This is a genomic window from Sinorhizobium arboris LMG 14919, assembly GCF_000427465.1.
In the GTDB taxonomy this organism is placed as follows: Bacteria; Pseudomonadota; Alphaproteobacteria; order Rhizobiales; family Rhizobiaceae; genus Sinorhizobium; species Sinorhizobium arboris.
Genome location: NZ_ATYB01000014.1, coordinates 1,113,634 through 1,338,123, shown reverse-complemented (window position 1 = coordinate 1,338,123; position 224,490 = coordinate 1,113,634). Strand labels below are relative to the sequence as shown.

At 61.5% G+C, this 224,490-nt stretch carries 223 protein-coding genes, 5 tRNA genes and 2 pseudogenes (2 of these 230 cut by a window edge); 72 read left to right on the top strand and 158 right to left on the bottom strand.

The window, feature by feature from the left end; all coding sequences use genetic code 11:
- The 3 genes from SINAR_RS0117610 to SINAR_RS0117600 form a co-directional block, all read right to left on the bottom strand.
- Positions 1–2,629: the 5' portion of an SPOR domain-containing protein gene (locus SINAR_RS0117610; RefSeq protein ID WP_028000304.1), read on the bottom strand. 224 nt of this gene lie to the left of the window's left edge; only the first 2,629 of its 2,853 coding nucleotides appear in the window; it begins with the start codon at positions 2,627–2,629; the stop codon falls past the left edge of the window.
- Between the two features lie 63 nt (positions 2,630–2,692).
- The gene (gene argS, locus SINAR_RS0117605) at positions 2,693–4,450 is read right to left on the bottom strand and encodes an arginine--tRNA ligase (protein ID WP_028000303.1); all 1,758 of its coding nucleotides are present in this window, start codon (positions 4,448–4,450) and stop codon (positions 2,693–2,695) included.
- Positions 4,451–4,548: 98 nt separating this feature from the next.
- The gene (locus SINAR_RS0117600; protein WP_028000302.1) at positions 4,549–5,766 is read right to left on the bottom strand and encodes a deoxyguanosinetriphosphate triphosphohydrolase; all 1,218 of its coding nucleotides are present in this window, start codon (positions 5,764–5,766) and stop codon (positions 4,549–4,551) included.
- 214 nt (positions 5,767–5,980) lie between these two features.
- Between SINAR_RS0117600 and erpA the strand changes: the two genes are divergently transcribed.
- Entirely contained in the window at positions 5,981–6,310 is a 330-nt protein-coding gene (gene erpA, locus SINAR_RS0117595; RefSeq protein ID WP_028000301.1) for an iron-sulfur cluster insertion protein ErpA, read from the top strand.
- Positions 6,311–6,334: 24 nt separating this feature from the next.
- On the opposite strand, the gene SINAR_RS0117590 is transcribed toward erpA, so the two are convergent.
- Positions 6,335–7,798 (bottom strand): phospholipase D-like domain-containing protein, encoded by a 1,464-nt coding sequence (locus tag SINAR_RS0117590; protein WP_028000300.1) that lies wholly within the window; start codon positions 7,796–7,798, stop codon positions 6,335–6,337.
- Between the two features lie 208 nt (positions 7,799–8,006).
- Between SINAR_RS0117590 and xth the strand changes: the two genes are divergently transcribed.
- On the top strand, positions 8,007–8,798 hold the full coding sequence (gene xth, locus SINAR_RS0117585; RefSeq protein ID WP_028000299.1) for an exodeoxyribonuclease III: 792 nt from the start codon (positions 8,007–8,009) through the stop codon (positions 8,796–8,798).
- A 75-nt stretch (positions 8,799–8,873) separates the two neighbouring features.
- On the opposite strand, the gene exoR is transcribed toward xth, so the two are convergent.
- The 9 genes from exoR to SINAR_RS0117540 form a co-directional block, all read right to left on the bottom strand.
- A complete protein-coding gene (gene exoR, locus SINAR_RS0117580) occupies positions 8,874–9,680 on the bottom strand; it encodes a two-component system ChvIG regulator ExoR (RefSeq protein WP_028000298.1) in 807 nt (268 codons plus the stop codon).
- 457 nt (positions 9,681–10,137) lie between these two features.
- A complete protein-coding gene (locus SINAR_RS0117575; protein ID WP_028000297.1) occupies positions 10,138–11,373 on the bottom strand; it encodes an OmpP1/FadL family transporter in 1,236 nt (411 codons plus the stop codon).
- A gap of 462 nt (positions 11,374–11,835) precedes the next feature.
- A complete protein-coding gene (locus tag SINAR_RS0117570; RefSeq protein ID WP_028000296.1) occupies positions 11,836–14,679 on the bottom strand; it encodes a valine--tRNA ligase in 2,844 nt (947 codons plus the stop codon).
- Positions 14,680–14,863: 184 nt separating this feature from the next.
- A complete protein-coding gene (locus tag SINAR_RS0117565; RefSeq protein ID WP_028000295.1) occupies positions 14,864–15,640 on the bottom strand; it encodes a PopZ family protein in 777 nt (258 codons plus the stop codon).
- A 218-nt stretch (positions 15,641–15,858) separates the two neighbouring features.
- A complete protein-coding gene (tolC, locus tag SINAR_RS0117560) occupies positions 15,859–17,232 on the bottom strand; it encodes an outer membrane channel protein TolC (protein ID WP_028000294.1) in 1,374 nt (457 codons plus the stop codon).
- 282 nt (positions 17,233–17,514) lie between these two features.
- Entirely contained in the window at positions 17,515–18,174 is a 660-nt protein-coding gene (locus SINAR_RS0117555) for a protein-L-isoaspartate O-methyltransferase family protein (RefSeq protein ID WP_028000293.1), read from the bottom strand.
- 273 nt (positions 18,175–18,447) lie between these two features.
- Positions 18,448–18,873 (bottom strand): TonB system transport protein ExbD, encoded by a 426-nt coding sequence (exbD, locus tag SINAR_RS0117550; RefSeq protein ID WP_028000292.1) that lies wholly within the window; start codon positions 18,871–18,873, stop codon positions 18,448–18,450.
- Between the two features lie 6 nt (positions 18,874–18,879).
- Positions 18,880–19,851, bottom strand: a complete 972-nt coding sequence (gene exbB / locus SINAR_RS0117545; RefSeq protein WP_028000291.1) for a tonB-system energizer ExbB — start codon at positions 19,849–19,851, stop codon at positions 18,880–18,882.
- Positions 19,852–20,076: 225 nt separating this feature from the next.
- Complete coding sequence (locus tag SINAR_RS0117540; protein ID WP_028000290.1) at positions 20,077–22,482, bottom strand: ComEC/Rec2 family competence protein; 2,406 nt, start codon at positions 22,480–22,482, stop codon at positions 20,077–20,079.
- Positions 22,483–22,785: 303 nt separating this feature from the next.
- On the opposite strand from SINAR_RS0117540, the gene gltA reads away from it, so the two are divergent.
- The gene (gene gltA, locus SINAR_RS0117535) at positions 22,786–24,075 is read left to right on the top strand and encodes a citrate synthase (protein ID WP_003537363.1); all 1,290 of its coding nucleotides are present in this window, start codon (positions 22,786–22,788) and stop codon (positions 24,073–24,075) included.
- A gap of 354 nt (positions 24,076–24,429) precedes the next feature.
- Entirely contained in the window at positions 24,430–25,584 is a 1,155-nt protein-coding gene (locus SINAR_RS0117530) for an IS4 family transposase (protein WP_028000289.1), read from the top strand.
- A 192-nt stretch (positions 25,585–25,776) separates the two neighbouring features.
- Here the strand turns inward: SINAR_RS0117530 and lpxB are convergent, their stop codons facing one another.
- The 18 genes and pseudogenes from lpxB to SINAR_RS0117440 all read right to left on the bottom strand — a co-directional run bounded on the left by lpxB (position 25,777) and on the right by SINAR_RS0117440 (position 44,648).
- The gene (gene lpxB, locus SINAR_RS0117525) at positions 25,777–26,946 is read right to left on the bottom strand and encodes a lipid-A-disaccharide synthase (RefSeq protein WP_028000288.1); all 1,170 of its coding nucleotides are present in this window, start codon (positions 26,944–26,946) and stop codon (positions 25,777–25,779) included.
- Positions 26,943–27,830: an LpxI family protein gene (locus SINAR_RS0117520; protein ID WP_028000287.1), complete on the bottom strand. Its 888-nt coding sequence runs from the start codon at positions 27,828–27,830 to the stop codon at positions 26,943–26,945. The genes lpxB and SINAR_RS0117520 overlap by 4 nt, the downstream gene beginning before the upstream one ends.
- Entirely contained in the window at positions 27,830–28,642 is an 813-nt protein-coding gene (lpxA, locus tag SINAR_RS0117515; protein ID WP_028000286.1) for an acyl-ACP--UDP-N-acetylglucosamine O-acyltransferase, read from the bottom strand. Before lpxA ends, SINAR_RS0117520 begins: the two co-directional genes overlap by 1 nt.
- 4 nt (positions 28,643–28,646) lie before the next feature.
- Positions 28,647–29,111, bottom strand: a complete 465-nt coding sequence (fabZ, locus tag SINAR_RS0117510) for a 3-hydroxyacyl-ACP dehydratase FabZ (protein WP_028000285.1) — start codon at positions 29,109–29,111, stop codon at positions 28,647–28,649.
- Positions 29,104–30,168, bottom strand: a complete 1,065-nt coding sequence (gene lpxD, locus SINAR_RS0117505; RefSeq protein WP_028000284.1) for a UDP-3-O-(3-hydroxymyristoyl)glucosamine N-acyltransferase — start codon at positions 30,166–30,168, stop codon at positions 29,104–29,106. Before lpxD ends, fabZ begins: the two co-directional genes overlap by 8 nt.
- A gap of 44 nt (positions 30,169–30,212) precedes the next feature.
- A complete protein-coding gene (gene bamA / locus SINAR_RS0117500; RefSeq protein WP_028000283.1) occupies positions 30,213–32,543 on the bottom strand; it encodes an outer membrane protein assembly factor BamA in 2,331 nt (776 codons plus the stop codon).
- A 248-nt stretch (positions 32,544–32,791) separates the two neighbouring features.
- A pseudogene (gene rseP, locus SINAR_RS01000000133590) lies at positions 32,792–33,915 on the bottom strand (RIP metalloprotease RseP).
- Positions 33,916–34,045: 130 nt separating this feature from the next.
- The gene (locus SINAR_RS0117490) at positions 34,046–34,879 is read right to left on the bottom strand and encodes a phosphatidate cytidylyltransferase (RefSeq protein WP_028000282.1); all 834 of its coding nucleotides are present in this window, start codon (positions 34,877–34,879) and stop codon (positions 34,046–34,048) included.
- Entirely contained in the window at positions 34,879–35,622 is a 744-nt protein-coding gene (locus SINAR_RS0117485; protein WP_028000281.1) for an isoprenyl transferase, read from the bottom strand. The genes SINAR_RS0117490 and SINAR_RS0117485 overlap by 1 nt, the downstream gene beginning before the upstream one ends.
- A gap of 36 nt (positions 35,623–35,658) precedes the next feature.
- Entirely contained in the window at positions 35,659–36,219 is a 561-nt protein-coding gene (gene frr, locus SINAR_RS0117480; protein ID WP_028000280.1) for a ribosome recycling factor, read from the bottom strand.
- 50 nt (positions 36,220–36,269) lie between these two features.
- Entirely contained in the window at positions 36,270–36,992 is a 723-nt protein-coding gene (pyrH, locus tag SINAR_RS0117475; protein ID WP_028000279.1) for a UMP kinase, read from the bottom strand.
- 184 nt (positions 36,993–37,176) lie between these two features.
- Positions 37,177–38,100: a translation elongation factor Ts gene (gene tsf / locus SINAR_RS0117470; RefSeq protein ID WP_028000278.1), complete on the bottom strand. Its 924-nt coding sequence runs from the start codon at positions 38,098–38,100 to the stop codon at positions 37,177–37,179.
- A gap of 251 nt (positions 38,101–38,351) precedes the next feature.
- A complete protein-coding gene (gene rpsB, locus SINAR_RS0117465) occupies positions 38,352–39,119 on the bottom strand; it encodes a 30S ribosomal protein S2 (RefSeq protein ID WP_028000277.1) in 768 nt (255 codons plus the stop codon).
- Positions 39,120–39,303: 184 nt separating this feature from the next.
- The gene (locus SINAR_RS0117460; protein ID WP_028000276.1) at positions 39,304–40,860 is read right to left on the bottom strand and encodes a sulfatase family protein; all 1,557 of its coding nucleotides are present in this window, start codon (positions 40,858–40,860) and stop codon (positions 39,304–39,306) included.
- Between the two features lie 53 nt (positions 40,861–40,913).
- On the bottom strand, positions 40,914–41,900 hold the full coding sequence (locus SINAR_RS0117455) for an aliphatic sulfonate ABC transporter substrate-binding protein (RefSeq protein WP_028000275.1): 987 nt from the start codon (positions 41,898–41,900) through the stop codon (positions 40,914–40,916).
- Entirely contained in the window at positions 41,897–42,736 is an 840-nt protein-coding gene (locus tag SINAR_RS0117450) for an ABC transporter ATP-binding protein (RefSeq protein ID WP_050577515.1), read from the bottom strand. The genes SINAR_RS0117455 and SINAR_RS0117450 overlap by 4 nt, the downstream gene beginning before the upstream one ends.
- The gene (locus tag SINAR_RS0117445) at positions 42,733–43,476 is read right to left on the bottom strand and encodes an ABC transporter permease (protein ID WP_167333613.1); all 744 of its coding nucleotides are present in this window, start codon (positions 43,474–43,476) and stop codon (positions 42,733–42,735) included. The genes SINAR_RS0117450 and SINAR_RS0117445 overlap by 4 nt, the downstream gene beginning before the upstream one ends.
- A gap of 56 nt (positions 43,477–43,532) precedes the next feature.
- On the bottom strand, positions 43,533–44,648 hold the full coding sequence (locus SINAR_RS0117440; RefSeq protein WP_028000272.1) for an ROK family transcriptional regulator: 1,116 nt from the start codon (positions 44,646–44,648) through the stop codon (positions 43,533–43,535).
- Positions 44,649–45,083: 435 nt separating this feature from the next.
- Between SINAR_RS0117440 and SINAR_RS0117435 the strand changes: the two genes are divergently transcribed.
- Positions 45,084–45,323, top strand: coding sequence for a hypothetical protein (locus SINAR_RS0117435; protein WP_028000271.1), 240 nt, complete (start codon positions 45,084–45,086; stop codon positions 45,321–45,323).
- 129 nt (positions 45,324–45,452) lie between these two features.
- Here SINAR_RS0117435 and SINAR_RS0117430 read toward each other — a convergent pair whose 3' ends face one another.
- Positions 45,453–46,271 (bottom strand): cell envelope integrity EipB family protein, encoded by an 819-nt coding sequence (locus SINAR_RS0117430; RefSeq protein ID WP_028000270.1) that lies wholly within the window; start codon positions 46,269–46,271, stop codon positions 45,453–45,455.
- Between the two features lie 141 nt (positions 46,272–46,412).
- Between SINAR_RS0117430 and SINAR_RS0117425 the strand changes: the two genes are divergently transcribed.
- From SINAR_RS0117425 to SINAR_RS1000000137200, 5 genes are all read left to right on the top strand, one after another.
- Positions 46,413–46,877, top strand: coding sequence for a RidA family protein (locus tag SINAR_RS0117425; protein WP_028000269.1), 465 nt, complete (start codon positions 46,413–46,415; stop codon positions 46,875–46,877).
- A 13-nt stretch (positions 46,878–46,890) separates the two neighbouring features.
- Positions 46,891–47,616, top strand: coding sequence for a glycerophosphodiester phosphodiesterase (locus SINAR_RS0117420; RefSeq protein WP_028000268.1), 726 nt, complete (start codon positions 46,891–46,893; stop codon positions 47,614–47,616).
- 4 nt (positions 47,617–47,620) lie between these two features.
- Positions 47,621–48,808 (top strand): GNAT family N-acetyltransferase, encoded by a 1,188-nt coding sequence (locus tag SINAR_RS0117415; protein ID WP_028000267.1) that lies wholly within the window; start codon positions 47,621–47,623, stop codon positions 48,806–48,808.
- Between the two features lie 47 nt (positions 48,809–48,855).
- Entirely contained in the window at positions 48,856–49,275 is a 420-nt protein-coding gene (locus tag SINAR_RS0117410) for an HIT family protein (RefSeq protein ID WP_028000266.1), read from the top strand.
- Between the two features lie 154 nt (positions 49,276–49,429).
- A complete protein-coding gene (locus tag SINAR_RS1000000137200; protein WP_158500199.1) occupies positions 49,430–49,570 on the top strand; it encodes a hypothetical protein in 141 nt (46 codons plus the stop codon).
- A 35-nt stretch (positions 49,571–49,605) separates the two neighbouring features.
- Here the strand turns inward: SINAR_RS1000000137200 and SINAR_RS0117400 are convergent, their stop codons facing one another.
- From SINAR_RS0117400 to SINAR_RS0117365, 8 genes are all read right to left on the bottom strand, one after another.
- Complete coding sequence (locus tag SINAR_RS0117400) at positions 49,606–49,941, bottom strand: AzlD domain-containing protein (protein WP_084617487.1); 336 nt, start codon at positions 49,939–49,941, stop codon at positions 49,606–49,608.
- A gap of 5 nt (positions 49,942–49,946) precedes the next feature.
- Positions 49,947–50,693, bottom strand: coding sequence for an AzlC family ABC transporter permease (locus SINAR_RS0117395; RefSeq protein WP_028000265.1), 747 nt, complete (start codon positions 50,691–50,693; stop codon positions 49,947–49,949).
- A 72-nt stretch (positions 50,694–50,765) separates the two neighbouring features.
- Positions 50,766–53,276, bottom strand: a complete 2,511-nt coding sequence (gene clpA / locus SINAR_RS0117390) for an ATP-dependent Clp protease ATP-binding subunit ClpA (RefSeq protein ID WP_028000264.1) — start codon at positions 53,274–53,276, stop codon at positions 50,766–50,768.
- Positions 53,277–53,285: 9 nt separating this feature from the next.
- Entirely contained in the window at positions 53,286–53,639 is a 354-nt protein-coding gene (gene clpS, locus SINAR_RS0117385; RefSeq protein WP_028000263.1) for an ATP-dependent Clp protease adapter ClpS, read from the bottom strand.
- Positions 53,640–53,911: 272 nt separating this feature from the next.
- The gene (gene phaP2, locus SINAR_RS0117380) at positions 53,912–54,265 is read right to left on the bottom strand and encodes a phasin PhaP2 (RefSeq protein ID WP_028000262.1); all 354 of its coding nucleotides are present in this window, start codon (positions 54,263–54,265) and stop codon (positions 53,912–53,914) included.
- Between the two features lie 240 nt (positions 54,266–54,505).
- On the bottom strand, positions 54,506–54,709 hold the full coding sequence (locus SINAR_RS0117375; RefSeq protein WP_003535016.1) for a DUF3126 family protein: 204 nt from the start codon (positions 54,707–54,709) through the stop codon (positions 54,506–54,508).
- 176 nt (positions 54,710–54,885) lie between these two features.
- A complete protein-coding gene (cysE, locus tag SINAR_RS0117370) occupies positions 54,886–55,713 on the bottom strand; it encodes a serine O-acetyltransferase (RefSeq protein WP_018097775.1) in 828 nt (275 codons plus the stop codon).
- A 147-nt stretch (positions 55,714–55,860) separates the two neighbouring features.
- Positions 55,861–56,646 carry an alpha/beta fold hydrolase gene (locus SINAR_RS0117365; protein ID WP_028000261.1) on the bottom strand — a complete coding sequence of 262 codons (786 nt, stop codon included), beginning with the start codon at positions 56,644–56,646 and terminating at the stop codon, positions 55,861–55,863.
- Positions 56,647–56,834: 188 nt separating this feature from the next.
- On the opposite strand from SINAR_RS0117365, the gene SINAR_RS0117360 reads away from it, so the two are divergent.
- Together SINAR_RS0117360 and SINAR_RS0117355 are read left to right on the top strand one after the other, a co-directional pair.
- A complete protein-coding gene (locus SINAR_RS0117360; protein ID WP_003535025.1) occupies positions 56,835–57,080 on the top strand; it encodes a zinc-finger domain-containing protein in 246 nt (81 codons plus the stop codon).
- A gap of 26 nt (positions 57,081–57,106) precedes the next feature.
- Complete coding sequence (locus tag SINAR_RS0117355; RefSeq protein WP_028000260.1) at positions 57,107–58,276, top strand: FAD-dependent monooxygenase; 1,170 nt, start codon at positions 57,107–57,109, stop codon at positions 58,274–58,276.
- Between the two features lie 137 nt (positions 58,277–58,413).
- Here the strand turns inward: SINAR_RS0117355 and SINAR_RS0117350 are convergent, their stop codons facing one another.
- Positions 58,414–59,604: a cystathionine beta-lyase gene (locus tag SINAR_RS0117350; protein WP_028000259.1), complete on the bottom strand. Its 1,191-nt coding sequence runs from the start codon at positions 59,602–59,604 to the stop codon at positions 58,414–58,416.
- Between the two features lie 339 nt (positions 59,605–59,943).
- On the opposite strand from SINAR_RS0117350, the gene SINAR_RS0117345 reads away from it, so the two are divergent.
- The 4 genes from SINAR_RS0117345 (at position 59,944) to SINAR_RS0117330 (ending at position 64,217) form a co-directional block, all read left to right on the top strand.
- Entirely contained in the window at positions 59,944–60,969 is a 1,026-nt protein-coding gene (locus tag SINAR_RS0117345) for an amino acid ABC transporter substrate-binding protein (protein WP_028000258.1), read from the top strand.
- A gap of 104 nt (positions 60,970–61,073) precedes the next feature.
- Positions 61,074–62,267: an amino acid ABC transporter permease gene (locus SINAR_RS0117340; protein WP_028000257.1), complete on the top strand. Its 1,194-nt coding sequence runs from the start codon at positions 61,074–61,076 to the stop codon at positions 62,265–62,267.
- Position 62,268: 1 nt separating this feature from the next.
- Complete coding sequence (locus tag SINAR_RS0117335) at positions 62,269–63,423, top strand: amino acid ABC transporter permease (RefSeq protein WP_028000256.1); 1,155 nt, start codon at positions 62,269–62,271, stop codon at positions 63,421–63,423.
- Between the two features lie 17 nt (positions 63,424–63,440).
- Positions 63,441–64,217 (top strand): amino acid ABC transporter ATP-binding protein, encoded by a 777-nt coding sequence (locus SINAR_RS0117330; RefSeq protein WP_028000255.1) that lies wholly within the window; start codon positions 63,441–63,443, stop codon positions 64,215–64,217.
- Between the two features lie 330 nt (positions 64,218–64,547).
- Here the strand turns inward: SINAR_RS0117330 and SINAR_RS0117325 are convergent, their stop codons facing one another.
- The 5 genes from SINAR_RS0117325 to cysG form a co-directional block, all read right to left on the bottom strand.
- Positions 64,548–65,360: a ferredoxin--NADP reductase gene (locus SINAR_RS0117325; RefSeq protein WP_028000254.1), complete on the bottom strand. Its 813-nt coding sequence runs from the start codon at positions 65,358–65,360 to the stop codon at positions 64,548–64,550.
- Between the two features lie 145 nt (positions 65,361–65,505).
- Positions 65,506–66,006 carry a DUF934 domain-containing protein gene (locus tag SINAR_RS0117320; RefSeq protein WP_028000253.1) on the bottom strand — a complete coding sequence of 167 codons (501 nt, stop codon included), beginning with the start codon at positions 66,004–66,006 and terminating at the stop codon, positions 65,506–65,508.
- Positions 66,007–66,023: 17 nt separating this feature from the next.
- Positions 66,024–67,697: a nitrite/sulfite reductase gene (locus SINAR_RS0117315; protein ID WP_028000252.1), complete on the bottom strand. Its 1,674-nt coding sequence runs from the start codon at positions 67,695–67,697 to the stop codon at positions 66,024–66,026.
- A 14-nt stretch (positions 67,698–67,711) separates the two neighbouring features.
- On the bottom strand, positions 67,712–68,029 hold the full coding sequence (locus tag SINAR_RS0117310; protein ID WP_028000251.1) for a DUF2849 domain-containing protein: 318 nt from the start codon (positions 68,027–68,029) through the stop codon (positions 67,712–67,714).
- A 10-nt stretch (positions 68,030–68,039) separates the two neighbouring features.
- Positions 68,040–69,497: a siroheme synthase CysG gene (gene cysG / locus SINAR_RS0117305; RefSeq protein WP_028000250.1), complete on the bottom strand. Its 1,458-nt coding sequence runs from the start codon at positions 69,495–69,497 to the stop codon at positions 68,040–68,042.
- 222 nt (positions 69,498–69,719) lie between these two features.
- On the opposite strand from cysG, the gene SINAR_RS0117300 reads away from it, so the two are divergent.
- Positions 69,720–70,307 carry a deaminase gene (locus SINAR_RS0117300; protein ID WP_028000249.1) on the top strand — a complete coding sequence of 196 codons (588 nt, stop codon included), beginning with the start codon at positions 69,720–69,722 and terminating at the stop codon, positions 70,305–70,307.
- Between the two features lie 3 nt (positions 70,308–70,310).
- Complete coding sequence (gene mazG, locus SINAR_RS0117295; RefSeq protein ID WP_028000248.1) at positions 70,311–71,144, top strand: nucleoside triphosphate pyrophosphohydrolase; 834 nt, start codon at positions 70,311–70,313, stop codon at positions 71,142–71,144.
- A 188-nt stretch (positions 71,145–71,332) separates the two neighbouring features.
- On the opposite strand, the gene hflX is transcribed toward mazG, so the two are convergent.
- The 9 genes from hflX to dusB form a co-directional block, all read right to left on the bottom strand.
- Complete coding sequence (hflX, locus tag SINAR_RS0117290) at positions 71,333–72,730, bottom strand: GTPase HflX (protein WP_028000247.1); 1,398 nt, start codon at positions 72,728–72,730, stop codon at positions 71,333–71,335.
- A 6-nt stretch (positions 72,731–72,736) separates the two neighbouring features.
- Positions 72,737–72,979: an RNA chaperone Hfq gene (gene hfq / locus SINAR_RS0117285; RefSeq protein ID WP_003535434.1), complete on the bottom strand. Its 243-nt coding sequence runs from the start codon at positions 72,977–72,979 to the stop codon at positions 72,737–72,739.
- 102 nt (positions 72,980–73,081) lie between these two features.
- Positions 73,082–73,945 (bottom strand): D-amino-acid transaminase, encoded by an 864-nt coding sequence (locus tag SINAR_RS0117280; RefSeq protein ID WP_028000246.1) that lies wholly within the window; start codon positions 73,943–73,945, stop codon positions 73,082–73,084.
- 10 nt (positions 73,946–73,955) lie between these two features.
- Positions 73,956–75,332: a Trk system potassium transporter TrkA gene (gene trkA, locus SINAR_RS0117275; protein WP_028000245.1), complete on the bottom strand. Its 1,377-nt coding sequence runs from the start codon at positions 75,330–75,332 to the stop codon at positions 73,956–73,958.
- 63 nt (positions 75,333–75,395) lie between these two features.
- Positions 75,396–76,760, bottom strand: coding sequence for a two-component system response regulator NtrX (ntrX, locus tag SINAR_RS0117270; protein WP_028000244.1), 1,365 nt, complete (start codon positions 76,758–76,760; stop codon positions 75,396–75,398).
- Positions 76,750–79,065 (bottom strand): two-component system sensor histidine kinase NtrY, encoded by a 2,316-nt coding sequence (gene ntrY, locus SINAR_RS0117265; RefSeq protein WP_028000243.1) that lies wholly within the window; start codon positions 79,063–79,065, stop codon positions 76,750–76,752. The genes ntrX and ntrY overlap by 11 nt, the downstream gene beginning before the upstream one ends.
- 164 nt (positions 79,066–79,229) lie before the next feature.
- Entirely contained in the window at positions 79,230–80,684 is a 1,455-nt protein-coding gene (gene ntrC, locus SINAR_RS0117260; RefSeq protein WP_028000242.1) for a nitrogen regulation protein NR(I), read from the bottom strand.
- Positions 80,681–81,829 (bottom strand): two-component system sensor histidine kinase NtrB, encoded by a 1,149-nt coding sequence (locus SINAR_RS0117255; protein ID WP_028000241.1) that lies wholly within the window; start codon positions 81,827–81,829, stop codon positions 80,681–80,683. Before SINAR_RS0117255 ends, ntrC begins: the two co-directional genes overlap by 4 nt.
- Complete coding sequence (gene dusB, locus SINAR_RS0117250; protein ID WP_028000240.1) at positions 81,826–82,854, bottom strand: tRNA dihydrouridine synthase DusB; 1,029 nt, start codon at positions 82,852–82,854, stop codon at positions 81,826–81,828. Before dusB ends, SINAR_RS0117255 begins: the two co-directional genes overlap by 4 nt.
- A 148-nt stretch (positions 82,855–83,002) precedes the next feature.
- Here dusB and SINAR_RS0117245 point away from each other — a divergent pair, with 148 nt between their 5' ends.
- Together SINAR_RS0117245 and SINAR_RS0117240 are read left to right on the top strand one after the other, a co-directional pair.
- Positions 83,003–84,217 (top strand): bifunctional 2-C-methyl-D-erythritol 4-phosphate cytidylyltransferase/2-C-methyl-D-erythritol 2,4-cyclodiphosphate synthase, encoded by a 1,215-nt coding sequence (locus tag SINAR_RS0117245; protein WP_028000239.1) that lies wholly within the window; start codon positions 83,003–83,005, stop codon positions 84,215–84,217.
- Complete coding sequence (locus tag SINAR_RS0117240) at positions 84,217–84,714, top strand: CinA family protein (protein ID WP_028000238.1); 498 nt, start codon at positions 84,217–84,219, stop codon at positions 84,712–84,714. Before SINAR_RS0117245 ends, SINAR_RS0117240 begins: the two co-directional genes overlap by 1 nt.
- Here the strand turns inward: SINAR_RS0117240 and SINAR_RS0117235 are convergent.
- The 16 genes from SINAR_RS0117235 to tpiA form a co-directional block, all read right to left on the bottom strand.
- Positions 84,702–85,151: a type II toxin-antitoxin system RatA family toxin gene (locus tag SINAR_RS0117235; RefSeq protein WP_028000237.1), complete on the bottom strand. Its 450-nt coding sequence runs from the start codon at positions 85,149–85,151 to the stop codon at positions 84,702–84,704. The two genes, SINAR_RS0117240 and SINAR_RS0117235, sit on opposite strands and share 13 nt — an antisense overlap.
- Positions 85,152–85,289: 138 nt before the next feature.
- Complete coding sequence (lipA, locus tag SINAR_RS0117230) at positions 85,290–86,258, bottom strand: lipoyl synthase (RefSeq protein WP_028000236.1); 969 nt, start codon at positions 86,256–86,258, stop codon at positions 85,290–85,292.
- A gap of 133 nt (positions 86,259–86,391) precedes the next feature.
- Positions 86,392–86,643 carry a GlsB/YeaQ/YmgE family stress response membrane protein gene (locus tag SINAR_RS0117225; RefSeq protein ID WP_028000235.1) on the bottom strand — a complete coding sequence of 84 codons (252 nt, stop codon included), beginning with the start codon at positions 86,641–86,643 and terminating at the stop codon, positions 86,392–86,394.
- A 75-nt stretch (positions 86,644–86,718) separates the two neighbouring features.
- Positions 86,719–88,164 carry a dihydrolipoyl dehydrogenase gene (gene lpdA, locus SINAR_RS0117220; RefSeq protein WP_028000234.1) on the bottom strand — a complete coding sequence of 482 codons (1,446 nt, stop codon included), beginning with the start codon at positions 88,162–88,164 and terminating at the stop codon, positions 86,719–86,721.
- A gap of 17 nt (positions 88,165–88,181) precedes the next feature.
- Complete coding sequence (locus SINAR_RS0117215; RefSeq protein ID WP_028000233.1) at positions 88,182–88,763, bottom strand: GNAT family N-acetyltransferase; 582 nt, start codon at positions 88,761–88,763, stop codon at positions 88,182–88,184.
- Between the two features lie 2 nt (positions 88,764–88,765).
- Complete coding sequence (locus SINAR_RS0117210) at positions 88,766–89,407, bottom strand: SGNH/GDSL hydrolase family protein (protein WP_028000232.1); 642 nt, start codon at positions 89,405–89,407, stop codon at positions 88,766–88,768.
- 56 nt (positions 89,408–89,463) lie between these two features.
- Positions 89,464–90,807, bottom strand: a complete 1,344-nt coding sequence (locus SINAR_RS0117205) for a pyruvate dehydrogenase complex dihydrolipoamide acetyltransferase (protein WP_028000231.1) — start codon at positions 90,805–90,807, stop codon at positions 89,464–89,466.
- Positions 90,808–90,819: 12 nt separating this feature from the next.
- On the bottom strand, positions 90,820–92,199 hold the full coding sequence (locus SINAR_RS0117200) for a pyruvate dehydrogenase complex E1 component subunit beta (protein WP_028000230.1): 1,380 nt from the start codon (positions 92,197–92,199) through the stop codon (positions 90,820–90,822).
- 17 nt (positions 92,200–92,216) lie between these two features.
- Positions 92,217–93,263: a pyruvate dehydrogenase (acetyl-transferring) E1 component subunit alpha gene (gene pdhA / locus SINAR_RS0117195; protein WP_028000229.1), complete on the bottom strand. Its 1,047-nt coding sequence runs from the start codon at positions 93,261–93,263 to the stop codon at positions 92,217–92,219.
- A gap of 136 nt (positions 93,264–93,399) precedes the next feature.
- Positions 93,400–93,720: an FtsB family cell division protein gene (locus SINAR_RS0117190; protein ID WP_028000228.1), complete on the bottom strand. Its 321-nt coding sequence runs from the start codon at positions 93,718–93,720 to the stop codon at positions 93,400–93,402.
- Between the two features lie 355 nt (positions 93,721–94,075).
- Complete coding sequence (gene eno / locus SINAR_RS0117185) at positions 94,076–95,350, bottom strand: phosphopyruvate hydratase (RefSeq protein WP_028000227.1); 1,275 nt, start codon at positions 95,348–95,350, stop codon at positions 94,076–94,078.
- 135 nt (positions 95,351–95,485) lie between these two features.
- Positions 95,486–96,328, bottom strand: a complete 843-nt coding sequence (gene kdsA, locus SINAR_RS0117180; RefSeq protein WP_028000226.1) for a 3-deoxy-8-phosphooctulonate synthase — start codon at positions 96,326–96,328, stop codon at positions 95,486–95,488.
- The gene (locus SINAR_RS0117175) at positions 96,328–97,218 is read right to left on the bottom strand and encodes a VOC family protein (RefSeq protein WP_028000225.1); all 891 of its coding nucleotides are present in this window, start codon (positions 97,216–97,218) and stop codon (positions 96,328–96,330) included. Before SINAR_RS0117175 ends, kdsA begins: the two co-directional genes overlap by 1 nt.
- 253 nt (positions 97,219–97,471) lie before the next feature.
- Positions 97,472–99,109 carry a CTP synthase gene (pyrG, locus tag SINAR_RS0117170; protein WP_167333606.1) on the bottom strand — a complete coding sequence of 546 codons (1,638 nt, stop codon included), beginning with the start codon at positions 99,107–99,109 and terminating at the stop codon, positions 97,472–97,474.
- Positions 99,110–99,243: 134 nt separating this feature from the next.
- Entirely contained in the window at positions 99,244–99,717 is a 474-nt protein-coding gene (secG, locus tag SINAR_RS0117160) for a preprotein translocase subunit SecG (protein ID WP_028000223.1), read from the bottom strand.
- 122 nt (positions 99,718–99,839) lie between these two features.
- The gene (tpiA, locus tag SINAR_RS0117155) at positions 99,840–100,610 is read right to left on the bottom strand and encodes a triose-phosphate isomerase (protein WP_028000222.1); all 771 of its coding nucleotides are present in this window, start codon (positions 100,608–100,610) and stop codon (positions 99,840–99,842) included.
- A 253-nt stretch (positions 100,611–100,863) separates the two neighbouring features.
- Between tpiA and SINAR_RS0117150 the strand changes: the two genes are divergently transcribed.
- Together SINAR_RS0117150 and SINAR_RS0117145 are read left to right on the top strand one after the other, a co-directional pair.
- Entirely contained in the window at positions 100,864–101,490 is a 627-nt protein-coding gene (locus SINAR_RS0117150) for a cytochrome b (RefSeq protein WP_028000221.1), read from the top strand.
- The gene (locus SINAR_RS0117145) at positions 101,487–102,092 is read left to right on the top strand and encodes a YceI family protein (RefSeq protein ID WP_028000220.1); all 606 of its coding nucleotides are present in this window, start codon (positions 101,487–101,489) and stop codon (positions 102,090–102,092) included. The genes SINAR_RS0117150 and SINAR_RS0117145 overlap by 4 nt, the downstream gene beginning before the upstream one ends.
- A gap of 3 nt (positions 102,093–102,095) precedes the next feature.
- On the opposite strand, the gene SINAR_RS0117140 is transcribed toward SINAR_RS0117145, so the two are convergent.
- On the bottom strand, positions 102,096–103,415 hold the full coding sequence (locus SINAR_RS0117140) for an FAD-binding oxidoreductase (RefSeq protein WP_028000219.1): 1,320 nt from the start codon (positions 103,413–103,415) through the stop codon (positions 102,096–102,098).
- Between the two features lie 52 nt (positions 103,416–103,467).
- Positions 103,468–104,403: an alpha/beta hydrolase gene (locus tag SINAR_RS0117135; RefSeq protein ID WP_028000218.1), complete on the bottom strand. Its 936-nt coding sequence runs from the start codon at positions 104,401–104,403 to the stop codon at positions 103,468–103,470.
- A gap of 191 nt (positions 104,404–104,594) precedes the next feature.
- Here SINAR_RS0117135 and parE point away from each other — a divergent pair, with 191 nt between their 5' ends.
- Entirely contained in the window at positions 104,595–106,655 is a 2,061-nt protein-coding gene (parE, locus tag SINAR_RS0117130; RefSeq protein WP_028000217.1) for a DNA topoisomerase IV subunit B, read from the top strand.
- A gap of 15 nt (positions 106,656–106,670) precedes the next feature.
- Here the strand turns inward: parE and SINAR_RS0117125 are convergent, their stop codons facing one another.
- A complete protein-coding gene (locus tag SINAR_RS0117125) occupies positions 106,671–107,141 on the bottom strand; it encodes a GNAT family N-acetyltransferase (protein WP_028000216.1) in 471 nt (156 codons plus the stop codon).
- Positions 107,142–107,455: 314 nt separating this feature from the next.
- Between SINAR_RS0117125 and SINAR_RS0117120 the strand changes: the two genes are divergently transcribed.
- Complete coding sequence (locus tag SINAR_RS0117120; protein WP_028000215.1) at positions 107,456–107,887, top strand: hypothetical protein; 432 nt, start codon at positions 107,456–107,458, stop codon at positions 107,885–107,887.
- Positions 107,888–107,902: 15 nt separating this feature from the next.
- Here SINAR_RS0117120 and SINAR_RS0117115 read toward each other — a convergent pair whose 3' ends face one another.
- Positions 107,903–109,033 carry a DUF2336 domain-containing protein gene (locus tag SINAR_RS0117115; RefSeq protein ID WP_028000214.1) on the bottom strand — a complete coding sequence of 377 codons (1,131 nt, stop codon included), beginning with the start codon at positions 109,031–109,033 and terminating at the stop codon, positions 107,903–107,905.
- A gap of 72 nt (positions 109,034–109,105) precedes the next feature.
- On the opposite strand from SINAR_RS0117115, the gene SINAR_RS0117110 reads away from it, so the two are divergent.
- Positions 109,106–109,825 (top strand): aldolase/citrate lyase family protein, encoded by a 720-nt coding sequence (locus SINAR_RS0117110; RefSeq protein WP_028000213.1) that lies wholly within the window; start codon positions 109,106–109,108, stop codon positions 109,823–109,825.
- A 47-nt stretch (positions 109,826–109,872) separates the two neighbouring features.
- Here SINAR_RS0117110 and SINAR_RS0117105 read toward each other — a convergent pair whose 3' ends face one another.
- Positions 109,873–110,475 carry a flavin reductase family protein gene (locus SINAR_RS0117105; RefSeq protein WP_028000212.1) on the bottom strand — a complete coding sequence of 201 codons (603 nt, stop codon included), beginning with the start codon at positions 110,473–110,475 and terminating at the stop codon, positions 109,873–109,875.
- Positions 110,475–111,059 (bottom strand): nitroreductase family protein, encoded by a 585-nt coding sequence (locus SINAR_RS0117100; RefSeq protein WP_028000211.1) that lies wholly within the window; start codon positions 111,057–111,059, stop codon positions 110,475–110,477. The genes SINAR_RS0117105 and SINAR_RS0117100 overlap by 1 nt, the downstream gene beginning before the upstream one ends.
- A gap of 100 nt (positions 111,060–111,159) precedes the next feature.
- Here SINAR_RS0117100 and SINAR_RS0117095 point away from each other — a divergent pair, with 100 nt between their 5' ends.
- Positions 111,160–112,155 carry an RgsD C-terminal domain-containing protein gene (locus tag SINAR_RS0117095; RefSeq protein ID WP_028000210.1) on the top strand — a complete coding sequence of 332 codons (996 nt, stop codon included), beginning with the start codon at positions 111,160–111,162 and terminating at the stop codon, positions 112,153–112,155.
- 188 nt (positions 112,156–112,343) lie between these two features.
- Here SINAR_RS0117095 and thrS read toward each other — a convergent pair whose 3' ends face one another.
- The 5 genes from thrS to SINAR_RS0117070 form a co-directional block, all read right to left on the bottom strand.
- A complete protein-coding gene (gene thrS / locus SINAR_RS0117090; RefSeq protein WP_028000209.1) occupies positions 112,344–114,326 on the bottom strand; it encodes a threonine--tRNA ligase in 1,983 nt (660 codons plus the stop codon).
- A gap of 179 nt (positions 114,327–114,505) precedes the next feature.
- On the bottom strand, positions 114,506–115,045 hold the full coding sequence (locus tag SINAR_RS0117085; RefSeq protein WP_028000208.1) for a DUF1697 domain-containing protein: 540 nt from the start codon (positions 115,043–115,045) through the stop codon (positions 114,506–114,508).
- Positions 115,046–115,050: 5 nt separating this feature from the next.
- Positions 115,051–115,479, bottom strand: coding sequence for a DUF2267 domain-containing protein (locus SINAR_RS0117080; protein ID WP_028000207.1), 429 nt, complete (start codon positions 115,477–115,479; stop codon positions 115,051–115,053).
- Positions 115,476–115,841, bottom strand: coding sequence for a membrane protein insertion efficiency factor YidD (gene yidD, locus SINAR_RS0117075; RefSeq protein ID WP_028000206.1), 366 nt, complete (start codon positions 115,839–115,841; stop codon positions 115,476–115,478). Before yidD ends, SINAR_RS0117080 begins: the two co-directional genes overlap by 4 nt.
- 3 nt (positions 115,842–115,844) lie before the next feature.
- The gene (locus SINAR_RS0117070) at positions 115,845–116,291 is read right to left on the bottom strand and encodes an iron-sulfur cluster assembly scaffold protein (RefSeq protein WP_028000205.1); all 447 of its coding nucleotides are present in this window, start codon (positions 116,289–116,291) and stop codon (positions 115,845–115,847) included.
- Between the two features lie 338 nt (positions 116,292–116,629).
- Between SINAR_RS0117070 and folE the strand changes: the two genes are divergently transcribed.
- The 3 genes from folE to SINAR_RS0117050 all read left to right on the top strand — a co-directional run bounded on the left by folE (position 116,630) and on the right by SINAR_RS0117050 (position 119,117).
- Positions 116,630–117,247 (top strand): GTP cyclohydrolase I FolE, encoded by a 618-nt coding sequence (folE, locus tag SINAR_RS0117060; protein WP_028000204.1) that lies wholly within the window; start codon positions 116,630–116,632, stop codon positions 117,245–117,247.
- Between the two features lie 106 nt (positions 117,248–117,353).
- On the top strand, positions 117,354–117,806 hold the full coding sequence (gene hisI, locus SINAR_RS0117055) for a phosphoribosyl-AMP cyclohydrolase (RefSeq protein ID WP_028000203.1): 453 nt from the start codon (positions 117,354–117,356) through the stop codon (positions 117,804–117,806).
- Between the two features lie 345 nt (positions 117,807–118,151).
- On the top strand, positions 118,152–119,117 hold the full coding sequence (locus SINAR_RS0117050; RefSeq protein WP_028000202.1) for a patatin-like phospholipase family protein: 966 nt from the start codon (positions 118,152–118,154) through the stop codon (positions 119,115–119,117).
- A 246-nt stretch (positions 119,118–119,363) separates the two neighbouring features.
- On the opposite strand, the gene SINAR_RS0117045 is transcribed toward SINAR_RS0117050, so the two are convergent.
- Both SINAR_RS0117045 and SINAR_RS0117040 read right to left on the bottom strand, forming a co-directional pair.
- Positions 119,364–119,792 (bottom strand): CBS domain-containing protein, encoded by a 429-nt coding sequence (locus SINAR_RS0117045; protein WP_028000201.1) that lies wholly within the window; start codon positions 119,790–119,792, stop codon positions 119,364–119,366.
- Between the two features lie 387 nt (positions 119,793–120,179).
- The gene (locus SINAR_RS0117040) at positions 120,180–120,911 is read right to left on the bottom strand and encodes a rhomboid family intramembrane serine protease (protein WP_028000200.1); all 732 of its coding nucleotides are present in this window, start codon (positions 120,909–120,911) and stop codon (positions 120,180–120,182) included.
- Between the two features lie 186 nt (positions 120,912–121,097).
- Here SINAR_RS0117040 and SINAR_RS0117035 point away from each other — a divergent pair, with 186 nt between their 5' ends.
- From SINAR_RS0117035 to SINAR_RS0117010, 6 genes are all read left to right on the top strand, one after another.
- Positions 121,098–121,865 (top strand): PAS domain-containing protein, encoded by a 768-nt coding sequence (locus SINAR_RS0117035; protein WP_234710616.1) that lies wholly within the window; start codon positions 121,098–121,100, stop codon positions 121,863–121,865.
- A gap of 208 nt (positions 121,866–122,073) precedes the next feature.
- The gene (locus SINAR_RS0117030; RefSeq protein ID WP_028000198.1) at positions 122,074–122,682 is read left to right on the top strand and encodes a PilZ domain-containing protein; all 609 of its coding nucleotides are present in this window, start codon (positions 122,074–122,076) and stop codon (positions 122,680–122,682) included.
- Positions 122,683–123,248: 566 nt separating this feature from the next.
- Entirely contained in the window at positions 123,249–123,857 is a 609-nt protein-coding gene (locus SINAR_RS0117025; protein WP_028000197.1) for a transglutaminase-like cysteine peptidase, read from the top strand.
- A gap of 259 nt (positions 123,858–124,116) precedes the next feature.
- Complete coding sequence (locus SINAR_RS0117020) at positions 124,117–124,845, top strand: hypothetical protein (protein ID WP_028000196.1); 729 nt, start codon at positions 124,117–124,119, stop codon at positions 124,843–124,845.
- A 242-nt stretch (positions 124,846–125,087) separates the two neighbouring features.
- Entirely contained in the window at positions 125,088–126,542 is a 1,455-nt protein-coding gene (locus SINAR_RS0117015) for a D-alanyl-D-alanine carboxypeptidase family protein (protein ID WP_028000195.1), read from the top strand.
- Positions 126,543–126,692: 150 nt separating this feature from the next.
- Positions 126,693–126,962 (top strand): hypothetical protein, encoded by a 270-nt coding sequence (locus SINAR_RS0117010; RefSeq protein WP_028000194.1) that lies wholly within the window; start codon positions 126,693–126,695, stop codon positions 126,960–126,962.
- A gap of 154 nt (positions 126,963–127,116) precedes the next feature.
- On the opposite strand, the gene SINAR_RS0117005 is transcribed toward SINAR_RS0117010, so the two are convergent.
- Positions 127,117–127,554, bottom strand: a complete 438-nt coding sequence (locus tag SINAR_RS0117005; protein ID WP_028000193.1) for a DUF1489 family protein — start codon at positions 127,552–127,554, stop codon at positions 127,117–127,119.
- Positions 127,555–127,638: 84 nt separating this feature from the next.
- A complete protein-coding gene (locus SINAR_RS0117000) occupies positions 127,639–129,039 on the bottom strand; it encodes an L-serine ammonia-lyase (protein ID WP_028000192.1) in 1,401 nt (466 codons plus the stop codon).
- A 633-nt stretch (positions 129,040–129,672) separates the two neighbouring features.
- On the opposite strand from SINAR_RS0117000, the gene SINAR_RS0116990 reads away from it, so the two are divergent.
- From SINAR_RS0116990 to SINAR_RS0116980, 3 genes are all read left to right on the top strand, one after another.
- Positions 129,673–130,362, top strand: coding sequence for a DUF599 domain-containing protein (locus tag SINAR_RS0116990; RefSeq protein WP_028000191.1), 690 nt, complete (start codon positions 129,673–129,675; stop codon positions 130,360–130,362).
- Between the two features lie 119 nt (positions 130,363–130,481).
- Positions 130,482–131,489, top strand: coding sequence for a heparan-alpha-glucosaminide N-acetyltransferase (locus SINAR_RS0116985; RefSeq protein ID WP_028000190.1), 1,008 nt, complete (start codon positions 130,482–130,484; stop codon positions 131,487–131,489).
- A gap of 3 nt (positions 131,490–131,492) precedes the next feature.
- Entirely contained in the window at positions 131,493–131,966 is a 474-nt protein-coding gene (locus SINAR_RS0116980) for a methyltransferase family protein (RefSeq protein ID WP_028000189.1), read from the top strand.
- Between the two features lie 151 nt (positions 131,967–132,117).
- Here the strand turns inward: SINAR_RS0116980 and SINAR_RS0116975 are convergent, their stop codons facing one another.
- A complete protein-coding gene (locus SINAR_RS0116975; protein WP_011975211.1) occupies positions 132,118–132,504 on the bottom strand; it encodes a MerR family transcriptional regulator in 387 nt (128 codons plus the stop codon).
- 86 nt (positions 132,505–132,590) lie between these two features.
- Entirely contained in the window at positions 132,591–134,012 is a 1,422-nt protein-coding gene (mgtE, locus tag SINAR_RS0116970) for a magnesium transporter (RefSeq protein WP_028000188.1), read from the bottom strand.
- 154 nt (positions 134,013–134,166) lie between these two features.
- Between mgtE and SINAR_RS0116965 the strand changes: the two genes are divergently transcribed.
- The 4 genes from SINAR_RS0116965 (at position 134,167) to SINAR_RS0116950 (ending at position 136,702) form a co-directional block, all read left to right on the top strand.
- Positions 134,167–134,727: a peptide deformylase gene (locus tag SINAR_RS0116965; RefSeq protein ID WP_419761330.1), complete on the top strand. Its 561-nt coding sequence runs from the start codon at positions 134,167–134,169 to the stop codon at positions 134,725–134,727.
- Positions 134,728–134,830: 103 nt separating this feature from the next.
- Positions 134,831–135,097 carry a hypothetical protein gene (locus tag SINAR_RS0116960; protein ID WP_028000186.1) on the top strand — a complete coding sequence of 89 codons (267 nt, stop codon included), beginning with the start codon at positions 134,831–134,833 and terminating at the stop codon, positions 135,095–135,097.
- 60 nt (positions 135,098–135,157) lie between these two features.
- Complete coding sequence (locus tag SINAR_RS0116955; RefSeq protein WP_028000185.1) at positions 135,158–135,511, top strand: hypothetical protein; 354 nt, start codon at positions 135,158–135,160, stop codon at positions 135,509–135,511.
- Between the two features lie 510 nt (positions 135,512–136,021).
- Complete coding sequence (locus tag SINAR_RS0116950) at positions 136,022–136,702, top strand: peroxiredoxin-like family protein (protein ID WP_028000184.1); 681 nt, start codon at positions 136,022–136,024, stop codon at positions 136,700–136,702.
- Between the two features lie 148 nt (positions 136,703–136,850).
- On the opposite strand, the gene SINAR_RS0116945 is transcribed toward SINAR_RS0116950, so the two are convergent.
- The 3 genes from SINAR_RS0116945 to SINAR_RS0116935 are packed head-to-tail and all read right to left on the bottom strand — an operon-like array spanning position 136,851 to position 141,700.
- Positions 136,851–138,398 (bottom strand): SpoVR family protein, encoded by a 1,548-nt coding sequence (locus SINAR_RS0116945; protein ID WP_028000183.1) that lies wholly within the window; start codon positions 138,396–138,398, stop codon positions 136,851–136,853.
- 11 nt (positions 138,399–138,409) lie between these two features.
- The gene (locus SINAR_RS0116940) at positions 138,410–139,726 is read right to left on the bottom strand and encodes a YeaH/YhbH family protein (protein ID WP_028000182.1); all 1,317 of its coding nucleotides are present in this window, start codon (positions 139,724–139,726) and stop codon (positions 138,410–138,412) included.
- 24 nt (positions 139,727–139,750) lie between these two features.
- Positions 139,751–141,700, bottom strand: coding sequence for a PrkA family serine protein kinase (locus SINAR_RS0116935; RefSeq protein ID WP_028000181.1), 1,950 nt, complete (start codon positions 141,698–141,700; stop codon positions 139,751–139,753).
- A gap of 278 nt (positions 141,701–141,978) precedes the next feature.
- On the opposite strand from SINAR_RS0116935, the gene SINAR_RS1000000137395 reads away from it, so the two are divergent.
- On the top strand, positions 141,979–142,149 hold the full coding sequence (locus SINAR_RS1000000137395; protein WP_167333605.1) for a hypothetical protein: 171 nt from the start codon (positions 141,979–141,981) through the stop codon (positions 142,147–142,149).
- A 135-nt stretch (positions 142,150–142,284) separates the two neighbouring features.
- Here the strand turns inward: SINAR_RS1000000137395 and SINAR_RS0116925 are convergent.
- Positions 142,285–142,369, bottom strand: a tRNA-Leu gene (locus SINAR_RS0116925).
- Positions 142,370–142,565: 196 nt separating this feature from the next.
- Between SINAR_RS0116925 and lipB the strand changes: the two genes are divergently transcribed.
- From lipB to SINAR_RS0116875, 10 genes and pseudogenes are all read left to right on the top strand, one after another.
- Complete coding sequence (gene lipB / locus SINAR_RS0116920) at positions 142,566–143,285, top strand: lipoyl(octanoyl) transferase LipB (protein ID WP_033057480.1); 720 nt, start codon at positions 142,566–142,568, stop codon at positions 143,283–143,285.
- A 218-nt stretch (positions 143,286–143,503) separates the two neighbouring features.
- On the top strand, positions 143,504–143,902 hold the full coding sequence (locus SINAR_RS0116915; RefSeq protein ID WP_028000179.1) for a helix-turn-helix domain-containing protein: 399 nt from the start codon (positions 143,504–143,506) through the stop codon (positions 143,900–143,902).
- A gap of 84 nt (positions 143,903–143,986) precedes the next feature.
- Positions 143,987–145,114: pseudogene (locus SINAR_RS01000000133585) on the top strand (S-(hydroxymethyl)glutathione dehydrogenase/class III alcohol dehydrogenase).
- 75 nt (positions 145,115–145,189) lie between these two features.
- Complete coding sequence (locus SINAR_RS0116905) at positions 145,190–145,630, top strand: YaiI/YqxD family protein (RefSeq protein WP_028000178.1); 441 nt, start codon at positions 145,190–145,192, stop codon at positions 145,628–145,630.
- Positions 145,631–145,651: 21 nt separating this feature from the next.
- Positions 145,652–146,311 carry a DUF1345 domain-containing protein gene (locus tag SINAR_RS0116900; RefSeq protein ID WP_028000177.1) on the top strand — a complete coding sequence of 220 codons (660 nt, stop codon included), beginning with the start codon at positions 145,652–145,654 and terminating at the stop codon, positions 146,309–146,311.
- 15 nt (positions 146,312–146,326) lie between these two features.
- Entirely contained in the window at positions 146,327–147,160 is an 834-nt protein-coding gene (fghA, locus tag SINAR_RS0116895; protein ID WP_028000176.1) for an S-formylglutathione hydrolase, read from the top strand.
- 33 nt (positions 147,161–147,193) lie between these two features.
- Positions 147,194–147,571, top strand: coding sequence for a fluoride efflux transporter CrcB (crcB, locus tag SINAR_RS0116890; protein WP_028000175.1), 378 nt, complete (start codon positions 147,194–147,196; stop codon positions 147,569–147,571).
- A 37-nt stretch (positions 147,572–147,608) separates the two neighbouring features.
- A complete protein-coding gene (locus SINAR_RS0116885) occupies positions 147,609–148,601 on the top strand; it encodes an RluA family pseudouridine synthase (protein ID WP_028000174.1) in 993 nt (330 codons plus the stop codon).
- Positions 148,601–149,266 carry an HAD-IA family hydrolase gene (locus SINAR_RS0116880; protein WP_028000173.1) on the top strand — a complete coding sequence of 222 codons (666 nt, stop codon included), beginning with the start codon at positions 148,601–148,603 and terminating at the stop codon, positions 149,264–149,266. The genes SINAR_RS0116885 and SINAR_RS0116880 overlap by 1 nt, the downstream gene beginning before the upstream one ends.
- Positions 149,259–150,044, top strand: coding sequence for an ATP12 family chaperone protein (locus tag SINAR_RS0116875; protein ID WP_028000172.1), 786 nt, complete (start codon positions 149,259–149,261; stop codon positions 150,042–150,044). The genes SINAR_RS0116880 and SINAR_RS0116875 overlap by 8 nt, the downstream gene beginning before the upstream one ends.
- Positions 150,045–150,166: 122 nt before the next feature.
- Here SINAR_RS0116875 and sugE read toward each other — a convergent pair whose 3' ends face one another.
- The 3 genes from sugE to SINAR_RS0116860 form a co-directional block, all read right to left on the bottom strand.
- Positions 150,167–150,481, bottom strand: a complete 315-nt coding sequence (gene sugE, locus SINAR_RS0116870) for a quaternary ammonium compound efflux SMR transporter SugE (RefSeq protein WP_028000171.1) — start codon at positions 150,479–150,481, stop codon at positions 150,167–150,169.
- A gap of 159 nt (positions 150,482–150,640) precedes the next feature.
- A complete protein-coding gene (locus SINAR_RS0116865) occupies positions 150,641–151,951 on the bottom strand; it encodes a replication-associated recombination protein A (RefSeq protein ID WP_028000170.1) in 1,311 nt (436 codons plus the stop codon).
- A complete protein-coding gene (locus SINAR_RS0116860; RefSeq protein ID WP_028000169.1) occupies positions 151,948–153,345 on the bottom strand; it encodes a DegQ family serine endoprotease in 1,398 nt (465 codons plus the stop codon). Before SINAR_RS0116860 ends, SINAR_RS0116865 begins: the two co-directional genes overlap by 4 nt.
- 288 nt (positions 153,346–153,633) lie before the next feature.
- Here SINAR_RS0116860 and msrP point away from each other — a divergent pair, with 288 nt between their 5' ends.
- Complete coding sequence (msrP, locus tag SINAR_RS0116855) at positions 153,634–154,575, top strand: protein-methionine-sulfoxide reductase catalytic subunit MsrP (protein ID WP_028000168.1); 942 nt, start codon at positions 153,634–153,636, stop codon at positions 154,573–154,575.
- Positions 154,576–154,577: 2 nt separating this feature from the next.
- Entirely contained in the window at positions 154,578–155,228 is a 651-nt protein-coding gene (gene msrQ / locus SINAR_RS0116850) for a protein-methionine-sulfoxide reductase heme-binding subunit MsrQ (RefSeq protein WP_028000167.1), read from the top strand.
- A gap of 422 nt (positions 155,229–155,650) precedes the next feature.
- On the opposite strand, the gene rplQ is transcribed toward msrQ, so the two are convergent.
- The 31 genes from rplQ to rpsL form a co-directional block, all read right to left on the bottom strand.
- Positions 155,651–156,076 (bottom strand): 50S ribosomal protein L17, encoded by a 426-nt coding sequence (gene rplQ, locus SINAR_RS0116845; RefSeq protein ID WP_003536492.1) that lies wholly within the window; start codon positions 156,074–156,076, stop codon positions 155,651–155,653.
- 145 nt (positions 156,077–156,221) lie between these two features.
- Positions 156,222–157,232: a DNA-directed RNA polymerase subunit alpha gene (locus tag SINAR_RS0116840; RefSeq protein ID WP_003536494.1), complete on the bottom strand. Its 1,011-nt coding sequence runs from the start codon at positions 157,230–157,232 to the stop codon at positions 156,222–156,224.
- Positions 157,233–157,335: 103 nt separating this feature from the next.
- Positions 157,336–157,725, bottom strand: coding sequence for a 30S ribosomal protein S11 (rpsK, locus tag SINAR_RS0116835; protein WP_003536496.1), 390 nt, complete (start codon positions 157,723–157,725; stop codon positions 157,336–157,338).
- A gap of 232 nt (positions 157,726–157,957) precedes the next feature.
- Positions 157,958–158,326: a 30S ribosomal protein S13 gene (gene rpsM, locus SINAR_RS0116825; RefSeq protein WP_011975187.1), complete on the bottom strand. Its 369-nt coding sequence runs from the start codon at positions 158,324–158,326 to the stop codon at positions 157,958–157,960.
- A 230-nt stretch (positions 158,327–158,556) separates the two neighbouring features.
- Entirely contained in the window at positions 158,557–159,135 is a 579-nt protein-coding gene (locus SINAR_RS0116820; protein WP_028000166.1) for an adenylate kinase, read from the bottom strand.
- Entirely contained in the window at positions 159,132–160,472 is a 1,341-nt protein-coding gene (gene secY / locus SINAR_RS0116815) for a preprotein translocase subunit SecY (protein WP_028000165.1), read from the bottom strand. Before secY ends, SINAR_RS0116820 begins: the two co-directional genes overlap by 4 nt.
- A 235-nt stretch (positions 160,473–160,707) precedes the next feature.
- A complete protein-coding gene (rplO, locus tag SINAR_RS0116810; RefSeq protein WP_028000164.1) occupies positions 160,708–161,178 on the bottom strand; it encodes a 50S ribosomal protein L15 in 471 nt (156 codons plus the stop codon).
- 13 nt (positions 161,179–161,191) lie between these two features.
- A complete protein-coding gene (gene rpmD / locus SINAR_RS0116805) occupies positions 161,192–161,395 on the bottom strand; it encodes a 50S ribosomal protein L30 (protein WP_026617379.1) in 204 nt (67 codons plus the stop codon).
- Between the two features lie 12 nt (positions 161,396–161,407).
- On the bottom strand, positions 161,408–161,977 hold the full coding sequence (gene rpsE / locus SINAR_RS0116800; protein ID WP_028000163.1) for a 30S ribosomal protein S5: 570 nt from the start codon (positions 161,975–161,977) through the stop codon (positions 161,408–161,410).
- 133 nt (positions 161,978–162,110) lie between these two features.
- Positions 162,111–162,473 (bottom strand): 50S ribosomal protein L18, encoded by a 363-nt coding sequence (gene rplR / locus SINAR_RS0116795; RefSeq protein ID WP_018010417.1) that lies wholly within the window; start codon positions 162,471–162,473, stop codon positions 162,111–162,113.
- Between the two features lie 12 nt (positions 162,474–162,485).
- Positions 162,486–163,019: a 50S ribosomal protein L6 gene (rplF, locus tag SINAR_RS0116790; RefSeq protein WP_028000162.1), complete on the bottom strand. Its 534-nt coding sequence runs from the start codon at positions 163,017–163,019 to the stop codon at positions 162,486–162,488.
- Between the two features lie 40 nt (positions 163,020–163,059).
- Positions 163,060–163,458, bottom strand: a complete 399-nt coding sequence (rpsH, locus tag SINAR_RS0116785) for a 30S ribosomal protein S8 (RefSeq protein ID WP_028000161.1) — start codon at positions 163,456–163,458, stop codon at positions 163,060–163,062.
- Positions 163,459–163,470: 12 nt separating this feature from the next.
- Positions 163,471–163,776: a 30S ribosomal protein S14 gene (gene rpsN / locus SINAR_RS0116780; RefSeq protein ID WP_028000160.1), complete on the bottom strand. Its 306-nt coding sequence runs from the start codon at positions 163,774–163,776 to the stop codon at positions 163,471–163,473.
- A 34-nt stretch (positions 163,777–163,810) separates the two neighbouring features.
- Positions 163,811–164,368 (bottom strand): 50S ribosomal protein L5, encoded by a 558-nt coding sequence (gene rplE, locus SINAR_RS0116775; protein ID WP_028000159.1) that lies wholly within the window; start codon positions 164,366–164,368, stop codon positions 163,811–163,813.
- Positions 164,361–164,672, bottom strand: coding sequence for a 50S ribosomal protein L24 (gene rplX / locus SINAR_RS0116770; RefSeq protein WP_028000158.1), 312 nt, complete (start codon positions 164,670–164,672; stop codon positions 164,361–164,363). Before rplX ends, rplE begins: the two co-directional genes overlap by 8 nt.
- 14 nt (positions 164,673–164,686) lie before the next feature.
- The gene (rplN, locus tag SINAR_RS0116765; RefSeq protein WP_012707761.1) at positions 164,687–165,055 is read right to left on the bottom strand and encodes a 50S ribosomal protein L14; all 369 of its coding nucleotides are present in this window, start codon (positions 165,053–165,055) and stop codon (positions 164,687–164,689) included.
- A 178-nt stretch (positions 165,056–165,233) separates the two neighbouring features.
- Complete coding sequence (rpsQ, locus tag SINAR_RS0116760; protein WP_003536527.1) at positions 165,234–165,470, bottom strand: 30S ribosomal protein S17; 237 nt, start codon at positions 165,468–165,470, stop codon at positions 165,234–165,236.
- A 13-nt stretch (positions 165,471–165,483) separates the two neighbouring features.
- The gene (gene rpmC, locus SINAR_RS0116755) at positions 165,484–165,684 is read right to left on the bottom strand and encodes a 50S ribosomal protein L29 (protein ID WP_003536529.1); all 201 of its coding nucleotides are present in this window, start codon (positions 165,682–165,684) and stop codon (positions 165,484–165,486) included.
- Positions 165,685–165,696: 12 nt separating this feature from the next.
- The gene (rplP, locus tag SINAR_RS0116750) at positions 165,697–166,110 is read right to left on the bottom strand and encodes a 50S ribosomal protein L16 (protein WP_011975175.1); all 414 of its coding nucleotides are present in this window, start codon (positions 166,108–166,110) and stop codon (positions 165,697–165,699) included.
- 38 nt (positions 166,111–166,148) lie between these two features.
- Positions 166,149–166,862, bottom strand: coding sequence for a 30S ribosomal protein S3 (gene rpsC / locus SINAR_RS0116745; RefSeq protein WP_028000157.1), 714 nt, complete (start codon positions 166,860–166,862; stop codon positions 166,149–166,151).
- Positions 166,862–167,251 carry a 50S ribosomal protein L22 gene (gene rplV / locus SINAR_RS0116740; protein WP_003536535.1) on the bottom strand — a complete coding sequence of 130 codons (390 nt, stop codon included), beginning with the start codon at positions 167,249–167,251 and terminating at the stop codon, positions 166,862–166,864. Before rplV ends, rpsC begins: the two co-directional genes overlap by 1 nt.
- A gap of 2 nt (positions 167,252–167,253) precedes the next feature.
- Complete coding sequence (gene rpsS, locus SINAR_RS0116735; RefSeq protein ID WP_002964358.1) at positions 167,254–167,532, bottom strand: 30S ribosomal protein S19; 279 nt, start codon at positions 167,530–167,532, stop codon at positions 167,254–167,256.
- A gap of 15 nt (positions 167,533–167,547) precedes the next feature.
- Positions 167,548–168,384: a 50S ribosomal protein L2 gene (gene rplB / locus SINAR_RS0116730; RefSeq protein WP_028000155.1), complete on the bottom strand. Its 837-nt coding sequence runs from the start codon at positions 168,382–168,384 to the stop codon at positions 167,548–167,550.
- 44 nt (positions 168,385–168,428) lie between these two features.
- Positions 168,429–168,722 carry a 50S ribosomal protein L23 gene (locus tag SINAR_RS0116725; protein WP_003536621.1) on the bottom strand — a complete coding sequence of 98 codons (294 nt, stop codon included), beginning with the start codon at positions 168,720–168,722 and terminating at the stop codon, positions 168,429–168,431.
- Positions 168,719–169,339: a 50S ribosomal protein L4 gene (gene rplD / locus SINAR_RS0116720; protein WP_028000154.1), complete on the bottom strand. Its 621-nt coding sequence runs from the start codon at positions 169,337–169,339 to the stop codon at positions 168,719–168,721. The genes SINAR_RS0116725 and rplD overlap by 4 nt, the downstream gene beginning before the upstream one ends.
- Positions 169,340–169,351: 12 nt before the next feature.
- Positions 169,352–170,038, bottom strand: coding sequence for a 50S ribosomal protein L3 (gene rplC, locus SINAR_RS0116715; protein WP_028000153.1), 687 nt, complete (start codon positions 170,036–170,038; stop codon positions 169,352–169,354).
- Between the two features lie 122 nt (positions 170,039–170,160).
- Complete coding sequence (gene rpsJ, locus SINAR_RS0116710) at positions 170,161–170,469, bottom strand: 30S ribosomal protein S10 (protein ID WP_003507767.1); 309 nt, start codon at positions 170,467–170,469, stop codon at positions 170,161–170,163.
- Between the two features lie 142 nt (positions 170,470–170,611).
- Positions 170,612–171,787 carry an elongation factor Tu gene (gene tuf / locus SINAR_RS0116705; protein ID WP_028000142.1) on the bottom strand — a complete coding sequence of 392 codons (1,176 nt, stop codon included), beginning with the start codon at positions 171,785–171,787 and terminating at the stop codon, positions 170,612–170,614.
- A gap of 71 nt (positions 171,788–171,858) precedes the next feature.
- Positions 171,859–173,958, bottom strand: a complete 2,100-nt coding sequence (gene fusA, locus SINAR_RS0116700; RefSeq protein WP_028000152.1) for an elongation factor G — start codon at positions 173,956–173,958, stop codon at positions 171,859–171,861.
- 29 nt (positions 173,959–173,987) lie between these two features.
- On the bottom strand, positions 173,988–174,458 hold the full coding sequence (gene rpsG, locus SINAR_RS0116695; protein WP_003536198.1) for a 30S ribosomal protein S7: 471 nt from the start codon (positions 174,456–174,458) through the stop codon (positions 173,988–173,990).
- 58 nt (positions 174,459–174,516) lie between these two features.
- Positions 174,517–174,888, bottom strand: a complete 372-nt coding sequence (rpsL, locus tag SINAR_RS0116690; protein WP_003507760.1) for a 30S ribosomal protein S12 — start codon at positions 174,886–174,888, stop codon at positions 174,517–174,519.
- A 707-nt stretch (positions 174,889–175,595) separates the two neighbouring features.
- Here rpsL and SINAR_RS0116685 point away from each other — a divergent pair.
- Positions 175,596–175,892: a hypothetical protein gene (locus SINAR_RS0116685; RefSeq protein ID WP_028000151.1), complete on the top strand. Its 297-nt coding sequence runs from the start codon at positions 175,596–175,598 to the stop codon at positions 175,890–175,892.
- A 132-nt stretch (positions 175,893–176,024) separates the two neighbouring features.
- On the opposite strand, the gene rpoC is transcribed toward SINAR_RS0116685, so the two are convergent.
- The 14 genes from rpoC to SINAR_RS0116610 all read right to left on the bottom strand — a co-directional run bounded on the left by rpoC (position 176,025) and on the right by SINAR_RS0116610 (position 192,285).
- The gene (rpoC, locus tag SINAR_RS0116680) at positions 176,025–180,230 is read right to left on the bottom strand and encodes a DNA-directed RNA polymerase subunit beta' (RefSeq protein ID WP_028000150.1); all 4,206 of its coding nucleotides are present in this window, start codon (positions 180,228–180,230) and stop codon (positions 176,025–176,027) included.
- A 184-nt stretch (positions 180,231–180,414) separates the two neighbouring features.
- Positions 180,415–184,557: a DNA-directed RNA polymerase subunit beta gene (rpoB, locus tag SINAR_RS0116675; protein WP_028000149.1), complete on the bottom strand. Its 4,143-nt coding sequence runs from the start codon at positions 184,555–184,557 to the stop codon at positions 180,415–180,417.
- Between the two features lie 264 nt (positions 184,558–184,821).
- Entirely contained in the window at positions 184,822–185,205 is a 384-nt protein-coding gene (rplL, locus tag SINAR_RS0116670) for a 50S ribosomal protein L7/L12 (protein WP_012707747.1), read from the bottom strand.
- A 58-nt stretch (positions 185,206–185,263) separates the two neighbouring features.
- Positions 185,264–185,782: a 50S ribosomal protein L10 gene (gene rplJ, locus SINAR_RS0116665; protein ID WP_028000148.1), complete on the bottom strand. Its 519-nt coding sequence runs from the start codon at positions 185,780–185,782 to the stop codon at positions 185,264–185,266.
- 334 nt (positions 185,783–186,116) lie between these two features.
- Entirely contained in the window at positions 186,117–186,815 is a 699-nt protein-coding gene (gene rplA / locus SINAR_RS0116660) for a 50S ribosomal protein L1 (protein ID WP_028000147.1), read from the bottom strand.
- Between the two features lie 4 nt (positions 186,816–186,819).
- The gene (rplK, locus tag SINAR_RS0116655; RefSeq protein ID WP_028000146.1) at positions 186,820–187,248 is read right to left on the bottom strand and encodes a 50S ribosomal protein L11; all 429 of its coding nucleotides are present in this window, start codon (positions 187,246–187,248) and stop codon (positions 186,820–186,822) included.
- A 215-nt stretch (positions 187,249–187,463) separates the two neighbouring features.
- Positions 187,464–187,994, bottom strand: coding sequence for a transcription termination/antitermination protein NusG (nusG, locus tag SINAR_RS0116650; protein WP_028000145.1), 531 nt, complete (start codon positions 187,992–187,994; stop codon positions 187,464–187,466).
- 16 nt (positions 187,995–188,010) lie between these two features.
- On the bottom strand, positions 188,011–188,211 hold the full coding sequence (gene secE, locus SINAR_RS0116645; RefSeq protein WP_011975160.1) for a preprotein translocase subunit SecE: 201 nt from the start codon (positions 188,209–188,211) through the stop codon (positions 188,011–188,013).
- Positions 188,212–188,399: 188 nt separating this feature from the next.
- Positions 188,400–188,475 (bottom strand) — tRNA-Trp (locus SINAR_RS0116640).
- A gap of 164 nt (positions 188,476–188,639) precedes the next feature.
- The gene (locus SINAR_RS0116635) at positions 188,640–189,533 is read right to left on the bottom strand and encodes an NAD-dependent epimerase/dehydratase family protein (RefSeq protein ID WP_028000144.1); all 894 of its coding nucleotides are present in this window, start codon (positions 189,531–189,533) and stop codon (positions 188,640–188,642) included.
- 128 nt (positions 189,534–189,661) lie between these two features.
- A complete protein-coding gene (locus SINAR_RS0116630) occupies positions 189,662–190,327 on the bottom strand; it encodes a hypothetical protein (protein WP_028000143.1) in 666 nt (221 codons plus the stop codon).
- A 338-nt stretch (positions 190,328–190,665) separates the two neighbouring features.
- Complete coding sequence (gene tuf, locus SINAR_RS0116620) at positions 190,666–191,841, bottom strand: elongation factor Tu (protein WP_028000142.1); 1,176 nt, start codon at positions 191,839–191,841, stop codon at positions 190,666–190,668.
- Between the two features lie 262 nt (positions 191,842–192,103).
- Positions 192,104–192,177, bottom strand: a tRNA-Gly gene (locus SINAR_RS0116615).
- 23 nt (positions 192,178–192,200) lie between these two features.
- Positions 192,201–192,285, bottom strand: a tRNA-Tyr gene (locus tag SINAR_RS0116610).
- Between the two features lie 213 nt (positions 192,286–192,498).
- Between SINAR_RS0116610 and SINAR_RS0116605 the strand changes: the two genes are divergently transcribed.
- Entirely contained in the window at positions 192,499–193,374 is an 876-nt protein-coding gene (locus SINAR_RS0116605) for a TrmH family RNA methyltransferase (protein WP_028000141.1), read from the top strand.
- On the opposite strand, the gene SINAR_RS1000000138300 is transcribed toward SINAR_RS0116605, so the two are convergent.
- The gene (locus SINAR_RS1000000138300) at positions 193,364–193,648 is read right to left on the bottom strand and encodes a hypothetical protein (RefSeq protein WP_028000140.1); all 285 of its coding nucleotides are present in this window, start codon (positions 193,646–193,648) and stop codon (positions 193,364–193,366) included. The genes SINAR_RS0116605 and SINAR_RS1000000138300 overlap by 11 nt on opposite strands.
- 108 nt (positions 193,649–193,756) lie before the next feature.
- Positions 193,757–194,377: an FMN-dependent NADH-azoreductase gene (locus SINAR_RS0116595; protein ID WP_028000139.1), complete on the bottom strand. Its 621-nt coding sequence runs from the start codon at positions 194,375–194,377 to the stop codon at positions 193,757–193,759.
- A 197-nt stretch (positions 194,378–194,574) separates the two neighbouring features.
- Between SINAR_RS0116595 and SINAR_RS0116590 the strand changes: the two genes are divergently transcribed.
- Positions 194,575–195,516: a LysR family transcriptional regulator gene (locus tag SINAR_RS0116590; RefSeq protein ID WP_028000138.1), complete on the top strand. Its 942-nt coding sequence runs from the start codon at positions 194,575–194,577 to the stop codon at positions 195,514–195,516.
- Positions 195,517–195,815: 299 nt separating this feature from the next.
- Here SINAR_RS0116590 and SINAR_RS0116585 read toward each other — a convergent pair.
- Positions 195,816–195,891, bottom strand: a tRNA-Thr gene (locus SINAR_RS0116585).
- Positions 195,892–196,078: 187 nt separating this feature from the next.
- Between SINAR_RS0116585 and SINAR_RS0116580 the strand changes: the two genes are divergently transcribed.
- A complete protein-coding gene (locus SINAR_RS0116580) occupies positions 196,079–196,852 on the top strand; it encodes an NAD kinase (RefSeq protein ID WP_028000137.1) in 774 nt (257 codons plus the stop codon).
- 175 nt (positions 196,853–197,027) lie between these two features.
- On the top strand, positions 197,028–197,522 hold the full coding sequence (locus SINAR_RS0116570) for a hypothetical protein (protein WP_028000136.1): 495 nt from the start codon (positions 197,028–197,030) through the stop codon (positions 197,520–197,522).
- A gap of 206 nt (positions 197,523–197,728) precedes the next feature.
- Here the strand turns inward: SINAR_RS0116570 and prfB are convergent.
- The 3 genes from prfB to SINAR_RS0116550 form a co-directional block, all read right to left on the bottom strand.
- A protein-coding gene (gene prfB / locus SINAR_RS0116565) for a peptide chain release factor 2 (RefSeq protein WP_150823976.1) occupies positions 197,729–198,860 on the bottom strand; the annotation gives its coding sequence in 2 pieces (ribosomal slippage) (positions 197,729–198,790 and positions 198,792–198,860; 1,131 coding nt in all).
- Between the two features lie 152 nt (positions 198,861–199,012).
- On the bottom strand, positions 199,013–201,466 hold the full coding sequence (locus SINAR_RS0116555) for a penicillin-binding protein 1A (RefSeq protein ID WP_028000134.1): 2,454 nt from the start codon (positions 201,464–201,466) through the stop codon (positions 199,013–199,015).
- A 367-nt stretch (positions 201,467–201,833) separates the two neighbouring features.
- Positions 201,834–203,063 (bottom strand): N-acetylmuramoyl-L-alanine amidase, encoded by a 1,230-nt coding sequence (locus SINAR_RS0116550; protein ID WP_028000133.1) that lies wholly within the window; start codon positions 203,061–203,063, stop codon positions 201,834–201,836.
- A gap of 755 nt (positions 203,064–203,818) precedes the next feature.
- Between SINAR_RS0116550 and SINAR_RS0116540 the strand changes: the two genes are divergently transcribed.
- Complete coding sequence (locus SINAR_RS0116540) at positions 203,819–206,587, top strand: Rne/Rng family ribonuclease (protein ID WP_028000131.1); 2,769 nt, start codon at positions 203,819–203,821, stop codon at positions 206,585–206,587.
- Between the two features lie 60 nt (positions 206,588–206,647).
- On the opposite strand, the gene SINAR_RS1000000135460 is transcribed toward SINAR_RS0116540, so the two are convergent.
- A protein-coding gene (locus SINAR_RS1000000135460; RefSeq protein WP_419761329.1) for an IS3 family transposase occupies positions 206,648–208,005 on the bottom strand; the annotation gives its coding sequence in 2 pieces (ribosomal slippage) (positions 206,648–207,531 and positions 207,531–208,005; 1,359 coding nt in all).
- A 623-nt stretch (positions 208,006–208,628) separates the two neighbouring features.
- Between SINAR_RS1000000135460 and SINAR_RS0116525 the strand changes: the two genes are divergently transcribed.
- A complete protein-coding gene (locus SINAR_RS0116525; protein ID WP_028000128.1) occupies positions 208,629–208,844 on the top strand; it encodes a hypothetical protein in 216 nt (71 codons plus the stop codon).
- 74 nt (positions 208,845–208,918) lie between these two features.
- Here the strand turns inward: SINAR_RS0116525 and SINAR_RS0116520 are convergent, their stop codons facing one another.
- Positions 208,919–210,076 carry a pyridoxal phosphate-dependent aminotransferase gene (locus SINAR_RS0116520; protein ID WP_028000127.1) on the bottom strand — a complete coding sequence of 386 codons (1,158 nt, stop codon included), beginning with the start codon at positions 210,074–210,076 and terminating at the stop codon, positions 208,919–208,921.
- A gap of 236 nt (positions 210,077–210,312) precedes the next feature.
- On the opposite strand from SINAR_RS0116520, the gene SINAR_RS0116515 reads away from it, so the two are divergent.
- The 6 genes from SINAR_RS0116515 (at position 210,313) to SINAR_RS0116490 (ending at position 215,194) form a co-directional block, all read left to right on the top strand.
- On the top strand, positions 210,313–211,080 hold the full coding sequence (locus tag SINAR_RS0116515; protein WP_028000126.1) for a DsbA family protein: 768 nt from the start codon (positions 210,313–210,315) through the stop codon (positions 211,078–211,080).
- A gap of 137 nt (positions 211,081–211,217) precedes the next feature.
- Positions 211,218–211,664, top strand: a complete 447-nt coding sequence (aroQ, locus tag SINAR_RS0116510; protein ID WP_028000125.1) for a type II 3-dehydroquinate dehydratase — start codon at positions 211,218–211,220, stop codon at positions 211,662–211,664.
- Positions 211,665–211,686: 22 nt separating this feature from the next.
- A complete protein-coding gene (gene accB, locus SINAR_RS0116505; RefSeq protein ID WP_028000124.1) occupies positions 211,687–212,166 on the top strand; it encodes an acetyl-CoA carboxylase biotin carboxyl carrier protein in 480 nt (159 codons plus the stop codon).
- 12 nt (positions 212,167–212,178) lie between these two features.
- Positions 212,179–213,522, top strand: a complete 1,344-nt coding sequence (accC, locus tag SINAR_RS0116500) for an acetyl-CoA carboxylase biotin carboxylase subunit (RefSeq protein ID WP_028000123.1) — start codon at positions 212,179–212,181, stop codon at positions 213,520–213,522.
- Positions 213,523–213,531: 9 nt separating this feature from the next.
- Entirely contained in the window at positions 213,532–214,146 is a 615-nt protein-coding gene (gene aat / locus SINAR_RS0116495; protein ID WP_028000122.1) for a leucyl/phenylalanyl-tRNA--protein transferase, read from the top strand.
- 118 nt (positions 214,147–214,264) lie between these two features.
- Positions 214,265–215,194, top strand: a complete 930-nt coding sequence (locus SINAR_RS0116490; protein WP_028000121.1) for a DUF2167 domain-containing protein — start codon at positions 214,265–214,267, stop codon at positions 215,192–215,194.
- A 28-nt stretch (positions 215,195–215,222) separates the two neighbouring features.
- Here SINAR_RS0116490 and SINAR_RS0116485 read toward each other — a convergent pair whose 3' ends face one another.
- The 4 genes from SINAR_RS0116485 to gatB form a co-directional block, all read right to left on the bottom strand.
- Positions 215,223–215,675 carry a DUF2155 domain-containing protein gene (locus tag SINAR_RS0116485; RefSeq protein WP_028000120.1) on the bottom strand — a complete coding sequence of 151 codons (453 nt, stop codon included), beginning with the start codon at positions 215,673–215,675 and terminating at the stop codon, positions 215,223–215,225.
- Positions 215,676–215,794: 119 nt separating this feature from the next.
- Positions 215,795–216,190, bottom strand: coding sequence for an NADH:ubiquinone oxidoreductase subunit NDUFA12 (locus SINAR_RS0116480; protein WP_028000119.1), 396 nt, complete (start codon positions 216,188–216,190; stop codon positions 215,795–215,797).
- 172 nt (positions 216,191–216,362) lie between these two features.
- A complete protein-coding gene (locus SINAR_RS0116475; protein WP_028000118.1) occupies positions 216,363–216,860 on the bottom strand; it encodes a GNAT family N-acetyltransferase in 498 nt (165 codons plus the stop codon).
- 2 nt (positions 216,861–216,862) lie between these two features.
- On the bottom strand, positions 216,863–218,365 hold the full coding sequence (gene gatB / locus SINAR_RS0116470) for an Asp-tRNA(Asn)/Glu-tRNA(Gln) amidotransferase subunit GatB (protein ID WP_028000117.1): 1,503 nt from the start codon (positions 218,363–218,365) through the stop codon (positions 216,863–216,865).
- A gap of 333 nt (positions 218,366–218,698) precedes the next feature.
- Here gatB and SINAR_RS0116465 point away from each other — a divergent pair, with 333 nt between their 5' ends.
- Positions 218,699–218,953 (top strand): YjhX family toxin, encoded by a 255-nt coding sequence (locus tag SINAR_RS0116465; protein ID WP_003533053.1) that lies wholly within the window; start codon positions 218,699–218,701, stop codon positions 218,951–218,953.
- 105 nt (positions 218,954–219,058) lie between these two features.
- Here SINAR_RS0116465 and gatA read toward each other — a convergent pair whose 3' ends face one another.
- The 3 genes from gatA to SINAR_RS0116450 form a co-directional block, all read right to left on the bottom strand.
- Positions 219,059–220,540 carry an Asp-tRNA(Asn)/Glu-tRNA(Gln) amidotransferase subunit GatA gene (gene gatA / locus SINAR_RS0116460; protein ID WP_028000116.1) on the bottom strand — a complete coding sequence of 494 codons (1,482 nt, stop codon included), beginning with the start codon at positions 220,538–220,540 and terminating at the stop codon, positions 219,059–219,061.
- A gap of 49 nt (positions 220,541–220,589) precedes the next feature.
- On the bottom strand, positions 220,590–220,877 hold the full coding sequence (gene gatC / locus SINAR_RS0116455; RefSeq protein WP_028000115.1) for an Asp-tRNA(Asn)/Glu-tRNA(Gln) amidotransferase subunit GatC: 288 nt from the start codon (positions 220,875–220,877) through the stop codon (positions 220,590–220,592).
- Positions 220,878–220,983: 106 nt separating this feature from the next.
- On the bottom strand, positions 220,984–221,688 hold the full coding sequence (locus SINAR_RS0116450; protein ID WP_028000114.1) for a metal-dependent hydrolase: 705 nt from the start codon (positions 221,686–221,688) through the stop codon (positions 220,984–220,986).
- Positions 221,689–221,843: 155 nt separating this feature from the next.
- Between SINAR_RS0116450 and ruvX the strand changes: the two genes are divergently transcribed.
- Positions 221,844–222,341 carry a Holliday junction resolvase RuvX gene (gene ruvX, locus SINAR_RS0116445; RefSeq protein WP_028000113.1) on the top strand — a complete coding sequence of 166 codons (498 nt, stop codon included), beginning with the start codon at positions 221,844–221,846 and terminating at the stop codon, positions 222,339–222,341.
- On the opposite strand, the gene SINAR_RS0116440 is transcribed toward ruvX, so the two are convergent.
- Both SINAR_RS0116440 and SINAR_RS1000000137385 read right to left on the bottom strand, forming a co-directional pair.
- Positions 222,275–222,610: a DUF6105 family protein gene (locus SINAR_RS0116440; RefSeq protein WP_028000112.1), complete on the bottom strand. Its 336-nt coding sequence runs from the start codon at positions 222,608–222,610 to the stop codon at positions 222,275–222,277. The genes ruvX and SINAR_RS0116440 overlap by 67 nt on opposite strands.
- On the bottom strand, positions 222,607–222,750 hold the full coding sequence (locus SINAR_RS1000000137385; protein ID WP_084617467.1) for a hypothetical protein: 144 nt from the start codon (positions 222,748–222,750) through the stop codon (positions 222,607–222,609). Before SINAR_RS1000000137385 ends, SINAR_RS0116440 begins: the two co-directional genes overlap by 4 nt.
- Here SINAR_RS1000000137385 and SINAR_RS1000000137380 point away from each other — a divergent pair.
- Both SINAR_RS1000000137380 and SINAR_RS0116430 read left to right on the top strand, forming a co-directional pair.
- The gene (locus SINAR_RS1000000137380) at positions 222,749–222,940 is read left to right on the top strand and encodes a hypothetical protein (RefSeq protein ID WP_167333604.1); all 192 of its coding nucleotides are present in this window, start codon (positions 222,749–222,751) and stop codon (positions 222,938–222,940) included. The genes SINAR_RS1000000137385 and SINAR_RS1000000137380 overlap by 2 nt on opposite strands.
- A gap of 23 nt (positions 222,941–222,963) precedes the next feature.
- A complete protein-coding gene (locus SINAR_RS0116430; RefSeq protein WP_028000110.1) occupies positions 222,964–223,899 on the top strand; it encodes an AEC family transporter in 936 nt (311 codons plus the stop codon).
- Here SINAR_RS0116430 and SINAR_RS0116425 read toward each other — a convergent pair.
- A protein-coding gene (locus tag SINAR_RS0116425; RefSeq protein WP_028000109.1) for an acyl-CoA dehydrogenase family protein crosses the window boundary here: on the bottom strand, positions 223,881–224,490 show its end. The gene runs 1,043 nt beyond the window's last position; the window shows 610 of its 1,653 coding nt (coding positions 1,044–1,653); its start codon lies beyond the right edge, outside the window; its stop codon occupies positions 223,881–223,883. The genes SINAR_RS0116430 and SINAR_RS0116425 overlap by 19 nt on opposite strands.

Sequence of the window (224,490 nt, the reverse complement as noted above, 5' to 3'; positions counted from 1 at the left end):
TCTGGATCACATAGCTGCCGGCGGGAACCGAAGCCGTCGCCAGCGGCGCGGCTGCCGTTTCGGTTGCGGGCTGGTTTTGCGCGGGGGCATTGTTGGAAGCGGCCGCCTGCGGCTGCGCGGCAGGGCGTGCCTGCGGCAATGCGGTCGTCTTTACGCTCCGAACGGGCGTGGCCCCATCAGCCGTTGCAGCGAGCTGGTCCGGCTGCGCGGCGGCGCTAGCTTCGCCCTGCGATCCGGCAGCAACAGCTTCACCGGACGCACGAGCCGGGATCGGCGCCGCACCGCCGGTTGTCGCGACGGTCGCGCTTGGCGGAGCCGGATCCTCACGGGGGACAAGCGTACCGTCCGGCTTGACGATCATGGTTCGGACCTTGCGCGGCGCGACGGCGGGGGCCGCTTCGTCTTCATCAGCGGCATTACCGGCGTCACTGCCCGGCAAGAGGCGGGCGACCTCGTCTTCGTCGGCGGGCGAAGCACCCGGCAACATCTCGTCGTCCCCGCGTCCCTCGAGCGGCAAGGTCTCTGGCGTCAGCGTCCGCTGCACCACATCCATCGGCTCCTCCGTCGAGGAGACCAGGCTCTGCTGGAGCGGCACCTTGCCCGAGACCCCGGCAACGCGGTCGTAAACCGCCTTGTCCTGGTTCGGCACGGTCTTGCCGCCCTTTTCCTCGGGAACGACCTTCACCGGCGCCTTGTCCGCAAGGATGATCTTCGGACCGTCGCCGGAAAGCGCTGCATTGCTGCCGCCCATCCAGGCGTAGACGGCGGCGCCGCCGATGATGATGATGCCGGCAACGCTTGCGGCCAGCAGCATGGTGCGCTGGGAGCGACGGCCATAACCTTCTTCACCGTATGCTTCGGCCTGAGCGTGGGGCATTGCCGTCAGGGCCTCGGCTTCCCGCGTTGCGCTACGACGCTCCGCCATGGAGCGCTGGAAATCCTCCTCCATCGCCTTCTCGAACTCATCGAAATCATCGGCCGGTGCGAATGCCGGAGCGGCCTTGTCCGCCGCCACGGGCCCGGTTTCGAGGTCCGCGCCGCTCCTGGCAGCGGGCGCGCTGAAAAGCTGCGCCATCTCGGCATCGATATCCAGATCGTAGTCGGCCGGATAAGCGACTGCTTTCTCGGCCTCGACCGCAGGCAATTGCGGAACGTCCAGTTCGGCAATAGGTGCGACCCCGGTCTCGGTTTCGCCGATCATCGCCGGATCGAAAGGCAGGGCGCTTTCGGCATGCTGCTTTTCCGATTCCACCGGCGCCGGCATCTGCGGCACAGGCGTCTGCGGCCTGTCGGCGAATGTCTCGCGCTCGCGCGGCGCGTTCAGCGCCTGCAGGTACGGCTGCGCAGGCGTTTCGACGAGCGCCGGATGCGACAGCGCCGCTTGCGTGGCGACAGCCTTGGCAGGAGCATCAGCGACCGGCTCATCCATAAGATCGAGATCGAGCGCTATATCGGCCAACTCCAGTTCGAAGCCCTCGATATCGAAGCTCGGCTCGACTTCCGCTTCCGGCATTCTGCTTTGCGGCACCTGAGGCGCTGCTTCCGCATGCATCTCGGACACCTGTTCCGGCGAGACGACCGCCGGTCTTGGGGCAACCGCGCTTGCGACAGCCGTCTCGACGGTTGGCGTAGCGAAAGCCCGCTGCTGCGAAACGCCGCCGGGTGACGCCACCGGCGTTGCGCGGCTGAATGTCGGCGTGAATGGATAGCTGTTCTTCTTGGCCGGTGCGGGCCGCTCGCGCGTTTCGGCCGCTGCAGGGACAGCAGGTCCTGCGACCGCAGGTACGGGAAAACGTTCTACATCGGCCAGAAGCCGGTCGGCGTCCGCAGAAGCGCCCGGCTGCAACGCCGTTTCCGCAGGCGCTGCGGCAACTGCCGCACGCTCATCCCCAGCGACCGGACCAGCTGCATCGCCGGCCATATCGACGTAGACGGGTTCTGCCAGCCCGGCTTGCTCGGCAAGTTTGCCGGCAATGGCGAGCTTGGAGGAGAGCGGCTCCTGCCAGTCGGCGAAAACCGGGACATCGCTCACGTCCGCATCGGTTGAACCCGGTTGCGCGGTGTCGGCTGCTTCGGGTGACGTATCGTAGCCGAGCGACAACTCGAGCTCGCGCTCCAGGTCCACGACCGGTTCGTCGCGCGGTGCCCTGACGCTTTCAACGAAATCCTCGTTCGGCGGAGGGGAATAGGACGCCGGCTGAAATTCCCTATCGGCGCCTGCCGGCTGTTCGGCTGGAGCCTCGACGGAAGGCAATTCGGCGGCCGGGGCGACCGCCTCAAAGGGGGCCGCATCGGTGACGGTTACGTCCTGGGCAAGCCGTTCATCGAAGGCAGCATGCGCTCCATCGTCCGACACGCCGGCAGACGGATGCTCGACAAGGCCGCTGTCGGGCCGAACCGGCGCTGCCTGGGGAGCGTCGTAGCTGTCGAACGCGCGGAGGAGTTCCTCCTCGAGATCGAAGGCGGGCTCGCGCCGCATCGCCTCCTGATGGCGCTGAAGCTCCTGCAATTGCTGAACGGCTGGCCGAGCATCGTAACCGACAATGCGGGCAAGTTCGCTCAACGGATCATCATCGGCCAGTGTATCGAATTCTGCCGGTCCGCTTCGTGCGAATTGTTTGTCTGCCATACTCTCCACTCACAACAGCCTGCGTTGAATTGCCAGTGCATTGTGGGGAAATGGTGACACTACTTACCGCATCTCATCCGGTGCTGAGGTGCCTGTAATCGACAGGCCCGACTTCAATACCGAGGCGACAGCATGCACCAGCCCGAGTCTGGCAATGCTTAATTCTCTATTCTTATCGTTAACAAAACGTAATTCCGGGTTTTCCTTACCTTTGTTCCAGTGTCCGTGGAAGACCGCAGCAAGATCATACAGGTAAAAAGCGATTCGGTGAGGCTCATGCGCGAGTGCTGCCGCCTCGACCACGCGGGGATATTCTGCGAGCTTAGCGACCAGCTGCATTTCGGCGGCATCGACAATCGTGCCCGCCGCGCCGGCGAGGTCAATGGACGACAGATCAAGATCCGGGAATGCTTCCGCAGCCTGGCGGAAAACGGAACGGCAGCGCGCGTGGGCGTATTGGACGTAGAAGACCGGGTTGTCCTTCGACTGCTCCGTCACCTTTGCAAAGTCGAAATCGAGCGGCTCGGAGCTCTTCCGGTAAAGCATCATGAACCGCACGGGATCGCGCCCGACTTCGTCAACGACGTCGCGCAGCGTCACGAAATCGCCCGAGCGCTTGGACATCTTCACCGGCTCGCCGTTGCGATAGAGCTTCACAAGCTGGCAGAGCAGCACCGTCAGCTTCGCCGTTCCGCCTGAAATCGCACGCGCCAGAGCCTCCAGCCGCTTGACGTAGCCGCCATGATCCGCGCCGAGCACATAGATCATTTCCTGGAAGTCCCGGTCGAACTTGTCCTTGAAGTAAGCAACATCGGCGGCGAAATAAGTATAGCTGCCATCGGATTTGATCAGGGGGCGATCGATATCGTCGCCGACCTCGGTCGAGCGGAAGAGCGTCTGCTCCCTGCCTTCCCAGTCTTCCGGCAGCTGCCCCTTCGGCGGCGGCAGAGTGCCTTTATAGACATGACCCTTGAAGGTCAGATCGTTGATGGCCGTGCGGATCCGCGCCGCGCCGTTGTCGTGCAGGGCGCGCTCGGAAAAGAACACGTCATGGTTGACGTTGAGTGCTGCCAAATCCTCGCGGATCATCGCCATCATGGCGTCGATGACGCGCTCCTTGACGAGCGGCACCCATTTGTCCTCCGGCATGATCCTGAGGCTGGTACCGTACTCGTCCGCAAGCGCCTCGCCCACCGGCACGAGATAGTCACCCGGGTAGAGGCCCGGCGGAATCTCGCCGATATCCTCGCCGAGCGCCTGACGATAGCGCAGGAACGCCGACCGGGCGAGCACGTCGATCTGCGAGCCTGCGTCGTTGATGTAGTACTCCTTGGTCACGTCATAGCCCGCAAAGGCCAGCAGATTGGCGAGGGCATCCCCGACGACGGCGCCGCGGCAATGGCCGACATGCATCGGCCCGGTCGGATTGGCCGAGACATATTCCACGTTGATCTTGCGTCCGGCACCGAGCGTGCTGCGTCCGTAATCGACGCCGGCGCGCGTTATCGCCGCCAGAAGTTTCTGCCAATAGGAGACCGACAGGCGGACATTGATGAAACCGGGACCGGCAACCGAAACTTCGGCGACCTCCGGATCCTGCCCGAGCTTGTCCACGATAAGGTCCGCCAGGGCGCGCGGGTTCATGCCCAGAGGCTTGGCGAGCACCATTGCGGCATTGGTCGCCACATCGCCGTGACTTGCATCGCGCGGCGGCTCTATATTGATGCGCCCAAAGTCCAGCTCGGATCGCTTTTCACGAACGATATCAATCGATTCCAGAATTCTGTTAATTCTTGCTTCGAAGTCTGTGAAAAGGTTCATCTAATCCGTCCGCTTTTTCCAGCCACACTGGAGAATGGCGCATATTCAAAAGGAGGCCGGGTCCATCGAGAACCTGCAGCCTCCACGCGGGGGCGTCACTAGCGCAAATCGGGCGTATGGTCAAACAAACGCCTATGCACGCTTATCGCGAAAGTATCCGTCATTCCGGCGAGATAATCCCCGACGTGGCGCGCCCGGGCCGGCTCCGCCATCCCGGCGATCTGGTCGATCCAATAGTGCTCCTTCATCAAAGCCGGATCGTCCATGAAGGCCCGGTAGAGATCCGTCACGATCGAGGCCGCTCCCTGGCGTACCCGCATGACCTCCGGATGCCGGTAGATGCGCGTCATCAGCAAATTCTTGATCTGTCGATCGGTCTCGCTCATCTCGTCCGAGAATGTTGCCATGGCCCTGCCCGCGCCGCGCACGTCATTCACGCTTTCCGGCCGGACCTCGCCAAGCCTTCTCTGCGCCACGCCGATAACGTCTTCCACCATGGCGGTGATCTGCCGCCGCATGATCTCATGGGTGAACCGGCTGCTCTCGAGGCCCGGGTAGCGGTCGCGAACCTCGCGCATCAGCCGGGCGAGAAAAGGTATCTCCTCCAGCATTTCGAAGGTGAGGTAGCCGGCGCGCAGACCGTCGTCGATATCGTGCGTATTATAGGCGATATCGTCCGCAATTGCCGCCACCTGCGCCTCGAGGCTCGCAAAGCTCGCGAGCTCGAGATCGTGAAGCGCGCAGTAGTCGAGGATCGGCTGCGGAACCGGGCCGCGAATGCCCTGCCCGTCCGCCGTCATCAGCGGACCGTTATGTTTGACGAGGCCCTCGAGGCTCTCCCATGTGAGATTGAGACCATCGAACTCCGCGTAGCGCCGCTCAAGCTTGGTGACGATTCGCAGCGACTGCGCGTTGTGGTCAAAGCCGCCATAGGGCTCCAGCACCTCGTGCAGCGCGTCCTCGCCGGTATGTCCGAAGGGCGTATGGCCGAAATCGTGGACGAGCGCCACGCCCTCGGCGAGATCCTCGTCGAGATTGAGCGCCCTGGCGAGCGCGCGGGCGATCTGGGCGACTTCGATCGTATGCGTCAGCCGCGTGCGGTAGTGGTCGCCGTCGGCGGCAATGAAGACCTGCGTCTTGTGCTTCAGACGCCGGAAAGCCGTCGTATGAACGATGCGGTCACGGTCGCGCTGGAAATCGGAACGAGTCGGGCTGGATGCCTCCGGATAAAGTCTGCCGCGTGAAGCCCAAGGGTTCGATGCGTAAGCTGCATGTTCACCGTAACCAAAACCAAGGGCCTGTCTGTCGACTGTCATTTCACACCTGCGCGGGTCATCCCATTGACGGGACATTCAAGCCTTCATACCTATAGAAAGCGCTACAGGAAAGCGACGCCGGGCAGCGACTCCGCCCCACCGGGCGGCAACGGCTTGGCGTCGATTCTGAAGGTCGCCTGTCATAGCATGCGATTATAGCGTCAGAGCGAAGACGAATCTCTCCGGTTCTTGACCCCGGCAGGAGGCAAAGAAAATGCAGGAAACAGTTACGCTTTCGGATGCGGCGGCCAAACGCATTGCCGCCATTCTACAGGCGGAGAAGGACAAGAGCGCGATGCGCGTCTCCGTCGAAGGCGGCGGCTGCTCGGGCTTCTCCTACAAGTTCGATCTGGTCGACGCGGCGAATGCCGACGATCTCATCCTCGAAAAGGACAACGCAAAAGTCCTGATCGACAGTCTGTCGCTGGTCTATATGGGCGGCTCGGAGATCGATTTCGTCGACAACCTCCTCGGACAGTCCTTCCAGATCAAGAATCCGAACGCCGTGGCAAGTTGCGGGTGCGGAACGAGTTTTTCCGTCTGATGCTCGCGCTGCACATCGCCTGATCTAAAGATAGGGCGATCCGAGCCAGAGCAACCGATTTGCCAGCCGGTTTACGAGCGGCTGCGCGCGGAGCCCGGCAAGCGTCACTTCATCCGCGGTCCCCCGTATGGCGCAGACCTTTTCGCCAATTGCACGTGCGAACTCCTCGTCGAGTATTTCGAGGTCGAACTCGAAATTGAGGCGCAGAGAGCGAGGATCGAGATTGCTGGAGCCGACATAGGCCCAGCGATCGTCGATGACCATCAGCTTGGAATGATTGAAGGCGCCCTTTGCCCGCCAGAGCCGACAGTGGCCTTTCAGCACCTGGTCGAACTGTGCCGTCATCGCGCGGTCGACGAGCGTCAGGTTGTTGACGGAGGGCACGACGATGTCGACCTCGACGCCCTTTCTCGCCGCCGTCACGAGCGCGCTGACCAACTCCTTGTCAGGCAGGAAATAGGGCGACATCAGGCGGATATGCTTTCGCGCCATGGAAAAGGCGCCCATCAGCATCTTGTGATTCGTCTCGTTGGTATTGTCCGGGCCCGAGGGAACCGCCCGCATCAATACCGATCGCACGTCCGGCTCGGCGGGAAGGTCGGCGAGCCGCCATGCGTCGCCTGCCAGTATCTCCTCGCTCGAAAACTGCCAGTCTTCCGCAGCAACCTGAAAGATGTCGGCGACAACAGGTCCGGTCACACGGAAATGCGTGTCGAAAGAAGCAGCGCTGCCTGCCATTTCCGCGGCGAAACCTGCGCGGATGTTCATGCCGCCGGCGAAAGCGACCGCACCGTCGACGACCATGATCTTGCGGTGGGTCCTGAGATTGGCATAGGGCAGCCTCAGGCCCATGATGATGTTGCCGTTGAAGACGGCGGTCGGCACGCCTCCTTCCTTCAGGTAACCCACAATGCTCGGCACCGAATAGCGCGCGCCCACGGCATCGATCAGGACGCGCACGCTTACGCCGCGCTTGACTGCGGCGATCAGGGCGCTGGCGAAACGCATGCCGATGGGATCCCGGTCGAAAATATAGCTCTCGATGAGGATGCTGCGACGGGCGGACGAAATCTCGTCAAGCATCGCCCCATAGACGGCATCGCCACCCTCGAGCATGGTGATGTGGTTTCCCGCCGACATGGTGAAGCGTGCAACCCGGTCCCCGAGCATCTTCATTGCCGCGAAACGCTGGCCGAAGCGGGCCACGACCTGATCATTCGTTATGTCGAAGCGCCCGAAAGGGTCGCGCTCGGTCGAGCGCAGCAGCGAGCGCTGCAAGCCGATGGACGACCGGCGCATCCGGTTTATGCCCGCGACCGCGTAGATGACCGCGCCGATGACCGGCGACAGGAGGACGACCCCGACCCAGCCGGCGGCCGCACGCACGTCGTCTTTCGTCATCGCTGCATGGATGATTGCCGGGACGCCGAGGGCGACCGAAAGCAGCGCCAGAAAATGCGGCCAGTAACTCTCTACGAACGCGATCATGCGCGGGACTATAGACGGACGCGGTGCGGAATCAATTCGGCCCACTTAAGGGTGAACCATGCCTCGCGGAAGAAGTGGAAGATGCGCCGGAACGACGTCGGCCTGAACTGGACCGATGCGGCAGGTCACGGATTTGTCAAAAGAATATCCAGCAGCTAGAACGACTCGACTGCAGGGACTCAAACGTCATGAGAGGCAAGGCTGCCCAATGAAGATTGCCACATGGAACATCAACGGCGTCAAGGCGCGGGTCGACGGCCTCGTGGCGTGGCTCAAGGAATCGAATCCGGACATCGCCTGTCTGCAGGAGATCAAATCCGTCGACGAAGCATTTCCGAGGGGCGAGATCGAAGCGCTCGGCTATCATGTGGAGACGCACGGTCAGAAAGGATTCAATGGCGTTGCCCTGCTCTCCAAGACGAGACCCGACGAGATCAATCGCGGACTTCCGGGAGACGCATCCGACGAACAGTCACGCTTCATCGAAGGCGTTTTCTCCGTCGATGGCGGAGCGATTCGGGTCTGCTGCCTCTATCTCCCGAACGGGAATCCGGTAGCGACGGAAAAATACGCCTACAAGCTTGCATGGATGCAACGCCTCGCCGCATTCGCGGAACAAAGGCTCGTCCTCGAGGAACCGCTCATCCTGGCCGGTGATTACAACGTCATTCCGGAGGCCCACGACTGCTGGGACGTCAAGGTCTGGCGAAACGACGCACTCTACCTCCCCGAAACGCGTGCCGCCTTCCGGCGCCTGCGCAACCTTGGCTTCACCGACGCGGTGCGTGCGACCTCCGACGAGGCGCCGCTCTATTCGTTCTGGGATTATCAGGCTGGCTGCTGGCCGAAGAATTTCGGCATCCGCATCGACCATCTGATGCTGTCGCCCGAGGCTGCCGACAAGCTCGTGTCGACCTCCATCGAGAAGCATGTTCGATCCTGGGAAAAACCGTCCGACCATGTGCCCGTGACGGCGGAATTCGCGTTCGAGGCCGCGTAAAGCGGCGATCGGCGCCGCCTGGTGTCGATCGTCAGCCGACGGTTGGCGCATGCCGTTGCAGGCAGGCTGCGAAACTCAATCGTCGTCGTTCTGCAGATGCATGTTCTGGGACATCGTTATCGCCACCCGGCGGTCGTCTTCGGTTGCAAGCGAAAACGCCTGTTCCTGCATAGCCTGGAGCCAGGGACGGTCCTTGGGGGAACATTGGTCGAGCGCTGCCGTCATATATGCCAGACCGCGAGCGGTCTGGCCCTCCTGGAAAATGACGTTGCCGAAAACGCCCATGGCCCCCGCATGGCCATTCTTGCGCGCCCGGTTCAGCCATTTCTTGGCCTGCTGGACATTGACGCTCCCGCCCTCGCCGGAAAGCAGCATGCGCGCAAGCTGAAACTGCGCTTCCGCCACACCGAATGTGGAGGCCGCCTGAAAATACAACTGCCTGGCCTGCGACAGGTCGGATCTTACCGGGGTATCGGGAATGCCGCGCCGGTAATAGCCGGCAAGCGAAATCAATGCATTGACGAAATAGCCCGTATCTTCCGAGCCGGGCTCGACACCCTGTTGCGCTATTTCGCTGTAGATCTTGAACGCTTCGAGATCGTTCTCCGCGACGCCGTCGCCATAGGCGTACATATTGGCGAGCGCCCAGCGAGAGCCCGTGTGCCCCTTTTCGGCGGCATATCGGTAGGCCTCGACCGCTTCGTCCTTTCGGCCGTTCTTGTAGGCGGAGAATCCGAACTTGAAGAGCGCGAAGGGACCCGACTCCTTGGTCACGCCGGCGCCGGGATCGAAAGCCCGGGCTGGCCCGGCCGCGGCCGTGCCGACCGCCAGCGACATGCCCAGCACCGCAACCCTCAGCGACTTCAGTTCACCCGCGCGCATAGCAATCAGTTTCTTTCGCTCGAGCCGGCCGCGCCGACCCCTTCACCGTTGCGAAGATCGATCCGTGCACAGCCGCTCGTCACAGGAAAACTGAAAGAGTTGCCGGGGACCTGACGTCCGGCATCCGGCCGGCGCAATCTTCGCATGCTGCGAGCACCGGCTCCGGCGCCACCGGTGCTCCGGCCGCGCGTCTGACGCCAATTGCTACGGGATATCATGACGGCACACAAACTCACTTCACCTCGACGCGGGCATGGAACTCGACTACGTCTTCGCCCCTATATCGCTGCTCTCATTTTGTGGCGGGAAATGGACATAATCGACCCGGCCCCGATAGTAGCAAACGGTAGCAGGAAATGTGTTGCTGAATCGTCACATTCACATCCGCTTATAAGCTTGGTCATCAAATACAAAAAGGCCCGGCAAAGACCGGGCCTGGGCAGTGGACGTTCGAGGATCAGAACCTGACCTTCAGGGACGTCGATATCGCACCGACGAAGTCATTGTCGAATTCGTAGGAGACGTCGTCGCCGATCACCCGCCCCTTGTACGTGACCTCGCCAGAACTGCCGCTCGTCAGGATGCCGACGCTGCCTGCAAGACGAAGCTCGATATTTTCCGTGGGCGTATAGGAGATCCCGGTACCCAGCAGCCATGTATCCGTCTGGGTGCCATAGCCGTGGCTCGTACCGCGGTCCCAGGTCAGGCTGACAGCGCCGCTCCACTGATCAGTGAACTTGTGACCGATACCACCGGTAATGGTCCAGCCGTCGCGATAAAGGAGGTCAAGACTAGTGGGAAACTTAAAGGGACCGGGTTCATTCGGAACAAAGTCAAGCACCTGCAACTGGCTCCAGTCTGTCCACTTGACCGAGCCAAATGCGAGCCAGCCGGGAGCAATACCGGATTGAACCTTCAGTTCAAGCGAATCCGGCATGGATGCTGAGCCGTGCACATCGTATTTTGTTAGCCCAAGGCCACGCAGATCGATGAACCCAGAAAGATTGTCGAGATCGACGGCGCTGTTGTAAACAAGGCTCGCCCGCATCGCATACTCGGGAATTTCGTAGGCTACACCCGCGCGCCAACCCCAACCGCTGTCTTCAAGCTCGAGCCTCCCAACGCCCAGGGGAGAGGTTGGACCAAAGTCCTGAACAAGGCGCTCTTTAAAGCCGCTCACTTCCTGATAGAACACGCCGCCAATGATGCGTACGACCCCGGGGCCCGCTTCCCATTTGTAAGAGCACGTCGCCGCGTAGTTGTCGCTCTCAACCTTGGTTTCGATATTGTTGTTCGCGCCGGCCCAGTTTTTGCCGGGATTAGTGTGGGCGCCCCAAGGCTGCGAGTAGTCCGCCATACAGTCAATACTGTCACCCAAAGCAGCCTTTACGCCGATACGGGGCGCCCAATAACTTTCCGTGTCATCCGCGGAATTAGGACGGTAGTTCAAATCGCCGCCGCCAAAAGTCGGAGCAGCGGGGTTGGTGTTTGCGCGATCCGTATCCTCGACGTTCTTAAGTTTGCGCTGCGGATTGACATATGTCGCTGTCGCTTCGGCCGCATAGTCCGACGGATCGAACAAGAGATCGATATTATAGCCGCTGCGCTCAAGCCCTCCCGCCTGTGCAGCCGAGGCCACGAGCATTCCGGCAACCGCAGCCAGAACGCCCTGCTTCAATCCATTTCGAGCCATCAAGCTCCTCCCCTGCATTCCAATCGATGCGACCACCCACCTTGTGCCGCGCTGAAGGAAAGTATCCTCACGAATGCGTGAAATGGCAAACCGCAAACCCTCGCGAAAGCCCGGGATAAGCGGTCATGAGATTTACGTAAGAATTCCAACTTCTCGCCACAATTCACACGATATTGAAATTTCATTCTCGATGAAAATGACAATTAAGACACAAAACAGAATTATTTTCTAATTTTATGCCCACGTGTGACGCTAGAACAACAACATTGCTTTTTACGCAGCATCTCTACGGAGCACCGTTGAAAAACCGATAGGTGAAACCCATGCGTGCATTGCCACCGAGCCACCTGCATTGCAGTCCGGACCTGCCCAAACGTCCGATTCGTGGCGAGGGGAAAAGAAAGTAAAAATCCGCGGCATTGCTGCCGCGGATTGCTTTTTCTTCGGTTCTGTCTCGCAGAGCTAGCCCGCTTCCGAAACGCGGGACAAGGCGATGCCGAGCGAGGTTTTTTGCTGATCGAGGTCGACCAGCCGCTCGCGCTCGGCCTCCACCAGTTCAGGCTTGGCGTTGGCGACGAATTTTTCGTTGGCAAGCTTGCCGAGGATTCGCTCGCGCTCGACGTCGACCTTTGCGATAGCCTTTTCCAGGCGCGATTTTTCGGCTGCGAGGTCGATGAGGCTGCCGAGCGGAAGGCAGGCCGTTGCTTCGCCGACCACGATCTGAGCGCTGCCGCGGGACGCCACTGACGCGTGTTCGATGTTCTCCACCCTCGCCAGACGCTTGATCGCGGAGGCATGCCTGTCGAGCCGCTCGCTCGTCAGCGCCTTCGCTCCGACGATGACCAGCGGCGCCATCGCCGCCGGAGGAACGTTCATTTCTGCGCGAACCGAACGAATGCCCGAGACGAGGTCGATCAGCCAGTTGATTTCGTCCGCGGCTGCGTCATCCGCATAGAAGGCCGCAGGCCATTCGGCGTGGCATAGGAGCGTCGTGCGCTCGCGCCCGGGGCCGGTCGTCTTTTCCCAAAGCTCTTCCGTCATGAAGGGCATGAACGGATGCAGCAGCTTGTAGATCTCATCCAGGACATAGGCCGTGCAGGCCTGGGACTCGCGCTTGGCCGCTTCGTCGTCGCCATTGAAGACAGGCTTCAGCAGTTCGAGATACCAGTCGCAGAACTGGTTCCAGATAAAGCGGTAAAGGGTTCCGGCTGCCTCGTTGAAGCGGTAATCCTCGATCGCCTCGCTCACGTCACGGATGGTGCGCGACAGTTCCGTCAGAATCCAGCGGTTGATCGTCAGCGACGCGGCTTCGGGGATGAAGCCTTCGCTGCTCGTTGCCCCGTTCATCTCGGCAAAGCGGGTCGCATTCCACAGCTTCGTTCCGAAGTTGCGGTAGCCCGCGATCCGAGACGGGTCGAGCTTCACGTCGCGCCCCTGAGCCGCCATGATCGCCAGCGTGAAGCGCAAAGCGTCAGCGCCGTATTCGTCTATGAGCTCCAGCGGATCGATGACGTTGCCCTTGGACTTCGACATCTTCTGCCCGTTCTTGTCACGAACGAGCGCATGGACATAAACCGTGTGGAACGGCTCGACGGGCGTGCCGTCCGCATCCTTCATGAAATGAAGACCCATCATCATCATCCGGGCGACCCAGAAGAAGATGATGTCGAAGCCGGTTACCAGCACGTCGGTCTGGTAGTATTTCTCGAGCTCCGGCGTCTCCTTCGGCCAGCCGAGCGTCGAGAAGGGCCAGAGCGCCGAAGAGAACCAGGTGTCGAGGACGTCCTCATCGCGCGTCAGGATCTCACCGGGCTTGAAGTTTTCGAGCAGGTCTTCGACATAGGCCTTCATCGGCCCTTCATGGGCGATGTAATGCTGAATCGCCGCGTGCAGCGCTTCCTCCTCGTTCCGCTCAACGAAGATCTGCCCGTCGGGACCGTACCAGGCCGGAATCTGGTGTCCCCACCAGAGCTGGCGCGAAATGCACCAGGGCTGAATATTCTCCATCCACTCGAAGTAGGTCTTCTCCCAGTTCTTCGGGACGAAGTTCGTTCTTCCTTCCTTGACCGCCGCAATTGCCGGCTTCGCCAGAGTCTTCGCGTCGACATACCATTGCTCGGTCAGGCGCGGTTCGATCGGCACGCCGCCGCGGTCGCCATGGGGCACCATGTGCTTGTGGGGCTCGATATGGTCGACGAGGCCGGCTTCCTCGAGCATCTCCACGATCAGCTTGCGGGCTTCGAAGCGATCCTTGCCCTCCAGCCGGTCCCAGGCGCCATGAAGTGCCGCCGGATGGTCGAGACCTTCGAGGAAATCCTCATTGTTCTTGATCGTTATCCGGCCGTCTGCCGTGAGAACGTTGACCTGCCTCAGTCCTCTGCGCTTGCCGACGTCGAAATCGTTGAAGTCATGGGCAGGCGTCATCTTTACCGCGCCGGTGCCGGTCGTCGGGTCCGGATACTCGTCGGCGACGATCGGGATGCGGCGCCCGACGATAGGCAGGATGACATGCTTGCCGACAATGCCCTTATAGCGGACGTCGTCGGGGTGCACGGCAACACCGGTGTCGCCCAGCATGGTTTCCGGACGTGTGGTCGCGACGACCAGATAGTCGCGGGTCTCCCATTCCGTCGCTTTGCCGTCCTCATCGAAGGCGACCGGATGCTGGTAGGTCACGCCCTCTTCGAGTGGGTAGCGCAGATGCCAGAGATGGCCGTTGACCTCGACCTGCTCGACCTCGATGTCCGAAATCGCGGTCTGCAGCTTCGGGTCCCAGTTGACCAGACGTTTGTCGCGATAGATCAGACCTTCCTTGTACAGGCTGACGAAGACCTCGATAACCGCTTCGGACAGCCCTTCGTCCATCGTGAAGCGCTCGCGCGACCAGTCGCAGGAGGCGCCGAGCCGCTTCAACTGATTGAAAATCAGGCCACCGGACTCGGCCTTCCACTCCCAGACTTTCTCTATGAAGGCCTCGCGGCCCATATCACGGCGGCTCGGGAGCTGACGTTGCATGAGCTGGCGCTCGACGACCATCTGGGTAGCGATACCCGCGTGATCCATACCCGGCTGCCAGAGCACATCCTTGCCGCGCATGCGCTCGAAGCGCACCATGATGTCCTGCAGCGTGTTGTTCAGCGCATGGCCCATGTGCAGCGAACCCGTCACGTTCGGCGGCGGGATCACGATCGTGAAGGTCTCCGCGTCCGGCTTCGCGTTCACACCAGCGCGAAAGGCGTCCGCTTCGTCCCAGGCCTTGGCGATCTTCGGTTCTACCGCTGCGGAATCGTAGGTTTTATCAAGCATTCTTTGGCCGATTTTCTGGAGATTGATGTCAGCGTTTGTAAACCGGAAGGCCCGGGGAGAGTCAACCTGAACGCGGAAAGAGCCGCTGCCATCGTGCATACGGCTTCCATCTTAGAGCACATCCAGGAAAAGTGTGCAGCGGTTTTTCCCTACGGAAGTGCGCAGGCTCAAAAACTTGGAGTACTTAGCGCCGGGGCCCGCGCGCCACGCGTTCGATTTCCTCGCGCACCAGCCTTTCGACCAATGTCGGCAAGTTGTCATCCAGCCATTCCTGCAACATCGGACGCAGCATCGCCTCGGCGATCTCGTCGAAGGAACGCCGCGGTCCGTTCTCGACGGCATGCGCCAGCTCGTCGAAGGCGCGCGCCACCTGGCGGCTGACAGCGGGCGAAACGATCGTTCCGGGCGTGCTTTCCGGCGCCGTTGCCTCGTCCGAGGCCGTCGCATGCACCGCTTCCTCGGCAAAATGGGTCGGCTCGGCACTGGAGGAAAGGCGGCTTGCGGAGCTCTCGGCGGCGTCACTCGTCGCGGTGACCGCGGTCGACGGGAACGCAGCGATGCGGGACATCATCGCCGGGCCATCGGCCGGCGACCGCGCTTCCTCGCCTCCTGTTTGCTCTCTCGGCACCGTATGCACCGCCGTTCGCTCCGAAGCGGCCCTCACCCGTGCCGCGACATCGGCAAGAGAAAGCGGCACGGACGGCGATCCCGGCGCGCTGGCACGGGTGTCGGCCGCCGACGGTGACGTTCTGGCGGACGAAAGCCGGTCCTCGACGGATCCGAAAGCGTTCTCTTCAACCTCTGGATCCATCGACAGTTCGATATCGTCGCCGGCGTCGTCTTCGAAGACCTGCCGCGCGGAGGCTCCGGCCGGACCAGGCTCGTTACTCTCGATGATCTTGCGAATGGATGCCAGAATCTCATCCATCGAAGGTTCACGTGCGACGTTGAGCTGCGCCATTTCAATCCCCGTTTGCTGCGGACGAACACGGAAAAAGCCCTCCGTGTGCCGATTCGAACAAACCTTAAGTGAGTTCGCCGACGAAACAAACGCCGCGAATCAGCTCGATAAATTCTTGCACAGATTTGTTTTTTTCGGCAGGGGCGCTTGCGCATTAACGCGAAACGCCGCGGCCCTTCGGGCGCGCGGCGTTTCGCGTGTCGATTTGCTGCGGCGGCTCAGCGCCCGTCGACGGTCCGCAGGCCGAACCATTTGTCCTTGACGGCCTCGTAATGTTCCTCGGCGCGATACTCGGCCACCTGCAGGCCCTGGCTCTTGACGGTCAGATGGCCCATCGCGGCGAGCAAGGCGTAGCTTGCAACCACGGAGTCGCGCTGCGCTCCAGCCAGAGATTCCTGCGCATCCAGAACGTCCTGCTGCGCGTCGAGCACATCCAGCGTGGTACGCTGACCGACTTTGCGCTCTTCGATCACGCCCTCGAGAGCGAGGTTTGCGGCGGAGATCTGCGACCGGCTCGCCTTGATTCTGGCGAGCGCCGACTCAAGCTGCGCATGCGCCGACACGACGGTCTGCTGCACCGAGGCGCGGGCGGAGTCGACGAGGATGCGCTGCTGCCCCAGGACTTCCTTGGCCTGGCGAATCTGGCCGTATTCCGCGCCGCCCTGATAGATCGGAACTTCGAGCCGAGCCGTGACGCTCGCCGTCGTGTTGTCGAGCCCTCCCTGACCGGCATTGCCGGTGTTACGGGTGACGGCGCCCTGGAGAACGACGCCCGGCAGCATCGTGCCTTCCGCCGATTTCACCTCATACCCGGCCGAATCAACCGCGTATTGCGCCGCCAGGATTTGCGGATTCTCCCGCAGCCCCGTCGCAACGGCCTGGTCGAGAGATCTCGGCATCGCCTTCGTTGCCGGTCCCGGCTGTCTGATGCCGGTCGGCGCTGCGCCGACGATCTGCACATAGACCGCTTCGCTCTGCTTCAGCTGCGCGATTGCAGCGACAAGGAGCGACTGTGCATTGGCGAGCTCGGCTTCCGCCTGGCTCACATCCGTCCGCGTGCCCTCGCCCACTTCGAGGCGGGCCTGCGCAGCGTTCAGCTGCTCCCGAAGGAAGGCCAGGTTCTGCCGGCGAATGGAAACGATCTGCTGGTCGCGGGCGATGTTCGCATAGGATTGCGCCGCCGAAAGAAGGATCTGAATCTCGTTGGCCTTCAGCGTCTCGCGGCTCGAAAACACGTTCGACTCAGCCGCTCTCACATTGTTCAGCGTCTGAAATCCATCGAAGATCGTCTGCGTGATGGAAATACCGACCTGTCCTGAGTGAAAGTCGCGAGTCCCCGTCCGTTCGGCATCGACCCGCGAGAGCGTCCCCGTCGCGGATGCGGAAATCTGCGGCCGGTAGCCGGCCTTCGCAATCGGAACCCCTTCATCGGTCGCGCGCAGTCCGGCGCGAGCGGCATTGAGGTCCGGGTTGTTCGCATAGGCCTTGGCCATTGCCCCGAAGATCGTCTCCGCGAGAACGGCGTGGGGGGCGAGCAGCACGCTGGTCGAGACAGCCGCCCACAAGGCTGCTTTGCGGACAATCGACACCATCTTCCCTCCGATCAACCGGGGCGGTCTCGCCACCCCGCAATTTCAGCGGGCCATTCGCCGTATGGCGAGCCCTGTTAAATTACTGCGGCGAGCCCGCGCCACCCATGGCGGGCAAATCACCGCTTCCAGCCTCTTTTGAACTCCGGATTCGGTCTTAGGACAACTGGGCACCAAGTCTCTACGCAGGCATTTCAAAAAGAAACAGGCAACACGTTGCCGATTGGCAACATTGCAGTTTTTGCGTCAACACTCATATGTTGAGCTACCTCAATAAGAGGCACATCAAAAAACAAAGGAACGCTCGCGACGGAAGCCTGGAAGCGGCTTCACGGCGGTATTGAAGTCAGCTCGCTCCGACGTCATGCCCGATTCGCGCACGTAAAGTTTCGCACGAGATGCGTTACCAAATCCTTCCACGGCCACGAGCCGGCCGCCGTCGCGAAGCTGCTCGAAGAGCTCGTCAGGGATCATCTCGACGGCACCGTTGATGAAGATGACGTCATAGGGGGCTTCCGCCGCATATCCCTTGGTCAGGTCGCCGCTCACCACGGCGATATTGTCGTAACCGAGGCGTGCCAGCGTTTCCGTGGCGGTGGCGGCCAGGGCTTCGTCGCTCTCCAGCGCAACGACGGAACCCGCGAGAAGCGATAGCAGGGCCGAGGCGTAACCTGTCCCGCAGCCAATTTCGAGGACCAGACCCGATTTGGAGATCTCTGCGAGCTGGAGGAGCTTCGCCAGCGGCGACGGCTCCATCAGGTAACGCGGCTGGGGACCGCCGACGAGCTCGATGTCGGTGTCGATATAGGCCAGTTCCCGCATTTTGGCAGGCACGAACTCCTCGCGTGGGACCGACAGGAAAGCAGACAGTACTGAATGGGAGGTCACATCCGTGGTCCGGATCTGATTGTCCACCATTTTGATGCGGGCTGCTTCGAAGTTCATGTTATTGCCTCGTATCGGAATAGGCGCGGCGCCGGGAAGACCGTGCGGTCTTGTGTTCGGCGGCGGCCGGCCTGTTGCCTGAGGCGCGACGCACCGATCGTATTCATGCGACGCGCTCTAGGTTGTTGCCTCTGTGCATTGCGATCAGCCCAGAAACCGCTCGGAGCTTCTGGGCGCATGCACTAAGCTCATAGATCGCCGCACGGCCGGTTTCAAGCGACTGCGTATCGGTGCGCGCAAAAAGGCGACCGCCGGCACACAGTCTATCGAACGTCAGCGGGCGGGCGCGGCCTCCAGGCCGACGAGTGCGATCTTGCCGTAGCCCGCATTCTGAATGAGGTTCATCACCGTCATCAGTTCGCCGTAGTCGACCAGGCGATCGGCGCGCAGGAGCACGCGCGTTTCCGCGTTGCCGCCGGTTATCCTGTTCAGCTCGGAAACAAAGGCCTCCCGAGGCGCCTCTTCATTGCCGATGGCAAGCGTGAGATCGGCCTTCAGCGTCACGAAAACCGGTTTGTCGTCGCGCGGCGTGGGTTTTGCGACGGATTGCGGCAGGTCGACCTTCATGTCGACCGTCGCGAGCGGTGCGGCCACCATGAAGATGATGAGGAGCACGAGCATGACGTCGATGAAGGGGGTGACGTTGATCTCGCTGTTCTCGTCGAGATCGCCGCTGCTCTCGGAAATTTTTCCAGCCATTTTCGCTTATCCGATTCTGGCGATCGAGTCGGAGGCATGGGCGAAGCCGTCCTGGCGGCGCGGCGGCGCCCTGCGGGCGTGGCGATGATCGAGATCGCGGCTGACCAGTCTTTCGACGGCTGCCGCCGCATCGGCCAGAATGAGCTTGTAGCCCCCGACGGACCGGGCAAAATAGTTGTAGATCACCACCGCCGGTATTGCCGCGACGAGGCCGATCGCAGTCGCCAGCAGCGCCTCGGCGATGCCCGGCGCAACGATGGCGAGGTTCGTCGTCTGCGCCTTGCTGATGCCGATGAAGGAATTCATGATCCCCCAAACGGTACCGAAGAGGCCGACGAATGGACCAACGGACCCGATGGATGCCAGGATTCCCGTACCGGCGCTCATCCTCTTGCCGGCGCGAACTTCGATACGCGTGAGCAGAGAGGAGACGCGTTCCTTGACACCTCCTGCCGGCGCAAGGTCCAGAACGGCTTCCGAGCGTGTCATTTCGTCGATCGCCGCAGCGACCATGTCCCCAGCCACGCCGGCGCGGCGCTCGAGATTTGGCTGCGCGTCGGCGAGACCATTCGCGGAAACGAGAGCCGCCACGGCGCGCTTGAGACGCGACTTGGCATATATGAGTTCCAGCGTCTTCACGAGGAAGATCGCCCAAGTGGCGACGGAGGCGAGCGCCAGAGCCACCATCACCGCCTTTACGACTATATCGGCGGCGAGAAACATGCCGACCGGCGAAAGATCATGCGGAAGCACAGGGTTTGCTCCCTCCGCCGTTGCAACGCCCGCCGCTGCCTCGGCCGACAGCGCCGGTAGCGCGTCCGGGTCATCGGCGCCGGAAACGTTCGGCTGCGCGTCGACCGAAACGGACGAGGGCTGTTGCGCGGTCTGCGCGAGGCCGGGCGCGACCGGGCCGGCAAGGAAAACAGCCAAGGTTGCCGCCAGCAACACGTTCAATTTCTGCCGGATCCGATCAGACATCTCGTTCCTCTTTTCCCGCATTCGCCCGAGCGTCGCGGGCTGCAATCGATTTTCAACAATCAGGACGGCGCCGGATGCAAACCGCAGCCGCTCATGCCCTGCGCCGTCTTTGCCGGAGCGCTTTCGCAAGGCTCTTTACGACAAACAATGGCGGCATGACAAGATTTGTGGAGTACAATAATCAAGAATATGGCAGCAGATCGGACGATGAAGCTGCGCGGACCGTCAAAGCGGTGATCCCTGCGGGACAAAGCTGCCGCTCCGCCAGTCGTAGCGGCGATGGCGCTGCCAGGGCCGTTCAGTGGAGGAGAACGAGCTTACGATCCGCATGCGGGGGCGCGACCCCGTTCGTTCCTCCTCGGCATGGATTTCGACCGCCCCCGTCCGCCGCAGCGTCTCGATACTTATGACCAATGATCCGCCGGACGGGCAGGCTGCCGAAGGCCGGCGGCTGGCGACGACCACCAGATCGGCGCGGCCGCACAGGAACGAGAGAGATTCGACCTTTTCGATAACAGCCACTGTCCATCCCTCACGGCTGCGCCCGGCGCACCCTACCCCTTTTCTGCAGGCGAAGACGCCGGATTGGGCCGAGGCCAGCAAAGCTGCCGCCCCGACATCGGCGTACTGTTCCGTTGCAAGATCGAGCGGTGCCTTGTGTTCTGCGGTCGCAAGTGCACGCTGCCATTGCGAGAAGATGAACTCCGGCGGCCGGCTCCGATTGGTCGCAATTGCATCAGCGGTGATGAGGCCGATCAGTTGAGCATCCTCCGATATCGCGATCGACGGGCGCCCCTTGCCCGGTTCGAGCGCGATCGCGCATGCACCCAGAGCGATCAGCCCCGCGCCGGCGAGCGCCAGCCGGGTTCTCAGCACGCAGAGCAGGATGCCGCCGAAGGCAATAAGGAAGAAGGGCGCGCCGCCCATGCGACCGGTCGTCCACTCGCCGTCGAGCGAGGCCACATATCGGGCGACCGCCAGCATCCAGTCCAGCCCCTGCCCCATGATCGCAAGGGGATAATGTTCGAGCCCGAACGGCATAAGCAGCATCGCGAACAACGCAAAAGGCATGATGAGAATGCTGATCAGAGGCGTCGTGAGAACGTTTGCCGCCAACCCGTAGCCGGGAAGCCGGTTGAAGTGGGCAGCCGCGTAAACTGCCGTGGCCAGGCCGCCGATGACGGAGGTGGCGACAGTCCCGATGGCGAGGCCGGACAAGGCTCCCACACCCACCCGCTTCCTCGAGGTTTCGCGATCTTTTCTCCTGTGGTCGCGCCAGCGGGAATAGCCGGCAACGAGAGCCAGCGTCGCCGCAAAGGACATTTGGAACCCGGGTCCGGCTGCCGCCGATGGTGTCCAGGCAAGGATCACGAGTGCGGCAAGCGCCACGTTGCGCAGGCTGATCGAAACGCGGTCGAAGAACACTGCAACGAGCATGATCGAGATCATGATCCAGGATCTGAGCGCCGAGACCGCACCGCCGGAAATCAGTATATAGAAGAAGACCATGAGAAGAGCGCCGACGGCAGCGATCTTCTTCACGGGATATCTTTCGGCCAACCCCGGGACGAAGCTCAACAGGGTCCGGGCACCGATGAGAAACGTACCCGCCGCCAGCACCATGTTGAGTCCCGAGATCGCAAGGACATGCGACAGGCCGGCGGCGCGCAGCATCTCGACGGCCTCGCGGCTGATCGCGCGCTCCTCGCCGGTCACGAGCGCCGCAGCGATCGCACCGGTGTCTCCGCCGATCGCCGAGCGAATCCGGTTGCCTACCGATTCGCGTACCTGTGCCAGATATGCGGCCGCTTGCCCCGGCGGCGAAGCCCGGGACGGATCGGCCACAGCGCCGGCATCCAACGGCGCGTGCGGCGCGCCGTAGAAAAATCCGACCGCGCCCACACCTTTGAAATAGGCGCTGAAAGCGAAATCGTTGAGACCTGGCAGAGCCGGTCCGGAGGGCGGCGACAAACGGGCCTTGCCCTCGATCATCGCCCCGACCGGAAACGGTTCGTGAGCGCTCCGCGCCAGAAGCGTCGTTCTCTTCGGGGCTCTGCGCAGCCGTGGGCCGGATGTTTCATGGATTTCCACCAGATAACGCCAGCGTCCCCGGTCGTCCGGATCCCGCGAAAGGACGGTTCCGCGAACAGTCGTCGTAACGGGAGTGTCGAGAATGACTGTGTCGAGCCTCGCCGTTTCGGCCGCGGCAAGCAGCATCCCAGCAGCAAAAAGAGCAGGCGCGACCGCCAAGGGCCGCCAGTTTCGCAGACCTCCCCGACATAGGACCGCAGATATTCCGAAAACGCAAAGCAGCGCTGCAAGTTTGGCAATTCCGACGGTTTCGGGTAGTGCGAACCAGGTAAGGGAGCCGAGTGCCAGAACGACCGGGATAAGGACGAAGCCGTGGCCGTATTCCCGCTCTTCGGCAACCGCAGCCCTTGCACCGAGGGAAAATGCTGCGGCCACCGAGCGGATCCGCTGGCGAATAATGGCCGCATGCCGGCCTGCGGGCGTCCGGCGTTCGCAGCATCCGGAGGGCAGATCGCCAGTGAGGACCTGCGCACCCTCGACCGGGGGCCATGCGCTGCGCTCCCCCTCGCCCACGACCGTTTGTGCCCGGCTCTCCCCCATCTCGCTCCGCCCGCCCACTGTTTCGCGATCCTGCCGCCAACGGGGCAATCTTGCAATCGGAGCCCTGTGCTCAAAAAACAGGCACCTAATTAGAATGGTACCGCATTATCAGCTTAGCGATCATTGATCTCTTCGGACGAATTGCCGTAACATGCGATTGTTGCGTTGCCATATGCGGATTTCGCATCGCACAAGTTTGGCTTTGGTACTGCTTGGCAGTCGAAAATAAATCATATAGCAAATTCGCAACGCTCAAATTCGCGGCACAGAACTATGCCACGATGTCACAACACGGAGGGTCCCATGTCAGAAAAAAGCGCGACAGTAACATTCGGCGGAAAATCCGCGGACCTGCCGGTGCGATCGGGATCGATCGGTCCGGATGTCGTGGACATCGGTTCGCTCTACAAGCAGACGACGATGTTCACCTACGATCCGGGCTTTACCTCCACGGCATCGTGTGAGTCGAAGATCACCTATATCGACGGCGACGAGGGCGTCCTGCTTCACCGCGGCTTTCCGATCGAGCAACTCGCCGAGCACGGCGATTTCCTCGAAGTCTGCTATCTGCTTCTCTACGGCGAGCTGCCGACAAAGGCTCAGAAGGCCGATTTCGACTATCGCGTGACCCATCACACCATGGTCCACGAGCAGATGTCGCGGTTTTTCACCGGCTTCCGCCGCGACGCCCACCCGATGGCCGTCATGTGCGGCTGCGTCGGAGCCCTCTCCGCCTTCTATCACGACTCGACGGACATCACCGATCCGCATCAGCGGATGGTCGCATCGCTGCGTATGATCGCCAAGATGCCGACGATCGCCGCGATGGCCTACAAATACCATATCGGCCAGCCCTTCGTTTACCCGAAGAACGATCTCGACTACGCCTCGAACTTCCTGCGCATGTGCTTCGCCGTGCCCTGCGAGGAATATGTCGTGAACCCGGTTCTGGCGCGCGCCATGGACCGGATCTTCATCCTCCACGCCGATCATGAGCAGAACGCGTCGACCTCGACCGTGCGCCTCGCCGGCTCGTCCGGTGCCAATCCCTTCGCCTGTATCGCTGCCGGTATCGCATGCCTTTGGGGACCGGCCCATGGCGGCGCGAACGAGGCGGCACTCAACATGCTCGCCGAAATCGGCACGGTCGACCGCATTCCGGAATATATCGCCAAGGCAAAGGACAAGAACGATCCGTTCCGCCTCATGGGCTTCGGTCACCGGGTCTACAAGAACTACGATCCGCGTGCGAAGATCATGCAGAAGACGACGCATGAAGTTCTCGCCGAGCTCGGTCACAAGGACGATCCGCTCCTCGAAGTCGCGATGGAGCTCGAACGCATCGCCCTGACCGACGAGTACTTCATCGAGAAGAAGCTCTATCCGAACATCGACTTCTACTCGGGAATTACGCTGAAGGCGCTGGGCTTCCCCACCACGATGTTCACGGTGCTCTTCGCCCTTGCCCGCACCGTCGGCTGGATCGCTCAGTGGAACGAGATGATCGAAGATCCGGAACAGCGCATCGGCCGTCCGCGCCAACTTTACGTCGGCGCACCGCTGCGCGACTACGTGCCGATCTCCAAGCGGTGAACGGCGGACGAACTCGACAAAAGAGCCGGTCAGTTCAGAATTGGCCGGGTTTTTGCGACGAGGTTGTGAAAGGCGAATGGATCCTCGGGTCAAGGCCCGAGGATGACGGGTGGTGAGGGTCGTAAAGACTGTGGAGAGCTCTGCACCGACCCGATGATCGGCATTGCCAGGGCGGCGGCCGTCTTTGAGCCCATCGCAACCTCCCTTCCCAGCCCCTCGCATTCTCTACGCCCGTCATCCTCGGGCTTGACCCACTGCTGTCCGGTTTAATTTTGTGGACAAGGCGCATGACATTGATTCTACTTGGTTTCAGACGTTTCGCGGCGTTCTGGACACAAGCAGGGGATCAATGTCATGCGGCATGAGAATAGCGTTTTTCATCAGCTTCAACAGCATGTTCCGTGGGCGGTGTTCGACCGGCTTGTGGATGAACACAAGGCAGACCACCGGGTGCGCCGGCTGACGACGAAGAGCCAACTCCTGGCGCTCCTGTTTGGTCAGTTTTCGGGCGCAACAAGCTTGCGCGAGATCGAGGCCGGGCTTCTGAGTCATGAGGCGCGGCTTTACCACGTCGGTGGGCGCGGTGTGGCGCGTGCCACGCTCGCTGATGCGAATGCCAGGCGTCCGGCAGCCCTGTTTGCCGACCTGTTTTCCCACATGGCCGCCACCGCCAGCCGAAGGACCCGCCGTCATATCAGCGACAGCGTGCGCTTGCTCGATGCCACACGCGTCCAGGTCTCCTCGTTATACGGCGGCTGGACCGACATGATCGGCGGCAAAAGAGCCATCAAGTTGCACGTCTGCTATGACCCCCAAGACGACGTGCCCCTCGACATGACGCTGACCGGCCAAAAGACCAACGACATCGTCCCGGCCAAAGCGATCGACATTCTCCCAGGCGTCACCTATGTCTTCGATCTCGCCTATTACGACTTCGCATGGTGGGCCGAGATCGACAAACGGGGCGCACGCTTCGTCACAAGGCTCAAGAGCAATACCCTTATCGACATCGCCGCCGAACAGCCCGCCGACCAAGCCGAGGGCGTCCTGTTCGACAGGATCGGGCTTTTGCCGCAGCGCCTGGCCAGCTCGCGGAGCAACCCTTTCAAGGACCCGGTGCGCGAGATCGCTGTGCGCAGCGATACCGGCAAGGTCATTCGCCTCGTTACCAACGATCTCGACGCGCCGGCCAGCGAAATCGCCGCACTTTACAAGCAGCGTTGGCAAATCGAGCTCTTCTTCAAGTGGATCAAGCAGAACCTGAAGATCCGTCACTTTCTCGGAACCTCAGAGAATGCCGTGCGCATCCAGATCTTCGTCGCGCTCATCGCCTATCTGCTCCTGCGCGTGGCGCAGGCCTGCCAGAACGACATCACCCAACCCCTCGCCTTCGCAAGGCTTGTTCGTCTCAACATCATGCATCGCAGATCCATCAACACGCTGCGAAAGCCCAAACCGGCAGTGCAACGTGATCAACGTCAAATCTCTTTGCCGCTGGCACTCAGTTAAACCGGACAGCAGTGGGTCAAGCCCGAGGATGACGGCGTGGCGAGGTTCGTAAAGACTGCGGCGAGGCTCTGCACGGACCGGCTGAACGGATTTGCCAGGGCTGCGGCCGTCTTCGAGTCATCGCAACGCCCTTCCCGGCCCCCACCAGGCCTTGGCCCGAGGATCCACTGCGGTTCGAAGCGCTCCCGCTCCTCATCCGGCTCGGAGGCAAGCGAGAACGATATCCGCCGCCTTTTCGCCGGGCGGCCGATCCGTTTGCATCCTCTGCTGAACCAGGGCGAAGCCGTCGAGCATCGCGCGGCGCTGCGCCGTGTCGGTCGAAAGCCGCTCGAACCATCGCGTCAGGACGGCGGGCCGGATCATCTTGTTGAAATATTCCGGCACGACCGGAAAATCCGCGATCAGGTTCGGGAGTGCGGCGGTCCAGATGCGGATGCGGGAATGCAGAAGGCTGACGAGCCAGTCGGCCTGGTATGTGGAAACGACAGGCACTCCGGCAAGGGCAAGCTCGAGGATGACCGTACCCGAGGCGGCAAGCGCCGCATCGGCTTCCCCAAAGGCTTCCCATTTTCGTTCGGGGTCGACGCTTATTTCGGGCCGGACTTTCCAGGACGCGGTCAACGCCCTCACCCGTTCCGCCTGGCGGGGCACGGTCGGCAAAAGGAAGCGAATGCCTTCGTGCCGCTCGGCGAGTTCCTCTGCCGCGCTCCGGAAAACCGGCAGGAGCCGGCTGATCTCGCTGCCGCGCGATCCGGGCAAAAGGAGGCAGGTTTTCGCCGCGAGGGGGTCTTGTGCCTGTTGTCTGGCGCGTCGGCGCTCCCGGACCGCAAGCACATTGCGGTCCGATGCCAGCCGGTGGCCGACATAAGTCGTCGGCGGACCGCCGAGCTTCGCCATCGCTTCCGGCTCGAAAGGAAGAACCGCGAGCACGTGATCCACATAAGCCCGCATGCGCGGTGCCCGCTCCGGCTTCCACGCCCAGACGCTCGGGCACACATAGTCGATCACCGGCAGATCCGGCAGTGCGGCGCGGACGCGCTGCGCCACCCGGTGGGTGAAATCAGGGCTGTCGATGATCACCAGTGCATCCGGACGCGCTGCGACGATCGCGCGGGCGGCCTGCCTGATCCGCAACAAAAGCTTCGGAAGATTTGCGAGGACCTGCGAAAAGCCCATGATCGACAGTTCGGAATAGTCGAACAACGATCGCAGCCCTTCGGCTTCCAGCCCTTCGCCACCAACGCCGACAAGTTCGAGCGGCCCGCCGACACGGTCGCGCAGCGCCCGTACCAGGTCTGCGCCGAGGAGGTCTCCGGAGACCTCCCCGGCGCAGACCGCCAGCCTGTAGGGCCTGTCCGTCATCTCCGGTCCCTGCGGCGGTCGCGCTCTATACCCAGGATGAACAGGCCGCTCCTGTCGGCCTCCTCCACGAGGCGCGCGCGCTCGAGAACCAGCGCGCGTCCCGCCTCGACGGCAATGCCCGCGAGACCGGCTGCATGCGCGCCTGCAACCGTCGACGGACCGATCGACGGCAGATCGGCCCGCTCGTCCTGTTGCGGCTTGCAGAGCTTGACGAGAACGCCACGACGACGGGTTGAAATCCGCCCCTCTTTCCTGAGATGGGCGACCCTGGCCAACATGGCGTCCGTGCCTTCCGCACCCTCCAGCGCGACCACCCGGCCGCCAACTGCGATCGCGCCCTGACCGACGTCGAGCGCCCCCAGCGCGTCAGCCGCGGCGATGCCGGATTCGATGTCACGCCGATCCTCGTCCGTTGGGGCATGAGCACCGAGCGGTCCGGCATCCGCAAGAAGACCCGGAACGACCTCATGCGCGCCGATCACATGAGCGCCGCTCGCCTCGATCAGTTCGATCACCATGCGCAGTACCGCGTCGTCTCCGCCGGACATCAAGGTACGGAAAACCCTGGGCACCTTGGCCAGCGTCCTCAGCGTGGGACGGATATCGCGCCACTCCGGCCGCCGCCGCACCGCACCGGAAAGAACGACCCGGTCAATCCCCTCGGTCTCGAAAGTGCGGCTGATCGCGGCAAAATCTCCGATCGCGCAAATGGCGTGGTCGAAACCGGCCCAATCGGCATCGGCCTCGCGCGAAAGCGCGATGATGAACGGATCTTCTCCCTGACGGCGCGCCGCCTCGGCCACATGATGGGGGAGCGTCCCGGCTCCGGCGATGATGGCGAGCCTGCCTTTGGACTGCGGCAGGCGGTGAAACGCCACCGCCATCAACCCTTGGCGCCGCGATTCGGAGACGACAGCGCGCGGTCGCTCTCTGCAGCGATGAAATCCAGGATCTCGATTGCCGGTGCGCAATCGAGATACTCGTCACGGATTGCGGCGGCGTTCGCGCGGATCGAGCCGTCACCCTCGAAAATCTGCTTATAGCACCGCCGAACGCGATGGATCGTCTGACGATCGATCCCGGCACGGGTCATTCCGACCACGTTGAGGCCGCTCAGAATGCCGGGATTGCCATTGAGCATTCCATAGGGAATGACGTCATAGCTCACCGCCGACAGGCCGCCGATGAAGGCCTGACGCCCGATACGGGTAAACTGGTGAACCGCCGAACCGCCGCCGAGTATGGCGCGATCCTCGACAGTGACATGCCCCGCAAGCATAACATTGTTGGAGAGGATGATATTGTTTCCGAGGCGGCAATCATGCGCCACGTGCGAATAGGCCAGGAACAGGTTGTTGTTGCCGACGATGGTCGCGCCGCCGTGCTCCACCGTGCCGGTGTTCATGGTTACGCCTTCGCGGATCGTGCAGTTCTCGCCGATCACCAGGGTGGTATTCAAGGCGCTGTGGTGCACGCTCTGCGAATCGCCACCGATGACCGCACCCGGAAAAATCTTCGTTCCCTTGCCGACGCTCGTATGGCCGATGACTGCGACGTGGCTCAGAATTTCGACTTCATCTGCAAGAACGACATTCGGCCCGATATGGCAGAACGGGCCGATCTTCACATTCTCGCCGATTACCGCTCCGTCCTCGACGGCCGAGGACGGGTGGATCTTCGCACTTGATGCTATCATTTTCTCAGGCGTCTTCCTTGCTGACAATCATCGCGCCGATATCAGCTTCCGCGACGAGTTGCCCGTCAACTTTTGCATCACAGTGAAATTTCCAGATATTGCCGCGCTGCTTCTGCTTCACGACATGGAATTCTACCCGGTCCCCCGGCACGACGGGCTTGCGGAATCGGGCATTGTCGATCGTCATGAAATACACGAGATTGCTTCCGATTCCCGTCCTGCGCGCACAGATCGCGCCTGCCGTCTGCGCCATGCCTTCGATCAGAAGAACGCCCGGCATGATCGGCTTCTCAGGGAAGTGCCCTGTGAAATGCGGCTCGTTGGCCGTCACGTTCTTGATCCCGATAGCCGAATTATCGTCATCGATCTCGATGATCCGGTCGACCAGCAGGAAGGGATAACGATGGGGAAGAAGCTTCAGGATTTCCTGTATGTCCGCCGTGCCGAGGACCGTTGCAGCCTCATTCATCCTTGCCACCCTTCTTTTTCTGCCTCTCGCTCGAGCGCATGGCCATTTCGGCGACATCGCGGAGGAAATCCCGCATGGGCCGCGCCGGAATTCCGCCATAGCGCTCACCGGCCGGAACGTCGCTCGCCACGCCGCTCATGGCCGCGATCTGCGCTCCGTCCCCAATGCTGATATGCCCGTTGACCCCGACGCCTCCGCCGATCATGACCCCGTCGCCGATCTGCGCGCTGCCCGCGATGCCGACCTGGCTGACGATGCCGCAGTAGCGCCCGATGCGGACATTATGGCCGATCTGTACGAGGTTATCGATTTTCGTCCCCTCGCCGATAACGGTATCATCCATGGTGCCACGGTCGATCGTCGTGTTCGCACCGATCTCCACATGATCCTGGATGATCACCCGCCCGACCTGGACGATCTTGATCATTCCGCCCTTCGGACCCGGTGCGTAGCCGAACCCGTCCTGACCGATGCGCGCGCCGGGATGAATGATGACATTGTTGCCGATCAGCGCACAAAGGATGCTTGCACCGCCGGAAATGGTGCAATCGCGACCGATCCGCACGCCCGGTCCGACCATTGCTCCCGCCGCGATGCGCGTTCCGCTTCCAATCTCGGCTCCGGCTCCGATCACGGCCATCGGCTCGACCTCGACACCCGCCTCCAGGCGCGCCGTCGGATCGACAAAGGCTCCCGGCGCTATGCCCCCTTCGCTCGTGTTATGGGCCGGGCGCATGGCCTTTTCGTGAAGCAAGGCACCGGCAATCGCGAAGGCCGTATGCGGCTTCGGCGTCAGCAGTACGGGAATAGTATCGGGAACAAGCGATGAAATTGCCTTGTCGCAGATGATCGCAGTAGCACGGCAGCTCTGCAATTCTTCGCGGTTTTTGCGCGACAGCATGTAACAGATATCGCCCGGCTTGGCGCGATTGACCGGCGCGACCGCACGCACGGTGCGGTCTGCAGCGGTTACATCCATCAACTCCGCCCCGATCTGATTCGCAAGGTCGCCCAAACGAATCCCCTGATGGGGCGGAAAAAACCAATTCTGTTCCATGGACACTCCAGAACGATTCTCTGGCAGTTCTGGACTGCTCTTTATCAGAACGACGAGTTGATACCGAACTTGAAGTTCTGGACTTCGTCGAAGTCTTCCTTTGCAACCGGCACGGCATAGTCGACACGCAGCGGACCGAAGGGCGAAGCCCAGATCAGGCTGACGCCGACGGAGGCACGCAGCGAGGCATCATCGCCACGAACGGATTCGCCCGGACCGATGTCGACGTCGTTTCCGAAGAGCGTGCCCGCATCAACGAACAGAGCGCCACGGAAACCGCTGTCACGCGGAAGGCCCGGCAGCGGGAACGTCGCTTCGGCAGACGCCGTGAAATAGGTCGTGCCGCCCAGTGCGTCGCCGTTGTTCATGCGCGGGCCGATACCGTTGCGCTCGAAGCCGCGAATGTCGTTGCTGTTCAGCTGGAACTGGTCGAAGACTTCAAGCGAACCGGACGTCTCGAACAGGTGACCGGCGCTGCCGGAGAGCGAGCCGATGATGTCGGCCTCGTCGTGCAGCGTATAGTACCATTTGGCCTTACCCGTCAGCTTGTAGAAGTCCGACGTGCCGCCGAGGCCGGCAAACTCCTGGGTCACCGAAGCGAGAATGCCCTCGTGCGGCAGCACGGCATCGTCCAGCGTATTGTAGGTGATGGACTGCGAAATGGACGACCGCGTCCACGGGCTGCCGTCGATTACACGGTCATAGGGAGACGAAAGCTCATCCTTATCGCCGAAGTACTCGAGCTCCGTATAGTTGTAGCGCAGCGTCGTCGACAGGTTCTCCGTGATCGGCGCGGTTACGCGCAGGCTGAAGCCCTGATCGTTGTAGCTGTAGTTGTCGTCGTCGAAGTCGTTCTCGTTCTTGAAGAGGTCGAAGCCCGCGGCAAGACGATAGCCAAGGAAATAGGGCTCGGTGAACGAGACATTGTAGGTCTGGCTGTCTTCGCCCTTACCGGCGGCCAAGCGAATATACTGGCCGCGGCCCAGGAAGTTCTTTTCCTCGATCGAAGCTTCGACGAGGAAGCCGCCGCCGTCGCCGGCGGAATAGCCGGCGCCAATGCCGAACGAGCCGGTCGACTGATCCTGCACATCGACGATGATGATGACGCGGTCGGCCGCACTGCCCGGCTGCGTGGAAATGTTCACGGACGAGAAATAGCCGAGCGCCTCAAGGCGACGCTTGGCGCGCGCAACCATCTCCTGGTTGAAGGCATCACCTTCACCGACGTCGAACTCGCGACGAATGACGTAATCGCGGGTCCGGGTGTTGCCGCGAATCTCGATGCGCTCGACATAGGCCCGCTCGCCCTGATCGACGAGATAGTCGACGGCGATCGTGTGATTGGCAAGATCGCGGTTGCCGCGCGGCGTGACGCGCGCGAAAGGATACCCCTCCGACGCGACGCGCTTCGAAATCTCGCTCATCGTATTCTGAATGTCCTTGGCCTTGTAGACCGAGCCTTCGCGGCTCTGAACGACGCCCCTCAGCTCTTCGGCATCGATACCTTCGACCGTCGATTCGATGTTGATCGGACCGAAGTCGTAGCGAGGACCTTCTTCGACCGTGATCGTCACCGTATATTCGTTGGTCGCCTCATTGAGGGCCGCTTCGGACGAGATCACTTGGAAATCCGCGTAGCCGCGGTTGTAATAGAACTGCCGCAGCAACTCCTCGTCAGCGCGCAGCTTATCCGGATTGTAGACGTCCTTACGGGTAAGGAACGAGAAGATACCCGATTCCTTGGTCGCGATCACCGACTGCAGACGGCCATCGCTATAGGCCTCGTTGCCTACGAAGTTGATCTGGGTGATCTTCGTGCGCTCGCCTTCATTGATCACGAAGGCGAGATTGACGCGACCTTCGGCAATCGGCACGACCTGGGTCGTCACGGTGACGTCGCTGCGGCCGATGGCCGAATAGGCGTCCCTGATGGCCTGAATGTCGGTCTCGACCGTCGCTTCGCTGTAGGGACCGAGCGGCTGGGTACGAACGATACCCTGGAGCTTGTCATCCTTGATCTTGCGATTGCCGTTGAAAACGACCTGGTTGACGAGCTGGTTCTCGCTGACGGAAACGACAAGCGATCCGCCGGAAACCGTTATGCTGACATCGGAGAAATAGCCGGTGGCGTAAAGGCGCTTCACGGAAGCGTCGATATCGGCATTGCTGAAGCTCTTGCCGGGTACGATCGTGATGTTCGCGCGAACGGTTTCCGCGCTGACCCGCGTTGCACCACGCACTTCAACCCGATTGATGACCGCGGCTTGCGCGACTGAGATACCGGCAACAAGCCCTACCCCGGTACCCGTGGCGACCATGCTTGCTGACAGCGCAAACGCCGACACCGCGTTCAAAAACCTTGAACCAGCTTTCATGTCAAAATCTTACCTTTTCCCAACGTCCCGCGGCAGTTTCGTGCCGACTCCGGTCACGGTTGCCGTTTTAACCGCTTTTCCCATACAAGCAAGTCAGCTCGTTAATTTCTGTTTACTTCAATTGCAACCGTGGCTTAACAGCCACTACGGCCTCTTGTTATCGTAAACAAACCGTTACTGGGCAGCGGGCAAAATTCAGCCGCTCGCCGCATCCTTAACGATGTCCGCTCCCGCTGAGGCCCCCGCTGCTATCCGAAGAGCCAGTTGATATCATTCCAGGCCGCAAAGACCGTAAGCATGAGCACCATGGCAAAGCCGATGCGGAATGCGAGATCCTGTGCGGCGGGACCGACCGGCCGGCCGCGCAACGCTTCGACCGCATAGAACATCAGATGGCCGCCATCAAGCACCGGCACGGGCATGAGGTTAAGCAATCCAATGGAAACCGAAAGTACGGCCGCGAAATTCAGCACCTCGGCGATGCCGAGCTTGGCCATCTGGCCGGACATCTGCGCGATGCGGATCGGTCCGCCGACCTGGTCGGCGCTCATACGGCCGACAAAAAGATTGGAGAGATAGTCGAGCGTGCCCGTTACGATTCGCCAGCTCTGCAGTGCCCCTTGCCCGACCGCCTCGAGAGGACCGTAGGTCTCCACACGGAAATTGCCCGCCTCCTGGTTCGTTCCGATGCCGATCTTGCCCTCTTCCATCTTGTTGCCGAGCGGGTCGACGGATTCGGTGCGTTGCGGCACCATCGGCAGGTCGATTGCAGCGCCCTTGCGCTCGATGCGAACGGTGATCGGCAGTTCGGGCCGGACGCTTACGTAGCGGCGCACGTCGTCGAAGGTGGCGATCGCGTTTCCGTCGATCGACAGCAACCTGTCTCCCGGCAGAACGCCCGCCTTCTCCGCGGCACTGCCGGGCGCCACGAAAGCGACGACGGGATCGGCGACGGCGCGGCCGTAAATGGAAAAGAGGACGGCGAAGATCGCGATTGCCAGAAGAAAGTTCGCGATGGGACCGGCCGCGACCGTGGCCGCGCGCTTCCACAGCTTTGCGCCCAGGAATGTACGGCCCCTTTCGTCCGGCGCGATCGCTTCGAGCCGCCGGTAGTCCGGCGTGCTCGCCGCATCCTCGTCGCCGAAGAACTTCACGTAGCCGCCGAGCGGGATCGCACAGAATTTCCAGCGGGTGCCGTGACTGTCGGTCCATCCGAAGAGCTCGGGTCCGAAGCCGACGGAAAAGGCCAGGATACGGATGCCCGACCAGCCCCCACCAGGTAATGTCCCATCTCGTGAACGAAGACCAGCAACGTCAGGAGGAACAGGAAGGTGGGAATCGTGTACTGGAGATTGTCAAGCAGTAGGCTCATAGTCATTCCTAACGCGTCCGCTGCCACGTCCGCCTGTTCAGTTTGCAGGGCCGGGGCCGTGCCGTCATGGTTCGCACCGCCGCATGATAGTCCCGTTTCGAGCCCGATATAAGGACTATACCGGCACTCTTCAAAGACCCAGCAAAACCGAGCCGAAGGCAACTTCCCGGCCGCCCGCCGACAGGAACTGTCCGAGCACCAGAGCCAGTGCGGCAATGCAGGCGAATATCAGACCGTCCACCCGGTCCATCACGCCGCCATGCCCCGGGATCAGCCTGCTCGAGTCCTTGACGCCGAAGCGGCGCTTGACGAAGGACTCGAAAAGATCACCCACCTGGCTTGCGACGGACAGGATCAGCGCGATGACGGGGATGCGCAGGTCCTCAAGCGAAAAGTGAGCCATGAAAACGGCCACCCCCGCAAGAACACCGAAAATCGCCCCGCCGATCGCGCCCGACCAGGTCTTACCCGGGGAGATTGCCCGCGCGAGCTTGGGCCCGCCGATCGCCCGTCCCGTGAAGTAGGCGAAAATATCCGTTGCCCATACGACGGCGAATACGAACAGCATCGCCATCAGCCCGAGATAATCCGCTCCACGGATCGCCGCGAGCGAAATACTCGTCAGCCCCGCATAGACGATCCCACCAGGCAGCCACCAGCTGGTTCCCTTTACCAGCACCCAAAGAGCTGCCGCGAGAACACAGACGGCAAGCCCAGGCAGGCTGATATGCATATAATCGAGGAGGACGAGACCGGCGATCACCAACTGCGCCAGCCAGCCGAGGGCGTTGCCCTGAAAGTCCCGCTCGGGGAGTTTGGTGATGGTGGACCACTCGTAATAGACGAGAAGACCGATCGCGACGGAGAGGAGCTGGAATGCAAAGCCGCCGATCCAGGTTGCAGCAAGAACCACCGCGGCCAGAACCACTCCGGAAGCAATGCGAAGCTTGAGTTCCGCTTGCATCAGGAGCCGACCGCCAGAGTCGGTTGCGCCAATCCGCCGAAGCGGCGTTCGCGGCAGGCGTATTGCTCGATCGCCGCAAGAAATGTCTCGCGCGTGAAATCTGGCCAGAGTTCGGGAATGAACAGCAACTCGGAGTAGGCTCCCTGCCAGAGGAGAAAATTGGAGAGCCGCTCCTCGCCGCTCGTTCGGAGAATAAGATCCGGATCGGGAATGCCCGCCGTATCGATCGTCGAGGAGATCCGTTCCGCGGTAATCTCGTCCGGCCGAAGACGACCGGCGGCCACGTCCTCCGCCAGCCGGCGCATGGCCCTCGCAAGCTCGTCTCTGGCGCCGTAATTGAACGCGATGACCACCGTGATGCCGGTGTTCGCGATCGTCGTCTCCTCCGCTTCGATGAGGAGCGGCAGGATATCCCCGCTCAGATTCGAGCGGTCGCCGATGACGCGGATGCGGACGTTCTCACGGTGAAGATCGGCGAGATCTCTCCGGATGAAGGCCTTGAGCAGGCCCATCAGGTCGCTGACCTCGTTTTCGGGCCTGTTCCAGTTCTCCGACGAAAACGCGAACAGCGTCAGGTAACGGATGCCGATCTCCGCAGCCGTCCTTACCGCGCCGCGGACCGCCTCGACGCCCTTGCGGTGTCCCATGGTACGGGGCAGTCCACGCGCATTCGCCCAACGACCGTTGCCGTCCATGATGATAGCGACGTGAGCCGGTACGTTGGCGGGGTTGAATTCTTGCATGGACTGTCCGGACAAAGAGACTCACCTATCCGCAGGTCAGACCTGCATGATTTCCTTTTCCTTCTCCGCGAGCAAGCGGTCGATTTCGGAAATTACGTCATCGGTCATTTTTTGGACGCGCTCGGACTGGGCACGGCTCTCGTCCTGACCGATCTCGCCGTCCTTTTCGGCCTTTTTCAGGTCGTCCATCCCGTCACGGCGAACGTGGCGGACGGCGACCTTGCTTTTTTCCGCATAATCATGCGCGACCTTGACCAGCGACTTACGGCGCTCCTCGTTCAGTTCCGGCAGCGGAATGCGCAGGTTCTGCCCGTCGACGATCGGATTGAGCCCGAGATTCGATTCCCGGATCGCCCGCTCCACGGCGCCGACCATGGACTTGTCCCACACGGAGACCGCAAGCATTCGCGGCTCCGGAACCGTGATGTTTGCCACCTGGTTCAGCGGCATGCGCGAACCGTAGGCTTCGACGGTCACCGGATCGAGTACGTTCGCCGAAGCGCGACCGGTCCGCAGCGACGCGATGTCGTGCTTGAAAGCGGCGATCGCCCCGTCCATGCGACGCTTGAGTTCCTTCAGATCCACACCTTCACTCATGGTTCAAGACTCCCGTTCTTATCAGCGGCCCTTGCGGACCCAGCAGCTTGTCAATTATCGGTCACGATGGTGGCACGACCGCCGCCCGTCAATATTTCCGTGAAGCCGCCCTTCTCGTGAATGGAGAAGACGACGATCGGAATGGCATTCTCCCGCGCAAGCGCCACGGCGGCAACATCCATCACCGCGAGGCCTTTCTCGAGGACCTCGCTATGGGTCAGGCGCTCGAAACGCATGGCGGACGGGTCCTTCTTCGGATCGGCGGAGTAGATTCCGTCGACCTGTGTTCCCTTGAAGATCGCTTCGGCGCCCATCTCGGCGGCGCGAAGCGCCGCTGCCGAATCCGTCGTGAAGAACGGATTGCCCGTGCCGCCCGCGAAGATCACGACACGTCCGAGCGAAAGATGATAAAGCGTTGCGCGTTGCGAGAAACTCTCGCAGATTTCCGGCATGGCGATGGCCGACAGGACGACGGTGTCGATGTCGAGCTTACGCAACGACGTCGCCAGCGCGAGCGCATTGATGACCGTCGCCAGCATTCCCATGTGGTCGCCGGTAACACGGTCGCCGCCCTTGGAGGCGACCGCGACACCGCGGAAGATGTTGCCGCCGCCGACGACGACGCCGACTTCGACGCCCATCGCCCTCGCTTCGGCGATATCAGAGGCGATACGGTCGGCTACGGCAACATCGATGCCGAACCCCTGGCTTCCCATTAGCGCTTCACCGGAGGCTTTGAGAAGAACGCGCTTGTAGATTGGCTTGGCCGACATCGTTACTCCTGAAATAGATCGGCGCGCATGTGCAGGCATCTGGCGCACGGCGGCGTAAAAGGCAAATTCCGCTGCGTGGTATCGACCGCTCCGGCGGGTCCTACGCATCGACGAGAGCCGGATACACGAAGGGCACCGCGTTGTCACGCGATGCCCCCACGTTTTCCCACTTGAGGTGAAGAAATCAACCCTTAGCGGCGGCTGCTACCTCTGCGGCGAAATCGCTCTCTTCTTTTTCGACGCCTTCGCCGAGCAGGAGACGAGCGATGCCGGCGACTTCGATCGGCGCGCCGACGGACTTTTCCGCTTCCTTGATCGCGGCTTCCACCGTCTGGTCAGGGTTCATGACGAAAGCCTGCGAGAGAAGGGCGACTTCCTCGAAGAACTTGCGCATGCGGCCATCGACCATCTTCTCGATGATGTTGTCCGGCTTGCCGGAAGCGCGCGACTGCTCGATGAAGACGTTGCGCTCGCGCTCGGCGACCGCAGGATCGATTTCGCTCGAACGGACGGCAAGCGGGTTGGTCGCGGCGACGTGCATGGCGACCTGCCGGCCAATCGCGTTCAGAGCTTCCTTGTCGCCGGTCGACTTCAACGCGACGAGCACGCCGAGCTTGCCGATGCCTTCGCCTGCGGCATTGTGCACATAGGTCGCGACGACGCCGTCCTCGACCTCGAGCAATGCCGAACGGCGCAGCGTCATGTTCTCGCCGATCGTGGCAATGGCGTCCTTGATCGAATCTTCGACGGACTTGCCGGTCGCCGGATAGGTTGCCTGGGAGACGGCTGCAACGGAGCCATCGGTACCGAGCGCAACATTGGCGACGCCGCGGACGAGGTCCTGGAAGGCATCGTTGCGGGCAACGAAGTCGGTTTCGGAGTTGATTTCAACGACGACGGCCTTGGTGCCGGCGCTGGCAATGCCGATGAGGCCTTCGGCAGCGGTGCGGCCGGACTTCTTGTCGGCCTTGGCAATGCCCTTGGCGCGCAGCCAGTCGATGGCGGCTTCCATGTCGCCGTTGGTTTCGGCAAGCGCCTTCTTGCAATCCATCATGCCTGCGCCGGTCTTCTCGCGCAGCTCCTTCACCATTGCGGCGGTAACAGTCATCTTTGTGCCTCTTTGTCTGTTTGCTGGCGCGCCGACCGGGATTGGCGCAGTGCCAGAAGGTTTGGCAGGAAATGGCCTTTCTGTGTGACATCGTGATGAAGCCACTTTAGCGATGTTCGCGGGCTCACCGCGCGCAATCGGCCGGGCCATTCCGGCTGATAAAGAACAAGGCCGTTCAGATTTTTCATCACAAACGGCCTCGTCCCGATATTTCATGCGTACGGCAGTACGTCGTCTGCCGGGCGGGCCGATCAGGCTTCGGACGCTTCCTCGAGGGCCGGCTCGACCGGAACCTCTTCGGACGCGCCGAGATCGCGGCCGGCTGCACCCTGCTGACGGGCAATACCGTCGATGGCGGCGCGGGCGATCAGATCGCAGTAAAGGGCGATCGCGCGCGATGCGTCGTCGTTGCCCGGAATCGCGTAATCGATCTGGTCCGGATCGCAATTCGAGTCGATGACGGCGACAACCGGAATGCCAAGGCGCTTGGCTTCGTCGATCGCGATCGATTCCTTGTTGGTGTCGATGATGAACATCAGGTCCGGCGTGCCGCCCATGTCACGGATGCCGCCGAGTGCGCGGTTGAGCTTGTCGCGCTCGCGCTCGAGGTTCAGGCGCTCCTTCTTCGTGAAGCCGGAAGCTTCCGAAGCCAGGATTTCATCGAGCTTGCGCAGGCGCTGGATCGAGTTGGAGATCGTCTTCCAGTTCGTCATCATGCCGCCGAGCCAGCGAGCGTTGACGTAGTACTGGGCGGAACGCTTCGCAGCGTCCGCGATGATCTCGGAAGCCTGGCGCTTGGTGCCGACGAAAAGCACGCGGCCGCCGCTGGCGACGGTGTCGCTGACAACCTGCAGGGCGCGAGACAGCATCGGTACGGTCTGGGCGAGATCGATGATGTGAACGTTGTTACGATCGCCGAAGATGTACGGCTTCATCTTCGGGTTCCAGCGGTGCGTCTGGTGGCCGAAGTGCACGCCGGCTTCGAGAAGCTGGCGCATAGTGAAATCAGGCAATGCCATGCCTTTGTCTCCTTTTCCGGTTGAACCTCCGCAAGGCGTCGAACGCATCCGCGGATGCGCCCACCGGCGGAACGTTCCGGATGTCTCCCGGAAAATCCCATGCCTCACGTGTGGAATGGGCAGCCCCTTAGCGGCAACCGCCCGAGAAATCAAGCCCTGGCGACGCTTTTTGCTTGCAGCCGGCTCACGCCGCTTTCATTCGGCGCCGAGCCAGCACCTCGGCGCTGACATGTTCCGGAATGTCACCGATTTCGGCCATGCGCGCATCCAGCTTCGCCAGCATTTCCTCAAATACGGCCGAGTAAGCCGGCTCGTTCGCCCGGTTGCGCAGCTCGAACGGGTCCTCCTCGCAATCGAACAGCTCCCATTCCGCAGGCTCGTCACCGGAAAAGGCACCCGGCTGACCGAGCGGATCGTTATACCAGTAGATGAGTTTGTAGCGGGCGTCGCGCACGCCGTAATGTGCGAAGGCATTGTGGAACTCGTCCTTATGCATCCAGTACCGGTGGTAGGCGAGACCCTTGTCGCCCTCGTCCGCCGTGCGCTCGAGTATCGGGCGCATGCTCCTGCCCTGCATGTAACTGGGGACCGGCAGGCCGGCATAATCGAGAAAGGTCGGCGCGAAATCGACATTGGTCGCGATGTGGCCGGCTCGCGTGCCGGCTTGGATGCCGTCGGGATAGCGGATCAGGAAAGGCATCTGGAGCGATTCTTCGTACATGAAGCGCTTGTCGAACCAGCCGTGCTCCCCAAGGAAGAACCCCTGGTCGGACGTATAGATGACGATGGTGTCGTCCCGCAGGCCCTCCGCGTCGAGACAGTCGAGCAGGCGGCCGACATTGTCGTCCACGGCGGCGATGGTCTGCAGATAGCGCATCATGTAACGCTGATACTTGAAAAGGGCCAGTTTCTGCGGATCGGTGAAGAGGTAATTCTCACCGGTCGCTCCGTCGATCAGGCGCAGTTCCTCACCTTCTTCGATGTCGGGAACCTTGCGCTGCGTCCAGCCCGGCAGAAGCAGTTCGCCGGCCTCGTCGCCGCCTTCGGGCTGAACGAGGCCGAGATCCTTGTACGTCATGTCGGTGCGGATTCGCATTTTCGCGGCAGCCGCCGCTGCAGCGCGGTTGGAATAGTCGTCGGAGAATGTTTCCGGAACCTGCAATTTTCCGTCTGCATGAAGATGCCGGTCGCGCGGGTGCGGCTCGAAGCTGCGATGCGGCGCCTTGTGATGGCACATCAGGAAGAACGGCCTCTCGGGATCGCGCTTGCCGAGGAAATCGAGACACTTGTCGGTGATGATGTCGGTGGCGTATCCTTTCTCCATTCGCGACCCGTTGCGGTCGATCATCACCGGGTCGAAATAGTCGCCCTGGCCGGGCAGCACCGACCATTCGTCAAATCCCGTCGGCTCGTGCGCCTTGCCCTCGCCCAAATGCCACTTGCCGAAGATCGCCGTCTGATAACCGCCCGCGCGCAGGTGTTTCGCCACGTTGGGGAGCCGGTTGTCGATAGGGGTATCGAGCGTGGTGACCATGTTCACATGGTTGTAGGTGCCCGTCAAAATGGCGGCTCGGCTCGGCGTGCAGATCGAATTGGTGACATAGCACCGATCGAGCCGCATGCCTTCGTCGGCGATGCGGTCGATATTGGGCGTGCTGTTCAGGCCCGCGCCGTAGGCGGAAATCGCTCGCGCCGCATGGTCGTCCGACATGATGAACAGGATATTGGGCTGCTTGGTCATTCTGATCTCGATAAAGAGTGCCGGCGCGGAGTGACGCGCCGGCGGGTTGGCTTTCAGCTGCCCGCGTAGAGGTCGGCGAGATAATAGTCCTTCGGGTCGAGCGGGTTCTGCATCTTTCCGAAAGCGACGAACTGGTCGTTGAGCCCCTTCAGCCAGTTGGCCACCGTCCCATCCTTGCTGGCGGCAACGAGCTCGGCGGTGGTCAGGAACTTGCCGTTCCGGCTTTCGACTTCAAGCGGTTCGGCCGGCACTCCGAGGAACTTGGCGGTGATCTCGACCGAACGCGGCACGTCGGCAATGCGATAGTCGTTGGCCTCCTTCATCGTGGCGATGAATTTCCTGACCATATCCACGTCGCCGGCGATCACCTCATTGCGGGCGACGAAGGCCGAAGGGAAAGAGTTCCCGGGATAGAAATCGTCGCTCTTGGCGACTTCGACCAGATCCGGGACGGTCTTCTTGATGATGCCGACCAGCGGATACCAGATGCCGGCGCCGTCGATCTGCTTCGATGCAAAAGCCGAAACGACCGTCGACGGGTCCATCTTCACCACTTCTATGTCGGAAATCGTCATACCGGCCTTGGCAAGGCCGAGGCGCAACAGCATATCGCCCGACGTCCCTTCCGGAACGCCGACCTTCTTGCCTTTGAGGTCCGCGACGGAGTTGATGCCCTTCTGCGCGATGACACGATCGGACAGGCCGAGCACGTTGATGGCGACGAGTTTGGCCTTGCCGCTGGCCGGAAGCCACAGGGCGCCCGGACCGACATAACCGAAATCGAGGCTGCCCGCGCCCAACGCCTGGATCTGGATCGGACCATTGGTGAAGACCTTCAGGTCGGGTTCCAGGCCGTGTTTGGCCCACAGACCCTGGTCGGTGGCGATCGCCGTCAGGCTCGTGCCGAAATAGTCGGCGATGTAACCGACCCGTACGGACTTCGCCTCTGCGTAAGCGGCTCGCGTGGCGGCACCCAGCGCGGGGGCCGCCAGCGCGCCGGCAGCGGCAACGCGGATGAAACTGCGTCGGGTAAAAGTCACGGCATTCCTCCTCCTTGTCGTGAACTCGAACTGATCTGGGGTTTCTGGTGGTAAACGGCGTGCCAGACGCGATTGCGGATTTGCGCGAATTCAGGCGATAGCCGGATTTCTTCGGTGCGCGGATACGGCAGGTCAACGGGGATGACCTCGTGCAGGCGGCCCGGCCGCGCGGCCATCACGATGACGCGATTGGCGAGATAGACCGCCTCATCGACATCATGGGTGATGAAGATCACCGTCCGCCGCTCGCGGCTCCAGGTGTCGAGCAACTGGTCCTGCATGTTGACGCGGGTCAATGCGTCGAGCGCGCCGAAAGGCTCGTCCATGAGAAGGATCGTCGGGTTGACCGCATAGGCGCGGGCGATGGCGCAGCGCTGTCTCATGCCGCCGGACAAGGTCTTGGGCAAGGCATCGGCGAAGTCCTTCAGTCCGACGAGATCGATGAAGTGATCGGCGATGCGCCTGCGCTCGGCTGCCGGCATATGCTTGATGCGCAGGCCGAATTCGACGTTCTGACGAACCGTCAGCCACGGAAACAACGCATATTGCTGGAAGATCACGCCGCGTTCGGGCCCCGGCCCTTCGACCGGCTTGCCGTCGACCAGAACACGTCCGTCCGACACGTCCGTCAGGCCGGCCGCAATGTTCATGGCCGTCGACTTGCCGCAGCCGGACGGCCCGACCACGGTGACGAATTCACCGTCGCCGATATCCAGGCTCAGCCGGTCGAGCGCGAGGACCGAGTTCTCGCCTTCGCCGAAACGGCGCGTGACGTTCTGAAATGAAATCTTCGGCCCTGAGACCAGGGTCGGAGCGGGGGACGGAACAGCTGTCATTGCGCGCGCTCCTGCCACCGGGTCAGACGGCGGTCCGTCGCCTGGACGATGCGGTCCATGAGCAGGCCGAGAATGCCTATCGTGATGAGACTGACAAAGATGGTGGGAAGGTCGTAGTAGAGTTGCGCCTGCTGCATTCGGAAACCAAGGCCCGATTGCGCGGCGATGAGCTCGGCCGCGACGACCGTTGCCCAGGCCGACCCGAGCCCGATCCTGACGCCGACCAGAATGAATGGAATGGAGGCAGGAATGATCACGCGATAGAAAAGAACGCCGTCATTGGCCCCGAGCACGCGTGCGGCGCTGATCAACGTACGGTCGACGCTGATGACGCCCTGAAAGGTGGCGACCACGCAGGAAAGGAACGAAGCTAGAAAGATGACGAAGACCTTCGGAGCTTCGTCGATGCCCATGGTCACGATCGCGAGTGGAATGACCGCCAGGGGCGGGATCATGCGAAAGAACTGGATATAGGGCTCGATCAGTGCGCGGGCGACGCGGTACCAGCCCATCAGGAAGCCGACGGGGATGGCTGCTGCTACGCCGAGCAGAAAGCCGGCCAGCACGCGGCGAAGACTGGAGACGACGTCCAGCGGCAGCTGGCCGCTCGCGATCAGTTCCTGTGCGCGCCGGAAGACCTCGGCCGGTCCCGGCAGGACCACCAGCCCCGCCGCGGTGATGACCCACCAAACCCCTACGGCGAACGCCAGGGCGATCAGGTTCAGGACGATGGGCGCCAGCTCCGCCGGAGAAGACCCATTCCCGGCGATTTCCCCGTCTTTGGTCGTCAGAGTGCTCAATGCCGGGCTCCAGAATAGAATAGATGGTCGAGCGCGACCGCCGCACCGCCGATCGCGCCCGGCTGCGAGCCAAAGCTGGTGCGCTCAAACCGCAGGATATCGCGCATATGAGGCATGACGCGTGGCGGCAGATGTTCCCGCAGATGCGCGAACAGGCTCTCCGGCGCGTCAGCGAGATGGCCGCCGAAGACGATCAGATCGGGAGTGAGCAGACTGATGGCGATGGCGAGCGAGTCGGTCAGCCGCGAAAGCGTCGGCTCCCAGGCGTCCGTGTTCTCCACCTGCATCAGAAGGTCGGCCGGGGCAGAGCCTTCCAGCCCCAATGCGCGCATCAGAACGCGCTCGTTCACATAGCTTTCGAGACAACCGTGATTGCCGCAACTGCACTGTGGCCCGTCCTGCGAGATCTGGATGTGGCCGAGTTCGACCGCACCGTGGCCGCCGGGCCGAAACGGCACGCCATCGACCACCAGCCCTGCCCCGAGACCGGATCGCAGGTAGACGTAAAGCAATGCCGGCACATCGCGGCCGAGACCGAAGCGCGCCTCCGCGACAGCCATCGCCGTCACGTTATGCTCCAGCACCACCGGCAGGCCCGTTCGCCGCTCCAGCATGCCGGCCAGCGGCAGATTGCGCCAGCCGGTATTGATCGAGGCCAGGATGGTGCGCTGGCCGGCATCGACGGGTCCCGGCACTCCTGCTCCGACGCCGAGCAGACGGTCGAAGCCGCCGACGACCTTCAGCCTGTCGATTTCGTCGGCGATCCGGGTGGTCAAGGCTTCCGGCGATGTGTTCGGAAGACCGAATTCGAATGAAGCTGCGGCCTTTGGCGAGCCAAGGAGATTTGTGATCGCTATCTGCACGAGCCCCGCGCCGATATGCACACCGGCAACGTGATGAGCATCGGGCAAGAGTCGGATTGCCATGCCGGGGCGGCCAAGCCCGCTGCTGCCGGCCGGCTCCTCCTCGACGACAGAACCGTCGGCGAGAAGCTGCGCCGTGACATGAGTGAGTGTTGTCGCGGACAACTTGCTCCGGCGCGCGAGGACAGCTCTCGAATTGGGCCCCTCGTCGCGCAGAATGCGCAGGACCTGGCCGTGATGCAAACCCACCCTGTTCTCGTCCCTTCCGCATTATTTTCTCAACTTTAGAAAATAAGTGTGGAGCTGTCAAACCGCGGATCGCTGCCTGTGTGAACGCCGGTCCTGGTTGACTGCAGACCTCCTGAGACTTGCGAGTCTGGTCGCACCCAATGCAAGATAGCCGCTTCTTGCCTGTCTTGGGCCAAGTACTGCTTGGCTAAGGACTGCTTGGGAAAACGCTGGGAGGCTCACGATGACAAGGCAATCGAATGATAGCCTCCGCGCCGGAGATATCGAATTCAGCGCTATCACCTGCGCGTTAGAGCCGTTATTGGCGGCACATTCCATCGATAGGGCAAAGCTATCGCGGTGGGGGAGCACGGTTGCTGGCGCGGCTATGTGGCGTCGTGGAGCATAGATGACGGAAAGCTCCACTTATGGGGCTTCGTGGTTCCGGACGAAGGAATGTATGCGGAGGCGTCGGATGAGGCCAAGGCCCTGATACTTAAGGCAGCCGGCGCAACGAAGTTCCCGATTCCGGCCGATTGGTTCTCGGGGGAATTGATCGTCGGCGTGGGTGAAGGCTCACGCGGCGTCCTGCACGGATATGGCATTTTCGAAAGCTATAAGATATTCGTGATCGAAAAGGGTTCGGTACAATTCGAGCGCCAACAGAAAGAGCATCCCCTGCACATCAACTCCTGAACCTGCGACGGGCCGGATCACCCGCTCACGCCGGCCGAGTTCGAGCCGCAATGTTAGCCGGCGTCATCCACCATCCGCCCACGAATGACGCCGACCCAAGGCACCGCCCCGGTTCGCAGCGTCGCTCGTCTACTTGCACTCTTCGGTGTTGAAGACCTCGAGCTTGGCGAGTTTTCCGCTCAGGACGAAGTCCCCGTAGTCCATGGTGAGATCCCGCGTCACGCCGTTCTCGTAGAGCTTGAACGCCATGCGGTAGACGGGCAGCGCGTCGCCGTTTGCTTCGTCGTTGAAATAGGTGATCGTCACCGGCCAGTAGTTCTCGCCCGCAAGCTTTCCGGCCTTGCCGACATCCGCGTCGTCAGGAGCGGGCTTGCGCGGCTTGCCCACGAAGGTCGAGGTGATCAGCGTCTTGTCGCCCGAATCGGAACCATCGAAGATGCGCGCCTCGAAAAACGTCTCTCCCTTTTTCGCGCGCTCGATCACTTCCAGCATGTGTTCGGTCGGAAAACGGCTCGCCGCAAGGGCCACTTCGCGCTTGTCGGGCGCGGTCAGTTCGACCTTGACGCCGGATTTCTCGTCATGCGCGCTTCCGCGCACCTCCTTGTCCAGCTTCTCGTCCGTGAAGGACCGTGTGAGGAAGCGGAAATTGCCGTTCTTCATGTCCTCGTAGGTGGTGGTCTGCTGATCGGTGACGCGAACCTCTTCACCCGTATCGACCTGGGTGACGAAGCGGAAGCTGACCGTATAGCCTTCGCAGGGGGAGCCGTTGAACTCATAGACCATCCGGCCATACATGTCGGAGATGCCGGACCGCTCGGAGGCGTCCTTCAGCTCCAGATCGTAGACGGCGCGATGGGGAACGAGCGCTGTGGCCTGTGCGGCACCCGCCGTCATGACGACGACACAGACGCTTCCCAGAGTGACAAGACCGAAGCCTCTACGAAACATCCGTTTCCTCCTGTTGGACTCACCGCCAATGCGATAAACAAGCTTTCGGCAGAAACAAGGCAGATCGGTTCTGGTCCACGCCTGTCACGAGCTGCCTTGCATGCCGGATTTTAGCACAAAAGACAACAACGGAGCCTTTCCATGTCCGCAGAGATCGAAACCCGCCTCACCGAACTCGGCATCGTCCTTCCGCAGGCAGTTGCGCCTGTCGCGAACTACGTGCCTTACGTCGTCTCCGGGTCGATGCTCTACATTTCCGGGCAGTTGCCGATGGAAGACGGCAAGGTCGCCGTAACCGGCCATGTCGGCAAGGATGTCGACGTCGCCGGCGCGCAAAGAGCCGCCGAACTCTGCGCGATCAACATCCTGGCCCAGGCCAAGGCGGCTCTTGGCGATCTCGGCCGTATCCGCCGCCTCGTCAAGATCAATGGCTTCGTCGCTTCCACGCCGGATTTCGTCGAACAGCACCTGGTGATCAACGGCGCCTCGAACCTGCTTGCCAATGCGCTCGGCGAAGCGGGCAAGCACGCTCGCGCCGCTGTCGGCATGGCTTCCCTTCCCTTCAACGCGGCCGTCGAGATCGACGCCGTGATCGAAATCGCATGATCAGGGACGTCCGATGAAGGATCTTTCCTGGCTCAAGGCCCAGCCGATCGCCCATCGCGGCTTCCATGACATGAACCGCGATGTCTGGGAGAACACGCTCTCGGCCTTCGCCCGCGCGGCCGAAGCCGGCTTCGCGATCGAATGCGATCTTCAATTCGCGGCCGACAGCGTTCCGGTGGTTTTCCACGACCACGAGCTGCAGCGCCTCTGCGGGATCAAAGGCGACGTGCGGGCGAAAACGTCCGCCGAGCTCGGGCTCTTATCCATCGGCGGCACCGGGGACAAGGTGCCGACGCTCGAGCAGATGCTGCGCCTCGTCGCCGGCCGGGTCCCGCTGATCATCGAACTCAAGGGGCGGAAGGGCGACGACGAGGGCTTTGCCGCGGCCGTGCTCGAGACGCTGGAAGGCTATGAGGGACACGTCGCGCTGATGAGCTTCGACCATTGGCTGCTCAGAGACCTGAAGGAACTGAACGCGCCCTACCCCCTCGGTCTGACTGCCGAAGGCTCCAATCCGGAGACCTTCTTCGTGCACGAGGAGGCCATGCATCTCGGGCTCGATTTCATTTCGTACTACTACGGCCATATTCCAAACCCCTTCACGGAAAAGGAGCGTGCACTCGGCCGCGTGCTTATTACCTGGACGGTACGCGACAGACGGGCGCTGGAGCACACATTCGCCAATGCCGACCAAATGACCTTCGAGGGTTTCGATCCGCGGGAGACCATGATTTCCTAAGCGCATGACAGACGCGATCACTATCCGCATAGAGCATTCGTTCACGTCGATATCGCCGGCGAGCTGGGGCAGGCTTGCCGGCGCCTCGAAGGGACATGCCGGCACGCCCTACAACCCCTTCATCTCCCACGCCTATCTTTCGGCACTGGAAGAATCCGGATCGGCAACGGCGGAAACGGGCTGGCTCGGACAGCATCTTCTGATGGAGGACGCGGACGGATTCCTGCGCGGAGCGCTTGCCTGCTACGTCAAGAACCACAGTCAGGGCGAGTATGTCTTCGACCATGGATGGGCGGATGCCTTCGAGCGTGCCGGCGGCCGCTACTATCCGAAGCTGCAATGTTCCGTTCCCTTCACCCCGGCAACTGGGCCGCGGCTGCTTGCGGCCGAGGGAAGCGACCGGCAAACGGTTCGCAATGCGCTCGCGGCCGGTCTCAAGGAACTCACGCGCCGCCACGGCCTCTCCTCGGCCCACGTGACCTTCGTCCCGGCGGACGAGATGGCGGCATTGGAGCAGGCGGGTTTCCTGCACCGGATGGATCAGCAGTTCCATTTCATCAATCAGGGCTATGGATCGCATGATGACTTCCTCGCCACGCTCGCCTCGCGAAAGCGCAAGGCGCTGAAGCGAGAGCGCCGCGCGGCCGTCGAGAACGGCATAACCATCGACTGGCTGACCGGCAGCGACCTGACGGAAGAGATCTGGGACCAGTTCTTCGCCTTCTACATGGACACCGGCGGACGCAAATGGGGCCGCCCCTATCTGACCCGCGCCTTCTATTCGCTTATCGGCGAGCGCATGGCCGACGACATATTGCTGGTCATGGCCAAACGCGGCGGGCGCTACATCGCGGGCGCCATCAATTTCATCGGCGGCGATGCGCTGTATGGCCGGCACTGGGGCTGCGTCGAGGACCACCCCTTCCTGCATTTCGAAGTCTGTTACCATCAGGCGATCGATTACGCGATCGCGAAGGGATTGAAGCGCGTCGAAGCCGGCGCGCAGGGCGAGCACAAGCTTGCACGGGGCTACATGCCGGTGACGACCCATTCCGCCCATTTCATCAGTCATCCGGGGCTCGCACGCGCTGTTGCCGATTATCTGGAACGGGAGCGACGGGATGTGGAAGAAACCGGCGAGTTTCTTGCGGAGCACGGGCCTTTCCGCAAAGGTGAGCGTCAGGAAAATTGAAAGCCGCGAAGGCTTCGCCCGTCGCGCGCCAAGCAAGAGGAAACGACATGAGCACCTATGACACGAACAATATCTTCGCCAAGATATTGCGCGGCGAGATTCCTTCGCATCGCGTCTACGAGGACGAAGCCACGGTTGCATTCATGGATGTGATGCCGCAGGCGGAAGGCCACGTTCTGGTGCTGCCGAAGGCATCATCCCGCAACATTCTCGATGCGGATGTCGCCACCCTGCCCGCCTTGATCACCACCGTCCAGAAGATCGCCGTCGCCGCCAAGGCCGCTTTCGACGCCGACGGCGTCACCATCATGCAATTCAACGAGGCACCGGCCGGACAATCCGTCTTCCACCTCCACTTCCACGTCGTCCCCCGTCGGGAGGGGGTTCCGCTGAAGCCGCATTCCGGCAAGATGGAAGATGGCGAGGTGCTGGCCGCAAACGCGGAGAAGATCCGCAGGGCGCTTTAAGGCCTGTTGAGATTGGGGATTCCCGCCGCGGCTTGTTTGATTTCCTCACCCTGTGCTCGTCAAAGGGATCCAGCCAGACCAAGCCTTTGGGCTGAAAGAACTCTTCCCGCGCCGCAGATGCGGCGCTGCTCTCATCTCAGGCAAGCACAGAGAGATGGAAGAGAAGAAACTGCAGTTCCCGATCCGATACGTTTCCTTGGCCGGCACGCCCGACAACCTTGTCCGCACCGCCCTGCGCGCCGACAAAACCGATCAGACCTCCAAGAACATCAAAAACGTATTGAAAGTCAGTTAGTTATGGCAGTTTTCCATATCGACGCTTTAAGTTTCTCAAAACCTCAGCCACCAAAGGCCAGCGGCAAGGGCGGCGATTGCCGTTGCAATGCCGACGGCGGGTTTCTGGCGGGCGGCGAAAAACGCGATCGCCCCCAGCACGACGGAGCCCAGCCGAAGCCACAGCGGCGACTGCGCAAGAACTCCGGTCGGGTAAAGGATGAGCTTTGCGATGACCGCTGCGACCAGTGCCGTCGCCACGGCCCTCACCCAGTTCAGCGCCTCCGAATCGTCGCGCAGCCGATTGCCGGCGAGTACCCCCAGCCATCGCCAGATATCGGTCGCGAGCCAGCCGGCAATCGCGATGAACGCGTAGGCCCACCATCCGTCCATCCAGCTCACGCGCTCTTCTCCCGCCGCGAACGCCAGAGGCGCTCGCCCGCCCAGGCCAGCGTTCCGCCGCCAAGGCCGGCGAGCAGGATGTCGAATTCGGGTGCGATCCAGTAGCAGAGCGGCCCTGCGACGAGCCCGATGGCGAGGGCCGCGTAGACGACCGGATGGCGCGCGGAAGTCCAGATCGAGGCGAGGAAATAGACCGGCGTCAGAAAAAAGAGACAGCCGGCGACGATCGGCGGGAAATCGGCGACAAGGCGATAGACGACCCCGACCAGCGCCATGTTCGCGGCGACCAGGGTGATACCGAAGCCGGCGAAGAAGGTGGTGCGGTGCCGGCGCGGAACCGCATGCACGCGCTCCATCGCGAAGACCCAGGCGGTGATGGCGATGAAATGCGAAAGGACGAGAAGCAGCCATGTCGGCGTCTTCGGCGTCCGCAGCTCGGGGACGAGGGCGGCGACCATCGGCATCAGGCGTACCGACGAAAGGGTGACCGCCAGGAACGCCGTCGCGAGACTGGCGCCGCTGAGGATCGAGCTCACCAGAATGACCTTTGCCGGCAAGGCCCAGACGATGCCGGTCATGAAGACGACCTGCGCCGGCGGAATTCCGGCCTGAACCGTCAGCGAGCAGAAGCCCACGAAGGAGAGCATGAGGATGATGGCCGGAAGGCTGAAAATCCCGCGCGCGCCCGCCAGAAACCATGCCAGCGACGATCGTTCCTCTTCGATACGGCTTGTGGAATCCACGCGCTATGCTCCAGGCTCACAAGAAAGTGCCGGGTAACTCACCCGGCACCGTCATGTCCAGTCGCGACCGCGCTATTTCTTGCGCGGCACCTTCGGAACCGTCCGGCCCCTGAGGGGCGCCGCGTCGGAGCTGCCGCCCCTGTTGGAAGACTTGGCCGTCGTCTTCTTCGACTTGGCTTTTGCTCCCTCTCCGGCGGCGGTTACGCTCTCCTTTTCGCCTGCCTTCCTGGGTTTCGCCTTGCCGGCCGGGCGCGAGACCTCGGCCTTGGGCTTGATCGGAGCGGTTTCCGGCACTGCTTCGAGCATAAGCCCCTTCGCACCGTCTTCCTTCGTACCGATCGTAACCTTGACGACGCCGCCCTTCTTGAGCTTGCCGAAGAGTATCTCGTCCGCCAACGGCTTCTTGATGTTTTCCTGGATGACGCGTGCCAACGGCCGCGCACCCATCTTCTCGTCATAGCCCCTCTCGGCAAGCCAGGCGATCGCATCGGGCGCAAGGTCGAAGGTGACGTTGCGTTCTGCAAGCTGCGTTTCGAGCTGCATGACGAACTTCTGCACGACCTTATGGATGACCGGGGTCGGCAGCGAGTTGAACGGAATGACCGCATCCAGCCGGTTGCGGAACTCCGGCGTGAAGAGGCGATTGAGCGCCTCCACGTCCTCGCCGGTTCGCTTGGAGGAACCGAAGCCGATCGCCGCCCGAGCCATATCGGACGCGCCGGCATTGGTCGTCATGATCAGGATGACGTTCCGGAAATCGATCTTCTTGCCGTTATGGTCGGTCAGTGAACCGTGGTCCATGACCTGCAGGAGGATATTGAAGAGATCCGGATGCGCCTTTTCGATTTCGTCGAGGAGCAGCACGCTATGCGGATGCTGGTCGACGCCATCGGTCAGGAGCCCGCCCTGGTCGAAGCCGACATAACCGGGAGGCGCGCCGATCAGGCGGGAAACCGTGTGGCGTTCCATATATTCCGACATGTCGAAGCGCAGCAGCTCGACGCCGAGCGAGGTGGCGAGTTGCTTTGCCACTTCCGTCTTGCCGACGCCGGTCGGGCCCGAGAAGACGTAGCAGCCGATCGGCTTGTTGGGCTCGCGAAGGCCTGCGCGCGCCAGCTTGATCGACGAGGCGAGCGCCTCGATCGCCAGATCCTGGCCGTAAACGACGGACCGCAGCTCCTGCTCCAGATTGGCGAGCACCGCCTCGTCGTCCTTCGATACCGTCTTGGGCGGGATGCGCGCCATCGTTGCGATGGTCGCCTCGATCTCCTTTTCGGTGATCAGCTTGCGGCGTTTGCTGACGGGCACAAGCATTTGCGCGGCACCGGACTCGTCGATGACATCGATCGCCTTGTCCGGCAGCTTACGGTCGTTGATGTAGCGCGCCGAAAGCTCTACCGCCGCCTTGATGGCATCGTTGGTATATTTCAGCTGATGGTAGTCCTCGAAATAGGGCTTCAGGCCCTTCATGATCTCGATCGTATCCGCGATCGTCGGCTCGTTGACGTCGATCTTCTGGAAACGGCGAACCAGAGCCCGGTCCTTTTCGAAGAACTGGCGGTACTCCTTGTAGGTCGTCGAGCCGATGCAGCGGATTGCGCCGGACGAAAGCGCAGGCTTCAACAGGTTCGACGCGTCCATGGCGCCGCCCGACGTGGCACCGGCACCGATGACCGTATGGATTTCATCGATGAACAGCACCGCACCGGGATAGTCTTCGAGTTCCTTGACCACCTGCTTCAGGCGCTCCTCGAAGTCGCCGCGGTAGCGCGTACCGGCCAGCAGCGTTCCCATGTCGAGCGCGAAGATCGTGGCGTCCTGCAGCGCCTCCGGCACCTTCTTCTCGATGATGCGTTTGGCGAGACCTTCGGCGATCGCCGTCTTTCCCACACCCGGGTCGCCCACATAAAGCGGGTTGTTCTTGGACCTGCGGCAAAGCACCTGGATCGTGCGGTTGACTTCGGCATGACGCCCGATCAACGGATCGATCTTGCCGGACTTGGCCTTTTCATTGAGGTTCACGCAATAGGCCGTGAGCGCATCCTGCTGCTTCTTCGGGCCGGCCTCCTCGCTCTCGCGGGACGCCTTCTGTTCGGAGTCCTGATCTTCCGCGCCGCGCACCGGCCGCGCCTCGGAGCTGCCCGGTCGCTTGCCTATGCCGTGCGAGATGAAATTGACTGCGTCATAACGCGTCATCTCCTGCTCCTGGAGGAAGTAGGCAGCATGGCTTTCGCGCTCGGCGAAGATCGCCACGAGCACGTTGGCGCCCGTCACCTCCTCGCGGCCCGAAGACTGGACATGGATGACGGCACGCTGGATCACGCGCTGAAAGCCGGCCGTCGGCTTGGAATCCTCGTCGTAACCGGTGACGAGATTCGACAATTCGTTGTCGACATAATCGGTCACGGTCTTGCGAAGCGTATCGAGATTGACATTGCACGCGCCCATCACAGCCGCCGCATCGGCATCGTCGATCAATGCCAGCAGCAGGTGCTCGAGCGTCGCATATTCGTGATGGCGCTCGTTGGCAAAAGTCAGTGCCTGATGCAGCGCCTTTTCGAGGCTGGGCGAAAATGTTGGCACGTTAGATCCTCATTTCTTTTCCATGACGCATTGCAACGGATGTTGATGCTGCCTGGCGAAATCCATCACCTGCGTCACCTTGGTTTCGGCGACCTCGTAGGTAAAGACGCCGCATTCTCCAACGCCGTGGTTGTGGACATGTAGCATTATGCGGGTCGCCTCTTCGCGGTTCTTCTGGAAGAAGCGCTCAAGGATGTGAATGACGAATTCCATCGGCGTGTAATCGTCGTTCAACAGCAGGACGCGGTACAAACTCGGCTTCTTGGTCTTCGGCTTGGTGCGGGTGATGACGGACGTGCCACGACTGGGGCCGCCTCCGTCTCCTTCGCTTCCCTGCTGCATCCGGACCGGCATGGCGATCATTCTTGTTCATTCCTATAACAGCCGCGGATCCATTCGCATTCGGCCACGACGTGCTTGCCTTTATCTAATGGTTCGTTCTCGGATTTTAAGACCGAACCCACGCACTGCAATCATATTCGCACTGCGAAACACAAGATTGATCAAATTTCTTCGGCGGCGGCGGCAACTTTCACGCGTTGCGGCCGGATCAATGAACCGCAGCGCACGAATAGACGAAGGCCGGCCGCGGCATCCGCGACCGGCCTTTTCTGCAATGGCGATGAGTTGACCCCTCAGGCGGCGGCCGCCGTTTTGACCGCAGCGGTCGCCTTGGCGACCGGTGCCTCGTACGGCTTGTAAGCGTCCTTGGCGAGGTCGGCATACATTTCGCCGATCTTCGTCGCCTCGTTGAAGAAACTCTCGTAGCTTGCCTTCAGATAGTTCGTCTGAAGCTCGAACGCTGCTTCAAGGCTTTTCGCACTGGTAAGCTTTTCGAGATGGGCAACGCCGTCCTCGAAGGATTTCTTCGAATAGTCGGCTGCTTCGGTCGCGATAGCCTGGAAGCCTCTGGTCATGGCGGAGTAGCTCTTCACGGCCACGTCGAGGGCTTCCTTGCTCTTCTTGTTCGCATCGTCGAAGTTAAACATCGGGTGTCTCCTTGTGACGGCTCGGCTAGGAACGTGTTTAGTCTATGTGCACTGCACAAAAAGTCAAGTTCAGTGTGCACTGCAATAAAACACAGTTCTTGCAATGACTTGATGAACACCAGATGGCTTTTCGAAGAATGTTCCGAAAAGTACGATTTTAAAGACAGAAGACCCGACCTGATTGCTCAGCTCAGGCCGGGTTTTGCAAGGTCTGTGATTTTGGACCGGATCGAGCCGCTCTTAGAGATCGATATCGAGGATCGCCATCGAGAAATTATAGGAGAGCTCGCCGTCCTCTTCGTCCCGGAAAACGACACCGAGAAATTCGTCGCCAAGATAGACTTCAGCGGATTCGTCCTTCTTCGGGCGAGCCTTGACGACCATGGACTGGTTGAACGTGCGCTTAAGATAGGCCTCAAGCTTGCGGATTTCTTCGGGCTTCAAAACTAATCTCCGTAGCCGATTGATTTGCCGCGCTTGTTGCACGGGCCATTGCCAAGTGTAAACCCATCAGAGCGCCAAGCGTTGCCGAGGGGCGAGCAAGTGCTCGCAATATCTTGAATTGCTGCACTAATTTTTCCTGCGGCCACACCGGTACAAGCGCCTATCGGGCACCTGGGTCAGATGTCGAACGACGCCAGAATCTGATCCATTTGACGCGACGGCTCGGAACAGCCGGCTTCGCCGACGACCTTCGCCGGCACCCCGGCGACCGTCGATTTTGGAGGAACCGCTTTCAGCACGACGGAACCGGCGGCCACGCGCGAGCAATGGCCAATATGGATATTTCCGAGAATCTTGGCGCCCGCGCCGATCAGCACGCCGTTGCCGATCTTCGGATGGCGGTCGCTGCCCTCTTTGCCGGTGCCGCCAAGCGTCACGCCATGCAGGATCGAAACATTGTCGCCAATGACGGCGGTTTCGCCGACCACAAGCCCCGTCGCATGATCGAGGAAGATGCCGCGCCCGATGCGGGCGGCCGGATTGATATCAGTCTGAAAGACGCTGGAGGAGCGGCTCTGGAGATAGAGCGCAAAGTCTCTCCTGCCTCGGTTCCACAGCCAGTGAGCCAGACGGTGCGTCTGTATGGCATGGAAGCCCTTGAAGTAAAGCACGGGCTCCATGAAACGCGTGCAGGCCGGATCGCGGTCGTAAACCGCCTGGATGTCGACGCGCAGGACGGCGCCCCATTCGGGCCAGTCCTCGAGCATTTCGGCAAAGGTCTGGTGCAGAAGGCTTGCCTGAAGATCGGGATGGTCCAGCCGCTCGCAGATCCGGTAGATGACGCAATCTTCGAGGGAATGCTGATTGACAACCGTCGAATAGAGAAAGGCCGCCAGCATGGGGTCGCGCTCGGCAGCCAGACGCGCCTCTTCACGCAGGCTGTCCCAGATCGGATCGATCGCCTCGAGCGATTCCGTGTGACGAAGTTCTGTCTTGGCGACCATGGTCGCTCTCCTTCCCGGGTGGTCCCTCAGCAGGGTCGTCTTTGGCTTGTCGGTCATAGGACGGGTCGTTGTTCGAGCATATATAGGCCAATTCCCCCCCGACATAAATGGCCTGACCGGGATTTCACCTCCTGGTGGCATCGCGACCTAGGTTCGCCCGACCTCGGCAAGGAATTCCAGGGCCGCCTTTTTGAATACGCGGTCGCCGACCGCCAGCATGTGGTCGCGTCCGGGAATGTCGAGCGCGATCGCATGCGGCATCAGCGCCGCGAGTTCCTGGGCCGACCCGGCGATGTCATCCTTCGTCCCGACACCGATCAGAACCGGCACGTCTATGCGCCCGACTTCGTCGGCGGAAAGAAGGTCCCGCGAAGTCGCAATGCAGGCGGCGAGCGCCTGACGGTCGCTTTTCGTCTGATCTGCAAAGGCGCGGAACATGCGGCCGCGCTCGTGCACCACGTCTTCCAGCGAAGGCGCAAGCAATGCGTCGGCGATCGGATCCCACTCCCCCACCCCCGTTATCATGCCGATTCCGAGGCCACCCAACACGAGCGAGCGGACGCGATGCGGGTGCCGCAGCGCCAGAAAGGCGGAGATGCGCGCGCCCATCGAGTAGCCCATGACATGCGCTTCGGCGATGCCGAGATGCGCCAGAAGCGCTGCCGCATCCCCGGCCATCCGAGGCGGATGGTAGACCGACGGGTCATGCGGCTTGCTGCTTTGCCCGTGTCCGCGGTTGTCGAGCGCAATGACCCGGTATCCGGCGTCGCCGAGCGTCTTCAGCCAGCCGGGGAACACCCAGTTGACATTGGCGCTCGACGCAAAGCCGTGGATGAGCAGGATCGGGTCTCCCGAAGGGTCACCTTCGTCGAAGTAAGCGATTTCCAGTCCGTCATGCGTGAAGCGGGAAAATGTCGGAGGGTTCAGGTCCATCTGGTCTTCCTGGTATTGTCCTGTCGGCGCGGACGTTAGTGGCTAAAGCAACGGCCGAAAACCCCGGCGGTCCAAAAACCACAAGGCCGGCATGTTTGCCGCTACACATTTTCACCAAAGCTCACTATGGTGCCGGCAAAATCGACACCCCAACCGACATCTAAGACTTGCATATATCGGAGTACGACATGGCCGGCCACAGCATCCCCCATTTCCAGAACGACGGCGGGCACCGGGTCATCGAGATCGGCGTCAAGGAATTCATGTGCACGGGCGCTTCCGTTCCGTTCGATCACCCTCACATCTTCGTCGACATGGGCGACGAGAACGAGAAGGTCTGTTCCTACTGCTCGACACTCTACCGCTACAACCCTTCCCTGAAAGCGACGGAAACGATCCCTCCGGGCTGCCTCTTCACGACCAAAGCCGCCTGACCCACGCAGGCGACGGCACGATATCCATGCAAAAGGCTGATCCGGTTGCGATCGTCGGCGCCGGCATCGCCGGTCTGACGGCCGCGCTTTGCCTCGCCCGACGGGGATTCCGGACGGATATCTTCGAGCAGGCCGGCGCGTTGGAGGAAGTCGGCGCCGGGCTGCAGCTATCGCCGAATGCATCGCGAATACTCATCGAACTCGGGTTGCTGCCCGCACTCGAAACCGTCTGGGACGAACCCGAGGCGATCTCGCTCACGGACGGCCGCTCGCTGCGGCAGCTTGCGAGCGTGCCTGCAGGCGGGCACGCCCGCAAGCGCTGGGGCGCGCCCTATGGCGTCCTGCATCGCGCCAGCTTGCAAAGGATCCTGCTGGATGCCGTTCGGTCTGAGCCACTTTGCCGCCTCCATCTGGGAAGCCGCATCGGCGACGATCCGCGAGCGGCCATCTTCGAGGCGAGCAATCGAGCGCCGGCGGCGATCATCGGCGCGGACGGGATCTGGTCGCGGACACGCTCCTCCCTCCCGGGCGCCGGCACAGTCCGTTTTTCCGGCATCGTCGCCTGGCGCTTCACACTGCCTCGCATCCAGGCGGCTGCCTGCCTGTCGCATGATCGCGTCACCGCCTTCCTCTCGCCGAAAGCCCATCTCGTCGCCTATCCGATCCGGAAGATCAACGGCTTCAACCTCGTTGCGATCGTTGCCGGGGGGGCATCGGGTGAAACCTGGGCGATGGGCGAATCCGCAGAGCGCCGGCGCGAGTTCGAAGCGGCTTTCGAGGATTGGCATCCGGACCTGCGTTCGCTGCTCGGTCACGCCGCCTCGGCAACCTACTGGCCGCTCTGCACGGTGGCGGACGGGGCCTGGCACAATGGGCGCGACACCATTCTCATCGGCGATGCCGCCCATGCCATGACGCCATTCGCAGCCCAGGGCGCGGCTATGGCCATCGAGGACGCCCGTGAACTCGCCCGCTGCATGGCCGAAAATCCGGACCTTCCCTCGGCCTTTGCGCGGTATGAAGACCTACGTCGGACGCGGATCGGACGCGTTCGCAAACGCGCCGCCTTCAACAGCTTTGCCTACCACGCCGCAGGCCCGGTGCGGATCGCGCGCGACCTCGTTCTTTCTTTCAGAAAGCCCGAGGCGCTCGCAGCCGACTTCGACTGGCTTTACGGCTACGGCGCTCAGGAATGACGAGAGCATATCCGCTTTTCTCCGATTCCGCGGAGATGCTCTGACACGTATTTTGCCGCACGTCCGGACGGAAAGCCGTTTCGCGCTTTCCCGGAAATGCTCAGGAGAAGCGCCTTGCCGTTTCCCCTGAGCTTGGCTCACTCGGCCGCATTTGACGCAGCGAGGCCCGCCTCGATATCGCGGCGCAGGTCCGGCACGTCCTCAAGCCCGATCTGCAGCCGGATGACCGGCCCTTCCGCAGGTGCCTTCGCGACCTTGCGATCGGAGAGGTTCACATGGACGGCGAGGCTCTCGAAGCCGCCCCAGGAATAGCCGAGCCCGAAGATCGTCAGCGCATCCAGGAAGGCATGCGCCTTTGCCTTGCTCTCTTCGGGCGCGGCCTTGAGCACGAAGGAGAATATTCCGCTCGCACCCCCGAAGTCGCGCTTCCACAAGTCATGTCCCGGAAAGCTCGGCAGCGCCGGATGCAGCACGCGCGCCACTTCCTCGCGCCCCTCGAGCCATTCGGCGATGGCAAGCGCGCTTGCCTGGTGACGCTCCAGGCGAACGCCCATCGTGCGCAGGCCGCGCAGGATCTGATAGCTGTCGTCCGGCGAAACGCAAACGCCCAGCGTGACCATCGCTTCGCTGAGTGCCGGCCAATGGGCCGCATTGGCGGATACGGTTCCGAGGAGAACGTCCGAGTGGCCGGAGGGGTACTTGGTCGCCGCATGGATCGAAACGTCCACGCCGTGGTCGAGGGGACGGAAATACACCGGCGTCGCCCAGGTGTTGTCCATGGTCACGATGCAGCCGTGCCTGTGCGCCGCGGCCGCGATTGCCGGAATATCCTGCATCTCGAACGTGTTCGAACCCGGTGCTTCCGTATGAACCAGCCGCGTGTTCGGCCTGATCAGGCTTTCGATGCCCGCGCCGATCGTCGGGTCATAATATTCGACGGTGACGCCGAGCCTCGAAAGCATCGTGTCGCAGAAGTGGCGGGTGGGAAAATAGACCGAATCAACAATAAGCACATGATCGCCCGAGGAGAGATAGGCGAGGAACGGCACCGTGACCGCGGCGAGCCCGGATGGAACGAGGATCGTGCCGGCCGCGCCCTCCAGCTCGTTTATCGCCTCGCAGAGCGCGTCGGTGGTCGGCGTACCACGCGTCCCGTAGGTATATTTCTGCGCCCGCGTCTCCATCGTCCTCGCGTTCGGGAAGAGTACGGTGGAGGCGTGAACCACCGGCGGGTTCACGAAGCCATGGAAGTCGGAGGGATTGTTGCCGGTATGCGCGAGTCGGGTATTGATACCCTGCTCCGCTCGCGCGTTCGTCTTGTCTGCCATTGAAACATCCGCCGTTGATTATCGCTGCCGACTCATCGAACGGGCTACCGGCCGGGTCAAGGAAAAATTCGAACCTGACGCCTGAGAATCGCAAAAGGAGGCGCAACTGGCGGTTTTTTGCTCATGACGGGCAATTCTACCGTGAAACCTGCCTAAACTTCTGGCGAGCCTCACGTTTTTCACATGGAAGATCATAAAATCGGCGTCGTCTCTTGACCCTTCCAGATTTTGAGCATGTGATAGATTGCACTCACGCCAGGAGGGTGGCTGAGGCTGCACGCGCCAAGAGAGCGCAACCGTGCAGACGGGAACAAACGACAACCGAAAAGGTTCAAAAAAATGGCAAGAAGAATTCTGACAGCTCTCGTTGGCGCTGCTGTCATGGGGATTGGCACACATGCGGCTTCGGCTGCGACCCTTGATGACGTAAAGGCCAAGGGCTTTGTCCAGTGCGGCGTGAATACGGGCCTCGCCGGTTTCGCAGCCCCTGACGCCTCCGGCAATTGGAGCGGCTTCGACGTCGACTACTGCAAGGCCATTGCAGCCGCGATCTTCGGCGACGGCAACAAGGTCAAGTATACGCCGCTCTCCGCCAAGGAACGCTTTCCGGCGCTGCAGTCCGGCGAAGTGGACGTACTCGCACGCAACACGACCTGGTCGATCAACCGCGACACGGCGCTTGGCTTCAATTTCCGTCCGGTCAACTACTACGACGGCCAGGGCTTCATGGTCCGCAAGGAACTCGACGTGAAGTCCGCCCTCGAGCTCTCGGGCGCCGCCGTCTGTGTTCAGACCGGCACGACGACCGAACTCAACCTCGCCGACTACTTCAAGTCGAACAATCTGCAGTACAATCCGGTTGTGTTCGAGAAACTCGAGGAAGTGAACGCCGCCTACGACGCTGGCCGTTGCGATGTCTATACGACCGATCAATCCGGCCTCTATTCGCTGCGCCTTACCCTCTCGAAGCCTGACGATCATATCGTTCTGCCGGAGATCATTTCGAAAGAGCCACTCGCACCGGCGGTCCGCCAGGGTGACGACCAGTGGTTCGACATCGTCAGCTGGGTCCATTATGCCCTGATCCAGGCCGAGGAATTCGGCGTCACCCAAGCCAATGTCGAGGAAATGAAGAAGTCGGCGAATCCCGACGTTCAGCGCTTCCTGGGCGTCGAGGCCGACAGCAAGATCGGCACCGACCTCGGCCTCACCAACGAGTGGGCCGTCGACATCGTCAAGGCAGTCGGAAACTATGGCGAAGTGTTCGACCGCAACATCGGCGCAAACAGCCCGCTGAAGATCGAGCGCGGGCTGAACGCGCTCTGGACCAAGGGCGGCCTCCAATACGCACCGCCGGTCCGCTAATCGGACGCGACGCCGGGGGAACGGCCGCGGCCGCTCCCCCGGCCAATGATAAAAACCCGATAAGGGAACACCCGAATGGGTGGAATTGGGGAAAGAGGCATTGCATGGCCATTGGCGTCACCAACGCGCCTGAACGAAGCAAGTCCTCAGGATCGATCATCAACGATCCTCAGGTACGCGGGATATTTTATCAGGCAATCACCGTCATCATTCTCGCAGCGCTTATCTATTGGATCGTCGACAACACCGTCGACAACCTGAGGCGTGCGAATATTGCATCCGGCTATGACTTCGTGAGGAGCCGCGCCGGCTTCGATGTCGGACAGTCGCTGATTTCATTTAGCAGCGACTCCACATACGGCCGAGCCTTGCTGGTCGGTTTCATCAATACATTGCTCGTTGCAATTACCGGCATCATCACGGCGACGATCATCGGCTTCATCGTCGGTATCGGGCGTCTTTCGCACAACTGGATCATAGCCAAGCTCTCGCTGGCCTATGTCGAGGTATTCCGCAACATCCCGCCGCTGCTCGTCATATTCTTCTGGTACAGCGGAGTGCTGTCGATATTGCCGCAGGCACGGGACGCGCTTGCCCTGCCCCTGAATATCTTCCTGAGCAATCGCGGCGTCGCCTTCCCGAGACCGATCGCAGGAGAGGGTGCAGAATACACGCTCCTTGCGTTTGTTATCGCCATCGCCGCAAGTGTCTTCTTCGCCCGTTACGCACGCCGGCGTCAGCAGGCGACCGGCGAGCGCCTTCCCGTTCTTTGGACCGTGCTCGGACTGATCATCGGTCTGCCGCTGGTCACCTTTTTCGTGACCGGCGCGCCGATCACCTTCGACATTCCCGTGGCGGGCAAGTTCAACCTCACGGGCGGCTCGGTGGTTGGGCCGGAGTTCATGTCGCTGTTCCTCGCGCTTTCCTTCTACACGGCAGCCTTCATCGCCGAGATCGTCCGGGCGGGCATCCGCGGCGTTTCCAAGGGACAGACGGAGGCGGCCCATGCCCTCGGCATACGCCCGGCGCTGACGACGCGCCTGGTGGTCGTGCCGCAGGCGATGCGCATCATCATTCCGCCGCTGACCAGCCAGTATCTCAACCTCACCAAGAACTCCTCGCTGGCGGTCGCCATCGGCTATGCCGACCTCGTTGCCGTCGGTGGAACAATCCTCAACCAGACCGGACAGTCGATCGAAATCGTAAGCATCTGGCTCATCGTCTATCTCAGCCTGAGCCTGGCGACGTCGCTGTTCATGAACTGGTACAACGCCCGAATGGCGCTGGTGGAGAGGTGAGATCATGACTACGCAAGCCTCTTTCGTTCGCGCTTCGATGATCGAAGCTTCGCCGGCCCCCTCGCTTGAAAGCGGCGCCGTCTCATGGCTGCGGAAAAATCTGTTCGCCACGCCTAAGGATACTGTCCTGACGATCGTCAGCCTGCTGATTCTGGCATCGCTGGTGCCACCCGCAATTCAGTGGCTCTTCATCGATGCCGCCTGGAGCGGTGGGGGTCGCGGCGTCTGCGCCACGCTGTCGCAAGGCGGCTCGCAGCCGGAAGGCTGGAGCGGGGCCTGCTGGGCCTTCGTCAATGCGAAATTCGCGCAGTTCCTGTTCGGCCGCTATCCGCTCGACGAGCGCTGGCGTCCGGCGCTTGTCGGCATCCTCTTCGTGTTGCTCCTGGTGCCGATGCTTATACCCAGGATCCCCTACAAGGGATTGAATGCGCTGCTGCTGCTGGGCGCCCTGCCTGTCGTCGCGGCGATCCTGCTGCCTGGCGGCTGGTTCGGCCTCACCTATGTCGAGACGCCGCTCTGGGGCGGCCTGATGGTCACCCTGGTCCTTTCATTCGTCGGAATCGCAGTTTCGCTGCCGCTCGGCATTTTGCTGGCGCTCGGACGCCGGTCGAACATGCCGGTGATCAAGATGCTCTGCACCGTCTTCATCGAAGTCATCCGCGGTGTTCCGTTGATCACGGTGCTCTTCATGGCCAGCGTCATGCTGCCGTTGTTTCTGCCGCAGGGCGTCACCTTCGACAAGTTCCTGCGCGCCCTGATAGGCGTGTCGCTCTTCGCCTCCGCCTATATGGCGGAAGTGGTTCGCGGCGGCCTGCAGGCAATCCCGAAGGGCCAGTATGAGGGCGCCGATTCGCTGGGGCTCAGCTATTGGCAGAAGATGGGTTTCATCGTCCTGCCACAGGCCCTGAAGCTGGTGATCCCCGGCATCGTCAACACGTTCATCGGTCTGTTCAAAGACACATCGCTCGTATCGATCATCGGCATGTTCGACCTGCTCGGCATCGTTCGCCTGAACTTCAGCGATACGAACTGGGCCAGCGCCGTCACGCCTCTGACCGGTCTTATCTTTGCGGGCTTCGTCTTTTGGCTTTTCTGCTTCGGCATGTCGCGCTATTCAGGCTTCATGGAACGCCTGCTCGACAGAAGCCAGCGGTAAAAAGGGGGAACAAGAAAATGGCAAATACCGCCACTGCATCGAAATTGGCCGTGTCGACGACGGATGTCGCGATCGAAATCACCAACATGAACAAATGGTACGGCGATTTCCACGTGCTGCGCGACATCAACCTCAGGGTGATGCGCGGCGAGCGCATCGTTGTCGCCGGTCCGTCGGGCTCCGGCAAATCGACGATGATTCGCTGCATCAACCGGCTCGAGGAGCATCAGAAGGGCAAGATCGTCGTCGACGGCATAGAACTCACCAACGACCTGAAGAAGATCGACGAAGTGCGGCGGGAAGTCGGCATGGTATTCCAGCACTTCAACCTCTTCCCGCATCTCACTATCTTGGAAAACTGCACGCTGGCGCCGATCTGGGTGCGCAAGATGCCTAAAAAGGAAGCCGAGGAAGTCGCGATGCACTTCCTGGAGCGCGTCAAGATTCCCGAGCAGGCACACAAATACCCGGGCCAGCTTTCAGGCGGTCAGCAGCAGCGCGTCGCGATCGCCCGCTCGCTTTGCATGCGTCCGAAGATCCTGCTCTTCGACGAGCCGACCTCGGCCCTCGACCCGGAAATGGTCAAGGAGGTGCTCGACACCATGGTCAGCCTGGCCGAAGAAGGTATGACCATGATCTGCGTCACCCATGAAATGGGCTTCGCGCGCCAGGTCGCCAACCGGGTGATCTTCATGGATCAGGGGCAGATCGTCGAACAGAACTCGCCCGCCGAATTCTTCGACAATCCGCAGCACGAGCGGACCAAGCTGTTCCTCAGCCAGATCCTGCACTGATCCGGCAACAGCTCGATTTGACGGCGGCCCGCTTTCATTGGCGGGCCGTTTTTCGTTTGAGCTCCGGCCAGGACCTCTTGGTCCCTCCAGTTTCAGTGCTGAAAACGGAGAGTCGTTTTGTCCTGGAGGATGAGCGATAAGGTCGACGGGCTACAAGGAACGCCCGACCATACCAGATCAAACTGAGACAACTAGGCTATCGTCCCGTCTGCCGGCTCGATGACACCGTGTTGATAGCAGTTGGAAAGCGGGAACAGGGCGCCACCAACATAAAGCAAAGCGCGCCTTTCGGCGCGCCCTACATCTTTCAGCCTGCCTATTGTCCGGGCGTCAGCCGACGAATGCGCGTTCGATGACGAACTCGGCCGGCTTGTTGTTGGCGCCTTCCGTCAGGCCCGCGGCTTCGAGGATCTCCTTGGTATCCTTCAGCATGGCGGTGGAGCCGCAGATCATGCCGCGGTCGACCGCGGGATCTAGCGCCGGAAGGCCGAGATCGGCAAAAAACTTGCCATTCTTCATCAGGTCGGTGATCCGGCCCTTGAAGGGATATTCCTCACGCGTCACCGTCGCGTAGTGCCGGAGCTTATCGCCGACGATCTCGTTCAGGAACTCGTGATTGCGGATTTCTTCGATAAGGTCGAAACCGTATTTCAACTCGGCCACGTCGCGGCAGGTATGGGTGAGGATGACCTCCTCGAACTTCTCGAAAGTCTCCGGATCGCGGATGAGGCTCGCAAAGGGCGCAATGCCCGTGCCGGTCGAGAACATATAGAGTCTGCGACCGGGAACGAGCGCATCCAGCACCAGCGTGCCCGTCGGCTTCTTGCGCATCAGCACCTGGTCGCCGGGCTTGATCCCCTGCAGATGCGACGTCAGCGGCCCATCGGGGACTTTGATCGAAAAGAATTCCAGTTCCTCGTCCCAGGCCGGGCTCGCGATCGAATAGGCGCGATAAACGGGCTTATCGCCAACCATCAGGCCGATCATCGCAAATTCGCCGGAGCGGAATCGGAACTCCTGCGGGCGAGTCATGCGGAAGCGGAAGAGCCGGTCGGTGTAGTGTTCGACGCTCGTCACCGTTTCGACGAAGACACCTGCCGGTGCCTGTACCGCGAAATCTTCTTTTTTTGCCGGAGCATTCATCGTGACCACAGTCCTGTAAATGGTGACGCTGTTTATCAACTACAAGCGGATATTCCAACCCACGCCGAATTGGAAGGAAATCCCTTCCAAATATAGTCGCTTTCGAGGATTTCGGCTTGCTTCACACTGTCGCGGCGCGCGTCTCTCAAGAGACGCGACGCCAGCTGTACGAATTGACGTTGGCGGACGGCTTCGCCGTCGGCTGATAGTGATTGGAAATGCCCGGCAGCCGCCCTTCCGAAAGCCGCTTGACCGCCGTCGCGTTGGTTACGGCGAAGCTGTCGACGCCACAACGCAGCATCAGCGGGATCTGATCGATGAGCACGTCGCCGACGGCGCGGATTTCGCCCTTGTAGCCGAGCCGCGAGCGCAGCAGCGAAGCGTGGCTGAAGGAACGGCCGTCGCTGAAAGCGGGAAACGCGACCGCCACCAAAGCGATCCGGTCAAGATAGGGCTGAAGCCGCGTCACGTCATCGGCGGGGTTGATCAGAACGCCAAGCTCCGAGGCATCGCTCTCAGCGACCGCAGTCAGAAAGCCGTCGATGCCCAGGATCGCCTTCTCGTTCGATCCCGCCTTTGTCTCGTCGGTTTCGATGATCCAGGGATCATCGTTCACGAAGCCGGCTTCATTCCAGATTTTCGTCATCTTTTATTACCCTTAACTCACGCGGCTGCCTGGGCACCGCCGCCATAGAGCGCGTCCTTGAAAGGCTGCGGCCCTACCCGGCGATAGGCTTCGAGAAAGGTTTCCGTCTTGTCCCGACGCAGACCGAGATAGGTATCGACGATCGTCTCGACGGCGTCGGTCACCTTCTCCGGCTCGAAGCCGCGGCCGATGATCTCGCCGATCGAAGTATGTTCGTCGCCGGAGCCGCCGAGCGTGATCTGGTAGAGTTCCTCGCCCTTCTTTTCAACGCCAAGAAGACCGATATGTCCGACGTGATGATGCCCGCAGGCATTGATGCAGCCGGAGATCTTGATCTTGAGCTCGCCGATTTCGGCCTGCCGCTCGGGCGAGCCGAAACGGCTCGAAATTTCCTGAGCGACCGGGATCGAGCGCGCATTGGCAAGCGCGCAGTAGTCGAGCCCCGGACAGGCAATGATGTCGGTGATCAGCCCCGCATTGGCGGTGGCGAGGCCGGCAGCGACCAGGGCCCGATAGACTGGCTCGAGGTCGGCCAGTGCCACGTGTGGCAGGATCAGGTTCTGCTCGTGGCTGACACGAATCTCGTCGAAGGCGTATTCCTCCGCGATATCGGCGACCGCATCCATCTGCTCGTGGCTCGCATCGCCGGGAATGCCGCCGATCGGCTTCAGCGAGATCGTCACCATGCCGTAATCGGGATGCTTATGCGACTGAACGTTCTGGTGCACCCACCGCGCAAATTCCGGGTCGGCTTTCTTCCAGCGGGCAAGACTACCCCAGCCCTCCGGGCGGTTCGGCAGCATCGCGGGCGCGAAATATGCAGCAATCGCCTGGATATCCGTATCCGGCAGCTTCAGTTCCGTGTCCTTCAGGTTGGCGAACTCCGCCTCCACCTGACGGGCGAGCTCCTCAGCACCGGTCTCGTGAACCAGGATCTTGATGCGGGCCTTGTACTTGTTGTCACGGCGGCCATGGAGGTTGTAAACGCGCATGATCGCTGTCGTATAAGAGAGCAGGTCCTCTTCCGGCAGGAAGTCGCGGATCTTCTTGGCAATCATCGGCGTGCGGCCCTGACCGCCGCCGACATAGACGGCAAAGCCGAGCTTGCCATTCTCATCCTTCTTCAGATGCAGGCCGATGTCGTGCACCTGAATGGCGGCGCGATCTCGCTCTGCTCCCGTCACGGCGATCTTGAACTTGCGCGGCAGGAACGAGAACTCCGGGTGGACGCTCGACCATTGCCTGAGGATTTCGGCATAGGGGCGCGGGTCGGCAACCTCGTCAGCCGCGGCACCGGCGAAATGGTCCGCCGTAACGTTGCGAATGCAATTACCGGAGGTCTGCAGCGCATGCATTTCGACGCTTGCCAGCTCCTGAAGGATATCAGGCGTATCCGAAAGCCGGGGCCAGTTGTACTGGATGTTCTGACGGGTGGTGAAATGTCCGTAGCCGCGATCATATTTGCGGGCAATATGGGCAAGCATCCGCATCTGGCGGCTCGATAGCGTGCCATAGGGAATGGCGACGCGGAGCATATATGCATGGAGCTGCAGATAGACGCCGTTCATCAGGCGCAGCGGCTTGAACGCGTCCTCCGCAAGTTCGCCGGACAGCCGCCGCTGGACCTGGTCGCGGAACTGCTCGACGCGTGCGGAAACGAAGGCGTGATCGAATTCGTCGTAACGGTACATGGCTTTTCAGGTCCTCAGGCAGCAACATTCTTCGGGCCGGCGAGCCCATTATATCCCGGCGCGTAGGGGATCGACGGTCCCTCGGCGCGTATCCGTTCGCGCATGCGCAACGGCCGCAGCGCACCGTCGACTTCCTCGACGTCGATAACGTTCACGTCTACCACTTTATTCTCGTCGAACGAGCGCTTTCCGGTCGCCTCCAGAGCCGCAACGGCCTCCGCATGGCGAGCGACGAAGGCATCCTGCAACGACTCCACCCAATTACCGGAAGCGTCGAGCCAAACGGATATGCCATCCGCCAGACGGTTTGCCGTCAGAACCTTTTCCACCATCGCGTCGTCCTCAATTCCAAATCTGTTCGGTGCGTTTCGCTGAAGCCTTGCCGGCACCGCCAATCCTGATGCGGCCGGCCGCCAGCGGCTCGGACCGTTCGAAATTCGCGCCCGCAACCGCTTCGCCGATGATCACCATGACCGGCCCGTCGAGTTCCGTCCGTGTCTCGAGATCCGGCAGATCACGCAGGGTTCCGTGCAGCAGACGGCGCTCGGCACGGCTCGCATTCTCTACGACGGCAACGGTCGTGTCCTGCGGCAGACCTGCCTGCATCAGCCGCGAGGCGACGGAGGCGGCAACGGAGCGTCCCATATAGACCGCAATCGTCGCGCCGGAAACGGCCAGTCGCGCCCAATCGGGAAGGACGCTGCCGGTCAGATCGTGCCCGGTCGTAAAAACCAGCGACGACGCCACGCCACGGAGCGTCAGCGGCAACTCGAAATCGGCGGCAGCGGCAAAAGCAGATGTGATCCCGGGCACCACCTCATAGCTGATACCGGCTTCGCGCAGTGCCGCCATTTCCTCGCCCGCCCGACCGTAGACCAGAGGATCGCCGGATTTCAGCCGCACCACACGCTTGCCTTCGCTAGCGAGCTTCACAAGCAATTGATTAATCTCGTCCTGCGACTTGGTATGGCAGCCCTTGCGTTTGCCGACCGAAAGCCGCTCGGCGTCGCGGCGACCCATGTCTACGATAGCCTGCGGGACCAGCGCATCGTAAACGATCGCATCCGCTTCCATCATCACGCGCTGCGCCCGGAGCGTCAGCAGGTCTTCGGCGCCCGGTCCGGCTCCGACCAGCCAGACATGCCCCGCGACGCCACCTGCGGCATCCAGCAGCTTCGAGGCCTCGCTGCGTGCGGATGCGAGGTCGCCGAGAGCGACGTGATCCGCCACCGGACCGGAAAAGAAGCGCCGCCAGAAGACACGACGTGCGACGCCGCGCGGCACGAGACGGTCGACGGCGTCGCGATAGCTCGCCGCCAGGGAGGCAACGATGCCCAGGGACGGCGACAGCAGCTGATCGATCTGCGCCCGGATCATCTGCGCGAGAACCGGGCCTGCACCTTCGGTGCCGATCGCAACCGCGACGGGTGCACGGTTGACGAGTGCCGGCGTCAGGAAATCGCAATAATCCGGCTGATCCACGGCATTCGCAGGAATTTTCCGCTCGCGCGCCGCAGTCACGATAAGGCGGTCAAAAGCCGCGTCGCCCGTGGCGGCAAAGACGAGAACCGCGCCTTCGACCTGGCGAGCCTCGAAGGGCTCGCGCACGGTCTCGATAGTGTTGGTTTCCAGGAAAGCCGCGAAGGCCGGTTCCGGCCGATGCGCATAGGCCACGATGCGCGCTTCGGTGTTTAGCAGGAGCCGCACCTTGGCGAAGGCTTCGTCCCCATTGCCGAACACCGCCACGCTTTTCTGCGCGACGCGAAAGAACGCCGGAAAGACAGACAATTTCTGCGACATAACGAGGCAGCGGCTCCTTTTGCAGGCTGCGGCGAATATCCCCTATAGGCCGCAACAATTGAAGGAACAGAAATTTCAATGCTTTTCCGCCTACGTATTGTTTTGCTCGACAGCCAATCTTTTTGAGCAAATATCTCCGGAGCTCCAGGTCACCCGGAGGGTCGGCCATTGCACAGGCCGGCAGACCTCCGTTAAATGCGGTTCAAAGCGGGAGACCGAGACATGAAACAATCCGAATTGGCAGAACGCCTCCTTGCCGTCATCGAAGAGGACATCCTGCCGCTCACCGAAAAGGGCGTGGCGGACGGCAACAAGGTGTTCGGGGCCGCAATCCTGCGCAAGTCCGACCTGTCGCTGGTGCTGGCCGAGACCAATAACGAGACTGAGAACCCACTGTGGCATGGCGAGGTGCATACGCTCAAGCGCTTCTACGAGATGGCCGAGACGCCGGACACGCGCGAGCTCATCTTCCTGTCGACGCACGAGCCCTGCTCCATGTGCCTCTCGGCGATCACCTGGGCCGGCTTCGACAACTTCTACTATTTCTTCAGCCACGAGGATTCGCGCGACAGCTTCGCTATCCCGCATGATCTGAAAATCCTGAAGGAGGTCTTCCGCCTGGAACCGGGCGGTTATGCCCGGCAGAATGCATTCTGGAAATCGGCCTCCATCGCGGCACTGATGCAGGACGCCGATCCGGGAACGCGGGAGCGGCTCACCGGCCAGGATGCCCGCATCCGGGCACGATACGACCGCCTGTCCGATACCTACCAGGCGAGCAAAGACAGCAACGCCATACCGCTGAATTGAACCATGGAAGCTTCCCGCGACATTCAGCGCCTGCTCGACATCATGGCCGCGCTCCGCCATCCGGAGACGGGCTGCCCCTGGGATATCGTGCAGACATTCGAGACGATCCGTCCTTACACCATCGAGGAGGCCTATGAGGTCGCCGACGCGATCGAGCGTCACAATATGGACGACCTGTGCGACGAACTCGGCGACCTTTTGCTGCAGGTGGTATTTCACGCGCGCATGGCCGAGGAGGCCGGCGAGTTCTCGTTCGGAGACGTCGTCGAAGCCATCACGCGCAAGATGATCCGCCGCCATCCGCATGTCTTCGCCCGCTCCGATGCCGACACCGCCGAGGCGGTCAAGCTGCAATGGGAAGAGATCAAGCAGGCCGAGAAGGCCGACCGCCGGCAGCGGCGCCTGCGGCGCGGCTTGCCGCAGGAGGAAGACGCGGGTCATCTCGGCTCGATCCAGCGCAGCTTTCCGGCGCTGGTCGAGGCACTGAAGCTGCAGGAACGGGCCGCAAAGGTCGGCTTCGACTGGTCCGAACCGGAGCCGATCCTCGACAAGGTCGAGGAGGAAATCGGCGAGTTGCGGCAGGCCCTGAAAGACGGTGCCCGGGGAAAGGTCGCGGATGAGCTCGGCGACCTGATCTTCGCGCTCGTCAATATCGGCCGCCATGTCGGCACCGATCCGGAAATGGCGCTGCGCGGCACCAACACCAAATTCCGGCGCCGTTTCGGCCACATCGAGAAGGAACTGGAAGCCGGAGGCGAAACGCTCGATGCCGCATCGCTGGAGCGCATGGAAGAACTCTGGCAGGCCGCGAAAGCCATCGAAAGGCAGCTGACGTAAGCTTGTGGCGTTACCCGCTGCGTCTCTATACTACTCCTCACTCCTGTGCCCGCCATAGGAATACAGCCAGCGCAACGCTTCCGCGCCACAGACGCGGCGCTGCTGGATCCCTGTGACGGAACAGGGATGAGGAGTCCACTCTCATAACCTGTGCGGAAAGTCAGGAGATGGCGCAGCGGTCCTGGCTGTTACCAGTCCTCTTCGACGGCCTTCGGGCCGTTGCCGAGCCGCCTCTCGAGTTCGGCGGCCTCTCCTTCGGTCAGACGCAGGTCCAGGCTGACGCGTCCGTCCTCGAGGTCTTCGCGGCCATCGACCAGCGCATGCTGGTAGATCCAAGGCAGCAACTGCAGCTGATCAAGGCCCAGAACGACAGTGCATTCGGTCATGACGCCCGAAAGACGTCGACCGATTTCAGAGAGAAGTTCGTCAACGCCTTCGCCGGTCATGGCGGAAACGGCCACCGTGTTGTCGGCGCCCGCAGCCTTCTTCACCAGCGCTTCGCGCACTTCCGGTTCGACCTTGTCGATCTTGTTCCAGACTTCGACAAGGCGCTCGGCCCCTTCCTTCTCGTCGATGCCGAGATCGGCCAGGATGCGCAGCACGTCGCTTGCCTGGGCCTGATTGTCCGGATCGGACAGATCGCGTACATGCAGGATCAGGTCGGCCTCGAGCACCTCTTCAAGCGTCGCCCGGAAAGCGGCGACGAGATGGGTCGGCAGGTCGGAAATGAAGCCGACGGTGTCGGATAGGATGACCATGCGTCCGTGCGGCAGCTTCAGCCGCCGCAGCGTGGGGTCGAGCGTCGCGAAGAGCATATCCTCGGCGAGCACGCCGGCCCCCGTCATCCGGTTGAAAAGCGTCGACTTGCCCGCATTCGTGTAGCCGACGAGTGCGACGATCGGATGCGGGACCTTCTTGCGCTTCGAACGGTGAAGCTGGCGCGTGCGGCGCACCTGCTCCAACTCGCGTTCCAGCTTGACGATCCTCTCCTGCAGCAACCGGCGGTCGGCTTCGATCTGCGTTTCGCCGGGCCCGCCCATGAAACCCGCGCCGCCGCGCTGCCGCTCCAGGTGGGTCCAGCTGCGTACCAGGCGGCCCCTCTGATAATTGAGATGTGCGAGATCGACCTGCAGCGTGCCCTCCCTGGTGGAGGCGCGCCGGCCGAAGATTTCGAGAATGAGGCCGGTGCGGTCGATGACCTTGGCGTTCCATTCCCTCTCGAGATTGCGCTGCTGGACAGGCGTCAGCGGGTGGTCGACGATCACCAGCCCCGCATCCTTCTCGCTCAGAACGTGACCGATCTCTTCGATTTTGCCGGTGCCGAGCAGGGTCCCGGGCTTCGGCTGGGCGACTGGAACGATCATGCCGTGCACGACGTCGAGATCGATTGCGAGCGCCAGGCCCGTCGCCTCCTCCAGTCGGCTTTCATCCGAGCGCGTGGCTGGCTGCACGCCGATATCGGCAGATGCCTTCCCGGTCTTTTTCAGGACCGGAACGACCACGACGGCACGCGAATCATCGCGGAGCTTCTCGAGTTCCGGAATGATCGACGACGATTTCGAATCACGCTTGGTAATGTTCCTCACGTCCCGTCAGGAGGCAGCTTCCTCATTCTCGAACATCTGCAGCGGCTGACCCGGCATGATCGTCGAGATGGCGTGCTTGTAGACGAGCTGAGAATGACCGTCGCGGCGCAACAGCACACAGAAATTGTCAAACGATGTTACGACACCCGTCAACTTGACGCCGTTGATGAGGAAAATGGTCAAAGAAATCTTTTGCTTGCGGACCGTGTTGAGAAAGAGATCCTGCAAGTTTTGAGAACGTTCCGCCATCGCGCCGCTTCTTTCTTATTTGCCGGCGTTCTTGCGCCGGTACATTTTGTTAATTTTTTAAGGTGTCAAGTACGATCCCCGGCACCTCCGACAGGTTTGGTATCAAATCAACGTCTTTTCCGCAATGTCGAAAAAGGCCTCGCGAATATTCTGTGCTATGCTTCCTGGATGACCGTTGCCGATCGTCTTTCCGTCGACGGAAACGACGGGAAAGCAGATGCTGGTAGCAGCCGTAATGAAGACCTCCCGCGCGGCGAGCATTTCCTCCACGGAAAACGCCCTTTCCTCGATCTTCAGGCCCAGCGGCTTGGCCACGTCCATGAGCGTGGTGCGGGTCACGCCGCGCAGAATGCCACTCTCCGCCGGGCGGGTGCGCAACGTGCCTTCGCCGTCGACGATCCATACATTCGTCGCCGCGCCCTCTTTGACCGTGCCGTCCGCATCGACGAAGATCGCCTCCTGCGCTCCGGCCTCCTTCGCGCTCTGGCGGGCGAGCACGTTCGGGAGAAGGCCGACGCTCTTGATATCGACGCGATCCCACCGATTTTCCGGTACCGTTATCGCCGATACGCCCTCTGCGTTTTTCCGGGCGACCGCCCTAGGGTCCGTTCGCTTGGCGGTGACGACGATCGACGGCGGGGTGTCCGAATCAGGGAAAACATGGTCCCGCCGCGCGACGCCGCGGGTCACCTGCAGATAGAAGAGGCCGTTTCGGACCCTATTTCTGCGCAGCACCTCCCGAATGACATGGACGAGCGCCGCACGGCTCATCGGCCAGCTTATCCTGAGCTCGCCCAGGGATCGCCCGAGGCGATCGAGGTGCCGCGTCAGATCGATGATGAAACCGTGCCGCACCTCGCAGACTTCGTAGACGCCGTCGGCAAACTGGTAGCCCCGGTCTTCGACGTGAATGGCGGCTTCGGCATGCTGGACATAGGTGCCGTTGACATAGGCGATTCTCGGCATGGTGAGGCCCTCAGAAATATTGAATGCTGACGCGGAAGAGCTGCTCGACATCGCGGACGGTCTCGGCGGCCGCCAGCAGGACCACGCGGTCCTTCGCCTTGATCCGCGTATCACCGTCGGGGCGAACATAGGCCTTGTCGCGATAGAGTGCGCCGATGCGGATTCCTTCCGGCAATTCGAGCTCGCGCAACGCCTTGCCGACCAGCGGGGAGGTTTCAAGCGCCTCGGCCTCGATCACCTCCGCCATACCGTTCTGCACCGCGTAGACCGAACGGATTCGTCCCTTTCGAACGTGCTGCAGCACGCGCGAGATGGTTACCGCGCGCGGATTGATATAGGCGTCGACGCCGGCGGCACCGGCAAAATCCTGATAGGCCGGCTCGTTGATCAGCACGAGGGTCGACTTCGCACCCAGCCTCCTGGCAAGCATGCTCCCGAGGATGTTGATCTGATCGTTGTTGGTCAGCGCAACGACGAGATCCGCCTCCTGGACATCCGCTTGCGCCAGGATCCGCTGGTCCATGGCCGAGCCGTGGAGGACCACTGTGCTGTTGAGCTTGTCGGCAACGAGCACGGCGCGATCACGATCGTTTTCGATAAGCTTCACCCGCATGCGCGGCTGCTGCTCCTCGATCGTGCGGGCGACGAAATAGCCGATGTTGCCGGCGCCCAGAATGATGATCCGCCGCGCCTCCTGTTCTTCATGGCCGAAGAGGGCTAGCGTGCGGCGGGCATGGTCGCGGTCGCAGACGACATAGGCGAGATCGCCGGTCTTCAACTGGTCGGAGGAATGCGGAACGATCAGCTTGCCGTCCCGGAAGATGCCCGTAACGGTCGCCAGCAGATCCGGGAAGAGTTCGCTGAGTTGCTGCAGCGGCGTGTCGACGACGGGGCAATCTTCCATGCATTCGATCGCAACCATCGCGATCCGATCCTCCGCGAAGCGCACCACGTCGGTGGCGCCCGGAAACGAAATGCGGCGAAGCACGAGCCGCCCTACCTCGATTTCCGGGGAGATCGTCACGTCGATCGGAACGTTTTCGCGCGAAAAGAGGTCGGAGTATTCTGGCGCGAGATAACTCTGGGCCCGGATGCGGGCAACCTTGGTCGGCACGTTGAAGATCGCATGCGCCACTTCGCAAGCAACGATATTGACCTCGTCATACAGCGTTACCGCGATGATCATGTCGGCCTGATCGGCGCCCGCCTTCGCCAGCACGTCCGGATGCGCCCCATGGCCGACGTAACCGCGCACGTCCAGCGTCTCGGTTATATAGGCGATCAGCGCGGCGGACGTATCGATCACCGAAACGTCGTTATTCTCGCGCGACAGCCGCTCGGCGATGCCGTAGCCGACCTGCCCTGCCCCGCATATGATCACCTTCATTGCTATTCCTTACGTCTGGGACGGTTCTGCCTTTGGCTCTCGACGGGGCGAACGCCCCCTTAATCAAACGCCCAGCGACTTCAGCTTGCGATGCAGGGCGGAGCGCTCCATGCCGACGAATTCGGCGGTACGCGAGATGTTGCCACCGAAGCGATTGATCTGGGCGATCAGGTAATCGCGCTCGAACATCTCGCGGGCCTCGCGCAACGGTAAGGTCATGATGTGCTGATCGCTTTGCGCCGAGACCTTCGGCAAGGTGTCTCCCACCTCGTTCGGCAGCATGTCGGCGGTGATCGGCGTATCGGGACCGTCGCTGCGCGCAAGAATCATCAGGCGCTCGATGTTGTTGCGCAGCTGGCGGATATTGCCGGGCCAATCATGCGCCTGCAGCACCGCGAGCGCATCCTCGCCGATCTTGCGGGGGCGGATGCCGGCCTGTTCGCTTACCTGCCGCATGAACATGTCGACCAGGAACGGGATATCCTCGCGCCGCTCCGCAAGAGCGGGAACACGCACCGGAATCACGGCGAGCCGGTGATACAGGTCCTCGCGGAATAGGCCCTCGGTGATCATGTTCTCGAGATTGTAGGCGGTCGAGGAGATGACGCGGACATCGACCTTGACGCGCTTGGAGCCGCCTACACGCTCGAACTGCTGATCGACGAGAACGCGCAGAATCTTGTTCTGCGTTTCGCGCGGCATTTCGCCGACCTCGTCCAGGTAAAGGATTCCCCCGTGGGCCTCCTCGAGCGCACCCGTCCGGCGCGGCTGTCCCGTGGTGCCCTCGGTACCGAAAAGCGCGATCTCCATTCTGTCCGGTGTAATCGCTGCCGCATTGAGAGCCACGAAAGGACCGTTGGCGCGCGCGGACTTGCGATGGATCATCCGCGCGACGAGTTCCTTGCCGGACCCCGACGGTCCCTGGATCATGATGCGGCTATTGGTGGGTGCAACCTTCTCGATCATCTGCCGCAGTTGGGAGACCGCGACTGACGTTCCGATCAGTTCCACCGGATCGCCCGACTTCCGTTTCAGCTCTGAGTTTTCGCGCTTCAGCTTGGAGATTTCGAGCGCCCGCTCGGCGATCAGGATCAGCCGGTCGGCCTTGAACGGCTTCTCGATGAAGTCATAGGCGCCGCGCTTGATGGCGGAGACGGCGGTTTCGATGTTGCCGTGACCGGAAATCATCACGACCGGCAATTCGGGGTGGCGGCTCTTGATCTCGTCGAGCAGTGCCAAGCCGTCGAGCTTGCTTCCCTGCATCCAGATGTCCAGGAAGATCAGGCGCGGCACACGGTCGTTGATCGCAGCGAGCGCGCTATCGCTGTCGAAAGCGGTCCGTGTTTCATGGCCTTCGTCCGACAGGATTCCCGAGACGATCTCGCGAATATCCTCCTCGTCATCCACAACCAGAATATCAGCCGCCATTGGTATTACCCTTATTCTTCAAATTACCCTCGCCGCCGGTCTCGCCGGCAGGCGGCAGAATCACCCGGATCATCGCCCCGGAGCCGCCGTCGAAATCCGGCGGTGCGTCATGCAGTTCCAGTTGCCCGCCGTGGTCTTCGATGATCTTCTTGACGATAGCGAGGCCGAGACCGGTGCCCTTTTCCCGCATCGTCATGTACGGCTCCAGAATTCGGTGCCGGTTCTCGGTCGGAAGCCCCTTGCCGTTGTCGATGACGTCGACCACGAAACGGCCGGTGGCATCATCGCGACGGGATCGGATGACGACCGTCGGCGCGCCTCGTGACGTCCCCGCGGGCACGGCTTCGATCGCTTCCACCGCGTTCTTTACGAGATTGCCGAATGCCTGACCCAGCATGCGGCCGTCGAACTGACCCTCGAGGGGTTCGTCGCCGAAGTCGCGGACGAAATTGATGTGGTTGTTGCCCATCTCGCGCAGGAATACGGCGTCCTTCAGGATCGCCCTCAGGTCGGACTTCTCCTTCGTCGGCTTCGGCATGCGCGCAAAGGCGGAGAATTCGTCGACCATCCGGCCGATGTCCTCGACCTGGCGCACGATCGTTTCCGTGCACTGGTCGAAAACGGCCCTGTCTTCCTGATCGATCTGCCTGCCGTAGCGACGCTTCAGCCTCTCTGCCGAAAGCTGGATCGGCGTCAGCGGATTCTTGATCTCGTGCGCAATGCGGCGGGCGACGTCCGCCCAGGCGGTCGAACGCTGTGCGATCACCAGGTCCGTGATGTCGTCGACGGTGATCACATAGGAGCCGTGCGATTCGTCGCCTTCCTCCCGTGTCACCTGAACGTTCAAGGTGCGCTCGGTGCCCCCACGCATGATATTGATCTGCTTGCGGTAATCGTTGCGGTAGCGGCTCTCGGCCTCGACGAGAACCGCTTCGATTTCCGGGGCCACTTCACTGAGGTTCGCGCCGATGAGCCCCGTCGCCTCCTTCTTGAGCATGCCTTCCGACGACGGATTGAAGATGGTGATGCGGCGATCCTTGCCGACACCGATGACGGCCGCCGTCACGCCGGAAAGCACAGCCTCGATGAAGCGGCGGCGCTGGTCGACCTCGTCCTTCGCCACCAGGATCTGATCCTGCTGCGTGCGAATTTCGCTTACCATCTTGTTGAACGTGCGCGAGAGGTTGCCGACGTCGCCGTCGACCGCGCGTACGGGAACGACGACGTCGAGATTGCCGGACGCGACGCTGTCGGCGGCCCCGATCAGCTGCCGGATCGGCCGAACGATGCGGTCGGCCACCGCGATGGCCGTCCAGATCGCCGCCAGCAGCACGATCAGGGCGAAGCCGATGTAAAGGACGCCGAAGGCTATCTGCAGGGAGGTACGCCCTGCCTCGAGCGTCTTGTATTCCGCAGTGTTCTCTTCCATCAGCCGCATCGACCGCATGACTTCCGGATCGACGTTTCGGACGGTGTAGAGATAGGTGTCCGGAAAATTCTCGAGCGGAATGACCGCCCCAACCAGATTGGTCACGCCCGGAGGAATAAGCGTCGGTTGGCCGGCAATGGTGCTTTTCAGCGCATCCTGCGGGATCGCCGGCAGAGGACGGTCGGTCGAAATATTGGCCTGGAGTATGGCGCTGCCGTCAGCCCGCACGAGGAATGCCCCGAGCATGCCTCGTCCCCTCGCCTGCCGCGTCATCAACTCGACGAAACCGGTCCGGTCGAGGCTGTAGAGCTGGCGATTGCGCTCCAGGTCGTTGGCCATCGACACCGTCTGACCCTGGAGGTAACTCGCATTCTCCAGGACATAGGCCTGCGCGACGTTCAGAGAGGACCGAACGATCGCCTGCGTACGCAGCGAGAACCAGCGGTCGAGGCCGACATCGAGGGTAATGCTGGCGAAGATCGCAACGAGGATCGCCGGCGTGATCGCGACGATCGAGAAGAGCGCGACGATGCGCACATGCAGGCGCGCAGCGGCTCTTCCCTTGCTGCGCGCCCTGAGCAGCCTGAAGATCTCGCGGGCGATGAGGTAGATCAGGCCCACGACGAAGAGGCCGTTGATGCCGGCGCAGGCGATCACGATGTTTCTCTCGGGCCGGATCGGGGTCAGACCGAGAAGAACAAGCAGCGACAAGGTGGCGCAGATCAGAGCACCGGTGGCGAGCATAAGCCCCGGCAATGCGAAGGAGGCTCGCCGATCCTGGGCAGCAGTGACTCCGTCCTCCGTGCCCAATGGCAAGGCCATTCCATCCACCATGAAAAGTGCTACCCCCAACCCGTGTACCGACGACGCCGGCACACCCCTGCGTTCCGGACCGAGACATTGAACCTGCAGCGCCGCGCCCCCTGCGGATGCACGAAACTTCCAGCCACGCCGGTCTGCGACCGAGCGCCGGCGAATCGACGCTTAAACGCGGTTCAAGCAACGCATTGTGGCGAAAATGCAACGGTGTTGCATCTCAGTCAAGCGGTACGCGAGCTGCGATACACCGAAACACCAAGCTCACGGATCTTCTTGCGCAGCGTATTGCGGTTGAGACCCAGGAGATCGGCCGCTTTGATCTGATTGCCGCGGGTCGCCGTCAAGGCCGCAAGAATCAGAGGATATTCCATTTCGGCAAGTACCCGGTCGTAAAGGCCGGAGGGCGGTAACGCATCGCCAAAGCTCGCGAAATACTGCCGCATGTTCTCCTCGACCGCCTGTGATATCGACAGCGGACCCGAGCGCGCCGCGGCCTTCTCGATCGGGCTGTCCGGGATCTCCGAACGCAGCTCGTTCTCGATGATTTCCCGGGTGATGACATCCTGTGGATAAAGTGCCGTCAGGCGGCGAACCAGGTTCTCGAGCTCGCGCACATTGCCCGGCCAGGGATGCGCCTTCATCAGCTCCAGCGCCTCCTGATCGAAACGCTTGACGTCGAGCCCCTCCTTTTCGGCCTGCTGGACGAAATGCCGGACAAGGTCGGGAATGTCTTCGGCGCGATCTCTCAGCGGCGGCAGACGCAGCGGCACGACATTCAGACGATAGTAGAGGTCCTCGCGAAAGAGGCCCTGATTGATCGATTGTTTCAGGTCCTTGTTGGTGGCGGCGACGATGCGGACGTCCGAGCGGATCGGCGTGCGCCCGCCGACGGTTGTATATTCGCCCTGCTGCAGCACGCGCAGGAGACGCGTCTGCGCGTCCATCGGCATGTCGCCGATTTCATCGAGGAAGAGCGTTCCTCCCTCGGCTTGTTCGAAGCGCCCGGTGGAGCGCGTCTGGGCGCCGGTGAAAGCCCCCTTTTCATGGCCGAACAGTTCCGACTCGATGAGGTCGCGCGGGATCGCCGCCATGTTGATGGCGACGAAGGGGCCGTTTCTTCGTTTCCCATAGTCGTGCAATGCACGTGCAACCAGTTCCTTGCCGGTACCGGACTCGCCGGTAATCATCAGCGTGAGGTCGGTCTGCATCAGCCGGGCGAGCACGCGGTAGATTTCCTGCATGGCGGCGGAACGACCGACGAGCGGCATTCCGTCCTGGGAATCGTCGTCGAGCTTCGAGGGCCGCCGCTTCGGTTCGGCGAGCGCGCGACCGATGATGCCGATCAGTTCCGTCAGATCGAAAGGCTTCGGCAGATAGTCGTAGGCGCCCTTCTCCGAAGCCTTGATGGCCGTCATGAAGGTGTTTTGCGCACTCATCACGAGAACCGGCAGATCCGGCCGTGCCTTCTTGATCCGCGGCAGGAGATCGAAGGCGTTTTCATCGGGCATCACGACATCGGTTACGACCAGGTCGCCGTCGCCGGCGGCTATCCAGCGCCAGAGGGTTGCAGCATTGGAGGTGATGCGCACTTCGTATCCGGCACGGCTGAGCGCCTGGTTCAGCACGGTGCGGATGGCTGCGTCGTCATCCGCGACGAGGATCGTTGCACCCGTCATCCATTGGTTCCTTTTGTCATCGGAGTTTCGTCATCGGCCGCAAGTCCTTTGGACGCCGGCATCAGAACGCGGAAGGTCGTGCGGTTATGCTGGCTGTCGCATTCGACGATGCCGCCGTGACCGCCGATGATCTTGGCCACGAGCGCCAGGCCGAGACCGGACCCGTTCGTCTTGGTGGTAATGAACGGATCGAACAGATGCGGCAGCAGATCGGGGGGCACGCCCGGCCCGTTGTCGTGAACGCAGAATTCCAGCGGCAGCGAGATTTTTTCACGCGTACCGGCAACCGAGAGGCGGATGCCCGGCCGGTAGGCCGTCGTCAGCAGAATCTCGCCATCCGACCTGTCGCCGATCGCCTCGGCCGCGTTCTTGATCAGGTTCAGGAACACCTGGACCAGCTGGTCGCGGTTCGCGAAGACCGGGGGAAGCGAGGGATCGTAATGCTCGGAGATTTTGATTCTGCGGGCAAAGCCGGCCTTGGCGATCGCCTTGACGTGATCGAGTACGGCATGGATGTTGAGCGGCACGCGGTCGACCGGGCGCTCGTCGGAGAACACCTCCATCCGGTCTACCAGCGAAACGATGCGGTCTGTCTCGTCACAGATCAGCCTTGTAAGCGCACGGTCTTCGTCATTGACGGAGGTTTCCAGAAGTTGCGCGGCACCACGGATACCCGAAAGGGGGTTCTTGATCTCGTGGGCGAGCATCGAAGCAAGGCCGGTGACGGACCGCGCTGCCGCGCGGTGGGTGAGCTGGCGGTCGATCTTGTCGGCCATGGACCGCTCTTGGAAAACGATCACAACCGATCCGGGTTGCGACAGAACCGGAGCCACATAGAGATCGACGAGCTTGTCGGCCCCAAGACGCGGAGAACTGAGATCGACCCGGTACTCGTTGACCGGAGCGCGCCGCTCGCGGACCTGCTCGATCAGTGTCAGGAGCGGACTGCCGAATGGAATGAAAGCGCCGATATCGTGCCGCGCAAGATGGTTGGCGCTGGCTCCGAAGAAAGATTCGGCCTCCCAGTTCGCAAAGGCGACGAAGCCCTTCTCGTCCACTAGGATGACCGGATTCTGAATCGCGTTCAGCACGGCCATGGAAAGATCGTTGGCACCCTCCATCGGTGCCGTTGCCTTTTCGGTCATGCCGCAATCTCCTCCCTCGCCGCCGCTTCGCCGGAGCGAGCGATTGCGGCAACCACGCCGTCGCGTACGAAATCCGTGTCCGTCGATGTCAGAAACGCGGCCTTCTCCGAAGCGGGAAGCTCGGGCGCGAAACGATCGAGATACCAGCCGGCATGTTTGCGGGCGGTGCGAAGCCCAACCTCCACGCCATAGAATTCGAGCATCATTTCGTAATGCTCCGCAAATATCTGGGCGATGCCCGACGCATCCGGGTGAGCAGCAGCGCCGGCCAGCACGCCCGCATGCCACGGCCGCCCCTGGCATGACCGGCCGACCATGACGGCGTCCGCACCCGAGCGGCGCAGGATCTCCTGCACATCCGCCACCGAATCCACGTCGCCATTGGCAATCAGCGGGACGGAAACCACCTCGCGGACGGCCCGGATCGCATCCCAGTCGGCCTTGCCGTTGTAGAATTGCATGCGTGTGCGCCCATGAATCGTGATCGCCTTCACACCGGCGTCCTCGGCCCTGCGGGCGATCAGCGGCGCATTGATCGAATTTTCATCCCAGCCAAGCCGCATCTTGAGCGTGACCGGGACTGTGGCTGCCTTTACCGTCGCTTCGATCAGCGAAAGCGCATGATCGGGATTGCGCATCAGCGCAGATCCGGAATAGCCGCCGGTGACCTTCTTCGCAGGACAGCCCATGTTGATGTCGATGATATCGGCGCCATTGGCCTCGACGATCCTCGCCGCCTCGGCCATCCAGTGCGCTTCACGCCCGGCGAGTTGCACGACGTGCGGTTCGATGCCGGAATTCTTCAGCCGCGCCCAGGACTCGGAGGCATTGCCGACCAGCTCGCGGCTCGCCACCATCTCGGTCACGACGAAACCCGCACCGAAACGCCAGGCAAGCCGGCGAAAAGGCAAATCCGTCACGCCGGACATGGGCGCGAGCGCTACGCGATTGCGAATTCCGACATTCCCGATCAGAAGCGAGGATGAAAAAGCCGTTGAGGGCAAATGCATATCTTTCAGGCACACTAGAATCTTGCACTATTTTTAGACATTGTTCGTCTGCTTGCCAAGCGTTTTCGACAAGCGGGACAAAATTCCTCGCATGGCTGGCCATGGCAGGACCTTCGCGGTACATCACGACGAATATTGGCGAATGCGGGACCACATACAGAAGATGCAAGGCGAAGAACAGTTGTCCTGTGGCGTCGTGATCGTTGCGGCCGGCCGCGGCGAGCGCGCCGGTCAGTCGGCCGAGGGACCGAAACAATACCGGACGATCGGCGATCGCCCGGTTATCGCCCATACGCTTGACATTTTCGCGACATGGCCCGGAACGGGACAGGTCGTCGTGGTGATCCACCCGGAAGACGAAGAGCTGTTTGCGTCGGCCCGCAAGCGGATGGCCCGGACACTGGATCTGACGGTGGTCCACGGCGGAGCGACGCGCCAGCTTTCGGTGCTCGCCGGCCTGGAAGCGATCGCCGCCCAAAGCGCCGAACTGGTGATGATCCACGACGCCGTACGCCCGTTCTTCGACCACCTGTTGCTCGATCGATGCCGGGCGGCGCTTTGTGACGGCGCCGGGGCCGTCCTGCCGGCGCTTGCGGTTGCCGACACGCTGAAGCGCGCGACCGCCGACGGCCATGTCGCAGAAACCGTACCGCGAACCGGCCTTTACGCCGCGCAGACGCCACAGTGCTTCCGCCTCGGGGCGATCCTCTCCGCTCATCGGCAGGCGGCGGCAAGCGGCCGAACCGATTTTACGGACGACGCGTCGATTGCCGAATGGGCCGGGATCCCCGTCCTTCTGGTGGAAGGATCCGCCGATAATTTCAAACTGACGCTTCGAAGGGACCTGTCGATGGCAGACGAGAAACTGACGCGCACGACAATACCGGATGTGCGAACCGGCAATGGCTACGACGTACACCAGCTTACCGAAGGCGACGGTGTCACGCTCTGCGGCGTTTTCATTCCCCATAACCGCAAGCTCTCCGGCCATTCCGACGCGGATGTCGCGCTGCATGCCCTGACTGACGCACTGCTCGCCACCTGCGGTGCCGGCGATATCGGCGACCACTTCCCGCCTTCCGACCCGCAGTGGAAGGGCGCGCCATCGCGCATCTTCCTCGAACACGCCGCGCGGATCGTCCGCGAGCGCCGCGGCACCATTACCAATGCCGACATATCGCTGATCGCCGAGGCGCCGAAGGTCGGCCCGCACCGTCAGAAGATGCGCGAAAATCTTGCATCGATGCTCGGCATTTCGCTCGATCGCTGTTCTGTCAAGGCGACGACCAACGAGAAACTTGGCTTTGTCGGCCGCAACGAAGGCATCGCGGCGATCGCCACGGCGACAGTCGTATACGCGCCACAGGGCGGAGCGTGATGTGGCCGGCTGACATCGAGCGGAAGGCGCGCGCCACAATTCAGGACCTCACCGCGCGCGGGCTCAAGCTTGCGACGGCGGAGTCCTGCACCGGCGGACTGATCGCCGGCGTCCTGACGGAAGTCGCGGGCTCGTCTTCCGTCGTCGACCGTGGCTTCGTCACCTATTCCAATGAAGCGAAGATCGAGATGCTGGGCGTAAACCTCGAAACGCTCGCGACACGCGGAGCCGTCTCGCGCGAGACGGCAATGGAAATGGCCCGCGGGGCCGTTTCGCACTCGGCCGCCGATATCGCCGTGGCCGTCACCGGCATAGCCGGCCCGGGCGGCGGCTCGGCCGAAAAGCCGGTCGGTCTCGTCCACCTGGCCGCTGCCGGTCGCGACGGCACGCTCATTCATCGAGAAATGCGCTACGGCAATCTTGGCCGGGCGGCGGTGCGGCTTGCCACAGTGCGAACGGCGCTCGAGCTGGTCACCGAATTGGCTCACGCGCCGTAGATAACATCCGCCCGCTTTTCGAATGCTTCGGAGAACATGCGGAAGGCACGATCGAACATCGAGCCCATGAGCGCGCCCAGGAGGCGGCTCTTGAATTCATAGTCGATGCAGAAATGCACGATCGACTCGCTCTCGTTCACGGGCTCGAAGCGCCAGACATTATCGAGATACTTGAACGGCCCTTCGATATAGTTGACGTCGATGATCCGCTCGGCGCTCTTGAGGAGCACCTGGGTCGTGAATGTTTCGCGGATCGCCTTGTAGCCCACGGTCATGTCGGCAAGCAGCAGCACCTTCCCGTCGCGCTCCTTTCGCGAGCGCACGCTCAACGCTTCGCAAAGCGGCAGGAACTCCGGATAGCGCTCGACATCGGCGACGAGACCGAACATCTGATCGGCCGAGTGCTTGACGACGTGGTTGGTTTCGAAATGGGGCATGGATTTGAGTTAAGGCCGCAGGGCCGGAAGATCAAGGAGGCGCCGCATTTGTGCCCGGCTTCTTATCGGAGCGTTGCGGCACGTCTCCTTCGCCCCATTTGCGGGGAGAAGGAGGCCGGCAGGCCGGATGAGCAACCGCTACTCCGCCTCTGCCAGCTTCTTCTCCCGCGCCGCCTTCAGCCGGGCGAAGTCGTCGCCGGCGTGGTGGGACGAGCGGGTCAGCGGGCTTGAGGAAACCATCAGGAAGCCCTTGGTATAGGCGACCGTCTCGTAAGACTTGAATTCCTCCGGGGTGACGAATTTCTCGACCTTGTGGTGCTTGCGGGTCGGCTGCAGATATTGTCCGATCGTCAGGAAGTCGACGTCCGCCGTACGCAGGTCGTCCATCAGTTGCAGCACTTCGTTGCGCTCCTCGCCGAGGCCGACCATGATGCCCGACTTGGTGAACATGGTCGGGTCGAGTTCCTTCACGCGCTGCAGAAGCCGGATGGAATGGAAATAGCGTGCCCCCGGTCTGACCGTCAGATAGTTGGACGGCACCGTTTCAAGGTTATGATTGAACACGTCCGGCTTGGCGGCCACGACCCGTTCCAGCGCGCCGGGCTTGCGCAGGAAGTCGGGCGTCAGGATTTCGATCGTGGTTTCCGGCGACGCTTCCCGGATAGCGAAGATGACCTTCTCGAAATGCTCGGCGCCGCCGTCGTCGAGGTCGTCGCGGTCGACGGAGGTGATGACGACATGGCTCAGGCCCATCTGCTTCACCGCCTTGGCGACATTCGCGGGCTCGTCCAGGTCGAGGGCATTGGGCCTGCCGGTCGCGACGTTGCAGAAGGCACAGGCACGCGTGCAGATCTCGCCCATAATCATGAAGGTCGCGTGCTTCTTGTCCCAGCACTCGCCGATGTTAGGGCACCCGGCCTCCTCGCAGACCGTAACGAGCTTGTGGCTCTTCACGATCGAGCGGGTCTCCTGGTACCCCTTCGAGGTCGGCGCCTTCACGCGTATCCAGTCCGGCTTGCGCAGGACCTCGGTGTCAGGCCGGTGAGCCTTTTCCGGGTGGCGAACACGCTGCGCCCGATCCGAGACGGCATCGAAAACCGTTACCATGTGTCTTCCTTCGTCGTGGAGGGCAGTCGGCCGTAGGGCCGTCCGCACCTTGTCGCCTTATATAAACAGCCGGACATGAAAAGTCAGGCCGCCATTTGCATGGCAGCCTGACCCGAAACGAATGGGAAATAGCCTACCCTCGGACGGCGCGGCCCGCCGCGATCAACAGGCAGGCTCCGATGAACCCGATGATGAGATAGGCGAGCCAACCCGTATATGCCATGCCCAAGGCCGCGAGAATGAAATTCAGCACGACGGCGCCGATAATGCCGAGGATGATGTTCGCGAACAGCCCCATCTGGCTGTTCATGAACTTCTCCGCCAGCCAACCGGCCAGCCCGCCGATTATGATCGCCGCCAGAATACCTACGCCATTCAAGCTCATCAGAACCTCCCCGCATTGTGAATGCCATGCAATCAATGCGTGAAGAGGTCGAAAGTTCCAGGCGGCCGCGCGTCATCAGGCGTTCAAGACCCTGCCATAGGCGTCGAGCACGCTTTCCTTCATCATCTCGGAAAGGGTCGGATGCGGGAACACCGTGTGCATCAGCTCCTCTTCGGTCGTCTCGAGATTCATGGCAACGACGAAGCCCTGAATGAGTTCGGTCACTTCGGCGCCTACCATATGCGCGCCGAGCAGTTCGCCGGTCTTCTTGTCGAAGATGGTCTTGATCAGGCCCTGGTCTTCGCCGAGCGCGATCGCCTTGCCGTTTGCTCCGAAGCTGTAGCGGCCGACGCGGATTTCGCGGCCAAGCTCCTTGGCCTTTTGCTCGGTAAGGCCGACGGAGGCGACCTGCGGGTCGCAATAGGTGCAGCCGGGGATCTTGCCCTTGTCGAGTGCGTGCACACCGGGAACTCCGGCAATCTTCTCGACGCAGATGACGCCCTCATGCTCGGCCTTATGCGCCAGCATCGGCGGGCCGGCGACGTCGCCGATCGCGTAGATGCCGGCGACATTGGTCCTGCCGTAGCCATCGGCAACGATGCAGCCTCGGTCGGTCTTGACGCCAAGAGCCTCGAGGCCGAGGTTCTCGACGTTGCCCTGAACGCCGACGGCAGAGATCAGCCGGTCAGCCTTGATCGGCGTAACCTTGCCGTCCTTCGTCTCCACATGCGCCGTGACGTCGTTCGCACCCTTCTCGACTTTGGTCACCTTGGCATCGGTGATAATCTTCAGGCCGCGCTTTTCGAGCTGCTTGCGGGCGAATGCGGAGATTTCCGCATCCTCAACCGGCATGATCTGCGGCAGCAGTTCGACGACGGTCACGTCGACGCCCATCGAGCGGTAAAAGCTCGCGAATTCGATACCGATCGCGCCGGAGCCCATGACCAGCAGCGACTTAGGGAATTCCTCGGGCTTCATCGCCTCGAAATAGGTCCAGATCAGCTTGCCGTCGGGCTCGATGCCAGGGAGCGCGCGCGGGCGCGCGCCGGTTGCGACGATGATGTGCTTTGCCGTGTAGGTGCCCTCGCCCTTGACGCCCTTCGGAACCGGATTCTGCGGCTGGACGGCGGGCTTGGACGGAGCGCCGACCACAATCTCACCGGGCTTGGTGAGCTTCGCCTCGCCCCAGATCACGTCCACCTTGTTCTTCTTCATCAGAAAAGCGACGCCGCCGTTCAGCCGCGCAGAGACGGCGCGTGAGCGGGCCACGACATCCTTGACGCTGGCGGTGATCTTGCCTTCGAGGGTCAGGCCGTAGTTCTTGGCATGATTGGCATGGTCGAGGATTTCGGCGGAGCGAAGAAGCGCCTTGGTCGGAATGCAGCCCCAATTCAGGCAGATGCCGCCCAGATGTTCCCGCTCGACGATCGCCGTCTTCAAGCCCAGTTGCGCCGAACGAATGGCGGTCACATATCCGCCCGGACCCGAACCGACAACGATCACGTCGTAATTCTCAGCCATGTTTATCCTACCTTTGGTCAAGCGACGTTGCGGGTGAAAAGCACCCAGTCGTGTTTTCTGCTGTCTTCGAAGAGCGGCACAGCCTCGGCGCGCGCCACCTCCTCGAAACCGTTCATCCTGTAAAGTGCCTGCGCCCTTTCATTGTGGCTCTCGGTGATCAGGCTCACCGGCGCTTGTCCAGCGCGGGAGAACTCATTTACGAGCAGCGCTCGACCGATCCCTTCGCCGCGATGATGGCCGTAGACGCCGAGGCTATCGATGAACCAGTGACCGACCACCTGCTTTTGAAGGAGAAGCAAGGGCGCAAGCACCGGATGCTTCGGCTCGATCGAAAGGATCGATGATTCGATTCCATACGAAACCGACACGCCGACGATCTCGTCTCCTATTTCGGCCACCACCGCGTCGCGCCACGTACCGGGCCCGGCATCCCGCCGCAGTACGTTACGGCCATGCTCGAAAGCGGTTTCCGCCGATTTGCTCAGGACGCCGCCGTACCAGAGCCACGAGGCAAATCCGTGCGAGGCGATGTCGATCAGGATCGCAAGTTCCGCCGCCTCGCTTCGTTTCGCGGGCCTGAGGGTCGCGCCAGCCGCCATCGTCAGAGCCCGAGCATCATCCGCACGACGGGCTCCAATCCCCGGCCGATCGCCCGGGTGTTCTCTGCGTCCAGGTGGACACCGTCGGTCGGCGTCGTCCTGGCCACTGAACCGCCGTCAAAAAAGCCGCAGTCGAGTTCGTCGGCGAGATCGCGATAAAGAGGCGCCAGCATTGCCGATTGCTCGACCCCACCGGCGAACATCGCTGCAAATGCACCATTGGCGGTTTCGCAGAGCGGCGGCGGCGAGACGATGAGTATCTCCGGGCGGTCTTCGCCCGCCGTCGGCCAGTCGTGTCTGCGCACCAGATTGACGAGACGCTCGATGCCCTTCACCGCACCGAAGGCGGTTCCGTGCACGACCGGCTTCATGTCGTTCGAGCCGAGCATGAGGACGATGAGATCGAGCGGCGCATGCGTGTGCAGGACCGTCGGCAGCACACGCGCGCCATTGCGGTCGCAATCGGCGAGATGATCGTCATAGGCGGTCGTGCGGCCGTTCAATCCTTCGGCAATGACGTGCACGCCCGAACCGAGCGCCTTCTGCAGCACGCTCGGCCAACGATCCTCCAGCCTATGCCGGCCGGAACCGCTTGCATCGTAGCCCCAGGTCAGACTGTCACCGTAGCAAAGGACTGTCTTCATCTGCCTACTCGCTTTTCAGAGGGGAAGGACCGGCTGGAAAGCCGGTCCGGATCGCATCAGACGAGCATGCCCATCGGATTTTCGATGTAGCGTTTGAAGGCGGCGAGCAGTTCGGCGCCGAGCGCACCATCGACACAGCGATGGTCGGTCGAAAGCGTGACGGTCATTACATTGGCGATGACCATCTGCTTGTTCTTGACGACGACGCGCTCCTCGCCGGCGCCGACCGCGAGAATAGTCGCGTGCGGCGGATTGACGACGGCGGCGAAGTCCTTGACGCCCATCATGCCCATATTGGAGACGGCAGTGGTGCCGCCCTGATATTCTTCCGGCTTCAGCTTGCGCTCCTTTGCGCGCTTGCCGAGGTCCTTCATCTCGTTGGAGATCGCCGAGAGGCTCTTCAACTCCGCCTGGCGGACGATCGGCGTGATCAGGCCGCCGGGAATGGAGACGGCAACGCCGACGTCCGCGTGCCTGTGCTTGACCATGTTCTGATCGGTCCAGGACACATTCGCATCCGGAACGTCGCGCAGCGCCAGCGCAAGTGCCTTGATCACCATGTCGTTGACGGAAAGCTTGTAGACCGGCTTGCCGTCCTTTTCAGGTGCTGCGGAATTGAGCTGGGCCCGCAGCGCCAGGAGCGCGTCGAGCTCGCAATCGACCGAAACATAGAAATGCGGGATCGTCTGCTTCGATTCCACGAGGCGCTTGGCGATCGTCTTGCGCATTCCGTCATGCGGCACGAGTTCGTAGGAGCCCGGCTCGAAAAGCTTGAGAACGGCGTCTTCCGACGCACCCTTGGCGAGCGTCGCCGGTGCCGGAGCTGCTGCCGGCGCGGCGGCGGGTTTGGCGGCGCCACCGGAAACGGCTGCCTCGACGTCCTTCTTGACGACGCGGCCATGCGGTCCGGAACCGGTGATCGCCGAAAGGTCGATTCCTGCCTCCTTCGCGAGGCGGCGTGCCAGCGGCGACGAAAAGATGCGTTTGCCTTCGCCATCGGCGTGCGCCGGAGAAGCCGGAGCAGCAGCTTGCGGCGCCGGTGCTGCAGCGGGTGCCGGAGCACCGGCCGGTGCCGTTTCGGCCGGTTCCTGCGGCTTCGGCGCGGAGGCTGCTCCCGCTGCGCCGTTGCCGCCTTTGGCGGCGGTAGCGACGTCTTCGCCCTCGGCGGCGAGAACCGCGATCAGCGCATTGACCTTGACGCCTTCGGTGCCGGCGGGAACGACGATCTTGGCGACCGTTCCCTCATCGACGGCTTCCACTTCCATCGTCGCCTTGTCGGTCTCGATCTCGGCGATCACATCGCCGGACTTGACCTTGTCGCCTTCCTTGACCAGCCACTTGGCCAGATTGCCTTCTTCCATCGTCGGAGAGAGGGCCGGCATGGTGATGTTGATTGGCATCGAACGACCCCCTTATTTGTAGCAGACAGCTTTCACCGCATCGACGACTTCCGCGACATTCGGCAGAGCAAGCTTTTCAAGATTGGCCGCATAGGGCATCGGCACGTCCTTGCCGGCGATCGTCAGCACCGGCGCATCGAGATAGTCGAAGGCCTGCTGCATGACGCGGGTGGCGATCTCGGTGCCGACGGAAGACTGAGGATAACCTTCCTCGACGGTGACGAGGCGGCCGGTCTTCTTCACGGATTCGATGACGGTCGGCAGGTCCATCGGGCGGATCGTGCGAAGGTCAATGATCTCGACGTCGATCCCCTGAGCCTCGAGTTCCGCCGCGGCCTTGATCGCATAGGTCATACCTATGCCGAAGGAGACGAGCGTCGCGTCCTTGCCGGCGCGATGGATGCGTGCCTTGCCGATCGGCAGCACGAAATCGTCGAGCTTCGGCACTTCGAAGGACTGGCCGTAGAGGATCTCGTTTTCGAGGAAGATCACCGGGTTCGGATCGCGGATGGCGGCCTTGAGCAGCCCTTTCGCGTCCGCCGCCGTATAGGGCATGACGACCTTCAGGCCCGGAATGTGGCTGTACCAGGCGGCATAGCACTGGGAGTGCTGCGCGGCGACGCGGGCAGCAGCACCGCTCGGCCCGCGGAAGACGATCGGCGCGCCCATCTGGCCGCCGGACATATAGAGCGTCTTGGCAGCCGAGTTGATGATCTGGTCGATCGCCTGCATGGCGAAGTTGAAGGTCATGAACTCGACGATCGGGCGCAGACCCGTCATCGCAGCGCCGACGCCGACGCCGGCAAAACCATGCTCCGTGATCGGCGTATCGACCACGCGGCGCGCGCCGAATTCCTGCAGCAGGCCCTGGGTGACCTTATAGGCGCCCTGGTATTCGGCGACCTCTTCGCCCATGACGAAGACGTCGTCATTGGCGCGCATCTCTTCGGCCATCGCGTCGCGAAGCGCTTCGCGAACGGTCATCGTCACCATTTCGGTTCCGGCCGGAATTGCCGGGTCGGCAGGAACTTCCGCCCTGGGCTGCGCCGCCACGGGGGCTGCGGAAGCCGGCGCTTCGGCAGCCGCGGGCTTCGGCGCTTCCGCCTTCGGCGCCTCGGCCTTCGCCGAATCGATGTCGCTTGCAGCTTCGCCGTCCTGCAACAGCACGGCGATCGGCGTATTCACCTTCACACCTTCCGTGCCGGCCGCAATCAGCAGCTTGCCGATCGTACCTTCGTCTACGGCTTCCACTTCCATCGTCGCCTTGTCGGTTTCGATCTCGGCGATCACATCGCCGGAGGACACCTTGTCCCCCTCGTTCTTCAGCCACTTGGAGAGCGTGCCTTCCTCCATGGTCGGGGAAAGGGCAGGCATAAGGATTTCTACAGGCATATTTGTCCCTCCCCGGATCAAAGCAGGATGTCGGTGTAGAGCTCGGAGGCATCCGGCTCCGGATCAGACTGGGCGAAATCGGCGCTGTCCGCAACGATGTCGCGAACCTCCTTGTCGATCTGCTTCAGTTCGTCCTCGGTGGCCCAGCCCTTGTCCGTCAGACGGGCCTTCACCTGCTCGATCGGATCATGCTCCGAACGCATCTTCTGTACTTCATCCTTCGAGCGATACTTCGCCGGGTCGGACATGGAATGGCCGCGGTAGCGGTAGGTCAGCATTTCGAGGATGATCGGCCCCTTGCCTGAACGGCAGTGTTCGACCGCCTCGTCGGCTGCGGCCTTGACGGCGCGGACATCCATGCCGTCGACCTGGTAACCGGGAATGCCGAAGGAAGCGCCGCGCTGGGAGAAGTCGGTCTGCGCCGAGGCGCGCGACACGGAGGTGCCCATGGCATAGCGGTTGTTTTCGACGATGTAGATCACCGGCAGCTTCCAGAGAGCGGCCATGTTGAAGCTCTCATAAACCTGGCCCTGATTGGCCGCACCGTCGCCGAAATAGGCGAGACTTACATTGTCGTTGCCGCGGTATCGGTTAGCGAAAGCGAGGCCGGTTCCGAGCGAGACCTGCGCTCCGACGATGCCGTGGCCGCCATAGAAATGCTTTTCCTTGGAGAACATGTGCATCGAGCCGCCCTTCCCCTTGGAAAGGCCGCCACGACGACCGGTGAGTTCCGCCATCACGCCGCGCGCACTCATGCCGCAGGCGAGCATATGGCCGTGGTCCCGATAGCCGGTGATGACCTGGTCACCCTCTTTCAGCGCCATCTGCATCCCGACGACGACGGCTTCCTGGCCGATATAGAGGTGACAAAAGCCACCGATGAACCCCATACCGTAGAGCTGGCCGGCCTTTTCCTCGAAACGCCGGATCAACAGCATTTCACGGTAGGCCTTGAGATCGTCTTCCTTGGAGAATTCGGCGATCGTGCCGCCGGCAAAATCTTTCTTGGCCGGCTTGGCAGCGGTCTTGCGGCTGGAAACGGACGCGGATTTTCGCGGAGCCATTCGTTCCTCCCAATGGTTAGCCTTTGGCGGCTACCATAGGGAAAGAAAAGCGCATCAGCAATGCCATATTTGCATGGCTATTATTCGCTGTAACTCGTTGATTAAAAGATGTTTTCTGTGATTAACCGGTTTCCAGTTAATCCGCAGGATGGTGGAAAATGACGATCTCGTCGCTGCGCGACATGTTGAGCGCGAGGCGAGCCTTCTCATCCAGCATGTCTCTCTCCAGCGAACCGTCGCTCATCAGCTCGACTTCCTTCTCCAGGATCTTTCGCGTCTGAGTGAGCTCGTCCAGCCGTGCCTGCCGCTCCGCGATCTGGCGATCGAACTCTTCCGTCGCCTTCAGTCCGTATCCGCCATGGATCGAATGATAGCCGAAATAGGTAAGGAAGGCGACCGCCAGCAACGGCACCACCAATCGCCCCAGTCTCCGCTTCCTGTGATGCCGTGTCCACATCGCTCATGCCCTGAATTGAGTCGGAGCGGGTCGCGGGCAATCCGCACATAGTCTCCCGCGAGCCGCTCCAATACGCAGTACGATGATGAAGACTAGCGTCGATTGATTAACCGACGGTTGACCATGAATGGCCGCAATAAAGCAAAAACCCGCCTTGTGGGCGGGTAAGATTGAAGATTCGCGATTTTGGCTGTGATGCAGACTGCCGTTGCGCGCCCGCGCTTGCCCTCGTCCTACCCTCTCCTTGCAGGCAGGGAGAGGGGCTGAGAGCTTGCCGTGTGCCTCCTCGCCCCGCTTGCGGGGAGAAGGAGGCAGGCAGGCCGGACGCGGGGCAAAGGCCGCTACCCTTCCGCGATCAACCCCGCAGGATTGAGCGACCTGCATATTGCGCCTGCGGGCCGAGCTGCTCTTCGATACGGATCAGCTGGTTGTACTTGGCGAGCCGGTCGGAGCGTGCGAGCGAACCGGTTTTGATCTGGCCGCAATTGGTGGCGACTGCGAGGTCGGCAATGGTCGAATCCTCGGTCTCGCCGGAGCGGTGCGACATGACGGCGGTATAGCGCGCCTTGTGCGCGGTCTCGACCGCATCGAGCGTCTCCGAAAGCGAACCGATCTGGTTGACCTTGACGAGGATGGAGTTGGCGACGCCCATTTTGATGCCGTCGCGCAGCCGAGCGGAGTTCGTCACGAAGAGATCGTCGCCGACAAGCTGGCACTTGTTGCCGACGAGGTCGGTCAGCGCCTTCCAGCCGTCCCAATCGTCTTCGGCCATGCCGTCCTCGATCGAGATGATCGGATATTTGCCGGCGAGCTCGGCGAGATATTCGGCCATGGCGCCCGGCTCGAGCGTACGGCCTTCGCCCTCGAGCACGTATTTGCCGTCCTTGAAGAATTCGGTCGAAGCGCAATCGAGAGCGACATACATGTCCTCGCCCGGCTTGTAACCGGCCTTCTCGATCGACTTCATGATGAAGTCGAGGGCTGCGGGAGCAGATGCGAGACCCGGCGCAAAACCGCCTTCGTCGCCGACATTGGTGTTGTGGCCGTCGGCGGCAAGCTGCTTCTTCAGCGTATGGAAGACTTCCGAGCCCATGCGGACTGCGTCCTTCAGGGTTTCGGCACCGACCGGCATGATCATGAATTCCTGGAAGTCGATCGGATTGTCGGCGTGAGCGCCGCCATTGATGATGTTCATCATCGGGACCGGCAGGAGATGGGCATTCGGGCCACCGACATAGCGGTAGAGCGGCAGGCCGGAGGCTACCGCCGCGGCCTTGGCGACGGCGAGCGAAACGCCGAGAATGGCGTTGGCGCCAAGGCGCGACTTGTTCGGCGTCCCGTCGAGCTCGATCATGGTGCGGTCTATCTGGATCTGGTTTTCAGCGTCGAGGCCGCCGATCGCTTCGAAGATCTCGCCGTTCACCGCATCGACGGCGCGCTCGACGCCCTTGCCGAGATAACGCGTGCCACCATCGCGCAGCTCTACCGCTTCGTGGGCACCGGTCGAGGCGCCAGAGGGAACCGCCGCGCGGCCGAAACTGCCATCCTCGAGATGGACATCGACCTCGACGGTCGGGTTGCCGCGGCTGTCGAGAATCTCTCGGCCGATGATGTCGATGATTGCAGTCATGATCTCTTCCCTTATGGACGATGAAGATGGTCGGCCCGTCTTAATTCACGGCCTCGAAATTACAATGGCGCCGGGATCGCAAAATCCGAACAGCGGCCCGCTTCATGAAAAATTCACATGGAGCGCGGCTCCTGTTCACGCTTTCGCAACGGCATCAAAGGCGAGCAGTTTTTCCAGCAGCCGCGGCATGTCCTTCAGCGGCACCATGTTCGGGCCGTCGGAGGGAGCGGTGTCGGGATCCTCATGAGTCTCGACAAAGACGCCGGCTACGCCCACAGCGACAGCCGCCCGCGCCAAGGTCTCGACGAACTCGCGCTGGCCGCCGGTCGAACCGCCCTGACCGCCCGGCTGCTGCACGGAATGGGTGGCATCGAAGACCACCGGAGCGCCGAGTGCCGCCATAATCGGCAGCGAGCGCATGTCGGAGACAAGCGTATTATAGCCGAAGGAGGCGCCGCGCTCGCAGAGCAGCACGTTCGGATTGCCGCTCTCGGTGAACTTGGCAAGCACGTTCTTCATGTCCCAGGGGGCGAGGAACTGGCCCTTCTTGACGTTGATCGCCCGTCCCGTCTTCGCGGCGGCGACCAGCAGGTCCGTCTGCCGCGACAGGAAGGCCGGAATCTGGAGGATGTCGACGGTCTCGGCCACGACTGCGCATTGCTCTTCCGTGTGGATATCCGTCAGCACAGGAAAGCCGAACTCCCGCTTGAGATCGGCGAAGACCTCCATCGCCTTGTCGAGCCCGATGCCGCGCTTGCCCGAAAGCGAGGTGCGGTTCGCTTTGTCGAAAGAAGACTTATAGACGAGGCCGAGCCCGAGCGATTTGCAGAGCTCGGCGAGCTTCCCCGCAGTCATGAATGCGTGTTCGCGGCTCTCCATCTGGCAGGGACCGGCGATCAGCGTCAGCCGTTCCTTCTGCGAGAACACCACCTGGCCGGCACCTTCGCCGACGACGACCCTTGAATTGGTTTCCATCATCATACTCCAAAGGCGAAGATTACACCCTGACCCGGCGCTTCCGGAACAATGAGGCGTCCGCCCATCTCTGCAAATTCGATATCGTTCTGCGCGAACAGCGCCCGTGTGGCCTCCAGATCAGTCACGCGGAAGACCACTGCACGCCCCCGCAAGCCGCGCCCCGCACCCTCGACCGAGCGGCCGAAGAACGCCTCCACGCCGGTCGGTGTCAGTACGGCGACCTTGGCGCTGCCTGCCTGGATGTCCATGCCGAAGGAATGGGCCGAGACCTCGCGCTCGTCCACCGCTTCCTGCAGAAGATATTGGAAATCCGTCGGGTTCTGCTCCGAAAGCACGACTTCGGCAATGCCGAGAACGCCGTTTTCATGGCGGTGAAGCGAGCTGCTGTCGACCGGGAGCGCGCGCAGGCGCTGGCAGGCAAAAAGAAAGAAGTCCGGTGAACGCAGGTCCGCGGCAAAAGCAAGCCGGAATGAGCCGAGTCCCTCCCGACCGTCTGGCAGCCGCAAAGGCCGCGAGAACTCGAGCATTTCGCCGCCGGAGATACCGCGCGAACGGAACCGGATGTGGTCTTCGGTCGCGTCCGGCGTCCCGAGCACGACGGCCGACAGGCCCTCCGCCCCCCGGCGAAAACGAAACGCCTGATCACGCGCCACAAAGGCGTTGCCCTCGAGTGCGGCCGCGTCGCATTCTTCCCGCGAAGCGACCGCAAGCGGCTCCAGATAGGTGTTGTCAGAGAAGAAGACGCAGGCATTTGCGGTGCCGAAGGGATGGCGCGCCTCATCGGCAACCGTGAAGCCGAGAGCCGCCAGACGCTGCCTCGTCCGCGCGAGATCGGCCACCGGCAGCACGAGATGATCGAGCGGGCGGGCGGTTCGCTTGGATTGGCTCATGGCGGTTTCCCTAATGACCGGTTTGCCGCTGTTTGCAACTTTTGACCGCCGATTGCAAGCGCGCCCCTTCAATGGCCGACGAGGATCGCGACGGTCACACTTTGGGCAAGGCAGGAGCGCGCCTCGTGCCCATCTCCCCGTTGCGCGGGGAGATGCCGTCCGGACAGAGAAGGTCACCGCACGATGGAAGATGCTGCATTGGCCGAGCCAATCCACGGCAAGAGGCAGGCTCCCGCCTTTCACCGGCAACTAGTTACACAAGCCGCGACTGCTCGAGCGCTGCCTCGATGAAGCTTGCGAAGAGCGGGTGCGGGTCAAGCGGACGCGACTTCAGTTCCGGATGGTACTGAACGCCAATGAACCAGGGATGATCGGGATACTCGATCGTCTCCGGCAGAACGCCGTCCGGGGACATGCCGGAGAAGACCAGGCCGCAGGATTCGAGCCGGTCCTTATAGTCGATATTGACCTCGTAGCGGTGGCGGTGGCGCTCGGAAATATCAGACGAACCGTAGACCTCGGCGATCTTCGTGTCGGGCTTCAGCGCCGCGCGATAGGCGCCGAGGCGCATCGTACCGCCGAGATCGCCCGCGGCGGACCGCTTCTCGAGTTCATTGCCCTTCACCCACTCGGTCATCAGCCCGACGACCGGTTCCTTGGTCGGACCGAACTCCGTCGAGGATGCCTTTTCGATGCCGGCGAGATTGCGCGCCGCTTCGACGACCGCCATCTGCATGCCGAAGCAGATGCCGAAATAGGGCACCTTGCGCTCGCGGGCGAAGCGCGCTGCGTTGATCTTGCCCTCCGAGCCGCGTTCGCCGAATCCGCCGGGAACGAGAATGCCGTGAACCTTTTCCAGATACGGGGCCGGGTCCTCCTTCTCGAAGACCTCCGATTCGATCCATTCGAGCTTGACCTTGACGCGATTGGCGATGCCGCCATGGTAGAGCGCCTCGATCAGCGACTTATAGGCATCCTTGAGGCCGGTATATTTGCCGACGATCGCGATCGTCACTTCGCCTTCCGGCGTGCGGATGCGGTGCGCCACATCTTCCCAGGCTTCCATGCGCGGCTTCGGCGCCGGCTCGATGCCGAAGGCGGCGAGCACTTCGTTGTCCAGCCCCTCTTTGTGATAGGCGATCGGGACGTCATAGATCGATGCGACGTCGAGCGCCTGGATCACTGCAGACTGGCGGACATTGCAGAAGAGCGACAGCTTGCGGCGTTCCGCTTCCGGGATTTCGCGGTCGGCGCGCACGAGCAGAACATCCGGATGAATGCCGAGTGCCTGCAGTTCCTTGACGGAATGCTGAGTCGGCTTGGTCTTCAGTTCCCCCGCGGCCGGGATGTAGGGCATCAGCGTCAAATGGACATAGACTGCGGTACCGCGCGGCAGATCGTTGCCGAGCTGGCGGATCGCTTCCATGAAGGGCATTGCCTCGATGTCGCCGACCGTGCCGCCGATCTCGCAGATGACGAAGTCGTAGTCCTCATTGCCTTCGGTGACGAAGTTCTTGATCTCGTTGGTGACATGCGGGATCACCTGGACCGTCGCGCCGAGATAGTCGCCGCGCCGCTCCTTGTCGATGATGTTCTTGTAGATGCGGCCCGTGGTGATGTTGTCGGTCTTGGTCGCCGAGCGACCCGTGAACCGCTCATAGTGCCCGAGATCGAGGTCCGTTTCCGCGCCGTCGTCGGTGACGAAGACCTCACCGTGCTGGGTGGGACTCATCGTGCCTGGGTCGACATTGAGATAGGGATCGAGCTTGCGCAGCCTCACGCGGTAGCCACGCGCCTGCAGCAGCGCTCCAAGAGCGGCCGCAGCGATGCCTTTTCCGAGGGAGGAGACCACGCCGCCAGTGATGAATACATATCGCGCCATGGGAGTCACCGGATACCTTTTCACAAACGATTCCGCCACCGAAAAATTCGTCTTTCAGAATTTTCCGTGCGGAATGGCAGATTTCACACAAAACAAAACCGGCGGATGAAGCCATCCGCCGGCAGATCTTCTGACTTGCGGCCTTACTGACCGCTCGGAACTTGCGATCCCGAATTGCCGCTGGCGCCATCAGCCGGGGCTGCGGGGGCCGGAGCGGCCGCCGGGGCCTGGGGAGCGGCAGCACCACCTGCCGGTGCGGCGTTGTTGGCGCCGTTGCCGTTGGCCGGAGCCTCGGTGTTTCCGCCGGCCGGCGCGGTCTGACCGCCGCCGAGCGAATCGAGTACGCCGCCGCTCGAGCTCGTTCCCGGGATTCGATCGAGAATGTCGGTCGCCTGCGGCTCGTAGCGCGACAGGATGCCCATCGCCAGCGCCAGGGCGAAGAAAAGGAAGGCCAGAACCGCGGTCGTTCGGGTGAGCGCATTGGCGGTGCCGCGGGCAGACATGAAGCCCGAGCCCCCGCCGATCCCGAGACCGCCGCCTTCGGAACGCTGAATGAGAACGACGCCGATCAGGGCGACGACCACCATGAGATAGATGACGAGTAGTACGGTCTGCATCAGCTTCCAGTCCTGCCCTCTGCGGGGCATGCGAATCGAACAACGCCGACCTCACGGTGGGGCCGCGTCAAATTTGGCGCCTCTTTATACCAAGCCGCCAGCTATTCCAAGTCCCGCGGCAATCAGGCAGTCAATTCTTCATAGGCCCTGTAGATGGCGAGAAAATCATCCGCTTTCAAGCTCGCGCCGCCGATCAGGGCGCCGTCGACATTGGCAACGCCCATGAGTTCCTTCGCATTCGCGGGTTTGACGGACCCTCCATAGAGGATGCGCATCCTGCCGCCTTCCGCGCCGAAGCGCGAAACGAGCTCGCGGCGCATGAAGGCGTGTGCCTCCTCGACGTCGGACACGGTGGGTGTCAGACCGGTGCCGATCGCCCAGACGGGTTCGTAGGCGATCACCGTATTCTCGGCCGTCGCCAGATCCGGCAGGCTCCCGGCGAGCTGGCGCTTCAGGATATCGAGCGTCCGGCCGGCCTTGCGTTCCTCTTCCGTCTCTCCGACGCAGACGATAGCAACGAGATCCGCGCCATGCGCGGCCTCGCTCTTGGCCCGCACCAGCGCGTCGCTTTCGCCATGATCGGTGCGCCGTTCGGAATGGCCGACGATGACATGAGTGCCGAAGCAATCGGCAACCATTTCAGCCGAGACTTCGCCGGTATGGGCTCCCGACTGCTTCTGATGGCAATCCTGCGCGCCGATCATCAAGGGACTGTCGTCACAAAGCGCAGTCGCAACGTAAAGCAATGTGGCCGGCGGGCAGATCAGGGTGTCTACCTTCGTGGAAAGATCGCCTTTGACGCCCTCGGCCATTGCCTTGATCTGGTCCAGAGATGCACGCGTTCCATTCATCTTCCAGTTGCCGGCGACGAGCGGGCGGATATCGGGCGTCATGAGATCTCCTCCAGATCAGGTCTCTTCGTCTCGGCAAGGGGGGTAGCAAATCGCTCGGGTAAAAAAAAGCACCCGAGCCGATTATTCCGCCATCGACGGTCCAAGCTCCTCGGTTCCCGGCGCTCGTCACCGGCTGTCAGCGAACAATCAGCGGAAAACACCCGGCGGAAGCGAATAAAACCGAGGCCGCGGGCATCTAATATGAAGAAGTTCTGCCGCGACGTGGACGAACGCCCCGGCGTTGGAGTCTCCCATGCTGCGCAACAGCGAGAACCGGTTTGGAACGGTGACGATCATCCTCCACTGGACGATCGCGGTCCTGATCCTCGGCCTCGTCCTCGCAGGCTTCGTCATGCGCCGCATCGACATCGACCCTGCCCTGCAATTTTCGCTTTACCAATGGCACAAGTCATTCGGCTTCACCGCCTTGGGGCTGGCTGCGCTTCGCACCTTCTGGTGGTTCGTGGAAGCCAGCCCGGCCGCCCCTCCGACCCTCAGCCCGATGGAGCTCAAGGCGGCCCGGGCGACGCATCTGTCGCTTATCGCGCTCGCGCTCATCGTGCCGCTCGCCGGCTGGGCGGTCGCGTCCGCCTCCACCCTGGCGATCCCGAGCTTCTATTTCAACATGATCGTCGTTCCGCATCTGCCGCTCCCGAGATCGGAGACTTCGGAAGCATTCTGGGCCCTCGCCCATGCAATGCTCGCCTATGGGATGCTCGGACTGGTCGCGATCCACGCGGCAGCGGCAATCTACCACCATTTCAGACGGCGCGACGAGGTCCTCGTCCGCATGCTTCGCTCCGGTTTCGTGCCGAGAACCGCCGGCACGACCAGCGCCTCGGGAGAGGACGGCACTACAGTCGAGAGGAAACGAACATGACTCTTGCGCGCAAGCAGTCCACGGCAGCGACGTTGCCGCTCGCGCTCCTTACCCTCGCCCTTTCGTGGGCGCCGGTTGCCGGCGCAAAAGCACCGGCGCTTACGGATGCTGCGGGGAACTATCGCATAGCCAGTTCCTCCAGTATCCGGTTCAGCGTCGGCCAAGTGGGTGGCAGCGGCGGTATCGCGGGCAGTTTCGCCAAATTTGCTGGCAATTTCCGTATCGACGGCGCCGATATCGCGCGGTCCTCAGTGGAATTCACACTTTATCCTGAAAGCGTGAGGTCCACCGAGCGCCGAATAGAGGATTTCCTGCGCTCCAGCGCAGTATTCGATGCGGCCAACCACAAGACGGTGACCTTCCGCTCCACCGGCGTTAGCCAGACCGGGCCGGATACCGCAACGATCGAGGGCGTTCTCACCGCCCGCGGCAAGAGCCGTAAAGAGCGCTTTGCCGTGAGGCTCACGGATTGGGACAGCCGCTCGATTTCTTTCACGATCCGCGGCAGCATCCGTCGCTCGCCCTACGGCATGACGGTCGGAACGCCGATTTACTCCAATGTCGTCGAGTTCGACATGAACATAACAGGGCAGAAGCGTTAGGGTTTACCGCAGCGCCAAGGCGGTGCGTCGCCAGAAATCCGAGACCATCGCCGGATCGCGTAGCGCCTCCAGCCTTTTCCAGGAAGGAAAGGATGCTTCGAAAACGGCCGGGCTCATGCGGAAATCATGGCACGGATTGACGGCGCCACCGGCCGCGACGACGATCTCATCGAGAGCGTCGAGCAGCTTGACGGTGGCTCTGCCTTGGCTGGCAAAGTCCAGGGTCAAGGTGAAGCCCGGCCGCGCAAAGGAAAGAAGCCCCCGGGGCGCCATGTCCCCGAAACGCTGCAGTTTCGTCCGCACGGACGCATGTCCGGCGCGGCGGGCTGCCTCGAGCAGCCGCGCCGTGGTCTCCGGTGCCGAGGCAACGGGATAGACGCTTTGATGCTGGCAGGGGCCACGCCGCCCGTAGAGCCTGCGCCAACCGCTCACCGCGTCGAGAGGATGAAAGTAGGAGGTCCACTTTTCCGTCGATACGGCCTCGCCGCGGCCGTGCTTTCGAAATCGGTATTCGTTCAGCATTTTCAGCGTCAGGCTGTTGAACAGACCGAAAGGCGGCGAAAAAGGTACGGCGAGCTTCGGCCCCTTCGGGATGTCCGGATATTCGCACGCGCCGTCGGCGTGGTCCGCGGCGAACAGCACGCCCCTCCCCGTGCGTCGCCCCGTCGCAAGCTGGTCGAGCCAGGCTACGGAATATTCGTGCTCCTCGCCGGCCTGTTGGGCGAGCGCGAAATATCGATCGAGGCTGTCGAAGCGAAGCACGTGCCGCTGAACATGCGGCGACGGCACCTTCATCAGCCCGAGCTCGACATCGAGGATCAGTCCGGTCAGTCCCAGACCGCCAATCGTCGCGGCGAAGAGCTCCGCATTCTCCTTGGGCGAGCAGACCAGGCGTTCGCCCGTCGAACGCAGCAATGTCAGTCGCCGGACGTGATTGCCGAAGGAGCCGCGCGCATGATGATTGCCGCCATGGACGTCGTTGGCCACAGCGCCGCCGACGGTGACGGCGCCTGTCGCCGGCGTCACGGGAAGAAAGAAGCGGTGCGGGACGGCGCGCGCGAGCAGGTCGGCAAGCACAACGCCGGCCTCACATCGGATGATTCCGCTTCCCGGATCGAAAGACTGGATGCGGTTATGCTTCCCGCTTTCGATAAGCATCCCGAGTTCGTTGCGGCAAACGTCGCCATCGCTCAGGCGATTGCCGACGGGAAGAAAGGCCATGGGGGGCGCCGAACCGGTCCCGTCCTCGTAGTCATCGGGAGAAACGGCCGGCCGGGGCGGGTTTCCGAACCGCCCCGCGTTCTCGAAATCGTCCATTCTCATGATCGCAGTCAAACCTCGCAACCGATCGCCGTTAGATTACGATCACCTTGGCCTAGCGGTCGAGGATCCAGTTCAGCGCCTCTCGCCAGTCCGTCATCCTGATCGGAGTGCCATGTGAGCCCGTTTCGAACAGAACGAAACGGGCAGGATAGTCCTTCGATCTGAGACTGCGATAGAACGCAATGTGGGACTCGGCCGCATAGACGCTGTCGCGACTACCGTGGCTTAAGAATATCGGCAGCCGCGCGCCGTAGGCGGCACTCTTGCGAAAGTCGGGATCGGCCGGACCGCCCATGACCATCAAACCGCCGAGGAAGGCTACGGCAGCCTCTTGGCGGGCGATGCCCCAGCAGATGAAACTTCCCATGGAGGCACAGGAAAGGACCACCGGCCGGCCGCCGGAACGCTGCGCGGCGAAACGGATCAGCGCCGAAACATCCGCGACCCCCGCGCCGTCGAAGGACCTGATGCTCGGGGCGTAATAGGTGCCACCATTGGCGACAGCAAGATTCTTGAGCCGGTTGAAATTGCCGCCGAAGGAGAAATCATTGGCGCCGAGGCGACGGTCACCGCCGCGTCCATGGATGAAGATAACGGTGAATGCGGCGCCGCGGTCGGGGCCGACGCGGGTGACCTCAAGTCTGCTTCCGCCGAGGTCGAGCGTCTCGTTCACCTGCACGCTCTTGACGCCGAGCGACACGTAAGCGCGCTTGACCCGCCTCTCGGGTATCTGGTCGCGCCCGTTGATGTCGCGCAGCTCCTGATAATCCACAACGCGGAAATCGCCGCCGTCCGCCGCCTGCAGCACTTTGCGGTAGCCGAACAGCCCGTCCTTGAAGGGCTTGAGGGGTTCGGCGCTCGTGGGAGCCGCCAGGCTCGCGAAAAGGAGCGCGCCGATCAGACGCCGTATGGAGAAATGAATTGTGGACATGGACACCCGATCGGCTCCCTCGTTCGGCGCATGCCTTGCCACCGGCGGCCCAGCCAAGCAACAGTGGCGCGGCAAATCTGCCTCATTAAAGGGTATTTCTCCCTCAGGGGCATCGAAATTCGCCTTTTGTTCGCTCTTCGGGCGAGACTCTGGCAGAATTGCGGTGATTCGCGCGACAAAGGATGGCGGCCGTGCCGCAGTCTTGCTATGGCCTAGCCGATACTTAGACAGGAATGATCTGACGCTTCATGGACGACAGCAGCGACCTTTTTTCCGCTATGCCCCAACAGCCGAAGCCGGCGGACGCCGGCGTCGCGGCACGCAAGCCCGCGACCCCCGGTGCCGAGGCGCCGCGCCCTGCCCCCAAGACGAGCGACGGCAGCGACTACGACGCTTCGGCGATCGAGGTGCTGGAAGGTCTCGAGCCCGTCCGACGCCGTCCGGGCATGTATATCGGCGGGACGGACGAAAAGGCCCTGCACCATCTTTTCGCCGAAGTGATCGACAACTCGATGGACGAAGCGGTCGCGGGACACGCCAACTTCATCGATGTGAACCTGGACGCCGATGGCTATCTGACGGTGACCGACAACGGCCGCGGCATCCCTGTCGAGAACCATCCGAAATTTCCCAACAAGTCCACGCTCGAAGTAGTGATGACGGTGCTGCATGCCGGCGGCAAGTTTGACGGCAAGGCCTATGAGACCTCCGGCGGCCTGCACGGCGTCGGCGTTTCCGTCGTCAACGCATTGTCGGACGACCTCGAAGTCGAGGTCGCACGCAACCGCCGGCTCTATCGCCAGCGCTTCTCCCGAGGCGTTGCGCAAGGTGGCCTCGAGGACCTGGGCGACGTGCACAATCGGCGCGGCACCAGGGTCCGTTTCCACCCCGACCCGCAGATCTTCGGACCGCATGCCCGCTTCGAGCCCGCGCGGCTTTTCCGTATGGCCCGCTCCAAGGCCTATCTCTTCGGCGGCGTCGAGATCCGCTGGTCATGCGATCCGTCGCTGCTGCCGGAAGGTTCGGAGATCCCCGACAGGGCCGTGTTCCATTTCCCCGGCGGCCTCAAGGACTATCTCGCCGCCACGCTCGGCAAGGAATTCACGGTCACCCGCGAGATATTTGCGGGCAAGTCGGAAAAGGCCGGCGGCCACGGCTCGCTCGAATGGGCCGTCACTTGGTATGGCGGCGATCAGCAGATCCACTCCTACTGCAATACCATTCCGACGCCCGAAGGAGGGACGCACGAGGCGGGTCTGCGCATCGCGCTGACGAAGGGGCTCAAGAACTACGCCGAGCTCACACAGAACAAGCGCGCTGCGATCGTCACCACGGACGATGTGATGATATCGGCTGCCGGAATGCTCTCCGTCTTCATTCGCGAGCCGGAATTCGTCGGCCAGACGAAGGACAAGCTTGCAACGGTGGAGGCGCAGCGCATCGTCGAAAACGCGCTGCGCGATCCCTTCGACCACTACCTCGCCGACAATCCGGGGGAAGCGGCCAAGCTTCTCGACTGGGTGGTGGAGCGGGCCGAGGAGCGGGTACGCCGGCGCAAGGAAAAGGAAGTCAGCCGCAAGACGGCGGTACGCAAGCTGCGCCTGCCGGGCAAGCTCGCGGATTGCGCCCAGAATACGGCGGAAGGCGCCGAACTCTTCATCGTCGAGGGCGATTCGGCCGGCGGTTCGGCCAAACAGGCGCGCAACCGCGCCAATCAGGCGATCCTGCCGCTGCGCGGCAAGATCCTCAACGTCGCCAGCGCCGGCCGCGAGAAGCTCGGCGCCAATCAGCAGATCGGCGACCTCGTCCAGGCGCTCGGCTGCGGCACCCGATCGAAGTATCGGGAAGAGGACCTGCGCTACGAGCGCATCATCATCATGACCGACGCCGACGTCGACGGCGCGCACATCGCCTCCCTTCTGATCACCTTCTTCTACCAGGAAATGCCGGAGCTCATCCGCGGCGGCCATCTCTATCTCGCCGTGCCGCCGCTTTACCGGCTGAGCCAGGGTTCAAAGACGCTTTACGCCCGCGACGACGCACATCGCGATGAGCTGATGCGGACCGAGTTCAATGGTCGTGGCAAAGTCGAACTCGGGCGTTTCAAGGGCCTCGGCGAGATGCTGCCCGCGCAGCTCAAGGAGACCACGATGGATCCGGCCAAGCGGACGCTCCTCAAGGTCGAAATCGATGATGTCGACTTCGAGGGCACCCGCGACGCCGTCGACAGTCTGATGGGAACGAAAGCCGATGCCCGCTTCCGTTTCATCCAGGAGCGCGCCGTCTTCGCGGACAACCTGGATATCTGAGTCCCGCGATCGACCTTATGCCTCCTGCCCGACCGGTTTTTCCATGAACAGGCTCAGCGGATCCGGCCGATAGCTGCCGAACGGTGCCGTTTCGACATATCCGGACGCCTTGTACAAGCCGATCGCTTCCGGCTGGTAGATGCCGGTTTCAAGACGGATTGCCGTGAGCCCGAGCTTTTCCGCCTTGGCTTCAAGAGCGGAAAGAAGAAGCCTGCCAAGTTTCAGCCCTCTCGCCTCCGGGTCGACGAACATCCGCTTGATCTCGGCCGTACCGTCACCGGCTTCGACGAGCGCGCAGCAGCCGACGATCCTGCCGGCAAGGCGGGCGACGAAAAAGGATACGGTCGGCTGCTCCAATTGAGACAGATCGACCAGATGATTGCTTTCGGCAGGATAGAGCGATGCCGCATAGGCATCGGACAATTCGAGCAGTCGGATTACGGCCGGCTGGCGCGGCGACTCTTCGGCGATGGTTACGGCAGTCATTTCAATCTCTCCATGCAGTTGCTCCAGGTGCCACAGCGGCCTTTGCGCGTCTGATAAGACGCGCGGCGCTGTCGAAGTGAGCTTCTCACCGTTCGTCCATTCGGTCCCGTCCGGAAGTGTCTCGTTTCGACCCTCTAAGGCCGGAGATCGCCGGGACCAATACGCCATTCGGCGCAAGATTGCCGCGTTCACAATCAATCCGCGTAACGGGGAGAAATAATTTGTTTCAGACGCTGTCGGCTTTTGCCCTTCTTTGAAGAGAATCGGACGGCCATAAACAGAGCGTCGCCATCATCTGAACGGAAGAAGTGACCATGAAAGCCGCCCTGATCGTCATGACCATTCTGGGTTGCGACGACAACGTTACCCAATGCCACTACATCTCGACCGTGAACGGCGACTGGCCGTCGATCGCGCAGTGCGACACGGAATCGCAAATGGAACTGCCGCGGTTCTCCGACAGGAACTACCCGGTCGTGGTGGCCGTGTGCGAAAGCTCGGGGCCGGGCCTTACGGCGGCAACAGAGCCCGTTCCGGAGATGAATGCAACGCTTCCCGGTCAGCCGGGCGCGCAGCCAGACGCAACGCCGGCGGAGGCAGGCGGAGAGCCAACCTTGCCGAGGCGCGCACTGGCATTGATCAGCGGCGCTGTACCCGACCGGGAGAAATTGAAGGCGATCGTCAGTGCACCGGTCCATTACGTCGAAGACGGCTATTCCTGGGTGGCGCGCCGGTTCGGCAATTGAGGCAATCAAGCCATCTCAGGCGACCTTGCGGGCGAGCAGCAGGGCGTAGTTGCGCGCCATCTGCCGCTGCTCGGCAAAGGTCAGCCGCTCCGCGAGTTCGGCTACGGCGGTGTATCCGCCAAGGCTTCGGTGGCGAAGACGATTCGAAAGCCTGGCGGCGACGGAGAGGGTTCGATCGTCGTTCGCATCTGCGTCACTTTGGCAGAACAAGACGGCCTCCGAAAATATCCCGCTCACTTCGGGGCCAAGCCCCGCAGATTCGAGGAGAGCCCTGATCGAGTGGAATCGCCCACCCGAAAGGATCGCTCGAACGCGCTTTTCCGGCACTCCTGACAGATCGACGATCGCCGCAGAAAAAAACTCAGCCCTGCCGCTGCAAAGCGCCGTCAACAGCAGAGCCGGCGTCAGGCGGCCGGACTCGCGGAGACGGGCAACCATCCGCCGTAGTTCCTCCTTCGCGGAATCCGAGGAAAGCGTCAGCGCTGCCGCGTCGCAAGACTCCCGCGCGACGCGCTGCGCCCGATCCTCGCCGATTGCGGCCCGTACCAGGTCGGAGGCAGCAAGCGCCGCGCCGACTTTCTCGGCGAGAGTTTGTCGCGCGTCGCTCGGCAGATCACGGCGCTCGAGCAACGGCCCGCGCGTGGCCACGCCGTCCCCGAGACGGTCGGCAATTCGCCGCAGCGAGCCCGGGGAAAGCATGGCCCCCGGATTTTCCAACAGAATGACCACCTCTTCCTCGCCGCCGATCTCGGCGATGGCAGCCGCAACCGCGCATGAGACGGTGCTGCGGGAGGCGATCATCGCACGCATCTCCGCGCCGCCGTCCGCCGCCATGTCGATAAGATCGTCATCGTTCAAGACCGGAGAACGGGAGATGGCGATATAGGCGATTTCGGGCTGGTCCTTCGCAAGCGCCTTGATGATCGAGCGCGGCACAATCGGGCAATCGGCCAGCGCTTCGACGAGAGACCGACGCACTTTGGGCGAAGGATCGTCGAGAAGAAAGGTCATCGCCATTTCGACCGCCTGCCGATCGATGCCGTTCACATCGGCCCTGGCATAGGCACGACCAAGCGCACTGGCGGCACTGGCGCGTTCGCTGGCTTTCGCCGTTTCCACCCAGCGAAGAAATGCTTGTATGATCACCTATGCCCCACTAGTCACCCGAGCAGCCCCATGCTCGAAGCCTAGCGGCCAAAGGTTTAAGATTGGTTCACCATGTCTGTTAACGGCGCGCAAACCATCCTACCGATCCTGTATCTGCCGGCCGGTGAACCGCCGCCCCCGAAGGAGATCCTGACCGCCGTTCAAGCGGTCGTGATGACGGGCGGCAAAACCGGCTGGCCCCCCTCGGTTCCGCCGCGGCAGGATACAGGCTGCCTGTTGCTCGCTCGAATCGGAACGAGCGGCGATCCCGGCGAAGACGAGCTTGCCGCTTTGATCGGCAACGGCTTCGACGGCGTCGTTCTGGCCGGATGCCGCGGCCCCGCAGACATTCAACGGGTCGATGTGCTGCTCAAGGTCGCCGAGGCGGCGGCCGGCATCGCCCAGGGCCGAACGGTGATTCTTGCCGAATACGCAACGGCGCCGGAAAGCGTCCTGTCGCCTCATTCGCTGGCGGATGCCTCCCCGCGCCTCTCGGCACTGGTGTTCGATGCCTCGGCCCTCGCCGAAGCTTGTGGTTTCCGGCGCGTGACCGAAACGGGCGATGTGCCGGCTGCCGTTCGAGCCGGCCGCGCGGCGGCAGCCCTGAGGGCCCGCGAAGCCCGCATCGCGGCTTACGACATGCTGCCAGTCGACGCCGATGATGAGGCGACCGTGCGACGCCTGTGGAGAAACAGCATCGAGAACGGCTTTTCGAGCGTTGCCATCCGCTGGCCGCAACAGATCGCTCTTCTTGCGGCTGCAGGCGCTGTACCGGAGTCTGGAGCGGGATGAATCGATCACGTTGATGATTCAAGTCGAACGACTGAAATGATAGTGATCTAGCGAACAGGCCGCGTCATTTCGAAGACGTCGCCGCCATCGCAATAGTCCATATAGCCGAGCCGGGCGAGCGGCTTGACGGTCGCCACGTCGAACCGCCCATCGCGAATGGCATCCTCGCGGATGTGAATGCCGACCACTGCGCCGATGACGACATAGCTGTCGGAAACGACGCCATCGATACCCTTCGGACGAAAGATTTCCGTCATCCGGCATTCCAGCGCCGCGAATGCCTCGCCCACGAAGGGAGCCTTCACGAGCGTTCCGCCGACGGGCGTCAGTCCTGCGATCTCGAACTCGCTTTCACCATGCGGGGCAGTCACCGAGGTGAGATTGACCGCCTCGCTCAGGTTGCGGCTGGCAAAACTCGCGGTAAACTCCCCGGTCGCCTCGATGTTTCGTACCGAATCCTTGTAGCCGCTCGAGGCGAACATCACGAGTTTCGGCCGGTCGCTGATGGCGTTGAAAAAGGAATAGGGCGCGAGATTCAGCGCCCCGTCGGCCGCGCGCGTGCCGATCCAGCCGATCGGCCTCGGCGACACGATCGCCTTGAAGGGATCGTGCGGCAGGCCGTGCCGGTTGCCGGCGGTGTCATAGAACATCAGCCGTCCTCCCCGATCCAGGTGACGATCTCCTCGAGTTCGGGCCTGGGGCGCTCCGTCGGTGGCACCATGGCCGTGCCGATGTGAATGAAGCCTGCAATCTTTTCGCCCGGCGCAACGCCGAGCAGAGGATAGGCCCGTTCGTCGAAGGCATACCACTCCGTCAGCCAGTTCGAGGCGTAGCCGACCGCATTCGCGGCCATCAGCAGGTTGAGGCAGACGGCTCCAGCCGACATCTGCTGCTCCCATTCGGGAATCTTGAAATGCGGCGCCGCCTTGCTGACAACGGCGACGACGACGGGCGCGCGCGTCAGCCGCGTCTCCTCGACCTTGATCATCTCTTCCGGCATGTCCGGCTTGGCGGCAAGTGCCATTTTCTTCAACTCGGCGCTGATGCGTGCCCTCTCTTGGCCCCGGTAGACGATGAATCGCCATGGCGCCAACTTTCCGTGGTCCGGCACGCGGGAGGCGAGCTTCAGCATCTCCTCGACCTCTGCCCGGCCGGGCCCCGGTTCGCCCATCTGGAAGGCCGGAATGGACCGGCGGGACGCAAGGTAGTCGACAAGCTTTATTTCGGTTTTCATATCGAGCGAATTCCACTAATTTGCCGCCGGACCGACAGCCACGAAAATGCCATACCGGGGACCCAAGTGGAGTCACCGAGTCAAGAAGTCAACTGCTCTCATGCGTCTCCGCCCTCGTATTTTCCTGAGAACCGCTCTGGCGATCGCGATCGCCGGGACTGGCGTAGGGCGCGCGCTTGCCGAGGATCCAACGGACGCGTTCAAGAGCTTTCCCTCGATCTCCGGCACGCACAAGATGCCGAAGCTTACCGGTTTCAGCCCCCTCATTACCGATCCGATGCAGGACGGACAGCTGAAGGACGTGAAACTCGAAGCGCTGCTGACGGATAAGGGAAAGCCGGTCCAGTCGGGTCTTACCTGGCGGGTCTTCAGCCCCATCCCGGGCAGCGACGGAAAGCTACCGCTGCTTGCGACGTCCGAAGGCGGCTCCACCGCTTTCAATCTCGTGCCCGGCGAATATTTCATCAACGTAGCCTTTGGCCGCGCGGGCGCGACCCGCAAGATTCGCGTGCCCGAGGAAGGCCCGCTCGACAAACAGGTGCTCGTGCTCGATGCCGGGGGCGTCATGCTGAACGCCGTCTCCGGCAGCGACGTACGCATTCCGCCAAACGAACTCAGCTTTTCGATCTTCTCCTCCGATGTGAGGGAGGACGGCGAGCGCGGCCTGGTCGTCGCAGACGTGAAGCCCGGCACGGTGGTTCAGCTCAATGCCGGGACCTATCACGTCGTGTCGAATTATGGCTCGGTGAACGCCGTCATCCGGGCCGACATCCAGATCGAGGCCGGCAAGCTGACCGAAGCGACGATTCAGCACCGCGCCGCGAAGCTGACCCTCAAGCTTGTTTCGGAAGCCGGCGGCGAAGCGATCGCCGACACGGCCTGGTCGATCCTCACGTCCTCCGGCGACGTTGTCTCGGAGAGCGTCGGCGCCTTCCCAACCCTCATCCTCGCCGAAGGAAGCTACACGGCGGTGGCGCGCAACAAGGACCAGATCTACCAGCGCGATTTTGCGGTGAAAGCGGGCGTCAACACGGACGTGGAAGTGCTGCTGGACGGCAGCGGCGAAGCCAATCAAACCGCGGACGCTCAGGACTGAAGACGTCGCCCGGCCCGCCCCTCAACCGCCTGCCGGCACCTGCTCCCCGCAAGGAGAAGGAACGAGTGGTGGGTCGCCCGATCATCTTTCACGTCGGTGTCTGCAGCAGCGGGAGCGAGCCGCTTATCCCTTCTCCCCATAAAGACGGGAAAGTGGCGGCAGCCGGATGAGGGGCAGCCGCCGTCTCGTCAGACGCGGGCGTTCCGCTCCGCCCTGCGCTTGAGGTCCGGCGCCATGGCTTCGGCCGAAAGCGATGCGACCGCCTCGTCCAGAGACATTGCCGTTTGCGCCTGAGAGCCCAGGCGACGGATATTGACCGAGCGCTCCTCCGCTTCGCGCTTGCCGCAGACGACGATCACCGGAACCTTCGTCACCGAATGCTCGCGGACCTTGTAATTGATCTTTTCGTTGCGGAAATCGGTCTCAACCGTCAGCCCCGCATCACGCAAGCGCTCGGCGACTTCGCGGCCATAGTCGTCGGCCTCCGACGTGATCGTCGCGACCACCACCTGCAGGGGCGATATCCACAGCGGCATGTGGCCGGCATAGTTCTCAAGCAGGATGCCGAGGAAACGCTCCATCGAACCGCAAATGGCGCGATGAATCATCACCGGCTGACGCTTTTCGGATTCGCTGTCGATGTAGAAGGCGCCGAAACGTTCCGGCAGGTTGAAATCGACCTGCGTCGTTCCGCACTGCCATTCGCGGCCGATCGCGTCCTTCAGCGTGTATTCGAACTTCGGGCCGTAGAATGCGCCCTCGCCCGGTAGAATGCCGGTCTTGATGCGACCTTCGGACTGCTCCTCGATGGTCTTCAAGACGTCCGTCATCACGGCCTCGGCCCGATCCCAGAGCTCATCGGAACCCACGCGCTTTTCCGGGCGCGTCGAGAGCTTCACGACGATCTCCTTGAAACCGAAGTCTTCATAGACGGAAAGGATCAGATCGTTGATTTTCAGGCATTCGGCCGCCATCTGCTCGTCGGTGCAGAAGATATGCGCATCGTCCTGCGTGAAGCCGCGGACGCGCATGAGACCGTGCAGCGCACCGGAGGGTTCGTAGCGGTGCACCGCGCCGAATTCGGCCAGCCGAACAGGCAGTTCGCGGTAAGACTTCAAGCCGTGCTTGAAGATCTGTATGTGCCCGGGGCAATTCATCGGCTTCAGCGCGAAGACGCGATCATCGTCCGTTTCGTCGCCGGCAACAGTCACCTTGAACATGTTGTCACGATACCAGCCCCAGTGACCTGAGGTCTCCCAGAGCGATTTGTCGAGGACCTGGGGAGCATTGACCTCCTGATAGTCGCCCTCGAGCCGGCGGCGCATATAGGCCACCAGACTCTGGAATATCCGCCAGCCTTTTCCATGCCAGAAGACCACGCCCGGCCCTTCCTCCTGGAAGTGGAAGAGGTCCATCTCGCGGCCGAGCCGGCGGTGGTCACGCTTCTCCGCTTCGGCGAGCACGTGCAGGTACTGATCCAGCTCCTCCTGAGTGTGCCAGGCGGTGCCGTAGATGCGCGTCAGCATCGGGTTGTTGCTGTCGCCGCGCCAATAGGCGCCGGCCACCTTCATCAGCTTGAAGGCCGTGCCTATCTGGCCCGTCGAGGCCATGTGCGGCCCGCGGCAGAGATCGAACCAGTCGCCCTGGTAATAGATCTTCAGGTCCTGGCCTTCGGGGATGGCGTCCACGAGTTCGACTTTGTAGGCCTCCCCCTTGGCGGCAAAGACCTCCTTGGCCTTGTCGCGCGACCAGACCTCCTTGGTGAAGGGCCTGTTGCGGGCGATGATCTCCCGCATCTTCTTCTCGATGACGGGCAGGTCGTCGGGCGTGAAGGGCTCGTTCTTGGCAAAGTCGTAATAGAAGCCGTTGTCGATAACCGGGCCGATGGTCACCTGCGTTCCCGGCCACAATTCCTGCACGGCCTCCGCCATGACATGGGCCGCGTCGTGGCGGATGAGCTCGAGCGCGCGCTTGTCCTCGCGCGTGACGATCTCGATCCTGCCTGCCGTCACGGAATCCGAGAGGTCGCGCAGCTCGCCGTCGATGGCGATCGCGACGGCCTTCTTCGCGAGCGACTTCGAGATCGATTCCGCGACATCGCGGCCGGTCGTCCCGGCGGCAAACTCTCGCTCGGAGCCATCAGGAAATGTAAGGGAAACGGAATGCGACATCATGATCTCCTATCCAGTCCCGCCAACGAATGCGGGTGGTATGGTTGCCGGCCGGCCAGAGCGTTCCGGTGCTTCATCGAAACGCTCCAACCTCGGACACTACGCACTTCCCGATGGAAGTGCTCGAATTGACGCGGGCCTGATAAAGCTTTTTCACCATGGAGTAAAGGCGCAGCCGCTCAACCGGCGACCATTCCACGCAGACCCTTCACCGTGTTCCAGTTGCGCACCGTCCCGATGCCGAGCCGCTTGGTCGTCATGACTCCGAGCAACCTGGACTCGCTCGGCTTTCCGCCGAAATCCACCCATAGATCGCCATGGACGATAGCCACCCGTTCGCCCCTGGTACAATAGCCTAGGAGCCGCTCCGCGGTGCCTGCCTCGAGCGGCGCGCGCATCACCCGAACGTGGACGCTTGCCGGGTCTTTCTCGCTTTCGGCGAGGAAGGGATTACCGCGGGCGAGCGACAGCCATTCCTCGGCAGTACGCATGATGATATCGACATGCCGGCCGAAGGCGGCGGCGAATGCGCTTTCGAGCTCGGCCTCGAGCTTCGGCAACGGTTGCTCCGGCGCGCGGAACACGAGATTGCCCGTCGCAGCAAGCGTGCGCGGTTCCTGATAGCCAAGTCCTTCCGCCACAGCCTTCAGGTCAGCCATGACGACGCGGCGGCCGCCGCCGAGAACGATACTGTGGAGCAAGGCGACGTAGGTCTCCACCCGCCTCAAGCCCGCCAGAAATCGACTGCGCCGGCCGGCAGCCGTGCGAGCACGCGATCCAACGGCTTATCGTCGACGTTACGCCGCAACGCCGCGGCTACATCTGCGATGGCTGTGTCCGGCGAGACGTTGTGATTGCCGCGGAATGCCTGTACCTCTCGCGTCATCGCGCGGCGCTCGGAGAACGGCAGCGCCGGCTCCTCCAGGTCCCAGTCGGCGACGAAGATCGCTCGAAGGACCGGCGGCAGCACATTGGCGAAAAGCAGGGCGTCGGAAATTTCGAGGCGGCGGCGGAAAGCGTAAAGCACCGCCTGCACCATCGTATAGGCCTGGTTGGTGGTCTGAAGAGCGGCAATGTCGCGCGCATCGACGATGAAACGGTCGAACTCCGCAGAGGCCTGCCGGTACTCCATCGGAATGGTCACGGCTCTCACGCTTCCTTTCGGCGTGGCTGCCAGTAGCGCCATGGCGTGTACCAGCGCTGGCGAGGTGCGAGGCGGTCGGGCACCGGGTCGAATCCGTGGGTTCCGCCCGGGCCGCAACGGATGACCCGGAACAGGGTCAACCAACCACCGGCCCACAGGCCGTATCGGGCGATCGCCTCGAAGCCGTATTCCGAACAGGTCGGCAGGTGACGACAGGAATTGCCGATGAAGCCCGACAGCGTCAGTTGATAGGCGCGGATCATCGCCATGCCGACGAGCCGCCCCGGCGTCCTGCGGAACGGTCCTGACCAGTTCCGGCCACCGGCATCGCCGCGGGTGCCTCCGTGATCGGCATCGGGCTGGGGACACATGGCTCAGACGGCCGCAGCGAGGCGCCTGGCCTCTATCTGGCCGATGGCATCGACGACGGCATCGAAAGTCAGCATCGTCGAGGCATGGCGCGCTTTGTAGTCCTTGACGGGTTTTAGGAACCGCATGTCCTCGAAACGGCCCGATGGGCCTTCCCCGTCGGCCTTCAGCATGGCCAGCATGTCCTCGCGAGCCTTGCGGATCTCGTCCGCATGGGCGCCGACGACGTGCCGCGCCATGATGGAAGAGGACGCTTGGCCGAGGGCGCAGGCTTTGACGTCATGGGCGAAGTCGGTGACGATTTCGCCATCCATCTTCAGCCAGATTCTCACCTTCGAGCCGCAAAGCTTGGAATGCGCGGCGGCCTCGGCATCGGCTTCCGCCAACATTCCAAGGCGCGGAATATTGCCTGCGAATTCGAGAATCCTGCTGTTGTAAATGTCGTCAATCATTTAGGAATCCGGTTGATTTTTCGCGGTTTCGGGCGTTCGGCGCATGATTTTCTCCAGGCGGCGGGAAAAAAGCACGGCGTGGCGCATTCGGGCTCTTTTATCCATGTGGCACCATACTATATGCTATGTCGTGTTGGGGTGACAGTTCCGCAAGGGGATCAAGTGTCGCCTGTTGTTTGGGAAACCGTGCCGGACGGTCCAGTGCACTGCTAAGCCGAGACCCGAAAGCCCCGGAACCCGCCAACGGAACCCAAGCCTGCAGGGTTAGGCGTATGGCCAGTGGCGAGTTGTCCGAAAAGATAAAACGTCAGCAATTTCGTATTGCTTAAAGGGGCCATATGGACGCCATAGTGAAGAATTTTCCTGTGCTCGACGACGCAAGCGGTCGTCCGACACAGAAGGAAGCTGAAGAAGCCGTTCGCGTGTTGTTGCGCTGGGCAGGCGAAGATCCGGCGCGGGAAGGCCTGAAGGACACGCCTGCTCGCGTGGCCAAGGCGTATCGCGAAATTTTCGGCGGCTACGATCTCGTGGCGGAAGACGTGCTCGGTCGAACCTTCGAGGAAGTCTCCGGCTACGATGACATCGTGCTCGAAAAGGACATCCCGTTCTATTCGCATTGCGAGCACCATATGGTGCCGATCATCGGCAAGGCCCATGTCGCCTACCTGCCGAACGGGCGCGTGCTCGGCCTTTCCAAGATCGCCCGGGTCGTCGACATCTACGCCCGCCGGCTGCAGACGCAGGAGGCAATGACGGCGCAGATCGCCAAGGCCATCGACGAAACCCTCATGCCCCGCGGCGTGGCGGTGATGGTCGAGGCCGAGCATCTGTGCATGGCCATGCGCGGCATCAAGAAGCAGGGCGCGACGACGCTGACGACCACCTTCACCGGTGCGTTCAAGAGCGAGCCGGCCGAACAGGCCCGTTTCATGACGATGCTCAGGGGCTTCAAATAAGCTCCGTCAACGCATGTTCCGATCTTGGAAACATGCAGCAACCCCGAAGACTACACGACCTTGCGCGTCCGATCGGGACGCGCGGCGCCGTAGCGGAGCTCAGGCGATGACGCTCACTTTCGCTTCCCCCCCACAGGACAAGGCCGAACTGGAAATCGGTCCGGCCTTCACCCCGCGCTTCGACGAGAAGGGCCTGATCACGGCTGTCGTGACCGATGCACGCGACGGCGAATTGCTGATGGTCGCGCACATGAACGCCGAGGCACTGGCCCTGACGCTGGAAACCGGTATTGCGCATTACTACAGCCGCTCACGCGACCGTCTCTGGAAGAAGGGCGAAAGCTCGGGCAATTTGCAGACCGTCCTCGAAATTCGAACCGATTGCGATCAGGACGCGATTTGGCTGAAAGTCTCTGTCGCCGGTCACGATGCCACCTGCCATACCGGACGCCGCTCGTGCTTTTATCGGACGGTCAGCGTCGACGGCGACGAAGCGAAAGTGGCGATCACCGACGACCACAGACATTTCGATCCGGCGCAGATCTACGCCGAGAACTGAGCATCTGCGTTTTCCTGGTTCGCCTCGCTGATATATTCATCTTTTAGCAACCAAACGGGCATCTAATCATTAATCTTGTAAGTTGGTTCCCGCGGTAACGGCCGAGAACCAAAATGTGTTGCAGGCTGTATCCAATGTTTATCGGGCTGGCCGTATTTGTAGCCGGTTCGGTGCTAATCTCGATCGTGGTGCCGGTCTTTCAGCAACCGGACGAAAGGTCGGCACCCGTTGTTTCGATAGGCGGATCGCGTCGATACAAGGAGAGTGCAGTGGTCGGCTTGGCAGGGCGTTCCTGCTAGGCCCGTGTGACGGAAGCAATCTATTCGGCGGTGTCGGAGGTGCCGGATGCTGAACTGGACATTTACGCGTAACAGTCAGATTGCCGATCTTTCCGGCGCGAACGGCTCGTCGATTACGACCACTCCTCCAGCACCACGAATTTCCCAGTCAGTGAAACCCAAAATCGCGCTGGCGCTCGGCGGGGGTGCTGCGCGCGGCTGGGCCCATATCGGCGTCCTGAAAGCACTCGACGAGGAGGGCATCGAAGTTGGAATGATCGCCGGCACGTCGATCGGTGCGCTCGTGGGTGGCTGCTATCTCGCCGGCAAGCTCGAGGAATTGGAAAGCTTCGCCCGCTCGCTTACCGTGCGCCGCATCGCCGGATTGCTCGATTTTGCGATCGGCGGCGGCGGCCTTTTTGGTGGGCTGCGGCTCACCAAGCGTATGCAGGAGCATCTGCAGAACCTCAGTATCGAGGACCTTAACCGACCCTTTGTCGCAGTCGCCACGGAAGTTTACAGCGGTCACGAGGTATGGATCGAAAAAGGATCCCTCATTACCGCCATTCGGGCATCCTATGCCTTGCCCGGCATTTTCGAACCCGTCAACGCCAACGGACGGACTCTCATCGACGGCGCACTGGTCAATCCGGTTCCCGTTTCGGTCTGCCGCGCACATGAGCAGTTGCACGTCGTCGCCGTCAACCTGAACTATGACGTCTACGGGCGCTCGGCCGTCGTCAAGCATAGCGCCGGCATGGAAACGCCCGATACACCGGCGACCGATGCCAACCGCTTTTCGGCACGCCTCGGCATGACCAGCGTCATGGTCCAGGCGTTCAACATCATTCAGGACCGCATTTCGCGCGCCCGGCTTGCCGGCGATCCGCCGGATCTCTCTCTGCATCCGCGACTCAACGATATTGGACTTTCAGAATTCCACCGTGCCGGCGAAGCGATCGACCGGGGCTATCAGGAAGCCAAGACCAAGCTTTCGGAAATCCGGCGCATGCAGGAACCGCTGCCTCGTTGAAAGCCCGGGAGGTCTTGCGGGGGCCAAGCGTTCCGAGGCCTGTTGAGATTCGGGACACCCGCCGCGGCTTGGTTGATCTCCTCATCCCTTTTCCCCGCGCCACAGCGCTGGATTTCTGTGACGGGCACAGAGATGAGGAAAGAGCAGAGATTGCATTCCTCCGACAGGTTTCCTACAGCGCCGCGCGTCCTATCAGACGCGCAAAGGTCGCTGCAGCATTTTGATCCGATCAAAGGAAGGAAGTGCTTAGCCGGCGATATAGGCCTTGATCTGCTCGGTCTCGTTCTCAATGGCGCGGATGTGATACTTGACCACGTCTCCGATCGAAACGATGCCGGCCAGCCGGCCCTCCCGCTCGACGGGCAGATGGCGTGCGCGAAACTTGCTCATCATTTCCATCAGCGCGTCGACGGACATTTCCTCGCGACAGCAATAGACGTTCTGCCACATAACGGAAGACACCGGCTTATCGAGACAGGCGGCGCCATATCGGGCGATCGAGGCGACGATGTCTCGCTCCGTCATGATGCCGACGATACGCTCCTCCGCATCGACGACGACAACGGCCCCGATATGATTTTCATGCAGCAAAGTCGCGGCCTGCTGAACCGTCACCTGTTCTGTAACCGTGACGACGTTGTGGCCCTTTTCATTGAGAATCGCTTTCACTGACATGCGCACATCTCCCGTTGCGACAAACCGGGCCGACGGGAAGAGATTCCAGCCATGTCGGTCGCTGCACTCCCGATGGAGGGAAGACGCGGTGACAGTGCAGACGGCCGCAGGAAACCCGTACCCATTCCGGCACCAGCACAGTCCTTGGCGCTCCTCAGCACAAGGCTACGCCGGCACCCGGCCTTTGCGCGGCCGCCTCGAGCAATCAATGTATTCGGCGACCGCAAGCAATGGTGCGCCAGCGACCTCAGGAAATCAAGACTTCAACAGAAAGGCTTCTGCCTCTGCTGCAGAATCGGGCATCACGAAGATTCGGCGGTTGAAACGATCGACTATCGCACCCGATCGACAGAAGGCGCGCCCGATCGTTGGGCCTCCTGCATGGCCCTATCCTCGGGGATCGAAGAGCGCGAACAGCAGAAAGCCGAAGAGGAAGCCGCCGATATGCGCCTCCCAGGCTACGCTTCCCGCCCCTCCGATCGACAAGATGCCGAACCCCACCAGGAAATTGGTCAGGAACCAGATCCCGGTGAAGACGAGCACGGAACGGTTGGTCAGCGTCTCCGCAAACGACAGCCGTCGGTTGAGATGGGCAAACTGGCGGCTGATGCGACCGCTCGGGGAAAATACAAAGCGAGCCGCAGCCCCCATCAAGCCCGAGACTACGCCCGAGGCCCCGATCACCACGGCCATCTCTCCCCAGTGGAATATGACGTGCAATCCGACGGCGGCAGCCGCCGAAAGGCACCAGAAAATGGCGAGGCGGGCGATCCCGATCCGCCTTACGACGGGTGCGCCGAATGCGATCATCCAGAAGATGTTGAAGATGAGATGCTCCCAGCTGCCGTGCAGAAAGGAATAGGTGACCGGCGTCCAGAGCCAGACCAGGCCCTGTTCGCTGAGGGGGAGCGTATAGCGCACCGGCAGGAAGGCGAAGTTGAGAATCAGCTCCTGGTCGAGCTCGGCCGGCAGGACATAAGTCCTCAGGACATGAACCGCGATGAGAAACAACAGGATGCCGGTCAGCCCCGGCGGAAGGTTGAAGGCGGGTTCTCGACTGCGGACATCGGTACTCTCGGCTTCGGTTTCCGGTGAAGTTGCCGTCTGATCCCGTTCCATGCTGCCCTCTTCTCTTCCGTCGCTGCGGTTGCGCTCAGACGGCCGCGAACCGCCCGCAGTGGCGCGCAAAGGGATAAGCAAACAAAAAAAGGCCGTCCAGTGAAAACTGAACGGCGTCACGCGCCGGTCCGCGGCGCGTCAGTCGATGTGCTGAAGGCAAACCTTCGTGAAGTCCTGCCGAATGGAATGACAGCCGTCGGCGTCGAGCGCAATCGAAACCGGCCGTTAACCTTAATTTTGCCGTGGCACGAAAATCGCTCCATGCACTTCAGGATCACGCAAAAGGTCGCAGGCCGTCTCGATTTGATACGATCTGCGCCGCAACAGGGACCGGACCGCAACATGCGCAGCAGAACGACGGTGGAGCTGTTTCAATATTGGAACGATGTCCGAGGCGACCGCGATCTCCCGCGCCGTGACGAAATCCAACCGGCAGATATTCGTTCGCTTCTGCCGAACGTCTTTATTCTCCAAGGGCATGCGGACGGCAGCATACACTTTCGTCTCGCCGGCACCCACATCTGCGGCCTGTTCGGCGACGAACTTCGCCACCGGCAATTCTCCGCCTTGTGGCTCAGCGAACAGCAGGAGGAGGCTGCCAGCATCGCCGGTCAGGTCATGAAACGATGCACGCCGATGCTCGTGGCCGCCTCGGGGGCAACCGCTACCGGGGAATGTCTGGAAGTGGAAATCCTGCTCACCCCCCTCGCCTCTCCCGACGGAACGGGCGACCGCGTGCTCGGAGCGCTGTCACCGCTGTCACGTCCGATGTGGCTACACATGAAGCCCTTGCAGTACCTTGTCCTGGACGACTGGCGCGCCGTCGATGCGGAGCCATTTCCTGCGTCAGAACGAGCCGCGACCGGCGGCGTGACCGCCATCCCCAACGCTTACGATCGCCCAATCCGCGAGACACTGCATCTGCGCGTCTTCGCGGGTGGGAGACGAAACTGAGCCGGCATCGCTTCGGAGAGAAGCGAGATGCTCAGAAAGCAGGGCGTCCAAAGGGACGCTCAAAAGAAGCCCTGGCTCGTCGAATCCGCGCGTCGTGCTTTCCGGAACTCGATTGCCGAAGGCCGATGTGCAAGCTGAACAGCGAACCTTCTATTAACCGCTGCACTCTATACTTTCGCCTGCAAAATATATCCATCGCAGAGTGATCATGTTCTCCTTCCAGCATGCGCAAAACGGCGCCCGGAAACCACATCAGGAAAGCGCGTTTCAGCGCGTTTCGGTTAATCTTTCGGGGCGACTGATGCTTGCGAACCATGAGGAATATGACTGTACCGCATTGGAGATGTCGCCGGGCGACGTTCTTTTCGCCTCCCCCGCGCGCCCGCGCGGCGGTGAGCGGATCATAGCCTATGTCGACCATGTCGGCCGCCTCGAAGGCACAGTGTCGCGCATTGCGGACGACGCGTTCGTGATCCAGCTCAACGCCACTGAACGCAAACGCGAGAAGCTTGCGGCCCAGTTGACCTGGATCGCAAACAAACACGAACTGGGCCTTCCGGAGGACCGGCGTCATGACCGGCTTGCGCCGCGCAAGACATTGACGGAACTCACAGTCGAGACCGGCGAGAGATACAGCTGCCGGATCATCGACCTCTCGCTCTCCGGTGCCGCGATCGACATCGACATACGGCCCGCCTTAGGAGCGCCGGTCAAGCTCGGGAACATGAAGGGCAGGATCGTCCGTCACTTCCAGGAAGGCGTCGCTATCGAATTCTCCGGCATCCAGTCCCGCGAGGCACTGACAGAGTTTCTGTAAATGCCCGAAGAAAGCCGAGAATGATTTGAAGAAGAGACGCTTGCGTCAACGGCCGCCCTGGACCAGCCTTCGCCGTGGCGTGGCTCCGGAAAAAGTGCGCTGCGGCTTGCGTCCGGAAGGACGCAAGACGAAGTCGGCGCTTCTCCGCGATTCAGAGAACAGCGGCATGCCAAAATCAGCCCTTCCGTGTTGCACCGGCAACGGAACTACTTTGTAGTAAACCGGACGTTACACTTCAGGGCGGGCTGATCCTACTCCAGCGCAGCCTTCGACGCCAACCGCAGCCACCGCCTCACGGCTGCCTGCGCGTGTATCCGCGTCTCCACCTCCGCGCGCCAGCCATAATTTGCCAAAATGTTTCAATAGCTTATACGGGTTTCCCGCTGCCTTTCTTCGGCGACCTCCGGTAAGCAGCGCAAATTTCGATAAAATTTGAGTCGAATTTTATTACAGTTCCCATCAACTTTTATTCTTATGTTATTCGAGTTTGTTCTTGATTTTACTTCCGATCTTCGCCGCCGGTAAAAAACTCCGTGCCAATGTCGAACCACAACGGGGAGACAAATATGCGCACAATCATCAACATGGCGATCGCTGCCGCAACCCTTGCCGCCGGCCTCATGGCTGGTCCGGCATATGCGGTGTCGGCGAACATGACGGTCGGCGGCGCGACCAACCCGCCGATAGGCCATTATGAGTTCTGCAAGACCAATTCCTCCGAATGCGCGGCCACCGGCGCGGACCATGGCCCGGCCGTACTGACACGCGAGGGCTGGCGGAAGATCCTCGAGGTCAACTACGAGGTGAACCAGGCGATCACCCCGATGACCGACATGGAGATCCACGGCGTCGAGGAGGTCTGGTCCTATCCGGATACGGTCGGCGACTGCGAGGATTACGTGTTACTGAAGCGCCGCAAGCTGATCGAAAGCGGCTTCTCACCTGCCGACCTCCTGATCACCGTCGTCCTGCAGCCGAACGGCGACGGCCATGCCGTCCTGACGGTCCGCACCGACCGCGGCGACTTCATTCTCGACAACATGCGCAGCAAGGTGCTGCTTTGGTCGGACACGGAATATACCTACCTGAAGCGGCAGTCCTCGGAGCATGCCGGGCGCTGGGTCAAACTTCAGGATGGCCGCGCTCTCGCCGTCGGCAGCGTCAGCGCGAGGTAATGCCGAACAGGCGCCCGCATTGACCCGTGCCCCGATCGGACCTCGGTCGGTACTTGTCCCTTCCAAACCGAGGTCCCGGCCGGTTCCCTGGAACCGGCCATTTCTTTTCTTGAGGCGCAGACATTGCCGCGCTTCACCCAATATTAACCAAGTTGGACGAGCATTGGCCGTGAACGAATTCCGCGGGCCAGGATTATCGAGCAGGATTCGGCCGGATAGAACGCGCCCCCCATCAGGCATCGTAGCGGACGGCGCAGCCATGAAACCGCCCCACATTCCCGAACCGGAACTCCTGCCGCTCCTTTCCTCCCGCGTCGTCTACAAGGCGGCGGCATTGGTCGTGATCCTCTTTGTACTGACGACCGCCCTTTCGTTTTCCGGACGCTGGTTCGGCGAATACCTCGCGCAGGCCGGCCACACGGCAAGCCGCGAGACCTACGACATCTTCATCGGCCAGGATCACTTGCGCCTGCCTGCGAATGTCATTCGCTTCGAAAATCAACGGGCCACCGGCATCGCCGAGCGCGTGGATCTCTACCTCACCTGGCCAGGGCTTCAAGGCTACAGCGAAGAGACGCGGCCACTGTTCGACGACATCACCCGGCCGGAAAACCTGATTTTCCTGCAGATTGCACAGAGCACGATGTCGCGCGACATGTCAGGGCGCCTCGCTCCCGTCTATCGCCATGTCCTGCAAGATACACCACAGGCCGGCCCAGGGGGGCTGACCAGATACGATGCAGAGCCGGACTCCAGCTACGCCGGCGAAGCCTTCTTCACCGCCGAAAGGGATGGGCGCGCTCCCTATGTGCTGCGCTGCGTGCTGCCCGAGAGTCCCGCAGCTTCGACCAGCGCCGATTGTCAGCGCGACGTTCACATGGGCAAGGACCTCATCATTCTCTACCGTTTCTCCAGCAGGTTGCTGCCGCAGTGGCGTACCATCGAAAATTCGATAGAAACTTACGTCCGTGCGCATCGCGTGCCGTGATTTTGACGAAGAGTCGTGATGCAGCCAGTCCGCCGGCTAGAGGCGAGATGAGGGGGAGTGTGCGGGGCTTCGGCCGAGCTGTCTGATCATCGTGATCTCGTGCGGGCTGACGGTGCCGATCCTGAACGAAACGACCCGTGACGGGCTACCAATCATTCATCATAAACCGATTGGTAACGCTATCACGATACTGTCTCAGGAAAGGCCGTATCCGGAGACGGCGTCCGGACGGCACCCCTGATATGAGAATGAAGAGCAATACAGTGTCTCAATCCGTTGTTTTTGGTCCCGCGAAACGCCCATTTGGCGTCTTTTCTGAAGTTATGGGGCGGATTTTTCTCGCCGGCCTGATCGCCGTGCTGACCTTTTCGGCACCCGCCTTCGCCAATCCCAAATATGCCGGCATCGTCGTCGACGCGAAGACCGGCAAGGTTCTCTACGGCGAGGACGCTGACCAACTACGCTATCCGGCCTCGCTGACGAAGATGATGACGCTGTACCTCGCCTTCGAGGCGTTGGAAGCCGGGCGGATCAGCAAGAACACGCCGGTGCCCTTTTCCAAGAAGGCCTCGGCGGAGCCGCCGTCGAAGCTCGGCGTGCGCGCCGGTCAATCGATCACCGTCGAGCAGGCGATCCTCTCGCTGGTGACGCGCTCGGCCAACGATGCGGCAACGGCGCTCGGCGAGCTCCTGGGTGGTTCCGAGGACCGCTTCGCCCGCATGATGACCAACAAGGCGCGCGCGCTCGGCATGACGCGTACGACCTATCGCAACGCCCATGGCCTGCCCAATTCCGAACAGCGGACGACAGCCCGCGACCAGGCCCGCCTCGGCATCGCGCTCCGGCAGCACTTCCCGCAATATTACGACTATTTCTCCACGCGCAGCTTCCGGTTCGGCAAGCAGACGATCGGCAACCATAACCGGCTGCTCGGCAATGTTCGTGGGGTGGACGGTATCAAGACAGGCTATACGCGCGCTTCCGGTTTCAATCTTGTCACCTCGGCGCAGTTCGACGGGCGCAGCATCGTGGCGGTCGTCATGGGCGGTACGTCGGGCGGCGCACGCGATGCACAGATGCGCAAGCTGGTCGCCAAATACATGCCTGCCGCATCGCGCCGCGGCAGCGGCAATCTGATCGCCGAGGTTCCTGCCGCACCTGTGGCGGAAGCGGTGGCTGTCGCGTCGGCGGCCACGAACCTGCCGAATACGGGGCCTGTTCCGGATTTCCGCTATACCGGGGAAAGCGCCAGGGGCGTCGAAATGGCCTATGCATCGACCGAGCCTGCCTCCGACAACCCCGTGCTGCGTACCAAGGCCGCGCCGAATACGCTCGATGCCCAGAGCGCCAGGCTTGCCGGCGACGTCGACACGCAGATCACCAACTCCGTCGCGACGGCTGAAACGGCACCCGCCAAGGCGGAAGCCCAAACCGAAGCGAGTCTCGGTATGCAGGGCTGGGTCATCCAGATCGGCGCGACGCCCGACAAGACGCAAGCCATGACGCTGCTCGACAATGCCAAGGAAAAGGGCGGCAAGGCGTTGCTGAACGCCACCCCCTTCACGGTCGCGTTCAGCAATGGTGGAGCTCAGGTCTACCGTGCCCGTTTCGGCGGCTTCGACGATCAGGACAAGGCCGTCAACGCATGCAAGGCATTGAAGAAGAAAGGCTTCGCTTGCTGGGCGAGCCAGCAGTAAGAGACGCCATCTGCTGCATGTTCAAAAGCACGCAGCGGATCAAAGTGCTACAGCGACCTTCCGCGCGTAACGAATCGCGCGGCGCTGTAGCGGCAGCCGGGCGTTTTTCCGGCTGTCCTCCTCGGATTTGTATAGCGTAACGAGGTCAGCATGGCAGTGAACGAGAACGTCCCCGGCGACACCCTGATGCCCGAACGGAAAGCAAGGTCTTCGCGAATTCGGCTGCATCCGCTGCATGAAGCGGCAATGCGCATTGCCGACATCGGCCTGAACCGGTCCAAAGCAAAGACGCGCGATCTGGTGGGCATGCTCCTCACCCACGGCGCTCGTGCCTGGCGTTCGACGCAGCCTCGGGCGAACATCCATCTGCACGTTGCGACACCGGGTCGCAGCCACCCCCTCAGAATGCGCCTGCACTAGATCAAGATGATTTTAGGCCCGGTCGGCCTAAAATCAGCCCGGTCGGCCTAAAATCATGAACGTGATCGATTGTAATGGGTTGGGAGGCGGGAGGCGGCACATTGTTTTTCTAGTCCCGCTCGGACCGGGATGCGCCACTGCTGCATGTTCGTCGCTATAGCAAGCCGAGTTCGGCAAGTTCGCGCCGCAATTCCAACGGCATCTCACCGCCATCGGCGGCGAGCGAGGCAAGATCGCGCGGGACTTCCTTGCCTTCGAGGTAGCGCCAGCCCTGGAAAGCCCGACGCGGCTGCAGTTCCGTCTCCACGACCTCCGGACCGAGAATGAGATTGCAGCGACCGATGCCCTCCCCGTCGGTGAAGGTCTCTATGCTGATCAGCGGCTGACGCGCCTGCACATATCCCTTGATCACCCAGTAAAGCGAACCGCCGGCGAGAAGCTCTTCCGTGCGCTTGGGCACCATCCGCGTGGTGTGAAAGGAGTGGGGCTGCTGCCCGGCGGCGATCGCCGCCAGCGCCTTGCGCGAGACCCATTCGCGCAGGTCGTCGATGGATTCTGCGCCGACACAGAGCTTAATGAGATGCAAAGCCATGGCAAATCTTCAACACCCGGCCGGCGGCTGCGGTCAAGCCGTGCGGGCGCCTTCGTCCACAGGCTCGTCGGCTTCAGATTACGCTCAGCACTCGACGACGTTGACCGCGAGTCCGCCGGTCGATGTCTCCTTGTACTTCTCGTTCATGTCCACGCCGGTTTGACGCATCGTCTCGATACAGGCGTCGAGCGGTACGAAATGCTTGCCGTCGCCCTTGAGCGCGAGCGAGGCGGCAGTCACGGCCTTGACGGCGCCTAGGGCGTTGCGTTCGATGCAGGGCACCTGGACAAGGCCCGCGACCGGATCGCAGGTCATTCCGAGGTGGTGTTCGAGTGCGATCTCGGCCGCATTCTCGATCTGCTCGGGCGTCCCGCCCATCACGGCTGCAAGGCCCGCCGCGGCCATCGCCGAGGCCGATCCGACTTCGCCCTGACAGCCGACCTCCGCGCCGGAAATCGAGGCGTTATGTTTGATGATACCGCCGACCGCCGCCGCGGTCAGCAGGTAATCGCGGATGCCCTCCTGATCGGCATCGTCGTGGAAGTGCAGATAGTAGCGGATCGTCGCCGGAACCACACCCGCCGCGCCATTCGTCGGCGACGTCACCACCCGGCCGCCGGCGGCATTTTCCTCGTTGACGGCCATCGCATAAACGCTCAGCCAATCGTTGGCGAGCAGAGGATTGGTCTTGTTGGAGCGCCATTCCTCCTGCAACTTGTCGTGGATGGCCCGGGCGCGCCGGCGGACCTTCAGCCCGCCCGGCATAATCCCGTCCTGGCTGAGGCCGCGGTCGATGCAACTGTTCATCGCCGACCAGATGCGGTCGAGCCCGGCGTCGAGCTCGTCTGCAGACATGCTGCACTCCTCGTTCGCCCGCTTCATCTGGGCGATCGTCAGCCCGGAACGGGCGGCCATGTCGAGCATCTGCTGGGCCGTGGCAAAGGGATAGGGCACCTTGACGCCGGCCGTCTTGTTCTTCTGCGCCCTCATGGCGTCCAGCTCCGTATCCGTCACCACGAAGCCGCCGCCGATCGAATAGTATATGCGCTTCAGAAGCAGCCGTCCGTCCCGGTCGAAAGCGGAGAACGACATACCGTTGGCATGGCCCGGCAGCGGTACCTTCTTATCGAAGACCAGATCGGCCTTCGGCTGAAATAGATAGGGCAGGTGGCCCGGCGGAGTGATGCGCCCCGTGCGCTCCACCTCCGCGATGATCTCGTCCATCCGGTCCGGGTCGACGAGATCAGGGCGTTCGCCCATCAGGCCGAGAATGACCGCCCTGCCCGATCCGTGGCCGATGCCCGTATGCGCCAGCGATCCATGGAGGCTTACCTTGATGCTGGCGACCGCCGCATGAGACGGTCGCGGCCATTCGTCCGACAGGATGAGATCGAGAAACCTGTTGGCGGCCGACATTGGTCCCATCGTGTGCGAGCTCGAAGGACCGATACCGATCTTGAAGACGTCGAAGACGGAAAGAAACATGAATTGCCTGCCCAGAGCCTGACGCGAGGTGCCGCCGATGCGCTTTCGCGCCTGCGTCGATGATAAAACCGAAGCCACCGGTTTCCTTCTCGGCCGGTGTCGATCGTCCCTTATATAGGGTCGAACCCTAAGCGATCCTATGCCGATCGGTCAGGCGACCGACCGACATTGGATTCTGTTGGTGCGACATGGTTCTCGAGATCCGGCATGCCGCGGGAAGTCAAAAAAAAACAGTGCAGCCCGAAGGCTGCACCGCTTTTGACATGTCGTTCTATTTTCAGAAGCCGCCGAAGAGATAGGCGAGAACGAGAACACCCCCGAAACCCGCTACGGCGCGAACCGTCACGCCCCAGCACGACTTCTCTACTGTTTTGTCCATGATGTCTCCGAATACCGAAGCTCGGTAACCAATAAGGCAAGTGGACTGTCCATAGCGAAGAAAATGTTAATGCGCAATGGCGAAATGTGGCAAAACCGTGACGAGGCAAGGCGGAACGCCTGCTGCGCGCCGGCTGGACGCCTTGTCCGGACGGCACAGACGGCAGGTCGCTGCCCGCCGCAATTTGGCCGCGAGTCTGAAGACAGGCCTTCGTGCGCCTTGCATTTTCAAACGGCCATGCCAAAACAACCGGCATGACCACTGAAGATTACGTAGCGCTCGCCATCTTCGTCCTCCTTTGGGCCGGCTTCGCCTGGACGTCCGACGGGCGGCGTAATTTCAAGCGCGTCAGCCTGACGCGATTGATGAACGAGCACAGGGCGCGCTGGATCCGCAATTCGCTCAACCGCGATCTGAAGATGATCGACACGCAGATTATCGCCGGTCTGCAGGCCGGCACCGCATTCTTCGCCTCGACGACGATCTTCGCGCTCGGCGGCTGTTTCGCGTTGCTTGGCGCGACCGAACAGGTCCAGATGATCTTCAGCGATCTGCCGCAGATATTCCGCAGCGGAAGGACGGCCTTCGAACTGAAGGTCGGCGGACTGACCTGCCTGTTCGGCTATTCCTTCTTCAAGTTCGGCTGGTCATACCGGCTGTTCAACTACTGCTCGATTCTGATGGGCGGCATTCCGATGACGGCGGACATGAAGCGCGACGAACCGGCTGCGGAGCGCGCTGCGGAACGCGCGATCCGCCTGAACATACTGGCGGCCAAGCATTTCAATGCCGGGCTCCGGGCGATCTTCCTGTCCATCGGCTATCTGGGCTGGTTCATCAGCCCCTACGTCTTCATGGTGCTGACCGCCCTCGTCATCTTCGTGCTGGCACGGCGGCAGTTCTTCTCCGAAGCACGCGCGGCGCTGATAGAGAGCAGACCATAGGCCACTCGATCCTTTGCGTTGACTGGGATGACTTATCGTCCTCATTTCAACATAATCGCGACGCGACTGGCGCGAGGCCGCCAGCGTAGACCCACCTCCAGCAGCAGAGCGATTATTCGATGTCTCACCAAAGCGCGACGACGACTCCTGAAACGCAAGTCCGCGCGGAGGTGACCCGGACCAACCGGATCGCGCTTCTCGATGCGCTTCGCGGTCTGGCCCTCGTCGCCATGGCTCTCTATCACTTTGTCTGGGACCTCGAATTCTTCGGCTATGTCGCGGCCGGCACCGCCGGGACAGGCGGCTGGCGGATGTTCGCGCGCTTGATTGCCGGCAGCTTCCTGTTTCTTGCGGGTTACAGTCTCGTGCTCGGCCAGCTCCCGAATCTCCGTCCCCGAGCCTTCGCCATGCGTTTCGCGAAGATCGCCGGCGCCGCCGCGCTGATCAGCATCGGGACCTGGTTCGCCTTCCCCCAGTCGTTCATCTTCTTCGGCATTCTCCACGCCATTGCGGCGGCAAGCCTCGTCGGCCTGCTATTCCTCAAGTTGCCCGCCGCCGTTTCCTTTCTCGCAGCTGCCGCTGCCTTTGCGGCACCCTTCCATCTGCGTTCGTCGGTTTTCGACGTGCCGGCACTCTGGTGGGTCGGCCTCTCGGAAACGATCCCGCGCTCGAATGATTACGTCCCGCTGCTTCCGTGGCTTGCGCCTTTCCTGATCGGCCTCGGCACCGCAAAGCTGCTCCACCCGGCTTTCTCCGCCTGGCGCAGCCGAAGTGCCGGAACCGGGGAGGCTCCCTGGATCGCGCCACTTGCCTTTGGCGGCCGTCACAGTCTGCTCGTATATCTCATCCACCAGCCGTTGCTTATAGCGGCGGTCTATCTGTTCTCTCTCGCCGTTCCCGCTCCGACACCGGATCCGGCGCAGGCCTATCGGCTGAACTGCGAACGAGCCTGCAGCAACGGAAACTCCGCGATCTCCTGCAGCGCCTTTTGCGGTTGCACGCTCGATCGCCTGAGGGAACAGAACCTGTTCGACGATCTGAACCTGGGCAAAATCGATGTGAACACGGATGAACGCATTGCGCGAATCGCCGGTCAGTGCACAATGGACGCGCAATCAGGGGACTAGGACATGAATGCCTATCGTGCCAAGCCGCTGAAGTTTCCATGGCCGGCCCTGCTTTATGGCGCGGCCGTTCTGATTGCACTGGCGCTGGGCCGGCTTTTCCCGGTTCCGGTGGCGCATGGCCCCAGTTGGATTCTTTCGCTCGCGGGCTACGGTTTTATGCTGCTGGCGATCACCATCGATCTCTGGGCCGTCAAAACCCTCCTCGACCGCCATACAGCTGTTCTTCCGAATCGGTGCGCCACCTGCCTTGTCACCTGCGGCCCGTTTCGCTTCACGCGCAATCCGATCTATTTCAGCTACACGCTCGCGATGGTCGGCCTCGGATTGGCGACGATCAACCCCTGGTTCTTCATCACGGCCATTGGCGCAGTCGGATTGACGACCCTGCTCGCGATCCGCAAGGAGGAGCGACACCTCCTGTCGCGCTTCGGCTTCGAGTTCGAGCGATATTGCCGGCACACTGCCCGCTGGATTTGAAGGGTGATTGAAGAGGCCGGCTCACCCTCCTCCCAGTTTGCAGGCACGCGGTACGGGCGTTGCGGCAACGTTCGCTTGCGCGATATGCGCCGTCTCCTCAATTACCGCTCAGCCCTACGACCGAGTGAGGGACGCGCGGGCGTTCGCTTGGTCAGGTGCCGACGCCGATTTCCGCAAGGCGCGTGAGGCAGGCCTCTTCGACGTTGTCGAGTTCGGTAAGCGTGTCTTCGATGTCCTTGCGCTTCTGCCGTAAGTCCTCGCGCTTCTCCTCGACCCGTTTCATCAAGAGCTGCAGCTGGCCCATCTCGCCGGGCGGGTCCTTGTAGACCTGAATGATCTCGCGGATTTCGGCAATGGTGAAGCCGATGCGCCGGCCGCGCAGGATCTCCTTTATGAGATGCCGGTCGGCGGGGCGGAACAGACGCGTACGGCCACGACGCTCCGGATGAATCAGTCCCTCATCCTCGTAAAAGCGCAGCGTCCTGGTCGAGATGCCGAATTCCCGGGTCAGCTCGGTAATGCTATAGTACTTGTTCACGCAGCCATTCCAATCAATACGAACCCCTACTATTGTTGACTTTGACGTAAAAGTCAAACACGGGGCCGACTGGCCGGCGTCGCATTTCAGGCGATGCGGAACCACCACGTAGCGATCCCGAGGAAACTGAAGAAGCCGGTTATGTCGGTTACCGTCGTCACGAAGACCGCGGAAGAGACCGCCGGATCGGCGCCGGATTTTTCGAGCAGAAGCGGAATCAGGATGCCGGCGAGGGCCGCAGCCATCATGTTGATCATCATCGCGGTCGCGATGATGCCACCGAGATCCGCATCCTGGAACCAGACTCCGGCAACAAGGCCTATGAAGGCTCCAAAGATCATGCCGTTCAGGAGACCGACGCCCGCCTCGCGGCGAATGATCCTGGGCGCGTTGTGAATATCAAGCCCGCGTGTCGCAAGCGCGCGCACCGTGACGGTCATGGTTTGGGATCCCGCATTGCCGCCCATCCCCGCCACGATCGGCATGAGGATCGCGAGCGCGACGATCTGCTGGATCGTCGCATCGAAGAGACCGATCACCGAGGCCGAGACGAACGCCGTTATGGAATTGACGAAAAGCCAGGGAACGCGGGAACGCGCGGCTTCCGCCACGGAATCCGACAATTCCTCGTCCCCGACACCGCTCAGGCGCAGGAAATCCTCTTCGGCTTCTTCCTGGATCACGTCGACCACATCGTCGATCGTCAACACGCCGACGAGCCGACCGTTTTCATCGACGACGGCGGCCGAGAGGAGGTCGTATTGCTCGAAAAGCTGTGCGGCCTCCTCCTGGTCCATCTCGGCCGGAACGGAATGGCTCGTATCGCGCATGATGGCATCGATCTTTACCGATCGCTTGGCGCGCAGCACCCGGTCGAGATCGACGGCCCCGAGCAACTTGAAGGTCGGGTCGATGACGAAAATCTGCGTGAAGCTTTCGGGCAGATCCTCGTCCTCCCGCATGTAGTCGATCGTCTGCCCCACCGTCCAGAAAGGCGGCACTGCAACGAATTCGGTCTGCATGCGTCGCCCGGCGGTGCTCTCCGGATAGTCGAGCGAGCGGCGCAGGCGAACGCGCTCGGTAAAGGGAAGCTTGGCGAGGATCTCTTCCTGATCCTCCTGATCAAGGTCTTCCAGAATGTAGACCGCATCATCGGAATCCATCTCGCCGATCGCCTCGGCGATCTGCTCGTTGGGCAGGTGCTCGACGATATCGAGACGGATTCCTTCGTCGACTTCGGTCAGTGCGGCCAGATCGAAGTCCTTGCCGAGCAGCAGAACCAGCGCAATGCGCTGCTCCGGCTGGATCGCCTCGATAAGGTCTCCGAGTTCGGAGGCGTGAAGGCCGGCGACATGCTGGCGAAGGTAGATCGTATCGCGATCGGCGATCGCGGCGCCGACATGCATCAGGAAATCGGAGCGCACCGAGCCGTCCTCGGCGTAGATGTCCGAGCCGTCATGGACGCCGATTTCGTCGGAACCGCGGTCATCGTCGCCGGTGCTGCTCATGGACCCGCCCCTCCAGAGATTGCCGCCGTCCGAGCCTGCGCCGGAAACGGCCCCACTGCCCTGCTAGCGCAAAGCTCCGCCTACGTCCACAGTCCAGACGCGATCGACGACTGCCCTCGGATCATTTATCCAAGCTGTTGCAAAAACATATGAAATGATGAAACGAATGTGGCGAGCCTCCCGGGCGCCGTCCCGGCAACAGACCCGAGCAGAGACATTTCCAATGGCTGTCCGCCCGATCATACGCTTTCCGAACCCGCTGCTTGCAACGGCCGCGGAGCCGGTCACGCAATTCGACGAAGATCTCCGCCAACTCGCCGACGATCTCGCCGACACGATGCGCGCCGCCCCCGGCATAGGCATCACTGCGCCGCATATCGGCATTCTGCAGCGCGTGATGGTCATCGAGATAGACCGACAGGAGGGACCGCGCAGCTTCGTCAACCCGGAAATCGTCTGGCAGTCGAGCGAGACCGTACGCCATGATGAAGGCAGCGTCTCGATGCCCGGCATCGTCGAAGAGGTAGAGCGGCCGGCGCGCGTGCGTGTGCGCTTTCAATCCCTGGGCGGCGAGGCGCGCGAGGAGGAAGCCGAAGGGCTGATGGCGGTTTGCCTGCAACACGAGATCGACCAGCTCGACGGTTTCTTCTGGCTGCGGCGGCTTTCCAGGCTGAAGCGCGAACGCGCCGTCAAGCGATTTGAGAAATTTAACTGAACCGGACATTTCCCGACACGCGATGATTGCGGCGCACCTTCGATCTGCCGTAAACCGTTCCCGGTCGACCATCGGCTCCAATAATCAAGGCGAAGGACAGTTGATGAAGAAAATGGGCCTCATACTCATCTGCGTGGCTGCGCTTGCGGGCTGCACCGCAACGCCTCCGGACCTGGAGCCGCTTCCGGGCAGCCTTACCTATGGCGAAAACGCCGCGTCGCGAAAAACCCGCGCCGCCCCGGGCACCATGATCCAGAACCGGTTCCTGCATCAGGGGACCATGGTCTTCGAGACCTATGAAGTTCAGCCCGACCACACCTATAAGCTCGTTCGCCGCAGCGTCGCCGACTCCTGGCCGCCCGGAGACTGATCGCGGAACATTGTCGGCTCCCGTTCCGTTCCACAGTCACAGTCAACGGAGTTAAAAGCGATGGCCAAATATCTCGACGAACGCGGTGATCCGCCCTCTGCGACGCATGGAGCGGACAGAGAGAATTTCTCTGCCGAGGAGGCGAAACAGGGCCGCTCAGGCATACCCGTGCTCGGCGTGCTCGTCGGCGGTCTGTTCCTTGCCCTCGTCGTCTGGGGCGCGGTGGAAATCTGGGGCGAAAGCACCGATAACGACCGCCTCACCGAGACGGAACAGGTTCAACCCGCCCCCTCACCGGAACAGACGGGCAGCGTCGGCACCGGGCAGCCGGTCCCGACCGACCGGGATCCGACGGCCCAAACCGGCACCGGCGGCGAATCGCAACAGATTTCCCCTGAGGGGACGGAGAAGTAATTTCCGGAGCGCGCGCGTTTCCCCACCGACTTCATCTCAGCCTTGACCTCAGCGGCGGCAACTCCAGGAAAAGCGCGCAGCGGTTTTCCGTCCGAAAGTATCAGAGCGTTTCAATGCTTCGATGGAGCACTGAAGCGCTCCGGACCACGATGATCAGGTCTGGTCGACCTAAAGCGTGTCGCGATTTTTAAAGCGCGTCGCGTTTAATCGGCCTCATATCCGACAGCCTTGAAGTAGTTTCTGCATTTCTGTGACGGGGAAGAGATTGCAGATGTTTAAATGGCGCTGTGTCGCGTCCTGTAGCGCCGGTCACGAGCTGCTGTTTACGCTTGCTCGCGGGCCGATATGGGGCCATTCTCAGGTCTATCCTGGCTGACGCTGAGACGAGAGGTCAGGGTGTGCATGCCCGAATGCTTTCGAGCAGGACTTTTGCGCCCAGCACGTGATCGACCGCGAAGCATTTGTCATACTGCCTCTTCTTGACTGGTCCTTCGGGCGAGGAGGTTGTCAATGTCCGCGCATTATCAAGACCATCCTTTGCAACCGGGCGACCGGGCCCCGAACATCGTGCTGGATGCGATCTCTCGCGAGGGGAAGATCGCGCTTGATGAGTTTCGCGGCCGCAGCCCTTTGTTGATCGGTTTGTTTCGAGGCCTGCTTTGTCCTTTCTGCCGACGCCATGTCGCGGCGATGGCCCGGCTCAATCCAGCCCTGCGTGAGAAAGGCGTGCACTCTCTAGCGGTGGTAAACACCCCCGTGGAACGCGCGCGTCTTTATTTCCGCTATCAGCCGATACCCGGTCTTCTTGCAGCATCCGATCCCGAGCGAGCTTCGCACCGCGCCTTCGGCTTACCCCTCCTGGAACTCACGGAGAATGCGACCGACTGGCCGTACAAGGTCGGAGCGGACGCAGTCACGGAGATGCGGGTCGATTGGCCGGGGGAATTGCCTGAACCAATGAATCCGGCCGCCGGGGGTGACCTTCTCAGCAACAAGGATGGATATGAAATCAAAGAAGCCGATCAGCAGGTGAGGATTCCCGGCCATATGCAGCTTGTCGGCCATTTCCTGCTCGACCGAGAGGGTGTGGTTCGGTGGAGTTTCACAGAAGTCGAAGAGGAAGGCCGGAATTTATGCCGGGCGCTGAATCCCGAAGAGTTGATGTCGGCGGCTTCTCAACTCGCCTATTAATGTATGTCGCCCAAAAGTGTGCAGCGGTTTTGGGACAACGACATGCATGAAGACAAAGAACTAACTAAAATCATGAAAGCGATCGCCTCCGATAGGCTGAGGCGCAGAGCGCGGGCGGAAAACCGCACACAGGTTTCCTCATCCCGTTCTAGTCGGACAGTTCCTCCGTCGAGCACTCGTAGAGCGTTTCTCCGGTTTCCATGTCGACGCCGGCGAGGCTGACCTCGTAACCCCACAGATGGCGGACGTGGCGCAGGGTGGCATCGCGGCTGTTCTCCTCCAGAAGCACGCCATCCTTCACATTGTGCTGCAGGCGCAGATGCCGATCGCCAAGCAGATCGACATCCATCACCTGGATGTCGGGCTGGCTGGTGCCGATGTCGTAGCTGCGGGCGAGAGCGGTACGTATCGCCTCATAGCCGCGCTCGTTGTGAATGGAAGCCACCTCGCAGAAATTGTCGTCCGCCTCGTCCGTCAGCAGGAACAGCCGGAACTTGCGGATCAATGCAGGGCTCAGGAACTGCAGGATGAAGGATTCGTCGCGATGGTTCGCCCAGGCATCGAGAAGCGTCTCGCGCCAGTTGCCGATACCGGCGATTTCGGGGAACCAGTCGCGATCTTCCGCCGTCGGATCGACGCAGATGCGCTCGATGTCCTGCATCATGGCAAATCCCAATGCGTAGGGATTGATTCCGGGAAAACGAGGGTCGTCGAAGCCCGGCTGAAAAACGACGTTGGTATGGCTCTGGAGAATCTCCAGCATCGCGCCTTCGCTGATTTTGCCCTGGTCGAAGAGGTTGTTCATGATGGTATAGTGGACGAAGGTGGCGCATCCCTCGTTCATGACCTTCGTCTGCCGCTGCGGATAGAAATACTGAGCGATCACGCGGACAATCCGCAGTATCTCGCGCTGCCAGGGCTCAAGGATGAGGCTGGTCTTCTCCAGGAAATAGAGCAGGTTCTCTTCCGGGAGGTTCAGCGATTTTTTCCGCTCCGAGATCTCCCGCTCCAACTGCGTCGGGTCGTTGTTCTCCCCCGAGGGCGGAAGCGTTCTCCACAGGTCGCTATAGGTCTGCTCTTCGTATTCCAGCCTCTCGCGCATCCGCTCCTGCTCTTTTTCGGTCGACAGGCGCGGAGGTCGTCTGTAGCGGAAGACGCCCTGCTCCATGAGTGCATGCGCGGAATCGAGGATCGCCTCGACTGCCGGCGTTCCGTGCCGTTCCTCGCATTTGCTGATGTATTTCTTCGCGAAGTCCAGATAGCTGAGGATTGCGCTGGCGTCGGTCCACTGTCGGAACAGATAGTTGTTCTTGAAAAAATGATTGTGGCCGAAAGCTGCATGTGCGGTCACCAGGGCCTGCATGGCCATGGTGTTCTCCTCCATCAGATAGGTGATGCAGGGATTGGAGTTGATCACAAGCTCATAGGCGAGGCCGCGCCGGCCCCTGCGGTAGAGATGGTCCTCGAAGACGAAGCGCTTCCCGAAGGACCAATGCTGGTACATGAGCGGCATGCCCACCGAGGAATAGGCATCCAGCATCTGCTCGGAGGAGATGATCTCGAGCTGGTTGGGGTATACGTCGAGCCCGAGATCGTCGAGCGCGATCTCCTCGATGGCATCATAGGTGCGCGCCAGCGTCTCGAAATTCCAGTCGGAACTGTGGAACAGAAGGTTCGGGGCGGCACCCTTTGACATCCGATCGCCTTTCACTTGCGCAATTGCATCTCCGGCTGCTTGCCGAAGAGTTTTCGGAAGACGGGGTAGATATCCGCCGGTTTCGCGATGCGAGTCATCTGGAAATTCGGCCATTCGCCGTCGACGGTGCGATAGGCCCGCCAGAGCGAAGTCCCGTTGTCGGTGGTGCCGAAAATCTCCGTCTCTCGCTCATCGATAATCTCGACATAAGCGTAATATTGGCAAAGTCCCATCAGTTCGTCGTGAAGAAGCGAGGCGCAGCGTTCGGAGTCGCCCGAGATATTCTCGCCGTCCGACGCCTGTGCGGCATAGATGTTCCATTCGTGCGCAGGATAGCGCTCCCGAATGACGCGCAGCATCTCCTCCAGGGCCGTGGAAACGACTGTGCCGCCGCTCTGCTTGCTGTAGAAAAAAGTATTCTCGTCGACCTCGCCCGCCTCATCGGTATGCCGGATGAACACGATGTCGATCCGCTCGTAGCGCCGTTTGAGGAAGAGATGCAGCAGCACGAAAAAGCGCTTGGCGAGGTCCTTCTCCCGTTCCCCCATCGATGCCGAGACATCCATGAGGCAGAACATGACCGCGCTCGCATTGGGCAAAGGCTGCGGCTCGAAACGATTGAAGCGGATGTCCACCGGATCGACATAGGGGATGCGCCGACGCCGGCGCTCGAGACTGTCGAGCTTCTGGCGCAGTTCCTCCAGACGCTGCCGATGCTTGATGCGTCCGCGCGGTTCCGTTTCCAGCCTTGCAATCTCGTCGGCCAATGCCTCGATTTCCCGGCGCGACGGCCGCCGCAATGCGATGCGGCGCCCATAGCTGTTGCGCATGGTGCGGCCGACATTGATGTTGGTCGGCGAGCCGCTTGCGGTGAAACCGGCGCGTCGCCGCTTGAAGGTGACCGATTCCTTCAGATTGAGCTTCACCATGTCGGGGAGTTCGAGGTCCTCGAAGAAGAGATCGAGCACTTCCTCGCGGGAAAGGGCGAACTGAAACTCGTCCTCGCTCTGGCCCGTGCCGGCGCCGGCATTGCCGGCACCGCCGCCTCCTCCCCTTTTGGGAATGCGGTCTCCCGCCGCGAATTCCCGGTTGCCCGGCAGGACATGGCGCCGTTCGCCGCTATTGGAGTCCGGTTGGAACGCCGGCTCGTTGACGCCACGGGCGGGCATGGACACGCTCTGTTCGGCATCCACATCCGCGATCTTGCCCGACTTGACCCGCTCCTTGATGGTTCGTTTCAGCTCCTCTCGCGCCCGTTTCAGGAAACGTTGCCTGTTGCCGAGACTCTTGTCCTTCGGATTGAGGCGGCGGTCGATGAAATTCGGCATTAGCTAACCCCCGCATACGCAGCCTCAGCCCGCTTTGTTTACGCGCATGTACCAGTCGACGAGACGCCGCACCTGCCGTTCGGTGTATCCACGCTCCTTCATCCGCTGTACGAATTCGGCATGCTGCTTCTCCGTGCCGCTGTCCTTCTTCGATCCGAAGCTGATGACCGGCAGCAGGTCTTCGACCTGGCCGAACATGCGTTTCTCGATGACTTCGCGAAGCTTTTCATAGCTCGTCCAGGACGGGTTCTTGCCATGGTTCTTGGCGCGTGCCCGCAAGGTGAACTTGACGACCTCGTTGCGGAAATCCTTCGGGTTGGCGATCCCGGCCGGCTTTTCGATCTGAGACAGCTCGCTGTCGAGAATCTTGCGGTTGAGGATCTGCCCGGTATCGGGATCCTTGAAATCCTGGTCCTCGAGCCAGGCATCGGCATAGGCGATATAGCGGTCGAACAGGTTCTGGCCGTATTCGCTGTAGGACTCCAGATAGGCCTTCTGGATCTCATGACCGATGAATTCGGCGTAACGGGTAGCGAGTTCCGACTTGATGAAGTCGAGATAGGCTGCCTCGGTCTCCTTCGCGAACTGTTCGCGCTTGATGGCCTGCTCCAGGATGTACATCAGGTGCACGGGATCGGCCGCGACCTCCTTTGTGTCGTAATTGAAGGCTTCGGAGAGGACCTTAAATGCGAAGCGCGTGCTGACGCCGGTCATGCCTTCGTCGACGCCCGCAGCGTCCCGATATTCCTGCACCGATCGTGCCTTCGGGTCGACATCCTTGAGGTTCTCGCCGTCATAGACGCGCATCTTGGTGTAGAGAGACGAGTTTTCATGGGGAACGAGCCGGGTGGACACGGTGAAACGACTCAATATCTCCAGCACCTCGGGAGCGCAGGGATTGCTGACCAGCTCGCTCTCGCGAAGAAGTTTTTCGTAGATCTGCTTTTCCTCGGTGACGCGCAGGCAATAGGGAACCTTGACCACCAGGATGCGGTCGAGAAACGCCTCGTTGTTGCGGTTGTTCTTGAACTGCAGCCATTCCGATTCGTTTGAGTGGGCCAGAATGGTGCCCTGGAAGGGGAATGCGCCGAAGTTTTCCGTGCCGTTGTAACTGCCTTCCTGCGTTGCGGTCAGAAGCGGATGCAGGACCTTGATCGGCGCCTTGAACATCTCGACGAATTCGAGCAGCCCCTGCGTCGTGCGGTTCAGGCCGCCGCTGTAGGAGTAAGCATCGGGATCGGCCTGACTGAAGTTCTCGAGCTGGCGGATATCGACCTTGCCGACGAGCGAGGAGACATCCTGATTGTTCTCGTCGCCGGGCTCGGTCTTGGCGATACCGATCTGGCGCAGGCGCGACGGCATGAGCTTGACGACGCTGAACTTGGATATGTCGCCACCGACCTCGTCCAGCCGTTTGGCGGCCCAGGGAGAGATCAGGCCTGTCAGCCTCCTGCGGGCGATGCCGTATTTGTCCTCCAGGAGATCGGCCATGCGCTCGGGATGGAAGAGGCCCAGGGGCGATTCGAAGATCGGGCTGATCTTGCCGTCGACCATCAGCGTATAGATCGGCCGCTGTTCCATCAGCTTCTTCAGCCTTTCGGCCAGCGAGGACTTACCGCCGCCGACCGGCCCGAGCAGATAAAGTATCTGCTTGCGTTCTTCCAGACCCTGGGCGGCATAACGGAAGTAGCCGACGATCCGCTCGATCGTGTCTTCCATGCCGAAGAAGTCGGAGAAGGCTGGATAGATTTTGATTGTTCGGTTTGAGAAGATCCGTCCTAGACGCTCGTCAGCGCTGGTGTCGACGAGAATCGGGTCTCCAATTGCGTCCACCATTCTTTCCTGAGCGGTGGCGTACATGCTTTTGTCATCGCGACATGCGAGGAGATATTCCTGTAGACTTATCTCTTCTTGCGCTGCACTCGTATAAATCTCCGAAAAGAGGTCGAAGACGTCTGATTCACTCCTTTGCATCGTGCTCTCCCGCGGCGGGCCGCTTGGTTGAAACGGGCTCGCTGCCTTTCGGCATCTGCTTCAGGTGAACGGTTTTCCTAGCTTCAAAGTTCCTTCACATAACCGACACTGAAACGGATACCGAAGCAGCAGCCAGCGACGAACATCCGCTTATCAGTTCGGGACCGACCGATCGGCGCCTCGTGAAAGTCGTGAGGCGCACTCCGCAAGACTCGTCGCTCTGTCACCCTATCATGCCGGCGCTTCTCGCGAATCCGTCATGACAGGCGAATCATAACTTGTCCCTGCTCATTCGCCGACTTTTTTTTTGCGATTCCACGAATTTAGCCATCAACAACGTCATGCAGGGCGGTGATTTCGTGATCGGGCACCGCCATGCCGATGCGCTGGCGGGCGCTCCGCATCGGCACGGAGCAGAGATCTGGACGACGCTGTGGCCCGAGGCATGACGCCGAGCTATTGCGCGCCGTAAGGGAGAGAATAGCCCTCGCGCCCTATCGCGTCCAGCAACAACGTCGTGAAAGAGGATTTAAAATAAAAAAACCCGCGAAACCATCTGGTTACGGGGGCTTCTTCATCTTAGATGGTGCGGTCGAGAAGACTCGAACTTCCACGGGTTGCCCCACAGCGACCTCAACGCTGCGCGTCTACCAATTCCGCCACGACCGCATCGTGGTAGGTGCCGATTGCGTCGGCGGGGCTGCATGTAGCAAAAGGATTCCGGGTGCACAAGTGCATGACGACAGAAATTTGACGAGAAACGAAACTATTTCGATCGGCCCTTGGCGAAGCACTGGAAACGCTGGACTCTTGCCGTCGACAGCCCCATGTAGAGGCCGGAAAAATCAGCATTCTCAAGGTTCCCATGCAACGCGAAGATCTTGTCCAGAGCATGTTCGCACCGCCCGAAGCACCGCCGGTGCGCTGGCGCATTGCGCCTTCCCTCGTGGATTATCCACAGGCCGTCGAGACGATGGAGCGGGAGGCGGCAGCGATCGCGGCCGGCACCGCAGACGAGTTGGTCTGGCTGGTCGAGCATCCGCCGCTCTACACCGCAGGCACCAGCGCCAACGCCGCCGACCTCGTGATGCCGGATCGCTTCCCGGTTTTCGCAACTGGAAGAGGCGGCGAATACACCTATCACGGTCCCGGGCAGCGGGTCGTCTACGTCATGCTCGATTTGAAGCGCAGACGCCAGGACGTCCGCAGCTTTGTCGCCGCACTCGAGAGCGTCGTCATCACCACGCTCGATTCCATGAACGTCAGGGGCGAACGCCGTGAGGATCGTGTCGGCGTCTGGGTGCGCCGCCCGGAAAAGCCGCCGCTCCCGGACGGTTCGATGGCGGAGGACAAGATCGCTGCAATCGGCATTCGCCTGCGCAAATGGGTGAGCTTTCATGGACTGTCGTTGAATGTCGATCCGGACCTCGAGCATTTCGGCGGCATCGTGCCTTGCGGAATTCGCGGCTATGGTGTCACCAGCCTCGTCGATCTCGGCCTGCCGGTCATGATGGCCGACGTCGATATCCGGCTGAAGGAGGCCTTCGAAAAGGTCTTGGGCCCGACTCGCATGGAGAACGAATAGCAGGGCTGCGCGGCCACATTGCTCCGGCTCCGTTGCGACAGGCCGTATCACAGCAGATAGCCCGGAAACGGCGGAAAAGCCGCTTTTGGCCGCCTTTTTGCCGCTTCGCATTGCCCCATGCGTCAGGAAAAGCCTATAAGCTTCCTTCACCTTCGCCCCACCGCGGGCAGTCAGGGTGCCCCAGCGCCCGACAACGACAACAGGCGAAAGGAGCTACCATGCTGTTATCAACCGAGAATGCGATTGCACGTCTGAGCCGGACAGGAGACGGCGATACGCTGGGCGGCCGGATCTGGAGAGCGCGTGACGCGGCGGGACTCTCTACGAAGGAGCTCGCAGCCAAGCTCGGCGTCCGCAACGACACCATTTCCTCCTGGGAACGCGACCGCGCCGAGCCTCGGGCCAATCGCCTTTTCATGCTGGCCGGCGTGCTTGGGGTCACGCCCGCCTGGCTGATGGCCGGCATCGGCCGCGCACCGGACGACAGCGCTGCAGGTACATCGGGAGACGAGCTTCGCAAGCGGCTTGATATGATCAAGAAGCTGCATGAACAAACCACCGAGGCAATTGCGGCACTAGAGGTGGAATTCGAACGCCTGGAACAGGACGTTCGGTGATTGCAAAGGATTTTTCCTCTTGGCGGCGGCGATCGGCGCTGTATGACGGTCGCCCGCCTGATGTTAGCTTAATGGAGTAGAGAGATGGATGTACGCGCCGCGGTGGCATTGGAAGCCGGCAAGCCGCTGGAGGTCATGACCGTGCAGCTCGAGGGCCCCAGGGCCGGCGAGGTTCTGGTCGAGGTGAAGGCGACCGGCATCTGCCATACCGACGATTTCACGCTTTCGGGGGCCGATCCGGAAGGGCTGTTTCCGGCGATCCTCGGGCATGAGGGCGCCGGCATCGTCGTCGACGTCGGTCCCGGCGTCACCAGTGTGAAGAAGGGCGACCACGTCATCCCGCTCTATACGCCGGAATGCCGCTCCTGCCCCTCCTGCCTCAGCCGCAAGACCAATCTCTGCACCGCCATCCGCGCCACCCAGGGGCAGGGGCTGATGCCGGACGGCACCTCGCGCTTTTCGCTCAATGGCGACAAGATCCACCACTATATGGGCTGCTCGACCTTTGCGAACTTCACCGTGCTGCCGGAGATCGCCGTCGCCAAGGTCAATCCGGACGCCCCCTTCGACAAGATCTGCTACATCGGCTGCGGCGTCACCACCGGCATCGGCGCGGTGATCAACACCGCCAAGGTCGAGATCGGTTCGACGGCGATCGTCTTCGGCCTTGGCGGCATCGGTCTCAACGTCATCCAGGGGCTTCGCCTCGCCGGCGCCGACATGATCATCGGCGTCGACCTGAACAACGACAAGAAGCCCTAGGGCGAGAAGTTCGGCATGACCCATTTCGTCAATCCCAAGGAGGTCGGCGACGACATCGTGCCCTATCTCGTCAACCTGACGAAGCGCGGCGCCGACCAGATCGGCGGCGCCGACTACACCTTCGACTGCACCGGCAACACCCGCGTGATGCGCCAGGCGCTCGAAGCCTCGCATCGCGGCTGGGGCAAGTCGGTGATCATCGGCGTTGCCGGCGCCGGCCAGGAGATCGCGACCCGGCCGTTCCAGCTCGTCACCGGCCGCACCTGGATGGGCACCGCCTTCGGCGGCGCGCGCGGGCGCACCGACGTGCCGAAGATCGTCGACTGGTACATGGAGGGCAAGATCGAGATCGATCCGATGATCACCCACACCATGCCCCTCGAGGACATCAATAAAGGTTTCGAACTCATGCATTCCGGCGAAAGCATCCGCTCGGTGGTCCTCTATTGAGTTCGCAGTCTCGGTCAGGGAAGCGCCGGAAATAGTTGATTCCGGCGCTTTTTTGGCCTCCGGAAGTCGTTCCCCATGATCTATGTCGATGCCGATGCCTGCCCGGTAAAGCCGGAAATCCTGAAGGTGGCCGAACGCCATGGTCTGGAGGTGACCTTCGTCGCCAATTCAGGCCTGCGCCCCTCGCGCGATCCGATGGTTCATAACGTCATCGTGTCGACGAGTTTCGACGCCGCCGATGATTGGATCGCCGAACGCGCCGGGGACGGCGATATCGTCGTCACCGCCGACGTGCCGCTCGCCGTACGTTGTGTCGGCGCCGGAGCACTCGTCACCGGTCCGACCGGGCGCGTCTTCGACGAGAGCAACATCGGCATGGCGTCCGCGATGCGCGACCTTTCGGCCCATCTCAGGGAAACCGGCGAAAGCAAAGGCTATAACGCCGCCCTCACCTCCCGCGACCGCTCCGCCTTTCTCGAAACGCTTGACCGACTCTGCCGACGCGTAAAAAGGTAGAGCCGGCGAACGGAGGCGCGTATGGATCGGAAGGCAGGCCTGCGGCACTGGCCGTTCTATCTCGCCCTGACGGGCGGGTTGCTTAGTCTGCCGATCGGTTTTGCGTTTTTCCACGCAGAAGCGATCGAGGTCGCCGCCATCCTCTTTTTCCTTGTCTATCTGTCGATCACTGCCCTGCGGCTTCCCAGGCTTACCGGCAGCTATCTCCAGGCCAATGCGCGGGACACCGGCGAGCCGGAGCCGATCATCTTCCTCGTGACGCTGGTTGCCGCGGCCACTTCGCTGGTGGCTCTGTTCCTCGCGCTTAACCGCACCGGCGAAGGCGGCGCCGTCGGACTGTCCATCGCCTTCGCAGCGGTTGCGCTCGGCTGGACGACGATCCACACCATGGCGTCGCTGCATTATGCTCATCTCTATTGGCTTGCCGGCCGCGATGAGCCCGGTATCGATCCCGCAGCGCGCGGTCTCGCCTTTCCGGAAACCGACAGCCCCGGCGGGTGGGATTTCCTCTACTTCGCCTTCGTCATCGGGATGACGGCGCAGACGTCGGACGTCGCGATCACGACAACGGCGATGCGGCGCGTCAACCTGATGCACGCCATCGTCTCGTTCTTCTTCAACACGGTGCTCGTCGCCGCTGCCGTCAATGCCGCGGTCCAGCTTGCAGGCGCCCCCCCATGAATTCAGGAGCCAAAGATGAAAGTAATCTCGCAAAACACCGCTTTCGGCGGCATGCAGGGCGTCTACGCCCATGATTCGACGGCGTGCAAAGGCGAAATGACCTTCGCCGTCTTTGTCCCGCCGCAGGCAATTACGGAACCTCGTCCTGTCCTCTGGTATCTCTCCGGCCTCACCTGCACCCATGCCAATGTCATGGACAAGGGTGAATACCGGCGCATGGCCTCGGAGCTTGGACTCATCATCGTCTGCCCGGACACGAGCCCAAGGGGTGCAGACGTTCCGGATGAGCTCACCAACTGGCAGATGGGCAAGGGTGCCGGCTTCTATCTCGACGCAACGGAGAAGCCCTGGGCCGAGCACTATCAGATGTACAGCTACGTCACCGAGGAGCTCCCGGCCCTCGTCGGCCAGCATTTCCGAGCGGATATGAGCCGTCAGGGCATCTTCGGCCACTCGATGGGCGGACATGGCGCCATGACGATCGCTCTCAAGAATCCCGAGCGTTTCAAGAGCTGCTCCGCCTTCGCGCCGATCGTCGCGCCGTCTTCCGCCGATTGGTCGGTCGGTGCCTTCGAAAAATATCTCGGCTCCGACAAGGCCGCCTGGCGGACATACGATGCCTGCGCCCTCGTCGAGGATGGCGCGCGCTTCCCGGAATTCCTGATAGACCAGGGCAAGGCCGACAGCTTCCTGGAAAACGGTCTGCGCCCCTGGCTGTTCGAGGAAGCCGTCAAAGGAACGGGAATCGGCCTGACGCTCCGGATGCACGAGCGCTACGACCATTCCTATTATTTCATCTCGACCTTCATGGACGACCACCTGAAATGGCATGCCGAGAGGCTCGGCTGACATGCTACGGCCTTCTCCGATCGGAATGATTTGATGAACCATATCCTCCTCGTCGGCGCCGGCGGTGCCCTTGGCTCCATCCTGCGCTACCTCGTCGGCCTCTGGATGCTGCAACGCGCCGGCCCGGCCTTTCCCTGGGGGACTCTGTTCGTGAACGTCACGGGTTCCTTTCTGATCGGCTTCCTGGCGGAATTCGTCATGCACAAGATGGGTGCCTCGCCGGAAATGCGCGTGTTCCTGATCACCGGCGTGCTGGGCGGCTACACGACCTTCTCGGCCTTCTCGCTCGACGCGATCACCCTTCTGGAACACGGCCACACAACGAGCGGCCTCGCCTATGCGGTGGCGAGCGTCGGTCTTTCGCTGCTTGCCGTGTTCGCCGGGCTGGCCCTGATGCGCGCAATGGTCTAAAGCCAGCCCTTGAAGAAGAGTAAGCGGATTTCTGCAAATGGCGGGCATTGAACACAGGCAAGTGGACAGCGACGAGGCGGGAATGCGTCTCGACCGCTGGTTCAAGGTGCATTTCCCCGGACTGGGCTTCGGGCCGCTGCAGAAGTTGCTGCGGTCCGGGCAGATCCGCGTGGATGGGGCGCGGGCAAAATCCGACACGCGCGTACAACCGGGTCAGACGATCCGCATCCCGCCGCTCGGCGTGGACTCCAAGGAAGTCAAATCCGGTCCGATCGGAGGCCGGGATCTGCGTCAGTCCTCGGACGGCGAGCTTCTGTCGCGTATGGTGCTGCATGAGGATGCCAAGGTCATCGTGCTCAACAAGCCGGCCGGACTCGCCGTTCAGGGCGGTTCGGGCGTCAATCGGCACATAGACAAGATGCTCGAGGCGTGGACCAGCCAGAAGGGCGAAAAGCCGCGGCTCGTCCATCGTCTCGACCGTGACACGTCGGGCGTTCTCGTCATAGCCCGCACGCGCGGAGCTGCGCAGCAGCTGACCGCGGCGTTTCGCGAACGCGATACGAAGAAGACCTATTGGGCGCTGGTCAAGGGCGTCCCGCGCAGGCGCGAAGACAAGATATCCACCTGGCTCGTGAAGGAACAGACGCCGGACGGCGACCGCGTGCGGATTGCCAAACATGGGGAGGATGGCGCCGACCACGCCATCTCCTTCTACCGGATCGTCGAGCAGGCCGGCCAGAACCTCGCCTGGCTGGAGATGGAACCCTATACCGGCCGCACGCATCAGCTGCGTGTCCACGCCGCTCACATCGGGCATCCGATCATCGGCGATCCGAAATATTTCGAAGCGGACATCAACTGGACCTTTCCCGGCGGCATGCAGAACCGGCTCCACCTCCACGCCAGACACATCGACATTCCGCATCCGAACGGCGGTCGGCTGAAGGTCACGGCCCCCCTGCCCCAGCACATGGTGCAGAGCTGGAACCTGCTCGGCTTCGACGAAAACGCCGCCGGCGAGGAAGAGTAATGAAGCTCGTCCTTTTCGATTGCGACGGTACGCTCGTCGACAGCGCCGGATTGATCCATGAGGTGATGGCCCGTACCTTCGAGGCCTTCGATCTGGAGCGACCGACAAAGGATGCGACCAAGACGATTATCGGCCTCACGCTCGACATCGCGATCGCCAGGCTCATGGGGCAGCAACACGTCGACAGCAGGGCGACCGCAATGACGGCGCATTACAAGTCTATATTCGCTTCGGTACGAGGCGAACCCGGCTGCAGCGAAGCGCTGTTTCCGGGCATTGCAGAGATGATGCAGACCTTGGCTGGTCGCGACGAACTGCTGATCGGTGCGGTCACCGGCAAATCGAGGCGGGGTCTCATGCATATCGCGGCGACGCACGGCTTCGACAAGATTTTCTTCGTCTCCCGCACTGCGGACGACTGCCCCTCGAAGCCGCATCCGGCCATGGTGACGGAGTGCTGTGCGGAAGCCGGTATCGACCCGAGCGACACGATCGTCATCGGGGACGCGATCTACGACATGCAGATGGCCAAGGCAGCCGGCGCCGGTGCCCTGGGCGTCGCCTGGGGTTACGCCAGCGTGCCGGAACTGATGGAGTCGGGCGCGAACCACATCGCCCGCGTGCCGGCAGATATAATCGAATGGATGGATTGTAACCATGCCTGATATTCGCGACGAACTGAGCGCTGCGCTGAGCCACGACGATCCGGTGCGCAGGGCCCAGATCCAGATGCAGAAACCGCTGCCGAAACGCTTCTACAAGCAGGCGAGCGCCGCACCGGCCGATGACAGCGGCTACACCGTGCATCTCGACGGAAGACCGGTGCGCACACCGGCGAGGCGACCGCTCTCCGTCCCCACGCAAAAGCTCGCCGGGCTGCTTGCAGCCGAGTGGAACGCCCAGACCGAAGTGATCGACCCTTCGGCAATGCCCCTCACCCGGATCGCCAATACAGCGATCGACGGGGTTGCGCTCGACGATCGTGCAGTCTTCGACGATATTCTCCGTTTCGCCGGCAGCGATCTCCTGTGCTACCGGGCCGATAGTCCGAGGGAGCTCGTCGCACGGCAGAACGACCAGTGGAACCCGGTCCTCGACTGGGCAGCCCGGACGCTCGGCGCCCGCTTCATTCTCATCGAAGGCGTCATCCACCAGGAACAACCGCGCGAGGCGATCTCGGCCTTTGCCGAGGGCCTGCGCGCATTTGCGACACCCCTCGGTCTCGCCTGCCTCCATACGGTTACCAGCCTGACCGGATCGGCCCTGCTCGCTCTAGCCCTCGCCATGGGCAGGCTCTCGGCCGAAGAGGCATGGGCCGCCGCTCATGTGGACGAGGATTGGCAGATCGACCAGTGGGGAACCGACGAGGAAGCTTTCAAACGGCGGGAAAACCGCTGGCAGGAAATGCTGGCTGCCGCCACCGTGCTCGAAGCGCTGAAATAGGACGAGGGCGACTGGTGTGACGCCTTGCGGCGCGCTCGCCCAATCACCCTAGCCCTCTTCCCCGCATGCGGGGAGAAGGTGGCCGGCAGGCCGGATGGGGGGCAGAATTTCGGTGGTTGCCCTCAGCCGACGAGCTTCAGCCCGGCGATGCCCGCGACGATCAGGCCGATACAGCCGAGACGCATGGCCGTTGCGGGTTCTGCAAACAGGACGATACCGAGAATGACCGTACCGACGGTACCGATCCCGGTCCAGACCGCATAGGCCGTACCGAGCGGCAGCGAACGCACTGCGATGCCGAGTAGAACGACGCTCAGGATCATCGAGCCGACCGTCAGCACGGTCGGCGTGAACCGCGTAAATCCATCCGTGTATTTGAGACCGATCGCCCAGCCGATTTCGAGAATTCCAGCGAGCAGCAGCGTGAACCAGGCCATTTCGAACTCCTTCGTGTGGAGCGAGGCCGTCCCCGCGGAAGTGCGGATCTTTTCGATCCGTGCAGCCGTCTGCGATGTTGCACACCTATGCCACAGGCCCGCGCGGGCAGCAAGGCGCCGTATGGCACGGCAGCCTTGCGCTGCGGAAAGAGCTGAAGCTCACGAATGCCGGTCGCGCCGTAGTTTGCTCCACCACTCCAGCCGCTTGCGGATTTCACGTTCGAAGCCGCGCTCCGGCGGATCGTAGAAGGTTTTTCTTCCCATTTTCTCGGGGAAATAATCCTGTCCTGAGAACGCGTCTGGCTCGTCGTGATCGTAGCGATAGCCGTCGCCGTAGCCTTCCCCCTTCATCAGCTTCGTCGGAGCGTTGAGAATATGCTTCGGCGGCAGCAGAGAACCATGTTCCTTGGCCGCGCGCATCGCGGCCTTGTAGGCGGTGTAGACCGCATTGGACTTGGGAGCGGTTGCAAGATAGACGCAGGCCTCGGCAAGAGCCAGTTCCCCTTCCGGCGAACCGAGGTAGTCGTAGGCGTCCTTGGCGGCGTTGCAGATCGCCAGTGCCTGCGGATCGGCGAGGCCGATATCCTCGACCGCCATCCGCACCAGCCGCCTGCCGATATAAAGCGGATCTTCCCCGGCATCGAACATTCGACAAAGATAATAGAGTGCAGCGTCCGGGTCGGACCCGCGAACGGATTTGTGGAGGGCCGAGATCAGATTGTAATGGCCATCCTGGCCCTTGTCGTAAACCGGTGCGCGGCGCTGGACGATTTCCTGAAGCGCCGCGGCATCGAACATCTCATCCCGGCGCACCGCCCGCCATACCTCTTCCGCAAGGGTCAGCACGGCGCGGCCGTCCCCGTCCGCCATGCGGATCAGGCTGGCGCGCGCATCGTCGTCCAGCGGCAGCGGCTTGCCCTCGGCCGCCTCGGCCCGCTTCAGCAGTTCCTCGAGGCTGGCTTCGTCATGCGGCTTGAACGTCAGCACGCGAGCGCGCGACAGAAGCGCAGCGTTGAGCTCGAAAGACGGGTTCTCGGTGGTAGCACCGACCAGAATGACGGTGCCGTCCTCCATCACCGGCAGGAAGCTGTCTTGCTGCGCCCGGTTGAACCGGTGAATCTCGTCGACGAAAAGCAGCGTCTGGCGCCCCGACATGCGCCGGGCGCGGGCGGCCTCGAATACCTTCTTCAAATCCGCAACGCCGGAGAAGATTGCCGAGATCTGCTCGAAGGCGAGGCCGGCCTCGCCGGAGAGCAGACGGGCTACCGTTGTCTTGCCGGTTCCCGGCGGGCCCCAGAAGATCATCGAGCCGAGGGAACCGGATCCGATCATCCGGGTGAGCACCCCGTCCGCGCCCGTCAGATGCTCCTGACCCGTGACCTCCGCCAATGTCCGCGGGCGCAGCCGATCGGCAAGCGGCCTTGCCGAGGCCATCTCCGGAGGCTCGTGGGGGGCAAAGAGATCGCTCATCGGAAGAACTGACGGATGATCTGGCCGTTACGTTCGATCTCGACGCGCCAGAAGGAGGCATCCTCCGCCAGGACGCCTTCGAGCGTTTTCGAGCTGTCGATTGGCGTCCCGTTGACCGAACGAACGATATCTTTCGGTTCGAGGCCGATGCGTGCAGCCGGCGAGCCGCGATTGACCTCTGTGACGACCACGCCTTGCAGCGACGTGGGCATGCGCAACTCTTCGGCGAGCCGCGGCGAGAGATTTCCCACGACAGCGCCGGCAAAGGGATTACGCCCTTCGATCAGCCGTTCGTCGCGCGGCTGCGTTTCCGGCGCCCGCTCGAGCCTGAGGGTGATATCGCGTAAATCGCCGTTCTCCGAAATCGTCACGCGCGCCTCGTGACCGATCCCGACAGTCGTCAGACGATAGCCGAGCGCATCGGGATGTTCGACCGGTATGCCGTTGACGGCGGTGACCACCTGCCCGGGGCGTATGCCGGCGCTCTCGGCCGGACCGCCTGCAACGACCGCCGTCACCAGCGCACCGCGCGCCCGCTCGAGCCCAAGCGCCTCGGCCACATCGGAGGTCACCGGTTCGAAGGTAGCGCCGACGAAGGGACGGACGAACGAGCCGTTTCCTCCTTCGGCGGAGGCGACGAAAACCTTGACCAGGTTTGCGGGAATGGCGAAGCCCACGCCGTTGGAACCGCCGCCTCTGGAAAAAATCGCGGTGTTGATGCCGATCAACTCGCCTTTCATGTTGATCAGACCGCCGCCGGAATTGCCCGGATTGATGGCCGCATCCGTCTGGATGAAGAAGCCGAAATCACCGTTGGAAATCTGGTTGCGGGCGAGCGCCGAAACGATACCGCTCGTCACCGTCTGCCCGACGCCGAAGGGGTTGCCCATCGCCAGCACCAGATCGCCAACCTCCACCGCGTCGGAATCACCGATCGGGATAATGTCGAACGGACCGTCTGACTGGATTTTCAAGACCGCCAGATCCAGGCGATCATCCTTGAGTATGATCTTGCAGGGGAACTCGCGCCCGTCGGCAAGCGCCACCTTGATGTCGTCACCACCCTCGATGACATGATTGTTGGTCACGACCAGGCCGTCGCGGCCGACGATCACGCCGGATCCGAGAGACGACTGCTTCTCGGTTCGGTTCGGCATGCGCTGGCCGAAAAACTCCTCGAAGAAAGGATCTCCGGCGAAGATCGAGCGACGCTCCACGACGCGCTCGGCATAGACGTTCACGACCGCATTCGCCGTCTGCTTGACGAGAGGGGCGAAAGAGAGCTGCAGTTCCGTCCGCGACTGCGGCACGGTCCTGGCATCCTGGGCCATTGCAGGCGTCGAAATCGCAACAGCGAAGACGAGAGCCGCGAGAGCTCTATGGCCGAAGATCATGAAGCATTCTCCCATTCGTTGCTGCTACGCTCAGATAGGATTTCGCGCGGAAAAAGGCAAACCTGCCGCCGGACAAATCGGCGAGACGTGACCGCAAGGACGCATCATTTCCTCAGGGAATTCATGGGATTACAGATTCCGCGCCGTTTGCCGGAACTTCTGCCCCCGCTCGCGTCGGCCGCGTTCACGAATCGCGCACGAAAACGTGGTCCCGCCAGCCTTTTCCGGTGATCGAAACTCTGCTCATCTGCGTATTAGAAGAAGTCGAATGATGACCGAGGAGAACCCATGTCCAGCACGCGCGTCCCGAAGATCGCCGCTACGGAAATTACGCCGGAGCGCTTCTTCCTGCATCGCCGCACATTCATGGCCGCCGCGGCTGGAAGCCTGGCGCTCGCCGCCCCCAGCCCCAGCCGCGCGGCTGCACTCGCGGCATCCAAGAGCGCGTACAGGGTCGATGAGCCTGCCACGCCAGAAAAGGACGCCACGAGCTACAACAACTTCTATGAATTCGGGACCGGCAAGGGCGACCCGGCCGCCAACTCGGCAAATTTCAAACCGGCGCCCTGGACGGTGAAGGTCGACGGCCTGGTCGGCAAGCCGCGGGACTTCAGCCTTGAGGAACTCTTGGCCTTCCCTCTCGAGGAGCGGATCTACCGGATGCGCTGCGTCGAAGCCTGGTCGATGGTCATTCCCTGGATAGGCTTCCCACTGGCCGCACTCCTCGACAGGGTCGAACCGCTCGGAAGCGCAAAATATGTCGCCTTCGAAACCGTCGTGCGCCCAGAGGAGATGCCGGGCCAGTCCGGCTATTTCCAGCCGCTGGAATGGCCATACCGGGAGGGCCTGAGGCTCGACGAAGCCCGCCACCCGCTGACGATTCTCTCCGTCGGGCTCTACGGCAAGACGCTGCCGAACCAGAACGGCGCACCAATCCGCCTGGTGGTACCGTGGAAATACGGCTTCAAGGGGATCAAATCGATCGTGCGTATCTCGCTGACCGAGACGCCTCCGCCATGCACCTGGAATCTCGCCGGGCCGACTGAATACGGCTTCTATGCCAATGTGAACCCCGACGTCGATCACCCACGCTGGAGCCAGGCAACCGAAAACCGCATCGGCGAAGGCGGCTTCTTCGGCGCCAACCGCCGCGATACGCTACCCTTCAACGGCTACGCGGAAGAAGTGGCAAACCTCTATGCCGGCATGGATCTGCGGGTGAACTTCTGACGATGCCTAACGTTCCCGCCCTGCCGAAGCGACTGCACGGACCCTCGATCTGGGCGCTCTACGTAATCGGCTTCCTGCCGGCCGTCTGGGGTTTCTATCTGGGGGCCACCGGTCGGCTGCCCGGAAATGCAGTCAAGGAATTCGAGCACCTGCTCGGCATCTGGGCCCTGCGCTTCCTGATCGCCACCCTGGCGATCACTCCCATTCGCGACCTCTTCGGCGTCAACTGGCTCAGATATCGCCGCGCCCTGGGCCTCCTTGCCTTTTACTATGTGCTGATGCATTTCCTCACATATATGGTGCTGGATCAGACGCTGCGCATCCCGGCAATCCTCGCCGACATCGCTCGTCGTCCGTTCATCACCATCGGCATGGCCGCCCTCGTGCTGCTCGTGCCGCTGGCGGTTACATCGAACAATTGGTCTGTAAGGCGCCTCGGGCAACGGTGGAACCGGCTTCACAGGCTGGTCTACGTGATTGCCTTGGCGGGCGCGCTGCATTTCGCCATGTCCGTCAAGGTCGTTGGGCCCGAGCAGATGCTGTACCTGTCCCTCGTTGCGGTACTCGTCGCCTGGCGTGCCGTCAGAAAGCGGTATGTGCGGTGGAAACGGCAGGGCGGCACGCTGTTGCGGTCACAGCCCAGAGCAGGTTGAGGGCACAACGTGCCACTGGGTAAGAGCCGCACCGGCCAAGGTCTCGCAACACGCCCGACCCTCATTCCCGCGCCCGTCACTGCAATCCAGCCAGACCAATCCTTGAGCTGCAAAAGCTCTTCCGTGCTGCTCTCACGTCTGCGACAGGCACAGGGATGAACATCGACTTCTGCTTTGAACAGAACGATCGGCTAGGGGACGGTCGTTGTGACCGCACCCCTGCCACACGACCGGCATGCGGGTCCGCACCGGGCGGCTCGCCGCCGCCCCTTGGTCACCAGAGCTTCGCCGTTCGTTGCCGCTTGTCCCGGGGAGGCACCGCCTCCACCCGCAGGAATGCGCCCATGCCGGGCGCACAACAGAAAGCAGCCGGGTGCGATCAGCACCCGGCCGCTTTCATTCTTTGATCAGCTCTGACGAAATCAGGCCGCTTCGGCCGCCTCGGCTTCTGCAGAAACGCGAGCGCGGTCCTTCGAGCCCTTGGCGTCGACATCGCGGTCAACGAATTCGATGACGGCGAGCGGAGCGTTGTCACCCTGGCGGAAACCAGCCTTCATGATGCGCAGGTAGCCGCCATTGCGGGTGGCATAGCGCGAGGCAATCGCGTCGAACAGCTTCGAAACGACAGCAACATCGCGGATCTGCGAGATCGCCTGGCGGCGGGCGTGCAGATCGCCACGCTTGCCGAGCGTGACGAGCTTTTCCACGATCGGACGGATTTCCTTGGCCTTCGGCAGGGTCGTAACGATCTGCTCGTGCTCGATCAGCGAAGCTGCCATGTTGGCAAACATCGCCTTGCGATGGCTGGCGGTTCTATTCAGCTTGCGGCCGGCTTTACCGTGGCGCATGGCTATTCTCCTTTACTTGCAGGCATCCGCCTGCAGTTTAAACGTCGCGCATATCCCGCGGAGAGCCGAAGGCTTGAAGCGGTAAGCAATATACGCAGTTAACTTCTAAGGCCAGCTTTACGCGTTCTTTCGAACGCGTGCGGCCTTAGTACTGGTCTTCGTAGCGCTTGGCGAGATCTTCGATATTCTCCGGCGGCCAGGACGGCACTTCCATGCCGAGGTGCAGGCCCATGGAAGCGAGAACTTCCTTGATCTCGTTGAGCGACTTGCGACCAAAATTCGGCGTGCGGAGCATTTCTGCTTCGGTCTTCTGAATCAGGTCGCCGATATAGACGATGTTGTCGTTCTTCAGGCAGTTGGCCGAACGGACGGAAAGTTCCAGTTCGTCGACCTTCTTGAGAAGCGCCGGGTTGAAGGCGAGTTCTGTGACCGCTTCTTCCTCGGTTTCCTTCTGCGGCTCGTCGAAGTTGACGAAGACCGACAGCTGGTCCTGAAGGATGCGGGCCGCAAAAGCGATCGCATCTTCACCGGTGACGGAGCCATCGGTTTCGATGGACATCGTCAGCTTGTCATAGTCGAGAACCTGGCCCTCACGGGTGTTTTCCACCTTGTAGGAGACCTTCTTGACCGGGGAGTACAGGCTGTCGACCGGAATGAGGCCGATCGGCGCATCTTCCGAGCGGTTGCGGTCTGCCGGTACGTAACCCTTGCCGTTGTTGACGGTGAACTCCATGCGGATTTCCGCGCCCTCGTCGAGGGTGCAGATCACGTGGTTCGGGTTGAGGATCTCGATGTCGCCAACCGTCTGAATGTCACCGGCGGTCACAACGCCCGGGCCCTGCTTGCGCACGACCATGCGCTTTGCGTCGTCGCCATCCATCTTGATGGCGATTTCCTTGATGTTGAGCACGATGTCGGTCACGTCTTCCCGGACACCCGGGATAGAAGAGAACTCATGCAATACGCCGTCGATCTGAACCGCGGTTACCGCAGCACCGCGCAGCGACGACAAAAGTACGCGGCGAAGCGCGTTGCCGAGCGTCAGGCCAAAGCCGCGCTCAAGCGGCTCCGCGACCAACGTTGCCTTGGTGCGGCCGGAGGAGGCGAACTCCACCTTGTTCGGCTTGATCAATTCCTGCCAATTTTTCTGGATCATGTTTTCTGCCTTCCGTTCGTTGCCACCATCCAATCGTGACAACCGAGCCCCGAAGACCGGGAGGACGCCGGAACGTCCTCACCGGAATGTTGAATACAGATGATCAGACGCGGCGCTTCTTGCGCGGACGGCAGCCATTGTGCGGGATCGGGGTCACGTCACGGATCGACGTGATCATGAAACCCGCAGCCTGGAGCGCGCGAAGAGCGGATTCACGACCGGAACCCGGACCGCAAACTTCCACTTCCAGCGACTTCATGCCATGTTCCTGGGCCTTCTTGGCGCAATCTTCAGCAGCGATCTGCGCGGCGAACGGGGTCGACTTGCGCGAACCCTTGAAACCCTTCGCACCGGCGGACGACCAGGCAATGGCATTGCCCTGCGCGTCGGTGATGGTGATCATCGTGTTGTTGAACGACGAATTGACGTGTGCAACGCCAGACGTAATGTTCTTGCGCTCGCGGCGGCGAACGCGGGTGGCTTCCTTGGCCATAGGATCCCTTTCTTAGATCTCTGCACCGCCGTAATTCCAGCGGCTCCACCGGGAAAAGGATTGGTCGTCCCCTACCCTGCATCTTTCAAATTCGCGGCAGCCGAATAAACCGGCTTCGCGGGCATTTCGCGGAGCCGGTAACGGCCGTCGCGATGGTCGGACACTTGCCCTTCCCAAACTGCAAAAGGAGGCCGGCGCGTGCGCCAGCCTCCCGTTTTCCCTTTTCGGGAAATTACTTCTTCTTGCCGGCAATCGCCTTTGCCGGACCCTTGCGGGTGCGGGCATTGGTGTGCGTGCGCTGGCCGCGCACCGGCAGACCGCGACGATGGCGAAGACCGCGGTAGCAGCCGAGGTCCATCAGGCGCTTGATGTTCATCGAGGTCTCGCGACGCAGGTCGCCCTCAACCTGATAGTCGCGGTCGATCGTTTCACGGATCTGAAGAACTTCAGCGTCCGTCAACTGATGCACGCGACGTTCGGCCGGGATACCGACCTTTTCGACGATTTCCTGTGCGAATTTCGTGCCGATCCCGTGAATATACGTCAGCGCGATGACAACGCGCTTTGCGGTCGGGATGTTGACGCCAGCGATACGTGCCACGTCTATTCTCCTTGCGTTCCAGTTGCCTACAGGCAATAGGTGCTTCGTTACGCGACCTTAATAGCCGCACGTTGATTGAGGTTCGAGACACGTCAAAAACGACCGTACCCGGACTTCATTTCCTTGAAGACCGCGCCGATCGCTTCTCATGTCGCGAGTTGACGCTGTCTTTGGAGGAATCGGCCGGAAAAGTCAACTCCCCGGCGCTTCCATTTTGGCAAAGGCTGCGCCTATGCCAGAATCTTCTCGATCTCGGCAGTAACCGTAGTCACGTCCGCCATGCCGTCCACGGTCTTCAACCGGCCGGTTCGGGCGTAGTGTTCCGAAAGCGGCGCGGTCTTTTCCCGGTATTCCTGCAGGCGGCGACGGAATGCTTCCGGATTGTCGTCGGAGCGCACCGTGCCGCCCGCCGCGACGGTTTCCGCTACGCGATTCTCCATGCGCCGCACAAGCGCCGCCTCATCGACCTTCAACTCAATGACCGCATCGAGTTTCAGACCTTTGTCTTCGAGCATCCGGTCAAGCGCGACGGCCTGCGGAACCGTGCGCGGGTAGCCGTCCAGAATGAAGCCCCTGGCGCAGTCCGGCGCATCGATGCGGTCGGAGACGATCTCGTTGACGATTTCGTCGGAGACGAGCTGGCCGGCATCCATCACGGCTTTCGCTCGCTTGCCGACCTCGGTCGCCTGAGCTACGGCCGCCCGGAGCATGTCCCCCGTGGAAAGCTGCGGAATGCCGTATCTCTCCGTCAGAAGCTTGGCCTGAGTACCCTTGCCAGCGCCCGGCGGCCCCAAAAAAATAAGTCTCATCGTCCCCTCTTTCCTCCGCGCAGCTTCGACTTCTTGATCAGCCCCTCATATTGCTGGGCAATGAGGTGACCCTGGATCTGTGCTACCGTATCGAGGGTCACGCTGACAACAATCAAAAGCGACGTACCACCAAGGTAGAACGGCACGCCCGTCTGCGAGATGAGGATCTCGGGTAGGATGCAGACAAAGACCAGGTAGATCGCGCCGATAACGGTAATGCGCGTCAACACGTAGTCGATGTATTCGGCCGTGCGTTCGCCAGGACGAATACCCGGGATGAACCCGCCATGCTTCTTCAGATTGTCGGCCGTGTCCTTCGGATTGAAGACGATGGCCGTGTAGAAGAACGCGAAAAAGGCAATCATCGCGCCGTAGAGGATTATATAGAGCGGCTGCCCGTGAGCCAGCGCCCCGACGATGGTCGTCGCCCAGCCCGGCATGGTCGCGGTGTTGCTAAAGCCCGCCAGCGTAGCCGGCAGCAGGAGCAGCGACGATGCGAAGATAGCAGGGATCACGCCCGAGGTGTTGAGCTTCAGCGGCAGGTGCGACGTGTCGCCCTGGAACATCCGGTTGCCGACCTGGCGTTTCGGATACTGGATCAACAGCCGCCGCTGGGCGCGCTCGACAAAGACGATCAGCGCGATCACGGCGACGACCATGACGATGATCGCAAGGATCAAAGGCGTCGACAGAGCGCCGGTGCGGCCGAGCTCCAGCGTTCCGGCAAGCGCCGAGGGCAGAGCGGCGACGATGCCGGCGAAGATGATCAGCGAAATGCCGTTACCGATGCCGCGCGACGTGATCTGTTCGCCGAGCCACATCAGGAACATCGTGCCGCCGAGGAGCGAAATAACGGTGGAAATACGGAAGAACCAGCCCGGATCGTTAACGAGCCCACTGCCGCTTTCGAGACCGACTGCAATGCCGTAGGCCTGCATCGCGCCGAGCAGCACCGTGCCGTAGCGGGTGTACTGGTTGATGACCTTGCGGCCCTGCTCGCCTTCCTTCTTCAGCTGCTCGAGCGCCGGAACGACCGACGTCATCAGCTGCACGATGATCGAAGCGGAGATGTAGGGCATGATGCCGAGCGCAAAGATCGCCATACGTTCGACTGCGCCGCCCGAGAACATGTTGAAGAGGCCGAGAATGCCCCCAGATTGTCCCTGGAACGCCTGTGCGAATGCGTCCGGGTTAAGGCCGGGCAACGGAATATAGGTGCCAAGTCGGTAGACCAGAAGCGCACCAAGGGTGAACCAGAGGCGCTTTTTCAGATCTTCCGCCTTGGCGAAAGTCGAAAAATTCAGGTTCGAGGCGAGCTGTTCCGCTGCAGAAGCCATGCAATTCTCCGCGTACCAAGTCTCGGAAACACGGGAAATCCCGGTCGTTCCGGATGGAATCAGTTTTCGTCGTTGAAAACCAGGCGCGAGGCGATTGTCGCTGCAATCGGATGCCTCACCGTGGTTTCCGTTATGTCCCGTCGCGGCAGGCGATTCGCTGCGCTTGGACGTGAGGCTCACATATGGGAGCAAAACCGCCCGGCGTGAAGCACCCCGGGCGGTTCATCAGTCATATTTATTCGGCAGCTGCGGCGAGCAGCTTGATGGAACCGCCAGCCTTCTCGATCTTCTCGATCGCCGGCTTGGAGGCGCCGGCAACTTCCAGCGAAACCTTCGCCTTCAGTTCGCCGTCAGCAAGGACGCGCACGCCATCCTTGACGCGGCGGATGACACCGGCAGCCTTCAGAGCGGCGGCGTCGACGGTCTTGGATGCGTCCAGCTTCTTGGCGTCCACTGCGGCCTGGATACGGCCGAGCGACACTTCGACGAATTCCGACGCGAAGATGTTGTTGAAGCCGCGCTTCGGCAGGCGACGGTAGATGGGCATCTGACCGCCTTCGAAGCCGTTGATCGAGACGCCCGAACGCGCCTTCTGACCCTTCACGCCACGGCCGCCGGTCTTGCCGGAACCCGAGCCGATACCGCGCCCTACACGCTTGCGGTTCTTGGTCGCGCCTTCGTTGTCCTTGATTTCATTCAGTTTCATTTCAGGATCCCCCTCACTTCTCGTCGACGACGCGAACGAGGTGCTGGACGGCCCGGATCATGCCGCGAACGGCCGGAGTGTCTTCCAGCGTGCGTACCCGGTGCATCTTGTTGAGGCCCAGACCGATGAGCGTCTGACGCTGCACGGCAGGACGGCGAATGGGGCTACCGATCTGTTCGACGGTAACCGTCTTCTTGGCAACTTCCTTCTTAGCCATCTGTCAGCTCCCTTATTCTTCGGAAGCAACGCCGGCGGAAACGCGACGGGACTGGAGCGTGGCGTATTTCATGCCGCGCTGTGCCGCGATGTCCTTCGGGTGCATCTGGTTCTTGAGCGCGTCGAAGGTGGCGCGAACCATGTTGTAGGGGTTCGACGAGCCGGTCGACTTGGCTACGACGTCATAAACGCCGAGCGTCTCGAAGACGGCGCGCATCGGACCACCGGCAATGATACCGGTACCGGGCTTTGCCGAACGCAGCAGCACCTTGCCGGCGCCGTGACGGCCATGAACGTCGTGATGCAGAGTGCGGCCGCCGCGCAGCGGTACGAAGATCAGGTCGCGCTTGGCGGCTTCCGTGGCCTTGCGGATGGCTTCAGGCACTTCACGTGCCTTGCCATGACCGAAGCCGACGCGACCTTTCTGGTCGCCCACGACGACGAGAGCGGCGAAACCAAAACGACGGCCGCCCTTCACCACCTTGGCGACGCGGTTGATGGCGACGAGCTTGTCGACAAACTCGCTGTCGCGCTCTTCGCGGTTCTGGCGATCTTCGCGAGAACCTCTTCTTTCTTGTGCCATTGTCCTCTTCCTTTTTCTTTTCCGGGTGCAATCGGCAGATTGACGAAGACCGCCTCGCTTCCTTGGAAATCGAAGCGGCCGGGAATTTACGAAGCCGGGATGCGCCCGGGCATTGCTGCCCGGGCGACGAACCTTAGAAGTTCAGGCCGCCTTCGCGAGCTGCCTCGGCCAGCGCCTTGATGCGGCCGTGGTAGATGAAGGCGCCACGGTCAAAGACAACGTCCTTGACGCCCGCCTTGGAAGCACGCTCCGCCAGGAGCTTGCCGACCGCCGTAGCGGCCTCGGTATCAGCGCCGGTCTTCAGCGAAGACCGCAGATCCGTGTCGAGGGTCGATGCCGAAGCAATCGTCTTGCCGGCAACATCGTCAATGATCTGCGCATAGATGTTCTTCGACGAGCGATGAACCGACAGGCGCGGGCGGCCATTGGCAACCGCCTTGATTTGACGGCGCACGCGGCTGGCGCGACGCACAAGAGTATCTTTCCTGCTAGCCATTTCGCGTGATCCTTACTTCTTCTTGCCTTCTTTGCGGACAATCCGCTCTTCGGCATACTTGACGCCCTTGCCCTTGTAGGGCTCGGGGCCACGGTATTCGCGGATTTCCGCGGCAACCTGACCGACCTGCTGCTTGTTGATTCCGGAGACGACGATTTCCGTCGGCTTCGGCACAGCGATCGTGATGCCTTCCGGCGTCTGGTAGACGACGTCGTGGCTGAAGCCGAGCGCCAGCTGCAGGTTCTTGCCCTGCATGGAAGCGCGGTAACCGACGCCGTTGATTTCGAGCTTGCGCTCGTAACCGTCCTTCACGCCCTTGAAGATGTTCTCGATCATCGTGCGGGACATGCCCCACTTTGCGCGAGCATCCTTGCTCTCATTGGCCGGCTGAACGACAACCGTGTTGTTTTCGAGCTTCACCGAAACTTCGTCGTTTGCGACGAAGAACAGTTCGCCCTTCGGGCCCTTTGCCGTTACCTTCTGGCCATCCACGTTAGCCGTGACGCCTGCCGGAACTTGAACGGGCTTTTTACCGATACGAGACATTTTTATACCTGTCTGTTCGCTATGGAGATCCTGCTCGGCCTTAGAAGACCGAGCAAAGAACCTCGCCACCAACATTCTGTTCGCGTGCCTGGTGATCGGCCATCACACCCTTCGGAGTCGAAAGGATCGTGATGCCGAGGCCGTTCGCGACCTGCGGAATGGACTTGACCGAGACATAGACCCGGCGGCCCGGCTTGGAGACGCGCGCGATCTCACGGATCACGGAGGCGCCTTCGTAGTATTTCAGTTCGATGCTCAGCTCGGACTTGCCGTTGCCGAATTCGACTTCAGAGTATCCGCGGATGTAGCCCTCAGCCTGAAGGACATCCAGAACGCGTGCGCGAAGCTTGGAAGCCGGCGTAGAAACGCTCGACTTGCGGCGAGCAGCGCCGTTGCGGATACGGGTGAGCATATCGCCCAAAGGATCAGTCATTGCCATGTACCCGTCTCCTTACCAGCTCGACTTGACCACACCCGGCACCTTGCCGAGATTGCCCAGTTCGCGAAGCGCAATACGCGACATGCGCAGCTTGCGATAATAGGCGCGCGGACGACCGGTGACTTCGCAACGGTTGCGGATGCGGGTCTTGGACCCATCGCGAGGCAGATCCGCCAGCTTCAGGGTGGCCTTGAACCGCTCTTCGATCGGCAAAGACTGGTTCATGATGATTGCCTTCAGAGCCGCGCGCTTGGCGGCATGGTTGGCAACCAGTTTGCGGCGGCGCTTGTTCTTTTCAACTGCGCTCGTTTTCGCCATAACAGTTATCCTTCTTTACGCTTGTCGTTACGGATTACTGACGGAACGGGAAGTTGAACTCTTTGAGCAGAGCGCGTGCTTCGTCGTCGTTAGTAGCCGTCGTGCAAACGATGATGTCCATGCCCCACATCTGATCAACCTTGTCGTAGTTGATCTCAGGGAACACAATGTGCTCCTTGATGCCCATGGCAAAATTGCCACGACCATCGAAGGACTTCGGATTGAGGCCGCGGAAGTCTCGTACACGCGGAAGAGCGATGTTGATGAGACGATCCAGGAACTCGTACATCCGAACGCCGCGCAGGGTAACCTTGGCACCAATCGGCATGCCTTCGCGGAGCTTGAAGCCAGCGATGGAGTTGCGAGCGCGGGTGATCACCGGCTTCTGGCCGGCAATCGCAGCGAGGTCGGCAGCAGCAACGGACGGCTTCTTGGAATCACCAGTCGCTTCGCCAACACCCATGTTGATAACGATCTTGTCGAGGCGCGGGATCTGCATTTCGTTGAAGTAGGAGAACTGCTCCTGCATCGCCTTGCGGATGCGCTCTACATATTCCTTCTTGAGCCGCGGCTCATAAGCGGACTTAGCCATCGATCACATCTCCCGAACGCTTGGCCACGCGGACCTTCTTGTCACCTTCGATCTTGAAGCCGACACGGGTCGGCTTGCCGTCCTTCGGATCGGCGATCGCGATGTTCGACAGGTGGATCGGGGCTTCCTTGGTGATGATGCCGGCTTCCTGGTTCTGGGTCTGGCGCTGGTGACGCTTCACCACGTTTACGCCGCGCACGAGAGCCCGGTCTTCCTTCGGCATGACCTGGATGACTTCGCCGGTGCGGCCCTTGTCCTTACCGGTCAGAACGACGACCTTGTCGCCTTTGCGAATCTTTTGCATCTCTGATCGCTCCCTTAGAGTACTTCCGGAGCCAGCGAGATGATCTTCATGTGGTTCTTGGCGCGGAGTTCGCGCGGAACCGGTCCGAAGATACGGGTGCCGATCGGCTCTTTCTTGTTGTCGATGAGAACGGCTGCGTTGGTGTCGAAACGGATGACGCTGCCATCCGGACGGCGGATGTCCTTCGCGGTGCGAACGACAACTGCCTTCATGACATCACCTTTCTTCACGCGGCCGCGCGGAATGGCTTCCTTGATCGAAACGACAATGATGTCGCCGATCGACGCGTACTTGCGCTTGGAGCCGCCCAGCACCTTGATGCACATGACACGACGTGCGCCGGAATTATCCGCCACGTCGAGGTTTGTTTGCATCTGAATCATGTCAGGTCGCCTTCTTGTTGTTACCAGGCCGGTTGGGTCGGAACCCCCTCGCCCGGCTTATTGTGCTCATCTCAAAGCAAAAGAACGCTCGGACTCGAGCGTTCCTCGGCTTTAATTGCGTGCTTCATACAGATATTTGCCCGAGACGCAAGGGTCCGGCGGACAAAACCTGCATAAATCAAGACTGGGCGGAAACCACCGTCCAGCGCTTGTCCTTGGAGATCGGCGCGCATTCCTCGATGGAAACGAGGTCGCCGACCTTGAACTGGTTGTTCTCGTCGTGCGCCTTGTACTTCTTGGAACGACGAACGGTCTTCTGAAGGATCGGGTGCGCAAAGCGGCGCTCGACCCGGACGACGACGGTCTTGTCGTTCTTGTCACTGACGACGGTGCCCTGCAGAATGCGTTTCGGCATATTCTTCTGGTCCTTAGGCCTTGGCTTCTGCCGCCTTCTGGCGGGCAATGGTTTTGATGCGCGCGATGTCCTTGCGGACCTCGTTGATGCGCGAAGACTTCTCGAGCTGGCCGGTTGCCTTCTGGAAGCGCAGGTTGAACTGCTCCTTCTTCAGCTTGGCAAGCTCTTCCTTGAGTTGGTCGGCGCTCAGAGCGCGAACGTCTGCGGCTTTCATGAGCTTCACTCCTTACTCTGCGATACGCTGCACGAAGCGCGTCTTGACAGAGAGCTTGGCAGCGCCGAGGCGAAGCGCCTCGCGGGCGAGCTCTTCGCTGACACCGTCGATCTCGAACATCATGCGGCCGGGCTTGACCTTGCATGCCCAGTATTCGACCGAACCCTTGCCCTTACCCATGCGGACTTCGGTCGGCTTTGCCGTGACCGGAACGTCGGGGAATACCCGGATCCAGACGCGGCCGGCGCGCTTCATATGACGGGTGATCGCACGGCGGGCCGCTTCGATCTCGCGAGCATTGACGCGGTTCGGCTCCTGAGCCTTCAGACCGAATTCGCCGAAGGCCAGGTCGGAGCCGCCCTTCGCGACGCCCTTGATGCGTCCCTTGAACTGCTTGCGATACTTCGTACGCTTTGGCTGCAACATTTTTTTACTTCTCCGATATTGGCTGCCACGCGCGAATGTTACGCGTTCTCGCGGCGACGCTCTCTGCCGCCACCGCCCTGGTTGTCACTCTCGGTCGCGCGGCGCTCGGAAGCCATCGGATCGTGCTCAAGGATTTCACCCTTGAAAATCCAGACCTTGACACCGCAGATACCGAAAGCGGTTTCGGCTTCGGCCGTGCCGTAGTCGATGTCGGCGCGCAGCGTATGCAGCGGAACGCGGCCTTCACGATACCATTCGGTACGGGCGATTTCCGCACCGCCGAGACGGCCGGCGCAGGTGATCTTGATGCCTTCGGCGCCGAGACGCATTGCCGACTGAACGGCACGCTTCATCGCACGACGGAACGCTACACGACGCTCGAGCTGCTGAGCGATCGACTGTGCAACGAGAGTCGCGTCGACTTCCGGCTTGCGCACCTCGACGATGTTGAGGTGCGTTTCCGAATTGGTCATCTCGGAAAGCTTCCTGCGGAGCTTTTCGATGTCGGCGCCCTTCTTGCCGATGATCAGGCCCGGGCGAGCCGAGTGGATCGTAACGCGGCACTTCTTGTGCGGACGCTCGATGACGACCTTGGCGATACCGGCCGCCTTCAGTTCTTCCATCAGATAGGCGCGGATCTTCAGGTCTTCGTGAAGAAGCTGGCCGTATTCCGCGTTATCCGCGAACCAACGGCTATCCCAGGTCCGGTTGATGCCGAGACGGAAACCGATCGGATTAATTTTCTGGCCCATTATGCGGCCTCCCCTTTGGCTTCCACTTCACGAACGACGATCGTCAAGTGCGCGAACGGCTTTTCGACGCGCGATGCACGGCCGCGACCACGGGCGTGGAAGCGCTTCATCACGATCGACTTGCCAACAAAAGCTTCTGCGACGATGAGCGAATCAACGTCGAGATCATGGTTGTTCTCTGCGTTAGCGATCGCAGATTCAAGCGTCTTCTTGACCGTGCCTGCAATGCGCTTGCGCGAGAACTCGAGTTCGGCCAGAGCCCGGTCTACCTTCTTGCCGCGGATCAGCGCGGCAACAAGGTTGAGCTTCTGGGGGCTGACGCGGATCGTGCGCGCAACGGCCTGCGCCTCATTATCCTTCAGCCGGCGTTCGGCTTTTGCCTTGCCCATTGTTACTTCCTCTTCGCTTTCTTGTCCGCGCCATGACCGTAATAGGTCCGGGTCGGAGCGAATTCACCGAACTTGTGACCGACCATTTCCTCGGACACCGAGACGGGAACATGCTTGTTGCCGTTGTAGACGCCGAAGGTCAGACCGACGAACTGCGGAAGGATCGTGGAGCGACGGCTCCACATCTTGATCACTTCGTTGCGGCCGCCTTCGCGGACCTTCTCAGCCTTCTTGAGAAGATAACCGTCAACAAACGGACCTTTCCATACTGAACGAGCCACTTGAGACTTCCTCTCTTACTTCTTGCGCTGATGACGCGAGCGCATAATGAACTTGTCGGTCGACTTGTTGGAGCGCGTGCGCTTACCCTTTGTGGGCTTGCCCCATGGAGTGACCGGATGGCGACCACCGGAGGTGCGGCCTTCGCCGCCGCCGTGCGGATGGTCGACCGGGTTCATGACAACGCCGCGTACGTGCGGGCGCTTGCCGCGCCAGCGCGAACGGCCGGCCTTACCATCATTGATGTTGCCGTGGTCGGGGTTCGATACAGCACCGATCGATGCGAGGCAAGAGCCGTGCACCAGGCGCTGCTCGCCCGAGTTCAGGCGCAGGATCGCCATCCCCTGGTCGCGGCCGACGAGCTGAGCGTAGGTTCCGGCGGAGCGGGCGATCTGCCCACCCTTGCCCGGCTTCATTTCCACGTTGTGGATGATGGAGCCGACCGGAATGAACTGCAGCGGCATAGCGTTGCCGGGCTTTACGTCGACGGCCTTTTCCGAGGCAATCACCTTATCGCCCGCGGCCAGGCGCTGCGGCGCCAGGATATAGGCCTGTTCACCGTCAGCATAGTTGACGAGCGCGATGAAAGCCGTGCGGTTCGGGTCGTATTCCAGACGCTCGACCGTGCCTTCGACGTCGAACTTGCGACGCTTGAAGTCGACCAGACGGTAGGTCCGCTTGTGACCACCGCCCTGGAAACGGACGGTGATGCGGCCCAGATTGTTGCGACCGCCCTTGGAGGACAGGCCCTCGGTCAGCGTCTTTACCGGCTTGCCCTTGTAGAGGCCCGCCCGGCTGACGATGACCAGTTGACGCTGGCTCGGCGTCGTCGGATTGAAGCTTTTCAATGCCATTTTCATGTTCCCTTTTGGGTTTTTACCCTAAATGGGCCTATCCGTTAGAGACCGGTGGAAACGTCGATGGACTGACCGTCGGCGAGCGTTACGATCGCCTTCTTCACGTCCTTCTGCTTTCCGGCGAAGCCGCGGAAGCGCTTCAGCTTGCCCTTGCGGACGAGCGTGTTCACGGCCGTGACCTTCACGCCGAACAGCGCTTCGACGGCAGCCTTGATCTCAGGCTTCGAAGCACCCTTGGCGACATTGAAGACGACCTGGTTCTGTTCCGAGACCAGCGTCGACTTTTCGGTGATCGAGGGAGACACGATCACGTCGTAGTGCCGAAGATCCGTCATTTGAACCGCTCCTCCAGAGCTTCCACAGCAGCCTTGGAAAGCACGAGCTTGCCACGGCGCAGAATGTCGTAAACGTTGATGCCCTGAACCGGCAGAACGTCCACATTCGGGATGTTCTGGGCTGCGAGCTTGAAGTTGCCTTCGATCTCGGCTCCGCCGATGATCAGGGCGTTGGTGAGGCCGAGCGAGGCGAATGCACCGGCGAGCGCCTTCGTCTTTGCTTCATTGGCGACGAGATCGTCGACGACGATGATCTCTTCAGCCTTCAGCTTGGCCGACAGCGCATGGCGCAGGCCGAGTGCACGGATCTTCTTCGGAAGATCGTGTGCATGGCTGCGGACGACCGGACCGTGAGCCTTGCCGCCGCCGCGGAACTGCGGAGCACGAGCCGAATGGTGGCGGGCGCGGCCCGTACCCTTCTGCTTGTACATCTTGGCGCCGGTACGGGAGACTTCCGCACGGCCCTTGGACTTGTGCGTGCCCTGCTGGCGCTTTGCGAGCTGCCAGCGAACGACGCGGGCGATGATGTCTTCACGAGGCTCGAGACCGAAAATGGCGTCAGAAAGGGAAACCTTTCCCGCGTCCTTGCCCTCGAGGGTTTTGACGGTGAGATCCATTATTCGGCTCCCTTACTTCGATTCTGCGGCGCGCACTGCGGCAGGGCGCGGTGCGCCTTCCGGAGTGCCCGACTTGATGGCGTCACGGACGACGATCCAGGAACCCTTGGAGCCGGGAACTGCACCCTTGACCAGGATCAGACCACGATCTTCGTCGGTCGATACGACTTCGAGGTTCTGCGTGGTGACGCGCGTCTGGCCCATATGACCAGCCATGCGCTTGCCCTTCCAGACGCGGCCCGGATCCTGGTTGGAACCGGTCGAACCATGCGAACGGTGCGATACGGACACGCCGTGCGTTGCACGCAGGCCGCCGAAGTTATGGCGCTTGATAGCGCCGGCAAAACCCTTACCGATGGTGGTGCCGGTAACGTCCACGAGCTGCCCGGCGACGAAATGGCCCGCCGTAAGCTCGGCGCCAATGTCGATCAGGTTGTCGGCGCTCACGCGGAACTCGACGAGCTTTGCCTTCGGCTCAACGCTCGCAGCGGCGAAATGGCCGCGCATAGCCTTCGGCGTATTCTTGACCTTCGAACGGCCGGCACCCAGCTGAACTGCCGTATACCCGTTCTTTTCTTCCGTGCGGTGGGCCACTACCTGGCAGTTTTCCAGCCGCAATACTGTTACCGGGATATGCTCGCCGGCGTCGTTGTAGACGCGGGTCATTCCCACCTTCTGTGCAATCACACCTGAACGCATCGGTTCACGCCTCTTGTTTAGGGTTCCCATCCGGTGCTTGACGCACCTTCCGGTTTCCTGTTCCTGGAAGCCGTTGGAGAAGCTCCACGTACCTTCCTTGTTATTTCGGCTTGCGCCGGGTCTTACAGCTTGATCTCGACGTCGACGCCGGCGGCCAGATCGAGCTTCATCAGCGCGTCCACCGTCTGCGGGGTCGGATCTACGATATCGAGAAGACGCTTGTGCGTGCGCATCTCGAACTGTTCGCGGCTCTTCTTGTCGACGTGGGGCGACCGGTTGACCGTGAATTTCTCAATCCGGGTCGGAAGCGGCACGGGCCCGCGCACACTCGCACCGGTGCGCTTGGCCGTCGACACGATTTCGCGCGTGGAGGCATCGAGGATCCGGTGATCAAACGCCTTGAGGCGGATGCGGATATTCTGGCCGTTCATTCGACTTGTCCTTGCTCGTGTTTTCCGGTGTGCTCACGAGGCACACACTTGAAGTATTCGTTTCGCTTAGCCGCTTCTTTTCAAAAATCGCAGGGACATGGCCGACCATGTCCCTGCCGAAACGGCTCAAGCCGTTTTCTTTTTACTCGACGATGGAGGCGACGATGCCTGCGCCGACGGTGCGGCCGCCTTCGCGGATAGCGAAGCGCAGCTTTTCTTCCATCGCGATCGGCACGATCAGCTCGACGTCAACCGTGACGTTGTCGCCCGGCATGACCATTTCCGTGCCTTCCGGCAGCGTCACGATGCCGGTCACGTCCGTCGTGCGGAAGTAGAACTGCGGACGGTAGTTGGTGAAGAACGGCGTATGACGGCCGCCCTCTTCCTTCGTCAGGATGTAGGCTTCAGCCTTGAACTTGCGGTGCGGCTTGACCGAACCCGGCTTGCACAGAATCTGACCGCGCTCGACCCCGTTGCGGTCGACGCCGCGCAGAAGCGCGCCGATGTTGTCGCCGGCCTGGCCCTGGTCGAGCAGCTTGCGGAACATTTCAACGCCCGTGCAGGTCGTCTTCGTCGTCGGACGGATGCCGACGATCTCGATTTCCTCACCCACCTTGACGATGCCGCGCTCGACGCGGCCGGTCACAACCGTACCGCGGCCCGAGATCGAGAACACGTCTTCGATCGGCATCAGGAACGGCTGGTCGATCGGACGCTCCGGCGTCGGAATGTAGGAGTCGACCGCAGCCATCAGCTCGCGGATCGCGTCTTCGCCGATCTTCTTGTCCGAATCTTCAAGCGCAGCCAGAGCCGAACCCTTGATGATCGGGATGTCGTCGCCCGGGAATTCGTAGGACGACAGAAGTTCGCGCACTTCCAGCTCGACGAGCTCGAGAAGTTCCGCGTCGTCGACCTGGTCGACCTTGTTCAGGAACACCACAATCGCCGGAACGCCGACCTGGCGGGCGAGCAGAATGTGTTCGCGCGTCTGCGGCATCGGGCCGTCGGCTGCCGAAACCACCAGAATAGCGCCGTCCATCTGCGCCGCACCGGTGATCATGTTCTTGACGTAGTCGGCGTGGCCGGGGCAGTCGACATGCGCATAGTGACGGTTCGGCGTCTCGTATTCCACGTGCGCCGTCGAAATCGTGATCCCGCGCGCCTTTTCTTCCGGCGCAGCGTCGATCTGGTCATACGCCTTGAACTCGCCGAAATACTTCGTGATCGCTGCCGTCAGCGACGTCTTGCCATGGTCAACGTGGCCAATCGTGCCAATGTTAACGTGCGGCTTATTGCGCTCAAATTTGCTCTTTGCCATTTCCGGCTCTCCGTTTCCTGTCCCCTAGAGGGGAAATCTTTTCATTCTGTTTCAGCGCGAGGCTATTCCGGTCACTTCTGACCGGAATACTTCGCCTGGATTTCCTGCGCGACGTTCGACGGAACCGGCGCGTAGTGATCGAACAGCATCGTGTACTGAGCGCGGCCCTGCGACATGGAACGCAGGTTGTCCACGTACTTGAACATGTTCGCGAGCGGCACGTGGGCATTGATCACCACGGCGACGCCGCGGGCTTCCTGACCCTGGATCTGGCCACGGCGAGAGTTCAGGTCACCGATAACGTCACCGACGTAATCTTCCGGCGTCACGACCTCGACCTTCATGATCGGCTCGAGAAGCTGAGCACCAGCCTTCTTGGCCGCTTCGCGGAAGCAGGCACGGGAAGCGATTTCGAAGGCCAGGACCGACGAGTCGACGTCATGGAACGCACCGTCGATCAGCGTCGCCTTGACGCCCAGCATCGGGAAGCCAGCAAGCGGACCCGAGGACAGAACGCTTTCGATACCCTTCTGAACGCCCGGAATGTACTCCTTCGGAACGGCACCGCCGACGATCTTCGACTCGAATACGAAATCTTCGCCTTCCGGGTTCGGCTCGAAGACGATCTTGACGCGAGCGAACTGACCGGTACCACCGGACTGCTTCTTGTGCGTGTAGTCTTCCTCGTGCTGACGCGTGATGGTTTCGCGGTAGGCAACCTGCGGAGCACCGACCGAAGCTTCGACCTTGAACTCGCGACGCATGCGGTCGACGATGATGTCCAGGTGAAGTTCGCCCATGCCGGCGATGATCGTCTGGCCGGATTCCTCATCGGTCTTGACGCGGAAGGACGGATCTTCGGCAGCCAGACGGTTGAGCGCGAGGCCCATCTTTTCCTGGTCGCCCTTCGTCTTCGGCTCGATCGCGATCTGGATGACCGGCTCCGGGAATTCCATGCGCTCCAGGATAACCGGCTTCAGCGGATCGCAAAGCGTATCGCCCGTGGTGGTTTCCTTAAGGCCGGCCAGAGCAACGATGTCGCCAGCGAAGGCTTCTTCGATGTCTTCACGCGAGTTGGAGTGCATCTGCAGCATACGGCCGACGCGCTCGCGTTTCTCCTTGACCGTATTCATCACCGACGTGCCCTTTTCGAGCTTGCCGGAATAGATGCGCGCGAAGGTCAGCGAACCGACGAACGGGTCGTTCATGATCTTGAACGCCAGCATCGAAAGCGGCTCGTTGTCGTCAGCCTTACGGATGATCTCGCCGTCCGTCTTGACGTCGATGCCCTTGATCGCCGGAATGTCGATCGGCGACGGCAGGTAGTCTACAACTGCGTCGAGCAGAGGCTGAACGCCCTTGTTCTTGAAGGCCGTGCCGCAGAACATCGGGTGGAACTTGACGTCGATCGTACCGCGACGAACCAGTTCGCGGATCTTGTCGTTGTCCGGATAGGTGCCTTCAAGGTAGGCTTCCATTGCCGCTTCGTCGATCTCGACAACCGTCTCGATCAGCTTTTCACGGTACTCTTCCGCCTTTTCCTTCATGTCGGCCGGGATTTCGACGACGTCCCACTGGGCGCCGAGGGATTCGTCGCGCCATACGAGAGCATTCATCTCGATCAGGTCGACGACGCCCTTGAAGTCGCTTTCAGCGCCGATCGGCAGCTGCATGACGACAGCCGTCGCGCCGAGGCGCGCCTTGATCATTTCGACCGAACGGTAGAAGTCCGCACCGGTCTTGTCCATCTTGTTGCAGAAGATCATGCGCGGAACATGATACTTCTCCGCCTGGCGCCAGACGGTTTCCGTCTGCGGCTCGACGCCGGCATTGGCATCGAGGAGCGCGATCGCGCCGTCGAGAACGCGCAGCGAGCGCTCGACTTCGATCGTGAAGTCGACGTGGCCGGGAGTGTCGATGATGTTGAAGCGGCGCGTCTTACCGTCGCGACCCTTCCAGAAGGTCGTCGTAGCAGCAGACGTAATCGTAATGCCGCGCTCCTGCTCCTGCTCCATCCAGTCCATGGTTGCAGCGCCGTCATGGACTTCGCCGATCTTGTGGGACTTGCCGGTGTAGTAAAGGATACGCTCGGTCGTCGTCGTCTTGCCGGCGTCGATGTGCGCCATGATACCGAAATTTCGGTAGTCTTCGATTTTATATTCGCGAGCCATGAGAGACTGCCTTTCGAAACCTGTTCGGATTACCAACGGTAGTGCGAGAACGCACGGTTGGCATCAGCCATCTTGTGGGTGTCTTCGCGCTTCTTCACTGCGCTGCCGCGATTGTTCGCTGCGTCCATGAGTTCGCCGCACAGGCGATCGACCATGGTCGTTTCATTGCGCTTACGGGCAGCCGCGATCAGCCAGCGGATAGCGAGAGCCTGGCGGCGCTCCGGACGAACATCGACCGGAACCTGGTAAGTAGCACCACCGACGCGGCGCGAACGCACTTCGACATGCGGAGCAATGTTGTCGAGCGCGGAGTGGAACACGGCGACCGGCTCCTGCTTCAGCTTCGACTGGACCGCATCGAACGCACCGTAGACGATGCTCTCCGCAACGGACTTCTTGCCGTGCAGCATGATTGCGTTCATGAACTTCGTGACGACCAGATCACCGAACTTCGGATCCGGATTGATCTCACGCTTTTCTGCTCTGTGACGTCGGGACATACTTTTCGTCTCTCAACTTTTAAATCTTGTGACCAGCGAAATGGCGCCGGTTGCGATGTTATTTCGGACGCTTCGCGCCATACTTGGAACGGCGCTGCTTGCGGTTCTTCACACCCTGCGTATCGAGAACGCCGCGGATGATGTGGTAACGAACACCCGGAAGGTCCTTCACGCGGCCGCCGCGGATCATGACCACGGAGTGCTCCTGAAGGTTGTGGCCTTCACCCGGAATGTAGCCGATCACTTCGAAGCCGTTGGTCAGGCGGATCTTGGCAACCTTACGGAGAGCCGAGTTCGGCTTCTTCGGGGTCGTCGTGTAGACGCGGGTGCAAACGCCGCGCTTCTGCGGGTTCTCCTGCAGAGCAGGAACCTTGTTGCGCTTTACCTGTGCCTGACGCGGCTTGCGGATCAGCTGGTTTACGGTAGGCATCTAACCATCCCTTACAAAAACTTGTCTCGTTACCCTTTCGGGCGGATCGCTTGCCGTCGCCGGCAACAACGAACGCCTATGAAATGCGCAAAACGAGGGCCGATCCGCCTTTTCGCAGATGGCCCCACCAAAAGCAGAGGACGCCCTATTTCGCGCGTCTTGCGTGCAGCATTATGTCGTCAGCGTGCGTTTTGAACCTTGTTTGAGGCGAACTCCAGAACGCGCCGTTCCGAACCAGCCAGCCTCACATGGGCTCTGATGCGGCGGGGTGTACTGATTTCGGGGCGATCCGTCAAGGGCAATTAAGAAATAATCTGGGCACTGCAGCCCTGATATGCCCGAGAAACAAGGCTTTGCGCCCTGGTTCTGCCCGCGGGTTGGCCGAACGCCGGCCCGCATCGTCGCATAGTCGTTCGCACTTAAGGAATCAGCAACCTCTTTCTGTCGTTTTCCACGACGGCGAGTCGTCCGCCCTCCTCTTCCTCCACCAGCGCGTCCCTCACCACCTTTTTTTGAAGCCATCCGCCCCGATTCCGGAACGGGTTTCGATCTGGCGCAATATGCAGTAGAGCAGGATGAGGCAAAGTGTATCCGGTTTCCCCGCATCCCTCGTCTCAACGCTTGAGAATCGATCGCGACGGTTTCGGCCGCTTTCGGCCTAAAATGAACGCGATCGCCCGCTACTATTCTTCGAAGAGGATGTTTCCATGTCTGTCACACCGGATAACGACAACGCACCCGACGAACCGATGATCTTCATCGTCATCGGCAAAGCCTACGAAGCCGACGGCGACAGCGAAGGCGTTGACATTCACGTGATGCTCCGGGCGCCGGACGACGATACGGCCGTGCGCGAAGCGCTGAATGCACTGGCCGAGGAGGGCTTCCTGGAAGCCGATCTAGACCAGATCGGCACCCTGGACGGCGTACCGGACGAAGAGCCGCACGCTTCCGCCTATCAGGGCGCGCTCGAGGGAGAAGTCGCTATCATTCGCTTCAGCTGAGCGATCCGCCGCCATCCGGAACCGGCTCGCGTTGTTTCACCGCGCTCCCCGGAACAACCTGAAAAGCCGCCCGGATCGCTCCGGGCGGCTTTATTGATTCACGAGTGAGGGCAGCCACCCTGCCCTTTCGGCTTACTCCGCCGCAGCGGGATCGTTCGCCATATCGGCGAGCATCGGAGTGGCGCTTTCGGCACCCGTGCCCTTGCGGCGCTCTTCGAGGATCAACTCGTCGCGCGCCGTGGCGATTCGGCGGATTTGCGTCATCGTGCCGCCCGTACCGGCCGGGATGAGGCGGCCGACAATGACGTTCTCCTTCAGGCCCTGCAGATTGTCCGTCTTGCCTGCGACCGCAGCTTCGGTGAGGACCTTGGTGGTCTCCTGGAACGAAGCGGCCGAGATGAAGGACGGGGTCTGCAACGATGCCTTGGTGATGCCGAGCAGGACCGGCTCGCCAAAAGCGGGCTTCTTGCCTTCGGCAAGGAGGGAATCGTTGACGTCCTCGAGCTCGATGCGGTCGACGTTGTCGCCGACGATATAGGTCGAGTCACCGGCATCGGTGATTTCGACCTTCTGCAGCATCTGGCGGACGATCACCTCGATGTGCTTGTCGTTGATGACAACGCCCTGCAGTCGGTAGACTTCCTGGATTTCATTCACGAGGTAGGAAGCAAGCGCTTCCACGCCCTTGATCGCCAGGATGTCATGCGGCGCCGGGTTGCCGTCGAGGATGTAGTCGCCCTTTTCGATGTAGTCGCCATCCTGAAGATGGAAGGGCTTGCCCTTCGGGATCAGGTACTCGACCGGTTCGACGCCGTCTTCCGCCGGCTCGATCATCACGCGACGCTTGTTCTTGTAATCGCGGCCGAAACGGATCGTGCCATCGATCTCCGCGATGATGGCGTGATCCTTCGGGCGGCGTGCCTCGAACAGTTCGGCAACGCGCGGCAGACCACCGGTGATGTCCTTGGTCTTGGCGCTTTCGAGCGGCGAACGGGCAAGAACGTCGCCCTGGCTGACCTTCTGCCCCGGCTCGACCGAAAGGATCGCGTCGACCGAGAGCATGAAGCGGGCCTCGCCGCCGCGGGCAAGCTTGGCAATGTTGCCATTCTTGTCCTTGATGACGATCGCAGGCTTCAGGTCGGTGCCGCGCGGCGTCGAGCGCCAGTCGATGACCTGGCGCTTGGTGATGCCGGTCGACTCGTCGGTCGATTCCAGAACCGAGATGCCGTCGATCACGTCTTCGAAGTGAACGGTACCTTCCACTTCCGTCATCATCGGCCGGGTGTAGGGATCCCATTCCGCGAAACGCTGACCGCGCTTCACCTTGTCGCCATCGTCGACGAAGATCTTCGAACCATAAGCAACGCGCTGCGAGGAGCGCTCGACACCGCGTTCGTCGAGGATCTGGATCGCCATGTTGCGGCCCATGGCGACGAGTACGCCATCGGAGTTGCGCAGCATGTTGCGGTTCTTGATCTGGACCGTACCCTCATACGAGGCTTCCAGGAACGACTGGTCGACCACGGTTGCCGTACCGCCAAGGTGGAACGTGCGCATGGTCAGCTGCGTGCCCGGCTCGCCGATCGACTGTGCGGCGATGACGCCGACAGCCTCGCCCATGTTGACAGGCGTACCGCGAGCGAGATCTCGCCCGTAGCAGACGCCGCAGACGCCGGTCTGGATCTCGCAGGTCAGCGCCGAACGAATCCGGACGGACTGGATACCGGCCTTCTCGATCGCGACGACATCCGGCTCGAGGATCATCTTGCCGGCATCGACGATGCGTTCGCCGGTGACCGGGTTGTCGATATTGTCGAGCGCCGTACGGCCGAGGATACGCTGGCCGATCGAGGCCACGACCTGACCGGCATCGACGATCGCCGTCATGGTGAGGCCCTTGTCGGTGCCGCAATCCGTGTGCGTGACGATGCAATCCTGCGCGACGTCGACGAGACGACGGGTCAGGTAACCGGAGTTCGCAGTCTTCAAGGCGGTGTCGGCGAGACCCTTACGGGCACCGTGCGTCGAGTTGAAGTACTCGTTCACGGTCAGGCCTTCCTTGAAGTTCGAGATGATCGGCGTTTCGATGATCTCGCCCGACGGCTTCGCCATGAGGCCGCGCATGCCGCCCAGCTGACGCATCTGGTTCGGCGAGCCGCGGGCGCCCGAGTGGGACATCATGTAGATCGAATTCATCGGCTTCTGGCGACCGTTGTCGTCGAACTCGACCGCCTTGATGCGCGCCATCATCTCTTCGGCGACCTTCTCAGTCGCCTTGCCCCAGGCGTCGACGACCTTGTTGTACTTTTCGCCCTGGGTGATGAGGCCGTCATTGTACTGCTGCTCGTATTCCTTCACGAGCGCTTCGGTGTCGCCGACGATCTTCACCTTGGTGTCCGGAATCACCATGTCGTCCTTGCCGAACGAAATGCCGGCGCGGCAGGCATGCGAGAATCCGAGCTGCATGATCCGGTCGCAGAAGATGACGGTGTCCTTCTGTCCGCAATGGCGATAGACCGTGTCGATCATCTTGGAGATGTTCTTCTTGGTCATTTCCTGGTTGCAGATATCGAACGGAACGTTCGGATTCTTCGGCAGGAGTTCGCCGATGATCATGCGGCCGGGCGTTGTTTCATAGATCTTGGAAACCGGGTTGCCCTCGGCATCGACGGTCTTGTAACGGCCCCGGATCTTGGCGTGCAGGGTAACGGCCTTGGTCTCCAGCGCATGGTGCAGTTCGCCCATGTCGGAGAAAGCCATGCCTTCGCCCGGCTCGTTCTGGTTCATGATCGAGAGATAGTACAGGCCGAGAACCATGTCCTGCGACGGCACGATGATCGGGGCACCGTTCGCCGGATGCAGGATGTTGTTCGTCGACATCATCAGCACGCGCGCTTCGAGCTGAGCTTCGAGCGACAACGGCACGTGAACGGCCATCTGGTCACCGTCGAAGTCGGCGTTGAAGGCCGTGCAGACGAGCGGGTGCAGCTGGATCGCCTTGCCTTCGACCAGGATCGGTTCGAAGGCCTGGATGCCCAGGCGGTGCAGGGTCGGCGCGCGGTTCAGAAGAACCGGATGCTCGCGGATGACCTCGTCGAGGATATCCCAGACTTCCGGCTTTTCCTTCTCGACCAGCTTCTTCGCCTGCTTGACGGTCGAGGAGTAACCCTTGGCGTCGAGGCGGGCGTAGATGAAGGGCTTGAAGAGCTCGAGCGCCATCTTCTTCGGCAGGCCGCACTGGTGCAGCTTGAGTTCCGGACCGGTCACGATGACGGAACGGCCGGAATAGTCGACGCGCTTGCCGAGCAGGTTCTGACGGAACCGGCCCTGCTTGCCCTTGAGCATGTCGGAGAGCGACTTCAGCGGACGCTTGTTCGCACCGGTGATGACGCGGCCGCGGCGGCCATTGTCGAACAGCGCATCGACCGATTCCTGCAGCATCCGCTTCTCGTTGCGGATGATGATGCCGGGCGCACGCAGCTCGATCAGCCGCTTCAGGCGGTTGTTGCGGTTGATGACGCGGCGGTAGAGATCGTTGAGGTCCGACGTCGCGAAGCGGCCGCCGTCAAGCGGCACGAGCGGACGCAGGTCCGGCGGGATCACCGGAACGACCTTCATGATCATCCATTCCGGACGATTGCCGGATTCCATGAAGTTCTCGACGATCTTCAGCCGCTTCATCAGCTTCTTCTGCTTCAGATCGGACGTCGTCTCGGCCATCTCCGAACGCAGATCTCCCGCGATCTTCTCGAGATTCATCGATGCCAGCATCTCGTAAATCGCTTCGGCGCCGATCATCGCGGTGAACTGGTCCTCACCGAACTCGTCGACCGCGATCATGTATTCTTCTTCGCTCAGGAGCTGATTTTCCTTGAGCGACGTCAGACCGGGCTCGGTGACGATGTAGTTCTCGAAATAAAGGACGCGTTCGATGTCCTTGAGCGTCATGTCGAGCAGCGTTGCGATGCGGCTCGGCAGCGACTTCAGGAACCAGATGTGAGCAACGGGCGCAGCGAGCTCGATATGGCCCATGCGTTCGCGGCGAACGCGCGACAGCGTGACTTCGACGCCGCACTTTTCGCAGATGATGCCCTTGTACTTCATGCGCTTGTACTTGCCGCACAGGCACTCGTAGTCCTTGATCGGACCAAAGATGCGGGCACAGAAAAGACCGTCGCGTTCCGGTTTGAAGGTGCGGTAGTTGATCGTCTCCGGCTTCTTGATCTCACCGTAAGACCAGGAAAGAATCTTCTCCGGGGACGCAATCGAAATCCGGATGGAATCGAAGGTCTGTGCAGGCACCTGCGGATTGAAAAGATTCATGACCTCTTGGTTCATGCCTGTCTCCTTTGCGGGCATTTAAGCCCTGAGCTTGGCGAGGATGCCGGCAATCCCGGGCGCCGGCCCCTGCCCCTTAAACAGCTAAAACCGCATCGGGTGCGGCCCTGTTCCTGCCGCGGGCAATCAGGTGCCCGACGGCGGAAACGGTGCGCGCCGCTGAGCGGCACGCACCTGATGTCTCTTATTCCGCCGCGTCCGGCAGCTGCGCCGTGGCACCGACATCGTCGACCTTGGAATTCTCCAGCTCGACCGAGAGGCCCAGCGAGCGCATTTCCTTGACGAGAACGTTGAAGCTCTCCGGAATCCCCGCTTCGAAGGTATCGTCGCCGCGGACGATCGCTTCGTAGACCTTGGTGCGACCGGCCACGTCGTCCGACTTGACCGTCAGCATTTCCTGCAGCGTGTAGGCGGCACCGTACGCTTCCAGTGCCCAGACCTCCATCTCGCCGAAGCGCTGACCGCCGAACTGCGCCTTGCCGCCCAGCGGCTGCTGGGTAACGAGCGAGTAAGGACCGATCGAACGAGCGTGGATCTTGTCATCGACCAGGTGGTTGAGCTTCAGCATGTAGATGTAGCCCACGGTCACCTGACGGTCGAAAGTCTCGCCGGTACGGCCGTCATAGAGCGTCGACTGACCGGTAACCTTGAGTCCGGCCTTTTCGAGCATCTCGTTGACGTCGGCCTCGACTGCACCGTCGAAGACCGGCGTTGCGATCGAGACGCCGCGACGGGTCTGCTCGGCCAGACGGATGATCGACTCGTCGTCGTACTGCTTGATCGGCTCGCCCTTCGGACCGGATCCGATGACGTCGTCGATCGTCTGGCGCAGCGGCGCGATGTCGCCACTTGCCTGATAGGCGTCGAGCATCGCACCGATCTTCTTGCCCATGCCGGCGCAAGCCCAGCCGAGATGGGTCTCGAGGATCTGGCCGACATTCATGCGCGACGGAACGCCGAGGGGGTTCAGCACCACGTCGACATGCGTGCCGTCTTCGAGGAAGGGCATGTCTTCGATCGGAACGATCCGCGACACGACACCCTTGTTGCCGTGACGGCCGGCCATCTTGTCGCCGGGCTGGATCTTGCGCTTCACGGCGACGAAGACCTTGACCATCTTCATGACGCCCGGAGGCATCTCATCGCCGCGCTGAACCTTCTCGACCTTGTCCATGAAGCGCTGTTCGAGGCGCGACTTGGACTCGTCATACTGTGCACGCAGCGCTTCGATCTCGCCCTGAGCCTTCTCGTCCTCGACGGCGAACATCCACCACTGCGAGCGGGGATATTCACTGATGACGACGTTCGAGAGCTCGGTGCCTTTCTTGAAGCCCTTCGGACCGGCAACGGCGACATGGCCGCGAAGCATGTCGACCAGACGCGCATAGACGTTGCGGTCGAGGATCGCCTGTTCGTCGTCGCGGTCCTTCGCAAGACGCTCGATCTCCTCGCGCTCGATCGCCATCGCGCGCTCGTCCTTCTCCACGCCATGACGGTTGAAGACGCGCACTTCGACGACCGTGCCGAAGGTGCCCGGGGGCATGCGCATTGACGTGTCGCGAACGTCGGACGCCTTCTCGCCGAAGATGGCGCGCAGAAGCTTTTCTTCCGGCGTCATCGGGCTCTCGCCCTTCGGCGTGATCTTGCCGACCAGGATGTCGCCCGGCTGCACTTCGGCGCCGATGTACACGATACCGGCTTCGTCCAGATTCTTCAGTGCTTCTTCCGAAACGTTCGGAATGTCGCGGGTGATTTCTTCCGGACCAAGCTTGGTGTCGCGCGCCATCACCTCGAATTCCTCGATGTGGATCGAGGTGAAGACGTCGTCGCGCACGATACGCTCGGAGAGCAGGATCGAGTCTTCGTAGTTGTAGCCGTTCCAGGGCATGAACGCGACGAGTGCGTTGCGGCCAAGCGCCAGATCGCCGAGGTCGGTCGACGGACCGTCCGCGATGATATCGCCCTTGTTGATGACGTCACCGACGGTAACCAGCGGCCGCTGGTTGACGCAGGTGTTCTGGTTGGAGCGCTGGAACTTCTGCAGACGGTAGATGTCGACGCCCGACTTGGACGGGTCCAGGTCTTCGGTGGCGCGGATAACGATACGCGTCGCGTCCACCTGATCGACGATGCCGCCGCGGCGGGCAGCGATCGCAGCACCGGAGTCACGCGCGACGACCGGCTCCATGCCGGTGCCCACGAAGGGAGCCTCCGCACGCAACAGGGGCACGGCCTGACGCTGCATGTTCGAGCCCATCAGAGCGCGGTTGGCGTCATCGTTCTCGAGGAACGGGATGAGCGCGGCCGCGACCGAGACGAGCTGCTTCGGCGAAACGTCCATCAGGTTGATATTGTCGCGCGGCGCCAGCATCACTTCGCCGGCATGGCGGCAAACGACGAACTCTTCCGAGAAGGATCCGTCTTCATCCAGAATCGAGTTTGCCTGTGCAACGTGATACTTGGCTTCTTCCATCGCCGAGAGATAGACGACGTCGTTCGTCACCTTGCCGTCGACGATCTTGCGGTACGGGCTCTCGATGAAGCCGTACTTGTTGACGCGGGCGAAGGTCGCGAGCGAGTTGATCAGACCGATGTTCGGGCCTTCCGGCGTTTCGATCGGGCAGATACGGCCGTAATGCGTCGGATGCACGTCGCGCACTTCGAAGCCGGCGCGCTCACGGGTCAGACCGCCCGGACCCAGTGCCGAAAGGCGGCGCTTATGGGTGATTTCCGAAAGCGGGTTCACCTGGTCCATGAACTGCGAGAGCTGCGAGGAGCCGAAGAATTCGCGAACGGCGGCGGCAGCCGGCTTCGCGTTGATGAGGTCCTGCGGCATCACGGTGTCGATCTCGATCGAGGACATACGCTCCTTGATCGCACGCTCCATGCGCAGGAGACCCAGGCGATACTGGTTCTCCATCAACTCGCCGACCGAGCGGACACGGCGGTTGCCGAGATTGTCGATGTCGTCGATCTCGCCCTTGCCGTCACGCAGCTCAACGAGCATCTTGACGACGGCCAGGATGTCTTCCTTGCGCAGCGTGCGAACCGTATCCGGAACATCCAGATCGAGGCGCATGTTCATCTTGACGCGGCCAACGGCCGAGAGGTCGTAGCGCTCGGCATCGAAGAACAGCGCATTGAACATGGCTTCGGCCGAATCCATGGTCGGCGGCTCACCCGGGCGCATGACGCGGTAGATGTCGAACAATGCGTCCTGGCGGTTCTCGTTCTTGTCGGCCGCAAGCGTGTTGCGGATATAGGCGCCGATGTTGATGTGATCGATATCGAGCACCGGAATCTCGTCGAATCCGGCCGACAGGATGACCGGAAGCGTCTTCTCGTCGATCTCGTCACCGGCCTCGAGATAGATCTCGCCGGTCTCGAAGTTGACGACGTCCTCGGCGAGGTAGTTGCCGTAAAGATCGTCGTCCGTGGCCTTGAGCGCCTTCAGGCCCTTGTCCTGCAGCTGCCGGAGCAGGCGCGGCGTCAGCTTCTTGCCGCCCTCGACCACAACCTCGCCAGTATCGGCGTCGATCATGTCGGCCAATGCCTTCTGGCCCTTCAGCGCATCAGGCTGGAACGGCACGCGCCAGCCCTCGCCGTCGCGCTGATAGAGCGACTTCGTGTAAAAGGTGTCGAGGATTTCCTCGCCGTCCATTCCGAGCGCCATCAGAAGCGACGTCACTGGAATCTTCCGGCGGCGGTCGATGCGCGCATGGACGATGTCCTTCGCATCGAACTCGATATCGAGCCAGGAGCCGCGATAGGGAATCACGCGTGCGGCGAAGAGCAGCTTGCCGGACGAGTGGCTCTTGCCTTTGTCATGATCGAAGAAGACACCCGGCGAACGGTGCATCTGCGAGACGATGACACGCTCCGTGCCGTTGACGATGAAGGTGCCGTTGTCCGTCATGAGCGGCATATCGCCCATATAGACGTTCTGTTCCTTGATGTCCTTGATCGACTTGGCGCCGGTGTCCTCATCGATATCGAACACGATCAGACGCAGGGTCACCTTGAGCGGTGCCGCATAGGTCAGATCACGCTGGCGGCACTCCTCGACGTCGAACTTCGGTGCCTCGAATTCGTAGGAAACGAACTCGAGCATCGAGGCGCCGGAGAAATCCTTTATCGGAAATACCGATTTGAAAACGGCTTGAAGCCCCTCGTCCGGCCGCCCGCCTTGGGGCTCGTCCACCATGAGGAACTGGTCGTAAGACGCCTTCTGAACCTCGATGAGGTTCGGCATCTCCGCGACTTCGGGAATTTTACCAAAAAACTTGCGTACGCGCCTACGACCGTTAAACGAAAGGGTCTGAGCCATCGTCGCTCCTTGTCAATCTTGCATCCGGGCCTGCAACGGACGGGAACCGATGGCCAGTCGACCCCGTCAATCAATGGGTAGTTCAATCTCGTCCAGCAATCGAAAGACGCCAGCGCGGAATGCTGTGCTGTCCTTCGATCGAGACCATCCTCTTGAAGAACCCATTACCCAAAAGCCGTTTTCGACAGGCTTTTGGGTAATATGTTCTAAAAACGGTCAAAGAGAGGCGGCCACAAGGGCCCCCTCCCTTCGCATTTCGCCGAATTACTTGACGTCGACCTTCGCGCCAGCGTCTTCGAGCTTCTTCTTGAGGTCAGCAGCTTCAGCCTTGGAAACAGCTTCCTTGACAGCCTTCGGAGCGCCTTCGACGAGATCCTTGGCTTCCTTGAGGCCGAGGCCGGTGATGGCGCGGACTTCCTTGATGACGTTGATCTTGTTCGCGCCGGCATCCGTCAGGATGACGTCGAACTCGGTCTTTTCTTCTTCCGCAGCGGCGGCAGCACCACCAGCAGCACCGCCGGCGGCAGCAACGGCTACCGGAGCAGCGGCGGAAACGCCCCACTTTTCTTCGAGAAGCTTGGAAAGCTCAGCAGCTTCCAGGACGGTCAGCGAGGAGAGGTCTTCAACGATCTTTGCGAGATCAGCCATTTTACTTTTCCTTTTGTTCGGTTCGAACTGGTTTTAAATACAACAGCGAAATTCCGCCTCAGGCGGCTTCGTCCTTCTTGGCATAGGCCGAGAACACGCGGGCAAGCTGGCTTGCCGGTGCTGCGACAACCGTCGCGACGCGGGTTGCCGGGGCGTTGATGAGGCCCAGCAGCTTCGCGCGCAGCTCGTCGAGCGAAGGCAGGGTCGCAAGCGACTTGACACCTTCAGCGTTGAGCGTGGTTGCCCCCATGGCGCCACCGAGAACAACGAGCTTGTCGTTGGTCTTGGCAAAATCCATGACGACCTTCGGAGCCGTTACGGGGTCTTCGCTGTAAGCAATCAGCGTCTGCCCCCTGAAGAGATCGATCATCCCTTCAGACTCCGTGCCCTGAAGAGCGATCTTGGCCAGGCGGTTTTTCGCGACTCTGACGGTGCCGCCAGCAGCGCGCATCTTCGAACGGAAGTCGTTCATCTGCGCAACTGTGACACCAGCATAGTGGGCCACGACAACCGAACCGGAAGCCTTGAAGACTTCGTTCAGCTCCGTGACGAATTCGCGTTTTTCCGCTCTTTCCACTGTCTGTCTCCAGTTGGCAGGGTTGCTCATCGCAGCCCTGCCGGGTTTGCCTTTGTCACCCGGGATCATTCTCGATCCCAAGCAACGCTTGAGGATCCTGTCCCTTGGCGTTCCCGGGAGAGCCGGGTCTGACACAAGGCAAGCGAGGCTCGAACCGAATTCCGACGCATTCCGCGTCTTCATGAAATTCAGATCTTACCCGTCTCATGCGGGCAAGGTGATTAAGGTAGAACCACCCGCAATCTCGGACAGGAGTTCCGGGCGGAAGCCCGGACATTTCCGGCCAATGAAGGCCGGAAATCAGGTTACGGACCGAAGCCCGTCAAACTATTTATCAGGCCGCGCTGATCGTTGCCGGATCGACCTTGAGGCCGGGGCCCATCGTCGAGGAAACAGCCACGCGCTTGACGTAGTTGCCCTTGGCACCAGTCGGCTTCGCCTTGATCACCGCATCTGCGAAGGCACGGATGTTCTCTTCGAGCGCCTTGGCATCGAAGGAAGCCTTGCCGATGCCGGCGTGAACGATACCGGCTTTCTCAACGCGGAACTCGACCGCGCCGCCCTTCGAAGCCTTGACGGCTCCGGCGACGTCCATGGTGACGGTGCCGACCTTCGGGTTCGGCATCATGCCGCGGGGGCCGAGAACCTTACCGAGACGGCCGACGAGCGGCATCATGTCCGGGGTAGCGATGCAGCGATCGAATTCGATCTTGCCGCCCTGGACGATCTCGACGAGGTCTTCCGCGCCGACGACGTCGGCGCCGGCAGCCTTGGCTTCGTCAGCCTTCGCACCACGGGCGAACACGGCGACGCGAACCGAGCGGCCGGTGCCGTTCGGCAGGTTGACCACGCCACGGACCATCTGGTCGGCATGGCGCGGATCGACGCCGAGGTTCATCGCGACTTCGATCGTTTCGTCGAACTTCGCCGTCGCACGCTCCTTGACCAGCGTTACGGCTTCGGAAAGGCCGTAGAGCTTCGCCGGGTCGATGCCCTCTCGGGACTTCTGTACACGCTTTGCAATCTTCGCCATGGTCTTAGCCCGTCACTTCCAGGCCCATGGAGCGGGCCGAGCCCTCAACCATCGCCATTGCGCCTTCGATATCGGCCGCGTTGAGGTCCTTCATCTTGGCCTCTGCGATCGTGCGGATCTGAGCCTTGGAGATCGAACCGGCCTTCGCCTTGCCAGGGGTCTTGGAGCCCGCCTGAACCTTCGCTTCGCGCTTCAGGAAGTAGCTGACCGGCGGCTGCTTCATGATGAAGGTGAACGACTTGTCCTGGTAATAGGTAATGACGACCGGAATCGGCATACCCTTTTCCATTTCCTGCGTGGCGGCGTTGAACGCCTTGCAGAATTCCATGATGTTAATGCCACGCTGACCAAGCGCAGGACCGATCGGCGGCGACGGGTTCGCCGAGCCGGCCTTTACCTGCAGCTTGAGCTGGCCTGCAACTTTCTTAGCCATTTCTCTCTGCCTTTCACTGCTCCCCCGCGGCGAGACCGAGAAGGGAACTCATCAGCCGGTTGCCCGGCCATTTGCCGATCGACCGATCGGCGGCTGCGGTTGCGTGGTGCGGATAATCCGGTCCGGCTAAGACCGGAAACCTCCCACGCGATGCGGATCGCTCCGCCGAACAGACCGGCAAACCGGCCTGCCCATTCCTATAGGTTTACGCTCTCTCAGACCTTTTCGACCTGGCCGTATTCCAGCTCGACAGGCGTCGCACGGCCAAAGATCGACACCTCGACCTTCAAGCGCGACCGCTCTTCGTCGACATCCTGAACGATGCCGTTGAACGATGCGAAAGGACCATCGGAAACACGGACCTGCTCGCCGATCTCGAAGGAGACCGAAGGCTTCGGGCGCTCGACGCCGTCCTGAACCTGACCGAGGATACGATCGGCTTCATGATCCGGAATCGGCACCGGCTTGCTGTCCGTACCAAGGAAACCGGTCACTTTCGGCGTGTTCTTGATGAGGTGATAGGCCTCATCGGTCAGGTCGGCGCGAACGAGGACATAGCCCGGGAAGAACTTCCGCTCCGCGTCGACCTTGCGTCCGCGACGCACCTCGACCACCTTTTCGGTGGGCACGAGAATCTTCTCGAAGAGATGGGTGAGGCCCTTCTGCTTTGCCTTTTCCTCGATCGATTCAGCGACCTTCTTTTCAAAATTCGAATAGGCGTGAACAATATACCAGCGCGCAGCCATGCTACCCTCCACCCGATCAAGCGCCAACGTTGAGGATCAGGCTCATCACCCAACCCAACAACTGGTCCGCACCAAAGAAGAAGGCGGCGGCAAAAGAGACCATGACGAAGACCATCAACGTCGAGATCGTCGTCTCGCGCCGCGAAGGCCAAGTCACTTTCGACGTTTCGGAGCGCACCTGCTGCAGAAACGTAAATGGATTCGTTTTGGATGCCATAAAATGCTCACGCCATTACGGCGCGTAAAGCCGACTTGTCAGCCCCACGCACCGCGTGTCTGTTTGGACCCTACATAAAGACCGATTGCAAAAACCACAAGAGCCAATCAGTCTTTTTTGTGAATATACTGGACGGCCTTGCCGCCTCCCCCTCCCAACCGCGCCCGCACGTGGCAGCGATGGAAGAATGGCAGGGGCAGAGGGGCTCGAACCCCCGACCTGCGGTTTTGGAGACCGCCGCTCTACCAACTGAGCTATACCCCTACGGCGCCGCGACGCAAACCGAAAACCGGCTGCATCCCAAGTCAGCGGCTTCATATTCAGTTTGCCGGACGCTTTCAAGCGCATTCGCAGCAAAAGGCAAAAAAGAATCAACAAAATTTCCGCCGCCGCCTCCAACCGGCGCCCGAACGGCAGCTGCAACGCAGTCAGTCGTTCAGCTTTACATAGCGGCGCCAATCATGCTGTTCCTTGAAGCCGAGAACCTCCCGGATCTTTCGGTTGGAAAGAAGTCCCTCGAACTCGCCGATCTCGCGCGTGAAAGGAACGCCAGGATAAAACCTGCTGGCAAGTTCACGCGAAGGCGTATTGGCCGAAACCGTGTCGTTCGCGGCGTTGAATATCGCGAAACCGAGACCGTCCTTCTCCACGCAAAGCTTCACGATCTGGCCGAGGTCGCGCGCATCGATATAGCTCCAGGCGATCCGTTTGCGGATTTCCGGATGAGCGAAATAACGAGGGAAGTTTGCGTATTCGTGCGGCTCGATCACGTTGCCGATGCGCAATGCGTAAATATCGAAGCCGGAGCGCTCGGCGAAGGCTCTCGCCGTCTTCTCGTTCACCACCTTCGACAACCCGTAGGAATCCATCGGATTGACGTCATAATCCTCCTCCAGGGGGAAATGATGGAAGTCGCGGTGCCCCTCGGCGAAGCAGACACCGTAGGTCGTTTCGCTGGATGCGACGATGATCTTTCGGATACCGAGCTTCACCGCCGCCTCGATGACGTTATAGGTGCCCATCACGTTGATCCGGAAGGTTTCGTTGTCCGGCTTGATGAGAATCCGCGGAACGGCAGCGAAATGCACCACGGCATCAAAGGGCTGCGCCCCCCGTTCGAGATCGGGGAAATCCCGGTGCATCGACAGCGCGTTGAACATTTGGCCGCTGTCGGTGATGTCGGCAATCAGATTGGTGACGCCGGGGCTGTCCAGCGGCACGAGATCGACGTTGTGCACGTCGTAGCCCGCCTCGATGAGATAGGGCACAGCGTGCCGCCCGGCCTTACCCGAGCCGCCAGTGAACAGAATTCGCTTTTTCATGATAGCTCCCCAGGCAAAAGAAGAAGAAGTGCTGCAGCGATCTCACGGCGGAACGCGCCGCGCCGTAGGTTAGGTTCTTTGCGCGTTCGCGCAAGATCCATTGCAGGGGCATCGAATGTTATGGCGGCTCACCACTTCAGGCTATAGCGGATGTCGAACACGCTCCGGGGCTCCAGCAGCGGCTCGGCAACCGCTGCGCCGAGGCGCAAGTTGCCGAAATTCTGTTCCACCCCAATCCGGCTTACGCCGCTGAGGCCGCCACTCGAAACCTGGCTCTGCACAGTGAGCGACGTCCGGCTTGCCCGAGAGACGAGCTTGGCGGATTGGGTCAGCCTCGGCTCGTTGCACCGGTTTTCATAGGCGTTGCATTGAAGAGCGATGCTCCGGTGAACCTCCGCATCGAGGGTGGGCGTGAGAATCCAGCTGCGCGCTGTGCCGGCGCCGAAGTTGCCGGTTCCCCGCAGGGCATTGTAATCCACGCTGACCCGGGAGGAACGCGCTGGCGCCCCTCTCCCGCTCTCGCGCGAGGCCGTTCCCCAGAGGCGGACCGGTGCGCCGGGCGGATTGATCTTGCCCGAGCGCGTGGCATCCATGGAGACCTCGGCACCGGCCGACGTGTTCCATCGCCCCGTCCGGCGAACGCCGAACCGCAACTTGTAGGCGTTAGCTCCGGTTTTGGAAGGCGACCAGATAAGCGGGCTGTCATCGGCGGCCGATGCCAATTTCGGGAATGTCCCGGCACAGATCAAAACGATGCCGGCCGCGGCAAGCCGCGCGGGAATACGTCTGTTCATGGATTCCGATCCTGCTGCAGGTTTCCTCGAACCGATCGATGGAACATGCAATTCAAAGCGCCGCAGCGACCTTTGCGCGTCCGGCAAGACGCACCGCGCCGCAGTCGCAACCGGTGCCGTCAGGCAAATCGTCAGAACCGGAAGATAGCACGACCGGCGCGAATGGTCGCGTGATAATCGGCTGTCCCGCGAGGGGCTATGCAAGCACTGTTGCAAACATCACACGCGAAAAGCGGTCGCCCGCAGTAACGGAACGCGGCGCAGCGCCTTGCTTGGGGCAATTGCCCAAAAAAAACCCCGCGGTTGCCCGCGGGGTTCGAAGTCCGGTCCGACCGGAATTACTCGACGATGGAGGCGACGATGCCTGCGCCGACGGTGCGGCCGCCTTCGCGGATAGCGAAGCGCAGCTTTTCTTCCATCGCGATCGGCACGATCAGCTCGACGTCAACCGTGACGTTGTCGCCCGGCATGACCATTTCCGTGCCTTCCGGCAGCGTCACGATGCCGGTCACGTCCGTCGTGCGGAAGTAGAACTGCGGACGGTAGTTGGTGAAGAACGGCGTATGACGGCCGCCCTCTTCCTTCGTCAGGATGTAGGCTTCAGCCTTGAACTTGCGGTGCGGCTTGACCGAACCCGGCTTGCACAGAATCTGACCGCGCTCGACCCCGTTGCGGTCGACGCCGCGCAGAAGCGCGCCGATGTTGTCGCCGGCCTGGCCCTGGTCGAGCAGCTTGCGGAACATTTCAACGCCCGTGCAGGTCGTCTTCGTCGTCGGACGGATGCCGACGATCTCGATTTCCTCACCCACCTTGACGATGCCGCGCTCGACGCGGCCGGTCACAACCGTACCGCGGCCCGAGATCGAGAACACGTCTTCGATCGGCATCAGGAACGGCTGGTCGATCGGACGCTCCGGCGTCGGAATGTAGGAGTCGACCGCAGCCATCAGCTCGCGGATCGCGTCTTCGCCGATCTTCTTGTCCGAATCTTCAAGCGCAGCCAGGGCCGAACCCTTGATGATCGGGATGTCGTCGCCCGGGAATTCGTAGGACGACAGAAGTTCGCGCACTTCCAGCTCGACGAGCTCGAGAAGTTCCGCGTCGTCGACCTGGTCGACCTTGTTCAGGAACACCACAATCGCCGGAACGCCGACCTGGCGGGCGAGCAGAATGTGTTCGCGCGTCTGCGGCATCGGGCCGTCGGCTGCCGAAACCACCAGAATAGCGCCGTCCATCTGCGCCGCACCGGTGATCATGTTCTTCACATAGTCGGCGTGGCCGGGGCAGTCGACATGCGCATAGTGACGGTTCGGCGTCTCGTATTCCACGTGCGCCGTCGAAATCGTGATCCCGCGCGCCTTTTCTTCCGGCGCAGCGTCGATCTGGTCATACGCCTTGAACTCGCCGAAATACTTCGTGATCGCTGCCGTCAGCGACGTCTTGCCATGGTCAACGTGGCCAATCGTGCCAATGTTAACGTGCGGCTTATTGCGCTCAAATTTGCTCTTTGCCATGGGTACGCTTCCTGTGGTCAAATAAGATGGATCAGCCGGCGGGGCCGGTTTGTCGAGCCGTTTAAGGGTTTCGTCGCATTTGCGCAAGACTTAATTGCGCAGGCTGCGACGGCAAGGTCTCGCCCGTTTCGAATGACCGCGGCAAGGTGCGGCCGGAGCTCCGAAAATGCAATCTCACTGCAGGAAAAGAAACGTATAAACAGTCATATGCGGCGCCAACTTAAAGCGCGCCGGAATCTTTGCAATGTCTTGAAACGGAAGCTGGAGCGGGTAGCGGGAATCGAACCCGCGTATTCAGCTTGGAAGGCTGCTGCTCTACCATTGAGCTATACCCGCGGGTCTTCGATCCTGAAGCAGAATGGTGGAGGGAGTTGGATTTGAACCAACGTAGGCTGAGCCAACGGATTTACAGTCCGTCCCCTTTAACCACTCGGGCATCCCTCCATTTATCTGTCGGGATCAATCGACCAAGCATTTGAGATCGCGGAGGAACCGGCGTTTGGCGTCGCCCGTCGATCTGCGCCGGGTATATGACCGCCTGCATTCGTCCTGTCAACACGGCGAAATGCAAATTTTCGGAATTTCTCCACAGCCGGCCGCAGCGGCGACTTTCCGAAATCAGTTTGAACCCGAGGCGAAGCTCACTATAAGACCGGCATGAGCAAGGACAAGACCGGCGACAAGAGCGCCAGAGACACCCATTACGCAAATCTCCGCCGCGCGCATCGGGATGCCCGCCGCGAACGCGGGGAGATTCCGACGCCGCGCCAGGACAAGCGCGGGAAGCTGCCTGCCGATTGGAAGCCGCCGGCACTCGCCCCCGACCAGGTGCTCCTGTACGGGCTGCACACCGTTCGCGCCGCCCTCGACAATCCGGAACGTCACATCATCCGCCTCGCGGTTACGCAGAACGCCGCCTTGCGCCTGGACCTTGGAGATCCGGCGAAGCTCCCCTTCCCGGCCGAGATCGTCACTCCACAGGAACTCGACCGGATTCTCGGGCCCGATGCCATTCACCAGGGCGTGATGCTGGAGACGCGGCCGCTGCCGCACCGCAAGCTCGGGGCCTTGCGTGATTGCCCCTTGATTCTCGTTCTCGATCAGGTGACCGATCCTCATAACGTCGGAGCGATCATGCGCTCGGCGGTCGCCTTCGACGCCGGCGCCCTCATTACGACGATGCGCCACAGTCCCACAGAATCGGGCGTGTTGGCGAAATCGGCCTCCGGCGCGCTGGAGCTCATTCCCTATATCCAGATCACCAATCTCGCCGACACCATCGAAGAGCTCCACGAACTCGGCTTCATGACCATCGGGCTCGATTCCGAGGGGCCGCAGCCGCTCGAGGGCACATTCGCGGGAGACAAGATCGCGCTCGTGCTCGGATCGGAAGGCAAGGGCCTGCGGCAGAAGACGCGGCAGACGGTCAAGGCGCTCGCCCGGCTCGACATGCCGGGTGCGATCAAGTCGCTGAACGTCTCGAATGCCGCCGCGATCGCAATGTACGCGGCGAGACAGCATCTCAAGGGATAAATGCCGGCGGAACGCCCGTGGGCGTAAGTCCGGCCGTCGGACAGCCGTCCCGCAGTTTTCTCCACGTCGTGACGTTGAGGTCCATTTGGCAACGCGCGAGATAGGAGACGTCGCCGACGCGGATGCAGGCAGTCTGGCCGAGTTCGTATGTCGCTCCGTCGCGATGGCGGCAGGTGCATCGCCGGTCCGGCGCAGACGCGGAAACGCTTGCTGCGACCGAGGCGACGGCCGCGAGCGACAACGCCAGAAACCGCAGGGCGCACAGGTAGTTCATGCCCGGCAGAATAACGCAAATTCGCCCCGATCAGAAACGGAGAATGCCGGCTGATCGCCCAGCCGGCACCCTCCGCAACGAACCGGCGCCACAGCGCCGGCCGAATGATCAGCTTGCGAGCTTCAGAACGTTGCCCTGAGCAATCGTCTTTTCGGCTTCTGCGATGGCGAACTGCTTCTGGTCGGCGCCGAGGTTCAGACCCTCTGCGCGGATGAACTCGATATCAGTTATGCCGAAAAAGCCGAAGACCGACCGAAGATAGGTTTCCTGGTGGTCCATTGCGGAAGCCGGCGCGACGGAATAGTGACCGCCACGGGTGGAAGCGACGATCACCTTCTTGCCCTTGGCGAGGCCTTCCGCACCCGCTTCGGTATAACGGAAGGTTTTGCCGGCAACCGCCAGACGGTCTATCCAGGCCTTGAGTTGACTTGGGATCGAGAAGTTGTACATCGGCGCACCGACGACGATCGTGTCGGCGGCCAGGAATTCCTCAAGCATCTGCCGTCCGATGCGTACATCAGCGGCCAACGCGGCGTCGACACCTTCGAGATCGGCAGGCGCCATGATCTGCGCGCCGGTCAGGTGCGGAACGCGTTCGGATGCGAGATCCCGATAGGTAATCTCCGTATCGGGCCGATCGGCCCTGATCTGCGACACGATTGCCGAGGTCAGGCGACGGGAGACCGAGTGTTCGCCGAGAATGCCGGAGTCGATATGAAGGGTTTTCATGGGAAGCACCTTTTGCTTACGTTGCGGTGCATCACATATGATCTGTAAACAATCCTACGATAAGTCAGCGAAAGTTTGACATTCCGTTTCCCCAGGGAAACAATTTCGGCAGATATCGCGAACACCTGGCCGCCAATCTTCACTTCCGATGGACGAGAAGCGGTATGATCGTCGATACGCCTTGATAGGAGGCAATCATGCAGGATCTCAACGATATCGCGCTCTTCGCCGCGGTCGTCAAACACCATGGCTTCAGCGCCGCTGCGCGCGACCTGAACGTGCCGAAATCCAAGCTCAGCAAACATGTCGCGCGCCTGGAGGAACAATTGGGCGTCCGGCTGCTTGAGCGCTCGACCCGCAAGCTGCGGATGACCGAAATCGGCCGCATCTTCTACGAGCACGCCCAGGGCCTGCTCGACGGCGTGGCCGCAGCCGAAGCCGAAATCGCGGCCGTACGCGCCGAACCGACAGGCGTCGTCCGACTGGCCTGCCCGATCGGCTTCACGCCGATGCTCGCCGACATCCTGCCCGCTTTCCACCGCAGATATCCCGGCGTCCGGCTGCTGATCACTGCGACCAACCGGCGAATCGACCTCATTGAGGAACGGATCGACGTCGCCTTGCGTGCGCGCGATCAGCTCGACACTGACAGCCAGCTGATCGTTCGCAAATTCGGCGAGGTGCGCCAACGCCTCGCCGCCAGCCCTACGCTTCTCGCGCGCCTTGGCGAGATCACGACCGACAACCTCTCGCAAATGCCGACGCTGTCGATGAACGAGCAGCATCCGAACGACGTCTGGCGGCTCGTACACACAAGCGGGGGAGCGATCGAGATCGCTCACCGGCCTGTCATCGGCTGCAGCGACTTTCTCATCCTCGAGCGCGCCGCCATCGAAGGCATGGGAATAGCGCTGCTGCCCGACCATATCTGCGAGCGCGCCTTCCGCACCGGCGCCCTCGTTCCGGTTCTGCCTGAGTGGACCTCCGGCAACGTCATGGTGCACCTCGTCTTCCCCTCGCGTCACGGCCTGCTGCCTGCGACCCGCGCACTCATCGACTATCTGGCGGAAAATCTGATCAAGGCGCTGGAGCGCTGCCGCGAGGTCGACCCGAGGCCGGCGGCATCGTTCGATATCTGATGCGACGGTCACATCACTGCAGTTGCTCCGGCGGACTGCGCACCATCGGCCGCATTCCGACAGACTATTTGGACCTTCCGCCTCGTCAATTCTCGAAGAGCGATCTCAGAAAGGCGCGACAAAGCGGCGAATGCGCTCGGGCGGCGTGATGGCGCCGAGGAGGACGCCGTGAGAGGCTATCGGTCCGTCAAATAGGTCCCGGTTGTAGCATGAAGTGGGAACAGATTTTCCCGCACCCCAATCCCAGACGCCCCGCACCTGGCTTCAACCGATTGATCTTAAATCAGAAAAAAACAATGTGGTGCCCCCAGAGAGACTCGAACTCCCGACCTACTGATTACAAATCAGCCGCTCTACCAACTGAGCTATAAGGGCACATCTGTGCTGGGAGTTACCATATTCTCTCCAGGTGTAAAGCAAAAATGCGGCTTTCCTCATTTTTTCGGATGCGTTCGCGCCGGGGCCGTGCCAGAAAAGCGAGCGCAGCGTCTACGGCGCTGCGCGTCTTGACGGACGAAGAAACATGCAGGCCCTGCCCTGCAACGATCAACGGACTGAGTTCATGGCCCGCAAGTTCAACTCCCTCGCCTTCATCGCATCGCCGGCAGAGGAAGCGCAGAAGGCAGCCGAGGATCTCAGAGCCATTTACGGCGATCATGATGCCGGCGAAGCGGATGTGATCGTAGCGCTCGGCGGCGACGGCTTCATGCTGCACACGCTGCACAAGACGATGAATACCGGCAAGCTCGTCTACGGTATGAATCGCGGCTCGGTCGGGTTCCTGATGAATCGCTACAGCACCGAGAACCTGCATGAGCGCATCGCCAATGCGGACGAAAACGCATTCCATCCGCTCGAGATGTGCACCAAGGACGTCAACGGGGATAAGTTCACCGCGCTTGCGATCAACGAGGTTTATCTCTTCCGCCAGTCCTACCAGGCCGCAAAGCTGAAGGTCATCGTCGACGGCAAGACGCGGCTCGACGAATTGACCTGCGACGGGCTGCTTTTGGCGACGCCTGCGGGCTCCACCGCCTATAACCTCTCTGCGCACGGACCGATCCTGCCGCTGGAAGCGCCGCTTCTGGCACTCACGCCCGTCAGTCCCTTTCGGCCGCGGCGCTGGCGCGGGGCACTGCTGCCGAACCACGTGACCGTGGACATCGAAATCCTCGAGGCCGACAAGCGCCCGGTCAACGCCGTGGCCGACCACCAGGAAGTCAAGTCCGTCGTCAACGTGCGCATCGCTGAATCGGAGAAGCTCACGGCACGCATCCTTTCGGACCCGGACCATTCCTGGTCCGATCGCATCCTGGCCGAGCAGTTCTCCAATTGAAATCACACGTTGCGGACGTGATATTATAGGAGCGGCGGCGGTCTCGGGCGCCCCTGCATGGCTTCGATCGGGCCGGTCGAAGCCATGCAGAAACGCAAGTGCTGCAGCGGCCTTCATATGTCCGTCGGGAAAGGCGGAGCCGTGGGCCCGGGAGCTGTGGCGAAGGATATTCAAGATGCATAAAGTGCTGCTCATGACGCTTTGCCTGGCCCTGCCGGCAGGAAGCCTGGTGGCCCAGGAGAGCGCAATTCTGCCTCCGAACGTCATATTCGTGACGAGCACGGGCTATTGGCAAGAGAATGGCGACGCAGCCGACAGCGGGCAGGACCGCGGCGGCAATGCCAAGGCCACGGCATCAGCCGCGCGCCGCGGCTATTATAAACTGATTGCCGTCCGGCAGGCGGACGGTACGGCGCAGATTCATCTGCAGCAGATCGCCTCCACACCGACAGGACCTGAGGTCGTTTCCTCCGCGGAACTCGAGGAGTTCACGGCGCTCAAGGCCTATGTCACGGATATCCGCCCCGAAACCTCGACGGGGATTACGCCGCAGCCGGGAATGTTCGCTACCGTTTACCTGAAGACCGATCCGGGCGCGACGGAGCCCGAGTCGTGGACGGTGCTGATCGACGAACTCGGCGACATCAGGATCGAGCGGGCGACAAACTGACATCCGACCGGGCCGGGCCGAGTTCGGACTGCCGTTTCCATGAACTTAACCCAAGGCCTCCCCCGCAGGCGGGGAACGTGCGCGGCCTATCCCTTCTTCACGTCACAATGGGGTGAAGGTCGCGGCAGCGCGACAAGGGGCAGACCGCATTCAAGGCTCGCTCAATGCAGAACGCCGGTGCAGCGCACCGGCGTTTCTCCGAAGAATCAGCTCAGGTCGTCGACGGCCGCGTCCGCACCACCGTTGACGCGATGCGCGAGGGCTGCCTCCATGAACTCGTTCAGTTCACCGTCGAGCACGTCGCCCGGGCTGGTGCTTTCCACGCCAGTCCTCAAGTCCTTCACCAGCTGGTAGGGCTGCAGGACATAGGAGCGGATCTGGTGACCCCATCCGATATCGGTCTTCGACGCCGCCTCCGCGTTGGCCGCTTCCTCGCGCTTTTTCAGTTCGGCCTCGTAGAGCCGTGCGCGGAGCATGTCCCATGCTTTGGCGCGGTTCTTGTGCTGCGAGCGCTCCTGCTGGCACTGCACCACGATGCCGCTCGGCATATGGGTGATGCGGACCGCCGAATCAGTCGTGTTGACGTGCTGGCCGCCGGCGCCCGACGAGCGGTAGGTGTCGATCCGGCAATCGCTTTCGTTGATGTCGATCTGGATTGACTCATCCACCACGGGATAGACCCAGATGGACGAAAAGGACGTATGACGGCGGGCATTGCTGTCATAGGGCGAAATGCGGACGAGCCGGTGCACGCCCGATTCCGTCTTCAGCCAGCCATAGGCATTATGCCCCTTGACGAGGAGCGTGGCCGATTTGATGCCCGCTTCTTCCCCGTCCTGGATTTCCATCAGCTCGACCTTGTAGCCCTGGCGTTCGGCCCATCGGGTGTACATGCGAAGCAGCATGTTCGCCCAGTCCTGGCTTTCCGTGCCGCCGGCGCCCGAATGAACTTCGAGGTAGGTGTCATTCTGATCGGCCTCGCCTGAAAGCATGGCTTCGACCTGCTTCTTGGCCGCCTCGCCGCGCAGCTGGCGGAGCGCTTCCTCGGCCTCCGCTACGATCGCAGAGTCGCCCTCCTCTTCACCGAGCTCGATAAGCTCGATGTTGTCGTTGAGCTGCTGTTCGAAGCGGCGCAGTCCATTGATGCCGTCGTCGAGCTGCTGGCGCTCCCGCATCAGCTTCTGCGCCTCGGCCGCGTCGTTCCAGAGCGACGGGTCTTCCGCTTTGTTGTTCAGCCAGTCCAGCCGCCTTACCGCCTGATCCCAGTCAAAGATGCCTCCTCAGCAGGCTTATGGCCTGCTTGATTTCGTCGACGATGTTCTCGATTTCGCTGCGCATGATCCTGCTTCTTGACGTGATTTTTCGAACGTGACGGTCAAATAGCGATGCCCGCCACCGATGTAAAGGCGACGGGCGTCATGTTGTTTCGTGCATGCCGTTTACCCGGAAACCGCTGCGCGGCTTCCGGGCGCCAGCATCAGGAAAAAAGGTCAGAACAGCCCGTTGGAACCGGAGGTTACGGCCTGATTGGCTTGCGGAGAAGTCCTCAATATCTCTTCCGGCGGCGCATATTCGTCGAGGTCGCCGATGACCGAGAAGGTGTCAGCAGGGCCGGTGCCCGGCTTGAAGGCTTCGATGATCGTGTCCGGCTCGCCCTCGACGGCCGCCATGCCGGTCTTACGGTTGACGGGAATGAGGCTCATGCCTTCCGGAACCACGAATTTGCCGGGGCGGGTGCCCTCCACGGCCTTCTGCATAAAGGCGTTGAAGATCGGCGCCGACAGGCCGCCGCCGGTCGACCCGCGGCCGAGCGGTGCCGGATCGTCGAATCCGAGATAGAGCCCCGCGACGAGATCGGGAGTGTAGCCCACGAACCAGGCGTCCTTCTCGTCGTTGGTGGTGCCGGTCTTGCCCGCGACGGGACGATCGAGCTTGATCTTGCCTGCTGCCGTCCCGCGTACGACCACGCCTTCCATCATGGAAGTGATCTGATAGGAGGTCATCGGATCGAGGACCTGCTCGCGATTGTCGATCAGCTCCGGCTCTTGCTGCTCCGCCCAGTCGCCGGCGTTGCAATTCTCGCAGGCCCGATCCTCGTGGCGGAAGATGGTCTTGCCGTAACGGTCCTGGATCCGGTCGATCAGCGACGGCTTGATCTGCTTGCCGCCGTTGGCGATGACGGCATAGGCGGAAACGAGCCGCAGCACGGTCGTTTCGCCCGAGCCGAGCGACATCGCGAGAAGCGGCGCCATTTTGTCGTAGATCCCGAAACGTTCGGCATACTCGGCGACGATGTTCATGCCCAGGTCGTTGGCGAGCCGGACCGTCATCAGGTTGCGCGACTTCTCGATGCCGAGACGGAGTGTCGAAGGCCCGGCCGAGCCGCCGCCGTAGTTTTCTGGACGCCAGACCTGGCCGCCCGCGACGATCTCGATGGGCGCATCAAGAATGACCGATGCCGGCGTATAGCCGTTGTCGAGAGCAGCCGCGTAAACGAAGGGTTTGAAGGCGGAGCCGGGTTGGCGCATCGCCTGAGTCGCGCGGTTGAACTCGGACTGCCCATAGGAAAAACCGCCGACCATCGCCAGCACGCGGCCGGTATGCGGGTCCATCGCCACCAGTCCGCCCTGAACCTTCGGAGGCTGGCGCAGCCGATATTCACCGGCCTTCTCCAGTGCCTCGACATAGACGACGTCGCCCGGCCCGAAGACGCCCTCGGGCGATTTGGCAGTCTTGCGCTTTCCGCCGGCGGAGCGATAGGCCCACTGCATGTTCTCCGCGGCGATATGGCCGGTCACCCGTTCAGGAACGATCTTGCCGGAAGCTTCCTTGTCCGGTTGGATGCCGATTTCGGCGCCCTCTTCGTTCACCGAGAGCACAACCGCCAGCTTCCATTCCGGCACGTCGCTGAGCGCCGGGATCTTGCTCAGCGGCTCACCCCAGTCGCCGCCGATCTCGATCGTTTTTACCGGACCATGGAAGCCCCGACGCTCGTCATAGTTCAGAAGACCGTCCTGCAGCGCCTTGCGCGCCGCCACCTGCAGGCGCGGATCCAGGGACGTGCGTACCGAAAGCCCGCCCTCGTAGAGAGCTTTGTCGCCATATTTCTGGATGATCTGGCGACGCACTTCCTCGGCGAAGAAGTCGGAGGCGAAAAGGTGCGCGCCGCCGCGGCGCGGCGTGACGCCGAGCGGCTGCTTCTTTGCCTCTTCGCCGTCGGCCTTGGTGACATAGCCGTTTTCGACCATGCGATCGATCACCCAGTTGCGGCGCTCGATCGCGGCGTCGACCTTGCGGAACGGATGGTAATTGGCCGGCCCCTTGGGCAGAGCCGCAAGATAGGCGGTCTCGGCGATTGTCAGTTCCGTCACCGACTTGTCGAAATAGGTCAGCGCCGCCCCGGCGATGCCGTAGGAATTCAGCCCGAAGAAAATCTCGTTGAGATAAAGCTCGAGAATGCGGTCCTTGCTGTAGGCCTGTTCGATGCGGAAGGAGAGGATCGCCTCCTTGATCTTGCGGTCGAGCGTCTGGTCGGAGCTGAGCAGAAAGTTCTTCGCGACCTGCTGGGTGATCGTCGACGCCCCGACGGGGCGCCGCCCGGAGCCGAAATTCTGCAGGTTGACGGCGATGGCGCGCGCGAGTCCCGTCACGTCAATACCGGGATGCTGGTAGAAGTTCTTGTCTTCCGCCGAGATGAATGCCGCCTTGACGCGGTCGGGTATTGCCTGGATGGGCAGATACAGCCGGCGCTCGCGCGCATATTCGGCCATCAGCGCGCCGTTGCCGGCGTGGAAGCGCGTCGTCACCGGCGGAGCATAATTGGCCAGCACCTCGTAATCGGGCAGGTCCTTCGTGATGGCACCAAGATAGATCGCTACGGCCGCGGCTGCGCCAAGCAGCAGAAACGCACCAATGCCGAAAAAATATCCAATCAGTCTGATCATCAGTCAGGTACCGGTATCTTAATTATCGTCCCGTTGCGAGGTCGCCGAATGCCCGAACGCGCGTATTGCGCGAAGGAAGTCGACCTCGCCAAACTCTTCCAAAAGAAATCGTCTGGTATTTGCAGTTATACGCGTCTGGGCTCCCTCATATGGCCAGGAACCTGAAGCATCAACACCGTTTCCCAACAAATCGGGACGCCCTCCCCCTAAGGGGCCTGGATTGTGAGGAAAATAGGGCTGTTTTCGGATTATACAGTGCGCATCTGCTGAAAAGCATATCGCTGTTACCGGCTGGACACAAATCACATCCCCATACGGCGGCGTTGCGACGGATCGGAATCAGGGCTCGCGGAAACGCCCCGCGCGTTCAACCGCCGTTTGCAACCGCCGTATTCCTGTAGCGCCGTACAGCATCGGCCAACAGCGCGGATACCTTCTTGCGCCACTGCGGATCGAGCAGTTGCTTCTCGTCCTCCTTGTTCGACAGGAAGCCGAGTTCGAGCAGCACCGACGGCACGTCGGGCGCCTGCAGGACCCGGAAGCCCGCATGGCGGTGCGGATTGTTGATCAGCTTGATCTGCCCTTCGAACGAGGAAATGACGCTTCGGGCGAGATTGACCGAGAAGGCCTGCGTTTCGCGGCGGGTGAGATCGATAAGGATGTCGGCGACTTCCGCGGGTTCGCTTTCGAGCGGTATCCCGGCAATCTCGTCGGAGAGATTTTCGCGCGCGGCAAGATCGGCCGCCAGGTGGTCGGATGCCTTGTCGGAGATGGTGTACACCGTGGCGCCGCGAATATCCTTTTGCCGCAACGTATCGGCGTGAACGGAAATGAACAGGTTGGAGCCCCGCTGGCGTGCGATCTGCACGCGCTGAGGCAGGGACAGAAACTCGTCGCGGTCCCGGGTCAGAAACGCCTCTATGCCGGCTTCGCGATTGAGCGTTTCCACCAGCTCCCTCGCGAAAGCCAAAGTCACATGTTTCTCCTCGGTTTTGGTGACGCCGCCGATCGCACCGGTATCGATCCCGCCATGGCCGGCATCTATGGCAACCACGAAGGCGCCGGCTTTCGGGGGCGCGACGGCCGGGCGGTCGGTCTTGACGGCGCGCACGGTACCCGTCCACTGCTGCTCGGCCAGCAGCTTGTCGAAGCGGTCCTGATCGACCCTCTCGGCATCAAGCACGAGGCGGAAGCCCTTTCCGTCCTCCATCGGTATTACTTCCGCGTGCGTCACCTCGGTCGATCCCTTGGCGGAGAGCACAAGCCGCGAAGCCCCTGCCCCCATTCCACCATAGCGGATGGCATCGAACAGCCCGCGAGGCTCCAGGCTTTCCGGCTTCAGCCCGAACGACGTTTCCGGCAGATCGACGATGACGCGAACGGGATTGGCGACGTAGTGGACGGAAAAGGCCGGCTCGCGATCGAACTCGATCACCAGACGCGTGCGGGCATCGTCGCCGGCGATCCGCGCGGCATAGGCAAGGAGAGGCATCGGCTCCCCGGCGCGCACGCCCGGCCCGGGTGACAAGAGAAGCAGAACGGCAGCGAAAGCAGCCACCAGCATGCGTACACCGCAATGGCACCCCATCGCCTGCACCGAACAAAGCCTAGTTGCCGAACGCTTCACTGGAACCCCGCATCCTTCCATCAAAGTACCGGCGAAGGGCTCTCCGGCACCACTTATCTTCCCTTCAACCAATGAACCCTCAGGGTTAACCGAAGCTTGACAGAGAGGCCACCCTGCGCCGCTCCGCCGCAGCGATCTCCGCCGGAAGATCCGGCTACACCCGCGCAAGCGAATCGATCAATATTGTGGCGGCAAAGGCTTTTCCCTTGCCAATGTGACATGGAAAACATAAAAGCGTCACAAGGAGAAAGTGTTGACGGGATAGAAACGTCGGCCGGGCAGCCGGAGCTTTTAGACGAGCTTGGCGCCAGGGAGTGATCGAGCCGGAACAACCGGTTGCAACCGTATCAAGCTTCCGCGGCCGCAGGTGTTCATCCGCCGTCGCCGCATTTCCTCCTCCGTATACTGGTTCGCAAATTTCCGGCGGTGGCCGGAGTTCTTGATGGTGAATTTCACCGGATGCCCGCAAGCGGGCGCATTCATCGGGCCTCTTTCAGAGGTCCAGGACATTGGCATTCTTGTTTGGTCTTTGATGTGACTCAGCAGTATCGGTCAGAAGTAGAGCGGCCCCGGGACCTGAACGTTCCGGCTGCCGTCTGGCTGCTGCACCATCGCTTGCGCCAAACAGGACCTTTCTTATCCGGCGCAGCCTCCGACGTCTTAGACAGCCTCCTCGAAAAAGGCTCTTTGTCTGTCGTCCCGCCGCGCCGAGGAGCACAGCTTAGATGGCAGAGAAAATGCTTATCGATGCGTCTCACTCAGAGGAGACGCGCGTCGTTGTCGTACGTGGAAACCGCATAGAAGAGTTCGATTTCGAATCGGAACATAAAAAGCAGATCCGCGGCAATATCTACCTGGCGAAGGTAACCAGAGTGGAGCCGTCGCTCCAGGCGGCCTTCGTCGATTACGGCGGCAATCGCCACGGGTTTCTGGCCTTCGCCGAAATCCATCCCGACTATTACCAGATTCCTCTCGCAGATCGTCAGGCCCTGCTGAAAGCGGAAGCCGAAGAGGCTCGCCGCGACGACGACGAGCCCATCGAGACCGTGGCGGAACAGAAATCCGCTTCGGCTGGAGATACGGTGGCCGAAGTCGTGGAGCAGGCCGAAGCCGCCGAGGCGGCCGGAGAAGCCGCTGAGGCCGAGGCCGCTGCGGAGAAGCCCAAGGCCAAGCCGAAGCGCACCCGCCGCACGAAACCGAAGGCCAGCGATGAAGCCGTGGCTCCTGAAGGCGGACCGGCGGAAGACGGCGAAGGCGGCAAGAACGAAATGGCCGCGATGGTCGATACCGACTCGATCTCCGAGGACATCGACGCGCGCCGCCAGCGTGACGACGACGATGACGACGACAATCACGATGGCGAAAAGGAAATCATCGAATCCGTCGGTGCCGAAGATGCCATGGAAGAGGTGGCGGACCGTCAGATCCGCAAACCGCGCAAGCAATACCGCATCCAGGAAGTGATCAAGCGCCGGCAGATCCTGCTGGTCCAGGTCGCAAAGGAAGAACGCGGCAACAAAGGTGCGGCACTCACGACGTATCTTTCGCTCGCCGGCCGGTACTCCGTGCTCATGCCGAACACGGCGCGCGGCGGCGGTATTTCGCGCAAGATCACCAACCTGCAGGACCGCAAGCGCCTGAAGGAGATCGCTCGCGGACTCGACGTGCCGCAGGGCATGGGCGTGATCCTGCGCACTGCCGGTGCCAATCGCACGAAAGTCGAGATCAAGCGCGACTTCGAATATCTCATGCGCCTGTGGGAAAACGTCCGCACGCTGACGCTGAACTCGACTGCCCCCTGCCTCGTCTATGAGGAAGGCAGCCTGATCAAGCGATCGATCCGCGACCTCTACAACAAGGACATCAGCGAGATCGTCGTTTCGGGCGAGGAAGGCTACAAGGAAGCCAAGGGCTTCATGAAGATGCTGATGCCGAGCCACGCAAAGGTCGTGCAGCCCTATCGCGACGTGCATCCGATCTTCTCGCGCTCCGGGATCGAGGCACAGCTCGATCGCATGCTGCAACCGCAGGTGACGCTGAAGTCGGGCGGCTACATCATCATCAACCAGACCGAAGCGCTGGTTTCCATCGACGTGAACTCCGGTCGTTCGACGCGCGAGCACTCGATCGAGGACACGGCTCTCCAGACGAACCTCGAGGCAGCCGAGGAAGTGGCGCGGCAATTGCGCCTTCGCGATCTTGCCGGCCTCATCGTGATCGACTTCATCGACATGGAAGAGAAGCGGAACAACCGCGCCGTGGAGAAGAAGCTCAAGGATTGCCTGAAGAACGACCGCGCCCGCATCCAGGTCGGCCGCATTTCGCATTTCGGCCTGCTCGAAATGTCCCGGCAGCGCATCCGCGCCTCTGTGCTGGAAAGCACGATGCAGACCTGCCCGCACTGCAACGGCACCGGCCATATCCGCTCGCAATCCTCCGTGGCGCTGCATGTCCTGCGCGGCATCGAGGAACATCTGCTGAAGAACACCACGCACAACATCAGCGTACGGACGACTCCCGAAATCGCGCTTTACCTGCTCAATCAGAAGCGCAGCTCCATCACGGACTACGAGCAGCGCTTCGGTGTCTCCATCATCGTCGAAGCGGACGCCCATGTCGGTGCGCAGCACTTTGCTATCGACCGTGGTGAACCCGTCGAAAATCCGGTGCGGATCGACCAGATTCTGCAGTTCGAGCCGGAGCCGGAAGAAGAAGAGGTCTTTGTCGAAGAAGAGTTCGACGAAGAGGAAGCGGAAGAAATCGCTGCCGCGCGCCAGGACCAACAGAAGGGGCAGTCCGACGAACAGGGCGGCCGCAAGCGCAAGCGCCGTCGCCGTCGCCGCGGCAAGGGTGCGGGCCATGGACCGGACGCGGTCTCCGCTGAGACTGCCGACGCAGCTGAGGAAGAGGCCGGCGACGAAGGCGCCGTCGACGATGCCGAAGATGAAAGCGACGTTACCGATGCTCTGAACGGCGACAGCGAGCAGAAGCGCAAGCGCCGCCGCCGTGGCAAGCGCGGCGGCCGCCGCAATCGCCAGGACGAACTGGCCGAAGCCGAGGGCGAGACCGGCTCCGCGGCAGAAGGCGAAGAAGAGATGAGCGACGGTGCGGAGGCGGAAGTCCCCGCAGCCGCTGCAGCCGAGGCGACGCCGGTAGACGTCGCGGCAGCAGAAGTCGAGGCCGCTCCGGAAGAGCCGAAACCCGCAAAGCCGCGACGCAGCCGCAAGAAGGCAACCAAGGCCGAGGAACCGGCCGAGAGTGCAGACGAAATGGCCGAAAAAGCCGTTGAGGCTCAGCCCGAAGTCGCAGAGGCCGCACCCGAAGCGGTGGAGGAAGCGGTCGCGGACCTGGAAGGCGCAAAGCCAACGCGTGCGAACCGCGATCTGGCTTCAATCGCATCCGAGCCTGTGGTGACGTCGAGCAAGGGCGAGAACGAAGAAGAGCCGGCAAAGCCCAAGAAGGGCGGCTGGTGGCAGCGCCGCGGTTTCTTCTGAGAAACGCATGAAAAAAGCCCGGAGCAATGAACTGACCCCCAAAGGTTGGACGTTGCTGGGCTACGATATTAGGGACTGGGTTCTGTATTGCACAGGGCTCAGTCCTTTTAGTTTCAGCTTGATGCGTTGATGATTGTAATAGTGGATATAGTCACTGATGCCGTCCTTCAGGCTCTGGATGCTGTCGAACCGGTTGGGGTGGAAGAACTCGGATTTGAGCACGGCAAAGAAGCTCTCCATGGCGGCGTTGTCGAGACAGTTGCCTTTGCGGGACATGCTCTGAGCGATGTTCCGCGCCTGTAGCCGGCGCTGATAGGCCGGCATTTGGTAGTGCCATCCCTGATCGGAGTGCAGGATCGGCCTGTCTTTGCTCTTGAGCCTTTCCAATGCCTTGTTGAGCATGCCTTCCACTAGCTTGAAGGCCGGCCTTCTGGCGGTTTCGAAAGCGATGATCTCGCCGTTGAACAAGTCCATCACCGGGGAGAGATGGAGCTTCTCGCCGGCGACATTGAACTCGGTGACGTCCGTCACCCATTTCTGATTGGCCGCGTCAGCGGCAAATTGCCGTCTGAGGAGGTCAGGGGCCGCCCGCCCGGCGTCGCCCTTGTAGGAACGGTACTTCTTCGGCCGCACCAGCGATTTCAACCCCATCTCGACCATCAGGCGCTGGACTGTCTTGTGATTGACATTCTGCCCGAGCTGGCGGATCGCCGCGGTGACCCGGCGATAGCCGTAGCGGCCCTTGTGAAAGGCGAAGATGGCCTTGATCCTCTCCCTGAGCGCGGCATGCCTCTCAGCAAGCGACGCCATCTTCTGCTGATAATAGAACGTGCTGCGCGAGAGCCCTGCCAGCTTGAGCACGGCTTCAAGCGGATAGAACGGCCTTAACGCCTGGACGACTTGCGCTTTCTGGGCGCTGGTTGTTCCCGCGTTAAGGCCTCCAGTTTTTTTAGATAGGCGTTCTCCATGCGCAGATAGTTCAGTTCCGCCAGCAATTCTGCGCGGCTCTTCGTCTCATCGTTCTGCGGCGCTTGCGGCTGCTTGGGCAGCGGCGGCTCGGGCATCATTCGGGGCGTTCCTCTGCGGCGCGGGGCCAAGGCATCAATCCCGCCAGTCTCGTAGCGCCGCTCCCAATCCGAAAGGCAACCCGCATTGCGGATGTTAAACAACGCCGCCGTCTGGCGGTAGGAAAGCCCATCCTCCCACATCCGCTTGAGGACCGATAGCTTGAATTCCGCATCGTAGGAACTGAACTTCTTTGAAAGACCGGCAACCCCGTGCACCTCGTAGATCGCCACCCATTTGCGGACCGTCGAATGGTCGATCCCGAACTCTGCGCCAACCTTCCCGTAACCGTCATTACCGCGCAGATAAAACTCAACGACAGACTGCTTGAAAGCCCTGCTGTGCTTGGACATGTAAAAACCCCCGAAAGTGGATGTCCAACTTTCGGGGGTCAGTTCACAAACCGGGCTTTTTTCATGGCTGCGGCCGCAGGGGCGGCTCAGCTGTAAGCTGCCCCTTTGAAAACTCCACACTCCCCGGCCGAAAGCGCTGCACCCCGCAGCCGACTGACTCTCCAGCCACTAAGGTCTGTTGAGATTCATCTTGAGTTTATGACGGCTGCTGCGGATGGATGATGGGGAGCTCCGGCGGGCTTGTCGGCGCGCATGGCGATGCGCCTGAATTCCTTGAGTGCCGGCTGCGCGGCCCAGGATACGTGCGGGAGGACTGCAATCTCTCCTCATCTCCGTGCTTATCACAGAAGATGAGGGCAGCGCCGCGTCCGCGGCGAAGCGTTCTTTCAGCCCAGGGACTCGGTATGGCCGGATCCTGTGACGAGCGCAGGAATGAGGAGATCACACAAGCCGCGGCGGCCATCCCTGATCCCAACAGGCCTCAGATCACGATGATTTTATGTCGGGTCGACCTAGAATCATGAACGTGATCGATTTCAGTAGCTTCGAGCGGGATCCGGGCGGAGAACCGCCCACACTTTTCCTCATCCCGCCCTATACTTACCCGCAGGGAGGACAAGGCCATGCACAAGTTCACCGTCATCGTTACGGAAGAGTTCGAAGCCGACACTGCCGAGGAGGCTGCCTTGCTCATGTATCAGCAACTGACCAACGGGCCGGCCCCCCTGCATTATTCGGTCACGGATGAAACGAAGATCGCAACCAACCTGGCACTGGACCGGAAAAAGGCAGATGAGTTTGCCAGTCTCGATCACACCGCAGACCCCGGCAATTGGTGAGCCCTGCGTAACCTTTCCGCGCGGACGTGCGTGGTTAGGACGTTTCACCGGTTTCAATGAAACAGTGAAACGCTCTAGGCCAGCCAGCGCGCGATGCGGTTCATCGCCTCCTCCATTTCGGCCGACGAGCCCGCATAGGAAAAGCGCATGGTGCGGTGCCCTTCGATGGGGTCGAAGTCGAAGCCGGGCGTTGCCGCGACGTCGATCTCCGCCAGCATCCGCCGGGCGAAGGCCATGCTGTCGTTGGTGAACCGGCTGACATCCGCATAGGCGTAAAATGCGCCGTCCATCGGCGAGGCGATCGAAAAGCCTATCTGTGGCAGCCGTTCCAGCAGCAATGCCCGGTTCACGGCATAGGCACGCTTGTAGCCGTCGAGCTCCTCATGCGCACTGAGAGCCGCCTCCGCAGCAATCTGCGATAGCTCCGGCGGCGAAATATAGAGGCTCTGCGCGATGCGCTCGAAGGCGCGCACCCGCGACTCAGGCAGAACCATCCAGCCGATGCGCCAACCGGTCATGCAGTAATATTTCGAGAAGGAGTTGATGACGACCGCGTCGTCGGCCACTTCGAGCGCTGTCGTTTCTTCGCCGGCAAACGTAAGGCCATGATAGATCTCATCGGAAATGAAGGCCATCGAGTGGTCGCGGCAATAATGGGCAAGCGCCTTCAGCTGCGCCTTGCCGGTCACCGTTCCCGTCGGGTTCGCGGGGCTTGCCAGAAGCACGCCCTTCAGGGGTTTTCCGGTACGCGCTGCGGCGCGCTCGAGGCTGTCCGGCGTGAGGGTGAAGCCTGTCTCGGCATTTGCTTCGATCTCGACCACTTCGAGCCCGAGCGCGGCCATGATGTTACGGTAAGCGGGATAGCCCGGACGGGCGATGGCCACGCGATCGCCCGGATCGAAGAGCGCGAGAAAAGCAAGATTGAACCCGGCCGACGATCCGGTGGTCACTGCAATCCGCTGCGGATCAAGCGCGATGCCGTGCCGACTGTGGTAGTGACCGGCAATCGCCCTCTTCAAGGATAGTGTGCCCAAAGCGTCGGTATAGCCGAGCCGCCCGTGATCGAGCGCCCGCCTCGCTGCATCGAGCGCTGCTTTCGGCGCCGGATGCGCAGGCTGACCGACGGCCATCGATATGACCGGGTAGCCGGAATCGCGCCGCCGCGTGGCTTCTGCCAGCACGTCCATGGCGTGGAACGGCTCGACTGCGCTGCGTTTCGACATCTGTGCCAACTGACTGGTCCTCACGGGTTTCTTGACGTCCTTTCTGCCCTTTGCCGCATCGCTCCCCGCTTCACAAGTCCGCGAACGCCGCAATTCGGCCGATTTTGCCATTTCGTTTCGCCCTGGCGCGCCGTATGTTTCAACCAATCAGCGCAAGCCGGGACTTGTCGTCGCCTTCAAACTGGCGCATTGACCGAGTGTACGAACGCGACGACAGACATGGAACAGCAGACCACGAGGAAAGAATGACGCTCAAGATGAAGATGATCGCCGCAGCATCCCTGATCGCGCTTGCTGCCGGCGTCGCGCTGCCAGGTCCCGCGGCAGCGCTCGATGCCAAACAGAAGGAAGAACTCGGCGCCTTCATCAAAGAGTACCTGCTCGCCAATCCGGAAATCATGCTGGAGGTGCAGGAAGCGCTCGCCTCAAAGCAGCGAGCCAAGCAGCAGGAATCCGCGCAGGCCGCAATCGCCGACAACAAGAAGGCAATCTTCAACTCCGCCTACGACGTAGCCCTCGGCAATCCGGATGGCGACGTGACGATCGTCGAGTTCTTCGATTACAACTGCGGCTACTGCAAACGGGCTCTGTCCGACATGGACGACATCCTCGCCAAGGACAAGAACGTACGCTTCGTTCTCAAAGAGCTTCCCATTCTCGGACCGGATTCGCTCGCGGCCCACAAGGTCAGCGCAGCCTTCCGCGTGATCGCACCGGCGAAATACGGCGATTTCCATCGCGCTCTGCTGGGGGCAGAGGAGCGCGCGACGGAGGAAACCGCGATCGCCGTTGCCGCCAAGCTCGGCGTGACGGAAGCGCAGTTGCGCGAGAAGATGGATGACGGATCGTATGATGCCTCGGTGCGCGAAGCCTATACGCTCGCCAATGAGCTCGGGATCACCGGAACGCCTTCCTATGTCGTCGGCAACGAGGCGGTCTTCGGCGCTGTTGGGGCGCCCGAGATCGAACAGAAGGTCGCCAACATGCGCGCGTGCGGCAAGACCGTCTGCTGACGGTCGGACGTACGCCGGTGGCGTTGCCCCACCGGAACAGCACGACTTGTGGACAAACCCCGGGGAAACCCAGGGGGCTTTTCCTCAGGGAACCATCAGTCTATAGGTAACCCTCCATCACCGGACCGGAATCCCTTATGCCTTCGACTATCTTTGTGCTGAACGGCCCAAACCTGAACGCGCTCGGCAAGCGTGAACCGGGTATCTACGGCGGCAAGACGCTCGCCGACATCGAAGCCATGTGCAAGGAGGAAGCAAAGCTCCTCGGCTTCGAAATCGACTTTCGGCAGTCGAACCATGAAGGCACGCTGGTCGACTGGTTGCATGAGGCTGGCGAAAAGGCAGTCGGCGTCGCCATCAATCCCGCCGCCTACGGACATACCTCTATCGCCATGCACGATGCCGTTCGGGCGATCACAGTCCCAGTGGTGGAACTGCATCTTTCCAACATTCATGCGCGCGAAGAATTCCGGCACAAGTCGATGGTCGCGCCAGCCGTCAAAGGCGTTATCTGCGGTTTCGGCGCACAGAGTTACATTCTGGCGCTGCATGCGCTAAAGAACCTGACGGAAAAATCCAAATAAGAAGAACACGAGGCTCATATCCATGGCTGAAAAGAAACCGGGTATCGATCAGGCGCTAATTCGCGACCTCGCCAATATCCTAAACGATACCGACCTGACCGAGATCGAAGTGGAGCAGGACGATCTGCGTATCCGCGTTTCGCGGAACGGCACGCCTGTTGCTATGCCAATGCAGGCGACGCCCGCCTACCAGGTACCGCCGGCCATCGCGGCTGCCCAGCCGGCCGCTGCGCCCCACGCGGCCGCCGCCGAAAGCGGTCACAACGCCAAGAACGCCGTGACGGCCCCCATGGTCGGCACGGCCTATCTCGCCCCGGCTCCGGGCTCGCGTCCTTTCATCGAAGTCGGCGCGGCGGTAAAGGAAGGCCAGACGATCCTGATCATCGAAGCAATGAAGACGATGAACCAGATTCCGGCCCCCCGCTCCGGCAAGGTGACGGAAATTCTCGTGCAGGACGCGGCCCCGGTCGAATATGGCGAACCCCTGATCGTGATCGAGTAAGGCACGGTGGCGATGATCTCGAAAATCCTCATTGCCAATCGCGGCGAAATTGCCTTGCGCGTGCTGCGCGCCTGCAAGGAGCTCGGCATCGCGACCGTCGCCGTGCACTCCACGGCCGACAGCGACGCCATGCATGTGCGGCTTGCCGACGAGAGCGTCTGCATCGGCCCGCCACCTTCACGCGATAGCTATCTGAACATCCATCAGATCGTTGCCGCCTGCGAAATCACCGGCGCGGATGCGGTGCATCCGGGTTACGGCTTCCTCTCTGAGAATGCAAAGTTCGCCGAGATTCTCGAAGCGCACGGCATCACGTTCATCGGACCGACCGCCGAGCACATCCGCCTCATGGGCGACAAGATCACCGCCAAGAAGACGGCGGAGGAGCTCGGCATTCCGGTCGTTCCGGGCTCCGACGGCGAAGTGAAGCCGGAAAATGCCCTGGAGATTGCCCGCCAGATCGGATTCCCCGTGCTGATCAAAGCCACGGCGGGTGGTGGCGGCCGCGGCATGAAAGTCGCCCGCACCGAGGCGGAACTCGAACATGCGGTTGCGACGGCACGCTCCGAAGCGGCGGCCGCGTTCGGCAACGACGCCGTCTATATGGAGAAGTTCCTCGGCAAGCCGCGCCATATCGAAATCCAGGTCGTCGGGGACGGCGAAGGCAATGCCATTCATCTCGGTGAACGCGACTGCTCGCTGCAGCGCCGCCACCAGAAGGTCTGGGAAGAAGCCAACTCCCCCGCCCTGAACGTCGAACAACGCATGAAGATTGGTCAGATTTGCGCCGACGCGATGAAGAAGCTGAAGTATCGCGGCGCCGGCACGATCGAATTCCTGTACGAGAACGGCGAGTTCTACTTCATCGAAATGAACACGCGCCTGCAGGTGGAGCACCCGATTACGGAAGCGATCACCGGGATCGACCTCGTGCACGAACAGATCCGCGTGGCGTCCGGCGCCGGCCTCTCCGCCAAGCAGGAGGATATCGTCTTCTCCGGTCATGCCATCGAATGCCGCATCAATGCCGAGGACCCGCGTACCTTCGTCCCCTCCCCGGGCACGATCACGCATTTTCATGCTCCGGGCGGCCTTGGTGTGCGCGTCGACAGCGGTGCTTATCAGGGCTATCGCATACCCCCCTACTATGACAGCCTTATCGGTAAGCTGATCGTTCACGGCCGGACGCGCGTCGAATGCATGATGCGGCTGCGCCGTGTGCTCGACGAATTTGTCATCGACGGTATCAAGACAACTCTTCCCCTTTTTCAGGACCTGATCAACAATCAGGATATCGCGAACGGCGATTATGATATCCATTGGCTGGAGCACCATCTGGCCGCAACATCCGCATAGGATACGACATTGAAGGAGACGCGCAGCAAACAACCGGACATCACGCCGGACATGTTGTTGCGCGCCTACTCAATCGGTCTTTTTCCAATGGCCGACTCGGCCGACGATCCGGAACTTTTCTGGGTCGAGCCCGAGATTCGCGGCATCATTCCGCTGGACCGGTTTCACATATCCCGCAGCCTCGCCAAGGCAATCCGCAGGCGTCCCTTCGAAATTCGCTTCGATACGGCATTCGCAGAAGTCGTCGAAGGGTGCGCGCAGCCAGCGCCCGACAGGCCCACCACCTGGATCAACGAGACGATCCGCTCGCTATATGCGGCGCTGCATAAGATGGGCCATGCGCACAGCGTCGAGGCCTGGGAGGGAGACACGCTCGTTGGCGGCCTCTACGGCGTTTCACTCGGCGCAGCCTTTTTCGGCGAGAGCATGTTCTCGCGGCGCACCGACGCCTCCAAGATCTGCCTCGTCCATCTGGTGGAGCGGTTGAGGTCAAAGGGCTTTCAACTCCTCGACACGCAGTTCACCACCGAACACCTGAAGTCTTTCGGCGCAGTCGACGTGCCGAAGGTCCAGTACGAAGTTCTGCTCGCGAGAGCGATCGCCTCGCCAAACCTGGATTTTTGAGGTACTGCTCCGGGGAACGCCGACTTTCCTGTTGCGTAAACTCTCTCGGGAAATTCTCCCAAGGGTTGCATTTCATCCCGGCACTCGACTAAGCTCTGGTTTCAATCAGGGGCTCGGGATGAAAAGATTCGTTTTAGTATTTTACATCTTCACAATCTTTGCGGCGAGTTCGCAGGCAAAGACCTATCGTGAAGTGTTCGGCGGTCCTTCGAACCTTCTGCCGGAATATGCTTCCATTGTAGAGTCGCTGGATTTCAAGCAGGGCCCCGTCACACTTGCCGGCGCCAACGCTAAGCTGAATGTGCCGGACGACTTCTATTTCCTTGGCCCGGCAGATACCCGGAAGGTCCTCGTCGATCTCTGGGGCAACCCTCCACATTCGGCCGAGGGCTATCTGGGAATGATTTTCCCAACTAGATACGCTCCGGAATCGGAAGGCGCGTGGGGCTCGGTGATCGACTATCTGAACGACGGCTATGTTTCCGATTCCGATGCGCTGACGACCGACTTCGACGAGTTGTTAAGCCAACTGAAGGCGGCGACGGCGGAAGCGAATACCGAGCGCGAGAAGCGGGGATATGACCCCATAACGCTGGTGGGATGGGCATCGCCGCCACATTATGACCTTGCCACACACACGATGCATTGGGCGCGCGACCTGGTCTTCGGCAAGGACTTCAGTGCACCGCACACGCTCAATTATTCGATTCGCATCCTCGGCAGGGAGGGCGTCCTACAGATGAATTTCGTCGCCGGCCTGGACCAATTGGAAGAGATCAAGGCGGGCTTGCCGAGCGTCACCGAAATGGTGCGCTTCGATGCGGGTAAAGCCTATGCGGACTTCCAGGAGGGCGACAAGGTCGCGGCTTACGGAATGGCCGGATTGATAGCCGCCGGAGCGGGTGCGAAGATTGCCGCGAAAGCCGGCCTTCTGGCGCTTGCACTCGCCTTCCTGAAAAAGGGCGGATTCCTGATCGTGCTCGCCGGCGCCGCGATCGCACAATTCCTGAGGGGGCTGCTCGGTCGCAAGACACCACCCGCCGCCTGACGAAATCAAGTGAATCCGCGGTGAAGCTCTATTGCTTTGCCGCAGTGTCCGGAGGCGGGACGTCCGACGAGGTCTTGCAGGATTGCAGCCACACGTCATAGACGGGGTGCTCGACGGCATTGAGGCCGGGGCTGTCTGCGAACATCCAGCCGGTGAAGATGCGACGGATCTTGCGGTCGAGGGTGATCTCGTCCACCTCGACGAAAGTGGTCGTCTTCGGCGCTTCCGTCTCGTCGCGGCTGTAGCAGACGCGCGGAGTTACCTGCAGCGCACCGAACTGCACCGTTTCACCGATATAGACGTCAAAGCTGGTGATACGGCCGGTAATCTTGTCGATGCCGGAGAAGACCGCGACGGCATTGGGAAGGCGTGCCGCCTGCGCGGTTTCGACGGTAGACGTCACCGGAGCGGCAAGGAGAAGGGCAAGGGCCGCAAGCCGCCCTGCCCGGCCAATCAAATCCCGCAGACAGAAACCCGCCATTACCGCCAATCCCCCGCACATTGCTGTTAGTCCCGGATGGACTTCAGGCGCTAAACCCGAAATGTGGCTGCGCCGTGATCGTCCCGCAAGTCGCGGGATGATACCCGAAGAGCCCGGGCTCAGGAGCGCGGCGTCCAGGCGTCGTAGTCGCCGGTCACACGCGGGCGCTTGCCGGCGCCGGCGATCGACCCCTTCGGCCGGTAGGCATTGGGCGTACCGGTCGGGTTGGCGCGGTGCGGCTTCTGCCACTCGCGGACGACATATTTCTCGTCGGCGGGGGAGACGTCGGTGCGGTGATGCATCCAGCCATGCCAGCCCGGCGGGATCGCAGATGCCTCGGCGGGGCCGTTGTAGATCACCCAACGCCGTGTGCGTCCTTCGGAGTCCTTGCCGCCCTGATAGTAGACGTTGCCGAACTCGTCTTCCCCGACGCGCTGGCCATGGCGCCAGGTGTGAAACCGGGTACCGATCGTCTGTCCGTTCCACCAGGTGAAAATCTGCAGCAGGAGCTTCATAGGCATCGTCCTTTACCGGCCGATGGGAGCCAGCCGGATATCAAAATCTCGCCCCCGCTTATGCCGCGCCGCTTCCGGCTTGTCCAGTGATTCCGCTCTTGGCTGCGGGTCATTCCACCTGCATCTCGAAGCCGAAGCGGCTGTGTCGCATCGATGCGAGCGGCGTCAAAGGTCAGGAAAGGCGCTTCTCCAGGATGAGCGCCGGTATTCCGGACTGCTCGTCACCGCAACTGGATGTCTTTGCGACTTCCACAAATCCGTGCGCGCGATAAAAGGCGAGCGCGTGCAGGTTCTGCGGCTCCACCTCCACCCGCATGCGTTCCGCATCCGGGAAGCAGGTCTCGAGCTCCGCGAACATGTCGCGACCGACGCCATGGCGTTGATACTTCGGCAGGACATAGAGCTGGTGCAGGACGACCGTCTTTTCCAGCGACTCGGACATGGCGGCATAGCCCATCCCGGCAAGCTCGCTGCCGTTGTCGGCGACGACAAACTCGGAATGCTTGCGCTGCAGCCGCGCTCGAAGAGCCTCGATGGAATGCCACTTCGCCGTCAGTTCATTGACCTTCTCGACACCGTAGAACGTATCGTATGTCACGTGCCACGTCTCGGCGAGCAAAGCGCGAACCTTCTCGAGGTCGCGCTCGCTCGCGGTACGGACGAAGAACATCGTCACTCCTCGATGCCGAGCTTGGATTTCACCAGGGCCTGTACCGCCTGCGGATTGGCTTTGCCGCCGGTCGCCTTCATCACCTGCCCGACAAACCATCCCGCAAGCGACGGCTTCGCCTTCGCCTTTTCCACCTGGTCGGGATTGGCGGCGATAATCTCGTCGACCGCCTTCTCGATCGCCCCGGTATCGGTGACCTGCTTCATGCCGCGGCTCTCGACGATCTCGGCCGGATCGCCGCCTTCGTTCCAGAGGATTTCGAAGAGGTCCTTGGCGAGCTTACCGGAGATGGTGCCGTTCTTGATGAGATCGACGATGCCGCCAAGCTGCGCCGGCGAGACCGGCGTTTCCTCGATGGTCTTTCCGGCCTTGTTCAGAGCGCCGAGAAGGTCGTTGATGACCCAGTTCGCCGCCGCCTTGCCATCGCGGCCATCGGCTACCGCCTCGAAGTAATCGGCGATCGCCTTTTCCGAAACGAGCACCGAGGCGTCATAAACCGAAAGACCGAGATCGCGAACGAAGCGTTCCTTCTTGTCGTCGGGCAATTCCGGAAGATCGGTTTTCAACGCTTCCACGAAAGCATCGTCGAATTCGAGTGGCAGGAGATCCGGATCGGGGAAGTAGCGGTAATCGTGCGCCTCCTCTTTCGAGCGCATCGAGCGAGTCTCGCCCTTGTTGGCGTCGAAGAGCCGCGTCTCCTGGTCGATCGCGCCGCCATCCTCGAGGATGGCGATCTGGCGACGGGCCTCATATTCGATCGCCTGGCCGACGAAACGGATCGAGTTGACGTTCTTGATCTCGCAACGCGTGCCGAAAGCTTCGCCGGGGCGGCGAACCGAAACGTTGACGTCCGCGCGCATGGAGCCCTCGTCCATGTTGCCGTCGCACGTGCCGAGATAACGCAGGATCGACCGGAGCTTGGTGAGATAGGCCTTCGCCTCGTCAGACGAACGCAGGTCCGGCTTCGAGACGATCTCCATCAGCGCGACGCCCGACCGGTTGAGATCGACATAGGACATGGCGGGATGCTGGTCATGCATCGACTTGCCGGCATCCTGCTCCAGATGCAGGCGCTCGATGCCGATCTCGACATCCTCGAACTGGCCCTTGCGATCCGGACCGACGGAAATGATGATCTTGCCCTCGCCGACGATCGGGTCCTTGTATTGCGAGATCTGGTAGCCCTGCGGCAGGTCCGGATAAAAATAGTTCTTCCGGTCGAAGATCGAGCGATTGTTGATCTTTGCCTTCAAGCCGAGGCCGGTGCGTACGGCCTGCTTGACGCACTCCTCGTTGATGACGGGAAGCATGCCGGGCATGGCGGCATCGACGAGCGAAACATTGGCATTCGGCTCCGACCCGAACTCGGTCGACGCACTGGAGAACAGCTTCGAATTGCTCAGCACCTGCGCATGGACCTCCATGCCGATGATGACCTCCCAGTCGCCGGTGGCGCCCGGGATAAAGCGTTTCGGATCAGGAGTGCGTACGTCGACGATGCTCATGTCATGCTCTTCTTTGAAGCCTGAATTCGTGGTTTCTCGGTAGAGCAATTGGTTCTGCGGTGCAAGGCTTGTGAGGCGTGAGCCCGGCCCTGGACGAGGCGAACGACCTGGCCCTCAGCCTCATTGCAACCTTGACGTTCGTTCACCCATTCTCTAAAAATCCGCCGTCCAGATGGAGTCTTTATGGTCAATCAGTCTGAGTCCCGGTAAGGGCCCTGCCCGCTTTCACTGAAGAGCGTGCACGGGCCGGAAACGTGAACCCCGCTTGTCACTGGATGATTTGCGGAACGTTTTTTTGCGTTCTGACGAACGCTATTCCGGAATACTCGAACGATGGACATTTCGCGCGCAGAACAGCGCATTCTTCACCATTTGGCCCAGGGGGGCCGTATTGAAATCACCCGCGAGGGCAAGGCAATCGCCGAGATTCGCTGCTTTACGAGAGACGGCTGGGTCTATCCAGGCGTCGATCTCGAGCTTTTCCGCAAGCTGAAACGGAAGAGAGCGATCAAGTCGTCCGCCGGCAAGCCCTATCGCATTACCGAACGCGGGCTACATCTTGTCAGATCGGAACTCAACAACCGCTGAGCGCCGGCTATGCAACTTGTATTGGATACCGGAGATATCGTCTCCGGTATCCAAAATCCGGTCGGCATCGCCGAGATTCCGCCGGCTTGCGGCCCCTTTACGCCGTCACCACCATTTGGACGGCGTGAAGCGGCCGGCTGCCTGCTCGATAACATGGGCCGTCTTGAACAGCGTTTCTTCCTCGAAGGGTTTGCCGATGAGCTGCAGGCCGAGCGGCAGCCCCTTATGGTCGAGCCCGCCGGGTACCGCAATGCCCGGAAGGCCGGCCATGTTCACGGTCACCGTGAAGATGTCGTTCAGATACATTTTCACCGGATCGGATGCGAGGTCCTCATCGGCGATGCCGAAGGCGGAGGACGGCGTGGCCGGCGTCAGGATCGCTTCGACGCCCGCTTGGAAGGCGAGCTCGAAGTCACGCTTGATCAGGGTCCGGACCTTCTGCGCGCGCAGGTAATAGGCATCGTAATAGCCCGCAGAAAGCACATAAGTGCCGATCATGATACGACGCTTGACCTCCTGGCCGAAGCCGGCGGCGCGCGTCTTCTCATACATGTCGATGATGTCCTTGCCGTCGACGCGCAGACCGTATCGTACGCCGTCATAGCGCGCGAGGTTGGACGACGCTTCGGCCGGCGCGACGATGTAGTAAGCGGGCAGCGCGTAATTCGTGTGCGGCAGCGAGATATCGACGATCTCGGCGCCTGCGTCCCTGAGCCAAGCAACGCCCTGCTGCCATAGCGCCTCGATCTCCTCCGGCATGCCGTCGACGCGGTATTCCTTGGGAATACCTATCCGCATGCCCCTGATCGATTGGCCGATCGCGGATTCGTAGTCCGGTACCGGCAGATCAACGGATGTCGTGTCCTTCGGGTCGATGCTCGCCATCGACTTCAGCAGGATCGCCGCATCGCGCACGTCGCGCGCGATCGGGCCCGCCTGGTCGAGCGATGATGCGAAGGCGACGACGCCCCAGCGCGAGCAGCGGCCATAGGTCGGCTTGATGCCGACGGTACCGGTGAAAGCCGCCGGCTGGCGGATCGAACCGCCGGTATCGGTCGCGGTGGCGCCGGCACAAAGGCGCGCCGCGACCGCGGCCGCCGATCCGCCGGAAGAGCCGCCCGGAACGAGGTCCAGATTGGACCCTTTGGCGCGCCACGGGTTCTTGACCGGCCCGTAATAGGAGGTCTCGTTGGACGAGCCCATCGCGAACTCATCCATGTTCAACTTGCCGAGCATCACGGCGCCGTCGTTCCAGAGGTTTTGGGTCACGGTCGACTCGTAGCGCGGCTTGAACCCGTCGAGTATGTGGCTGCATGCTTGCGTGTGGATGCCCTCCGTGCCGAAGAGATCCTTGATACCAAGCGGGATACCCTCGAGCGCGCCGGCCTTGCCGGCCGCAATGCGGGCGTCCGAGGCCTTTGCCATCTCGAGCGCCTTTTCCGGCGTGACGGCGACATAGGCGTTGATTATCTCATTGGCTGCCTCGATCGCGGCAAGATAGGCGTCGGTTAATTCGACCGCGGTGATTTCCTTGGCGGAAAGCTTCGCGCGGGCTTCGGCGATCGTAAGGCTCGTAAGGTCGGTCATGGTGCAATCGGACTTTCGCATTCGGAACGGCGGGGCGGAGGCGAGGTGGTTACTCCACCACCTTAGGAACGAGGAAGAAGTTGCGATCCGAATTCGGCGCATTGGCGACAACGTCGTCCGCCTTGTCACCATCCGCGACGATGTCGTCGCGCTTCTTCATCTTCATCGGCATCACCGACGTCATCGGCTCGACGCCGTCGACATTCACTTCGGAGAGTTGCTCGACGAAGCCCAGGATACCGTTGAGTTCGCTGGTCATCCGTTCGGCTTCCTGATCGCTGACGGCGATGCGGGCAAGGCGCGCGACGCGCTTCACGGTGGCAAGGTCTACGGACATGATCGTCTCCGGTATCGCAAAGTTTCCCCCGCTATAAAGGCGAGTTGGACAACGTGCAACTCGCGAATATCGCCGGCCCGGCTTCCGGCCGGGCTGCGCTCTTCCTTTAGAGGGTCACTGTGCCGCCGACCTCGGGCGTGGCGACCAATGTCGAGGCACCGTCCATGCCGGCAATGAAGGTCTCCGGCGTCTGGTCGATGATCGGGAAGGAGCCGTAGTGGCACGGGATCGCCGTGTTGAACTTGAAGTATCGCTGGCATGCGAGCGCGGCCACGGCACCCCCCATGGTGAAACGGTCCCCGATGGGCACGATGCCGATTTCCGGCTCGTGCAGTTCCTGCACGAGCGCCATATCGGAGAAGATGTCCGTGTCGCCCATGTGATAGAGCGTCGGCTCATCGTCGAAATGCAGAACGAGGCCATTGGCGTTGCCGAGCGAGTGCGAAACGCCGTCGTCGGTGATCTGGGCCGACGAGTGCAGCGCGTTGACGAACGTCGCAGAGAAACTGCCGAGCTGAATCGTGCCGCCCGTATTGCCTGGCTCCAGCTTCGAAACGCCCTGCCGACCGAGCCACATGCAGAGGTCGAAATTGGCAAGGACGGTGGCGCCCGTTTCCTTGGCGATCGCGACGGTGTCGCCGACATGGTCGCCATGGCCGTGGGTGAGCAGAATGTGGGTCAATCCCGCCGCTGCGGCCTTGCGCTCCTCCTCCCGAAAGGCCGGATTGCCGGTGAAAAACGGATCTATCAGAATTTTGGCTTTCGCCGTTTCGATGTGGAAGGCGGAGTGGCCCAGCCATTTGATATTCATGATGTTCTCCCGACTCTTTGAAACGGCGCGCCTCCGATGCGACTCACGACGCTGGATGTGCCCGCATCGGCCCGGCGATTAAAGTGATCGATTTATCTGTAGGACAAGCATATGGATCAGACCAGCGCACTGGAAAGATCGAATCGGTAAATCAAATGACAATTCTCAGGATGGAGGAACTCGCCGAACGGCTGCCGCCATACCAGGCGATCGCGGGCCTGGACCTTGGTACGAAAACGATCGGCCTTTCGGTTTCCGATCTCGGCCGGCGCTTTGCGACGCCGCGCGACGTGATCCGCCGCGTCAAGTTCGGCGCCGACGCGCAGGCTCTCCTGTCGTTTGCGGAGAAGGAAAAGATCGCGGCCTTCATCATCGGTCTGCCGGTGAACATGGACGGCTCGGAGGGGCCCCGCTGCCAGGCTACGCGAGCCTTCGTGCGCAATATGGGGGAGAAAACGGATATTCCCTTCGTTCTCTGGGACGAACGCCTGTCGACGGTTGCGGCGGAGCGGGCATTGATCGAAATGGACGTATCGCGCAAGAAGCGCGCCGAACGCATCGACTCGGCCGCCGCTTCCTTCATTCTTCAAGGAGCGCTGGACAGGTTGGAATTGCTTGCGAGGGGCGCTTCCGGCGATCGGGGCGCGCCGTAGCGACGCCGATACCAGGTCGCGATCTGCCGCCGTTTCCGGAGTGCCACAAGGCCGAACACGATCAGGCTGTCGACGATCATCGCCCGGGCGACGAGCGGGGGAATGGCTTCCGGCGGCATTCCCAGGACGTTCCCATAAATCCGGAAGACGAGGTCGTGCGCCTCGCGCGTCAGCATGAAGACGCCGAAGCTCATGTCGTAATAGGAGAGCCCGTACCAGCCGGTCAGCAGCACCACAGGGCCGCCCCAAAGGATCAGCAACCACTTCATGGAGCCGTCCTCCCCGCATGCCGGCCGCGAAAGAGCGGGTAAATCGCACGATCGAGCAGGACGAATGCGGTCAGGACGCCCGCGAGGCTTGCTACGTCGAGCGCCAGGCCGGCGAAGAAGATCACCAAGATGATCAGCATGGCAGCTCTCACCGACCGCTCCGTCCTTCGTGAAAATCGCAGCCCCAGTATCTCCATCTCGGAGACAGAAGCGCAACGTGAACCATTTGTTAAGGTTAATATTCACAGCGGTCGCCGGCTTGCGGTTGCCTGTTCAGCGCTCTACAGCGAGTTTGCGCGTCTCGCGGGAGGTGTGACGCTGCACGCGTGAACCTCCGCCTGCCTGGAGCCCTGATGACCGTCGTTTTCGAAAGCATTCTTCCCGTCTTCCTGCTCGTGCTACTCGGCGTCGCGCTGCGACGCTCGACGCTTGTCGACCAGGGGCTATGGATCGGGCTCGAGCAGTTCGGATATTATTTTCTCTTCCCCGCCCTCCTCTTCTCGACGCTGGCGAAAGCGGACCTGGCCGGCCTCGAGGCCGATGCGACGGCGGTCGCTACGGTCGGAAGCGTGACATTGATGTCGGCCGCACTCCTCTCGGCCTGGCCTGTCTTGCGCAAGAGCGGCATTTCCGCCGCCACCTTCACGTCGATCTTCCAGACGGCAACGCGATGGAACGCCTTCATAGCGCTCGCCGTTGCAGAGAAGCTCTACGGCGCGATCGGCCTCAGCCTGACGGCGCTCGTCATGGCGCTGCTCATCATCCCGATCAATTTCTACAATATCGCCGTTCTGACCTGGTTCGGCAGCGGCAAGCGCGGGCTCGGATTCTTCTTTTTGAAGATCATCACCAACCCTCTGATCATCTCGTCGGCGCTCGGCATATTTTTCAATCTTACCGGCCTCGACCTTTACGCACCGATGATGACGGCGATCGATATGCTGGCGAGCGCCTCACTGGCCCTCGGCCTGATTCTGGTCGGCGCCGGCCTCAAAATCGCCGACGCGCTGACACCGAGCATGCCGGCGCTCTTCGGGGTCGCCCTCAAGCTGATCGTCATGCCGATGTTCATGGTGGGCGCCGGCGCGATTCTCGGCATTCGGGGAGATGCCCTGCTCGTCATCGCCGTCGGCGCGGCCGTCCCGACCGCGATGAACGGCTATCTTCTGGCAAAGCAGATGGGAGGAGATGCGGAGCTTTATGCTTCCGTCGCGACGATCCAGACGGCGGCCTCGTTCCTGACCATTCCGCTCGTGCTCTTCATTACCGCCTACGTTGCGGCCGGATAGAGCAGATCGAGGATGTAGGCCGAATCGAAACGCGAATCGAGCATGCCATAGGTCGAGCGCCAGCCGGCGGCGAGGCGCGATTCCAGAAATGCATCGGCAATGCGCCCTGCCCCCAGCCGGTAGAGCTCGGCGGCAGCCGCCGCGAGAGCCAATTGTTCGACCAGCATGCGCGCCGCGCCCTCGTCGCGCTCGCAGAGCGACATGGCGGCACGCAGAACGTCGATCGTCTTGCGCCCGGCGGGACCGAGATCGCGCCCAATCGTCGCGAAAAGCTGTTCGAACAGTTCCTTGCGGCGCCCAAGTACCCGCAGGACATCGAGCGCCATCACATTGCCGGAACCTTCCCAGATCGCATTCACCGGCGCCTCACGGTAGTGGCGTGCAAGCGCCCGCTCTTCGACATAGCCGTTGCCGCCCAGGCACTCCATGGCTTCATAGATCAGGGCGGGGGCGATCTTGCAGCACCAGTACTTCGCAACCGGCGTCATAATGCGGGCATAGGCCGCATCCTCGGCGCTGCTATGAGCGTTGTCGAAAGCTTCGGCGAGACGGAACGACAGCGCGCTTGCGGCCGCGACATCCAGCGCCATG

What these genes read in the sequence shown, in the direction of transcription:
- SINAR_RS0117050 (WP_028000202.1), top strand. Translation starts at nt 118,152, where the DNA reads ATGCTGAACTGGACATTTACGCGTAACAGTCAGATTGCCGATCTTTCC.
- SINAR_RS0117245 (WP_028000239.1), top strand. Translation starts at nt 83,003, where the DNA reads ATGCAAGGCGAAGAACAGTTGTCCTGTGGCGTCGTGATCGTTGCGGCC.
- rpmD (WP_026617379.1), bottom strand. Translation starts at nt 161,395, where the DNA reads ATGGCTAAGAAGGAAGTTGCCAAGAAGACGGTTACCGTCGAACAGATC.
- SINAR_RS0117590 (WP_028000300.1), bottom strand. Translation starts at nt 7,798, where the DNA reads ATGATCGCGTTCGTAGAGAGTTACTGGCCGCATTTTCTGGCGCTGCTT.
- lpxB (WP_028000288.1), bottom strand. Translation starts at nt 26,946, where the DNA reads ATGACGGACAGGCCCTACAGGCTGGCGGTCTGCGCCGGGGAGGTCTCC.
- SINAR_RS0116980 (WP_028000189.1), top strand. Translation starts at nt 131,493, where the DNA reads ATGAATGCCTATCGTGCCAAGCCGCTGAAGTTTCCATGGCCGGCCCTG.
- SINAR_RS0117410 (WP_028000266.1), top strand. Translation starts at nt 48,856, where the DNA reads ATGAGCACCTATGACACGAACAATATCTTCGCCAAGATATTGCGCGGC.
- SINAR_RS0117430 (WP_028000270.1), bottom strand. Translation starts at nt 46,271, where the DNA reads ATGTTTCGTAGAGGCTTCGGTCTTGTCACTCTGGGAAGCGTCTGTGTC.
- SINAR_RS0117190 (WP_028000228.1), bottom strand. Translation starts at nt 93,720, where the DNA reads ATGTGGACACGGCATCACAGGAAGCGGAGACTGGGGCGATTGGTGGTG.
- SINAR_RS0117420 (WP_028000268.1), top strand. Translation starts at nt 46,891, where the DNA reads ATGAAGGATCTTTCCTGGCTCAAGGCCCAGCCGATCGCCCATCGCGGC.
- SINAR_RS1000000137385 (WP_084617467.1), bottom strand. Translation starts at nt 222,750, where the DNA reads ATGCTGATCATCTTGGTGATCTTCTTCGCCGGCCTGGCGCTCGACGTA.
- SINAR_RS0116450 (WP_028000114.1), bottom strand. Translation starts at nt 221,688, where the DNA reads ATGAATATCAAATGGCTGGGCCACTCCGCCTTCCACATCGAAACGGCG.
- SINAR_RS0116860 (WP_028000169.1), bottom strand. Translation starts at nt 153,345, where the DNA reads ATGATCTTCGGCCATAGAGCTCTCGCGGCTCTCGTCTTCGCTGTTGCG.
- SINAR_RS0116940 (WP_028000182.1), bottom strand. Translation starts at nt 139,726, where the DNA reads ATGCCGAATTTCATCGACCGCCGCCTCAATCCGAAGGACAAGAGTCTC.
- SINAR_RS0117490 (WP_028000282.1), bottom strand. Translation starts at nt 34,879, where the DNA reads ATGCAAGCGGAACTCAAGCTTCGCATTGCTTCCGGAGTGGTTCTGGCC.
- SINAR_RS0117400 (WP_084617487.1), bottom strand. Translation starts at nt 49,941, where the DNA reads ATGGACGGATGGTGGGCCTACGCGTTCATCGCGATTGCCGGCTGGCTC.
- SINAR_RS0116965 (WP_419761330.1), top strand. Translation starts at nt 134,167, where the DNA reads ATGATGAAACGAATGTGGCGAGCCTCCCGGGCGCCGTCCCGGCAACAG.
- parE (WP_028000217.1), top strand. Translation starts at nt 104,595, where the DNA reads ATGGACGACAGCAGCGACCTTTTTTCCGCTATGCCCCAACAGCCGAAG.
- eno (WP_028000227.1), bottom strand. Translation starts at nt 95,350, where the DNA reads ATGACTGCAATCATCGACATCATCGGCCGAGAGATTCTCGACAGCCGC.
- SINAR_RS0117100 (WP_028000211.1), bottom strand. Translation starts at nt 111,059, where the DNA reads ATGAAAACCGAAATAAAGCTTGTCGACTACCTTGCGTCCCGCCGGTCC.
- SINAR_RS0117005 (WP_028000193.1), bottom strand. Translation starts at nt 127,554, where the DNA reads ATGGCTTTGCATCTCATTAAGCTCTGTGTCGGCGCAGAATCCATCGAC.
- rpsC (WP_028000157.1), bottom strand. Translation starts at nt 166,862, where the DNA reads ATGGGCCAGAAAATTAATCCGATCGGTTTCCGTCTCGGCATCAACCGG.
- rplQ (WP_003536492.1), bottom strand. Translation starts at nt 156,076, where the DNA reads ATGCGCCACGGTAAAGCCGGCCGCAAGCTGAATAGAACCGCCAGCCAT.
- folE (WP_028000204.1), top strand. Translation starts at nt 116,630, where the DNA reads ATGGACGCCATAGTGAAGAATTTTCCTGTGCTCGACGACGCAAGCGGT.
- SINAR_RS0117025 (WP_028000197.1), top strand. Translation starts at nt 123,249, where the DNA reads ATGCGCACAATCATCAACATGGCGATCGCTGCCGCAACCCTTGCCGCC.
- crcB (WP_028000175.1), top strand. Translation starts at nt 147,194, where the DNA reads ATGAACCATATCCTCCTCGTCGGCGCCGGCGGTGCCCTTGGCTCCATC.
- rplA (WP_028000147.1), bottom strand. Translation starts at nt 186,815, where the DNA reads ATGGCGAAGATTGCAAAGCGTGTACAGAAGTCCCGAGAGGGCATCGAC.
- bamA (WP_028000283.1), bottom strand. Translation starts at nt 32,543, where the DNA reads ATGAAAGCTGGTTCAAGGTTTTTGAACGCGGTGTCGGCGTTTGCGCTG.
- kdsA (WP_028000226.1), bottom strand. Translation starts at nt 96,328, where the DNA reads ATGATGGAAACCAATTCAAGGGTCGTCGTCGGCGAAGGTGCCGGCCAG.
- SINAR_RS0116555 (WP_028000134.1), bottom strand. Translation starts at nt 201,466, where the DNA reads ATGATCAGACTGATTGGATATTTTTTCGGCATTGGTGCGTTTCTGCTG.
- fghA (WP_028000176.1), top strand. Translation starts at nt 146,327, where the DNA reads ATGAAAGTAATCTCGCAAAACACCGCTTTCGGCGGCATGCAGGGCGTC.
- secY (WP_028000165.1), bottom strand. Translation starts at nt 160,472, where the DNA reads ATGGCTTCTGCAGCGGAACAGCTCGCCTCGAACCTGAATTTTTCGACT.
- lipB (WP_033057480.1), top strand. Translation starts at nt 142,566, where the DNA reads ATGCAACGCGAAGATCTTGTCCAGAGCATGTTCGCACCGCCCGAAGCA.
- rpsJ (WP_003507767.1), bottom strand. Translation starts at nt 170,469, where the DNA reads ATGAACGGCCAGAATATCCGCATCCGCCTCAAGGCGTTTGATCACCGG.
- SINAR_RS0116865 (WP_028000170.1), bottom strand. Translation starts at nt 151,951, where the DNA reads ATGAGCGATCTCTTTGCCCCCCACGAGCCTCCGGAGATGGCCTCGGCA.
- gltA (WP_003537363.1), top strand. Translation starts at nt 22,786, where the DNA reads ATGTCAGAAAAAAGCGCGACAGTAACATTCGGCGGAAAATCCGCGGAC.
- hfq (WP_003535434.1), bottom strand. Translation starts at nt 72,979, where the DNA reads ATGGCGGAACGTTCTCAAAACTTGCAGGATCTCTTTCTCAACACGGTC.
- SINAR_RS0116885 (WP_028000174.1), top strand. Translation starts at nt 147,609, where the DNA reads ATGGCGGGCATTGAACACAGGCAAGTGGACAGCGACGAGGCGGGAATG.
- frr (WP_028000280.1), bottom strand. Translation starts at nt 36,219, where the DNA reads ATGAGTGAAGGTGTGGATCTGAAGGAACTCAAGCGTCGCATGGACGGG.
- SINAR_RS1000000137200 (WP_158500199.1), top strand. Translation starts at nt 49,430, where the DNA reads ATGGAAGAGAAGAAACTGCAGTTCCCGATCCGATACGTTTCCTTGGCC.
- SINAR_RS0117095 (WP_028000210.1), top strand. Translation starts at nt 111,160, where the DNA reads ATGCGTCTCCGCCCTCGTATTTTCCTGAGAACCGCTCTGGCGATCGCG.
- SINAR_RS1000000137380 (WP_167333604.1), top strand. Translation starts at nt 222,749, where the DNA reads ATGGCAGCTCTCACCGACCGCTCCGTCCTTCGTGAAAATCGCAGCCCC.
- secE (WP_011975160.1), bottom strand. Translation starts at nt 188,211, where the DNA reads ATGGCATCCAAAACGAATCCATTTACGTTTCTGCAGCAGGTGCGCTCC.
- SINAR_RS0117140 (WP_028000219.1), bottom strand. Translation starts at nt 103,415, where the DNA reads ATGAGAATGGACGATTTCGAGAACGCGGGGCGGTTCGGAAACCCGCCC.
- SINAR_RS0116490 (WP_028000121.1), top strand. Translation starts at nt 214,265, where the DNA reads ATGAAAAGATTCGTTTTAGTATTTTACATCTTCACAATCTTTGCGGCG.
- tpiA (WP_028000222.1), bottom strand. Translation starts at nt 100,610, where the DNA reads ATGACGCCCGATATCCGCCCGCTCGTCGCCGGCAACTGGAAGATGAAT.
- SINAR_RS0116935 (WP_028000181.1), bottom strand. Translation starts at nt 141,700, where the DNA reads ATGCAAAGGAGTGAATCAGACGTCTTCGACCTCTTTTCGGAGATTTAT.
- rplV (WP_003536535.1), bottom strand. Translation starts at nt 167,251, where the DNA reads ATGGGCAAGGCAAAAGCCGAACGCCGGCTGAAGGATAATGAGGCGCAG.
- SINAR_RS0117360 (WP_003535025.1), top strand. Translation starts at nt 56,835, where the DNA reads ATGGCCGGCCACAGCATCCCCCATTTCCAGAACGACGGCGGGCACCGG.
- cysE (WP_018097775.1), bottom strand. Translation starts at nt 55,713, where the DNA reads ATGGTCGCCAAGACAGAACTTCGTCACACGGAATCGCTCGAGGCGATC.
- ntrX (WP_028000244.1), bottom strand. Translation starts at nt 76,760, where the DNA reads ATGGCGGCTGATATTCTGGTTGTGGATGACGAGGAGGATATTCGCGAG.
- SINAR_RS0117415 (WP_028000267.1), top strand. Translation starts at nt 47,621, where the DNA reads ATGACAGACGCGATCACTATCCGCATAGAGCATTCGTTCACGTCGATA.
- SINAR_RS0117435 (WP_028000271.1), top strand. Translation starts at nt 45,084, where the DNA reads ATGTATGCGGAGGCGTCGGATGAGGCCAAGGCCCTGATACTTAAGGCA.
- SINAR_RS0117255 (WP_028000241.1), bottom strand. Translation starts at nt 81,829, where the DNA reads ATGACCGAAAAGGCAACGGCACCGATGGAGGGTGCCAACGATCTTTCC.
- gatB (WP_028000117.1), bottom strand. Translation starts at nt 218,365, where the DNA reads ATGAGCATCGTCGACGTACGCACTCCTGATCCGAAACGCTTTATCCCG.
- SINAR_RS0117225 (WP_028000235.1), bottom strand. Translation starts at nt 86,643, where the DNA reads ATGAGCTTGAATGGCGTAGGTATTCTGGCGGCGATCATAATCGGCGGG.
- SINAR_RS0117045 (WP_028000201.1), bottom strand. Translation starts at nt 119,792, where the DNA reads ATGTCAGTGAAAGCGATTCTCAATGAAAAGGGCCACAACGTCGTCACG.
- rplR (WP_018010417.1), bottom strand. Translation starts at nt 162,473, where the DNA reads ATGGCTAGCAGGAAAGATACTCTTGTGCGTCGCGCCAGCCGCGTGCGC.
- ruvX (WP_028000113.1), top strand. Translation starts at nt 221,844, where the DNA reads ATGACAATTCTCAGGATGGAGGAACTCGCCGAACGGCTGCCGCCATAC.
- accB (WP_028000124.1), top strand. Translation starts at nt 211,687, where the DNA reads ATGGCTGAAAAGAAACCGGGTATCGATCAGGCGCTAATTCGCGACCTC.
- rplP (WP_011975175.1), bottom strand. Translation starts at nt 166,110, where the DNA reads ATGTTGCAGCCAAAGCGTACGAAGTATCGCAAGCAGTTCAAGGGACGC.
- SINAR_RS0117235 (WP_028000237.1), bottom strand. Translation starts at nt 85,151, where the DNA reads ATGCCCCATTTCGAAACCAACCACGTCGTCAAGCACTCGGCCGATCAG.
- exoR (WP_028000298.1), bottom strand. Translation starts at nt 9,680, where the DNA reads ATGCGCGCGGGTGAACTGAAGTCGCTGAGGGTTGCGGTGCTGGGCATG.
- SINAR_RS0117125 (WP_028000216.1), bottom strand. Translation starts at nt 107,141, where the DNA reads ATGACTGCCGTAACCATCGCCGAAGAGTCGCCGCGCCAGCCGGCCGTA.
- clpS (WP_028000263.1), bottom strand. Translation starts at nt 53,639, where the DNA reads ATGATCGCCATGCCGGTCCGGATGCAGCAGGGAAGCGAAGGAGACGGA.
- SINAR_RS0117035 (WP_234710616.1), top strand. Translation starts at nt 121,098, where the DNA reads ATGACAGCCGTCGGCGTCGAGCGCAATCGAAACCGGCCGTTAACCTTA.
- SINAR_RS0116840 (WP_003536494.1), bottom strand. Translation starts at nt 157,232, where the DNA reads ATGATCCAGAAAAATTGGCAGGAATTGATCAAGCCGAACAAGGTGGAG.
- SINAR_RS0117215 (WP_028000233.1), bottom strand. Translation starts at nt 88,763, where the DNA reads ATGGCGGCTGGCGCGACCCTCAGGCCCGCGAAACGAAGCGAGGCGGCG.
- SINAR_RS0117320 (WP_028000253.1), bottom strand. Translation starts at nt 66,006, where the DNA reads ATGACGAAAATCTGGAATGAAGCCGGCTTCGTGAACGATGATCCCTGG.
- yidD (WP_028000206.1), bottom strand. Translation starts at nt 115,841, where the DNA reads ATGTGTCCCCAGCCCGATGCCGATCACGGAGGCACCCGCGGCGATGCC.
- SINAR_RS0116905 (WP_028000178.1), top strand. Translation starts at nt 145,190, where the DNA reads ATGATCTATGTCGATGCCGATGCCTGCCCGGTAAAGCCGGAAATCCTG.
- phaP2 (WP_028000262.1), bottom strand. Translation starts at nt 54,265, where the DNA reads ATGTTTAACTTCGACGATGCGAACAAGAAGAGCAAGGAAGCCCTCGAC.
- rpsL (WP_003507760.1), bottom strand. Translation starts at nt 174,888, where the DNA reads ATGCCTACCGTAAACCAGCTGATCCGCAAGCCGCGTCAGGCACAGGTA.
- gatA (WP_028000116.1), bottom strand. Translation starts at nt 220,540, where the DNA reads ATGACCGACCTTACGAGCCTTACGATCGCCGAAGCCCGCGCGAAGCTT.
- SINAR_RS0117310 (WP_028000251.1), bottom strand. Translation starts at nt 68,029, where the DNA reads ATGGTGGAAAAGGTTCTGACGGCAAACCGTCTGGCGGATGGCATATCC.
- rplL (WP_012707747.1), bottom strand. Translation starts at nt 185,205, where the DNA reads ATGGCTGATCTCGCAAAGATCGTTGAAGACCTCTCCTCGCTGACCGTC.
- erpA (WP_028000301.1), top strand. Translation starts at nt 5,981, where the DNA reads ATGCAGGAAACAGTTACGCTTTCGGATGCGGCGGCCAAACGCATTGCC.
- SINAR_RS0117280 (WP_028000246.1), bottom strand. Translation starts at nt 73,945, where the DNA reads ATGCCGAGAATCGCCTATGTCAACGGCACCTATGTCCAGCATGCCGAA.
- SINAR_RS0116635 (WP_028000144.1), bottom strand. Translation starts at nt 189,533, where the DNA reads ATGAAAAAGCGAATTCTGTTCACTGGCGGCTCGGGTAAGGCCGGGCGG.
- SINAR_RS0116685 (WP_028000151.1), top strand. Translation starts at nt 175,596, where the DNA reads ATGTCTGTCACACCGGATAACGACAACGCACCCGACGAACCGATGATC.
- SINAR_RS0117105 (WP_028000212.1), bottom strand. Translation starts at nt 110,475, where the DNA reads ATGTTCTATGACACCGCCGGCAACCGGCACGGCCTGCCGCACGATCCC.
- SINAR_RS0117030 (WP_028000198.1), top strand. Translation starts at nt 122,074, where the DNA reads ATGTTCTCCTTCCAGCATGCGCAAAACGGCGCCCGGAAACCACATCAG.
- SINAR_RS0116630 (WP_028000143.1), bottom strand. Translation starts at nt 190,327, where the DNA reads ATGAACAGACGTATTCCCGCGCGGCTTGCCGCGGCCGGCATCGTTTTG.
- rplX (WP_028000158.1), bottom strand. Translation starts at nt 164,672, where the DNA reads ATGCAAAAGATTCGCAAAGGCGACAAGGTCGTCGTTCTGACCGGTAAG.
- SINAR_RS0116725 (WP_003536621.1), bottom strand. Translation starts at nt 168,722, where the DNA reads ATGACGGATCTTCGGCACTACGACGTGATCGTGTCTCCCTCGATCACC.
- SINAR_RS0116945 (WP_028000183.1), bottom strand. Translation starts at nt 138,398, where the DNA reads ATGTCAAAGGGTGCCGCCCCGAACCTTCTGTTCCACAGTTCCGACTGG.
- SINAR_RS0116960 (WP_028000186.1), top strand. Translation starts at nt 134,831, where the DNA reads ATGAAGAAAATGGGCCTCATACTCATCTGCGTGGCTGCGCTTGCGGGC.
- mgtE (WP_028000188.1), bottom strand. Translation starts at nt 134,012, where the DNA reads ATGAGCAGCACCGGCGACGATGACCGCGGTTCCGACGAAATCGGCGTC.
- rplF (WP_028000162.1), bottom strand. Translation starts at nt 163,019, where the DNA reads ATGTCTCGTATCGGTAAAAAGCCCGTTCAAGTTCCGGCAGGCGTCACG.
- SINAR_RS0116595 (WP_028000139.1), bottom strand. Translation starts at nt 194,377, where the DNA reads ATGAAAACCCTTCATATCGACTCCGGCATTCTCGGCGAACACTCGGTC.
- SINAR_RS0117520 (WP_028000287.1), bottom strand. Translation starts at nt 27,830, where the DNA reads ATGGCGGTGGCGTTTCACCGCCTGCCGCAGTCCAAAGGCAGGCTCGCC.
- lpdA (WP_028000234.1), bottom strand. Translation starts at nt 88,164, where the DNA reads ATGGCTGAGAATTACGACGTGATCGTTGTCGGTTCGGGTCCGGGCGGA.
- SINAR_RS0116900 (WP_028000177.1), top strand. Translation starts at nt 145,652, where the DNA reads ATGGATCGGAAGGCAGGCCTGCGGCACTGGCCGTTCTATCTCGCCCTG.
- rpsB (WP_028000277.1), bottom strand. Translation starts at nt 39,119, where the DNA reads ATGGCATTGCCTGATTTCACTATGCGCCAGCTTCTCGAAGCCGGCGTG.
- SINAR_RS0116950 (WP_028000184.1), top strand. Translation starts at nt 136,022, where the DNA reads ATGTCCGCGCATTATCAAGACCATCCTTTGCAACCGGGCGACCGGGCC.
- SINAR_RS0117315 (WP_028000252.1), bottom strand. Translation starts at nt 67,697, where the DNA reads ATGTACCGTTACGACGAATTCGATCACGCCTTCGTTTCCGCACGCGTC.
- rplB (WP_028000155.1), bottom strand. Translation starts at nt 168,384, where the DNA reads ATGGCATTGAAAAGCTTCAATCCGACGACGCCGAGCCAGCGTCAACTG.
- SINAR_RS0117300 (WP_028000249.1), top strand. Translation starts at nt 69,720, where the DNA reads ATGAAACAATCCGAATTGGCAGAACGCCTCCTTGCCGTCATCGAAGAG.
- SINAR_RS0116540 (WP_028000131.1), top strand. Translation starts at nt 203,819, where the DNA reads ATGGCAGAGAAAATGCTTATCGATGCGTCTCACTCAGAGGAGACGCGC.
- lipA (WP_028000236.1), bottom strand. Translation starts at nt 86,258, where the DNA reads ATGGTAACGGTTTTCGATGCCGTCTCGGATCGGGCGCAGCGTGTTCGC.
- SINAR_RS0116605 (WP_028000141.1), top strand. Translation starts at nt 192,499, where the DNA reads ATGAGCAAGGACAAGACCGGCGACAAGAGCGCCAGAGACACCCATTAC.
- SINAR_RS0116880 (WP_028000173.1), top strand. Translation starts at nt 148,601, where the DNA reads ATGAAGCTCGTCCTTTTCGATTGCGACGGTACGCTCGTCGACAGCGCC.
- SINAR_RS0117240 (WP_028000238.1), top strand. Translation starts at nt 84,217, where the DNA reads ATGTGGCCGGCTGACATCGAGCGGAAGGCGCGCGCCACAATTCAGGAC.
- SINAR_RS0117110 (WP_028000213.1), top strand. Translation starts at nt 109,106, where the DNA reads ATGTCTGTTAACGGCGCGCAAACCATCCTACCGATCCTGTATCTGCCG.
- trkA (WP_028000245.1), bottom strand. Translation starts at nt 75,332, where the DNA reads ATGAAGGTGATCATATGCGGGGCAGGGCAGGTCGGCTACGGCATCGCC.
- SINAR_RS0116875 (WP_028000172.1), top strand. Translation starts at nt 149,259, where the DNA reads ATGCCTGATATTCGCGACGAACTGAGCGCTGCGCTGAGCCACGACGAT.
- SINAR_RS0117425 (WP_028000269.1), top strand. Translation starts at nt 46,413, where the DNA reads ATGTCCGCAGAGATCGAAACCCGCCTCACCGAACTCGGCATCGTCCTT.
- SINAR_RS0117530 (WP_028000289.1), top strand. Translation starts at nt 24,430, where the DNA reads ATGCGGCATGAGAATAGCGTTTTTCATCAGCTTCAACAGCATGTTCCG.
- tsf (WP_028000278.1), bottom strand. Translation starts at nt 38,100, where the DNA reads ATGACTGTTACCGCCGCAATGGTGAAGGAGCTGCGCGAGAAGACCGGC.
- rpoC (WP_028000150.1), bottom strand. Translation starts at nt 180,230, where the DNA reads ATGAACCAAGAGGTCATGAATCTTTTCAATCCGCAGGTGCCTGCACAG.
- SINAR_RS0117210 (WP_028000232.1), bottom strand. Translation starts at nt 89,407, where the DNA reads ATGAAGACAGTCCTTTGCTACGGTGACAGTCTGACCTGGGGCTACGAT.
- msrP (WP_028000168.1), top strand. Translation starts at nt 153,634, where the DNA reads ATGTCCAGCACGCGCGTCCCGAAGATCGCCGCTACGGAAATTACGCCG.
- msrQ (WP_028000167.1), top strand. Translation starts at nt 154,578, where the DNA reads ATGCCTAACGTTCCCGCCCTGCCGAAGCGACTGCACGGACCCTCGATC.
- accC (WP_028000123.1), top strand. Translation starts at nt 212,179, where the DNA reads ATGATCTCGAAAATCCTCATTGCCAATCGCGGCGAAATTGCCTTGCGC.
- SINAR_RS0116570 (WP_028000136.1), top strand. Translation starts at nt 197,028, where the DNA reads ATGCATAAAGTGCTGCTCATGACGCTTTGCCTGGCCCTGCCGGCAGGA.
- SINAR_RS0117015 (WP_028000195.1), top strand. Translation starts at nt 125,088, where the DNA reads ATGAGAATGAAGAGCAATACAGTGTCTCAATCCGTTGTTTTTGGTCCC.
- fusA (WP_028000152.1), bottom strand. Translation starts at nt 173,958, where the DNA reads ATGGCTCGCGAATATAAAATCGAAGACTACCGAAATTTCGGTATCATG.
- SINAR_RS0117540 (WP_028000290.1), bottom strand. Translation starts at nt 22,482, where the DNA reads ATGGGGGAGAGCCGGGCACAAACGGTCGTGGGCGAGGGGGAGCGCAGC.
- rpsK (WP_003536496.1), bottom strand. Translation starts at nt 157,725, where the DNA reads ATGGCCAAGGAAGCCACCCGCGTTCGCCGCCGCGAGCGCAAGAACATT.
- SINAR_RS0116465 (WP_003533053.1), top strand. Translation starts at nt 218,699, where the DNA reads ATGGACATTTCGCGCGCAGAACAGCGCATTCTTCACCATTTGGCCCAG.
- SINAR_RS0117555 (WP_028000293.1), bottom strand. Translation starts at nt 18,174, where the DNA reads ATGAACTTCGAAGCAGCCCGCATCAAAATGGTGGACAATCAGATCCGG.
- SINAR_RS0116955 (WP_028000185.1), top strand. Translation starts at nt 135,158, where the DNA reads ATGGCCAAATATCTCGACGAACGCGGTGATCCGCCCTCTGCGACGCAT.
- SINAR_RS0117120 (WP_028000215.1), top strand. Translation starts at nt 107,456, where the DNA reads ATGAAAGCCGCCCTGATCGTCATGACCATTCTGGGTTGCGACGACAAC.
- fabZ (WP_028000285.1), bottom strand. Translation starts at nt 29,111, where the DNA reads ATGAATGAGGCTGCAACGGTCCTCGGCACGGCGGACATACAGGAAATC.
- tolC (WP_028000294.1), bottom strand. Translation starts at nt 17,232, where the DNA reads ATGGTGTCGATTGTCCGCAAAGCAGCCTTGTGGGCGGCTGTCTCGACC.
- SINAR_RS0116915 (WP_028000179.1), top strand. Translation starts at nt 143,504, where the DNA reads ATGCTGTTATCAACCGAGAATGCGATTGCACGTCTGAGCCGGACAGGA.
- tuf (WP_028000142.1), bottom strand. Translation starts at nt 171,787, where the DNA reads ATGGCAAAGAGCAAATTTGAGCGCAATAAGCCGCACGTTAACATTGGC.
- rpoB (WP_028000149.1), bottom strand. Translation starts at nt 184,557, where the DNA reads ATGGCTCAGACCCTTTCGTTTAACGGTCGTAGGCGCGTACGCAAGTTT.
- SINAR_RS0116485 (WP_028000120.1), bottom strand. Translation starts at nt 215,675, where the DNA reads ATGGCGGGTTTCTGTCTGCGGGATTTGATTGGCCGGGCAGGGCGGCTT.
- rplN (WP_012707761.1), bottom strand. Translation starts at nt 165,055, where the DNA reads ATGATTCAGATGCAAACAAACCTCGACGTGGCGGATAATTCCGGCGCA.
- SINAR_RS0117205 (WP_028000231.1), bottom strand. Translation starts at nt 90,807, where the DNA reads ATGCCAATCAACATCACCATGCCGGCCCTCTCTCCGACGATGGAAGAA.
- rplC (WP_028000153.1), bottom strand. Translation starts at nt 170,038, where the DNA reads ATGCGTTCAGGTGTGATTGCACAGAAGGTGGGAATGACCCGCGTCTAC.
- SINAR_RS0117350 (WP_028000259.1), bottom strand. Translation starts at nt 59,604, where the DNA reads ATGGCAGACAAGACGAACGCGCGAGCGGAGCAGGGTATCAATACCCGA.
- rpmC (WP_003536529.1), bottom strand. Translation starts at nt 165,684, where the DNA reads ATGAAAGCCGCAGACGTTCGCGCTCTGAGCGCCGACCAACTCAAGGAA.
- exbB (WP_028000291.1), bottom strand. Translation starts at nt 19,851, where the DNA reads ATGTCTGATCGGATCCGGCAGAAATTGAACGTGTTGCTGGCGGCAACC.
- SINAR_RS0117450 (WP_050577515.1), bottom strand. Translation starts at nt 42,736, where the DNA reads ATGACAGCTGTTCCGTCCCCCGCTCCGACCCTGGTCTCAGGGCCGAAG.
- SINAR_RS0116990 (WP_028000191.1), top strand. Translation starts at nt 129,673, where the DNA reads ATGACCACTGAAGATTACGTAGCGCTCGCCATCTTCGTCCTCCTTTGG.
- SINAR_RS0116515 (WP_028000126.1), top strand. Translation starts at nt 210,313, where the DNA reads ATGACGCTCAAGATGAAGATGATCGCCGCAGCATCCCTGATCGCGCTT.
- SINAR_RS0117485 (WP_028000281.1), bottom strand. Translation starts at nt 35,622, where the DNA reads ATGCAAGAATTCAACCCCGCCAACGTACCGGCTCACGTCGCTATCATC.
- SINAR_RS0116820 (WP_028000166.1), bottom strand. Translation starts at nt 159,135, where the DNA reads ATGAGACTTATTTTTTTGGGGCCGCCGGGCGCTGGCAAGGGTACTCAG.
- SINAR_RS0116430 (WP_028000110.1), top strand. Translation starts at nt 222,964, where the DNA reads ATGACCGTCGTTTTCGAAAGCATTCTTCCCGTCTTCCTGCTCGTGCTA.
- SINAR_RS0116590 (WP_028000138.1), top strand. Translation starts at nt 194,575, where the DNA reads ATGCAGGATCTCAACGATATCGCGCTCTTCGCCGCGGTCGTCAAACAC.
- SINAR_RS0117565 (WP_028000295.1), bottom strand. Translation starts at nt 15,640, where the DNA reads ATGGCGCAGCTCAACGTCGCACGTGAACCTTCGATGGATGAGATTCTG.
- SINAR_RS0117000 (WP_028000192.1), bottom strand. Translation starts at nt 129,039, where the DNA reads ATGTTTCTTTCCGTCTTCGACGTCTTCAAGATCGGTATCGGTCCTTCG.
- SINAR_RS0117570 (WP_028000296.1), bottom strand. Translation starts at nt 14,679, where the DNA reads ATGCTTGATAAAACCTACGATTCCGCAGCGGTAGAACCGAAGATCGCC.
- SINAR_RS0117040 (WP_028000200.1), bottom strand. Translation starts at nt 120,911, where the DNA reads ATGGAACGGGATCAGACGGCAACTTCACCGGAAACCGAAGCCGAGAGT.
- sugE (WP_028000171.1), bottom strand. Translation starts at nt 150,481, where the DNA reads ATGGCCTGGTTCACGCTGCTGCTCGCTGGAATTCTCGAAATCGGCTGG.
- pdhA (WP_028000229.1), bottom strand. Translation starts at nt 93,263, where the DNA reads ATGGCTCCGCGAAAATCCGCGTCCGTTTCCAGCCGCAAGACCGCTGCC.
- SINAR_RS0117575 (WP_028000297.1), bottom strand. Translation starts at nt 11,373, where the DNA reads ATGGCTCGAAATGGATTGAAGCAGGGCGTTCTGGCTGCGGTTGCCGGA.
- SINAR_RS0117460 (WP_028000276.1), bottom strand. Translation starts at nt 40,860, where the DNA reads ATGACCAAGCAGCCCAATATCCTGTTCATCATGTCGGACGACCATGCG.
- ntrC (WP_028000242.1), bottom strand. Translation starts at nt 80,684, where the DNA reads ATGACGGGTGCAACGATCCTCGTCGCGGATGACGACGCAGCCATCCGC.
- argS (WP_028000303.1), bottom strand. Translation starts at nt 4,450, where the DNA reads ATGAACCTTTTCACAGACTTCGAAGCAAGAATTAACAGAATTCTGGAA.
- SINAR_RS0117325 (WP_028000254.1), bottom strand. Translation starts at nt 65,360, where the DNA reads ATGAATGCTCCGGCAAAAAAAGAAGATTTCGCGGTACAGGCACCGGCA.
- exbD (WP_028000292.1), bottom strand. Translation starts at nt 18,873, where the DNA reads ATGGCTGGAAAAATTTCCGAGAGCAGCGGCGATCTCGACGAGAACAGC.
- SINAR_RS0117175 (WP_028000225.1), bottom strand. Translation starts at nt 97,218, where the DNA reads ATGAGCCAATCCAAGCGAACCGCCCGCCCGCTCGATCATCTCGTGCTG.
- SINAR_RS0117020 (WP_028000196.1), top strand. Translation starts at nt 124,117, where the DNA reads ATGAAACCGCCCCACATTCCCGAACCGGAACTCCTGCCGCTCCTTTCC.
- SINAR_RS0117355 (WP_028000260.1), top strand. Translation starts at nt 57,107, where the DNA reads ATGCAAAAGGCTGATCCGGTTGCGATCGTCGGCGCCGGCATCGCCGGT.
- SINAR_RS0116475 (WP_028000118.1), bottom strand. Translation starts at nt 216,860, where the DNA reads ATGTTCTTCGTCCGTACCGCGAGCGAGCGCGACCTCGAGAAGGTTCGC.
- tuf (WP_028000142.1), bottom strand. Translation starts at nt 191,841, where the DNA reads ATGGCAAAGAGCAAATTTGAGCGCAATAAGCCGCACGTTAACATTGGC.
- pyrH (WP_028000279.1), bottom strand. Translation starts at nt 36,992, where the DNA reads ATGTCGGCCAAGCCAATCTACAAGCGCGTTCTTCTCAAAGCCTCCGGT.
- SINAR_RS0117070 (WP_028000205.1), bottom strand. Translation starts at nt 116,291, where the DNA reads ATGATTGACGACATTTACAACAGCAGGATTCTCGAATTCGCAGGCAAT.
- SINAR_RS0117600 (WP_028000302.1), bottom strand. Translation starts at nt 5,766, where the DNA reads ATGACAGTCGACAGACAGGCCCTTGGTTTTGGTTACGGTGAACATGCA.
- gatC (WP_028000115.1), bottom strand. Translation starts at nt 220,877, where the DNA reads ATGTCCGTAGACCTTGCCACCGTGAAGCGCGTCGCGCGCCTTGCCCGC.
- SINAR_RS0117145 (WP_028000220.1), top strand. Translation starts at nt 101,487, where the DNA reads ATGACTCTTGCGCGCAAGCAGTCCACGGCAGCGACGTTGCCGCTCGCG.
- rpsG (WP_003536198.1), bottom strand. Translation starts at nt 174,458, where the DNA reads ATGTCCCGACGTCACAGAGCAGAAAAGCGTGAGATCAATCCGGATCCG.
- SINAR_RS0116480 (WP_028000119.1), bottom strand. Translation starts at nt 216,190, where the DNA reads ATGAAGCTCCTGCTGCAGATTTTCACCTGGTGGAACGGACAGACGATC.
- thrS (WP_028000209.1), bottom strand. Translation starts at nt 114,326, where the DNA reads ATGTCGCATTCCGTTTCCCTTACATTTCCTGATGGCTCCGAGCGAGAG.
- SINAR_RS0117200 (WP_028000230.1), bottom strand. Translation starts at nt 92,199, where the DNA reads ATGCCTGTAGAAATCCTTATGCCTGCCCTTTCCCCGACCATGGAGGAA.
- SINAR_RS0117010 (WP_028000194.1), top strand. Translation starts at nt 126,693, where the DNA reads ATGGCAGTGAACGAGAACGTCCCCGGCGACACCCTGATGCCCGAACGG.
- rpsN (WP_028000160.1), bottom strand. Translation starts at nt 163,776, where the DNA reads ATGGCGAAAACGAGCGCAGTTGAAAAGAACAAGCGCCGCCGCAAACTG.
- rplD (WP_028000154.1), bottom strand. Translation starts at nt 169,339, where the DNA reads ATGGATCTCACCGTCAAAACCCTCGAGGGCAAGGACGCGGGAAAGGTT.
- cysG (WP_028000250.1), bottom strand. Translation starts at nt 69,497, where the DNA reads ATGTCGCAGAAATTGTCTGTCTTTCCGGCGTTCTTTCGCGTCGCGCAG.
- SINAR_RS0116525 (WP_028000128.1), top strand. Translation starts at nt 208,629, where the DNA reads ATGCACAAGTTCACCGTCATCGTTACGGAAGAGTTCGAAGCCGACACT.
- xth (WP_028000299.1), top strand. Translation starts at nt 8,007, where the DNA reads ATGAAGATTGCCACATGGAACATCAACGGCGTCAAGGCGCGGGTCGAC.
- SINAR_RS0117345 (WP_028000258.1), top strand. Translation starts at nt 59,944, where the DNA reads ATGGCAAGAAGAATTCTGACAGCTCTCGTTGGCGCTGCTGTCATGGGG.
- secG (WP_028000223.1), bottom strand. Translation starts at nt 99,717, where the DNA reads ATGCAGACCGTACTACTCGTCATCTATCTCATGGTGGTCGTCGCCCTG.
- SINAR_RS1000000138300 (WP_028000140.1), bottom strand. Translation starts at nt 193,648, where the DNA reads ATGAACTACCTGTGCGCCCTGCGGTTTCTGGCGTTGTCGCTCGCGGCC.
- SINAR_RS0117340 (WP_028000257.1), top strand. Translation starts at nt 61,074, where the DNA reads ATGGCCATTGGCGTCACCAACGCGCCTGAACGAAGCAAGTCCTCAGGA.
- lpxD (WP_028000284.1), bottom strand. Translation starts at nt 30,168, where the DNA reads ATGGAACAGAATTGGTTTTTTCCGCCCCATCAGGGGATTCGTTTGGGC.
- rplE (WP_028000159.1), bottom strand. Translation starts at nt 164,368, where the DNA reads ATGGCTAAGTCCGCTTATGAGCCGCGGCTCAAGAAGGAATATGTAGAG.
- hisI (WP_028000203.1), top strand. Translation starts at nt 117,354, where the DNA reads ATGACGCTCACTTTCGCTTCCCCCCCACAGGACAAGGCCGAACTGGAA.
- mazG (WP_028000248.1), top strand. Translation starts at nt 70,311, where the DNA reads ATGGAAGCTTCCCGCGACATTCAGCGCCTGCTCGACATCATGGCCGCG.
- nusG (WP_028000145.1), bottom strand. Translation starts at nt 187,994, where the DNA reads ATGGCTGCGCGCTGGTATATTGTTCACGCCTATTCGAATTTTGAAAAG.
- SINAR_RS0116580 (WP_028000137.1), top strand. Translation starts at nt 196,079, where the DNA reads ATGGCCCGCAAGTTCAACTCCCTCGCCTTCATCGCATCGCCGGCAGAG.
- rplO (WP_028000164.1), bottom strand. Translation starts at nt 161,178, where the DNA reads ATGAAACTGAATGAAATCAAGGACAACGAAGGCGCGACCAAGAACCGC.
- rpsH (WP_028000161.1), bottom strand. Translation starts at nt 163,458, where the DNA reads ATGGCAATGACTGATCCTTTGGGCGATATGCTCACCCGTATCCGCAAC.
- rplK (WP_028000146.1), bottom strand. Translation starts at nt 187,248, where the DNA reads ATGGCTAAGAAAGTTGCAGGCCAGCTCAAGCTGCAGGTAAAGGCCGGC.
- lpxA (WP_028000286.1), bottom strand. Translation starts at nt 28,642, where the DNA reads ATGATAGCATCAAGTGCGAAGATCCACCCGTCCTCGGCCGTCGAGGAC.
- SINAR_RS0117150 (WP_028000221.1), top strand. Translation starts at nt 100,864, where the DNA reads ATGCTGCGCAACAGCGAGAACCGGTTTGGAACGGTGACGATCATCCTC.
- aroQ (WP_028000125.1), top strand. Translation starts at nt 211,218, where the DNA reads ATGCCTTCGACTATCTTTGTGCTGAACGGCCCAAACCTGAACGCGCTC.
- SINAR_RS0116440 (WP_028000112.1), bottom strand. Translation starts at nt 222,610, where the DNA reads ATGAAGTGGTTGCTGATCCTTTGGGGCGGCCCTGTGGTGCTGCTGACC.
- rpsE (WP_028000163.1), bottom strand. Translation starts at nt 161,977, where the DNA reads ATGGCACAAGAAAGAAGAGGTTCTCGCGAAGATCGCCAGAACCGCGAA.
- SINAR_RS0117330 (WP_028000255.1), top strand. Translation starts at nt 63,441, where the DNA reads ATGGCAAATACCGCCACTGCATCGAAATTGGCCGTGTCGACGACGGAT.
- SINAR_RS0116985 (WP_028000190.1), top strand. Translation starts at nt 130,482, where the DNA reads ATGTCTCACCAAAGCGCGACGACGACTCCTGAAACGCAAGTCCGCGCG.
- SINAR_RS0117365 (WP_028000261.1), bottom strand. Translation starts at nt 56,646, where the DNA reads ATGGACCTGAACCCTCCGACATTTTCCCGCTTCACGCATGACGGACTG.
- rpsQ (WP_003536527.1), bottom strand. Translation starts at nt 165,470, where the DNA reads ATGCCGAAACGCATTCTGCAGGGCACCGTCGTCAGTGACAAGAACGAC.